We start from the raw sequence: 225436 nt of genomic DNA on the forward strand, positions 1-225436 counted from the left end.
GGATAGCCCAGGTGATGTTTTAGCTCGGCGCCCAGCGCACGCTCGATCAGCGCCTTCTTGAACGCCATCGAGGCTGTTTGCACCGCTTCCGCCGTCATCGGACCCTTCACGAACTGATCGATGAGCTCCTCTGGAATCGCGGGCAGCTCAGGCGGGGGCGCAGACCCTGCTTTTGGTTTGCTTGGCATACATGCTCCTTTGGGTACATGTTATGCCTTGAACACAAAATTTCTGACAGGCTCCTTTTTTGTCGTTGTTCTGGCTTCCTTTGGCCTTTCCTTGCTGGCTTGTCGGTCTAATAGACCAATAACAAAGCAAGGAAAGGCCAAAGAACCCAGAACAACGACAAACCAAGCCGCCGGCAAGGCAAAACCCCTCGTTAGCTATAATCAACCATTCTCCGCCTCCAAAATCCTGCTTTTAACCAGAAACATGAGCGACACCCCGAGCGACCCGACCTCGACGCTTGCAAAAAGCTTCGAACCCCACACCATCGAAGCCCACTGGGGCCCTGAATGGGAAAAGCGCGCCTACGCCGCGCCCTCCTTCCACCCGAACCGCAAGGATTTCTCGATCCAGCTGCCGCCGCCGAACGTCACGGGCACGCTGCACATGGGCCACGCGTTCAACCAGACCATCATGGACGGTCTCACCCGCTATCACCGCATGCTCGGCGAAAACACGCTGTGGGTGCCGGGTACCGACCACGCGGGCATCGCCACGCAGATCGTCGTCGAACGTCAGCTCGACGCGCAGGGCGTCTCGCGCCACGACCTCGGCCGCGAAAAATTCGTCGAACGCGTGTGGGAGTGGAAGCAGCAGTCCGGCTCGACCATCACGAATCAGGTGCGTCGTCTCGGTGCGTCGATCGACTGGTCGCGCGAATACTTCACGATGGACGACAAGATGTCGGCCGCCGTGCGCGACGTGTTCGTGCGTCTGTATGAACAGGGGCTGATCTATCGCGGCAAGCGCCTCGTGAACTGGGACCCGGTGCTGCTCACCGCCGTGTCCGACCTCGAAGTGGTCAGCGAAGAAGAGAACGGCCACCTGTGGCACATCCACTATCCGTTGACCGACGGCTCGGGCCATCTGACCGTCGCCACCACCCGCCCGGAAACCATGCTCGGCGACACCGCCGTGATGGTGCACCCGGAAGACGAGCGCTACGCGCACCTGATCGGCAAGACCGTCACACTGCCGCTGTCGAACCGCGAAGTGCCGATCATCGCCGACGATTACGTCGACCGCGAATTCGGCACCGGCGTCGTCAAGGTCACGCCCGCGCACGATTTCAACGACTATCAGGTCGGCCTGCGCCACAAGCTGCCGCAGATCGAAATCCTCACGCTCGACGCGAGAATCAACGACAACGCGCCCGAAAAATACCGCGGCCTCGACCGTTTCGAAGCCCGCAAGCTGGTGGTCACCGATCTCGAAGCGCTGGGCGCGCTCGAATCGGTCAAGCCGCACAAGCTGATGGTGCCGCGCGGCGACCGCACCGGCGTCGTGATCGAGCCGATGCTGACCGACCAGTGGTTCGTCGCGATGAGCAAGCCGGCGCCCGAAGGCACGTTCAATCCGGGCAAGTCGATCGCCGAAACCGCGCTCGACGTCGTGCGCAACGGCCAGATCAAATTCGTGCCGGAGAACTGGACCACCACGTACTACCAGTGGCTCGAAAACATCCAGGACTGGTGCATTTCGCGCCAGCTGTGGTGGGGTCATCAGATTCCGGCGTGGTACGGCGAGAACGGCGAAGTGTTCGTCGCCAAGACCGAAGAGGACGCGAGCGCGAAGGCCGTCGCGGCCGGCTACACGGGCGCGTTGAAGCGCGACGAAGACGTGCTCGACACGTGGTTCTCGTCGGCTCTGGTGCCGTTCTCGTCGCTCGGCTGGCCGAACGAAACGGAAGAACTGAAGCACTTCATGCCGTCGTCGGTGCTTGTCACCGGCTTCGACATCATCTTCTTCTGGGTCGCGCGCATGGTCATGATGACCACGCACTTCACCGGCAAAGTGCCGTTCGACACGGTCTACGTGCACGGCCTCGTGCGCGACGCCGAAGGCCAGAAGATGTCCAAGAGCAAGGGCAACACGCTCGACCCGATCGATATCGTCGATGGCATCGACCTCGACGCGCTCGTCGCGAAACGCACCACCGGCCTGATGAACCCGAAGCAGGCCGCGTCGATCGAGAAGAAGACCCGCAAGGAGTTTCCGGACGGCATTCCGGCGTTCGGCACCGACGCGCTGCGCTTCACGATGGCGTCGATGGCCACGCTCGGCCGCAACGTCAATTTCGACCTCGCCCGCTGTGAAGGCTATCGCAACTTCTGCAACAAGCTGTGGAACGCCACGCGCTTCGTGCTGATGAACTGCGAAGGCCATGACTGCGGTTTCGGCCAACCGGCGCAATGTGGCGAATGCGGGCCAGAAGGCCATCTGCATTTCTCGCAGGCCGACCGCTGGATCGTGTCGCAGCTGCAGCGCGTGGAAGCGGAAGTCGCCAAGGGCTTTTCGGACTATCGTTTTGATAATGTGGCCAACGCCATATACAAGTTCGTCTGGGACGAATATTGTGACTGGTACGTCGAGCTCGCCAAGGTGCAGATCCAGACGGGGCAGCCGAACCAGCAGCGAGCCACGCGTCGCACGCTTTTGCGTGTGCTCGAAACGGTGCTGCGCCTCGCGCATCCGGTGATCCCGTTCATCACCGAAGCGCTGTGGCAGAAAGTGGCGCCGCTCGCGGGACGCTACCCGGAAGGCAAGGCCGAGGGCGAGGCGTCCATCATGGTGCAGCAGTACCCCATCGCGGAGCCGTCGAAGCTCGACGAAGACGCCGAGCAGTGGGCGAACGACCTCAAAGCGGTGATCGATGCATGCCGCAATCTGCGCGGCGAAATGAACTTGTCGCCGGCGGTGAAGGTGCCGTTGCTCGCCACCGGCAACGCGGAGCGTCTTCGTACGTTCGCGCCTTATGCTCAGGCGCTTGCGCGTCTGTCCGAGGTGCAGATCATTGCCGACGAGGCGGCGCTCGATGCCCAGGCGGATGGCGCGCCGATTGCTATCGTAGGAACGGACAAGCTCGTTTTGAAGGTCGAAATCGATGCGGCGGTCGAACGTGAACGCCTGTCGAAAGAGATCACCCGGTTGAGCGCCGAAATCGTGAAATGCAACGGTAAGCTGCAGAATCAGGCCTTCGTCGCGAAGGCGCCGGCCGCGGTCGTGGAACAGGAGCAGAAGCGGCTGGCCGATTTCGAAGCCACCGTCGGCAAGCTGAAGGCCCAACTGGCTCGCTTGCCGGCCTGATCGACGCGCCCGCCGTCCTCAACGGCGGGCATGGATTTAACCAGAGGACTCAGGGTATTCACATGCTAAAAGTTACGAAGGCGGTTTTTCCGGTAGCAGGTCTTGGCACCCGCTTCCTCCCCGCCACGAAGGCTAGCCCGAAGGAGATGTTGCCGATCGTCGACAAGCCGCTGATTCAGTACGCGGTCGAGGAGGCCATGGCGGCCGGCATCACCGAAATGATCTTCGTCACGGGCCGCAGCAAGCGCGCGATCGAAGACCATTTCGACAAGTCCTATGAGATCGAGGCCGAACTCGAAGCACGCGGCAAGGACAAGCTGCTCGAACTCGTGCGTAGCATCAAGCCGAGCCACGTCGACTGCTTCTACGTGCGCCAGGCCGAAGCGCTAGGCCTCGGCCACGCGGTGCTGTGCGCCGAGAAGCTGGTCGGCGACAACCCGTTTGCCGTGATTCTCGCGGACGACCTGTTGTACGGCACGCCGCCCGTGATGACGCAGATGATCGAGGTGTTCGATCACTATCACAGCTCGGTGATCGGCGTCGAAGAGATCCCCCCGGAAGACACGAAGTCGTACGGCATCGTCGATGGCAAGGAATGGGAAGATTCGATCATCAAGATGTCGGGCATCATCGAAAAGCCGGAGCCGAGCGTGGCGCCGTCGAACCTCGGCGTGGTCGGCCGATATGTGCTGAAGCCGCGCATCTTCGATCACCTGCGCTCGATCAAACCGGGCGCGGGCGGTGAATTGCAACTGACGGACGCGATCCAGTCGCTGCTCGCCGATGAACAGGTGCTCGCGTACAAGTATCACGGCACGCGTTTCGACTGCGGCAGCAAGCTCGGCTACCTGAAGGCGACCGTCGAGTTCGCGCTGCGTCACCCGGAAGTGGCCTCCGATTTCGAAGAATATCTGCGTACCCGCTCGCCGGTCCTCGAAGGCTGACGCCAAGGTCAGGACGAAACGAAGAAGGCGCTGTACCCCGAATAATGGGGACAGCGCCTTCTTTTTTACATCGGACGGACAGATTTACCGAATGCTGCTCAACGGCGCCGCATCAGAAACGTAAACACCTTGTCATGCGCCGAGCTTTCGACGATCTCGTTGCCGGTCTGCTTCGCGAACGCGGCGAAATCGCGCTGCGAGCCGGGATCGGTGGCGAGCACCTTGAGAATCTGGCCGCTTTCCATGTCGGCGAGCGCTTTTTTGGCGCGCAGGATGGGCAGCGGGCACATGAGCCCGCGCGCATCGACTTCCTTGTGAATCTGAATTTGCATCGACGATGACCTTCGGGACGAGGCGTCGCTAACGACGCCGGACAGAGGGTCAAATTTTACAGCAGGCGGCGCGGCGGCGCCGGACAGCGCACCGCTACAGCGTCACCGCCCTGCCGCTTTGCAGCGACTCGCGCAGCGCGACGCCGATACGCGTCGCTTCGAGCGCATCGGCGAGCGTCGCGCCGCTCTGTTCCGCATCGCCCTTCCCCGGCCCTTTTTGCACCGATGCGACGAATGCGCGTGCCTCGTGCAGAAACGCGTCCTCGAAGCGGTCGAAAAAATTCGGCGTGCACTCGTTGCGAATACCGGTCGAGTCGTAGATCTCGACGCGGTTCGCGCGCGGATTGCGGCCGATCGTCAGCGCGCCTGCCGTACCGATGACTTCGCTATGCGTATCGTTGCCGTGCGCCTGCGTGCGCGACGCGTAGAACATCGCGAGCTTGCCGCCCTCGAATTCGCAGATCGCCACGCCGTTGTCGACGTCGCCGAATTCGCGCAGACCCTCGTGCAGCGCGATCGTGCCCGCCGCGAACACGCGTGTCGCGCGCGGCTTGCCGAGCAGCCAGCGGGCGACGTCGATGTCGTGCACCGTGCAGTCGAGAAAGATGCCGCCCGAGCTCGCCGCGAAGCGCACGAAGAAGCCGTCGTTGTCGTTTTTATCGGTGGTCTGCGAGCGCACGAGGAACGGCCGGCCGATCTGGCCGGCGGCGATTTTGTCGAACGCGTCACGGTAGCTCGGATCGAAGCGGCGCATGAAGCCGATCGTCGCTTGCAGATGCGGATAGCGCGCCGCTTCGGCCAGCACGCGCTCGCATTCGGCGACATCGAGCGACAGCGGTTTTTCGCAGAACACGTGCTTGCCGGCGCGTAACGCGTCGACGATCTGCTGCGCATGCAGCGACGACGGCGTGACGAGCCATACCGCATCGAGCTGCGGATCGGCGAGCAGGTCCGCGTAATCGGCGTAAAGACGCGGCTCGGGTAGCGCATCGCGCGCCCACGCGAGTTCCTCTCCGAGCGGACTGCACGCGGCCGCGAGCGTCGCGCCCGGCACGCGATACGCGAGATTCTCCGCATGCCGCTTGCCAAGCCGCCCAAGGCCGACCACGCCGATCCGCAAGCGCTCCATGGCGGGCTTCATCACGCGGCCTCGCCGAGTTTGACCGCACGGCCCTCGCGCCATGAACGCGTCGCGGCTTCCGCGAGTTCGAGCGCTTTCAGGCCATCGGCGACGGTCGTGCGCACCGGTTTGCCGTGCGTGACCGCGTCGAAGAAATGCGCGATTTCTAGCGCGTACGCCGCGCGGTAGCGTTCGAGAAAGAACGCCTCGGGCAGGTCGGTCGATACTTTCGTCTTCGCGTACGCAGTGACTTCGGTCGGCCGGATGTTGCCCGCTTGCAGCATGCCGGTGCTGCCGAGCACTTCGAAGCGCTGGTCGTAGCCGTACGCGGCGCGCCGCGTGGTGTTGATCTGGCACAGGCGGCCGCGCTTCGTGCGGATCGTCACCGCGGTCGAATCGACGTCGCCCGCGTCGGCGATCGCGGGGTCGGTGAGGCAACTGCCGGTGGCGTGCAGCGTGTCGGCTTCGTCGTCGAGAATCCACCGGCAGATGTCGAAGTCGTGAATCAGCATGTCCTTGAAGATGCCGCCGGAGCGCCGGATGTAGTCGACCGGCGGCGCGCCAGGGTCGCGGCTCGTCACGACCAGCATTTCCGGCGTGCCGATCTCGCCTGCGTCCAGACGCGCTTTCAATGCGGCAAACGTCGGATCGAAGCGCCGCTGAAACCCGATCATGCACACGATACCCGCGCGCTCCACGGCTTGCGCGCACATCCGCGCGCGCTCCAGCGTCAGATCGACCGGCTTCTCGCAGAACACGTGCTTGTTCTGCGCGGCCGATTGGACGATCAGGTCCGCATGCGTGTCGGTGCTCGAACAGATCACGGTCGCGCCGATCGACGCGTCGCCGATCGCGCCGTCGATATCCGCGACCTGCGCGCCATGCTGGGCGGCGAGCGCGGCGGCCGCGTCGCGATTCACGTCGACCACGTATTTGAGCCGCACGCCGGGCTGCCGCGCGAGATTCGCCGCATGGATCTTGCCGATGCGTCCCGCGCCGAATACCGCGACGTCGATCGTGCTTACCGCGTCAGTCATCGTAGCCTCCAGTGTCGTTGGATTCTTCAACGTTCAGTTCGAGCTTGTACGCGAGCGCGATGAACAGCGCCTGGCACAGGCAGATCGTGCTGGTCAGCGAGCGGAACGCGAACGCGCTGCCCTCTTTCACGTAGAGTTGCGTGCTCGCGTAGCGCGCGAGCGGCGATAGCTGGCTATCCGTAATGACGAGCGTCTTCGCCTGATGATGATGCGCGACGCGCAGACAGTACTGCGTCTCCTTGCCGTACGGCGCGAAGCTGATCGCAATCACCACGTCGCCCTTCCTGACGCTGCGGATCTGCTCGCGATACATGCCGCCGAAGCCGGACACCAGATGCACGCGCTTGTGCGTGTGCTGCAACGCATAGACGATGTAGCTCGCGACCGGAAACGAGCGCCGCACGCCGATCACGTAGATGTTGTCGGCCTGCTGCAGCATCTTCACGGCGGCGTCGAACTGCTTGTCGTCGAGACCCGCCTCGAGTTCTTCGAGGCCGCCGCGCGACGCGGCGATGAACTCGCGCGCGACCGCGCCACCCGACAGCGTGCCGGGCTTCTCGTCGATCAGCTTGCGGATGCGCTGCTGATAGCTCGACGACGACACGCCCTGCCCCGTATACGCCTGACGAAACACCGCCTGCAAATCGGAAAACCCGGAAAAGCCGAACCGCTGCGCAAAGCGCACGACCGCCGACGGGTGCACACCGCAGCTCGCGGCGATATCGCTGGTGCGATCCATCATCACGCTCGAGCGATGCTGCTCGATATATGACGCCACGCTCTTCAACTGCCGAGGCAGCGACTCGTAGGTATCCGCGATGCGCTGCATCAATTCGTCGACGCTCGGCAACGCTTCTTCGGTGATCTGTTCCGCCATGACTGCCTCTCGGGGTTTCCTGCAATGCGACAGACGCGCCCGCGGCCCGCCGCAACGCGCATCCGACGTTGCCGAGTATAGGCGGGCGCCCCATCAAATGGAACGTATTTTCCATTTTTATTTGTCATGAAATTTTCTTTGCAAGGCCTCGGAAGATAACCTACTCTTGGTCGTGAGCGATGGCGCTTCGGCCTCGTTGTGTGGGTCATCGGAATGGCAAGCCACCCGCCAGGCGCTCCCTCAATAACGAACGACAGACCGAGAAAGGTGGAGACAATGAGACTTTGCAGAGGCAAGGCAACGCTCAGGATTCTGGTGACGGCGTTGACGTTGGCGACGGGATTCGGCGCGGCCTCGGCCGCCCGCGCGGCGGACGCCCACTTCGTGCTGATCAGCCACGCGCCGGATTCGGACTCGTGGTGGAACACGATCAAGAACGCGATCAAGCAGGCGGACGAGGACTTCAACGTTCAGACCGACTACCGCAACCCGCCGAACGGCGACATCGCCGACATGGCGCGTCTCGTCGAACAGGCGGCCGCACGCAACTATGACGGCGTGATCGTATCGATCGCCGACTTCGACGTGCTGAAGAGCTCGATCGGGAAGGTCACCGAGAAACATATTCCGCTCGTCACGATCAACTCCGGCACCGAAGAGCAAAGCGCGAAGCTCGGCGCGATCATGCACGTCGGCCAGCCCGAGTTCGCGGCCGGCAAAGCCGCCGGCGAAAAGGCCAAGGCCGCCGGCATCAAGTCGTTCCTGTGCGTGAACCACTACGCGACGAACCCGGCTTCGTTCGAACGCTGCCGCGGTTTCGCCGAAGCGATCGGCGCCAACTTCAAAACCTCGACTCTCGACGTGGGCCAGGACCCGACCGGCGTGCAGTCGAAAGTCAGCGCGTTCCTGCGCAATCATCCGGATACCCAGGCGGTGCTGACGCTCGGTCCGCTATCGGCCGACCCGACCTTGAAGGCGCTGCAGCAGATGGGCCTCGCCGGCAAGATCTGGTTCGCGACCTTCGACTTCGATAGCGACATCGCGAAGGGCATCCAGGACGGCACGATCCAGTTCGCGATCGACCAGCAACCGTACTTGCAGGGCTATATCCCGGTCGCCGTGCTGGCGATCGCGAAGAAGAACAACACCACCGATCCCGTGAAGATCCGCGAGGTCCTGCAGGCGAATCCGAAGTTCAAGGAGCGCCTCGCGACCTATGGGCTCGCACCGTCGTATGGGCCGCGCAATATCGGCTCGGGTCCAGGCTTCATCACCAAGGAGAACGTCGACAAGGTGCTGAAGTACGCGGGTCAGTACCGCTGAGCGCACGGCATCGCATCGCGTCGCGCGATCAGGCCGCCGCGCCAGCGGCAAGGTTCAAAAGGCAGTGACCGGTGGGACGCATTGCGTCTTGCCGGCACTCGCCCGCTCAGCGGACATGCCGCCAAGCGGATATACCGCCCAGCGGACATGCCGCCCGGCGGATTCACAAACGCCCAACGCATTGCGCCGACTCGCCGGTCGCGGGCGTATCAAGGAGAGCTTCAATGGGTGTCGCCGACCTGTTTCATCCCCATCACCGCAAGCAACCGCCGTCCGATCCGCAGGACCCGGCGCAGTCTGGCGCGACGACCGCCTCGCAGTCCGCTGCCGTCGACGAACGCGTGCGCGAGGAATCCTGGTTCCGCCATCTTCTCGGCCGACCGGAATTCGCGGCGCTCGCCGGCACCGTGATGGTGTTCATCGTGTTCGGCCTGGCCGCCGGCAACTCGGGGATGTTCAACCTCGACGGCGTGATGAACTGGTCGCAGGTCGCCGCCTATCTTGGTCTGATCTCGGTCGGCGCATGCCTGCTGATGATCGCCGGCGAGTTCGATCTGTCGATCGGCTCGATGATCGGCTTTGCCGGCATGATGGTCGCGTTGCCGACCATGTACTTCCACTGGCCGATCTGGCTTGCGATCGTGTTCGCGTTCGTCGGCTCGATGCTGCTCGGCGCGCTCAACGGCTATCTGGTGATACGCACGCGTCTGCCGTCGTTCATCGTCACGCTTGCGTTCCTGTTCATTCTGCGCGGTCTGACGCTCGCGCTATCGGTGATGTTCGCCGATCGCACGATCATCTCCGGTGTCGGCGACGTCGCACGTCAGGACTGGTTCGCGCACACGTTCTTCCAGGGCGTCGCGTTCCGAGGTCTGTTCGTATGGCTTGGCCACCTCGGTCTCGTGAAGATGCTCGACAACGGCGCGCCGCTGGTGCCGGGCATTCCCAAGGTGCTGCTGTGGTGGTTCGTGCTCGCGGTGGTCTGCGCGTTCACGCTCGCGAAGACGCGCTTCGGCAACTGGATTTTCGCGATCGGCGGCGATGCCAACGCGGCCAAGAATGTCGGCGTGCCAGTGCGTCGCGTGAAGATCTCGCTGTTCGTGCTGACCGCGTTCTGCTCGGCCCTGTATGCGGTGCTACAGGTGTGCGATATCGGCTCGGCCGCGGCCGACCGCGGTTTGCAGGCGGAGTTCGAGGCGATCATCGCCGCGGTGATCGGCGGCACGCTGCTGACGGGCGGCTACGGCTCGGTGGTCGGCGCCTGCTTCGGTGCGCTGATCTTCGGCGTCGTGCAGATCGGCATCACGTACACCAACGTCGATTCCGACTGGTTCCGCGTGTTTCTCGGCGTGATGCTGCTGTTCGCCGTGCTGTTCAACCACTACGTACGCGGCCGCGTCGCGGCATCGCGCTAGACGGAGGTTCACGATGAGCACCCCCGAACCGAACCCCGACGACATCATCCTGTCGCTCGAAAACGTCAGCCGCTATTTCGGCAACATCATCGCGCTGAACGACATCACGCTGCGGCTCAAACGCGGTGAAGTGCATTGTCTGCTCGGCGACAACGGCGCGGGCAAATCGACGCTGATCAAGACGCTCGCGGGCGTGTATCAGCCGAGCAAAGGCACCTACCGGGTGGACGGCAAGCCGGTGCATTTCACGTCACCGAAAGACGCGCTCGATCTCGGCATCGCAACCGTCTATCAGGATCTCGCGCTGGTGCCGCTGCTCTCGGTCGCGCGCAATTTCTTCATGGGCCGCGAACCGCAGAGAAAGCTGTTCGGGTTTCTCAACGTGATGGACCTCGAAACCTGCGCAATCACCGCGCGCGACAAGCTCGCCGAAATGGGCATCAATGTGCGCGACCCGCATCAGCCGATCGGCACGATGTCGGGCGGCGAGCGCCAATGCCTGGCCATCGCGCGTGCGATTCACTTCGGCGCGCGCGTGCTGATTCTCGACGAACCGACCGCCGCGCTCGGCGTCAAGCAGAGCTTCAACGTGCTGAAGCTGATCCATAAGGCGCGCGCCAAAGGCATCTCGGTGATCTTCATCACGCACAACGTGCACCACGCGTATCCGATCGGCGATTCGTTCACGCTGCTCAATCGTGGACGCTCGCTCGGCACCTTCACCAAACAGACGATCAGCAAGGATGAAGTGCTCGACATGATGGCCGGCGGCGCCGAGATGCAGAAGATGATCGGCGAACTCGAAGGCGCGACGATCTGACTGATTCGCGCGGCACGTCCGGCCTCGACGCGTTTCGCCCGGCCAGCCACCGCGCACTCACCGCGCACTGTTACTCAGGACTATTCATGGCTCACTCCAGCACCTCCAGCGGTAACGCAGCAAGCAGCCGGTTCGCGCCGGGGCGCGCCCGCGACATCGTGTGCCTCGGCCGGCTGGCCGTCGATCTGTATGCGCAACAGGTCGGCGCGCGGCTCGAAGACGTGTCGAGCTTCGCGAAGTATCTCGGCGGCTCGTCGGCGAACATCGCGTTCGGCTGCGCGCGGCTCGGGCTTGACGCAGCCATGCTCGCGCGCGTCGGCAACGATCACATGGGACGCTTCCTGACCGAGACGCTCGCGAAGGAAGGCTGCGACGTGAGCCACGTGCGCATCGATCACGAACGGCTGACCGCGCTCGTGCTGCTCGGCCTGAAGGACCGCGACACGTTCCCGCTGATCTTCTACCGCGAGAACTGCGCGGACATGGCGGTCGACGAGGCCGATTTCGACGAGGCGTTCATCGCGTCGTCGAAAGCGCTGCTGATCACCGGCACGCATTTTTCCACCGAGCAGGTCAATCGCACGAGCCGCCGCGCGCTCGAATACGCGCGCCGCAACGACGTGCGCACCGTGCTCGACATCGACTACCGCCCGGTGCTGTGGGGACTGACGGGCAAGGCCGACGGCGAGACGCGTTTCGTCGCGAGCGAGGGTGTCAGCACGCATTTGCAGCGGATACTGCCGCTGTTCGATCTGGTGATCGGCACCGAGGAAGAGTTTCGCATCGCCGGCGGCAAGACCGACCTGCGCGATGCGCTCGCGATGGTGCGCGCCGTGACGCCGGCCACGCTGGTGCTGAAGCGCGGGCCGCTCGGCTGTCAGATCATCGACGGCGAGGTGCCTGCATCGCTCGACGCTGCGCCGATTCATGGCGGCGTCGAAGTCGAAGTGCTGAACGTGCTCGGCGCGGGCGACGCATTCGCTTCCGGCTTCCTCTCAGGCTGGCTGCGCGATCAGCCGCTCGAGGCCTGCGCGCGCGCCGCGAATGCGAGCGGCGCGCTGGTCGTATCACGCCACGGCTGCGCCCCGGCGATGCCGACCCCGGCCGAACTCGACTACTTCCTGCGCGAAGCGCAGGCCGATCCGCAGCGCATGCGCCGGCCCGATCGCGATGCGAAGCTCGCAAGACTGCATCGCGTGTCGCCGGCGCGCAAAGCGTGGCACGAAGTACTCGGCTTCGCGTTCGATCATCGCAACCCGTTCTTCGAACTCGCGCAGCAGACTGGCGCCGACGAAGCGCGCATTGCCTCGTTGAAGGGCTTGTTCGTCGAAGCGGTAGCCCAGACCGAGCGCGCATTGAACCTGCAGGGACGCATCGGCGTATTGATCGACGACCGCTATGGTCAGGACGCGCTGAATGCCGCGACCGGCCGCGGCTGGTGGATCGGCCGTCCGGTCGAGCTGCCCCATTCCGTGCCGCTCGTGTTCGATCATGGCCGCTCGATCGGCACCACGCTGATCGCGTGGCCGCAGGAGCACGTTGCCAAATGCCTCGTGCAGTTTCACCCCGATGAGCCGATCGAGCAGCGGCTCGAACAGGAGGCGCAACTGCGCGCGCTGTATGACGCGACCCAGGCCAGTGGCCACGAACTGCTGCTCGAAGTGATTCCGCCGAAGCATGCGTCGCTGCCGCAGGGGCCGGACATCGTGTATCGCGCGTTGAAGCGCCTGTACAACCTCGGCATCTACCCCGAGTGGTGGAAGCTCGAACCGATGGACGCCGCGCAATGGCAGGCCATCGACGCGCTGATCGCCGAGCGCGATCCGTATTGCCGCGGCGTCGTGCTGCTCGGCTTGTCGGCGGCGGTCGAGCAGTTGAGCGAAGGCTTTCGTGCGGCCGCGCAAGCGGCGACGTGCCGCGGCTTCACGGTCGGCCGCACGATCTTTCACGAACCGAGCCATGCGTGGCTCGCCGGTGAAATCGGCGATGACGAACTGATCGCGCGCGTGCGCCACACGTTCGAAACGCTGATCGCCGCGTGGCGCAATGCGCGCGGCGAACCGACGGCGCATGGCACACCTCATCACGCTCATCAGGAGCAAGCCGCATGAACGAGGGCATCATGCATGACGACACTCCATCCACCAGCGGCGCGCCGCAAGCGCCCGCCCGCACCGGCGGCACGATTCGCCTGACGATGGCACAGGCGCTGGTGCGCTACCTCGCCGCGCAACGCGTCGCCAGCGAAGACGGCGCCAGCGTCGAACCACTGTTCGGCGGCGTGTTCGCGATCTTCGGCCACGGCAACGTCGCGGGCATCGGCGAGGCGCTGTATCAGCATCGCGACGCGCTGCCCACTTTCCGGGCGCATAACGAGCAGGCGATGGCACACAGTGCGATCGCCTACGCGAAGGCCCACTTTCGCCGCCGCATGATGGCGGTGACGACGTCGATCGGCCCCGGTGCGACGAATCTGCTGACCGCGGCCGCGCTCGCGCACGTGAACCGTCTGCCGGTGCTGCTGCTGCCCGGCGACATCTTCGTGTCGCGCGCGCCCGATCCGGTGTTGCAGCAGCTCGAGGATTTCAACGACGGCGGCGTATCCGCGAACGACGCGTTCAAGCCGCTGTCGCGTTACTTCGACCGCATCGTGCATCCGGCGCAATTGCTGAGCGCGCTGCCGCGCGCGATCCGCGTGCTGACCGATGCGGCGTTGTGTGGCCCCGTCACGCTCGCGTTGCCGCAGGACGTGCAGGCGCAGGCATGGGACTTTCCGGAGGACTTTTTCACGCCGCGCGTCGTGCGCCCTCATGCGCCCGCCCCGCGTAGCGACGATATCGACGCCGCGTGTGCGCGCTTGCGGCACGCGAAGCGGCCGCTGATCGTCGCGGGCGGCGGCGTGCTGTACAGCCGCGCGGCCGATGCGCTGCACCGCTTCGCGAGCGCGCATGGCGTGCCGGTCGCGGAAACCCAGGCGGGCAAAAGCTCGCTCGCGTGGAACGATCCGCTGAATGCGGGCGCGCTCGGCGTGACCGGCTCGCCGGCCGCCAATGCACTCGCGCATGACGCCGACTGCGTGCTCGCGCTCGGCACGCGGCTGCAGGACTTCACGACCGGCTCGAACACGCTGTTCACGCAAGCCGACGTGATCGCGATCAACGCGAATGGCTTCGACGCGCTCAAGCATCGCGGCTTCGTCGTCGAAGCCGATGTGAAGCTCGCGCTCGATGCGCTCGCCGGGCCGCTGCAAGGCTGGCACGCCGAGCGCGCGTGGACCGCGCGCGCGCACAAGCTCGCGGCCAGTTGGCGCGACACCGTGCAAACGCTCACGCATGCGCCGCAACGCGACGCGGTGCTGCCCTACGAGGGCGATGTGATCGGCGCGGTGCAGCGTTCGAGCACGCGCTCGCCGACCGACGACATCGTCGTCTGCGCGGCCGGCACGCTGCCCGCCGATCTGCACAAGCTGTGGCGCGCGGGCCGGCCCGGCGCGTATCACGTCGAATATGGCTACTCGTGCATGGGCTACGAGATCGCGGGCGGCCTCGGCGTGAAGCTCGCGCGGCCCGAGCGCGAGGTGATCGTGATTCTCGGCGACGGCAGCTATCTGATGATGAACAGCGAGATCGTGAGCTCGGTGATGCTCGGTGCGAAGCTGATCGTCGTCGTGCTCGACAATCTCGGCTTCGGCTGCATCAACCGGCTGCAACAGGCTTGCGGCGGCGCACCGTTCAACAATCTGCTCGACGATTGCGCGCAAGGACCGGAAGGCGTGCCGCGCATCGACTTCGCCGCGCATGCGCGCGCGCTCGGCGCGCAAGCCGAACATGCGCGTAATCTCGCCGAACTCGAAGTGGCACTGCAACGCGCACGCGCGGCCAACGGCACGTACGTGATCAGCATCGACACCGACCCGGCTCGCACCACCGAAGACGGGGGCTGGTGGTGGGAAGTCGCGGTGCCCGAAGTATCGACGCGCACCGAGGTACGCGACGCCCGCGCGAAGTACGACGCGCAGCTCGCCGCGCGCGCGGCGCCCTCCGCACCGCCCTCGCCGCCACAGGGCGCCGATCACGACTGAGAACCATGAGGATTCCGGCATGACTGCTTTCGACGTACGCATCGGCATCAATCCGCTGTCGTGGATGAACGACGACCTGCCGTCGCTCGGCGGCGAGACGCCGCTCGAAGTCGCGCTGACCGAGGGCCGCCAGATCGGCTACCAGGGCTTCGAGCTCGGCAACAAGTTTCCCCGCGAGCCGCAAGCGCTGAAAACGCTGCTCGCGCAATACGACCTCGCGCTCGTGTCCGGCTGGTACTCGGGACAACTGGCCAAACGCAGCGTCGCGGAAGAAATCGACGCGGTCGGCTCGCATCTGGAATTGCTCGCGCAGAACGGCGCGACCGTGATGGTGTATGGCGAGGTCGCCGATTCGATCCAGGGCGCGCCGCGCCCGCTGTATCAACGGCCGCGCTTTTTCAGCGACGCGCAATGGGCCGGCTACGCGGCACGCGTCGATGAATTCGCGCGCTATACGCTGAGCCGTGGCGTTCGGCTCGCCTATCATCATCACATGGGCGCGTATGTCGAAACGCCAGCCGACGTCGATCAGTTGATGGCGCGCACCAGCGATGCGGTAGGCCTGCTGTTCGACGCCGGGCACATCACGTTCGCGGGCGGTGATCCGGTGGCCGTGCTCGACAAGCACATTGCGCGCGTTTGTCATGTGCACTGCAAGGACGTGCGCCCCGCCGTGATGAAGCTCGCGCGCAATCGCAACTGGAGTTTTCTCGATGCGGTGATCGCCGGCGCGTTCACGGTGCCCGGCGATGGCGCGGTCAATTTTCCGGCGCTGATCGACCGGCTGAAGCGGCATGGTTATTGCGGCTGGCTCGTGGTCGAGGCGGAGCAGGACCCCGTGGTCGCACCGTCGTTCGATTATGCGCAGAAGGGGTACGGTACTTTGCGGGCGCTCGTCGATGCGCCGCTCGGCAAGGAGGCAGCATGAGCTTATTGGTAAAGGCAGAGCGCGAAGGCCAGACGATCGCGCGCGTCACGCCGCAGTCGGCCTGCTGGCGCTATGTAGGATTCGCCGCGTACCGGGTCGGCGCGAACGAACTCGTGTATGTATTCGAACCGGCGCGCGAATCGTGCATCGTGGTGCTGAGCGGCGCGGTCGATGTCGAAACGCCGGATACGACTTGGAGTTCGCTCGGTTCGCGCGACAGCGTGTTCGAAGACGCGGCGCCGTATGCGGTGTATCTGCCGCCGAACGTGCGCGCGACGGTGCGCGCGAACCGCGACGCGGAGATCGGCGTCGCGAGCGCGCCGGCCAAGGGCGAGTATCCGGCGCGGCTGATCGAGCCGGCGTCGATGAAGCGCTCGACGCGCGGCAAGTCGCTGAATACGCGCTACGTGTGCGACATTCTTCCGCAGACCGAGCCGGCGGAGTCGTTGCTGGTGGTCGAAGTGAGAACGCCGGGCGGTCACGCGTCTAGCTATCCGCCGCACAAGCACGACACCGACAACATTCCGCACGAAAGCTCGCTCGAAGAAACCTATTACCACCGGCTCGATCCGCCGCAAGGCTTCGCGTTTCAGCGCGTGTACACCGACTCGCGCGATATCGACGAATCGATGGCCGTCGAGGATCACGACGTCGTGATGGTGCCGCGCGGCTATCACCCGGTCATCGTGCCGTATGGCTACGACTCGTATTATCTGAACGTGATGGCCGGTAGCCAGCGGGTCTGGCATTTCCATAACGATCCGGTGCACGAGTGGATCATCAATAAGGATGCTTGACCATCCAAAACCATTGACGCGTTGGCGTGCCCAAGCGTAGCCCCCGCCCCGCGCCGGGCGCGCGCAAGCCTGCGCGTCAACCCACGCCGAGCCACTCGCGCATCACATCGTCACGCGACAGAAATGACGCGAGCGCGCCGTCGAACACGATCTCGCCGTGCCCCATCACCGCGACGCGCCTCGCGATGTCCTGCGCGATCACCAGCCTCTGTTCGATCAGCAACATCGCGACACCACGCTCGCGCAGCGCATGCAGACAATCGGCGACCTGCTGCATCACGAGACTCGCGAGCCCTTCGCCGGGCTCGTCGATCAGCAGCAGATCGGGGTCGCCGAGCAGCGCCCGCGCGAGCGCGAGCATCTGTTGCTCGCCGCCCGACAGCGCGCCGGCACGCGTGCGCTTACGCTCGGCGAGCACCGGGAATAGCGCATATGCGTCGTCGAGCGTGAAGCGCGGCGCGCGGCCACGCTCACGCGATGCGGCAGCCGGCGCAATGCCGAGCAGCAGGTTCTCATGCACACTCAGCGCGGCGAACACGTCGCGATGCTCGGCCACATAGCCGAGCCCGAGCCGCGCGATCTCGAACGTGCGCAGACCCGCGAGCGAGCGCCCCGCGAAACGCAGTTCGCCCTCGCAGCGCACGAGGCCCATGATCGCGCGTGCAAGCGTCGAGCGGCCCGAGCCATTGCGGCCGACCAGCGCGATCACTTCGCCGGGCTCGATGCTCAGCGTGACGCCGTGCAGCGCCTGGCTCGCGCCGTACCACGCGTTGAGGTCGCGAATGTCGAGCAGCGCGCTCATCGGCCTGCCCCGTTGCCGGGTTCGTCACCGGCCCGAGCGCGTGAGCCCGGGTCGATGCGCTCACCCAGATACGCGGCCCGCACCGCCGCGTCCGCTCGAATCGCGCCCGGCGACCCGCTCGCGATGATGCGCCCCTGCACCAGCACCGAAATCCGATCCGCGATCGCGAACACCGCGTCCATGTCGTGCTCGACCATCAGCAGCGTGCGGCCCGCGGTGGTGTCGCGGATCAGCTCGATCGCGCGCGCCGCCTCCGCGCGGTTCATGCCCGCGGTCGGTTCGTCGAGCAGCAGCGTGTGCGCGCCGCCGGCGAGCGCGATGCCGAGGTCGAGCGCGCGTTGCTCCGCGTAGCTGAGCGTGCCGGCCGCGACGTCGCGGCGCGGGCCGAGGCCGACCGCATCGAGCACCTCGGCGGCGCGCGCATCGATCGCGGCGGTGCCGGTCAGACGCTGCCACCAGCGCGTGCGATCGCGCTCGGCAAGTTGCGCCGCGCAGCGCAGGTTGTCGAACACGGACAGCCGCGCGAACACGCTGGTGCTCTGGAAGCTGCGCGCGAGGCCGCGGCGCGCGATCGCGGCGGGCGCCAGCCGCGTGATGTCCGCGCCGAACAGATGGATACGCCCCGCGCTCGGCCGCGCGCCGCCCCCGATCAGGTTGAACAGCGTCGACTTGCCCGCGCCGTTCGGGCCGATCAGCGCGTGCCGCTCCCCGGGCTCGATCGCGAGATCGACGCCGCGCAGTATTTGCGTCGCGCCGAAACGCTTTTCGATGCCGTAGAGCGCCAGTGCGGGGATCATCGTGCGGCTCCGGAGGAACGTGCCGCGCGTGCGTGGGCGCTCACGCGTGCATGCGCGCGCAGCGCATGGCGTGTGGACAATGCAGCCAGGGCGGCGAGCGCAACGAATGCCAGCGCCAGAGGAAGCGGCAACAGCATCGGTGCAACGGTGACATCGGTGCCCGCGCCCGCACCGCCGCCGAACAATGCGCTAAACGCCGCCCCTTCGTCCGCACCGAACTGCGCCGCATAGGCCCACTGCACCGCGATCACGACGGCCGCGAGCCACAGCAACCCTGCCGCCGCGCTCCACAGATAAGCGGCGCGGCAACCTCGCCAGCCATAGGCCGCAATCCGCGCCACGTGTCGCGAGGCAAAGCCCGCAAGCCCATCCGGCGCGGCCATCACGACGACGACAAAGAACAGCCCGAGGTAAAACAGCCACGCCCGCGTGACACTCGCGACCACCACGCTGAAAAACGTCAGCACGATCGCCCCCGCGACCGGCCCGAAAAACGCGGCAGTGCCGCCGATCACGGTCGCGATCAGCACCGCGCCCGAGCGCATCATGCCGACGCTTTCGGTCGATACGAGTTCGATATTGATCAGCCCGAGCGTCCCCGCGATGCCCGCGAAAAACGCCGACAGCACGACCACGCCATAGCGAACCCGGCGCGGATAGCAGCCGATCGCCGCCGCGCGCGCCGGGTTGTCGCGCACCGCGTTCGCGAGCCGCATGAACGGCGTGCGCGACAGCGCGAACATCGCGACACTCGCGATGACGCACCACAGCGCGATCAGCGCATAGGCCTCGCGCGCCGGACCGAAACTCCAGCCGCCGAGGAGCGGCCCGCTCGCGCGATCGATCGCGACGCCCGCCTCGCCGCCGAACCAGCCCGGCAGCGTCCATGCGGCCGCGACGACGAGCTCGCCGAGACCTAGCGTGATCATCGCGAACGCGGTGCCGGCACGGCGCGTCGCGATAAAGCCGAACAGCACGCCGCACAGCGCGCCGCCGATGCCGCCGACCAACGGCAGCAGCACGAGCGGCACGCCGCCCGCGTTGAACACGCGCGCGGCGATCAGCGCGCCGAGCCCCGCAAACGCGGCATGTCCGAACGACAGCAGCCCGGTCTCGCCGAGCAACAGGTTGTACGACAGCGCGAACACGATCATCGTCGCGCTTTGCGCGAGATAGGCGAGCAGCCAGCTGTGCGGCCAGATGAAAGGCGGCACGGCCAGAAAGGCGACGAGCGCGAGCCAGGGCGCGAGCGCGCCACCGCGCCTGCGCGGCGGCGCCCTGCTTTCCAGCGCATCTGACGGCCCACCCCGCTTACGCATGATCGTCACGCCGTCCGAACAGCCCGCGCGGCCTCATCGCCAGCACCGCGACGAGCAGTAGGTACGGCAGCAGCGGCGCGACTTGCGCGAGCGTCAGCGCGTCCCATTCGGGCGGCAGCACCGCGCCGACGAGCGCCACCGCGTCGCCCAACGACAGATCGCTCGCGACCGCCAGCGTCTGCACGCTCCCCACCAGCAGCGACGCGATGAGCGCCCCGCTCAGCGACCCGAGCCCGCCGATCACGACGACGACGAACACGATCGAGCCGAGCGACTCCGCCATCGCCGGCTCGATCACGAACAGCGGCGCGCCGATCACGCCGGCCAGCGCGGCGAGCGCGGTGCCGGCCGCGAATACGCCGGTGAACACGCGCGGCACGTTGTAGCCGAGCGCTTCGACGGCCTGCGCATGCGTGAGCGCGGCGCGCACGATCAGGCCCGTCTTCGATACGCGCAGCATTGCGATGAGCGCCGCGAGCATCGCGAGCGACACCGCCATCATGAACGCGCGATAGCGGGTGAAAACCGCGCCGTACAGCGAGAACAGCGAACCGTCGAGCACGGCCGGGATTCTCGCCGACAGCGGACTGAGCCCCCAGCCGAGCTTGACGAGTTCGCCGAGCAGATACGCGGCGCCGAACGTCAACAGAAGCTCGGGCAGATGACCGTGGCCGCGCACGCGCCGCAGCAGCCAGCGCTCGAGCGCCGCGCCGAGCAGACCGACGACGAGCGGCGCGACCACCAGCGCGCTCCAGAAACCGGCGCGCGCCGCCACCGAAAAGCCGACGTACGCGCCGAGCATGTAGAAGCTCGCATGCGCGAAGTTGAGCACGCCGAGCATGCTGAAGATCAGCGTGAGCCCGGCCGACAGCATGAACAGCAACAGCCCGTAGCTCAGGCCGTTGAGCAAAGTGATGATGAACGACTGCACGCGTCTAGTCCGCCGTCCCGCCAACGCACAACGGTTCGAGCGCCGCGCGCAGTTCGGCGGGCAGGTTCACCGGCCGCCGCGTCGCGCGATCCACGTAGACGTGCACGAAATGCCCCTGCGCGGCGGGCGCATCATCGCCGTCGCGGAACAGCCCCACCTCGTAGCGCACGCTCGACGTGCCGAGCCGCGCGACGCGCAAGCCCGCGTCGATGCGATCGGGAAACACGAGCGGCGCGAAGTAGTTGCACTGCGTCTCGACGACGAGCCCGATCGTCGCGCCGTGCTCGAAATCGAGCACGCCCGCGCGGATCAGATACTCGTTCACGACGGTGTCGAAATAGCTGTAGTAGACGACGTTGTTCACGTGGCCGTAGACGTCGTTGTCCATCCAGCGCGTGGTGATCGACAGGAAGTGCGGATACGCGGCGCGGCCGGCGGGGGCGGGTTTGTTCATCGGACGTGGCGGTTGGTGGATGCGAGGATGCGGGGCTGCGTCACAAAGACTCCGTCAGCATGCGGCGATAGTCGTCGGCGCTCGCCTCACGCGGATTCGTGCGATGGCAATGATCGAGCAGCGCGCCCTGCACGACCTTGTCGAACATGCTTTCGTCGACGCCCATCTGCCTGAGGCCGGTCGGCAGACCGAGCCGCGCGGTCATGTCGAACAGCGCCTGCGCGAGATCCGCATGCTCGGGCACCCCCATCACGCGACGCATGCGCGCATAGCGGCGCTCGGCCACCACGCTCGGCGCGCGCTCGTTGAAGCGCAGCACCGCGGGCAGCACGACCGCGTTCAACGTACCGTGATGCAGCGACGTGCGGCCGTTCACCTTCAGGCCGCCCAGCGGATGCGACAGCGAATGCACGCAGCCGAGGCCCTTCTGGAACGCCATCGCGCCCTGCATCGACGCGCTCATCATGTTCAGGCGCGCCTCGCGATCGCTGCCGTCCGCGCACGCGCGCTCGATGCTGTGCCACGCGCGCTCGAGGCCGTCGAGCGCGATGCCGTCGGCGGGCGGATTGAAGGCCGGCGCGAGGAAGGTCTCGATGCAATGCGCGATCGCATCCATGCCGGTCGCGGCGGTCAGCCCCGGCGGCAGGCCGAGCGTGAGACCCGGATCGCACAGCGCCGATTTCGGCAGCAGACTCCACGAATGAAAGCCGAGCTTGCGGCCATCGTTCAGGATCACGATCGCGCCGCGCGCGACTTCGCTGCCGGTGCCGGCCGTGGTCGGAATCGCGATCAGCGGCGCGACGGCGTCGGTGATCTTCGCGCTGCCGCCTTCGATCGTCGCGTACTGCGTGAGCGGCCCCGGATGCGTGGCCGCGATCGCGACGCCCTTCGCGAGATCGATCGACGAACCGCCGCCCACCGCGATCAGCCCGTCGCAGCGCTCGTCGCGATACACCTGGGCCGCCGCGAGCACCTTGTCCTCGGTCGGATTCGACGGCGTGTCGTCGAACAGCGGCACGTCGCCGAGCTTCAGCGCATCGAGTGCCTGCCGCGCGATGCCGGCCGCGACGACGCCCTTGTCGCTGATCACCAGAGGCCGCCTGATGCCGATGCGCGCGCACTCGGACGACAGTTGCGACAGTGCGTCGTAGCCCAGATGAATATGGGTCAGGTAGTAGATGTAGGCCATGCCGTTGCTTCTCCCTGAGCGTGCGCTCATTGACCGCTGATTGACGTGGATGAACGATTCGATGATGCGTCGATGGCTGCTGTGTGCTGTCTCTATGTTGTCTGCGTTGTCCGCATTGTCTGTGTGCTGGCCAATGTTGCGGCTCGATGGACGGAGCGCTTCACAGCCCCGGCCGCTCGACGAATTCGAACGGCAAATTGCGCCGCCGCATCCATTCGCCGAGCGCTTGCCCCGTGCCCGCGCGCCACGGCCGCAGCTTCGCGGGCTCGACGAGCTGGTATTCCAGGAGTTCCGGCGACAGCGCGATCGTCCCATGCGCCTTCACGTGATACGCGATGATCAGCTCGTTCTTGCGGATGAATTCGTACACGCCGATCAGTTCGACCGATTCCGTGTGCAGCGACGTCTCCTCCATCACTTCGCGAGCGATGCCCTGCTCCGGCGTCTCGCCGTTTTCGAGGAAGCCGGTGATCAGCGCGAACCTGCCCTCGGGCCATGCGGCGTTGCGCGCAAGCAGAACCTTGCCCTCGTACTCGACGATCGCGGCGACGACCGGCAGCGGATTATTCCAATGAACATAACCGCACTCGGTGTCGGGACAGATCTGACGGACGCGGCCACCGTCGTGCTCGGGGTCGGTGCGTTCGGTCAGAGGCTTCGCGCAGCGGGGACAGAATCGGTACTCGGTCATGGCGGGGGACGTCTCGTTGTTTCGTGTTCTTTGGCGGGTCGTAGTGGTATGGCATTGCGCGTGTACCGAGTGGTGCGGCGAGGCGCCGGCAGTCACTCAGGCTCCGGCAGCTTCACGCGTCTTCGCTCACGCGACGCACAGTTCGCGTACGTCGGCGGCGAAACGCTCGACCGTCTCGGGCTGCGTATCCCACGCGCACATCAGCCGGCAACCGCCCGCGCCGATGAACTCGTAAAACTTCCAGCCACGTGCGCGCATCGTCTTCGCGGCATGCGGCGGCAACTGCGCGAACACCGCGTTCGATTCGCTCGGAAACATGATGCTCACGCCCGGGATTTCCTGCAACCGCGCCTCCAGCAGACGCGCCATCGCGTTCGCGTGACGCGCATTGCGCAACCATACGTCGTTGTCGAGCAGGCCGAGCCACGGCGCGGAAATAAAACGCATCTTCGATGCCAGCTGTCCCGCCTGCTTGAGCCGATAAGCGAAATCGTCGGCGAGCGCGCGGTCGAAGAACACCACCGCCTCGCCCACTGGCAGGCCGTTCTTGGTGCCGCCGAAGCACAGCACGTCGACACCCGCGCGCCACGTGATTTCCGACGGATGCACGTCGAGCGCGGCGACCGCGTTCGCGAAACGCGCGCCGTCCATGTGCACCTTCAGATGACGGCGCTTCGCGATCGCGGCGATCGCGCGCACTTCCTCGACGCTGTAGACGGTGCCGACCTCGGTCGACTGCGTCAGCGTGACGACCTTCGGCTTCGGATAGTGGATATCGGCGCGCCGCGTGACGATGGACTCGATCGCATCGGGCGTGAGCTTGCCGCCGATGCCCGGCGCCGTCAGCAGCTTCGAGCCGTTTGAAAAGAACTCCGGACCGCCGCATTCGTCGGTCTCGATGTGCGCGAGTTCGTGGCAGATCACCGAGTGGTACGACTGGCACAGCGACGCGAGCGCGAGCGAATTGGCCGCCGTGCCGTTGAACACGAAGAACACTTCGCAATCGGTTTGAAACAGGTCGCGCAGACGGTCGCAGACCTGGTTGGTCCAGGAGTCGTCGCCGTAGGCCGGCTCGTGGCCGCTGTTGTTGGCGGCGATCAGCGCGTCGAGCGCTTCGGGACAGATGCCGGCATAGTTGTCGGACGCGAAATGTTGCATGGTCGAGCGACGCGCCCGGCGACAGGCGCGAGGGAATGACGGAAAGCGGTCATTTTAGTGCGCTCGTGCGAGATTTGTTTTCAGGCGCTAGTTGCAACCGCAATCCGGCATGCGGCCACGGCGCGGGCCGCGCGGCACGCGCATCACCGCGATCAGCCCTACCGCCCCCGCCAGCAGCGCGCCCGCGGCGAGCCACAGCGCCAGCGAAAACGATCCCGTGTGGGCGGCAATCGGCGCTGCCACCAACGGACCCGCGATCTGTCCGATGCCATAGGCCGCCGTCGCGTAACCCATCAGCCCGGCCGCATCGTCGCCGCGCAGCCGCCGCGCCTCGCGCATCGCGAATAGCGTGATCGCGGTAAACGGCAGGCCGATCAGGATGCTGCCGAGCGAAAACCCGCCCGCCGTCGGCCACACGATGCCCAACGCGATGCCGATTGCCTGCAGCACATATGAGCCTGCGAGCAGCGTGCGGTTGTCCCAATGCAACGGCAAACGCGCGGCGAGCAACGCGCCGACGATCAGCGCGGCACCGAACATCGGCCAGAACAGGTCCGGCCATGCCGAGCCCGGCAACGCGTGGCGCGCGATGACCGGCAGAAAGGTCGCGGTGATGATGTAGCCGAAGCCCGGGATACCGTAGAGCAGCACCAGCCAGAACGCGTCGCTGCGGTGGACGGCATGGCTCGTCTGAACGCCGGCCGTACGGGGCGGCGGGTTTGCGCCAGTGCGTGATCCAGTGGCGGATTTTGCTGCCGAGGAGCTCGCCACGGCAGGCCGCGCTGCCCCCACGCGCCCTGTCTCGGCGAACACGGGCCACACCAGCACGGTCAGCACCGCGCCGATCACCGCAAAGCCGATCCATCCGACCACCGCGCCATAGCCGCCCGCGACGCTGACCAGCAAGCCGGTCCCGACGATGCCCACGCCCGGCCCGGTGTAGATGACCCCGCTCCACGCATGCGCGCCGAGTTCGGCGAGCCGCCGCAAGCCCCACTGCGACGCGAACACGAAGGTCCATGCGCTGACCGCGCCGGCGACGAAGCGCACCAGCGCCCACACCCAGAACTGGCCGGTGACGCCCATCGCGAGCGTGAGCAGCACGGTCGCGGCGAGTCCGACGCGCACCATCCGCGCGGGCTCTGCCCGCAGCGCCGCGCAGGTCATCGCACCGACGAAATAGCCGGCGTAATTGAACGACGCGAGCCAGCCGCCATGCTGGATATCGAGGTGCGGCTGGCCGAGCGCTGCGCCGTGCAGCATCAGCGGCAGCAGCGGCGTGAATGCGAAGCGCCCGATCCCGAGCGCGACGGCCAGCGCGGCCATGCAGGCGAGCGCCGGGCGGCGTGCGGTTCGTGAAAGCGCCGGTACGCGTGGGAAGCCAGGTCGTTCATGTCGGACGGTCAAGCAGCGATGGGGTGAATCCATATTAGCTTGACCTTTCGATCACGAAAAATGAATAATTAGGATGTAATTCATCGCCGGGAGAGAATCATGGATCTGGCTGCTCTGACGATTTTTCGCGCGGTAGTACGCGAAAACGGCGTGACGCGCGCTGCGGCGAAGCTCAATCGCGTGCAATCGAACGTGACCACGCGCATCAAGCAACTCGAGGAGCAGCTCGGCACCGAGCTGTTCATCCGCGACGGCCGCCGGCTCGTGCTGACGCCGGCCGGCGAGACCCTGCTGCCCTACGCGGAACGGCTGCTCGCGCTCGCCGACGAGGCGCGGCACGCGGTGCGCGAGGATCGTCCGAGCGGGCGGCTGCGTCTCGGTACGATGGAAAGCGTCGCGGCGACGCGTCTGCCGGCCCTGCTCGCGCAATATCACCAGCAATGGCCGGCCGTCGAACTGGAGCTGGAGACCGGCACGACCGGCAGGCTGATCGAGCGCGTGCGCGAGTTCGAGGTCGATGCGGCGTTGGTCGCGACGCCGCTCGATCCTGTGACGCTCGGCGATGTGTTCGAAACCGTGCCGATCTTCCGCGAAGAACTCGTGATGCTGACGCCGCGCGGCCATCGGCCGATCCGCGAGGTGCGGGACATCGCGCTATCGACGCTGATCGCGTTCGAGCGCGGCTGCGCTTATCGCGCGTATATCGAGAAGTGGTATCTGGAGCACGGGGTGCGGCCGGAGCGCGTGCTGGAGCTCGGCTCGTATCACGCGATCGTCGCGTGCGTGGCGGCCGGCGCGGGCGTCGCGGTCGCACCGCGCTCGGTGCTCGATCTGCAGCCCGACACGAGCAATATCGCGGTGCACGAGTTGCCCGATATCGGCATCATCGACACGCTGCTGCTCTGGCGACGCGGGCAATTTTCGTCGGCGCTCAACGCGTTGCGGCGCGCGCTGGTCGCGTCGCAGGAAGGGACGGCCGACGCGGATGCGGCGGCGCCCGTGGATACCAATGCGGTCTGATCGTTGAATCCACCGCGCCGGCAAAGAGGTTCGACGCAAGCCGATCGGCTTCGGCAAAAGCGAAGGGGCCACACAACGCGCCGATACTGCTGGCGCGCCGCGTGGCCCCTTTGTCGAACCCGGCTCGACTTCGCGTCGAGCCGGACTCAACCGACCATCAGATTCAAAGCTGTGCTTCGACCCAGCCCTTGACGCCCGCGAGCGCCGCCGGCAGGTTGGCCGGCTCGGTACCGCCAGCCTGCGCCATGTCCGGACGGCCACCGCCCTTGCCGCCCACCTGCTGGGCCACGAAGTTGACCAGTTCGCCCGCCTTGACCTTCTTGCTGGCGTCGGCGGTCACACCGGCGATCAGGCTGACCTTGCCGCCTTCGACCGACGCGAGCACGATCGCCGCGCTCTTCAGCTTGTCCTTGAGCTTGTCGACCGTTTCGCGCAGCGTCTTCACATCCGCGCCTTCGAGCGTTGCCGCGAGCACGTGCACGCCGCCGACGTCGATCGCCTGGCCCGCGAGCTCGTCGCCCTGGCTCGACGCCATCTTCGACTTCAGCGCGCTCAGTTCCTTCTCGAGCGCCTTCACCTGGTCCTGCACCTGGCCGATGCGCTGCGTGAGTTCCGCCGGTTGCGCCTTCAGCACGGCCGCTGCCGCGTTGACGCGCGCTTCGAGCTCCTGCACGTAGCGCACCGCGTTGTCGCCGGTGATCGCTTCGACGCGGCGGATACCGGCCGCGACGCCGCCTTCCATCACGATCTTGAAGAAGCCGATGTCGCCCGAGCGATTCACGTGCGTACCGCCGCACAGCTCACGCGAGAAGCCGAGGTCGAGCACGCGCACTTCGTCGCCGTATTTTTCGCCGAACAGCGCCATCGCGCCGCCCTTCACCGCATCGTCGTACGACATCAAACGCACGATGCCGGGCGCGTTCGCCAGCACTTCCGCGTTGACGATTTCCTCGACGCGGCGGATCTGTTCGTCCGTCATCGGCGCGTTGTGCGCGAAGTCGAAGCGGGTCTTGTCTGCGTCGACGAGCGAGCCCTTCTGCTGCACGTGCGAACCGAGCACCTCGCGCAGCGCCTTGTGCATCAGGTGCGTGGCCGAGTGGTTGCGCGCCGTGCGAGCGCGGCGCACCGCGTCGATTTCCGCCTTGACGACGTCGCCAACCTTCAGCGTGCCCTGCTCGAGCGTGCCGTGATGGCCGACCACGTCGGCCTGCACCTTCAGCGTATCGGCAACGGCAAAGCGCGTGCTCGCGTTCGCGAGCACGCCCTGGTCGCCGACCTGGCCGCCCGACTCCGCGTAGAACGGCGTGTGATCGAGCACGACGACCGCCGGCTGGCCGGCCTGCACCTGCTGCACCGACGCGCCGTCCACATACAGCGCGACGACCTTCGCGTCGTCGAAGACGATTTCTTCGTAGCCGTGGAACGTGGTCTTCGCGCCCGAGTATTCGAGGCCCTGGGCCATCTTGAACTTGCCCGCCGCGCGCGCCTGCTCGCGCTGACGCGCCATCGCGTCGTCGAACGCGGGTTCGTCGACCGTCACTTCGCGCTCGCGGCAGACGTCCGCGGTCAGGTCGAGCGGGAAGCCGTAGGTGTCGTGCAGCTTGAACGCGAGTTCGCCGTCGAGCGTCTTGCCGCCCTTCGCGTCGAGATCGGCCAAAGCGGCTTCGAGAATCGACATGCCGTGCTCGATCGTCTCGAAGAAGCGCTCTTCTTCCTGACGCAGCACGTCGGTCACGCGCTTCTCGGCCTGTGCCAGTTCCGGATAGGCTTCGCCCATCTGCGCGACGAGGTCGGCGACGAGGCGATGGAAGAACGAACCCTTCTTGCCGAGCTTGTAGCCGTGGCGGATCGCGCGGCGCACGATGCGGCGCAGCACGTAGCCGCGGCCTTCGTTGCCCGGAATCACGCCGTCGACGATCAGGAACGAGCACGCGCGGATGTGATCGGCGATCACCTTCAGCGAGTTGTTGGTCAGATCGGTCACGCCGGTTTCGCGGCCAGCGGCTTGAATGAGCGCCTGGAAGAGGTCGATCTCGTAGTTGCTGTGCACGTGCTGCAGCACCGCGGCGATACGCTCGAGGCCCATGCCGGTGTCCACGCATTGCTTCGGCAGCGGCGTCATGTTGCCCTGCGCGTCGCGGTTGAACTGCATGAACACGAGGTTCCAGATTTCGATGTAGCGGTCGCCGTCTTCCTCGGGAGACCCCGGCGGGCCACCCCACACGTCCGGGCCGTGGTCGTAGAAGATTTCCGAACACGGACCGCACGGCCCGGTGTCGGCCATCTGCCAGAAGTTGTCCGACGCGTAGCGCGCGCCCTTGTTGTCGCCGATGCGGATGATGCGCTCGACCGGCACGCCCACTTCCTTCGCCCAGATGTCGTGCGCTTCGTCGTCTTCCTGGTAGACGGTGACCCACAGCTTGTCTTTCGGCAGCTTGTAGACTTCGGTCAGCAGTTCCCACGCGTAGTGGATCGCATCGCGCTTGAAGTAGTCGCCGAACGAGAAGTTACCGAGCATCTCGAAGAACGTGTGGTGACGCGCGGTGTAGCCGACGTTCTCGAGGTCGTTGTGCTTGCCGCCGGCGCGCACGCTGCGCTGCGCGGTCGTGGCGCGCGAATACGGACGCGACTCCGCGCCGAGGAACACATCTTTGAACTGCACCATCCCCGAATTGGTGAAGAGCAGCGTCGGGTCGTTGCCGGGCACGAGGCTCGACGAACGGACGATCGTATGGCCCTTCGATTCGAAGAACTTGAGGAATTTCTCGCGGATATCAGCGGCTTTCATAGCGTGCGGGGGACGGTCCTGACGGTTCCTGACGAAGACTGGCGGTCGATGGGATGCGCCAACTGTCTGTTTCTTTAAACGACTGATTATACGGGATCGGCACGCGTGCGCGGCACCGCGCGCCGCCTGGCTGGCGATCCGGCCAGCACGGCATGCGCGCGCTGCGACACGCGCGCGTCCGATCGTCCGATCGGCGCTATGACGTTCGGCTGACTGCGCCCGCGAGCGGGAATCGCTTAAGATGACTTCCACGAAACGTCGCGCGAAATTGCGCATGGCGGCTCGCCGCGCGGCCTGCAACCATCAGGAGACATTCAGGAACATGGGCGCTCTCAGTCATATCCGCGTGCTGGATCTCACCCGCGTGCTCGCCGGTCCGTGGTGCGCGCAGACGCTCGCCGATTTCGGCGCCGACGTCATCAAGATCGAACGCCCCGAGGTCGGCGACGACACGCGCCACTGGGGGCCGCCGTATCTGAAGACGCCGGACGGCGCGGACACGCGCGAAGCCGCCTACTATCTCGCGGCGAACCGCAACAAACGCTCGGTCACGCTCGACATCGCGTCGCCCGAGGGCCAGCGGATCGTGCGCGAGCTGGCCGCGCAAAGCGACGTCGTGCTCGAAAACTACAAGGTCGGCCAGCTGAAGAAGTACGGCCTCGACTACGAATCGCTCAAAGCGGTGAAGCCCGACCTGATCTACTGCTCGGTCACGGGCTTCGGGCAGACCGGGCCGTATGCGCAGCGCGCCGGCTATGACTTCATCGTGCAGGGCATCGGCGGCTTCATGAGCATTACCGGCGAGCGCGACGGTCAGCCGGGCGGTGGCCCGCAGAAGGCCGGCGTCGCGATCGCCGACCTGATGACCGGCATGTACTCGACAATCGCCGTGCTGACCGCGCTCACGCACCGCGATCGCACGGGCGAAGGCCAGTACATCGACATGGCGCTGCTCGACGTGCAGGTCGCGATGCTCGCCAACATGAACTCGAACTACCTCGCGAGCGGCCAGCCGCCAGTGCGCTGGGGCAACGCGCATCCGAACATCGTGCCCTACCAGACCTTCCAGACGAGCGATGGCTGGATCATCGTCGCGGTCGGCAATGACGGCCAGTTCCGCAAGTTCGTCGAGGTGGGCGGCCGCCCGGAGCTCGCCGACGACGACCATTTCGCGACCAACCCCGCGCGCGTGCGCAACCGCGAACTGCTCGTGCCGATGCTCGCGGACATGGTCCGTCTGCAAGGCAAGCAGCAATGGATCGCGGCGCTCGAAGCGGCCGGCGTGCCGTGCGGGCCGATCAATAACCTCGACGAAGTGTTCGACAACGAGCAGGTGGTCGCGCGCGGTCTGCAGGTGGATCTGCCGCATCCGTCGGGCGGCACGGTCAAGCTCGTGCGCAATCCGATCAACATGACCGGCACGCCGCCGCAGGCGCTGAGCCATCCGCCACTGCTCGGCGAGCACACCGAGCGTGTGCTGCGCGACCTGCTCGGATACGACGCGCAGACGATGGCGGAGTTGAAGCGAAAGGCGGTGATCTGATCGACGATGCGACGAGACTCAGCGCGGCGCCCTTAGCGAAGCCAGCCAGCTGCGCCCCTCGTCCCAATCGCCGAGGCCGCTATCGGCGTTGATGTGGCCGCGCGCGCCAATCTCGATCCAGCGGCTGCCCCACGCGTTCGCGCAGGTTTGTGAAAACGGCACGCCGCCATAAGGATCGTCGCTGCTCGCCACGACGATCGTCGCAAACGGCAGGCGTTCGAGCGGCACCGGCGCAAAGCCGGTCGCGTCCCGCGGGAAATGCGCTTCGGCCGGATCGGGCACGGCGACCAGCAGCGCGCCGGCCACCTTCGCGAGTTGCGCCGCGCTCGCGTACCGCGAGGCCCAGAACGCCGTGGTCAGACAGCCGAGGCTGTGAGCGGCGAACACGACCGGCGCGTCGAGGGAGTCGAGCGTCGCGGCCAGCGTGCGGCACCAGGCGTCTCGCGAAGGGTGGTCCCAATCCGGCATCCGCACGCGGAGGAACGCGGGATCGAGCGCTTCCCAGCGCGTTTGCCAGTGGCCTGGGCCGGAGTCCAGATAGCCCGGCAGTACGAGTGTGGTTGGTTGTTCGGTCATCGTGCTTCCCCGTGTTCGGCTTATGGCCCGCTCGCGGGATAGCGCGGCGGGGCGTCTACCGTATCACGCGTGCCACGCCGGCACCACGGGGGTCGCTCGCGGGCTCGGGCGTCGTGCCGTTCACGCGGATCATCTGCACGTCGCCGTTGTACGGCTGCTGCTCGACCGTATAGCCGAGCGCCTTCAGCTGCGTGGCGAGCTCATCCGGCGCCGGATGGTACGGCTCGAAGTAGATCGTCTTTTGCGGCAGCAGCTGATGATGGAACCGCATCGCGGCGAGCGCGTCCGTCGGCGACATGTCGAAGTCGGAGAGATTCGTCATCACCTGGAAGATCGTCGTCAGGATGCGCGAGCCGCCGGGCGTGCCGATCGCCAGCGCGATCTTGCCGTCCTTCAGCAGCAGCGTGGGCGTCATCGACGAAATCGGGCGGCGGCCCGGCGCGATCGTGTCCGGCTCGGCATCGTCGGCGCCGGATGCCGAGGCCGCGCCCGACGCGCCCGTCGCCCCGGCGCCGGCCGGCTTGATCAAGAAATCGTCCATCGCATCGTTCAGCAGGAACCCGCCGCCGTCCACCACCACGCCCGAGCCGAAATCGCCGTTCAGCGTGTAGGTGTTCGACACCGCGTTGCCCCACTTGTCGACTACCGAGAAATGCGTGGTTTGCGCCTTCTCCGTGGCCTCGGCGCCGTCAGCGCCGGGCTTCACCGGCGCCGCGCCCGGCGCTTCGTCGGTTTTGACTTCGGCCGCGCGCTGCGCGACGTAGGCGTCGTCGATCAGCTTCGCGACCGGCACCGGCGATGCGTCCGGGTCGCCGATATAGCGCTGCCGGTCCGAGAACACCCGATCCTCGATCTGCGCGATCAGATGGATGTACGGCGCCGAATTCAACGCGAGGCCGTCGAACGCCGGCTGCAGAGCGGCCCGCATCTTCAGCATCTGGATCAGCCCGATGCCGCCCGAGCTCGGCGGCGGTGCGGTGATCACGCGGTAGCCGTGCCAGTCGGCTGCGAGCGGCTCGCGCCACAGTGCCTTGTACTGGCTCAGATCCTGGCTCGTGATCAGGCCGTGGCCGTACATCTGCGCGGCGATCATTTGAGCGGTGCGGCCCTCGTAGAACTCGCGGCCGCCGTCGCTCGCGATTCGCCCGAGCGTCTGCGCGAGTTCCGGCTGGCGCAGCGTCGCGCCCGTTCTCAGGTTGCCGAAATAGGCGTCGAAATTGGTCTTGCCGGCGAAACCCTTCGCGGCCGCGTCGCGCCGCTGCTGCAGGCGCGGGCCGACCTGGAAGCCGTCGGTCGCGTAATGGATCGCGGGCGCGAGCACCTGCTTCCATTTAAGCTTGCCGAAGCGGCGCTGCGCTTGCCACATACCATCGACGGTGCCCGGCACAGCCGCCGCGCGATGACCGACCGTGCTCATGCCCGGCACCACGTTGCCCTTGTCGTCGAGGTACATGTCGCGGTTCGCCTGCTGCGGCGCGCGCTCGCGATAGTCGAGAAAATACGGCTTGCCGTCGACCAGCAGCGTCATGAAACCGCCGCCGCCGAGGTTGCCCGCATCGGGCCGCGTGACGGCGAGTGTGAAGGCCATCGCGACCGCGGCATCGACCGCGTTGCCGCCTTCGGCGAAGATCTGCTGCGCGGTGTCGGCGCTGTAGGCATCGGGCGCGGCGACGGCCGACGCATCGAGCGGCGGCTTCGGCGCCGCTGTTTTCGCGGCGGCGGACGGCGGCGCGGCCACGTTCACGGCAAGCGCGGCAAACCAGGCCGAAGCGAGCACGCGACGAGTACCGCTAGAAAATCGGGCGCTAGCCAAAGCGCCGGCAAAAGGCGCGCGAAACGCGCCGTGCATCGGGATAGACATCCGGGAGAACTCCGGCAACGAAGCGAGCATGGCGCACGAGCAAAGGAGCCTCGTGCAAGCGATGAAGGACAGCGTGGACAGCTCAGGCGGCCCGCCCCGCGCGAAGGCCCAGCGCGGGTGCGCGGGCCGCGCGCAGCAGCGCATCCTAAGTCGGCGCGTCGCGCGCCGCCAACCCGTTTTACCTCCTGTTACAGCCCCGCGCGCCTGCTTCGGCGACTGCGGCATCCGCGCCAGACCCGCCCCGCCGTTGGCTGCGCGCCGCAAGCGCCTGCCGCGAGCGGGCTCGTCAGGTAGAATTGTCGGCTAAGCGGGCGCATTGCGCGCCCCACGGACTCTCACCTTCTCGCATGAATACCGAACGCAAAGACGCTGACCGCAACGACGCGCCCACGGCATCCAATTTCATCCGCAACATCATCGACGACGACAACCGCACCGGCAAATGGAGCCAGCGCGTCGAAACGCGCTTCCCGCCGGAGCCGAACGGCTATCTGCATATCGGTCACGCGAAGAGCATCTGCCTGAACTTCGGCGTCGCGCGCAGCTACGGCGGCGTGTGCCATCTGCGCTTCGACGACACCAATCCGGAGAAGGAAAGCGTCGAGTACGTCGAGTCGATCATCGACTCGGTGCGCTGGCTCGGCTTCGAATGGGAAAAGGACCGCACCGAACATCTGTACTACGCGAGCGACTACTACGACAAGCTGTACGAGTTTGCCGAGCTGCTGATCCAGCGCGGCAAGGCGTACGTGGATAGCCAGTCGGCCGAGGAAATGCGCGCGAACCGTGGCTCGGCCACCGAAGTCGGCACGCCGTCGCGTTTCCGCGATCGTTCGGTCGAAGAAAACCTCGACCTGTTCCGCCGCATGAAGGCGGGCGAGTTCAAGGAAGGCGAGCACGTGCTGCGCGCGAAGATCGACATGTCGTCGCCGAACTTCAACATGCGCGACCCGGTCATCTATCGCATCCGCTTCGCGCATCACTACCGTACCGGTGACACCTGGTGCGTGTACCCGATGTACGACTACACGCACTGCATCTCGGACGCGCTCGAAAACATCACGCATTCGCTGTGCACGCTCGAATTCGAAGATCACCGCCCGCTGTACGACTGGATCCTGAACGAGCTCGCCGAAGCCGGCATCTTCAAGCGTCCGTTGCCGCAGCAAATCGAGTTCTCGCGCCTGAACCTGACCTATGCGATCACTAGCAAGCGCAAGCTGCTGCAACTCGTCAACGAAGGCCATGTGGAAGGCTGGGACGACCCGCGCATGCCGACCATCGTCGGGGTGCGCCGGCGCGGCTTCACGCCCGAATCGATCCAGCTGTTCTGCGAGCGCATCGGCGTGACCAAGGTCGACTCGTGGATCGATATGAGCGTCTTCGAAGGCGCGCTGCGCGACGATCTCGACGAGAAGGCGCCGCGCATCGCTGCCGTGCTCGATCCGGTCAAGCTGATCATCGACAACTTCCCCGAACGCCTCACCGAGCCGTGCCACGCGCCGGTGCATCCGCATCATCCGGAACAGGGCGTGCGCGAGTTTCCGATTTCCCGCGAGCTGTGGATCGAGCGCGAGGATTTCACGGAAACGCCGCCGAAGGGCTACTTCCGTCTGTTCCCGGGCAACAAGGTGCGCCTGCGCTACGGCTACGTGGTCGAATGCACGCACGCGGACAAGGACGAGAACGGCAACATCGTCGCGGTGCATTGCAACTACTTCCCGGACAGCAAATCGGGCACCGAAGGCGCGAACAATTACAAGGTCAAGGGCAACATCCACTGGGTCAGCGCCGCGGCTGCGTGCCCGGCCGAAGTGCGCATCTACGACCGGCTGTTCAAGGAACCGCAACCGGACGCCGGCGGCCGCGATTTCCTCGAAGCACTGAATCCGGACTCGAAGCGCGTGGTCCACGCCTACCTCGAAACCGGCGCGCGCCATGCGCTGCCGGAGCAGCGCTACCAGTTCGAGCGCCACGGCTACTTCGTTGCCGATCGCGTCGATTCGAAGCCGGGTAAGCCCGTATTCAACCGCATCGTCAGTCTGCGCGACAGTTGGGGCAAGCCGGCCTAAGCTCACGTCAGCGACGGCCCGGCGTTGCCGGGCCCAGACCGGTTGCCTGAGATTCGATCGACACTCATGCGCGCTCGCCTGGGCGCGCCGGTCCGGGAGGTCCGATGAAGGTTGCAGTCCGCCGCGGGGATGGGACTGAAAGTAGCATTTGCGTCGCAAGGAGTCCGCGCGGCTCACGCTTGCCGCGCTTCGTGCGCGATCTGCACCGCGCGCTGCTTGCGCTCGTCGCCTGCGGTGTGGTCGCGTTCGCCGGCCCGGCACGCGCGGATGAACTGACCGGTACGCTGAGAAAGATCCACGACGACGGCGTCGTCGTGCTCGGCGTGCGCGAGGCATCGATCCCGTTCTCGTACTTCGACGGCAAGCGCACGGTCGGCTACTCGCAGGCGATCGCGATGCAGATCGTCGATGAAATCCGGAAGACGCTCGGCATGGCGCAGTTGCGGGTTCACGAAATCACGGTGACTTCGTCGAACCGCACGCCGATGCTGCTGAACAACCAGATCGATCTCGAATGCGGCTCGACCACGCACACGGTCGAGCGCGAAAACGTCGCCGCGTTTTCGGACAGCCTGTTCCAGTACGCGGTGCGCATGATCACGCGCAGGAACAGCGGCATCACCGACTTCCCCGATCTGGCCGGCAAGCCGGTCGTGACGACCGCGGGCACGTCCGACGAGCGCCTGCTGCGCAGCCTCAACACCGAGAAGCAGTTGAACATGCGCATCATGAGCGCGCGCGACCATCAGGAAGCCTTCAACGCAATGAAAGACGGCCGCGCGGTGGCGTTCGTGATGGACGAGCCGATCGTCTACGGTTTCAAGGCGACCGACCCGCATCCCGACGATTTCATCGTGACGGGTGCGCCGCTCGGCTATGAGGTGTACGCGTGCATGTTCCGCAAGGGCGACGAGCCGTTTCGCGCGCTCGTGAATCGCGTGATCGTGCGCTCGCAGACGTCCGGCGACGCCGAGCGTCTGTACCGGCAGTGGTTCACGCAGCCGATTCCGCCGCGCGGCATCAATGTCAATTTCCCGCTGTCGGAGCAGAACCGCGCGTTGTTCGCGCATCCTAACGACCGCGCGCTCGACTGAACGCGGCGCGCGCCGTCTATAGCGACCGGTGCAGCTCCGCGAGCGACAGCGTCGTCTCGAAGAGCCGCGTCAGACTACGGCTCGCATACAGCGGGACCTCGTCGATCGACGCCCAGCGGTAGTCGTCCATTTCGGGGATCAGTGTGCCGTCCGAGCGGCGCGGAAACAGCGACGTGCAGGTGCACACGCTCAGATCGAGTTCGCCGGCACTCGCGCGCGCCGCGAATAGATGCAGGTCCTTGTCGCGCCGGTAGACGAACAGGCCGAGATCCTTCAGGCGGCCCGCCTCGAGCGCGATGCCGGTTTCCTCGACCATCTCACGCAGCGCGGTCATGTGCGGCGCCTCGCCGTTCTCGCCCTGCCCTTTTGGAATATCCCAGTGCGACGTTTCGGTGGCGTGCGCGAGCAGCACGCGTCCGTCGGGATCGAGCAGCACGATTCCGCACGAGACGATTCGCGGGCTCATCGCTTCTGCAGTTGCCAGGCGCCGCCTACCTTGCAGAAGTTCGGACGCAGGTTCATCGATTGCCCTTTCGCATTGAGTACGACGCCGAGGATGCGGCAAGTGCGCCCGCCGTCGGTCGAGGTGCTGTCCATCGTGATGGTCGCGTCGATCTTCACGCTATTGCCGGTGCCGTCGTTGACCCACGTGAAGCTGTCGCCGTCCTTTCTGTCATTGAGCGCGCTCATGACCGCGTGCTTGATCGAGTCGTTGTCGCGCTGCTTCATGTAGGTGATCGGCGTGTCGTTCAGAAAGGCGAGGTTCGCGGCTTGCGTGCCGATCGCCGCGCCGAGCAGCAGGCTCGCGGCACTGAGGCGGAACAGCACACGGGTTCGCGTCGACATGTGGGACTCTCCTTGAAGTGCGCACGGCGCGCACGGGCGCACGCGGCTTTTGATCCTGACCTCAAAAGCATAGCATGCACACTTCTGCGGGCAGCGCGCCATCGACGCGGCCATCAATGCGCCGCGGCCGTGCCCTGCAGGCGGAACGTGCTGACGACGTCGCGCAGCATCTGCGCCTGTTCCTGCATCGACTGCGCGGCGGCCGCCGCCTGCTCGACCATCGCCGCGTTCTGCTGGGTGGTCTCGTCCATCTGCGCGATCGCGAGATTGACCTGCTCGATGCCACGGCGCTGCTCGTCGGACGCGGCGGAAATCTCGCTGATGATGTCGGTCACGCGCTTCACTGCATCGACGAGCGAGTCCATCGTGCCGCCCGCTTTCTCGACGAGCGCCTTGCCGCTGCCGACGCGCGCGACCGAATCCTCGATCAGCGTCTTGATCTCCTTGGCCGCATCGGCGCTGCGGCGCGCGAGATTGCGCACCTCGCCCGCGACGACCGCGAAGCCGCGACCCTCTTCACCGGCGCGCGCGGCTTCGACGGCCGCGTTCAGCGCGAGGATGTTGGTCTGAAACGCGATGCTCTCGATCACGCCGATGATGTCGACGACGCGTGCCGAGCTCTCCGCGATGCTCTGCATATTCGCGACGACGTGCTGCACGGCCTCGCCGCCCTCGCCCGCGAGTTGCGACGCGGAGTGCGCCATGCGGTTGGCCTGCAGCGCGTTGTCGGCGTTCTGTTTGACGGTCGCCGTCAGCTGCTCCATGCTCGCGGCCGTTTCGCCGAGCGACGACGCCTGCTGTTCCGTGCGCGCCGACAGATCGAGATTGCCGGCGGCGATCTCTTCCGCCGCGACCGTGATGGTTTCGGTGCCGCCGCGAATGCGCCTGATCGCGTCGGCGAGGCGGCTTTGCATGCGCTGCATCGCGAACAGCATGCTTTCCTGATCGTTGCCGGCCAGTGTGACGGGGCACGATAGATCGCCGTCGGCGATCGTCTCCGCGACGCTCGCCGCGTAGGCGGGCTCGCCGCCGAGACTGCGCTTGACGTTGCGGATGATCAGCACGAGCGCGATGGTGCTGACGCTGCCTATCACGAGGATCGTCAGCAGATAGCGCAGCAGGTCGGCGCGGAACGCCGCGTCGATGTCGTTCACGTAGACGCCCGAAATCAGATACCAGTCCCACGCGGCAAAGCGCTTGACGAAGCTGATCTTCGGCACGTGCTCGTTGTGGCCAGCAAGGCGTCCCATGTAATCGACGAAGCCCTGTCCCTGCGCCTGCGCCACCTTGACCATCTCGACGAACAGCAGCTTGCCGTCGGTGTCCGCGTAGTGCGACACGTCTTTGTTGCGCAGATCGGCGAGCACCGGGTGCATGATCACGACCGGCGTCGCGGTCGTCACGATCATGTAGCCGCTGCCGGGGTAGCGCATCGCGGACAGGCGCGCCAGCGCCTGCTGCCGCGCCTGTTCCGGCGTCAGCTCGCGCCGGTCGGCGCGCTGCGCGTAGTCGGCGACGATGCCGTACGCGCTCTCGACGACGTTCTGCACCGCCGATTTGCGCTCGGCGAGCATCGTCGCGCGCGACTGCCACGCGGCCCAGCCGCCGAGGCCGAGCAGACCGAGCCACGTGATCAGCAGCGCGAGCCAGAGTTTGGTGTTGAGGCTGAGTCGGTTCACGCTGATTCCTCCAATCGCGGCGCGTCAAACGGTTCTGTTGAACTAACGGCGTCGCGCGCGATTTCCTGAGTCGGGAAACACCCGAAGCGAGCCATTCGATGATGGAAACGACAACGTGCGTGTGACGTCGGGGAGTTGCTGATCGTCAGCCGGGCCCGCGCGCCGATATCAGTTGCTCGACGATCCGGGCAGCAATCTCGCGGTGATCATGAAGGATGGGCGGATCTACAGGAAACACGCTCGGCGTGGCGTTCAACCGTTGCGCGCGTGGTGCTAAAAGACAGCAAAAAAGACAAAAAGGGTTACAGGCGCGAGGCTTGTAACCCTTTCGATGATTCTGGTACGGCAGGAGGGGCTCGAACCCCCGACCCTCGGCTTAGAAGGCCGCGCAAGTCCGCATTTACACGTGTTGACCGCGATACCCAATAATCCATGAAACCCCATACCTGCAAGGCTTTCACGAGATTTTGGCTATCCATACAAATTGACCTGTGTTGATTGATTGCCCCATAATCTGCCTACACGGTGCCTACACGGAGCGATGGGCGATGGCAAAGGTCAATTTCACGGCGGCGCGGGTGGCGTCATTCGAGGCGACGCCGGGTAAGACGCAGACGATTTACTGGGACGCCAAGACGCCGGGGCTTGGCTTACGGGTGACGCCAGCCGGTGCGCGTGCCTACGTCTTCGAATCGCGCCTGTTCGGCAAGACGGTGCGAATCACCATTGGCGACGCGAAGGCGTGGTTGCTCGACAAGGCCCGCACTGAAGCGGCCCGCCTGAAGACCGCAATCGATGATGGCAAAGACCCGCGCGAGCAAGCCGCCGAGCGACGCGCCGCCCATGAGGCCCGCAAACTTGAGGCCCGACGCAAGGATGCGACCGTGAGCGAGGCGTGGACCGCCTATCTCGACGCGCAGCGCTCGAAGTGGAGCGAGCGCCACATGCTCGACCACCAACACCTTGCCCAGGCTGGCGGCGAGAAAAAGCGCCGGGGCGATGGATTGACCGTGGCGGGGCCGCTCGCGCCGCTCATGCTGTTGAAGCTATCAAGCCTCTCCGCCGAGACGGTGGCCGCGTGGCTCGAATCAGAGTCACAGAATCGCCCGACGAATGCCGAGCAGGCTTACCGCAAGCTGCGCGCGTTTATTCGCTGGTGCGCCGAGCGCGCGGACTATCGGGACCTTGTGCCCGAGGGCGCATACACGGCACGCAGCGTGCGCGACGCAGTGCCCCGCCCGAAGGCAAAGGATGACTGTTTGCAGCGTGAGCAACTCCCGGCGTGGTTCGCTGCCGTGCGCAAGATTGGCAACCCGGTTATCAGCGCGTACCTGCAAGGGCTGCTGCTGACAGGCGCGCGCCGCGAAGAACTCGCGGGCCTGCGCTGGACCGATGTCGATTTCCAGTGGCGCTCCCTTTCCATTGCCGACAAGGTGGAAGGCTCGCGCGTCATTCCGCTGACGCAATATCTCGCGAGCCTATTGGCCGCCCTGCCGCGCCGCAATGAATGGGTGTTTTCCAGCCCCGCCGCCACCGATGGAAAGATTGCCGAGCCGCGCATCGCTCACACGAAGGCTCTCGCAAGCGCTGGCCTGCCTCATGTGAGCCTGCACGGCCTGCGCCGTTCGTTCGGCACACTCTGTGAATGGGTGGAAATGCCGTCCGGTATCAGTGCGCAACTCATGGGCCACAAGCCAAGCGCGCTCGCTGAAAAGCATTACCGCCGCCGCCCGCTCGACCTGCTGCGCATGTGGCACGACAAGATAGAAGTGTGGATGCTCGACCAGGCCGGCATTCAGTTTGACGCCGAGGAGGCAAAGCCCGGATTGCGGGCGGTGAACACCTGACAGGTTACGCGCCAGACTAGGCCGACGGGCCGAAAAGCGGGATACCTTCGCCCGCCTGTCTGGTGCCCCAATACGAAGGCTTGCGCATGAAGGGCGCTAATGAAGACTACTGAAAGAAAGCCCAAGTGGGCTAAGTGGAGGCTTATCCCGGAGGTGGAGGTCTGGCAGGCAATTGCACTCTCTCTTGACATTGAGCCGGACAAAGTCACACTCAACCGTCAAGCATGGATGGGCGCGCGTCACCCATTCGCAGAGTCAGAAGAGTTTGTGGACCGTCTAGATGTGACCTGTGCAAACATTCTTAATACCAGTCATTTTCCCTCAGGCGGCGCGCTGGTTATGGGTAAGCGATATAGCTGCGGTGTTCGCCTGGCAGAGTTTGCGCGGTTTGCCAGTGAAGTGGCGCAATGGGATGTGCCGGACGAGTTGCGAGCGCTGGCTGGAAACTCGTCACCCGCAGCCCAACCTGAATCCGTGAGCCCGTCGGCATCGGCACACGCTACGGCAGGCAATCAATCAGGCGCGGCACTCGCGGCCAAAAGCTGGCAGGAGCAGGCGAGGGAAATCGCGGATGAGTTTTTCGCGCGCGATACTGCGGCCAAATGCAGGGACAGCCTAGACGGCTATTCGAAACGAGTCATGGCCGAAATGCAGAGGCGGCAGATACACGGTCCGCGCGGTCGAATCGACAACCATCAAACCATCAAACGCGACGCGCTTCAAGGCGACAATTGGTGGGCAAAACAAACGAAGTGACAGCGTGGGAAACTTGGGAGACGTGGGAAAAACGGGAAATACCATGATGGGGATATTTCCCGCCTCACGGAATCTGCGTAAAGGCCAGCATCCATAAGGGTTTGCCGGTTTTTTTATTTTCCCTTGCCGGCCTGCATTTCCCACGTTTCCCACTAATTGAATTTGCATCGTTATCAACGAATCCGCGCACTGCGGAAAGGAAATGACGATGCACGCAACACCAACTAACGCGGCGCGCGGGGCGCACGGCATCGAGGCGGTTCTACCGACCGACGAAGCCGCTGCCGCGCTTAACCGCCGACCGCAGACCCTTCGCAAGTGGGCCTGTCTCGAAAACGGCCCAATCCGCCCTGTCCGCATCAATGGACGTCTCGCTTGGCGTGTCTCCGACATTCAGGCGCTTCTGAGCGGCGAGGTGGCGTAATGGAAAAAGAAAACGCCCGCCAGACAGAGCCGACGAGCGCAGAGAGCGAGCGCCACTTTACCGGAACGTCGAACCCGCGTCACCTGCGCGCAATTCATGGGTTACTGCGCCGCCCAATGCCGCGTGAGGAGTTGGACCGCACCGCAGGATGCAGCAACGGGCCTGAGCTTATCGCGGAACTGCGCCGCCGCTGCCTTGAAGTCCCTTGTCATATGGTGCCGTGTATCGACCGCGACGGCTTTGAAGTCCGACGCGGCATATACGCGCTGAGTGCACGCGACCGCCGCGAAATCTCCCGTTGGCTCACCAAGCGCGATGGGAGGACCGTATGATTGCCTGGTCATCCTACGAAATTGGTAGCTATCGCATCCCATGTCCGAATTGCGGTCGTGGTCCGCGAGATAGAACCCTTGGTGTAACCATCGAACCCTACGGCTCGGGCGTCGCACATTGCTTTAGGTGCGAGCATGTGGCGAACTATCGCCCGGAGGATGGTGCGCGCGTCGTGACCTCCAGCAAGCCGTCCAAGACCGTATCAATGCGCGCAAAGCATGAAACCTTAAGCGACTACGGGCGCGACCTGTGGGCGGCGTGCAGGCCGCTGGCGGGCGTCGCGCTCGACTATCTGACCGCGCGTGCCTGCCGCATACCGCCTGCCGATGGTGGCATCCGTTGGCATCCTTCGCTGAAGCATCCGACCGGCTATGCAGGTCCCGCGCTCGTTGCGCTCGTTACCGATGCGGTGACGTGCCAGCCGCTGACCCTGCATCGGACGTGGATTACCGCAACCGCGAAGGCGCACGTTGACCCGCCGCGCCTGCTGCTGGGCGGGCATCGCAAGGCGGGCGGCGTAGTGCGCCTGTGGCCGGACGAAGCCGTGACCATTGGGCTGAGCATCGCCGAAGGCATCGAAACTGCCTTGTCACTCGCGTTGGGGCATGCGCCAGTATGGGCGTGCATCGACGCTGGAAACTTGAAGGCGCTGCCGGTACTGGCGGGTATCGAATCACTTGTTATCGGTGCGGACCATGACGCTGCGGGCCAATCTGCCGCCAATGCGTGCGCGCAACGTTGGGCCAACGCTGGCCGGATGGTAATGGTCGCGGGGGTGGAATATGGGGCGTGACCTGAACGATGTGGCCATGGCTGGCGGTGCGGAGGCTGTGCGGCTTGCTGTGGCGAATGCACGATGCGTCACGAAAGCCGAACCGGTGCGCGACGGCGTGATTCTCGTGAATGGTGCCGACCTGAAGCCTGAGCCGATTAGCTGGCTTTGGAATGGTTGGCTCGCTTCCGGGAAGCTGCACATTCTCGCGGGTGCGCCGGGACAGGGCAAAACGACCATTGCACTTGGACTGGCCGCGACCGTTACATGCGGCGGACGCTGGCCGGATGGTTCGCGCTGTGCTGCCGGTAACGTGCTGGTGTGGTCCGGTGAGGACGACCCCAAAGATACGTTGCTGCCGCGTCTGCTAGCTGCCGGGGCTGACCGCTCGCAAGTTTTCTTCGTGGACGGAACGCGACTGAATGGCGAGGTGCAGAGCTTCGACCCAGCCCGCGACATGCTGGCACTCACAGAGCAATGCGAACGCATCGGCAATGTGCGGCTGATTGTCGTTGACCCGATTGTGTCCGCCGTGACGGGCGACAGTCACAAGAACACCGAGACGCGCCGCGCACTGCAACCGCTGGTGGACCTCGCCGCGAGCATGGATGCTGCGCTTATCGGTATCACGCACTTCTCCAAGGGTGGACAAGGTGCGGACCCGGCGCAACGAGTGGTTGGTTCGGTGGCCTTTACCGCCGTGGCCCGCGTAGTGCTGGTGGCCGCGAAAGTGAAAGGCGAGGACGGCGAGGACCGGCGCGTAGTGGCGCGCGCCAAGTCCAACATCGGGCCGGACGATGGCGGCTTTGAATACCGCTTGGAGCAGTGCGAGCCTGTACCGGGTATTCATGCATCGCGTGTCGCATGGGGCGCTTCGGTGGCCGGGACAGCTCGCGAACTGCTCACGGACCCGAGCGAGCACGACAGCGAGGCCGAAACCGCGCTTGATTCGGCAACTGAGTTTTTGCGGCACGTTCTTCGCGGGGACGTAGTGCCGTCCAAGACGGTCGAATCCGAAGCTAGGGCCGCTGGCATTGCGTGGCGAACCGTACGGCGCGCGTCTGATGCGTTAGGCGTGAAGAAGCGCCCCGGCGAGGGTGGCAAATGGTATTGGAGTCTGCCCAAGTTGGCCAGCCTGTCCAACGTTGAAAGGTTGGACACGTTGGACACCTTGACCCCTCCAATCAATCAAGGGGGCGACGTACGCGCGTGAATCAACATCACATGTTGGCCAAGTTGAATTGCCCACGCGTGCGGCTGTTTTTGGTACGTATCTGGCTGGCGGCGCGTGCCGTGCTGCCTTCAGTTTGAGGGGATGACGATGATTGACGGACTGGTAAGCGGGAAGCTGTACGGCACGGCGCAGAGCCGCACGGGGCAGACCGGTAGGGCATTCGTGACCGCGAAGGTGCGCGCCGCCACTGGCGACGGTGAGACGCTCTTCGTGAATGTGATTGCCTTTGATGACAAGGCGATAGCGGCATTGCTGGCGCTCGACGACGGCGACAGCGTGGCGCTGGCCGGGACACTTACGCCGAAGGTGTGGACGGACAAGAACGGCGATGCGAAACCGGCGCTCGACATGGTGGCGCATGCCGTACTGACGGCCTATCACGTCAAACGCAAGCGGCAGGCAGTGAATCAGCAAGCGGGCGACGAACGCGGGCCGGCAACGAATGGCGGTGACTTGTGCAATATGCCGGACGACTTTTGATTCCAGAACGGCGCAAAGCCAACACTGGCGCGGCTTTTCGGGATTTTTCCGGCGAAATTTTGGGTTGTTCCGGCTGATGATTTCGTATTCTGTGAGGATGGGATGGGCAAAGGGGGCATGAGGTGGGGCGCGGGCAGACCAGCCCTGAAGGCAAAAACGACCGCGCTACGGTCTATTGACGTGCGGCGGCTGAATCGTGAGGGGCTGCTTCGGGCCGGGATAGCATACGGCTGGCAGTGGAAGGACGACGAAGGCGTGGTGACTGCCAGTATCAAAATTGGCACGCATGACGGCGGCCTTAGCGTTTGCTATCGGAGAAACGGCGAGGTCGTAGAACAGCGCATCGCAACCGACACGACACCATGCAACTATGGCGGCGCGCGCGTCTGGTTCGTCTGCCCGTACTGTCGGCGGCGCGCGGCGATACTGTATCTGTCAAAGCAGGTAGCCTGCCGCTTATGCTTCCGGCTTGCCTACCTCAGCCAGTCTGAGGATGAGTTAGGCCGATTGTGGCGCAAGCAATCGAAAATCGAGGCGCGGTTGCAGTCACGCAAGCGGATGACGGGTGAGACCCGCGAGCGGCTGCTGGATGAGTTGTGGTGCGTCGAGGAAGCACGTGACCGTGCCTTCGTTGCAACCGCGCGGCGAATGTTTGGGCCGTTCGCGGACTTCTCCTAGCAGTGGTGCGCGGACCTACGGGCAAATACCCCTCTTTTCGGCGCTTGGTGGTCGGCCGTGCCGTGCTACTTTCCTCGCCGAAGGAAATGAAAGGGGGAAAGATGAACAAGAAATTGCTGTGTGTAGCGCTTGTCGTGGGACTTCAAGGGTGCGCAACGTATGACCTTGCACTGATGCCGCGTGGGCCTGGACCGATGGCTCACGGGACCGCCAAACAAATCGACAAGTCCGTGACGGTCACGCTAGCCGACGAAACTTACATCGGCCATTACGTGTACGTGCAGGGTGGCTCTTTCTCGCTCGGTACGGCGTTTGCCGGTGGGCAGACTGCTACGGGAAGCGCTATCGGTGTTAGTGCTGTCGGGAATGGCAACGTGCTTGCCCAATCAGCCGACGGTCACAACCTGCGGTGCGTATTTTCATTCAGCGGCTGGACACAGCAAGGCACGGGCGCGTGCTTGACCGACGACGGCAACGCGTACGACCTTCAGATAACTCGGTAGGCGAGGAAAAAGATGCGGAATACCTTCGCTGCAATGCTGGCGGCTTGGGGCTGTTTGGCGCTTGCCGTCCCACATGAAGCTACAGCATATGAATACGCTAACTGTCGTGGCTATTCGGGCCCCGGCGGCGCGTGCTACAGCGGCCCGGGCGGCGGACTTTACGGGGGGCCGGGAGATGAGGTCCATGGTGAGCGCGGCGGCGGTCTGTACAGTGGGCCCGGTGGTGGATTGTATGAAGGGCCCGGAGGAGGACTATATGAGGGTCCGGGTGGGGGTATGTACGCCGGGCCTGGTGGCGGGGTTTATCAGGGTCCTGGGGGTGGTCTCTATACCGGCCCTGGTGGCGGCATATATGGCGGGCCGCCGCAAGAAGACGGCTACAAGGGGCCTTGGGGTCCCTGTATAACGGGTGCGCTTGGAACCGAATGGATGCGTAAGCACTGCCCCATGTAGGCCATCGACACGAAATGCCTACATGGTGCCTACACGCAGACCGAGAAGACAAAAGGGTTACAGCCGAATCGCTGCAACCCCTTGATTTTACTGGTACGGCAGGAGGGGCTCGAACCCCCGACCCTCGGCTTAGAAGGCCGATGCTCTATCCAGCTGAGCTACTGCCGTATGGATCGCTATCTGCATGAAACCGGCACTCGCAGCGAGCCGCCCGATTTCGCACAAACTAAAATTCTAACTGACCTGCAAACAACCGGGCCCGGATTATAACCGATCGCCCGCCGCGCTCAGACCGGCTGCGGATGCAGCATGAACCAGCCGAGGAACACGATCCCCGCGATCGCGCAGTACAAACCGAACGACGCGAGACGCCCGCGGCCTTCGAAATAGCGCATCAGGAAACGCACACTCAGGTAAGCGGCGATCGCGGTCAGCACGCCGCCGAGTGCCGCGTCGGCAAGCTGGCTCGGCGCGTGGAGCAGCTTCGGCAGTTCGAGTACGCCAGCCGCGAAAATGATGGGGGTGCCGAGCAAAAACGAAAACTCGGCGGCTTTCTCGGTGGTGAGGCCGGCCGCATTGCCGGCGATCATCGTCAGGCCGCTGCGCGAGAAGCCCGGAATCAGCGCGCCGATCTGCGCGAGGCCGACGAAGAACGCCTGGCGGAACGTCAGCTTTTCCGGTGCCCGATGCGCGCGTGCGCGTTGCAGGCGATCGCCGAACCACAGCAGCACGCCGTTCACGATCAACGCAAACGCGACGATCCGCAGATCGTGAAAAATCGCCTCGAGGCGCTTTTCCAGCACGAGACCGACGAGACCCGCCGGAATCGTACCGATGATCAGCGCCCACATCATGTGACCGTCGTCGTTGCGGCGGCCGCCGAGCGACGCGAAGAAACCGCGCACCAGCGCGCACCAGCGCTCGCGGAAGTACCACAGCAGCGCGAACGCGGTGCCCAGATGCAGAGCGACGAGGAACGGCAGCAACTGCGGCGCATGCTTGTCGATGTGCATGTCGAACAGGGCTGGCACGAGCAGCGTGTGGCCAAGGCTGCTCACCGGAAACAGTTCGGTCACGCCTTGCAGCACGCTGAGAAAAATCAGAAACGACAGGTTCACGCGGCGGTCCTTGTAAGCAAAGTGTCGGGAAACTGCGCGCCGCACAAAAGGGAAGCCGGCGCGTCAAAAGGCGCACCGATTATGCCTGGCTGCACAGTCAGCGCCAAGCGGTTAGACCACATTCGGAGAGAAATTGACGCGCCGCGTCACAACTCGACACGGTTGTTACGCGAGGGCAAGGAAGCGGGCAGCGGATTCGTCGCGCGCGTACTGCGAACGCAGAGGAATGAACCCAGCGGGATCAGCGCTTGAGCGAGTGGAAGAAGTAGTACGTGCTAGCCGTGAATATGCCGAACAAAGAAACGGCCATTGCCATTGCGAGATCCATGATGCCTCCTGAGCCGATTCGCCCGGGAGTCGGATAGACCGGACGCTCAGGCGGATTATCAATAGGATTCGCCCTTTTCCGACACCCGCAATTTCCCGGGAAGGGTTTCCCCGTAGCGCAAAGCAGCGCAAAATCGCGGTTTCAGCGCGCCTGACGCAGTCGCGGCGAGTGGCGCAAAACGCCGCTTCATCCGGATGCAACGGCCGACGCAGCCAACCGCTTTGCACGACCCTCAACCTCTATCTGGCTACCTACTGACCATGCCCCTCTCCCCGGAACAGGACATTCTCGAGATCGCCCAGGACGCCTCCGTGCTCCGCTTTTCGCCGCAAGGCGGCGGCCGTCTGCTATCGTGGACGATCGATGGCGAAGAGGTGATCCACTGGCCCGAACACGCCGACTGGAGCGTGCCCGCGCGGATTCGCGGCGGCAATCCGCTGCTGTTTCCGTTTCTCGGCCGTCACTTCGTCGACGGCAAGATCGGCCATTGGCGTGACGCGCATGGCACCGTGCGCGAGATGCCGATGCACGGTTTCGCGCGCGACCTGCCGTTCGAGCCCCACGCCGACGTGCATGGCGCCGGCCTGCGCATGATTCTGACCGACAGCAAAGCGACCCGCGCCGTCTATCCGTTCGGCTTTCGCTTCGAAGCCGCTTACGAGCTCATCGATCCGCGCACGCTCGACGTGACGCTGACCACCACCAATACCGGCCACACGCCCCTGCCCTACTACGCCGGCCATCACTTCTACTTCACGCTGCCGCACACGCAGCGCGCGCAGACGACGATCGAGCTGCCGCCCACCGAGCGCTGCCGTCAGCTCGGGGATGGCTCGATCAGCCCCGCCGAGCCTGGCGAAGCGAGCTACACGCTCGACGAAGACCGCATCCACGACCGCTTCCATTGCCTGAGCGGCACGCCCGATCGACCGGTGCGGGTCGAGGCGCCGGGCATCAACCGCGTGATTACGATCGATCTGCAGCGGCCCGGCTCGGTGCCCTGGTACTCGGTCACGACGTGGACCGAAACGCCGCAGTCGGACTTTTACTGCGTTGAGCCGTGGCTCGGGCTGCCCGATGCGATCCATAACGGCCGCGGCTTGCGCTGGCTCGAGCCGGGACAAACCGAGACGGCGGCACTGCGCATTACCGTCGAGAAGACCAGCTGATATGCCGACGCCGGCGGCGAGCGGCTCGAAGCGGCCGCCCGCCGCCTCGCCCTCCTCGCCGGGGGGCGCAACACAAAACCGTTAGAATCGAACGCTTTGTCTGTCTGTGCCGCGTGATCGGGATCGGCGCGCGGCAGCGCTTTGCGAGGTCCAATGCTGGAAACAACAAGAATCAAACGACTCGGTTGCGCGGCATTGTTCGTGCTGCTCGCCGCGTGCGGGTCGGCGCCGGTGGCGCCGGGCTACTACCGGGTCGAACGGGGCGACACGCTGTCGAAAATCGCGCGCGGCAACCGCCAATCGGTGCAGAACATCGCGCGCTGGAACAACCTGACCAATCCGGACAACATCGAGGTCGGCCAGGTGCTGCGGGTCGCGCCCCCGAGCGGAACGGCGTCGACGAGCGGTGCGATCCGTAGCGGCGGCGGCGGTGGTAGCGGCAGCGCGAGTGCTTCGGCCGCGCCGCGTGCTGCGCCGGCGGACACTGCGCCGGCCGCCGCGCCCGCGCCGATTTCGCTAGTCTGGCCGGCCGACGGCACCGTGTTCCGCCGTTTCGACGGCGGCAACTCGAAGGGGATCGATATTTCCGCGGCGGCCGGCACACCGATCGTCGCGGCGGCGCCCGGCACCGTCGTCTATGCGGGCAACGGTCTGCGCGGCTACGGCAATCTTTTGATCCTCAAGCACAACGCCGACTACCTGACGGCTTACGCGCATAACCGCACGCTGTTCGTGAAGGAAGGCGAATCGGTCAAGCGCGGCCAGAAAATCGCCGAAATGGGTGACACCGATACCGATCGCGTGATGCTGCATTTCGAGCTGCGCTACCAGGGCCGCTCGATCGATCCGTCGAAGGAACTGCCGCCGCGCTAGGCGGCGGCGGGCGCGAGAACCCACCGTGCTATAAACGCTCAATTCGAAGCGGCGTGGCTGCGCGCCACGCCCTTCGTAGATTTGCAAGGAATCTGAAATGAAAAGCCCATTGGCGCGCGTCGCGGCGGCCGCAACGATCAGTCTCGGCCTCCTGACGCTCGGCGGCCTCGGCGGCTGCTCGACCACGACTACGATGACCTATCTGCCGAGCGGCGACACCGGCTTCGCGATCAACTGCAGCGGCAGCGACGCGAGCACGAGCTGGGCCGAGTGCTACAAGCGCGCGGGCGAAACCTGCGGCAACTACGGGTACGACGTGGTGTCGAAAGACGTCGACAGCGGCGCAACGTCGGGCGGCACGATCGGCGGGATTTTTGGCGCGAATGTGAAAAACCGTTCGATGGTCATTCGCTGCAAGCAGTAATGGCGGCACTTTGTGCGCCAGGCACGGCCGCCCAGCGGGATAGCGTCACCGATCAGCGGCGTCGCCGGCGTCCCGAGCGCGGATCGATGCGAGCGGCGAAGCGCAGCAGCAACGCGAGCGCGATAACCCATACGCCGACAAAGATGATCACCCCGGTCATGAGCCTCGCGCCGAAAAAATAATCCGCCATCATCGGCCGTGTATGTGAATTCGCGGTGAAGATCGCCGCGACGGGTTAAACGCCCGCGTAAATCGGTTCAAAAAAAAGCCCGGCACGAAGCCGGGCTAACGGGGGTTCGGCGCATATCGGCAAAGGACCGGTTCACCATGCGCCAGAACGAAATCTAACAATCTGCATTTACAAGCGCAATCGATTAATTTTGCGGTCAATGTTACACGGCGTACGGATTACGCAATCCGTGAATCGGAAATGTCGGAATGAGACCGGCTAAATGCGCCGCGGCCGGGCTACTCGGCCCGCGAGGTCATTCAAACTGGATTGTCCGAGCCTCGCACCAGCCAATGTTCTTGGGCCATCGAGGAAAATGCCGGGAAAACAGCAGAGGAAAGACATCTGTCCGAATAACACTAACTCGTGCGGCAATAAGCCCGCTTTTGCTCGTGAATATTAACTTGGTGCGGAAACGCACGTAACGCATCGATTAGTCGCGGCAACGGGTTCGGAATAAGCTTCGATATTTCATCACAACAAATTCGCGAATAGTGAAAGATTTAACATCGACAATTCCCCGACAATTTTGAAACCATTCAAACTCGCGTTTCAATTCGGAATATTCGGACGATTAATCGCGGCGCTGATTGGCGGCACGGCGCGTGCGCCGTCGTCGTTGAATCCGTCGGTATCCAGGTTCAGAATCCGACTCAGTCCGGCGATGCATAAAAGACCGCTCCGCGCGTTGCGCAGGCCCGCCATGCGGCTCGCCGGTCTGCGCCAATGGTTTATAGTGACGACCCCGTCCGACCCGCCTACTATGACTTCCAACGACGCCCCCCAAAGCCCCCTGTACGCGAAGCTGCTCGGCGAAACCGCCCAGATCGGCTGGAGCGAACTCGAACGTTTCTTTGCGCGCGGCATCCTGCTGCACGTCGCGCGCGACCTTGATCTCGTGAGCGTCGCCGAAGCGATCGCCAACGACGACACCACCCAGGTCGCCCAATGGTTGTCTTCGGGCCTCGTCGAGCGCGTGCCGTCGGAGACGGCCGCCGATTTCGCCGCGCGCGATCCCGAGCTGTGGGCAGTCGTCGTCTCGCCGTGGGTGTGCGTTCAGGAGCGCTCTTGAGCGACGCGAGGACGCCCGATGCCGGGACGCCCGACGGCGCGCCTTCCCAAACCGCCGCGCATTCAGCCAGCGGGCGGGCGCTGCCGGTACGCTGGCATCGCCGGGTGCTCGCGCTCGCGTTCCCGATCGTCCTCGCGAATCTGACGCAGCCGATCCTCGGCGCGGTCGATACCGCCGTCGCCGGTCATCTGGATCGCGCCTCCTACCTCGGCGGCGTTGCGCTCGGCGGGCTCTTCTTCAACTTCGTGTTCTGGGGCTTCGGCTTCCTGCGCATGGGCACCACTGGCCTCGTCGCGCAGGCGCACGGCGCGGCCCACGGCGACGAGCTGCGCAACAGCGTGGTGCGCGCACTGCTGATGGCGGCTGCGATCGGCGCGCTGGTGCTGCTCGTGCAGCAACCGCTGATCGACTACGCGCTGCGGGCGATCGGCGGCAGCGACGCGGTGCAGCGGCATGCGCAGGTGTATTGCCACGCGCGCATCTGGGCCGCGCCGCTCGCGCTCGGCAATTACGTGGTGCTGGGCTGGCTGCTCGGCACGCAGCGGGTGCGGCTCGCGTTGCTGTCGCAGGTGTTCATCAACAGCGTGAACATCGTCGCGGTGCTGCTGTACGTGTACGCGTTTCATTGGGGCGTGGCCGGCATCGGCGCGGCTACCGCGACTGCCGACGCACTCGGCTTCTTGCTCGGCCTCGCGCTGCTATGGCACGGCAGGCCGCGCGGCCTGCCCGCGCTGAATCGCGCCGCGTTGTTCGACACCGCCGCGCTGAAGCGTCTCGTCGTGCTCAATCGCGACATCTTCGTGCGCACGCTGTGTCTGCTTTCGTCGTTCGGCTGGTTTGCGCATCTCGGCGCGCGGCAAGGCGACGCGACGCTCGCCGCGAACGCATTGCTGCTCAATTTTCAGACCTTCATGGCGTACGGGCTCGACGGTTTCGCGCATGCGGCCGAGGCGCTGGTCGGCGCGGCGATCGGCGCGCGCGATCGTCACGCGTTCGCGCAGGCGGTCAAGGTCACCGCGATGTGGTCGGCGCTCGGCGCGATCGGCTTCTCGTTCGTGTACTGGGGCGCGGGCGCATGGATCATCGAGCGGCTGACCGATCAGGCCGCCGTGCGCGCGGCGGCCGAAACTTATCTGCCGTGGGCGGCGCTGTCGCCGGTCATTTCGGTGTGGGGCTTCCTGCTCGACGGCGTGTTCATCGGCGCGACGCGCACGCGCGAACTGATGATGGCGATGGTGGTGTCGCTCGTGGTGTTCGTCGCGGCGTCGTCGGCATTGCTCTCGTGGCACGGCAATCACGGGCTGTGGATCGCGCTGCTGATCTTCATGGCCACCCGCGGCGCGACGCTCGCGCGCTACCTGCCGGGCGTGTCGCGAGGGATTGCGGCGGCGTAGTCGCGCGGTGCGGCGCGCCGCGCCCCGTTGGCTGTTCGGCGGACGACAGAACGTTACGGCTTGAAACAAGCGCATACATATCGCATAACGAGCGCGTCCTAGAATGTTTTCAGCCCGTGCTCTCCGCGCGAACAGTCGGCACGGGTCAGAAGTGCCGGCGTGCCCGCGCCGGTGCTTCGCTTTCCCCGCCCCTCCCTTTCCCGATCGTTTTCAATTCGCCGAGCGCTCACTGTGCGACGGGCGCGGGCACCATGGCGGGCGGCCGATCGTCGGTTGGCACGCCGTGGTAGTCGGCGGGATCATGTGGCGGGCTGCCGTGATGCGCGGACGGATGGTCCGCACAGCCGGCGACGCCGGCGCACAACAGCAAGGCAACAGTCAGAACGCGGGTCATTTTGCAATCGTCTCCGGGACAAAGGGGATGGCGGAAGTCCGCCGGCGCGCCGAGAGTCTACCCGCAAAGCGCGTTCCGCGACGCCATCACGCCCGCTCGTGCCCCGCTCGTTCCATTTCGTGAGATTTTGCCAGACCTGCGCTACTATGGGTTCATGGCTGAACCTACCGGGAGACTGCCATGGACGGTGAATCGATCGCGGGCCTTATCGGGCTCGCAATAGGCTTGCTCGTGCTGGTGGCGTTGTCGATTTTCGAATCGCGGGCCTACCGGCGAGAACACGACGGCGAGGGCATGCTGCATCACTGGACGCATCAGCACCTGCATATGCCGCATTGGAGGCGTCCAAGGCACTGATGCGGGTGATCTTCGACTCGGACCGAGTCGGCTCTAGTCGCGGCACCGGCATATCGCAGTGCCTCAGTTGCGCGTCCGCTCGATGACGCGATGACCGGCGTTGCGGCGCATGTTTGCGCCGCGCGCGTCGTCGTCCGCTGCACGTGCGCAATACCTTTTCAGTTCCTTCGGCATACATACATCGAACGGTGACGCTACGCGCGCCGCCCCCTCTTTTTTCACCGTCGTCCAAGGCCTCGCCGCATCGATCTTCATCGGTGATGGGCACATGCCTTGCGGGTTCCGATCCAGCAACAGGCGCGCGATACGCGCGTCGATTGTCGCGGCGCGCGTGCGCCAAACCAGCGTGACGATGCGGCCAGCGATTTCGCGGCCCCTCGAAAAGGAGAACGCCATGACCGTCGGAACCATCCTGCTAATCGTGCTCATCCTGCTGTTGATCGGCGCATTGCCAAGCTGGCCGTATAGCAGCGGCTGGGGCTATCGACCGACTGGGCTTGTCGGCGTCGTGCTGATCGTCGTGATCATTCTGCTGTTGATGGGGCGAATATAGCTGACCGCCGAGCCAGCGCAAGCCAAGGCATTGACGCTCCTGTCCGTACCCCCTATACTCTCGGATTCGTCGGAGCGTAGCGCAGCCTGGTAGCGCATCTGATTTGGGATCAGAGGGTCGAAGGTTCGAATCCTTTCGCTCCGACCATTGGAATCAAGCAAAAAGCCCAGCCTTAACCGGCTGGGCTTTTTGCTTTCTGGGTCCGTCTAGGCGCTGTGTAGGCAAATTCGACCAACGCGAATCGGCCTTCGTCGCGCCCCCTCCTCTAAAATCTGCTATCAAAAGCTATCATTTTCGCCAGCCGCGTTGTTTTCGGCGCGCGCAGCGTTAAGGCGCGATTGGAAAGTACTTTTTAAAACCTTCGTTCAGGTGCCGCCTCGCGCTTCGCGTCGGCGGCGGCGCGCTGCCGGGCTTCCTGTTCGCGCGGGTCAAGGCCCATGTCGATCAGCACGCGGAGGTCAGCGGCATGCTGGCGGGCGCCCTCCGGCTTCCGGTTGGCAGGATCGTCAGTGGTGCAGCGGATCGTGCGGCCGTGCAGGCGGCCTTCGACCGTGTCGGCACGCGCGCCTGCCGACGTGACGCGCAGGCCGAAGCCGCGCGTCTTGGTGCCTGCATGAAATTCAATCAACAAGCCGGAATCTCAAAACGCCCTGATTCGAGATCAGAGGGTCGAAGGTTGGTCGAAGGTTCGAATCCTTTCGCTCCCACCACGAAAAGCAAGTCGAAACCCGCGAAGCCTCCGGCTTCGCGGGTTTTTGCTTTTTTGGCCCGCGCTCACCCGGACGCTGACAGCCAATCCATCAGGCACTCGCCTTGCAAATCATCACCCGTGCATGCGACAGTGCTTGCGCACGTACCTCGCTGCGAAGACGCGCAAACCCGCCGCAATGCCTTCCTAGGCCGCTCAAAAGGAGACTCTCATGGACCTGATCCTCTGGCGTCACGCCGAAGCAGAAGATGTCGCCTCGAGCGATCTCGCCCGCGCGCTCACGACGCGCGGCCGCAAGCAGGCGCAGAACGCCGCGAAATGGCTTCGCGCGCGCCTACCCGAGGACGCGGTCGTCCTCGCGAGCCCCGCCGTGCGCACGATCCAGACCGCCGAGACGTTGAGCGACCAGTATCGCGTCGTGCGCGAACTCGCGCCGAACGCGAGCGCGAACGATGTCCTCGAAGCGGCCGGCTGGCCCGGCGGCATCGCGCAGACCGTGGTGATCGTCGGCCATCAACCGACGCTCGGCCACGTCGCCGCGCAACTGCTCGGCGACAGCCGCGCGAGCTGGCCGCTGAAAAAAGCGGGCATCTGGTGGATCGAGAGCCGTGAGCGCCACGGCGAAGAGGAGGCGGTGTTGCGCGCCGCCATCAGTCCCGATCTGATCTGAGCGCGCGCGCCGCGCGACGCATCCGACTTTACGGGCACGCACGCGAGGGCTTACGGGCAGTCATCCAATCGTCACAGCTTTGCCATGCGAGCGTCACCGCGCGTTACTACATTGGCGAAAAAAGAAATCCTCCCTCTTTTCGACCAGGACAGCCAATGCGAGAACTGCCCACGCCCACCCTGCCCTTCGCCTCGCTTTTCGAACCGCGCCGTCTGCCCCGCGCCGAGGAAACGGTCACCGCGCAGCATCGCCTGCAAGTCTCGTGGGCGCGTACCGACGAAGAGCTGCGTGAAGCGCAGCGTCTACGCTATCGCGTCTTCGCCGACGAAATGGGCGCGCGCCTGAGCGGCCCCGCCGGCCTCGACGTCGATGCGTTCGATTCGTACTGCGATCATTTGCTGGTACGCGATCTCGACACGTTGAAAGTAGTCGGTACGTATCGCGCGTTGCCGCCGCATCAGGCCGCGCGCATCGGCCGTCTGTATGCGGAAAGCGAGTTCGACGTGTCGCGTCTCACGCATCTGCGCGCGAAGATGGTCGAGGTCGGCCGCTCGTGCGTGCATCCCGACTATCGCAGCGGTTCTGTGATCATGTCGCTGTGGGCAGGGCTCGGCGCGTACATGAAGCACAACGGCTACGAGACGATGCTCGGCTGCGCGAGCGTCGCGATGGCCGACGGCGGCCACTATGCGGCGAACCTGTATTGCTCGCTGCGCGACAACGCGCTGACCGCGCCCGAATATCGCGCGTTCCCGCATACGCCGCTGCCGGTCGACGACCTGCAGACCGGCGCCGCCGTCGCGCCGCCGCCGCTCGTGAAGGGCTACTTGCGACTCGGCGCGAAGATTTGCGGCGCACCGGCGTGGGACCCCGACTTCAATACCGCGGACTTCCTGACGCTGTTCCGCCTGTCCGATATCAACGCCCGCTACGCGCGGCACTTCCTCGGCGATGCGTTGCCGCGATAAGCTGCATCACCGGGAAACGAAAAAGCCCTGCATTTGCAGGGCTTTTTTTGTGCACGCGCACGCTGCGAATCGAAGCGTGCGTCGATCGGCGCGACATCAATCGTCGGTATAAACCACGCGATACGGAATCCCGACTTTCTCCCACTCCGCGGCTTCCTGGATCAGGCTGTAGTCCGTCAACGGATTGTTGGCGACCCACTCGTTCGGCAAACGCACTTCGTAACCGCCGTTCGCCTGAGCAACCGTGATGCCCGGCAGGCCGACGTCCGCGCGTCGACGGCACAGCAACGCCGCGAGCCGCAGGCAAAACAGCAGCGGCCATTCGACGTCGCGCGTCTGCGACAGCTTGCCGAGCTTGCCCGCGTGGCCGAGCACGAGCGCGGCGAGGCGTGCCTGATCGGTGCGCGAAAAGCCGGGCATGTCGGCGTTGCTTGCGATATACGCCGAATGCTTGTGATAAGCGCTATGCGAGATCGACAGCCCGATTTCGTGCAGCGACGCCGCCCAGCCGATGAACATCCGGTTCTCCGCGCGGCGTTCTTCGTCCGGTTCGATGAACTGATCGTAGAAGCTCGTCGACAGATCGCTGATACGCCCCGCCTGCGCACGATCGACGCCGTAGCGCCGCATGAAGCCGCCGACCGTCACCGTCCGCATGTCCTCGTGCTGCGAACGGCCGAGCAGATCGTACATCACGCCCAGACGCAGCGCGCCGTCGGTGGTGTCGACATAATCGACGCCCAGTTCGTCGAATACCGCGATCATGATCGACAGGCCGCCCGCGAGCACCGGCACGCGGTCGCTCTTCAGCGCGATCAGCTTCAGCCGGTTGACGTTCTCTGCCTTGATCAGTGCGCGCTTGAGCCGCTCGAGGCCGCCGCGCGAAATGCCGTGCGTGACGCCGGCATCGTTGAAATTGTTCGCCTCGACTAGTTCGGCGAGCGCGCGGGCGGTGCCCGATGAGCCGATCGCCTGCTCCCAGCCGGTCTTCTTGTATTCGGCGGAAATGATCTGGATTTCGCGGCGCGCGGCGAGCTCGGCCTGACGCATCGTGTATTCGTCGACGTTGCCGGCCGGGAAAAACGTGCGGCTATGGCTCACGCAGCCGATATACAGGCTCTCCATCTTGATCGGCGTGTAGTGCGAGCCGATGATGAATTCCGTCGAACCGCCGCCGATATCGACGACGAGCCGCTTGCCCGCGCTCGCCGGCACCGAGTGCGCGGCGCCTGCATAAATCAGGCGCGCTTCCTCACGCCCCGCGATCACTTCGATCGGAAAACCGAGCGCCGCCTGCGCTTCGCCGAGAAACTCGCCCGCATTCTTCGCGATGCGCAGCGTATTGGTCGCGACCGCGCGCACGTGGTCGGGGTGAAAATCGCGCAGACGCTCGCCGAAGCGCTTCAGCGCATCCCAGCCACGCACCTGCGAGGCGCGATCGAGCATTTTGTCGCTCGATAGCCCGGCCGCGAGCCGCACCGGCTCGCGCAAGGCGTCGACCTGATAGATCTGGCTGCCCGCGTCGGTTTCCTCGACCCGGCCCACGATGAGCCGGAAGCTGTTCGAACCGAGATCCACGGCGGCGAGGAGATGAGGGATATTGACCATCGGGTAAGCGTACTCCATGCGCGCGAGCGCGGCGGCTGCGGCTGCGGGCGTGGCGGCGGACGCTGGCAGCGCCACGCGCCTGCCCGGCGCCTTCGACGCATGATGCGCGTCGCGGCCGGCCGCACTGTTCAAAGACGCCATTCTAAGCGTAGCAGCCTTCACGGTGTCACCTCGCGGCGCAGGGAGTTCGGTATCGTCGCATAGGTAGCGCGTCATATTGACGACAGCCGACGATTGCGGCATAAAATGTTTAAAACACCGCCGATGTCATCAGGACGTCATCAAATCGTGAGAATTTCCGAGCGTCTTTCCGTCGCCATTTCAGACATTCCAATCTCGCCACCGATGTCCGTCCGCTATCCCCTATTGAATCGCGAGCTGGGCATTCTGGGTTTCAACGAGCGCGTGCTGGCGCAAGCCGCCGATCCCGCCGTCCCCCTGCTCGAACGTCTCCGTTTTATCTGCATCACCAGTAGCAATCTCGACGAATTCTTCGAAGTCCGCATGGCCGGGCTTCAGGAACAGATGCGCGACAACCCCGGCGCATTGTCGCCCGACGGCATGTCGCTGCAGCACGTGTACGACCTCGTGGTCGAACGTGCGCAGAAGCTCGTGCATCGCCAGTACACGATGCTGCACGACACGGTGCTCACCGCGCTCGAGGAGCAAGGCATCTATTTCCACGGCACCGAAGCATGGAGCGACGCGCAGACCGAATGGGCGCGTAACTACTTCTTCGACGAACTGCTGCCGGTGTTAACGCCGATCGGTCTCGACCCCGCGCATCCGTTTCCGCGCGTGCTGAACAAGAGCCTGAACTTCGTCGTCGAGCTCGAGGGCAAGGATGCATTCGGCCGCCAGGCGATGATGGGCATCGTGCAGGCGCCGCGCGCGCTGCCGCGCCTCGTGCGCATGCCGCAGGAGCTGTCGGGCTATCCGCATGGCTTCGTGCTGCTGAGCTCGCTGCTGCAGCGCTTCGTCGGCGAGCTGTTTCCGAATCTCGTCGTGCGCAGCTGCAATCAGTTTCGCATCACCCGCAATAGCGAACTGTTCGTCGACGAAGACGAAATCACAAATCTGCGCGTCGCGTTGCAGGGCGAACTGCCGGCGCGACATCTTGGCAATGCGGTGCGGCTCGAAGTGTCGGCGGAAACGCCCGCGCACGTAGTGCGGCGCCTGCTCGACGAAAGCGGTCTGTCGAACAAGGACTGCTACTACGTGAACGGCCCCGTCAACCTGGTGCGGCTGATGCAATTGCCCGAGATGGTCGACCGGCCAGATCTGAAGTTCGTGCCGCATATTCCGTCGACGCCGCCCCAAATCGCCAATGCCGCGAGCATGTTCGACGTGATCGACCAGGGCGACGTGCTGCTGCATCATCCGTACGAGAGCTTTCAGCCGGTGCTCGAACTGCTGCTGCAGGCCGCCAAGGACCCGAACGTGGTCGCGATCAAGCAGACCATCTATCGCACCGGCACCGACTCGCCGCTGATGGACGCGCTGATGCAGGCCGCGCGCAACGGCAAGGAAGTCACGGTGGTCGTCGAACTGCTCGCGCGCTTCGATGAGGAAACCAACATCAACTGGGCCTCGCAGCTCGAAGCGGTAGGCGCGCATGTAGTCTACGGCGTGGTCGGCCACAAGTGTCACGCGAAGATGATGCTGATCGTGCGACGCGTATTGGCGGGCGGCAAGTCGACCCTGAAGCGCTACGCGCACCTGGGTACCGGCAACTATCACCCGCGCACCGCGCGCCTCTATACCGACTTCGGTCTGATGACCGCCGATCAGAAGATCTGCGAGGACGTGCACCATGTATTCCAGCAGCTGACCGGCATCGGCGGCGAACTGAAGCTGCACGAACTGTGGCAATCGCCGTTCACGCTGCATCCGAAGCTCGTCGAAGCGATCCGCAAGGAAGCCGAGCACGCACGGGCGGGCAGGAAGGCACGCATCGTCGCGAAGATGAACGCGCTGCTCGAGCCGACGGTGATCGCCGAACTGTACGAAGCAGCGCAGGCCGGCGTGAAGATCGATCTGATCGTGCGCGGTGTGTGCTCGCTGCAGCCGGGCGTGCCAGGACTCTCCGAGAACATCACGGTGCGCTCGATCGTCGGGCGCTTTCTCGAACATCATCGCATCTACTATTTCTACGACGGCGGCAAGGAGCAGGTCTATCTGTCGAGCGCCGACTGGATGGATCGCAATCTGTTCCGGCGCGTCGAAGTCGCATTTCCGGTCAACAACCGGCGGCTGAAACGGCGCGTGATCGCGGAAGGGCTATCGGCGTTTCTCGGCGACAACCAGTCGGCCTGGTTGATGCAAAGCGATGGTCACTATCGCCGGCGCCGGCCGGGCAAGGCGTCGCGCAATGCGCAGATGAGCCTGCTCGGCAAGTTCTGTTCGTAGTCGCCCGTGTTGCGGGTGCTCGCCGCGACGGCGGGCACCTGACGATCTGCGCGCATAAAAAAACCGCCTGTTCCAGGCGGTTTTTTGTTGGATCGACCAGTCGGACGACTGCCGTGCTCAAACCTGTGCGGTTTGACAGCGCGCGGTCCGATACACCGGAAAGCGCACCGTGAACGTGCTGCCGCGCCCTTCTTCGCTCTTCACTTCAAGTTGCGCATCGTGCCGTTGCAATACGTGCTTGACGATCGCGAGACCGAGCCCGGTGCCGCCCGTGTCGCGCGAACGGCTGCGATCGACGCGATAGAAGCGCTCGGTGAGCCGTGGAATATCGGCGGCCGGAATGCCGAGGCCGCTATCGGTGACCGAGAACACCGCATGGCCACCCTGCGCACGCCAGTTGACCTTGATCGAGCCGCCGTCCGGCGTATAGCGGATCGCGTTCGTCACCAGGTTGCCGAACGCGCTGAGAATCTCGGTTTCGACGCCGGTGACCGTCAAAGCTTCGTCGGCTTCGAAGACGATCTTGTGATGATCGCTGGACAGGCTCTGCGCGTCGTCGTGCAGATGCCGCAATACCGCCTGCATGTCGATCATCTGATCGCTCGGCGGCTTGTTGTCGCCTTCGAGCGTCGCGAGCACCAGCAGATCGCTGACGATATGACGCATGCGCGACGCCTGCTGCTCCATCAGGTCGAGATAGCGCGCGCGCTCGGCCTCGCCCAACGGCAGCTCACGCATCGTCTCGAGAAAACCGGACAGTACGGTGAGCGGCGTCTTCAGTTCGTGCGACACGTTGGCGACGAAGTCACGCCGCATCGCATCGGTGCGCTCGAGTTCGGTGATGTCCTGCGACAGCACCAGCTTGCGATTGTCGCCATACGGAAACACCTGCACCGACAGCACGTTCTGGCGCTTGTCGCCCATGCCGCGCATGATCAGCATTTCCTCGTACCGATGCGAATTCAGATAGCGCACGAAATCCGGATGACGCACCAGATGCGTGATGTGCTGACGCAGATCGCGCTTCGCATCGAGCCCGAAGTGGCTTTCGGAAATCGCGTTGCACCACTCGATCTGATCGTGATCGTCGAGCATCGCGACGCCGTTCGGCGACGCCTGGATCGCCTGGATGAACCGCGAATGCTGCTGCTCGACCTGGCGCACCTGGGCGTGCCAGCGCTTCGCGAGCTTGTGCAGACGGTAATAGATTTCGCCCCAGATGCCGGGGGCGCTCGGCACTTCGCCGTACACCGGCGCATCGAGCAGACGCCACAGACGCTGCTTGTGGAAGGTACTGAAGACGCTCTGTGCGAGCAGCATGACGATGGCGAGAGCGAGCCCTGCCTTGACGTTCACCAGTGCGCCGACCAACGCGCAAAGAACAGCAAGCAGCACGACCGACACGATGGAGCGCGCCCAGATGATGTTCATGGTCTAGCGATCGAAGAGAAAATACAGCGCAGGAAGGAGGTGTGGCGGCTCACCGTTACGCAGTGCAGTGCGCCGCCGGCGGCTATCAGGCGCTCTTCGCCAGCCGGTAGCCGCTGCCGCGTACCGTTTCAATCATAGCATCGCACCCGGCCGGCTTGAGAGCCGCGCGCAGACGCTTGATGTGCACGTCGACGGTACGCTCTTCGACGAACACGTGATCGCCCCACACCTGGTCGAGCAGTTGCGTGCGGCTGTGCACGCGCTCCGGGTGAGTCATGAAGAAGTGCAGCAGACGGAATTCGGTCGGGCCGAGATCGAGCTTGATCTCGCTGCCTTCCGCATGCGCGGCGACGCGGTGCGTGGCCGGATCGAGCTTCAGGCCGTTGATTGCGACCACGTCTTCGGTCAGCTGCGGCGCGCGGCGGCGTAGCACCGCCTTGATGCGCGCCATCAGTTCCTTCGGCGAGAACGGCTTCGTCACGTAGTCGTCGGCGCCTATCTCGAGGCCGAGCACCTTGTCCTGCTCGTCGCCGCGCGCGGTCAGCATGATGATCGGGATATGCTTCGTGCGCTCGTTGTTGCGCAGATCGCGCGCGAACGAAATGCCCGATTTGCCCGGTAACATCCAGTCGAGCAGCACCAGATCCGGCAGCACGTCGCTGATCAGGTTGTGAGCCTGCTCCGCGTTGTACGCGCGAATCGGGCAGTGCCCGGCGTGTTGAAGATTGACCGAAATCAATTCGGAAATGGCGGGCTCATCTTCAATGACGAGAATGCTGCTGGGCATCGGCACCTCTGTTCCTTATCTCTGGATTAGCTGAGCGCTTCGCGTTCGAGCGCGTCGCGCGACTGGTGCCGCACGTCGGTACCCTTGACGATGTAGATGATGAATTCGGCGATGTTCTTCGCGTGGTCGCCGATCCGCTCGATCGCCTTGGCGATGAACAGGAAGTCGAGGCCCACCGAGATCGAACGCGGATCTTCGGTCATATACGAAATCAGCTTGCGCACGAACGCGCGGAATTCCTCGTCGATCGCCTTGTCGTCGCGCACGATCTGCGCGGCAGCGACCGTGTCCAGACGCGCGAACGCGTCGAGCGCACGGCGCAGGATCGACACGGCCATCTCGCCGGACAGCTTGATTTCGGCGATGTTGATGGTGCGCGAGGCGCCGTCTTCCATCAGACGCTTGGTGCGCTTCGCGATCTTCTCGGCTTCGTCGCCGGCGCGCTCGAGGTTCGTGATGGTCTTCGAGATCGCGATCAGCAGGCGCAGATCGCGCGCGGCCGGCTGACGGCGCGCGATGATGTTGCTGCACTCTTCGTCGATGTCGACTTCCATCTTGTTCAGACGGTCTTCGGCGGCGATGACCTGCTCGCACATACCGAGGTCGAATTCGTTGAGCGCCTGCATCGCGTTGACGATCTGCGATTCGACGAGACCGCCCATTTCGAGCACTTTCGACGAAACGAGGTTCAGGTCGGCGTCGAACTGGCTGGACAGATGTTTATCGGACATGTCGTACTCCGTTGTATTGCCCGGCGGATCAGCCGAAGCGGCCGGTGATGTAGTCCTCGGTTTCCTTGCGGACCGGCTTGATGAAGATTTTTTCCGTGTCGCCGAATTCGATCAGTTCACCGAGGTACATATAGGCAGTGTAGTCCGAACAGCGGGCTGCCTGCTGCATGTTGTGCGTGACGATCACGACCGTGTAGTCGCTCTTCAGTTCGGCGATCAGCTCTTCGATACGGCCCGTCGAAATCGGGTCGAGCGCCGAGCACGGCTCGTCGAGCAGCAGCACTTCGGGGCGGATCGCGATACCGCGCGCGATACACAGACGCTGCTGCTGGCCGCCCGACAGACCGTAGCCGCTCTGGCCGAGCTTGTCCTTCACTTCGTTCCACAGCGCCGCCTTGGTCAGCGCCCATTCGACGCGGTCGTCCATTTCCGAGCGCGACAGCTTCTCGAACATCTTCACGCCGAAAGCGATGTTGTCGTAGATCGACATCGGGAACGGCGTCGGCTTCTGAAACACCATGCCGATGCGCGCGCGCAGCAGCGAAATGTCCTGGCGCGTGGTCAGCAGGTTCTCGCCGTCCATCACGATCTCGCCTTCCGCGCGCTGCTCCGGATAAAGCGCGTACATCTTGTTGAAGGTTCGCAGCAGCGTGGACTTGCCGCAGCCCGACGGGCCGATGAACGCGGTCACCTTGCCTTCGGGAATCTGCAGGTTGATGTTCTTCAGCGCGTGGTACTTGCCGTAGAAGAAGTTGAGATCCTTGACTTCGATCTTCGGACGCGACGGGGTTTGCGCGTGAGCGCTGTGTTCGGGGTCGGAGCCCGCGGGCGCGGTTGCGTGCCCGACCGGATTGAGTTGGGTTTCTGCCATGTTCATCGGATTCACTCCGCCCTTACTTGTTCGAGAAGATCGTGCGCGCGAGGATATTCAGTCCCAGCACCGCGAGCGTGATGAGGAAGACGCCGGCCCACGCGAGCGACTGCCACTGCGCGAACGGGCTCATCGCAAACTTGTAGATCGTGACCGGCAGGTTCGCGACCGGCTGGCCCATATCGACCGAGAAGAACTGGTTCGACAGCGCGGTGAAGAGCAGCGGCGCGGTTTCGCCGGCGATCCGCGCGACCGCCAGCAGCACCCCCGTGACGATGCCCGCGATTGACGCCTTCAGCGTGATCGACAGCACCATCTTCCACTTCGGCGTACCGAGCGCGAACGCAGCTTCCCGCATCGCATTCGGCACGAGCTTCAGCATGTTTTCGGTCGTGCGGATCACGATCGGAACCTGCAGCAGCGCTAGCGCGAGCACGCCGGCCCAGCCGCTGAAGTGGCCCATCTTCGCGACGACGAGCGCGTAGACGAACAGACCGATCACGATCGACGGCGCCGACAGCAGGATGTCGTTGATGAAGCGCGTGAGGTTCGCAAGCCAGCCTTTCTGGCCGTATTCGGCGAGATAGACGCCCGCCATGATGCCGATCGGCGTGCCGACGAAGGTCGCGAGCGCGACCAGCAACAGGCTGCCGACGATCGCATTCGCAAGACCGCCGCCATCGGTGTTCGGCGGCGGCGTCGACTGCGTGAACAGCTCGACCGATAAACCACCGATCCCGAGATGCAGCGTCGTATAGAGAATCCACACGAGCCACAGCAGGCCGAACGCCATCGCCGCGAGCGACAGCGTCAGCGCGATCGCGTTAGTCATCCGACGGCGCCCTTGCAGACGCACGCGCATCGCTTCGAGCGTCGCAGGGTCCTTCAGGCCCGGCATATTCAGGGACGGTCCGCTCATTTCGCGCCCTCCCCTTTCTCGAGACGCAGCAGCATGATTTTCGAAATCGCCAGCACGATGAATGTAATCACGAACAGGATCAGGCCGAGTTCCATCAGCGCCGACGTGTGCAGGCCCGGGTCCGCTTCCGCGAACTCGTTGGCGAGCGCCGACGTGATGCTGTTGCCCGGCGAAAACAGCGAAATATTGTCGAGCAGATTGGTGTTGCCGATCACGAAGGTGACCGCCATCGTCTCACCCAGCGCGCGGCCGAGGCCGAGCATGATGCCGCCGATCACGCCGGTCTTGGTGTACGGCAGGACGATCTTCCACATCACTTCCCACGTCGTGCAGCCGATACCGTAGGCCGATTCCTTGAGCAGCACCGGCGTCACTTCGAACACGTCGCGCATGACCGCCGCGATGTACGGGATGATCATGATCGCAAGGATGACGCCCGCGCACAGGATGCCGATGCCGATCGGCGGACCCGAGAACAGCGCACCGACGATCGGAATGCCGCCGAGCACCGCGCCGAGCGGCTTCTGGAACCACACCGCGAAGATCGGTGCGAACACGAGCAGACCCCACATGCCGTATACGATCGACGGAATCGCGGCGAGCAGTTCGATCGCGATGCCGAGGGGCCGACGCAGCCATGCAGGCGACAGTTCGGTCAGAAACAGCGCGATGCCGAAGCTGACGGGCACCGCGATGATCAGAGCGATGATCGACGTCGCGAGGGTGCCGTAGATCGGCACGAGCGCGCCAAATTGTTTGCTGGGTGGATCCCACACCGCCGTCCAGAGGAACGCGAGACCGAACTCGCGAATCGACGGCATCGAGGCAATGATCAGCGACACGATGATGCCGCCGAGCAGCAGCAGCGTGACGATGGCGGAAAGGCGTGCGAGGCCGCCGAAGATCACATCGCCGGAGCGGCCAGGCGCTTTCTGCTGCGACGCGCTGCCAGGCGGAGTGGCCCGGCTCGTGCCGGACGCTAAATGAATATCGGACATGAGAGCCTGAGGGACCTGTATCCAGTTGCCGGACGACACATGTCGGGCGGGCGGTGATGCATGCGGCGCATGCCGCGTGAAAGTCACAGGCCGTCCTCATGCGAGGACGGCCGGGGTGCTACCAGGCGCGATTCAGACATACCGCGCCAGCTTACGCCTGTTACTCGGCGAGCGTCTTGCCTGCCGAATCCTTGACCTTCTGCTTCCACTGCGTGCGGATTTCCGACACGACCGATTCCGGCAGCGAAATGTAGTCCAGATCGTTCGCAGCCTGACCGCCGCTCTTGAACGCCCAGTCGAAGAACTTCAGCGTTTCCGCGCCTTGCGGTGCCTTTTCCTGCGTCGTGTGCAGCAGCACGAACGTCGCGCCGACGATCGGCCATGCGTTCTTGCCCGGCTCGTTCGTCAGGATCTGGTAGAACGACTTCGACCAGTCAGCGCCAGCAGCCGCTGCCTTGAACGTGTCGGTCTGCGGCTGAACCACGGTGCCGGCTTCGTTCTTCAGCGCGACGTAGTTCATGTGGTTCTGCTTGGCGTACGCCCATTCGACGTAGCCGATCGAACCCGGCAGACGCTGCACGAATGCCGCGACGCCGTCGTTACCCTTGCCGCCCGTGCCGGTCGGCCAGTTGACCGTCGCACCTTCACCTACCTTCGTCTTCCATTCCGGGTTGACCTTCGACAGGTAGTTCGTCCAAATGAAGCTGGTGCCCGAACCGTCGGCGCGGCGCACCACGGCGATGTCCAGATCCGGCAGCTTGACCTTCGAGTTCAGCGCGACGATTGCCGGGTCATTCCACTTCTTGATCTTGCCGAGATAGATGTCGCCGAGCACCGAACCCGACAGCACCAGTTCGCCCGGCTTCACGCCCGGCACGTTGACTGCCGGCACCACGCCGCCGACCACCGTCGGGAACTGGAACAGGCCTTCCTTCGCGAGTTCGTCGTCCTTCAGCGGAGCGTCCGAACCAGCGAAATCGACGGTCTTCGCCTCGATCTGCTTGATGCCGCCCGACGAACCGATGCCCTGGTAGTTAACCTTGCCGCCGCCGGTCTTCTGATAAGCGTCGGCCCACTTCGTGTAGATCGGTGCCGCGAACGTGCTGCCCGCGCCGGTGATGTCTGCGGCTTGCGCTGCGATTGCGAAAAGCGCGCCAGCGACGCCAGCGAACACGGTTTGCATCAATTTCATGAGACCTCCAAGGGAGTGTGAGCGTGTGGTGTGAGCGGGAAACTCGAACACCGCGAAGCTTAGGGTCTCTTTATGACAAAAACGTGACTGATCGTGAATCGGATGTGACAGTCACATTACACGGCGAAAGGTTCGGCAGCGAGCGAATGCCGCCATAGCGATGCTCGCTGCATCGCATTTTGCAAGTTAGACGAAAAAGACGGAGCGCGAACGTTTGCGCTCGGTGCGGAGGGACGTTTTTGTGCGGAGACGTCGACTTTCTGACGGCTGGGGCGCGGGGACTTGTTGGGGTGAAGCCCGGCGACGAAGTTTATGAGACGCGGGTCGCTGAACCTTCTCGTGGCGACCGTCAGGCAGCAAGCGGTCGCCACCGCCCGCCGCCTGTTCGGGAACAGATCAGGCCGTCGCTACGCGCACGGCTTCCGCAATCGCTTCGGAATGCTCGAGCGCGTCCGCGGCGTTCTGCGCCTCTACCATCACGCGCAGCACCGGCTCGGTGCCCGACGCGCGGATCAGTACGCGACCGCGGCCGTCGAGCGCGCCTTCGGCCACCTTGATCGCGCTACGAATCGTATCGCTGCCCTTCCAGTCCGCGCCGGGCTTCATGCGCACGTTGATCAGCTTCTGCGGGAACAGCGTGACACCGTCGAGCAGATCCGCGAGCGACTTGCCGCTGCGCTGCATCGCCGCCAGCACGAGCAGAGCGGACACGATGCCGTCACCGGTCGAATGGCGATCGAGCGACAGAATGTGGCCCGAACCTTCGGCGCCGAGCTGCCAGCCGTGCTCGCGAAGCTGTTCGAGCACATAGCGGTCGCCAACCGCGGCGCGCACGAACTTGACGCCGGCTTTCTGCAGCGCGACCTCCACGGCCATGTTGGTCATCAGCGTGCCGACCGCGCCTTCCACATGGCCGGCCGTCGCGATACGGTCCTTGACCAGCACGTACAGCAGCTCGTCGCCGTTGAACAGGCGGCCGGACTCGTCGACGACCTGCAAGCGGTCGGCGTCGCCATCGAGCGCGATACCGAGGTCCGCGTGGTTTGCGCGCACCGCGCGAACCAACGCATCCGGAGCGGTCGCGCCGACGCCGTCGTTGATATTGAAGCCGTTCGGCGAGACGCCGATCGGGATCACTTCCGCGCCGAGCTCATGGAACACGTGCGGCGCGACGTCGTACGCGGCGCCGTGCGCGCAATCGACGACGAGCTTCATGCCGCGCAGGTCGTACGCGGCCGGGAACGTGCTCTTGCAGAACTCGATGTAGCGGCCGGCCGCGTCGTCGAGACGGCGCGCCTTGCCCAGTTGCTCGGAAGCCGCGCATGCGAGCGGCAGCTCGAGCTGCTCCTCGATCTGCGCCTCGACGTCGTCCGGCAGCTTGTTGCCGTCGGCCGAGAAGAACTTGATACCGTTGTCGTAGTACGGGTTGTGCGACGCGCTGATCACGACGCCCGCGGCAAGCCGCAGCGCGCGCGTCAGATAGGCGATGCCGGGTGTCGGCATCGGGCCGGCCAGCATCACATCGACGCCGGCCGCCGAAAAGCCCGATTCCAGCGCGGCTTCGAGCATGTAGCCCGATACGCGCGTGTCCTTGCCGATCAGGACGGTTGGACGAGCGCCTGTCTTCGCAGCGCCCGCGAGCACCTTGCCGGCCGCGTAGCCGAGCCGCAACACGAATTCCGGCGTGATCGGGCCTTCGCCGACCTTGCCTCGAATGCCGTCCGTTCCGAAGTAACGACGTGCCATATTTGTTCTCCCTCTATCTGGCTGCGGGTTCAACCGTGCGCGCGGCTCAGCTTGGCCGCGTCGCGCAGGGTTGCCCATACTTTCAATGCATCGACTGTTTGCGCGACGTCGTGTACGCGCAGAATCGCGGCGCCCCGCTCGGCCGCGCACACCGCTGCGGCGATGCTGCCGGCCACGCGCTCCGGCGCCGGCCGCCCCGTCACCGCCCCAACCATCGATTTGCGCGACATGCCCGCAAGGATCGGATACGGCGACGCGGCGCGCGGCGCCGTGTCGCGCAGATGCGCGAGCAGCGCATAGTTATGCTCGACGACGACCTTGCCGAAGCCGAAACCCGGATCGACGCTGATACGCTCGCGCGCAATCCCCGCCTGCTGCAAAGCTGCGACACGCTCCTCGAGGAACTGGCGCACTTCGCTGACAACGTCGGCATAGTGCGGCTCGCCGCGCTGCATGGTCTGCGGCTCACCTAACATATGCATTACACAAAGGCCGCAGTCGCTGTCGCGCACCGCGTCGATCGCGCCGGGCATGCGGAAGGCCCAGACGTCGTTGATCAGGTCGGCGCCCGCGTTCAACGCGCTCCGCATCACTTCTGGCTTGTAGGTATCGACCGACAACGGCACGTTCGCGCCACGCAGTTGCTCGACGAGTGGTATCACGCGCTCCAGTTCTTCGTCGAGCGGCACGGGCGGCGCGCCAGGACGCGTCGATTCCCCGCCGATATCGATAATGTCCGCGCCCTCGAGCATCATGCGCTCGGCCTGGCGCAGCGCATCGCCGCGCATCGCGTACAAGCCGCCATCAGAGAAGGAATCGGGAGTGACGTTCAGGATGCCCATGACCAACGGGCGTTCAAACGTCAGCTTGAAGCGGCCGCACTGCAGCGGCTCTGGAAGGGGTACGGAGGAAGAATCGGCTTTCGACACGTAGCAATGCTTCACTTGAACGGATAAATGCAAAACGGGCCGGTGTGTAGCACACCGGCCCGCACTTTCTACTGGCAACCTATCAGGCCGGCGCGGTTGCGCTGCCCGGCTTGACTTCAGTGCCCGCGCTGCCGCCCGACGAGGCGTCGCTTGCCGACGGCGGCGAGCTCTTCGGCGAACGCGGCGGACGGCCAGCCATGATGTCGTTGATCTGATCGGCGTCGATCGTCTCCCACTCCATCAATGCGGCGGTCATCGCTTCGACCTTGTCGCGGTTTTCTTCCAGCAGGCGCCGCGCGAGATTGTACTGCTCGTCCAGCACACGACGGATTTCCGCATCGACCTTCTGCTGCGTCGCTTCCGAAATGGTCCGCGTGAAGCCGCGGCCGAACGGCGAAGCGTCGTTTTCGTCGTCGACATAGACCATAGGTCCGAGCGCATCCGTCATACCGAAGCGGGCAACCATTGCGCGAGCCGTCTGGGTCGCCTTGTTGAAGTCGTCCGACGCACCGGTGCTGATGAGGTTCAGGAACAGCTCTTCTGCGACGCGGCCACCGAACAGAATGGCAAGACGGTCGAGCAGATAGTCCTTCGAGTACGTTTCGTTGTCATGCTCCGGCAACTGCCACGTGACGCCAAGCGCACGGCCGCGCGGAATGATCGTGACCTTGTGCACCGGATCGGCCTTCGGCAACAGCTTCGCGATCACCGCGTGACCCGATTCGTGATACGCGGTCGCACGCTTCGATTCTTCGCGGATCACGGCCGACTTGCGCTCCGGACCCATGAAGATCTTGTCCTTCGCGTCCTCGAAGTCCGTCATTTCGACGATGCGCTTGCCGCGGCGCGCCGCGAACAGAGCTGCTTCGTTGACGAGGTTCGCAAGATCAGCGCCCGAGAAGCCCGGCGTGCCGCGGGCGATCACTGCCGCATCGACGTCGTTCGAAATCGGGACCTTGCGCAAGTGCACCTTCATGATGTGCTCGCGGCCGCGGATATCGGGCAGACCGACATACACCTGACGGTCGAAACGGCCTGGACGCAACAACGCCTTGTCGAGTACGTCCGAACGGTTCGTCGCCGCGATCACGATGACACCCGAATTCGCCTCGAAGCCGTCCATTTCGACGAGCATCTGGTTCAGCGTCTGTTCGCGCTCGTCGTTACCGCCGCCCATGCCGGCGCCGCGATGACGGCCGACCGCGTCGATTTCGTCGATGAACACGATACACGGCGCGTGCTTCTTGGCCTGCTCGAACATGTCGCGCACGCGAGCCGCGCCGACGCCGACGAACATTTCCACGAAGTCCGAACCCGAAATGCTGAAGAACGGCACCTTCGCTTCGCCGGCGATGGCGCGCGCGAGCAGCGTCTTACCGGTTCCCGGCGGGCCCACGAGCAGCACACCGCGCGGAATACGACCGCCGAGCTTCTGGAATTTCTGCGGATCGCGCAGGAAGTCGACGAGCTCCGACACTTCTTCCTTGGCTTCGTCGCAACCGGCGACGTCGGTGAAATTGATTGCGTTGTTGTTCTCGTCGATCAGCCGCGCGCGCGACTTGCCAAACGAGAAGGCCCCGCCTTTGCCGCCCCCCTGCATCTGTCGCATCATGTAGAACCAGAAACCGATGATCAGGATCGTCGGCCCGAGGTAATACAGCACGGACATCAGTGCATTGGGTTCGTCGTCAGCCTTGCCGCTCACCTGTACGCCATACTTCATCAGATCGCCGACCATCCAGATGTCGCCGGGCGACACGATCTGGTACTTCTGGCCGTCTGCTGGAGTGACCGTGAGGTTCCGCCCCTGGACGATAACGTTCTTGACTTTGCCGTTCTTCGCGTCGTCCATGAACTGCGAATAGGAAACGCCTTCCTGGACACGGGGCTTGTCGAACTGCTTGAACACCGTAAACAGCACCAGTGCGATTACCAACCACACTGCTGCTTTCGAAAACATATTGTTGTTCAAAGCACCACTCCTTCACTTAGACGGGCGCCTACATTTGCCTTGCGGCACCACGAAAGCATTCTAATCCAGTCCGCAGACCCCTGCCATAGCGTTTCACTACCATGGAAATAGGGTAGCAGGCCAGCTTGCCGTCGGTCTTCGACGCATCGGGCTCATTATTGGCAGAAATGGAACCGGCTCGCCGCATCCCTATGCGGGACGCTTCAAATGCTTACCCAAAATAAATGTTTCTGACGATTTATCCCGCGACGCCTTCGGCTTGCGCGCCGCAACCACCTTGAATTGGCGCTTGAACTTTTCGACAATCTGACTATATCCGCTGCCGTGAAAGCATTTGACTAAAAGGGCACCATCCGGCTTCAGGTGATTTTGTGCAAATTCGAGCGCGAGATCGCATAAATGCTCGATCCGCGCCGCATCCGCGATCGCCACGCCAGAGAGGTTGGGTGCCATATCCGAAATTACAAGGTCTACCTGGCGCGCGCCGACCAATTCTTCGAGTTGGATCAGCACGGAGTCTTCGCGGAAATCGCCCTGGATGAAGTGCACGTCGGCTACCGGCTCCATCGGCAGAATGTCCAAAGCGATGATCGTGCCGTCGATGCCACCTTCGCGCTCCGCGTTGCGCTGCGAGCCGCCGGCAAGCTTGTTACGCGCGTACTGGCTCCAGCTGCCCGGCGAGGAACCGAGATCGACGATCACCTGTCCCGGGCGGATCAGCTTGTCCTGCTCGTCGATTTCCTTGAGCTTGTAGGCCGCGCGGGCACGATAACCTTCCCGTTGCGCCATTTTGACGTACGGATCGTTGATGTGGTCGTGCAGCCACGCGGTATTGAACTTGTTTTTTGCCATTAAAGATTGAACTATTGCTGCGTCGAGTCGCGCTTTAGGGGATAATACGCGGTTAATTCGCGCGGCCACCGCCAGACTGGCGGCCATCCGCGATTCTGTTGTTCTGACGCGCACCCTGCTGAATCAACCCGCCCGAATCGCTCGGCGATCGGACGAAAGCGCAGGAGCCGCCATTTTAGTCGAGTCTTCCACTTTCCATGCCAGCCCTCAAAGTCTCTCCCGACCAACGCGCCGAGTTGCGCTCCCAGGCACATGCGCTCAAACCGGTCGTGCTCGTCGGGGCCGAAGGCTTGACCGACGCTGTGCTCGCCGAAATCAAGGTGCACCTCGCAGCGCATCAACTGATCAAGATCCGCGTGTTCGGTGATGAGCGCGAGGAGCGCATCGCCATCTACGAAGAAATCTGCGACACGCTGAACGCGGCACCGATTCAGCATATCGGCAAGTTGCTCGTGATCTGGAAGCCAGAATCGGCACTGCCTGCGGCAAAAGCGAAGCGCGGTGCATTGCCGAGCGCCCGTGAAGCGGCAGCTGAAGAAGCCCGGCCGGCCAAGGGCCGCGCACCGCGCATCGTCAAGGTGGTGAAGCCGACCGACTTGCCGATGCGCAAGCCGCGAGCGAAAGCGGTGTTGGTGCGCGGCAACGAACGCGTGACGCAGGGCGGCAACATCAAGCGCGCGAAGAAGCGGCAAACCAGCGCGAAGCGTTCGCATCAGTCGAAGTAAGAGAACACGCGGCCATGGTGCGGACCGGCTCCGCACCGCGCGTTGGGAGCCTTGAGCGCAAGGCCGAAACAGCGCGAATGAACTGTAGCTGGCCGCCGGAATCGCGACGATTCGTCGCAACATGAAGTTCGTCGCGGGCATCGGCATCGACCGGCGGACACAGCGCCGAGTCACACCGCCAGCCACCCACGAGCTTCAGCCCGCCACCTTCCCCCTGACTCCGCGCGCGCCCTCTTCGTCGGCCGCAGTACCGACATGCGCCGGCAGCAGCCACACGAGCGCAACACCTAGCAGGCTCTCGATCAGATAGAACAGACTCGACACGCCATGCAGGATGCCGAAGCGCGTTGCATAAACGGAATGTCCGACGTCGCCGCCCGCCTCGAGCGCGGCGACGCGCATCGCGTTCATGAACGGCTGCAACGCGAAATAGCCAACCAGCACGCATACGAGCATACCGGCGAGCAGCCAGCGCAGGCGGCGATACGCGCCACTACCGCGCCGCACGAGCAGATTGGCCAGACCGAGCAGCAAAATACCGCACACGACGCCAATCACACCCTGAATCCGAAACAGCTGCGCGGCAATGGCACCCGCCGTCATGCGGTCGAGCGACGTGAAGAGCACGGGCGCAACCGCGTAACCGATAGTCAACAGACTACCGACCCACACCACCGTCAACAGGCGGAATAAACGATGCGGCATCAGAGACACCGGCGCCATCCTCAGATGTAGCTGACCGCGATGATTTCGTATTCGCGAATGCCGCCCGGTGCCTGCACCGACGCGACGTCGCCTTCCGACTTGCCGATCAGCGCACGCGCAATCGGCGAGCTGATCGAGATCAGGCCGTGGTCGATGTCCGCTTCGTCGTCGCCGACGATCTGGTATTTGACCGACGCGCCCGACTCGAGGTCTTCGAGCTCGAGCGTCGCGCCGAACACCACGCGGCCGTCGGCTTCCACTTGCGACGGATCGATCACCTGCGCGCCCGCGAGCTTCGACTCGATTTCGGCGATGCGGCCTTCGATGAAGCCCTGCTTTTCCTTCGCAGCGTCGTATTCCGCGTTTTCCGACAGATCGCCCTGGGCGCGCGCTTCCGCGATCGAGTTGATCACAGCCGGACGCTCAACCGATTTCAAGCGCTGCAATTCATCGCGCAGCATGTCAGCTCCGCGCTTCGTCAATGGAATAGTGCTCATAAACAACTCTGGAGGCAAAAAACGGCCATAAAAAAATCACCGCGGTTAAGTGCATTCCGCGAAAGCCGCCGCCCATGGATAGACCCGGGCCGCAGCACCTGCGGAACGCCGCTTAACCGCGGCACTTACATCTTGGACAGGTATCGAAGCCTTAGTTTAGGCGAGCGTGGAGTCCTTGTAAATCATAGACTTCCAGGTTCTTCAGATAACGAAGACCCTCCACCGCCGCGCGTGCGCCCGACATCGTCGTGTAGTAGGTGACCTTGTTCGCCTGCGCGCTCATGCGGATCGAACGCGAATCGGCGATCGCCGCGCGCGTTTCGTCGACGGTCGTGAAGACGAGTGCGATCTCGCCGTTCTTGATCATGTCGACGATGTGCGGACGGCCGTCCTTCACCTTGTTGACGACCTTGACCGGCACGCCGGCAGCTTCGATCGCGGCAGCCGTGCCCTTGGTCGCGACGATCGGGTAGCCGAGCTCGTGCAGCATGCGCGCGACTTCAACTGCCTTCTGCTTGTCGGCGTCCATCACAGTCAGCAGCACCGTGCCCGACTCCGGCAGACGCGAACCCGCCGCGAGCTGCGACTTGAACAGCGCCTCGCCGAACGTCTGGCCGACACCCATCACTTCGCCGGTCGAACGCATTTCAGGTCCAAGCACCGGATCGACCGTCGGGAACTTGACGAACGGGAACACCGCTTCTTTCACGCTGAAGTACGGCGGCTCGACTTCCTTCGTCACGCCTTGCGCGGCGAGCTTCTGGCCGACCATCGCGCGCGCCGCGATCTTCGCGAGCGGCAGGCTGGTCGCCTTCGACACGTACGGAACCGTGCGCGACGCGCGCGGGTTCACTTCGAGCACGTAGATGATGTCTTCTTTCGAACCATCCGCCTGCGGTACCTGCTGGATCGCGAACTGCACGTTCATCAGGCCGACCACGTTCAGCGCCTTCGCCATCGCGGCGGTCTGGCGCTTCAGTTCGGCAACCGTCTCCTTCGACAGCGAATACGGCGGCAGCGAGCAGGCCGAGTCGCCCGAGTGCACGCCCGCCTGTTCGATGTGCTCCATCACGCCGCCGATAAACACGGCGTCGCCATCGGAAATGCAATCCACGTCGCATTCGATCGCGTCGTTCAGGAAGCGGTCGAGCAGCACCGGCGAATCGTTCGACACCTTGACGGCCTCACGCATATAGCGTTCGAGGTCGCGCGGCTCGTGGACGATTTCCATCGCGCGGCCGCCCAGCACGTACGACGGGCGCACGACGAGCGGATAGCCGATTTCGTCGGCGAGCTTCAGCGCTTCGTCTTCGGTGCGCGCGGTGCGGTTAGGCGGCTGACGCAGGCCGAGGTCTTGCAACAGCTTCTGGAAACGCTCGCGGTCTTCGGCCGCGTCGATCATGTCCGGCGACGTACCGATGATCGGCACGCCGTTGGCTTCGAGATCGAGCGCGAGCTTCAGCGGCGTCTGGCCGCCGTATTGCACGATCACGCCGACCGGCTTTTCCTTGTCGACGATTTCGAGCACCTCTTCGAGCGTCAGCGATTCGAAGTACAGACGGTCGGAGGTGTCGTAGTCGGTCGACACGGTTTCCGGGTTGCAGTTGACCATGATCGTTTCATAGCCGTCTTCGCGCATCGCGAGCGCGGCGTGCACGCAGCAGTAGTCGAACTCGATACCCTGGCCGATCCGGTTCGGGCCGCCGCCCAGCACCATGATCTTCTTGTTGTTGGTCGGGTTCGCTTCGCACTCTTCCTCGTAGGTCGAGTACATGTACGCGGTCCTGGTTGCGAACTCGGCGGCGCACGTGTCGACGCGCTTATACACCGGACGCACGTTCAGCTCGATACGGCGCGCGCGCACGTCCGCCGGCTTCGCGCCGAGCAGCTTGGCGAGACGCCGGTCCGAGAAGCCGCTCTGCTTCAGATACTTCAACTCTTCCTTCGACAGGCTCGCGAGCGTGCGGCCGGCCAGCGCCTTTTCCTTCAGCACGATCTGTTCGATCTGCGCGAGGAACCACGGGTCGATCGCGGTCTCTTCGAAGATCTCTTGCGCGCTCATGCCGACGCGGAACGCATCGCCGACATACCAGATGCGATCCGGACCGGCTTCGCCGATCTGGCGGATGATCTCGTCGCGATCGGCAGTCTTTTCGTCGAGACCGTCGACGCCGACTTCGAGCCCGCGCAGCGCTTTCTGGAACGACTCCTGGAACGTGCGGCCGATCGCCATCACTTCGCCGACCGACTTCATCTGCGTGGTCAGGCGCGGATCCGCTTCGCGGAATTTCTCGAACGCGAAACGCGGGATCTTCGTGACGACATAGTCGATCGTCGGTTCGAACGACGCCGGGGTCTGGCCGCCGGTGATTTCGTTCTTCAGTTCATCGAGCGTGTAGCCGACCGCGAGCTTCGCCGCGACCTTCGCGATCGGGAAGCCGGTTGCCTTAGACGCCAGAGCCGACGAACGCGACACACGCGGGTTCATTTCGATCACGATCATCCGGCCGTCTTTCGGATTGATCGAGAATTGCACGTTCGAGCCGCCCGTGTCGACGCCGATCTCGCGCAGCACCGCCAGCGACGCGTTACGCAGGATCTGGTATTCCTTGTCGGTGAGCGTCTGCGCCGGCGCGACCGTGATCGAATCGCCGGTGTGGATGCCCATCGGGTCGAGGTTTTCAATCGAGCAGACGATGATGCAGTTATCCGCCTTGTCGCGAACCACTTCCATCTCGTACTCTTTCCAGCCGAGCAGCGACTCTTCGATCAGCAGCTCGCGCGTCGGCGACAGGTCGAGACCGCGCTTGCAGATCTCTTCGAATTCGTCGCGGTTGTACGCGATGCCGCCGCCCGAACCGCCCAGCGTGAACGACGGACGGATCACGACCGGGTAGCCGCCGCTGCCGGTTTCCGCGGCGATCTTCGCCTGCACCGCGAGTGCTTCTTCCATCGAATGCGCGGTGCCCGACTTGGCCGAACCGAGGCCGATCTTGGTCATCGCGTCCTTGAACTTCTGGCGGTCTTCCGCCTTGTCGATCGCTTCGGGCGACGCGCCGATCAGTTCGACGTTGTACTTCGCCAGCACGCCGTGCGCGTGCAGATCGAGCGCGCAGTTCAGCGCGGTCTGGCCGCCCATCGTCGGCAGGATCGCGTCCGGGCGCTCCTTCGCGATGATGCGCTCGACCACTTCCCACGTGATCGGCTCGATGTAGGTCACGTCGGCCGTGTTCGGGTCGGTCATGATCGTCGCCGGATTGCTGTTGACGAGAATGACCTTGTAGCCTTCCTCACGCAGCGCCTTGCATGCCTGCGCGCCCGAGTAATCGAACTCGCACGCCTGGCCGATGATGATCGGACCCGCGCCGATGATGAGGATGCTCTTGATGTCTGTCCGCTTGGGCATAACGCTCTCGCTAATGTATTCCTGAATTCTTTCCGTCGGCGCGCGCCGTTTTCACGTTGCGCGCGCTGTTTGCGGCGCGCCCGCCGCATCGTGCCGCGGGCCGCCGCGGCCGCCGCGAGCCGCTTTCGTTTCCGTCTCGGGCTGGCTCGTGGGGCCGATCTTTACGTCTTCAAGCCGCCGCGCTGTTGCCGCTCTTCTGCGCGTCCATCAACGCGGTGAAGCGGTCGAACAGGTACGCGATGTCGTGCGGACCAGGCGACGCTTCCGGGTGGCCCTGGAAGCAGAACGCCGGCTTGTCGGTCAGCGCGAAGCCTTGCAGCGTGCCGTCGAACAACGACACGTGGGTCACGCGAGCGTTCGCGGGGAGCGTGTCGGCGTCGACCGCGAAGCCGTGGTTCTGCGACGTGATCACCACGCGGCCGTCTTCGAGATCCTTGACCGGGTGATTCGCGCCATGGTGGCCGGTCTTCATCTTCATCGTCTTAGCGCCGACCGCGAGGCCCATGATCTGGTGGCCAAGGCAAATGCCGAAGGTCGGAATGCCGCGCTCGATGAACTCCTTGGTCGCCGCGATCGCGTAGTCGCACGGCTCCGGGTCGCCGGGGCCGTTCGACAGGAACACGCCGTCCGGGTTCAGCGCGAGCGCGTCGGCGGCGCTCGCCTGCGCCGGCAGCACGGTGACGTGGCAGCCGCGCTCGGCCAGCATGCGCAGGATGTTCTGCTTGACGCCGTAGTCGAATGCGACCACGCGGTACTTCGGCGCCTTCTGCTCGCCGTAGCCCGTGCCCAGACGCCACTCGGTTTTGGTCCACTCGTAGGTTTGCTCGGTCGACACGACCTTCGCGAGGTCCATGCCGGCGAGGCCCGGGAACGAGCGCGCGAGTTCGATGGCCTTGGATTCGTCGTCGGAACCAGCGAGGATCGCGCCGTTTTGCGCGCCCTTGTCGCGCAGCAGGCGGGTCAGCTTGCGGGTGTCGATGCCGGCGATGGCGACCACGCCTTCGTCCTGCAGATATTGCGGGAGCGTACGCTCCATGCGGAAGTTCGACGCGAGAACCGGCAGATCACGGATGATCAGGCCGGCGGCATGGACTTTCGTCGCTTCGACGTCTTCGGCGTTCACGCCGACGTTGCCGATATGCGGGTACGTGAGGGTCACGATCTGGCGCGCGTAGCTCGGGTCAGTCAGGATTTCCTGATAGCCGGTGATGGCGGTGTTGAACACGACTTCACCGATGGTATGCCCGGGGGCCCCGATCGAATAACCACGAAAGACCGTGCCGTCGGCGAGCGCGAGAAGAGCGGGAGAAAATGACGGCAACACGGGAGACTCCTTGGGGGAACACCCTGTTGCCACCTGTCTATCCGATTTCGAGCCGCAGCGGAACACATTCTGGATGCGCGCGCAGACTCGCTCGCGAGCTGCCGGTAACGATGCAAGGGGCGCGATGAGTCCATTGTGTGGACGACTTCGGCTGGGTGCGGGGCCCTTCTTGCTACGCCAATGGCGCGCGGCGGATGAACGGTATGGGGGAGGTAGGCGCTAGGGTGCGGGTTGATAAGCTCAAACCTTGAAATTATAGCCTGAAACCGCCCTTCCTTCCAAATCCGAGATGGGGCGCGGACCTGCAACGGCGTGCCGCACGGCCGTTCAGGCCTCCTGCTCCGCGCGCATGTCGCCCGACAGGGCAAGCTGCCGCCCCGGCAATACGTACCAGATCGCGCTCAGCACCTGCAGCGCGACAAGGATTTTCCACGCGCTCAGATGCGCGACCGCCGGATAGTGCCCGCCGCTCGCCGGCCAGTGCGACAGCACCGCGCCAACGCCGATCTGAAAACCGAAGATCAGCAGAAAAATGATCAGAGTCAGCGTCGTGTTGACCCGGCCGATCATCTGCGGCGGGAAATGTCGCGCCATCACTGCGTAGCTCAGAATGCCGGTGCCACCGAAGATTCCGTACGCGGCCCACAACAGGCTCGCCGGCAATGGCGCGCTCAACATAATCAGCATCTGCGTCAGCACGTATAAGGCCATGCCGATGCCGCAGAACGCGTACAACGAGAGGCCGCGCCGTTCGAGACTACGCGCCGCCGCGCCGAAACCGACGCACCCCGCCATCATCGCGAAGCCGAGAATCGACACGAGCGCCGCCGCCTCGCGCGGCTCGAAGCCTTGTACATCGCGCAGCCATGCTCCGACCCACAACGACTGCATCGCGTAGAAAACACCCTGCGTAACGACCGAGAATGACGCGATTTTCCAGAATGCCGCGCTGCGCAGGATATGCAACGTGCCCTTGAACTGCGCGACGAGGCTCGTCTGGCGATGCGCGTCGCGCCCGTCCGGCGCGAGCGTCCATTGCGCGAGCGCGACCACCACTGTCAGCACACCGAGCCCGACACAGACCGAGCGCCAACTGGAAAAGCCGAGCACCCACGTGAGCGGCGAACCGACCATCACGCCGCCGAACCCGCCGATCGCCATCACGAGTCCGTTCATCAATGGCAAACGCGATACCGGAAAATGCTGCGCGAGCGCCTTGAACGCGGCGCCCAGACACACGGACACGCCGACGCCGATCAGCAGCCGCCCGACCATCATCATGCCGAGACTATGCGCGGCACCGAACACCCAGATGCCGAGCGCGGCGAAGAGCAGCGTGACGGCCGTCACGCGACGGGCGCCGAAGTGGTCGAGCAGCACGCCAGCGGGAATCTGCGCGCCCGCGAAGCCGAGGAAATACAGACTCGTCAGCACACCCAGATCGGCGGCTGACAGACCGAGATCGCGCGTGATGAACGGCGCGAAACCGAGATTGACGCCGCGAAACACGTAAGAGACGAAGTAGCCGGCGGAAAAAAGCAGAAAGACGCGCAGTTGGGTCGACGACATAAATCAGGAAGAAAACCTGGAAATGGACCTCGAAAACCTGGCCCGAGGTTCGGACGGATCAGGACAAAACGGCGTCCCGCGGCCAACGCGGCCGAAGCACGAACAATAAATTAAATACGGCAAATCCGCAGGAATCGTCTTCCAATGAAAAACGCCGTCACCCTGAGGTGACGGCGTTGGATGAACACGGTGCGTGATCGGAGCGCAATCCATGCGCTGCCCCCGCAACGCATGTGGTCACTACCGTGAGAGCCGCTATTGGTCTATTTACCCTTCTTCTTCGCGTTGGCCACGGTCTTCGGGCGGCTCTCAGCCGCGGCCTTCGACGCCTTGCCGGGCACCGGGGCCGACACCTTCTCGACCTTGCCCTTGCTGGCGGGCGCCGCCGGTTTGTCAGCCTTGCCGCCCGGCTGGGAGACCTTGACGATGGCAGAGTGGCCGCGCCCTTTCTTCTTATCGTAGCGCGAATCGCCGCGGGCGTCTGCGGCATGGACGCCAATCTTCTGCACACTGCCGCCTTGCACATCGGCGGCGATCTTTTCGGGACCCGGCTCGCTCGGTACCGGCTTGCCGACCGGCACGTGCAGCACGACCACCTGGCCGCGCGAAACCTGATCGCGACGGGTCTTGTTCCAAGCCTTCAACTGAGCGACCGACACGCCGTAGCGCAAAGCGATGGCGGCCATCGACTGATTGCGGCGCACACGGATCAGCATCTTGCGCGTGTCAGGTACGTCGGGCTCCATCGCGAGCACCGCGCTTTCGGCGATGTCGGCGCTGATGTCCTCATCGTCGTCCGAGCCGCGCGGCACGACGATCGTCGAGCCCGGCTTCAGGCGCATGCCGACCGGAATCTTGTTCACTTCCATCAGCGTATCTGCGTCGACGCCGATCTTCTGTGCGATCGCCGCGGGTGTCGCCCGTGCGTCGACGGTGTAGGTCGTCCAGGACGACAGCGAGCCCGAGTACGTTTTCAGATTGCGCTCGAACGCGGACGCGTTGTCGAAAGGCAACAGAATCTGCGGCTGCGTCGCGCCGAGAATCACCGGCTTCTTGAACGACGGGTTCAGCGAGCGGAACTCGTCGGTCGACATGTTGGCAAGCCGTGCGGCGACGTCGACGTCGATATCGTGCGAGGTCGTGACCGTCACGAAGTACGGGTGGTTTGGAATCGGCGGCAGCGTGAGCCCGTACATCTGCGGGTTCATCACGAGGTTCTTCACCGCCTGCAGCTTCGGCACGTAATTGCGCGTTTCGTTCGGCATGCGCAAGCTCAGGTAGTCGGTCGGCAGACCAGCCGCCTCGTTGCGCGCGATCGCGCGCTGCACGTTGCCCTCACCCCAGTTGTACGCGGCGAGCGCGAGTTGCCAGTCGCCGAACATATCGTGCAGCTTCGACAGATAGTCGAGCGCGGCACTGGTCGACGCGAGCACGTCGCGGCGCTCGTCCTGCCACATGTTCTGCTTCAGGTTATAGGTACGACCCGTGCCCGGCATGAACTGCCACATGCCTGCCGCCTTGGCGACCGACAAAGCCTGCGGACTATACGCGGACTCGATGAACGGCAGCAGTGCGAGCTCGGTCGGCATATGGCGCGACTCGAGCTCCTCGACGATGTGATACAGATATTTCTGCGAGCGCTCGGTCATGCGCTGCACGTAATCGGGACGTTGCACATACCAGTTGAGCTGCATGTCGACGAGGTCGCTCTGCAGGTCTGGCATCTGGAAGCCACGGCGAATGCGGCCCCAAAGATCGGCGTCCTGGCTCGTCAACTGATTGACGGAGCTCTGGTCGACATTGATGGTTTCTTTAGCGGTGGCGTTCTTGCGAAGTGCGTCGGCTACGGCTTGCTGGCTGGCGGGGTTATTGGCGGTATTCGTCGTCGGTCCCTGACTCGCGCACGCGGCGAGTGTCAGGACCAATAACGCGCTTAAGATAAATCGCATGAACGTCTCGGTTTCCACAAGGGCTGGAATTTGCAGCCGATAGTACGAAACGTCAACGTTTCCGTCAATTGGAAAATCAAGAAAAAAATCAACCAAATCTGGGGCTTGGCGAATTTTTCCGATTCATCGCGTGAAGAACTGCCGAATGCGCTCCGGATCAACGGAAGCGGTTCTTCCATTCGCGCATCAATGTGAAGGCCTTCAGCCTGTCAGAGACCGTTTCGTGCAATTGTGCTTCGAGATTCGACTGGATCGCCGGCACGTCTGCGCGCAGGAACGGATTGACCGCGCGCTCGTGCGCGATCGTGGTCGGCAGCGTCGGCTGGTGGCGGGCGCGGAGTTCGATCGCCTTGTCGCGCCACGCCTGCAGTTCCGCGTTGTGCGGCTCGCAAGCGAGCGCGAAGCGGATGTTCGGCAGCGTATATTCGTGCGCGCAATGCACTTCGGTTGCGCCGGGCAGCGCGGCGAGCGCATCGAGCGAATTCAGCATCTGCTGCGGCGTGCCTTCGAAAAGGCGCCCGCAACCGCACGCGAACAGTGTGTCGCCGCAAAACACGTGCGGCGTGCCGCGCGTATCGGCCGCCTGGAAATAGGCAATGTGTCCGCTGGTGTGACCGGGCACGTCGAGCACGCTGAATTCGAGTGCGGGTGCCGCGATCGTCACCTGATCACCGCTTTTGAGACGATGCGTAAGATGCGCAATCGCCTCGCCGGCGGGGCCATAGACCGGCACGTCCTGGCCGTTCAGCAGATCGGCCACCCCGCCGACGTGGTCTTGATGATGGTGCGTGAGTAAAATAGCGCTCAGCCGCCAGCCTCGTTGGGCCAGACAGGCGCGCACTGGGGCGGCTTCGCCCGGATCGACGACGACCGCATGATGTCCGTCGGCAATGACCCAGATGTAATTGTCATCAAACGCCGGGACCGGCACGTACTCGAGCGCATTCATAGGCGACGCATTTTTAATATGACTGACCGAGCGATTATAGACTGGCCCGCCTGGACCGATTCGCCGCCAGGCCGCTACGTGCTCGACTGGGAGCAAACCCAGCTCGATCGCGTGGTGTCGGACGTGTTCGGCTATCATGCGCTGCAACTCGGCCTGCCGCAGCTCGACGCGCTGCGCGAAAACCGCATGCCGTGCCGCGGCCTCGTGCTCGACGCGGCGAGCGGCGCGGGCAACCCTGGCGGCGACAATCCAGCCAACGCGGCGCCCGGCGCGCCGGGTCCGCACGCGCCGGCCGGGCGCAGCGCGGTATGGTGCGACCTGCTCGATCTGCCGTTCGAAGCGCAAAGCGTCGACCTCCTAGTGATGCCGCACACGCTCGAATTCACCAGTGACCCGCATCGGCTGCTGCGCGAAGCCGAACGCGTGCTGGTGCCCGAAGGCCAACTGATCATCCTTGGCTTCAACTCGTTGTCGCTGTGGGGCGTACGGCAATCGATCGGCAAGATGACGGGCCGCCCGTTCGTGCCTTCGGCCGTCGACCTGATCGCGTTCACGCGCCTGAAGGACTGGATCAAGCTGCTCGGCTTCGATCTTGAACGCGGGCGCTTCGGCTGCTATCGTCCGCCGCTCGCGAGCGATCAATGGCTCGCGCGCTACGGCTTCATGGAGGCCGCCGGCGACCGCTGGTGGCCGATTTTCGGCGCCACCTACATGATCAAGGCGATCAAGCGCGTGCGCGGCATGCGTCTCGTCGGGCCGCTCAAAGTGAAAAAGCCCGTGCTCGCGGCAGGCCTCGCGCCCGCCGCCACCCCGAACACACGTAACCACACCGAATGACTCCGGACCACATCGACATCTATACCGACGGCGCCTGCAAGGGCAATCCCGGCCCTGGCGGCTGGGGCGCGTTGCTGCGCTTCGGCAACCAGGAAAAAGAACTGTTCGGCGGCGAGGCCAACACGACCAACAATCGCATGGAGCTGATGGGCGTGATTTCCGCGCTCGAGGCGTTGAAGCGCCCATGCAAGGCGATCGTGCACACCGATTCGCAATACGTGCAGAAAGGCATCAGCGAGTGGATTCACGGCTGGAAGAAGAAAGGCTGGGTCACCGCGGCGAAGCAGCCGGTCAAGAACGCCGATCTATGGAAGCGGCTCGATGCGCTCGTCGCACGGCACGAAGTCGAATGGCGTTGGGTGCGCGGTCACAACGGCCACCCGGAAAACGAGCGCGCCGATCAGTTGGCCAATCGCGGCGTGGCATCGCTCGCCGAGATGTAACGAGCGTGCGCGCATCGGCCAACGACGCGCGCCGCCCTCTTCGCCTTTTTTCTGCACTTTTTTCGAAGCAGGCTAATCCGACATGCGTCAACTGATCCTCGACACCGAAACTACCGGCCTGAACGCCCGCGGCGGCGACCGGATTCTCGAACTCGGTTGCGTCGAGCTGGTGAACCGCCGGCTGACCGGCAACAACCTGCACTTCTATATCAACCCAGAGCGCGACAGCGATCCGGGCGCGCTCGCGGTGCACGGCCTCACGACGGAATTTCTGAGCGACAAGCCGAAGTTCGCGGAGATCATCGACGAATTCCGCGACTTCATCCAGGGTGCGGACCTGATCATTCACAACGCGCCATTCGACATCGGCTTTCTCGACGCCGAGTTCGCGCTGCTCGGTCTGCCGCCGGTGAGCACGCACTGCGGCGAGATCATCGACACGCTCGCGCAAGCCAAGCAGATGTTCCCCGGCAAGCGTAATTCGCTCGATGCGCTGTGCGACCGCTTCGGCATCAGCAATGCGCACCGTACGCTGCACGGCGCGCTGCTCGACTCGGAATTGCTCGCCGAGGTCTATCTGGCGATGACGCGTGGCCAGGAAAGCCTCGTCATCGATATACTCGGCGAAGCACAGGCCGGCGGCGATATACATGCGCCGCGTGTCGCGTTCGACTCGCTGGAATTGATCGTGATCGCCGCGAGCGACGACGAAGCCGCCGCGCACGAAGCCGTACTCGACGATCTCGACAAGGCGAGCAAAGGCGCGAGCGTATGGCGTCTCGAACCCGCGCCAGCAGCTGATGAGCAAACTGCTTAAAAAAGACTAGACGAACCCCAAATTCCCTGACATAATCTCAATCTCTTCGGGTGGTTAGCTCAGCGGTAGAGCACTGCCTTCACACGGCAGGGGTCACTGGTTCGATCCCAGTACTACCCACCAGATTCTTGGTGTGTCGATCACCGAAGAAAAAAGGGCTTACGCAGCAATGCGTAAGCCCTTTTTCTATTTGCCGGCAAAAACAACGCTTGCGCAGCACGCGATTCCACTGGCTGTAGAACCACGTCGTTCCGTAGGTTGGCGAGCGCCCCGCACTGTTGCTATATTCGACAGACGGGCACTCGCCCGGTCCGGCTCTGTCCGGTTTCTCCATCTTGAACCATCTCAGGGAGGCGCCACATGTTCGCAGTGCATCGCGCGCTCCCTCATATGGTCCCACGACCGTCAGCCCGTCCGCCGCGACCTTGAATGCCGCAGCGTCGTAGCTGATGCGCCGCCGTCCCGACAGGCGCGCTGCGTTCACTCAAGACAGTCCGTTGTTCCGCTGCCGTTGTTTGCCGCCGTATTTTTTCGCGCGTTCCCGCGCGCATTCCGGCATCCGCTGGCTGTCTACCTTTTTTCGCTTCTGACTGGAACCTCGGCGCACTCGTACGGCGCCGGGTCGAAAGCAAATGGCCAACAAAAAACTCGACTTTCGCGGACAAGCCTTCAAGGATGTCCTCGGCTTCACCTTCCGTCACTGGGCACAACAGCCGTGGCGCATCGTCGTGATTGCGGCGCTCGCGCTGCTCACGGCGAGCGCGGACATCCTGACGCCGGTTTTCGCCGGACGTCTCGTCGACGCAATCGCGGCCGGGCCGGCGTCGTCGGCGCCCGTCTGGCATCACGCGCTCGTGGCCTTCGGCGTGCTCGCCGCGCTCGGGCTCACCGCGACGCTGCTGCGCCAGGGCGTGTACTTCAACATCATCCGCTTCACGCTGAAGATGATGAGCGAGATCGCGGCACGCGCGTTTCATCGCGTGCAGCGCTTTTCGACCGACTGGCACGCGAACAGCTTCGCCGGCTCGACCGTGCGCAAGATCACGCGCGGCATGTGGGCGCTCGACCTGCTTAACGACACGCTTCTGATCGCGCTGCTGCCGTCGCTGGTGATGCTGGTCGGCGCGACCCTGCTGCTCGGCTCGCGCTGGCCGATGATGGGCGTCGTCGTCGGCATCGGCTCGCTGCTGTACATCGGCGTGACCGTGACGGTGTCGCTCGGTTTCGTCGCGCCGTCCGCACGTCTCGCGAACGCGTGGGACACGCGCATGGGCGGCGCGCTCGCCGATGCGGTCAGCTGCAACGGCGTCGTCAAGGCTTTCGGCGCGGAAGCGCGCGAGGAAGCGCGCCTCGGATACGTGATCGGCAAATGGCGGCAGCGCACGCGCCGCACGTGGGTGCGCGGCACGCTCAACGGCGGCCTCCAGGGCGGCATGCTGGCCGCGATCCAGGCCGCGATTCTCGGCGTGGCGCTGCTGCTGTGGGCACGCGGTGAGGCGAGCGTCGGCGACATCACGTTCGCGTTGACGATGTTCTTCATGCTGCAAGGCTATCTGCGCGACATCGGCATGCACATCCGCAACCTGCAGCGCTCGGTCAACGACATGGAGGAACTGGTGTCGCTCGAAAGCCAGCCGCTCGGCATCGAAGATCGTCCCGGCGCCGGCCCGATCGCGATCCGCAACGGCGAAATCCGCTTCGAGCATGTGTCGTTCCACTATGGCGCGCACAGCCGGCCGCTCTACGACGACTTCTCCATCCGCATCGCGCCGGGCGAGCGCGTCGGGCTGGTCGGTCATTCGGGCTCGGGCAAGACGACCTTCATCAAGCTGATCCAGCGCCTTCACGACATTTCGGGCGGCCGGATCACGATCGACGGCCAGGACATCGCGCAGGTCCAGCAGACGTCGCTGCGCAGCCAGATCGCGATCGTCCAGCAGGAGCCGGTGCTGTTTCACCGCTCGCTTGCCGAGAACATCGCGTATGGACGGCCCGGGGCGAGCCGCGCCGACATCGAGCGCGCCGCGCGGCTCGCCAGCGCGCATGACTTCATCGCTGCGCTGCCGAACGGCTACGACACGCTGGTCGGCGAGCGCGGCATCAAGCTATCGGGCGGCGAGCGTCAACGCGTCGCGATCGCGCGGGCGTTTCTCGCCGACGCGCCGATCCTGATTCTCGACGAAGCCACCTCGAGCCTCGACAGCGAAAGCGAAGTGCTGATCCAGCGCGCGATGGAGCGGCTGATGCAGGGGCGTACCACGCTGGTAGTCGCGCATCGGCTATCGACGGTGCGCGCGCTCGACCGGCTGCTCGTGCTGGACGAAGGCAAGGTGATCGAGGAAGGCAGCCACGACGCGCTGATCAAGCGCGACAACGGCTTGTACCGTCGCTTGTTCGAGCGTCAGGCGCTGGAGTTGATCAAGGGGCTCGGCGAGCCGGAACTCATGCGCGAGTCGGCAGCGGTCAAAGCCGACCGGGTCGACGATTCTGGCTTGCTGGTTGGCTAGCGTGACGCAGGCGTGCTCGAGGCGCCACGCTTGGCGCGCACCACCAGCCCGTCGCAATGGAAAGAAGGCCCGCCGCGCTACACCGCGCCGGCGGGCAGTCCGATGCCGCGCGCCATTCCGGTCGCCGCAAACACCATCAAAACCAGCAGCACGGTCTGGATCACGCTGAAATGCGCGTAGGAACGCGCCTTCTTCAGATTCGGCGCCGCGCCGCTGCGGATCGACGCGCGCCAGCGCATCAGGCCGAGCATCGTGGGCACTTCGAGGATCAGGATCAGCACCAGCAACGTCATCTTCACGTGAAAGAGCGGCTCGTGCAGGTAGTAGTCGGCGCCCTTCTCATAGCCGCCGAACACGCGCATCAGGCCGGTCACGATCAGCACCAGCGCGGCGATGCCCCAGCGTGAATCGGCGCGAAACACCGAACGCAGCGCGGCAGGCACCGATGCGCGACGCAGCGACCACGTGCGCCTGAGAATCGACGCGAGCGCAAAGCCATAAGCAAGCAGATGAAGGGCGGCAAGCAACCAGCGAACCAGCATAGCGACTCCTGCGAAAGACGCGATACGATCGATGAGTGTCCCACTCGCCCGCCAGCAGGCCGGGCGCCTTGATTGCATTATCGACGAAGCTTCGCTTCGGGATGCGTGCAATGGCCACGCGATGTGACCGATAGCACAAAACGTGCAGCGTCAGACTTGGCGCAGCGTCGAGTCGAGCGCGCGGGCGGCGACGCGATCGCCTTCGGTCGTCAGCGCGGCGCGGAAAACGGTCTGCCGGTTATGCCCAGCGGCGGCCGGCGAATCCCACAGCAACTCGACCTTCGGACGAACGCCGAACGTGCTGCGCGCCAGCGAGGGCGCCGCGACCGCCGGCATCGGCGCCGCCGACGCACCGGCCTCGCCCGCCGCGCCGAACGCAACTGCGGGCGCGGGCGCCGGCGTCGCGCGCGCATCGGAACCGCTCGCCCAGCGCACCGACAATTCGCGCGCATCGTATTGCCCCACCTTGCGCCGCTCGGCCCACACGACGACAGTGCGCGTCACCGGATCGAGCGACACCGCGTAGCGGCCGATCGCAAAACGCCGCGCCGCCACATTGGTGCGCCACAACGGCAGCGGCCGGCAGATCCACAAGACGATCGCATACAGCACCGGCGCAGCGACGAGCCAACCGTTGGTGGCCGCCACCGCCTGCATCGCGCGACGCCAGCCCGCGCTCGCGACGAACGCGCCGACCGACCACAGCGCAAACAGAAAGCCGAGGAACGCAAACAGGCGCAGCGCCTGACGCAGCCATTGCGGCAACGGATGGAACGGACGCTCGGCGACGGCGCGCGCGCCCGGCAGGAAGATCAGCAGGAACAGAAAGACGAGATTGATACATGCCCACGGTGAAGACGCCATCGCGGTCAGCGCGGTGGTCAGTCTCATCTCGGACATCGAGAAAAGCCAGCGGGCGGCGAGCACGAGACCGATGGCGCGCAACGTAAAAATCGTTCCGGCGCCGGGCGCGGCGTTCGCGCGCGTCTCTTTCGTTCTCGCCAAGGCATCCTCCTGTCGTCGGCGGCACCGCAGCCCAATTTGCGGCACGGCAATTATAGGGATATTACCGAGCCTGGCTCGTTCGCGCCGCGCGGAAACCGGTATTTTCATCGGTGCACCGACGAAAAACGCGGCGCGCATGCAACAACGCCCCGCCGGCAACATGCCGGCGAGGCGTTCAGAGCAGCGAGGGAAGCGTGGTTCCTGCCGCCAGCGTCTTATCCGTCGCGAAACAACCGCGGCGAATCAAGCGCCAATCAGCCCGCGTTGACTTCGCGCAGCACCGTGCGATGCTTGCTGCGCAGCAGGTCTTCGTAGACTGCGACGTAGTTCTTCGCCATCACCTTCGACGTGAAACGTGCTTCGAAGGCCTTGCGCACGCCAGCGCGAGGCAGCGTGTGCAGACGCTTGAGCGCAGCGACCGCGCTGATTTCGTCTTCAACGACGAAACCCGACACGCCATTTTCGATCACTTCCGGCACCGAACCGCGGTTGAACGCGATCACCGGCGTACCGCAAGCCATCGCCTCGATCATCACCAGGCCGAACGGCTCCGGCCAGTCGATCGGGAACACCAGCGCATGCGCGTTGCCGAGGAACTCACGCTTTTCGGCTTCGCCGATTTCGCCGATGTACTCGACATGCGGGAGCGCCATCAGCGGCTTGATCACTTCTTCGTAATAGGCACGGTCGGCCTTGTCGATCTTGGCGGCGACCTTGAGCTTCATGCCTGCCTGGCCGGCGATGCGGATCGCGCGGTCAAGACCCTTCTCCGGCGAAACACGGCCGAGGAATGCGAGGTAGCCCGGTTCGACGTCGGGAATCGGCGTGAGCACGTTTTCCGGCAGGCCGTGGTAGACGGTTTGCAGCCAGTTCGCCTGTTGCAGCGGGATGCGCTGGTTGTCGGAAATCGACACGACCGGCACGTCTTTGAACGTATTGAAGATGGGCTGCAGTTCCGGCAGATCGAGACGGCCGTGCATCGTGGTCAGGAACGGCACCGGCTGACGCGCGAATAGCGAGAACGGGTAGTAGTCGATGTGGAAGTGCAGCACGTCGAATTCGTCCGCGCGGCGGCGCACTTCTTCGAGCAGCAGCATATGCGGCGCCATCACGTCGCGGATCGTCGGGTCGAGGCGCAGCGCCTGCGGCCAGAAAGCTTCGAGCTTCGCCGAGGTTTGCGAATCACCGCTTGCAAACAGCGTGACGTCGTGGCCCTGCTCGACCAACGCTTCGGTCAGATTGGACACCACGCGTTCCGTACCACCGTACAGCTTGGGAGGAACCGCCTCGTGCAGCGGAGCGATTTGAGCGATTCGCATATTGACGAACTCCTAGTAAAAAATCAGGCAAAAGTACTGCGATTGGAAAAAGCGACTCGCTTGCTCGCCAGGGCAGTCTGGCCGGAGATACCGGCGCGGGCCTGATTCTTTTGAGAAATCCAGCGATGGATCGCTTGGGTCACGAGCCCAGACAAGGGATCAGCGTCTGCGCATGTGCGAGTAAACGCGCATGGGGCACCTACGTTGACAAACTGTCAGAAAATTTGCCGGGGCTAACGAGCACGCATTATCGATGCCCGAGTTGTCGCCGCACCACAACATTTCAAAGTCTTTACGTTGTTACAAACGCGAAACACTTTGCAAACCCTTGTTTTCAAAGACAGTTCTACAGTATCGACGAGGTTAGGCGAGGCACGGCGTACTGAGTCGGTGAGCTCTCACGCATCCAACGTTGCGGGTAGGCATTGCAAAATTGCTACGGCCCGGTTGAATGCAAACTGTAATTATATCTCGAAATTTTCCGCGATCTGCCCGAATGGTCCGTCGGCTGGTGTGTCGAGACGACGCAGATCGCGGAGGTCCATCGCGAAATCAATCGCGTCAAAGCCCGGATACACAGGGCGCAATCGTCTTTGCATGTTTACAATGCGAAGCATCGGCTTCACGGAGCCATGCTTGTCCGTGTGGTCCGCGCATTGCATGCACAACCCGCAACACATCGATCTCAGCTCAATTGGAACACTTGACTATCGCCCAGCGAAACGCCGAGAACGCAAAGCTCGCGAGCTATGCGCACCGGCCGCTTGCGTTTCTCTTCCGCTTTATCCGCCGCCATCCGGTCGCGCACGCGATCGTGCTGTGCAGCGTGTTTGCGGCCGTGGGCTGTGCACTCGCTTCGCAATACGCGATCAAACATCTGATCGACGTGCTCGGCGGTGGCCGCCATCATCCGGGGCCGTTGTGGGGCGCGTTCGCGATCCTCGTCGGCCTGATCGCCGCCGATAACCTGTTATGGCGGGTCGGCGGCTGGTTCGCCGCGCACACGTTCGTCGCCGTGACCGGCGATTTGCGGCGCGACCTGTTCCAGTACCTGAGCGGCCATTCGCCGACCTACTACGCCGAAAAGCAGCCCGGCATGCTGGCAAGCCGGATCACCGCGACCTCGAACGCCGTCTACACCGCCGAGAACACCACCGCGTGGAACGTGTTGCCGCCGTGTATCGCCGTGCTCGGCGCGATCGTGATGATCGTCTCGGTGAACCCGCTGATGGCCGCCGGCCTGATGCTGTGTTCGGCGATCCTGGCGATCGTGCTCTACAAGCTCGCGGGCCGCGGCTCCGCGCGTCACCATAATTTCGCGACCAAGGCGGCATCGGTCGACGGCGAGCTCGTCGACGTGATCAGCAACATGGGCCTCGTGCGCGCGTTCGGCATGACATTCCGCGAACAGCACCGTTTTGCGTCGACGGTCAAGTCGGAAATGGACGCGCGCCAGCAAAGCCTGCTGTACCTGGAAAAGCTGCGTCTGCTGCACGCCGTGATCACCGCACTGCTGTCGGCCGGCCTGCTCGGCTGGGCGCTGTGGTTGTGGGACCAGGGCCGCGCGACCTCGGGCGACATCGTGCTCGTCAGCTCGCTCGGTTTCACGATCCTGCACGGCACGCGCGATCTCGCGGTTGCGCTCGTCGACGTCACCCAGCACGTCGCGCGACTCGCGGAGGCGGTACGCACGCTGCTCGAACCACACGGCATGCCCGATCGGGACGACGCGACCGAACTCGTGCCGCAGGGCGGCCGCGTCACGTTTGACGCTGTCACGTTCGCCTATCCGCGCCGCCGGCCGATCCTCGATCACTTCGACCTCAATATCGAGCCGGGCCAGCGCGTCGGCCTGATCGGCAAGTCGGGCGCCGGCAAATCGACGGTGCTCGCGCTGCTGCAGCGCTTTTACGACACCCAGGGCGGCGCGATCAAGATCGACGGCCAGGACATCGCGTCGATCACGCAGGACAGCCTGCGTCACGCGATCGCGCTGGTGCCCCAGGACATTTCACTGTTCCATCGCACGGTGTACGAGAACATCGCGTACGGCCGCCCGGAAGCGAGCCGCGAGGAAGTGCTCGCCGCGGCGCGGGAGGCGCGTTGCGCGGACTTTATCGAAGCGATGCCGGAAGGCTACGACACGATCGTCGGCGACCGCGGCGTGAAGCTGTCGGGCGGCCAGCGCCAGCGCATCGCGATCGCGCGCGCGATTCTGAAAAACGCGCCGATCCTGCTGCTCGACGAAGCCACGTCCGCGCTCGACAGCGCGTCCGAGGAAGCGATCCAGAAGGCGCTCGACCGCCTGATGGTCGGCCGTACCGTGATCGCGATCGCGCACCGTCTGTCGACGCTGAACAACTTCGACCGGATCATCGTGATGAGCGCCGGCAAGGTCATCGACGACGGCTCGCCGGAAGAACTGCGTCAGCGTCCGGGCCTCTATCGCGACCTGCTCGCAAAGCAGTATGGCAAAGGCCAGACGCTGCATATCGGCGGCAAGAAGGTCGACGAACAGCACGTGGCCTGACGCCACGCAGGGTCCAGGCGCTGCGCGCCGCATGCAAAAAGCCGCTCCAGGGAGCGGCTTTTTGCTGTCTGGCTTCGCGGCTAGCTTAGCCGGTCACGCTCTCGCGCGCCGCCCTCTTCCGCCCGGCGCGAGCCGCACCCGTGGCCGCGCGCGCCTTCCCGCTTCTAGCGCGCTTCGCGCGATCGACGCCCTGCAGATCGCGCATGAAGTTATCGCGCCACACCGACACATTGTTCTCACGCAGCTGCGCCATCATGTCGCGATAGCGCGCCTGGCGCTCGGCGAGCGGCATGTCGAGCGCCTGCGCCAGCGCCTCGGCCATGCCGTCGATGTCGACCGGATTGACGATCAGCGCGCCGTCGAGCTCCTGCGCCGCGCCCGCGAAGCGCGACAGCACCAGCACGCCGGGATTCTCCGGATCCTGTGCCGACACGTATTCCTTCGCGACGAGGTTCATGCCGTCGCGCAACGGCGTCACATAGCCGACGTGCGCGGTGCGGAACAGCGCCGCCAGCACCGAGCGCTCGTATTGCTTGTGGATGTACAGGATCGGCGTCCAGTCCAGCTCGGCGAAACGTCCGTTGATCCGTCCGGACTCGCCTTCGAGCTGCAACCGGATGTCCTGATACGCGTGCAAGTCGGCGCGCGTCGGCGGCGCGATCTGCAGGAACGACACCTTGTTGCGCTGCGCGGCCGTATGCTCGAGCAGGCGCTCGAACGCGCGGAATCGCTCGACCAGCCCCTTCGAATAATCGAGCCGGTCGACGCTCATGATCAGCTTGCGCGAATGCAGCGTCGCCTTCATCGTGCGCACCGGCTTGCCGCGCTCGCCCGCCTTCGCGAGCTCGGCAATTTCATCCGGATAGACGCCGATCGGATAGGCCGACGCGCGCAGCGTGCGGCCGAATGCATGCACGGTGAGCGGACCTTTCGGCGACGCGTCGGTCGAGCCGCCCGCCTCGTTGATCACGTAGTCGCAGAACGCGCGCAGATCGGGGCCGGTCTGGAAGCCCAGCAGGTCGAACGAACACAGCGCCTCGACGAGCTCTCGATGCGGCGGCACCGTCAGCAGCACCTGCGCGGCCGGAAACGGAATGTGCAGGAAAAAGCCGATGCGGTTCTTCACGCCTGCGGAGCGGAGCGCCTGAGCGAACGGGATCAGGTGATAGTCGTGCACCCAGATCACGTCGTCTTCGCGCAGCAGCGGCACGAGTTGCTGCGCGAGCCACGCGTTGACGCGGCAGTAGCCTTCGAAGTCGTGCCGGTCGTAGTGCAGCAGGTCGGATCGATAGTGGAACGCGGGCCACAGCGTCGCGTTCGAGAAACCGCGGTAGTACTGGTCGTAGTCGCGGCGCATCAGCGGGACGGTCGCGAAGGTCACCGGACCGCGCTCCTCGAGCTTGATCTGCGGCTGGCCGGAGCTGAGCACGTCGCCGCTCCAGCCGAACCACATGCCGCCGGTCTCTTTCAGCGCGTCGTACACGCCGACCGCCAGACCGCCCGCCGCCGGGCCGCCCTCCGAAATGGGCGCCACCCGGTTCGAAACAATGATCAGTCGGCTCATGAAGCGCGATTCCCGATGCAGTATGTTGTTTTCGTTGAACGTCGCGCCGGCGTCATGCGCCGCGCGCCGCCGCGACAATCGTTTCGAGCCAGTCGAGCAGTGACGACACCGACTCGACGCGCGTGCGCGCCATCGTTTCGCCCGCGCCGACCTTGATCGACAGACCGCCACGCTCGTTGACGACCGCGAAGCCCTTCTCGTCGGTCAGATCGTCGCCGGCGAACACGGGCGTGCGGCCGGTGAACGGCAGCTCGTCGAGGAACGCCCGCGTCGCGCGGCCCTTGTCGACGTCCTTCGGCTTGATCTCGTAGACCATCTTGCCGGGCTGCAGCACGTACGACGTGGGGTAATCGGCGACGAGCCGCTCGGTTGCCTCGCGCGCGACCGGCTCGCGGTCCGGCGCATTGCGGTAGTGCAGCGCGAGCGCCGCGCCCTTGATCTCGAGCAGCATGCCCGGGTGCTCGTTGACGACCTGCGCGAGCACCTGCTCCATGCGCAACAGGCGCTGGTCGTGAAAGCCGATGCGCTGCGTGTCGCCGTTCGCATCGCGCCGCTCGGCGCCGTGCAGACCAGCGACCGGTAGATCGGGCATGCCGAGAAAACTGTCGATGCTGTCGATGCCGCGCCCCGACACCACCGCAACCGCGCCATTCGTCAGACTGCGCAGTTTGCGCAGCAGATCGATCACGCGCGGCTGCACGAGCACGCCGTCCGGCGTGGGGGCGAGTTCGACGAGCGTGCCATCGAAGTCGAAGAAAAATGCCGTCTCACTCGGAGACAGAACAGCCGGAAGTGCTTGCATTGCCTGGGTTCGCCTTTCAGCCATCTGGGGCCGGAAAAGTGTGCGCATCTTACCGCGCATCGGTCAATTTTTCGAGAAAGTAAGCCGGGACTCAAGCCCGGCGCGCCGTTTGCCCGCCCGCTCGCGTTGCATTCAAAAGCGCAACGATCGGCGTCAAATTGACTCGCATATCGTGCGCCCGGCGCGCCCCGCGACGCTGGCGCCAATTTTGCGCTACAGTCGCTGCCACGCAGACCGTCGGCGTAATGGACATCGTTGCACCTGCCGCTCAATTTCGTGCCGCGCGCGAATCTTGCACGGCATGACGGGCGACGGTGGGCCTCCCCGCACCATCGATTCGTGTGGCCTGCTCCCAATCGAGTCATTGAACCCTGCTTTGTTCCCGATCTTCCCGCCCCGACGCCCGCAGCCAAACCTGTCCCGCTCACGATCCGACCGGCCCATGCACCGGTTGACGAACGGGGTAGCACGCCGGTTGGCGGCGGCGGCACTGGGCACGCTGGTCGCGCTCGTCACACTGACCGGTTGCACGCAGCGCGCCGAGCCCTGGCGGCTGACCAACGTGACCGGGCACCTCCCGGATCTGGACTTTACGTTGACCGACGACACCGGCCGGCCCGTCAATGCCGCTTCGTTCAAGGGCCGCACCTCGCTGGTCTACTTCGGCTACACGCATTGCCCGGACGTCTGCCCCGAAACGATGGGCCGTCTGATGCTGGTGCTGGGCAAGCTCGGCCCCGAGGCGCAGAAAGTGCGCATCCTGTTCATCACCGTCGATCCCGGGCGCGACACGCCGCGGGCCTTGCACGACTATGTCGGCGCATTCGACGCGCAGCACGCCGAAGGGCTGACCGGCACCGACTGGCAGATCGAGTCGCTGGCGAAGCGCTATCGTGTTGCGTATCAGATGGAAAAGCGCGACCCGAACGGCAACTATGAGGTCACGCACAGCTCCGCCGTCTATGTGTTCGACAGCCAGGGCCGCGCGCGCCTGCTCGCCACCGATCACGACACGCCCGATGCGATTGCGCAGGACCTGCGCCGCATCATCGATGACCAATCCTGATTCTTCTTTGATCCCACTCCATTTCATCATGACGATCAAGCTCAAACCATTCGCTTCCCTCGCCTGCACGCTCGTGTTGTCTTTCGGCGTCGCGTCCGCCGCGCACGCGGCCGATGCTCACGCGATCAGCATCAAGGACGCGTGGGTCCGCTGGCTGCCGAACAACCTGCCCGCGGCCGGCTATGCGACGCTCGTCAACGCGAGCGACAAGCCGATCGACCTCGTTGACGTATCGAGCGACGACTACGGCGACGCGATGCTGCATCAAACCGTATCGAACGGGTCGACCCAGAAGATGGTGATGGTCGACAAGCTGACGGTGCCCGCGCATGGCCAGGTCGCGATCACGCCGGGCGGCTATCACCTGATGCTCGAGGACGCGAAGCACAAGGTTGCGCCGGGCGACACCGTGCATCTGACGCTGAAGTTCTCCGATGGCGAAACCTTGAGCGCACCGTTCGCGGTCAAAGCGCCGGGCCAGGCCAAGTAAGCGGCAACACGGGCCGCCGCCACCGCACACGCCACCGCCATGAACCTGCTCTACTGGCTCGATCCGTGGGAGTTTTCGCCGACCGTGGTGATCGCGTTGCTGATTCCCGCGATCCTGTTCGTGCGCGGCGCGCGCAAGGCGCGGCTGTCGTTCGCGCGGCGTCTGTCTTTCTGGTTCGGGCTGGTCGCGCTGTATGTCGTGCTGCATACGCGGCTCGATTATTTCTTCGAGCATGAGTTCTTCATGCATCGCTTGCAACATCTGGTGCTGCATCATCTCGGGCCGTTCTTCGTTGCGCTGTCGTATCCGGGCGCGGCGTTGCGCGCGGGCATTCCATTGCGCTGGCGACAGCGTTTCGTGCGGCCCGCGCTGCAGACTCCGCTCGTGCGCGGGGCGCTCGACGTCGTCATGCACGCGGTCGTGGCGGTCACGCTATTCGTCGGGCTGATCTATTTCTGGCTGCTGTCGCCGATCCATTTCATCGCAATGCTCGACTGGCGGATCTATCGCGTGATGAACTGGAGCATGGCGATCGACGGTCTGCTGTTCTGGTGGCTCGTGCTCGATCCGCGCCCGGCGCCGCCCGCGCGTCTGTCGCCGGGCAAGCGCGTGCTCGTCGTGATTGCGGCTATTCCGCCGCAGATCATCCTCGGCGCGTTCATCTTCTTTACGCCGCACGAGCTGTATCCGATCTATTCGATCTGCGGCCGCGCGTTCACATGGTTGAGCCCGATGCGCGATCAGCAGATCGGCGGGCTGCTGCTATGGATTCCGGGCTCGATGATGAGCGTTGTCGGCGCGCTGATCGCGCTGCGTCACTGGATGCGGCTGTCGGCGCGCGGACGCCTGCGCGCCGAGCGGCGCGCGAAAGCGGCGCGCGGGCTCACGCATGCTGCGTCGACGACCGCGAACGGGCCTCGCTGACCCGTTTACAAAAAGGTCGAACTGACCGGCTCGCGTTCAGAGCGAGCGCATCCACACATGCGGGATGCCGTCTTCGTCGTGAATCTCCGAGACCGGCTCGAAACCGAACGCACCGTAAAAGCCTTGCAGATGCGCCTGCGCGTGCAGGCGGATCGGCGTATCGGGCCACTGCGCACGAATGTGCGCGAGCGAGCGTTCGAGCATCGTATTGCCGAGACCGATGCCGCGAAACGACGCAGTGGTCAGCACCCGGCCGATGCGTACGTCGGCATCCGTCGCATCGGGCAACAACACGCGCAAATAGCCGGCCAACGGCGACGGCGCCGCTTCTCCGCCGGTGCCATACGCGAGCAGATGCCAGGCTTCGACGTCGAGCCCATCGATATCGCCATACACGCAGTTCTGTTCGACGACGAATACCGCGCTGCGGGCGGCCAGCATCTCATAGACTTCGACGCTCGTGAGGTCCGCGAACGGCTTCCAACGCCATTCGAGTTCGGTGAGCCGCGTGGCGGCGGTGTGCTGCAAATCAGTCATCGGTAGCTTTCAGGGTCAATGCGCGACAGCGCGGGCAACGATCCGTAATTATGCCGCGCGTGCCTGGGTTGGGCCATCGCACGGGTCGGCTGGAGATTGGCCGCGAGTCGGGCGCCCGTCAGTGCCGTTGCGCCGAGCGCGCCTTCGACGCCTGCTTGTGGCTATACATCGCCGCATCGGCCGCAGCGAGCAGTTCGGCGACCGTGCCGTGGCGCGTCGGCTCGTACGTCACCTGGCCGACGCTGAAGTGGATCTGATAGCCGGGCAGCAGCTCGGCATTGCGTTGGTCGAGCAGCTGCTCGAGACGCTGCGTCACCTCATGCGTCTCCGCGTTGCTGGCGCCGGTCAGCAGCGCGACGAACTCGTCGCCGCCGAGCCGCCCGATCACGTCGCTTTCGCGCAGCGCAGTACGCAGCACCTCGGCGAAGGCCTGCAGCGCGCGGTCGCCCTCCGCGTGCCCGAGCGTATCGTTGATCTGCTTGAAATCGTTCAGATCGAAGAACAGCAGTGACGCCGGCTTATCCATGCGCCGACAGACGTTCAGCGCGTGTTGCGCGAGCACTTCGAAACCGCGTCGGTTCGACAGCAGCGTGAGGTCGTCGAGCGTGGCCAGCTGGATCGCGGCGAGTTCCTGTTCGGCCATGCGCGCGAGGTCGCGCAGCAACGCGCGATCTTCGTCATCGAGCATGCGCGGCTTCGTGTCGAGCAGGCACAGCGTGCCGACCTTGCCGCCGTTCGCAACCTGCAGCGGACAGCCTGCGTAGAAGCGGATGTGCGGTTCGTCGATGACGAACGGATTGTCGTTGAAGCGCGGATCGGCGAGCGTGTCGGGCACCATGAAAATATCGTCGCCGAGAATGGCGTGCGCGCAAAACGACACGTCGCGCGAGGTCTCGCTCGCCTCCAGGCCGATGCACGATTTGAACCACTGCCGGTTCGCATCGACGAGACTGACGACGGCGATCGGTACACCGAACAGCCGCCGCGCGAGGCGGGTCAGGCGATCGAAGCGCTCTTCCGGCGCCGTGTCGAGAATATGCAGTGCGTGCAATCCGTCGAGACGGGCGCTTTCATTGCTGGGGATCGGAGGAACAAGCATGAAGTGAGGTCGGCGGGTGTCGGATGTTCTAGCGGGTAAGGATTAGTGTATAGCGGCATTCCGGCGCGTGGAATTGAGGAAACGGCCAGTCGTCCGGGCGGTCGACACAGCCGTGTACAGCCGCGAAATCCGCGCACGCGCTCAGAACACTGCTTGCACGGGTCGCGCGAGACAGTCGAGCAGGTTGTCGGGGCCACACAGATGCAGCGCGCCGACGACCACCAGCGTGCGCTCGCGCACGTCCAGCAATTCGTTCAGCCGCGCGGCCCATGCGCGATTGCGCACGTCGAGGATCGCCTGACGGATGCCGGGTAGATTGAACATCGGCGATTCGACGGCGATTTGCTGTATCGCTTGCAGATCGCCGTCCAGCCACGCCCCGTGCATCCGTTCGAGCGTGCGTTGCGGCTCGCCGCGATCGGCCATCAGCATGTCGAGCGCGGCGGCAATGGCTTCGAGCGGAATCGATTCGAGCGTGACGGCGACGTCCTGCGCGGACTCGAGATAGCGGTACGGCTTCGCCTGCGCGATCGCCGAGCGCAACATGCGCGGCTCGACACCCTCGACCACCTGCTGCAGCAGCGTCGGCGCGACGATCAGCGCGGCCCACGGACGCAGTGTTTCAAGCGGCGCCAGCAGACCGTCGGTTGGCCATAGGGCCTGCAGTTGGGTCCAGGCTTCGTCGCGCATCAAGGGCCGCAGTTGTGCGGCAGCGGGGTGTGCGTCGGCTTTGAGGAACGGCAGGATCGTCGCTGGATCGGACTCGAGCACGAGCGTGTCAGCCCAGTCATAGGCCTCGGCGATCCATGGCGGCGTTCGACGGCTGATCGCAGGAAACAGATGCATCGAGCCGAGCAAGCGGACCTGGGTGCCGGTGAATTGGAAATACATGCGGCTTCAATGAAAGCGGGCGATGACGATGCTGTGATTCTATCGTCCGTTCCGGATGCGGCGCGACGGCAGACTTTGTCCTTCTCCGCGAGCCGGACACGCCATTAGTCTGAATGCGCTGCTCATGTGTGAGCAGGAGTCAAACGCGGTAATAGCGATGCACCGAAAAATGCGGTCATGCCGGTTCCTGAACTACGTTCCCCTGCCCTCAATCAAATCCGCGCTCCATTTCTGATCGATTCGAAGCAACGTCTACAGCACGCGGCGGGATCGACCGGTCCTCTCGCATCGCTGACGACGGTCGGCAAAAGCTGACGAAAGAGGAATAGAAAAAAGAAAAGCCCCGACAAGTCGGGGCTTCTCTTTACATCAAAGACTGGAGGCGCGAGCCGGAGTCGAACCGGCCTAAACGGCTTTGCAGGCCGCTGCATAACCGCTTTGCTATCGCGCCGCAAGCGGACTGGAACCTAGACACGGGTTCGCAGATTTATCTGGTGGTTACCAGAAGAACCGAAGCTCTGGAAAGTTCAGAACGACCGGCCTTCCAAACAAAAAGGGAAGCGTTGCTTCCCCTGATGTATGGAGCGGGAGACGAGGCTCGAACTCGCGACCTCAACCTTGGCAAGGTTGCGCTCTACCAACTGAGCTACTCCCGCATTGAACTGCTTCACACCGCGCTGCGTTTTTTACTTCGCCAAACAACGCGATGCTTCGAAAACTGGAGCGGGAAACGAGGCTCGAACTCGCGACCTCAACCTTGGCAAGGTTGCGCTCTACCAACTGAGCTATTCCCGCGTCGTACTGCATTCACTGCTACTTCTTTGCTGCGTCTCCGGTGTTTCGCGTTGCGTGCATCGGAGAAACGAGATTATGGAGAAACGACTGAAACGTGTCAACCCCTTTGGCCCATCAGTTTTTAAGAAAATATTTCGCTCGTAGTAGCGCGGGGTTCGAACACACTTTTGCGTCCCCGCGGTCCTTCTGTTCACACCATCACGCGACGCCACCGCGCTCGCGAATCTGCGGCCACGCGAGCTTCATGTAGTACAGCATCGACCAGATCGTCAGGAACGCGGCCAGATAGATCAGCCACAGGCCCCACACCCGCGTATCGACTGTCACGCCGCCGCCGAGCGACAGCGGACCATAGAACAGCAGCATCGGAATCGCGACCATCTGGCAAGCGGTCTTGAACTTGCCGAGCGAGTTCACCGCGACGCTCTTCGATGCGCCGATCTGCGCCATCCATTCGCGCAGCGCCGAGATCGCGATTTCGCGGCCGACGATCACGAGCGCGATCGCCGAATCGATCCGCGCGAGCTGCACGAGCACGAGCAGCGCCGCGGTCACCATCAGCTTGTCGGCGACCGGATCGAGAAACGCGCCGAACGCCGAGGTCTGATTCCATTTACGGGCCAGAAAGCCGTCGAACCAGTCGGTGAGCGCCGCCAGGATGAAGATCGTCGCGGCCGCGAGATTGCGGTGCGCGGGGCTCATCATCATGTCAGGCAAATAGAACACACCGACGACGAGCGGAATCAGCACGATCCGCAGCCAGGTCAGGAATATCGGGAAATTAAACGGCATGGGGCAGGCGCAGCGTCTGACGAGTGAGTTGCAATTGTGCCGTGTCGCAAGGCCTGCCACAAGCAAGCGGCCCGGGCAGGGCCACGCGGGGGCGGCAAGCGGGCCGCACCCGGCGCGTGGTTCGCGGAGTCGGCGCCAGCCGGCGCATCCGCCACGCGACGCGTCAGCTCCGGCGAGCGGTCGTGTCGACAACAGCGCGGCCCGGCCCGTCGATTCAATGCAGTTGCCGGTAGATCTGCTCGGCAAGCGCCTGCGAAATACCCTCGACGCTCGCCAGATCCTCGACGCTCGCGGCCACCACACCGCGCAAGCCGCCAAAGCGCGCGAGCAGGCGCTGACGCCGCTTGGCCCCCACCCCTTCGAGTTCTTCGAGCCGCGAGGTCTGGCGCGTCTTGCCGCGCTTGGCGCGCATGCCGGTGATCGCGAAGCGGTGCGCTTCGTCGCGGATCTGTGCGACCAGCATCAGCGCGGCGCTTTCCTTGCCGAGTTCGAGCGGCGTACGGCCGTCCGCGAAAATCAGCGTCTCGAGACCGACCTTGCGCCCCTCGCCCTTCGCGACGCCGACCAGCATGCCGGTGTCGAGCCCCAGCTCGGTGAACACCTGCCGCGCGATCTCGACCTGCCCCTTGCCGCCGTCGATCAGCACGATGGTCGGCAAGACGCCGCCGGCCGCGGCGGGCTCGGCGGCATCGGCGGCGAGCGACGGATCGGCGGCCGCGTCGCTTTGCGATTCGGCGGCTTCGTCGCTCGCGTTCGCGGCGGCTTGCGCGACCATCTTCTCGTAGCGGCGCGTGAGCACCTGGCGCATCGCCGCGTAATCGTCGCCGGGCGTGATGCCGGTGATGTTGTAGCGCCGATACTCGGACGACTGCATCTTGTGATGGTGATACACGACGCACGACGCCTGCGTCGCCTCGCCCATCGTATGACTGATGTCGAAGCATTCGATGCGCAGATGCGCGAGGTCGTCGCACTCCATGCCGAGCGTGTCGGTCAGCGCGCGCGTGCGCGCCTGTTGCGAGCCCTGCTCGGACAGCAGCCGCGCGAGCGCGAGCCGCGCGTTCTGCTCGGCCATCGCGAGCCACGCGCGCCGCTGTCCCTGCGGTTGACGCAGCACGCTCACCTTATGGCCCGCCTGCTCGATCAGCACGTCGACGAGTTCGCGCGCCGGCGCGTGGCTGACCACCAGCACCGGCGGCACGCGATTGCCGAGGTAATGCTGCGCGATGAACGCTTCGAGCACTTCGGATTCGACGCCGCCAGGCGCGCGGCCTTTGCGGCCCTTCGCCGCCGGGCCGGATTCCGGGCGCCCGTCGGCGCCTTCGTCCACGCCTTCGTCGCTGATGGCGTCCGCGGCCGCTTCGGTAGCCTCGTCGAGCGCTTCTTCGTCACTACCATCGGTGTCTTCGTCTTCCGACGGCATGTCCTGCGCGATCGCGAGCGCATCGGCCGTGGCCCTCGCCGCTTCGGCCGACGGCGCGACTGCCTGCCCCGCCGCCGATGCACCGTCCTGATCGCCGTCTTCTTCGAGCCCGCCTTCCTCCGCCGTCAACGCGCTCTCCACGTGCGTGGGAAAGTACGCCTTGTCGCCGAGATGCCGCCCGCCGCGCACCATCGCGAGATTCACGCACACGCGGCCGCCCAGCGCGACCACCGCGAGAATGTCGACGTCGCTATCGCTGCCGACTTCGATCGCCTGCTGATGCAGCACCGTCGACAGCGAGCTCATCTGGTTGCGCACCGCCGCGGCCTGCTCGAATTTCAGCTCGCTCGCGAACGCGCGCATCTTCTGCTCGAGCTCCTTCATCACCTCGCCCTGGCGGCCGAGCAGAAAGCGCGACGCGTTGGCGACGTCGCGCGCGTAATCCTCTTCGCTGATATTCGCGACGCACGGCGCGGTGCAGCGGCCGATCTGATGCAGCAGACACGGCCGCGTCCGGTTGTTGAACATCGAGTCCTCGCAGGTCCGCAGCTGGAACACGCGCTGCAGGATCTGGATGCTCTCTCGCACCGCCCACGCGCTGGGGAACGGACCGAAGTACTGGTTCTTGCGATCGACCGAGCCGCGGTAATAGGCCATGCGCGGAAACTTGTGACCGGTCAGCTTCAAGTACGGATACGACTTGTCGTCGCGAAACAGGATGTTGTACCGCGGCGTGAGCGCCTTGATCAGGTTGTTTTCGAGCAGCAGCGCCTCGGCCTCGGAACGCGTGACCGTCGTCTCGATACGCGCGATGCGCGTGACCATCATCGCGATGCGCGGCGACAGCTGCGTCTTCGTGAAGTAGCTCGATACGCGCTTCTTCAGATCGCGCGCCTTGCCGACATAGAGCACGACGCCGCTCGTGTCGTAATAGCGGTACACGCCGGGCAGATGCGGCAGTTGGGCGAGCACTTTTTTCGGCTCGAAGGTGTCGGGGGCGTCGGTTGCTTCGGGTTCGGTCATGCGGGATCGATTGGGGTGGGACTGTCTCGCGCCGCCTCGCCGCTTGCACCGATTACGTGGATTGCGCGGATTGCGCCGATCGCCCGGCACCATGCGCCGGGGGTCGTGTCGCGCGTCGTGCCATGCGGCCCGCGTGGCGGACAAACGGCGCGCGCGATCGCGAGCGAGGCTTTAGAATCGCCAGTTTAGAACATTCCGCGTTCGTTCGAACCCGCTCCGCGTCGCCGGAGTCACCGAGCCAGCCGAGCCGCCATGTCCTCCGTCGCGCCCGCTTCCGGATCACCCGCTGCCCCTGCCAACCCGGTCGCCTGCGATATCTTCTGCGCGGTGATCGACAACTTCGGCGACATCGGCGTGTGCTGGCGCCTCGCGCGCCAACTCGCGCACGAGCATGGCTGGCAGGTGCGCGTGTTCGTCGACGATCTGCATGCGTTCAAGAGGTTGTGCCCGTCGCTCGTGCTCGAGCGTGCGCGGCAGACGCTCGACGGCATTGTCATCGAGCATTGGCACGAGCCGTCTCACGCAGGCGATACGCTCGAAGTCGCCGACGTCGTGATCGAGGCGTTCGGCTGCGAATTGCCGCCCGTCTATATCGCGGCGATGGCAAAGCGCGCGCGCGCGCCTCAGTGGTTCAACCTCGAATATCTGAGCGCCGAGGACTGGGTCGCCGATTTTCATTTGCGGCCGTCGCCGCATCCGCGCTACGCGCTGAGCAAGATCTTCTTTTTTCCCGGCCTCGGCCCCGGGACCGGTGGCGTGCTGAAGGAGCGCGATCTCGACGCGGCGCGCGCCGCGTTCGAAGGTTCGCCGGCCGCGCGCACCGACTGGTGGCGCAACGTCACGGGCTACGCGCCGCCGCCCGCCGACGCGACCGTCGTTTCTCTGTTCGCATACGAAAATCCGGCGGTCGACAGTCTGCTCGAACAATGGCGCGACAGCGCAAGCCCGATCGTGCTGCTGGTGCCCGAAGGACGCATTTCCGGCGCGCTCGCGCGTTTTTTCGGCCTACCGTCATTTGCAGCAGGCACCCATGCGATGCGCGGCAACCTCAGGGCGCACGCACTCGCTTTCACCGAACAGCCGGGCTACGACGCACTGCTATGGGCGAGCGACATCAATTTCGTGCGCGGCGAGGACTCGTTCGTGCGCGCGCAGTGGGCCGCTAAACCGTTCGTCTGGCACATCTATCCGCAGGCCGACGATGCCCATCTGCCAAAGCTCGACGCCGCGCTCGCGCACTACACGCGCACGCTGTCGAGGGACGCACGCGCCGCGCTCGGGCGTTTCTGGCACGCGTGGAACGGCGCCGGTCAGCCAGACTGGGCGGAATTCCAGCGCCACTATCCGGCGCTTAAGCGGCGCGCCGCCGCGTGGTCAGTCGAACTCGCGCAAGTCGGCGATCTCGCCGGAAATCTGACCTCGTTCGCAAAAACTCAGTTAAAATAAGCGGTTATCCAACGGCCGACGACGCAAGCGCGGCCCGATTCGAGCAACAACCCCATGGTCAGCCCGTCTGACCGGTCCCCTCGAAAAACACAGCACGTGTCCCAATCTCCTGGTCGGGCACGCGAATGTCAAAAAAGGGACGTATGTTTGGGCGTATTGCAGATCGGCGCCACTCGTGTACACGCCCGAACAGGGTAAAACTCAGGTAACGGACAGGTGGAAACGCCGAGGCATCACGCCGCGGATTTTCGCCGTGAGCCGGTCCCGTTTCACGCATCCGGGCTGCGGTCGCTTCGAGCGGCGCGCGGCAGGCGGTGGGCGAAACGCCGAAGCCGCTTGGCACCTATGCCGTTGAGCAACAGTTAAGCTATTTATCTCGTACAGGACAGTTTTATGAAGACCGCACAGGAACTCCGCACCGGCAACGTCGTGATGATCGGCGCAGACGCAATGGTCGTGCAAAAGGCCGAATACAACAAATCGGGCCGTAACTCCGCCGTTGTCAAAATGAAGTTCAAAAACCTGCTGACCGGCGCAGGCATGGAAGCCGTGTACAAGGCGGACGACAAGTTCGACGTCGTCGTGCTCGAGCGCAAGGAAGTGACGTACTCGTACTTCGCCGACCCGATGTACGTGTTCATGGACGCCGACTACAACCAGTACGAAGTCGAAGCCGAAATGATGGGCGACGCGATGAACTACCTCGAAGACGGCATGGCTTGCGAAGTCGTGTTCTACAACGAGAAGGCCATTTCGGTCGAACTGCCGACCACGCTGGTTCGCGAAATCATCTACACGGAACCGGCTGTCAAGGGCGACACGTCGTCGGGCAAGGTCCTGAAGAACGCCAAGCTGAACACCGGCTTCGAACTGCAAGTGCCGCTCTTCTGCAACATCGGCGACAAGATCGAAATCGACACGCGTACGCACGAGTACCGCAGCCGCGCCTAAACGGCGGCCTGCGTCACCCCGCCAGCGCCGGCGCCCTGCCGGCCTGCACCGAAAGCGCTCAATTTTTGGGCGCTTTTTCTTTTCTGTCGCGCCGTGTATGGTTTAGGAAAACTTTACCGGCAAATTTCTCAAAATTGCCATCGCGACATCATGAATTCGCGTCGCGCGCGCGCCAGGCCCTTGATCCATTTCATCCAGGCTTTTTGGCACGATGCCTGCTAGGTGGAGAGAGTTACGCGAGTACCGCTCAATATCCACTTGGGAGAGCCACCATGAACGAAGACATTGCTGAAGGTAAATGGAAACAGATGGTCGGCAAGGCGAAGGCCGCATGGGGCGAACTGACTGACGACGAACTGACCAAAGCCGAAGGCCGGGCCGACAGGCTCGCCGGTCTGATTCAGGAACGCTATGGCAAAACCCGTGAACAGGCGGAACTCGAAGTGCGCCGGTTTTTCGATAGCAACCGGGATTTCTGACAGGAGCAGTGAAGGAACTACAGGCGCCGGCCCGCGCCGCTCAAGACGCAGTGCCGGCGGCTGTCGTTTTTTCACCGTGCAAGGACCGTTCGTTTAGCCCTGTCATCGAGCCCCCAGGAGCCCACGGTGCGCGCCATCAGCGTTGGCGGCGCGCCGGGCATTCAACCCATTCATAAAATTGCGCTCGCCATGCCACACGCCCTGATTGTTGAAGACGATCCCAATAGCCTGTCCGGTCTGTCGGCAATCCTCGCCGCCGACGGCTTTTCAGTCGACACCGCGACCACGCTCGCCGAGGCGCGCGGCGCATTGACGCGCTTCATTCCGGACGTCGTGCTCGTCGACCTGAATCTGCCGGACGGCAGCGGCCTCGATCTGTTGCAGCATCTGCCCGCGCATCCGCCAGGCGGTGCGCTTCCAGTGATCGTGATGACCGGCAATGCGACGGTCGAGAGTGCGATCGAGGGGTTGCGGCACGGTATCTGGGACTATCTGCTGAAGCCGGTCAACATCCCGCGTCTGCGCAGCCTGCTCGCGCGCATTCCGCGGCCTTATGAGCTGACCGAGGAGGTTCAGGCGCTGCGGGCATCGCTGCGTCAACTCGGCCGCTTTGGTTCGATGCTCGGCCGCAGCAGCACGATTCAACACGTGTACGACACGATCGAGCGGCTCGCGCCGACTGAAGCCGCGGTGCTGATCTCCGGCGAGGCCGGCACCGGCAAGCAGATCGCCGCGCGCACGCTGCACGACATGAGTCGCCGCCGCAAAGGCCCGTTCGTCACCTTCGATTGCCGCGGCGCGGCCGCCGGCGGCCTCAATCGCTCGCTCGACAGCTTGTTGTTCGGCCACGAACGCGGCGCGTTCGGCGGCGCAGAGCAGCGCGAGCCAGGCCTCTTCGAACAGGCGAGCGGCGGCACGCTGTTCATCAACGAAATCACCGAACTGCCGCGCGCGCAGCAGGAAGCGCTGTTGCGCGCGCTCGATTCGCAGACCTTTATGCGCGTGGGCGGCAGCAACCAGATCGTGACCGACTTCCGACTGATCGCGTCGACGCGCAAGCCGCCGCGCGCGGCGGTCGCGGACGGCTCGCTGCATCAGGACCTCGCGCTGCGTCTCGAAGCCGCCGCGGTCAACCTGCCGCCGCTGCGCGAGCGCGGCGAAGATCCGGTGCTGATCGCACAGGCAGTCGTCGACGAACTGAATATGGAAGCGACCGCGCGCGGCACGGCCGAGGTCGCGAAGCAGGCGGGGCCGAACTTCCTGCGCGAATGCCTCGCGTACGACTGGCCGGGCAACGTGCTCGAGCTGCAGGAACGCGTGCGGCGCGCCTATCAGGCGTCGGGTGACGTGATCGAATCATTGCGCGCCGACGAAGCCGGCACGGCCAACGGCCGCGATCTGAACGGCAGCCGCGTGCAGGTGACCGTCGGCACGCCACTCGCTGACGTCGAAGAAATGCTGATTCGCGCGACGCTGGACGCGGTCGGCGGCACGCGGCATCGCGCGGCGTCGTTGCTGGGAATCAGCCCGAAGACGCTGTACAACAAGTTGCAGCGCATGCGCCTGAACTGAACGATTGCCCGACGGCGGTTCGGGCCAGTCGAAGCTGATAAAAAATGGCGCCTTGAATTGCTTCAAGGCGCCATTTCCATTTATGCAAAGGTACTGCGCACCAGTCTCTGCGCTTCGGCGTACCGTGGCTCGGCCATCAGCTTGCTCCACGTGAGCGCCTTGCCGCGCGGCCGCATGCGCTTCAACCGCCGCAGCGATTCCTTCGACGGCGTGACGCGCAGTGCGTCGAGCACCTTCTCCGCTTCGTCCGGCTGGTTGCAGATCAGCACCATGTCGCAGCCGGCCTCCAGCGCGGCTTGCGCGCCTTCGGTCAACGTGCCGCCCTGGCGCGCGGCTTCCATCGATAGATCGTCGCTGAAGATCGCCCCTTCGAAGCCCAGCTTGCCGCGCAGGATGTCCTGCAGCCAGATGCGCGAGAAGCCGGCCGGCTTCGCGTCGACCGCCGGATAGACGACGTGCGCGGGCAGCACCGCGCCAAGCGACAGACCGAGCCAGTCGTACGGTGCGACGTCGTTGCCGAGAATCTCGTCGAGCGGGCGTTCGTCGATGGGCATCGCGACGTGCGAATCTGCCTGCGCGAATCCGTGCCCCGGAAAATGCTTGCCGCAGTTGCTCATGCCGGCGAGCGCGAGACCGTGATTCAGGCTCTTCGCGAGCAGCGCGACCACGCGCGGATCGCGATGAAACGCGCGATCGCCGATCACCTGCGAATGCCCATAGTCGAGGTCGAGCACCGGCGTGAAGCTCATGTCGATGCCGCATGCGCGCAGTTCCGCGGCGAGGATGTAGCCGACCGCGGTCGTCACCTTCGTCGCGCGCAGCACGTCCTCGTCCCACAACGCGCCGAGCTTGCCCATCGACGGCAGCACCGTGAAGCCGTCAGTACGAAAGCGCTGCACGCGGCCGCCTTCGTGATCGACCGCGATCAGCAGATCCGGGCGAATCGCGCGGATCGCATCGGTCAGCGCGACCAGTTGCGCGCGGCTCTCGTAGTGGCGCGCGAACAGGATCACGCCGCCGGTCATCGGATGCGCGAGACGCCTTTTGTCATCGCGGTTCAGCGTTTTGCCGACCACGTCGAGCATCACCGGTCCGGGTGTGGTTTTCATCGAATTCCGCTGGAAAAGAGTCTGACGCAAAGACAAACGCGACCGACAGCGGCCGCGTTCAACATTTTTATTCGGTGGCCGAGTGCGCGGACGAAGCCCGCGACGCCGACGCGGCAAACGAAGCTTCCGTCTCGTCCGGCCGCTGCGTCTCGGCGATCACGAACGACACCGCGTAGTCGCGCTCGTCGCTGATCGTCACGCGCGCCGTGATGCCGCGCGCGTCGAGCCAGTCGGCCAGCTCGCCGGAGGCGACCACCATCGGCTCGCCGCTCGGCCGGTTCAGCGTCTGCAGCGCGCGCCAGCTCATCGGCCAGTGCATGCCGAGGCCGATTGCCTTCGAGAACGCCTCTTTCGCCGAAAAGCGCGTCGCGAGAAACGCGAGACCGCGGGCCGCCGAACGGGCGTGACGCGCGTGGTAGACGCGTAGTTCGTCGGGACCGAGCACCTTCTCAGCGAAACGGCCATTGGTGCGGGTCATCACCGCTGCGACACGGCTGACCTGAACGATGTCGGTGCCGATTCCGTAGATTGCCATGCGTGCGTCCGTCGCGAGATCGGGTTACGCGCGCGCGCCGAGACGCGCGGCGACCATGATCGCCTTCATCTCGCGCACCGCGTTGTCCCAGCCCGCGAAGATCGCGTGCGCGACGATCGCATGGCCGATGTTGAGTTCGACGATGCCTTCGATCGCCGCGATCTGCTGCACATTCGTGTAGTGCAGGCCGTGGCCCGCGTTCACCTTAAGGCCGAGCGTCGTGCCGAATTCGACCGCGCGCACGATGCGCTCGTATTCGCGCTGCTGTTCGGCGGGATCGTGCGCTTCCGCATAACGGCCGGTGTGCAGCTCGATCACCGGCGCGCCGGCTTCGTGCGCGGCGCGAATCTGGGCTTCGTCGGGATCGATGAACAGCGACACGCGCGAGTTCGCGTCCGCCAGTTGCTTGCATGCGGCGCGCACCGCATCGAACTGTCCGGTGACGTCGAGGCCGCCTTCGGTCGTCAGTTCCGCGCGTTTTTCAGGCACGAGGCACACGTCGTGCGGCTGCACTTCGCACGCGATGTCGAGCATTTCGGCCGTGACCGCGCATTCGAGATTCATGCGCGTTTTCAGCAGCGGACGCAGCTTGTGCACGTCCGCGTCGACGATATGCCGACGGTCTTCGCGCAGATGCAGCGTAATCGCGTCGGCGCCGGCTTCTTCGGCCATCAGCGCGGCGCGGATCGGATCGGGATAGGACGTGCCGCGCGCGTTGCGCAGCGTGGCGACGTGGTCGATATTCACGCCGAGGTCGATCACGGTCGGCGAAGTCAGGAAGAAGCTCATAAGTTCTGCAGGTCGATCAGGATCTGGCGGGTAGCAAGCGGCGCGCCGCCGAGATAGGTGTTGAGCAGGAAGCGCATCAGCGTTTTGCTTTGCGCGACGGTCTGCGCTCGATGGTAATCGTCCTTTTCCATATCGAGCAAGGTCTGTCCCGATACCACCGGCCACTGCGCGGGCCATTCGTCCGATGCCTCGCGCACGCCGCGCTCTGGATCGAACACGTAGCGGCCGTCGGCGAGCACGGCCTTGCGCGCGACCGTGCGGTCGAGCGCCATCGCGTAGCCGGTCTCGCGCAGCAGCACGCGTTCGAACGAGCGCAGCACCTGCACCGGCGGCTCATCGTGCGCAAGGCGGGTCAGCGTGACGACGTAGTGATGGAACAACTGAGGATGCGGGTCTTCGCGCGCGCAGAAGCGCACCAGCAATTCGTTGGCATAGAAGCCGCACAGCAGCGCGTCGCCGGTCAGCGGCAGCATGCCGCCGACCCATTCGGCACCGGTCAGCGTGCGCATTTCGGATTTGCCCGACCATGCGAGCGACAAAGGCTGGAACGTTTGCAGCACGCCGCGCAACGCGGAGTGCGGGCGCTTTGCGCCCTTCGCGACGAGCGCGAGACGACCGTGATCGCGCGACAGCACGTCGATGATCAGGCTGGTCTCACGATACGAGTAGCTGTGCAGCACGAACGCGGGCTGCTCGGTGATCCGGTATTCTGATGTGGAGGTGCGCGGCGAGCGACGCGCCGGCGCTTTGCGCGGCTCGCCGTCGTCGGCGGGCGCGCCTTTCGCGCCTTTCGCGCCTTTCGCGCCTTTCGCCTGAGCCGACGATTTCCTCGCGCTACGCGCGGGCCGCGACGGCTCGTGCTCCGGTTGGTCCGGAGCCTCGTCTGAATTGAGCGTCATCCACGCGTCATTCGTACCCATACGCACGAAGCCCGGCTTCGTTGTCGGCCCAGCCGCTCTTCACCTTGACGAAGGTCTCGAGATACACCGGCCCGTCGAACAGCTTCGCCATGTCGAGGCGCGCCTCGGTGCTGATCTGCTTCAGCTTTGCGCCCTTCTGCCCGATGATCATCGCCTTGTGCGTGTCGCGATCGACGAGGATCGTTGCGAAGATACGGCGCAGCCGCCCTTCGGTTTCGAACTTGTCGATCAGCACGGTGCTGGTGTACGGCAGTTCGTCGCCGGTCCAGCGGAAGACCTTCTCGCGCAGGATTTCGGCCGCAAGGAAGCGCTCGCTGCGGTCGGTCAGGTCGTCCTCGCCGTAGATCGGCTCGCCTTCCGGCAGGAACGGCTTGATGGTCGCCATCAGACGCTTGATGTCGTCGGTATTTTTCGCGGACAGCGGCACGATCTCGTTGAACTCGCGCAGCGTGCTCATCTGCTGCATGAACGGGAAAAGCGAGTCCTTATCCGATACGCGATCAAGCTTGTTCGCGATCAGCAGCGTCGGCACCTTCGCCGGGATCAGGTCGAGTACCTTCTGGTCGTCGGGGCCGAAGCGGCCTGCTTCGATGACGAACAGGATCGCATCGACCGAGGTCAGCGTCGACGTTACGGCGCGGTTCAGCGAGCGGTTCAGCGCGCCGCTGTGCTTGGTCTGGAATCCGGGCGTGTCGACGAAGATGTACTGAGCGTCTTCGAGCGTGTTGATGCCGGTGATGCGATGGCGCGTGGTCTGCGCCTTGCGCGACGTGATGCTGACTTTCTGGCCGACCAGCGCGTTCATCAGCGTGGACTTGCCGACGTTCGGGCGGCCGACGATCGCGACCATGCCGCAGCGAAAACCAGTGGGAGTGGGAGCGTTCATATTCGGACTACGGCAGGTTCAGATCGGCGCGCGCGACGCGCACGCCGATGGCAATCAATGGCCCGCATCGGCGACGCGCGTTTGCACCGCGCCGGCGACGCCGGGTTCGTGTTCGGCAGGTGCCGGGGCCGCCGAGACGACCGACGCGGGTGCGGCGGAAACGCTCGAAGAGCCCGTGCCCGGCGCGGCTTCGCGGTTACGCTGACGCTCTGCGCTACGGGTGTGTGACGGCGCGTCGGCTTTGAGGTCGGGGGTTTTGTCCGCTGCGGGCTTTTCGGCTGACTTGTCGACAGGTTTCTCGCCTGAGTGCACCGAAACCTTGTCGGTTCTCTCCGCCTTTTCGGACTTCTCGGCGCGTTCCGGCTTGTCATGTCCGCTGTACTCCACATGCGCGGCACGGATCACAGCCAACGGCGCACCGGCGGGACCCGGCGCGGCACGCTCGGCTGCAGGCCGTTCAACGGCTGACTTTTCCACGGCAGACTTGTCGGCGTGGGCTTCAATCGTGGCAGGCGCGCGCCCTTCGCCGCGCGCGCTCTTGCGATCCGGCGTGCGTAAATCCAGTGCGGCCTGTACGCCGGTCACGCCCGGCACGATTTCCTGCTCGGCGTTTTTCGCGGCGCGTGCGCTTTTCGACCGCTTCGGCTTCGCAACCACGGCGGGCGCCGCGGCCATTACTTCGTCGAGCGCCTTCTTTGCGGCCGCCTGCTCCGCCGCGCGACGGCTCGCGCCCGAGCCGGACACTTTGACGTCGAGCTTTGGCACCGTGCATTCGACTTCGAATTGCTGATTGTGCGCCGCACCATGGGTAGCGACGACCGTATAGGTAGGCAACGCAATCTTGTGGCCTTGCAGATACTCCTGCAGCAGCGTCTTTGCGTCCTTGCCGAGCGTACGGGGGTCGATGTGGTCGAGGATCGGCACGTAAAGGCGCTTGATGACCGTCTGCGCAGCGTCGAAGCCGCCGTCGAGAAATATCGCACCGAGCACCGCCTCGAGCGTATCCGCGAGGATCGACGGCCGGCGGAAGCCGCCGCTGCGCAACTCGCCCTCGCCGAGGCGCAGGCCTTCCGAGATATTGAGTGCCTGAGCGATCTCGTAGAGAGACTGCTGTTTGACCAGATTGGCGCGCACGCGCGATAGGTCGCCTTCGTCGAGTTTGCCGAAACGTTGGAACAAAAGCGCAGCCACCGCGCAATTCAGAACGGAGTCGCCGAGAAATTCGAGCCGTTCATTATGCGTGGAGCTGTGACTGCGGTGTGTTAAAGCCTGACGCAGCAATTCCGCATTGCGAAATTCGTAGCGCAAACGGCTTTCCAACGGAGATAGAGGCATGGGCAGAGTATAACGCGGGCGCCTGACCCGGCGGAAACGCGGGGCGCCAGAGGAAAAAGCGTGGTGAAGCGACGTTACCGCGAGTTCTTAAAGTTGCATGACAACACGCCGCGACCGAGATAACCGGTGCCGGTTATTCGCGCGGCGTGTGATCGCTCATGAAGTGATCACGAAGCGATCAATGCACACGACTCACTGGAAGGAGCCGATGCGTCGCAGATCGCTGAAGTTCATCCAGATGAAAAATGCGCGGCCGACGATATTGCGTTCAGGCGCAAAACCCCAGTACCGGCTATCCGCGCTGTTGTCGCGGTTATCGCCCATCATGAAGAAATTGCCCGGCGGCACTTTGCAGATCACCCCACGTGCGTTGTATTGACAGTTGTCGCGATAGGGGAAGTCTTCTGCACCAACGATGAACGGCGGCACCGCCGGATTGTTCAGAATTGCGTTCTTGCGGCCGTCGATATCTTCCTGGAACTGCTTCGCATAGCCGAGCCGCTCTTCGTCGAGATAATCGGGCAGCGGCGTTTCTGGCACCGGCTTGCCGTTGACGGTCAACTTCTTGTCCTGATACTCGACCAGATCGCCCGGCAGACCAATCACGCGCTTGATGTAGTCGACCGATTCGTCTTTCGGATAACGGAACACCACCACGTCGCCGCGCTGGACCGGGCGGCCCTGCGTGATCCTCGTGTTGGTGATCGGCAAACGAAGACCGTATTCGAATTTATTGACGAGGATGAAGTCGCCCACCAGCAGCGTCGGCACCATCGAGCCGGATGGGATCTTGAACGGCTCGACCACGAACGAGCGCACGACGAACACCACCAGAATCACCGGAAAAAAGCTCGCCGTATATTCGAGCCACCACGGCTGACGCAGTTTGTCGTCGCGCAAACGCGCGCGCGTTTGCGCGGCGTTTTCATCGGCGAAACGCTCGCCGATGCGCGCCTGCTGACGATCGAATTCGGCGACTGCGGCTTCCGCCTCGCGGCGCCGTTTCGGCAGGAAAACCAGTTTGTCCGCGACCCATGCGACGCCCGTCAAAACGACGAGCACAAAAAGAATCAGCGCGAAATTCATAGGGTTCCGTTATTCAACTTATTTGTCTTCGACACGCAGAATAGCGAGGAAAGCCTCTTGCGGGATTTCAACCGAACCCACCTGCTTCATTCGCTTCTTGCCTGCCTTCTGCTTTTCAAGCAGCTTCTTCTTACGCGTGATATCACCACCGTAGCATTTTGCCAGCACGTTCTTACGCAACGCTTTAATGTTTTCGCGCGCGATAATGTTTGAACCAATCGTGGCTTGAACCGCTACGTCGTACATCTGACGCGGAATCAGCTCGCGCATTTTCGCTGCCACTTCGCGGCCGCGATACTGGCTTTGCGAGCGATGCACGATCACCGACAGCGCATCGACCTTGTCGCCGTTGATCAGCATGTCGACCTTCACGACGTCCGACGCGCGGTATTCCTTGAACTCGTAATCCATCGACGCGTAACCGCGAGAAATCGACTTCAGACGGTCGAAGAAATCGAGCACGACTTCGCCCATCGGGATTTCGTACGTCAACTGGACCTGACGACCGTGATACTGCATGTTGATCTGGTTGCCGCGCTTCTGCGTACACAACGTGATCACCGCGCCGACGTAGTCTTGCGGCATGTACAGGTTCACGGTGACGATCGGCTCGCGCACTTCCTCGATCTTCGACGGCTCGGGCATCTTGGCCGGATTCTCGACCATCAGGGTCGTGCCGTCGCGCTGCAGTACTTCGTACACCACGGTCGGCGCCGTTGTGATCAGGTCCATGTCGAACTCACGTTCGAGACGTTCCTGCACGATTTCCATGTGCAACAGACCGAGGAAGCCGCAGCGGAACCCGAAACCGAGCGCTTGCGACACTTCCGGCTCGTACTGCAGCGACGCGTCGTTCAGCTTCAGCTTTTCGAGCGAGTCGCGCAGCGCGTCGTACTGGTTCGCTTCGACCGGATAGAGACCCGCGAACACCTGCGGCTTCACTTCTTTGAAGCCCGGCAGCGGCTCGGCCGCCGGCTGGTTCACCAGCGTAACCGTGTCGCCGACCTTCGCCGCCGCGAGTTCCTTGATGCCGGCGATGATGAAGCCCACCTGCCCCGCCGACAGCGATTCGAGATTCTTCGACTTCGGCGTGAACACGCCGATATGTTCCACCGGATACTGCGCGCCGGTTGCCATCAGGCGGATCTTGTCCTTCGGGCGCAGCGTTCCGTTGACGATGCGCACGAGCATCACGACACCGACGTAGTTGTCGAACCACGAGTCGATGATCAGCGCCTGCAGCGGCGCTTCCGGGTCACCCTTCGGCGGCGGCACTTTCGCGATCAGCGCTTCGAGCACGTCTTCGACGCCGAGGCCAGTCTTCGCGCTGCAATGTGTGGCGTCGGTCGCGTCGATGCCGATCACGTCCTCGATCTCGGCGATCGCGTTTTCGGGGTTCGCCGCCGGCAGATCGATCTTGTTCAACACCGGCACCACTTCGACGCCGAGCTCGATGGCCGTGTAGCAGTTGGCGACGGTTTGCGCCTCCACGCCCTGGCTCGCGTCGACGACGAGCAGCGCGCCTTCGCACGCGGACAGGGAGCGGCTGACTTCGTACGAGAAGTCGACGTGCCCGGGGGTGTCGATCATGTTCAGGTTGTAGACCTGGCCATCGCGCGCGCGATACGACAACGCGGCGGTTTGCGCCTTGATGGTAATGCCGCGCTCGCGCTCGAGATCCATCGAGTCGAGCACCTGAGCTTCCATCTCGCGGTCGGACAGACCACCACAAATCTGGATGATGCGATCGGCGAGCGTCGACTTGCCATGGTCGATGTGCGCAATGATCGAGAAGTTACGAATATGATCCATTCAGTGCCGATCAAGCGAAAAGGCGCGCCCGGACAATAGCGGAGCACGCCTTGTAAGTAGGTGAAAAACCTATCTATTTTAGCCGAAAAGCCCCTCGGCCGGCGCATCTTGCATAGCGCGGGCCTCAAGACGGCGTCGAGGAGGCGAGAAATTTACCGGGCGCATCGAAGCGAGTCGCCGCAAACATGTGCATGTATCGCGCGAATCACATGCCGCGCGGATGTAAATCAGGATGCCGCCGCGACACGCGACGCATGCGCCGCCAATGCTGCGCGCACTCGCGCTTCGTCGAGATGGTAGTGGCACAACTCGACGCCATCGCATACCAGCACCGGCACCAACTCGTTGTAACGCGCTTCGAGCAACGGATCGCTGTCGACGTCGATCACCGCGACTTGCGCCCCGAACTCGGCCAGCAACGGCTCGAGCGCGGCGCGCATGTCCTCGCACAGATGGCACCACGCGCGCCCATACAGCGTGAGCGATGCCGTCTTCGTCATTTCTGCGCGCCGCGCGGACGGACCGGCACAAACTGCGTGTTGTCGCCGCGACGAACCAGCAACGCGACCATCTTCTGCGAATCGAGGTGTGAGGTCAGTTCGTCGAACTGTTTCGCGCTCGTCACATCGGTGTCGCCAACCCGCAGGATGATGTCGCCCTTTTGGAGCCCGACACGGGCTGCCGGACCGTCGACAGCGTCGATCTGCACGCCGTTCTGAATCTTCAGCGTTTTCTGCTGGTCGGCGGGAATATCGCTCACCGCGATGCCAAGCGCGTTGGTCGCGCGCTGCTTCGGCGCCTGCGGCTTCTTCTGGTCCGCTTTCGCGACCTTATCCTGCTGCATTTCTGCGATCGTGATCGGCAGTTCGCGCGTCTGACCCTTGCGCCAAATCGAGATCGACGTCTTCGTGCCCGGCTTCGTATCGCCGACCATACGCGGCAGGTCCGTCGCGGTGTCGACCGAATGACCGTTGAACTTCAGGATGATGTCGCCCGGCTGCACGCCGGCCTTGTCGGCCGGGCCGCCCGGTTCGACGCTGCTGACGAGCGCGCCCTGCGCCTTCGGCAAACCGAGCGAATCTGCGACGTCCTTCGTCACCTCACCGATCGCCACCGCGATGCGGCCGCGCACCACCTTGCCCGAACTCTTCAGCTGATCGGCCACGCGCATCGCTTCGTCGATCGGAATCGCGAACGAAATGCCCATGAAACCGCCGGTGCGGCTATAAATCTGCGAATTGATGCCGATCACTTCGCCCTGCATGTTGATCAGCGGGCCGCCCGAGTTGCCCGGATTGACGGCCACGTCGGTCTGGATGAACGGCAGGTAGTCGCCGGTGTCGCGTCCCTTCGCGCTGACAATACCGGCCGTCACCGTGTTTTCGAGACCGAACGGCGATCCGATCGCGACGACCCATTCGCCGACGCGCACCTTGTTCGAATCGCCGATCGTGATGGTCGGCAGATTCGACGCGTTGATCTTCACGACCGCGACGTCGGTTCGGTCGTCGACCCCGATCAGCTTCGCCTTGAATTCGCGCTTGTCGGTCAGCGTCACGTAAATCGTGTCCGCGTCGTCGACGACGTGCGCGTTGGTCATCACGTAGCCGTCCGCCGACAGGATGAAGCCCGAGCCCACGCCGCTGTTCTGTTCGGGGTCGGTGTTGTCCTGTGAATCCGGGCTGCCGCCGCTGCCGCCCCCCCCTCCACCACCGCCGTTATCACCACCGCGCGGTGATTGCGGTGACTGCGGCAATGGAATCCCGAAGAAGCGCCGGAAGAACTCCGACATATCGCCGTCGTCCATACCCGGCGGCAGGCCGCCGCGGGAACTACTGTTCGACACGCGCGTTGTCGTGCGAATGTTGACGACCGCCGGGCCGACCTTGTCGACGAGGTCAGTGAAGTCGGGCAGATTGGCAGCGGGAGCCGCCGATGCCATATGCGGCACAAGCGGCAAACACGCCGCCACCACTACGGCCGCGAGGAATTTGCGCACCGAGAAAGTCGTCATATCGTAGCAAGCCGAGGGATTTCAGGATTCGGAAGGGTTACTTCGGAGCTTTGTATTCTATGGCAGACGCGAATTGCTGCAATGTGGTTTGGGGCACCTCACCAAGCAGGGTAATCCAGAAGTCACCCTGACGCTTGACCAGGACGTGCGTCGCGCCGCTATCGCCTGTGCCCTCTTTGCGCGTGTTGTTCTCGACCGGCTCGACGAAAACCGAAATCGCCGCGAGGCCGTCGGAAAACACGGCCTGGTCGACGGGGATCGGCGGCTGCCCTGCCTCGCGCGACGCCATCGGACGGCGCAACTGACGGATGATATGGAAGCCCCGCACCGACGGATTGATTTGCCAACCCTGCGCGGCCATGTCGACCGGCTCGACTGGCGGACGCACGACCGTCCAGCCCGTGAGATTGCGGATGCCGTTGACGATGCCCGCCTTGTCGACCGGCACGCCGATGCGGACCTGCGAAAACGACAGTTGCTCGAGCACCTGGCCGCTCGGGTCGAGCGTCTGCGCGCGCAGCAGCAGACCGGTCTTCTTGTCGGCCCACAGCTTGTACGCGAACCGGTAGGCGTCTTTCGGATCGAGTTCCATCACGAGACTGTCGACGCCCGCGACGCGGTCATCGCCCAGCATCTTCGGCTCGTAGACGGACAGAACCTGCTCGCCGTTCACGGACAGCAGCGCGGGGAACGAATCTTTGTTCTGCCGCTTTTCGAAGACCACGATACGCCGTTCCGGCAGGAACGTGTACATGTCGTCGTTGTGGCGGAGCATTTTGCGCGGCTTACCGTCGAGGCTTTCGAGCTGCTCGAATTCGCCGTCCGTATGCGTGGAGTAATGCGCGATACGCAACGTCTGCACGAAATTGCCGCGCTGATAGACGAAGGCGCCCTCATAGTTCTGCTGCTGGGCGGCCTGATGAATGCGGTCGAGCAGTTCCGCGGCCGTGCGACGGGCAACGACCGGATCGTCTTGAGCGAAGACCCGCGGTGTAGCGGACAACAACACAGCTGCACAGAACAGAAATGCTGGCAACCGCCCCCAGATAGTCGTTTTATTGAACCGCGGAGTCTGCATCAAACTATTGGCCCTGCGTGGAGACTGAGGCAGCGCGAATTACCGGCATCGAGCCTGCCATCGCCGGTTGCTGCGCGAATTGCTGATGAGCTTCGAGGTATTGATCGAGGCTCGCGTCGCGAATGATGTTGGAGTCTTGCGCGGGCACCGAGGCCATGGCGACACGCTGCACCGGGTCGCCGCGCGACTGGAGCGAAGCGAGCTGGGAACCCGAACCACCCGGCACGCCCTGCAGCTGCGGCACGACGATCCAGGTCAACGTAGCGGCCGCGGCAGCGACGGCAAAAGCCGGCACGACCCGCCGGCGCAGCCCGAGCAGGCGGCGGGTGACCGACGCGGACGCGGCGGCTGGCGCCAGCACATGCGGCTCACTTTCGAGGCGCGCGGCAAAACCGCTTAGAAAGGCGCTGCTCCGTGCCGGGCTGACTGCCAGATCGTCGGAACGTAGCGCGTCGCCGATCAGGTGGTAGCTCGACCAGGCCGCGCGATCATCGCCGTCCAGTTCCGCAAAAAACTTGTCCAGATTCAGATGCTCTTCGCCGAACAATTCACCGTCGACGAAAGCGGACAGACGCTCGCCGCGCGAGCCCGCTTGCGATTGCATCGAGACCGACCCCATGATGCTCCCCATCTTCCAAATAACCCCGTAGTGACACCACTAATCCAGATATTGCACCGCTGCCCCGCCAAGCCAGCTGGACGCTCAGAGACGTCTACCAGCGCTTGCCCTCGGGTGTGTCAAGCAACGGTCGCAATTTTGCCGCAATGGCTTCGCGAGCGCGGAAAATTCGTGATCTGACTGTGCCAATTGGGCAACCCATCATCTCAGCGATTTCCTCGTAGCTCAAACCCTCAATTTCTCGAAGAGTAATGGCGGTGCGCAATTCTTCCGGTAAAACCGCCATCGCAGCATTGACCGTCTCAGCGATCTGCTTGCTCATCAACATCGACTCAGGCGTGTTGATATCCCTTAGTTGGTCAGCGTCGGAGAAAGTTTCAGCTTCTTCAGCATCCGCTTCGGTCGAGGTCGGCGCGCGCCGGCCCTGGGTGGCAAGGTAGTTCTTCGCGGTATTGACCGCAATCCGGTACAACCACGTATAAAACGCCGACTCGCCGCGAAACTGCGGCAACGCGCGATAGGCCTTGATAAATGCGTCCTGCGCGACGTCTTCGACTTCGGCGGGGTCCCGCACGAGACGCGAGATCAGCCGGAGAATCTTGCGGTGGTATTTGGAGACCAGAAGCTCGAACGCGGCCTTGTCGCCCTTCTGGACGCGTTCGACCAGCACCTGATCAATTTCTTTTTCGCTCACCTGATAAATCCGTTAACTATAGGGCGCATGGCGGGGGACCATTGTAGCGTCCCCCTCGTGAGGGCACGTTACTACGGTAACAGCGGTTACAGTCGTTACAGTCAGGCGCCGGCCGCACGCCGGCCCAGCACGGAAAGTTCGCGGAAAACAGTGGGCGGCAGCGCGTCGGCGGCGATTATCAGGGAGCGCGTACGGCCCGGCGGCACACGCATGAGGGCACGCCTCCGACCGCCCTCGGGCGCGAGCGCGAGCACCAGCAGACGGCTGCTCCACTGCGCGCAACCGACGATGCGACCTCGCGCGAGCAATTCACCTGCGCGGTTCCAGGCGGAAATCTCACCCATCGCGAAATGCAGCGCGGCGGGCTGCGCCGCGTCATGCCTCGCCGCGCACAGTGCAAGGACCGCTGCGACGGCGAGCGTCAACGCCGCGGCCGGCCACGCGCCCAACCGCGGTGCGAGGCAGGTATAAACGGCTAACGTCGCAATCAGCATGAACGCCCCCGCCGCGGCACGCATTCCGACAGAGCGACGCAACGCAATCCGCTGCGTCGTCGTGCTCAACGTTGCCGGTGCGGGGGAAAGCGCCGGCGAAGCCGGCGTCGTGAACTGATGCGTCACCCGTGACCAGGCGATCAGGCGCGCTTGATCACCAGCGTGCCGTTCGTGCCGCCGAACCCGAACGAGTTCTTCAGCGCGACGTCGATCTTCATGTCCCGCGCGGTGTTCGCGCAGTAATCCAGATCGCAGGCCGGGTCCTGGTTGAAGATGTTGATGGTCGGAGGCGAGACCTGGTGATGCACGGCGAGCACCGTGAACACCGACTCCAGACCGCCGGCGCCGCCCAGCAGGTGACCCGTCATCGACTTGGTCGAATTGACGACCATGTCCTTCGCGTGGTCGCCGAACGCCCGCTTGATGCCGGTCGTTTCCGCCAGATCGCCGAGCGGCGTGGACGTGCCGTGCGCGTTCAGGTAGTTCACCTGATCGCCGTTGATGCCCGCGTTCTTCATCGCGGCGAGCATGCAGCGGCGGGCGCCGTCGCCGTCTTCGAGCGGCGCGGTCATGTGATACGCATCGCCGCTCATGCCGTAGCCGCCGATTTCCGCGTAGATCTTCGCGCCGCGCGCCTTTGCGTGCTCGTATTCTTCGAGCACCATCACGCCGGCGCCTTCGCCCAGCACGAAGCCGTCGCGGTCTTTGTCCCACGGACGGCTCGCGGTCGCCGGATCATCATTGCGTTGCGACAGCGCGCGCGCCGCCGCGAAGCCGCCGATACCGAGCGGCGACACGGTCGATTCCGCGCCGCCGGCGATCATCACGTCGGCGTCGCCGTATTCGATCAGGCGCGAAGCCTCGCCGATGCAGTGCAGACCGGTCGTGCACGCGGTGACGATCGACAGATTCGGACCCTTGATGCCGAACTTGATCGACAGGTGGCCGGAGATCATGTTGATGATCGAAGCCGGCACGAAGAACGGCGAAATGCGACGCGGGCCGCGATTGAGCAATTCGGTTTGGGTGATTTCGATCATCGGCAGACCGCCGATGCCCGAACCGACCACTACGCCGATGCGCTCCGAATTCTCGTCGGTGACTTCGAGCCCGCTGTCCTGCATCGCCTGGATGCCCGCGGCCACGCCGTAGTGGATGAACGTATCCATGTGGCGCGCTTCCTTGCCGGGGATGTAGTCCTCGATATTGAAGCCCTTCACCTCGCCGGCGAAACGAGTCGAGAAGTTCGACGCATCGAACTTCGTGATATTGGCAATCCCAGACTTGCCGGCGACCAGATTGGCCCAGCCATCGGCAACATTATTGCCAACAGGCGAAATCAGCCCCAGGCCTGTAACAACAACACGACGGCGGCTCACGGTAACCCCTTTTTCATAGATGACAAAAAGCAAAAGCCACAGCGGCCACAGGAATCGCCCTGTGTGCCCTGTGGCTGTTTAAGTCGGCAATCGCGCGGAAAGTTGCGCTGTCAACATCGCTGGCTCCTGCGTGGCAAGCGGCACGGCAGGGCGTCATGCGCGGCCCGTGCAGAAACGCAGGCGCGAATGACCTTAGGCCTTGACGTTCGCGCGAGCGTAGTCGATCGCTTGCTGAACGGTGGTGATCTTCTCGGCTTCTTCATCCGGAATTTCCATGCCGAATTCGTCTTCGAGGGCCATCACGAGCTCAACGGTGTCGAGCGAGTCGGCGCCGAGATCGTTCACGAACGACGCTTCGTTCTTGATTTCCGCTTCCGCAACGCCCAGTTGTTCCGCGACGATCTTCTTGACGCGCTGTTCGATATTGTCCATTACCCCTCCAAGGGAAAAGAAGTTCAAAAATACAGGTGCGCGCATTTTATCAGGTTTGACCCGGCAAAAAAGCGGCGCTTCGGGTTCCTGTCAACGCATGCGCCTCGTGCTTCTTGCAAACGCATCAAGGCGCGGATAGTAACTGAATTTGGTTACTGCATGTACATGCCGCCGTTCACGTGCAGCGTCGTGCCGGTGATGTAGCCCGCTTGCGGCGACGCGAGGAACGCGACCGCGTGCGCGATGTCCTCCGGGCTGCCGAGACGGCCGAGCGGAATCTGCGTTTTCAGCACGGTCTGCTGCTCTTCGGGCAGCGCCTTGGTCATGTCGGTATCGATGAAGCCAGGCGCCACGCAATTGACCGTGATCCCACGGCTGCCGATCTCGCGCGCGAGTGCACGCGTCATGCCCGCGACGCCCGCCTTCGCGGCCGCGTAGTTTATCTGGCCAGGGTTGCCGGCCGAGCCGACCACCGACGTGATGTTGATGATCCGGCCGCCCTTTGCTTTCATCATCGGGCGCAGCACCGCGCGCGACAGACGGAACACCGACTTCAGGTTGGTGTCGATCACCGCGTCCCAGTCGTCGTCCTTCATGCGCATCGCCAGTTGATCCTGCGTAATGCCGGCGTTGTTCACCAGCACGTTCAGCGCGCCGAATTCCTTGACCGTGCCGTCGATCAGCGCTTCGGCCGCCGCCGCGTCGTTGACGTCGAGCACCGCGCCGCGGCCGTTCACCCCGGCCGCTTTGAACGCCTCGGTGATCGCAGTCGCGCCGCTTTCGCTGGTCGCGGTGCCGATGACCGTCGCGCCCTGACGCGCGAGTTCCATCGCGATCGCACGGCCGATGCCGCGCGATGCGCCCGTCACGATTGCGATCTGCTTGTCGAGAGTCTTTTCCATCTGTCAGTCCGGATGCCCTTCAAATAGGGCTCATTGATTCTTGTTGATTCGTCTGTCGAGGGATGCTGCGCCAGCGCGGTCCTGCTTTGCCGATATCCGCTCGTGAAAGCGCGCTCAGCCTGCCGTCACGAGCTTCAGCGTTTCTTCCAGCGATGTCGGATCGAACACAGACGCGCCGACCAGATTGCCGTCGATGCGCTTGGTCAGACCCGCAAGGACCTTGCCCGGGCCGCATTCGATCACGTGCGTGACGCCCTGCGCGGCCATTGCCTGCACGCATTCGACCCAGCGCACCGCACCAGCCGCCTGACGCACCAGCGCGTCCTTGATCTTGGCCGGCTCGTTGACCACGGCGACGTCGACGTTGTTGATGACGGGAATCGACGGCACCTGCACGTCGATGCTCGCGAGGTATTCGCGCAATTGATCCGACGCTGGCTTCAGCAGCGACGAGTGGAACGGCGCCGACACCGGCAGCGGCAGCGCGCGCTTCGCACCCTTCGCCTTCGCGACTTCGCAGGCTTTCTCGACTGCGCCTTTGTGGCCCGCGATCACGACTTGCGCCGGCGCATTGAAATTGACCGCTTCGACGACGCCCGCCGCCGACGCTTCCGCGCAGACCGCGCGCACCGTGTCGTCGTCCAGGCCGAGAATCGCGGCCATACCCCCTTCGCCCACCGGCACCGCGGTTTGCATCGCCTGCGCGCGAAAACGCACGAGCGGCACCGCGTCGCGAAACGCTAGCGCGCCGGCCGCGACGAGCGCCGTGTATTCGCCGAGGCTATGGCCGGCGACGATCGCCGGCGCCGGGCCGCCCGCCTGCTGCCACGCGCGATAGGTCGCGTAGGCCGCAGTCAGCATGACCGGCTGGGTGTTGGTGGTGAGATTGAGATCTTCGGCGGGGCCTTCGGCGATCAGCTTGCCGAGGTCCTGGTTGAGTGCGTCGGAGGCTTCCTGAACCGTCTCACGCACGACTGCGTGATCGGCGAATGCGTTGAGCATGCCGACCGCCTGCGAGCCCTGCCCAGGAAAAACGAACGCGAATTTCATATCGTCCCCAAAATCTGTTTAATCGGATGTGGCGGCCGGCCGCGGCTGCCAGATGGCGCACGGTATTACTCCGGCCGCGCGGGCGCCGCCAGCGACGCCCTGCGATACGCCGTCGCGCTCAGTAGCGAATGACCGAGGCGCCCCACGTGAAGCCGCCGCCGACGCCTTCGATCAGCACGTTCTGGCCACGCTTGATGCGGCCGTCGCGCACCGCGACATCGAGTGCAAGCGGAATGGACGCCGCCGACGTATTGCCGTGCTCGCCCACCGTGACGACCATGCGCTCCTGCGGCAGGCCGAGCTTGCGGCAGGTGCTTTGCATGATGCGGATATTGGCCTGATGCGGAATCAGCCAGTCGATCTGCTCGGGCTTCAGATCGGCTTTTTCCAATGCTTCGATTGCGACCTTCTCGAGCACGTTGACGGCGAGCTTGAACACCGCCTGACCGTCCATGTGCAGGAACGCGCTGCCGGCGACCACGCCGCCGTTGACGTTGCCCGGCGTGCACAGAATGTTCGAATGGCTGCCGTCCGCGTGCAGCGCGCTCGAGAGCACGCCAGGTTCGTCGGAGGCCTGCAGGATCACAGCGCCGGCGCCGTCACCGAACAGCACACAAGTGGTGCGGTCGTTGAAATCGAGAATGCGCGAGAAGGTTTCCGCGCCGACCACGAGGGCCGTGCGATGCTGGCCAGTGCGAATCAGGCTGTCGACCGTCGCGACCGCGTAAGCGAAGCCGGAGCAGACCGCCTGCACGTCGAACGCGGCGCCCTGATTCTTGATGCCGAGCTTGTTCTGCAGCAGACAGGCGGTGCTCGGGAACACGAAGTCGGGTGTGGAGGTGGCGACGACGATCAGGTCGATGGACTGCGGATCGATGTCCGCCGCTTCGATCGCGCGCTGCGAGGCGATCAACGCTAGGTCGCTGGTCGTGACGTCCGGATCGGCGAAGTGACGCGCATGGATGCCCGTGCGAGCGACGATCCATTCGTCGCTCGTTTCGACACCTTGCCTGGCAAGACGCTCAGCCAGATCCTGATTGGTGACGCGGTTGGGCGGCAGACAGCTGCCGGTGCCCAGCACGCGGGAGTAGATTGTGGATTGAGCCATTATGCCTTCGAGGATTGCGCAGCGTAGGGCTCGGCCGGCTGGCCTGCGATCGGGCTTGCGTGACCCGCACCGCTTGCGTCGCGCGCCGCCTGTTCGAGAGAACCTGCGTTCTCTTCCATCGCTCGCGCAAGGCGCTCCAGCACGCCGTTTTTGACGGCATCATACCCGCGTTTGATAGCCCACTCAAACGCGTAGGCATCGGCGGAACCGTGGCTTTTGATCACGAGACCGCGCAAGCCGAGCAGCGCAGCGCCGTTGTATTGCCGATGGTCGACGCGTTTCTTGAAGCGCATCAATACCGGCAGCGCGAGCACCGCCATCACCTTGGTCAGCCACGAACGGCCAAACTCTTCCTTGATGATGTTGGACAGCATCTGCGCGAGACCTTCCGACGTCTTCAGCGCGACATTGCCGACAAAGCCATCGCAGACGATTACGTCGACGGTGCCCTTGTAGATGTCGTCGCCTTCGACATTGCCGTGAAAGTTCAGTGTACTCGCACGCAGCAGTTCGCCGGCGCGCTTGATGATGTCGTTGCCCTTGATGACTTCTTCGCCGATGTTGAGCAGGCCGATAGTGGGCCGCTCTTTTCCTTCGAGCGCGGACACGAGCGCGTGCCCCATCTCGGCGAACTGCAGCAAGTGCTGCGGCTCGCAGTCGACGTTGGCGCCCAGGTCCAGCATCATCGTATAGCCGGTGGGATTGGGCAGGGCGAACGCGATGGCCGGGCGTTCGATGCCCGACAGCGTTTTCAGCACATAACGCGAGACCGCCATCAGTGCGCCGGTGTTACCGGCGGAAATGCAGGCTTGCGCCTCGCCTTCCTTGACGCGATTCAGCGCCACGCGCATCGACGAATCTTTTTTCTTGCGCAGCGCGACCTCGACCGGATCGTCCATCGCGACGACCTCGGTAGCAGGCACGACGGTCAGCGCCGGCAGATCCTGAGCCTTGAGCTTCTTCAGCTGCGCACGAATCGCACTTTCAATGCCGACGAGCAGCAACTGCGCATCGGGATGCGAACGAACGAAGTTGACGGCAGCGGGAACGGTCACGGACGGGCCGTGGTCGCCTCCCATGCAATCTATCGTGAGCTTTACTGTCATGGAGTGCGACGAATTTCAGACACAAAAAAGCGGCAGTTGAATGCCGCCTTTTTGCCGAACCGGGAAAATGTCAAGCGAGCCGATCGCTACGCGAAACGCCACAGGGCGCATCGCAGTCGACGATTAGTCGTTCTTCGTCTTGACTACTTTCTTGCCGCGATAGTAGCCGTTCGGGCTAATGTGGTGACGCAGATGCACTTCGCCCGTGCTCGGCTCGACGGCCAGCGGCGCTGCCGTCAGGAAATCGTGCGAACGGTGCATGCCGCGCTTCGACGGCGACTTCTTGTTTTGTTGAACTGCCATGACTAAAACTCCAAAAAATTTTCCGAATTCTAACACAGCCCGATACGGACTTAACCACTGGCCGAATGGCCAATGCGCCAGCATCGCGCCCCCTGCAACTATTCAGTGCTTCTTGCCGCCCGGTTCGTCGCGTTTCAAACTCTCAAGCGCCGCGAACGGATTGCGCCGCTCGCTGGATTGATCCGGCTCGCCGACATCGCCAGCTTCGTGCTGCGCGGCTTCGTCACCCTCCCCTTCACTGCCGTCCGCGCCCGAAACAAGGCTCTCGTGCACTTCAGGACAGACCTCGTGTTTGGGCACGAGCGGCAAGGAAAGCAGCAACTCTTCTTCGATCAAGTCGATGAGATCGAACTGGCGCGAGCCCACGATCACCTCGACTTCATCCTCGTCGAGCGGAAACTCTTCGGCTTCCGCCTCCGTACTGACGATCCGGTAAGTTGCATCGACGTTGAACGACTGCGAATACGGCGTCAAGCACCGCTGGCATTCGAGCCACGCGGCACCATGAATCGCCAGCCGCAGATAAGGCTGGGGACCTTCGGTGCCGTCGTCCTGCAATTCCGGCTGCGTCGTCCCTTCGGCCTGCCATGTGAACGCGGTGTCGCGATCTGGCGCTTCCGCCGGGACTTCGTTTAACATGCGCGGCAGTTGCGAGACGCGCACGACACCCGCGGCCTGACGCCCACTCCGCGCAAATTCGAACAGATCGAGTTCATGCGGGTCGGACAGACCTGCAGGTTTGCCAGGATGTTGAGTCATGTGCGCTCCTGCGTCGGCAAGCAAGTTGCCGGGGTGATTCGCGAAGGACGATCAGATCCGCCGCGAAGATAATCCGGTGTGCGAGGCAGCCAATGGCCGTTGCGCCCAACCTCGCCGAGCTTTCTTCGACCTTCCGGCTGCCGAAAAATTGGCGAACGCGCGAGGCCCTTCAAGCGTAAGCATACCGTGAAAAGCCCAAAATCATATCCGTTTTGTCTTTTCGAGTCAAACACTTAAGCCCGTACGCACACGAGCCTCGCGCGACCCCGTACGACCCGCCTCTTCCGTTGCCCGCAAACCCATGTCAGATTCCCCCAAACGCCCGCCACGCCTGATTCTGGCGTCGAGTTCGCAGTATCGCCGTGAGTTGCTCGAACGCCTGCGCGTGCCGTTCGACATCATCGTACCCGCGATCGACGAAACCCCTCTCGCCGGCGAAACGCCCGAAACCACTGCGCTGCGCCTCGCCGAATCCAAAGCCCGCGCGGTCGCCCGAGGCCTCGCCACCACCGAACCCGCTCTCGTGATCGGCTCCGACCAGATCGCCACCTACGACGGCCTGCAGATCGGCAAACCCGGCACGCATGACAGGGCGCTTGCGCAATTGCAGGCGATGCGTGGTCGCGAGGTGCTGTTCCATAGCGCACTATGTCTGTTCGACAGCGCGACGAACAGCGCGCAGACCGTCGACGTGATCACCCGCGTCCGCTTTCGCGACCTGCCGGACGCGGCGCTCGACGCCTATCTGCGCGCCGAAACACCCTACGACGTGGCCGGCAGCGCCAAATCCGAAGGACTCGGCATCGCGCTGCTGGAGGCGATCCATTCCGACGACCCGACCGCGCTCGTCGGCCTGCCGCTTATCGCGTTATCGCACATGCTGCTCGCGGCCAACTATCCGCTTCTGGGTGCATGATGACCGGTACGCTCTATCTGATTCCGAACACGCTCGGCGAAGGCGACGCAAGCGCACTGGAGCTGGTACTGCCCGCGCCCGTGCGCGCCCGTGCGGCGTCGCTTCACTATTACATTGGCGAAAACGCGAAAACCACGCGCGCGTTCCTGAAAAAAGTCGGCACCGAACGGCCGATTCAGGAGATCGAGATTCGCGAACTGAACGTCAATACGCCGGCTGGGGAAATCGACAAGCTGCTCGCGCCGCTGCTCTCGGGCACCGACGCTGGCCTCGTCTCCGAGGCTGGCTGCCCGGCAGTCGCGGACCCGGGCGCGCTACTTGTGCGACGCGCGCACGAGCGCGGCGTGAAGGTCGTGCCGCTGGTCGGGCCGAGTTCGATCCTGCTCGCGCTTATGGCGTCGGGGCTGAACGGCCAAAGCTTCGCGTTTCACGGATACCTGCCCGTCGACGCGGCCGAGCGCGCCAAACGTCTGCGCGATCTCGAGCAGCAGTCGCGCAAGAGCAAGCAAACGCAGATCTTCATCGAAACGCCGTACCGGAATCGCGCGTTGCTCGATACGTTGCTCACGACCTGCGCGCCGTCGACGCTCGTGTGCGTGGCCGCCGATCTGACGCTGCCGAGCGAAGTCATCGCAAGCCGGAGCGTTGCGGACTGGAAAAAGAAGCCGGAGATCGACCTCCATAAGCGGCCGGCGATTTTTCTGATTCTGGCGGCCTGAGCGCGGCCCCGGCCGGGCGGCGAACAGCAGGCCGCGCCGAAGCCTGCACGCAAGACAAAGCCCGCGCGATCGGCCAAGCCGACCCGCGAGCTTCTTTCCTTACTGCGGGTTCAACGCAGGTTCATTTTCGCGCCGAGCGCCATCGCCCGAACCGCGCCGGCGCCGACCGCGGCGCCGAATTTGCGCGCAACGCGATCCGTGATGCTCTCCTTTACCGTGTAATCGACGATATCCGGTGCCTTGAAGATCTCTCGCGCAACATAATCCGCATTACCCAAACCGTCCGCGAGGCCCAATTCGACGCTCTTCTGCCCCGTCCAAAACAGACCCGAGAACATGTCCGGTGTCTCATGCAGACGCTTGCCGCGCCCCTGACGCACGGCGTCGATGAACTGCGCGTGGATCTGATCGAGCAAAACCTGCGCATGTTCGTCCATCTTCGGCGTCTCAGGCGAGAACGGATCAAAAAACCCTTTGTTCTCTCCCGAGGTGTGCAGCCGGCGCTGAATCCCCAGCTTGTCCATCAGACCAGTGAAACCGAAGCTGTCCATCAAAACGCCGATCGAACCGACGATGCTCGCCTTGTCGACATAAATCTTCTCCGCGGCCGCGGCCGCGTAGTAACCGCCGGACGCGCACATATCCCCAACTACGACATACAGCGGAATAGACGGATATTTCCCGCGCAAACGCCGAACTTCGCTGTTGATAATGCCCGCCTGGACCGGACTGCCGCCCGGGCTATTGCAATAGAGAATCACCCCCGCGGTATTGGAATCTTCGAATGCGGAATCGAGGGCAGTGTTGATATCTTCTGCGTTCGCGTTCGTATCCGTCGAGATCTCACCGTCAAGCGACACCATCGCCGTATGCCGGCCGGTAGTGGCGACCCGCTCGCCCGAAAAACTCAGCACACCCCACACTACCAGTGCGAGGACTCCGAGGAACAGGAAGCGGAAAAAAATCCGCCAGCGCCGCGCGGCGCGTTGCTCATTGATCGCGGCGAGCGCGATGCGCTCGAGAGCGGCACGCTCCCAGCCGGGCCGGTCGGCGGGCGCACCCGAGCGGTCTCCTGAGGCAGGGTCCTTTCCGGGGGTCAAATTGTCGGACATGCGGACAGTAGATAAATTGGAGAGGAAATCAGCGCGTGACGGGCAGCAATTCGCCGTCAGGCAACCAGAATACCGCACGGCCCTCAGGCGTATCGCGTTCCTCGACCTGCAGGGCACGCAATCTGCCTCCACGACACGGACCACCGACGCATTTGCCGGTATCCGGCGCGTAAATCGCGCCATGTGTCGCGCACATCAAGTATAAGCCGGACGATTCGAAGAACTGCCCTTCCTGCCAGTCGAGTTCCATCGGCACGTGAGCGCAGCGGTTCAGATAGCCGTAGGCGCAGCCATCATAGCGGACGAAAAACACCACGGCATCCTGCCCGCCGAGCCGCGCGTCGCGCCGGATGCCTTCGCCACCGTCGACCAGCTCCTCGGCCGCGCAAATGCGCACTGCCTGCGCAGTCGCGGCCGTCGCAGCATTCACGCCGTCGGCGCTCATGCGTTCTCCCGCAGCCAGCTGGACAAATCGCTGATGCTCGAAGCAACGAACTTCGGCGACATCGCATTCAGCGAATTCGCCGGATGCGCGCCGTAAGTCACGCCGATGCCCGCCACGCCGGCGTTGAGCGCCATCTGCAAGTCGTGCGTCGTATCGCCGATCATGACCGTGCGCGCCGTATCCTGCCCCAACTCACGGGTAAGCTCGTGCAGCATTGCCGGATGCGGCTTCGAGAAGGTTTCGTCAGCGCAACGCGTGCCGTCGAACAGGCTCGTCAGACGTGCCTGATCGAGCGCGCGATTGAGCCCGACGCGACTCTTGCCGGTGGCGACCGCAAGCAGATAGCCGACATCGCGCAACTCCTGAAGCATCTTGCGCACGCCGGGGAATAGCTCGGTGGTCTGATCCTTTACCAGAAAATGAAAGCGATAACGCTCAGAAAGCCGCGAATAGTCGGCCGGATCGAGCGTCGGCGCGGCGATCTGCAGTGCGTCGCGCAGGCCTAGGCCGATTACATAGCTCGCGGCTTCGTCGGCGGGTACCGGCAGGCCGAGATCGCGACACGCTGCCTGGATGCTGCGCGTGATATGCGCGGTCGAATCCATCAGCGTGCCATCCCAGTCAAACACGATCAGGTCAAATTGCTCTCTAGCCATGCAAGGTCGTCTCCGGGTTAGACCCAGTGCGTAGTTCGTTGAGTTGTTCTATAAAGCCGCGGCAGTCGGCCGGCAGCGGCGCCTCGATTTGCAACGGCGCGCCGGTGGCCGGATGCGTGAGCTTGAGCCGGTGAGCGTGCAGGAACATACGCTTGATCCCGGGCTTCGCGCCCGCGCGGGCAAGAGCCTTGTTAAGCGCGAAATTGCCGTATTTGGCGTCGCCGACGATCGGTAGTGCCAGATGCTGCAAATGCACGCGAATCTGGTGCGTGCGCCCCGTCTTCAGTTCTGCCTCCAACAGCGCGTATTCCGGCCAGCGGTCGACCAGATTGAAGATCGTGTGCGACGCGAGCCCATCGGCCTGCACGCGCACGCGGCGCTCGCCGTCGGCGGTCAGGTACTTGTGCAGCGGCTCCTTCACCGCTCGACGGCGCCCCCAGTCGCTTGCCCATTCGCCGTGCACGCAAGCGTAGTAGCGCTTGTCCATCCGGTTGTCGCGGATCTGCTCGTGCAGATTGACGAGCGCCGCGCGCTTCTTCGCAAGCATCAGGATGCCCGAGGTCTCGCGATCCAGCCGGTGCACGAGTTCGAGAAACTTCGCCTGGGGCCGGGCCTCGCGCATCTGCTCGATCACGCCGAACGCAACTCCGCTGCCGCCGTGGACCGCGACGCCGGCTGGCTTATCGATCACCAGCAAATGCTCGTCTTCGAACAGAATGCGAAAGCCCGCCGCGGGCACGGGCACCTGGGCTACGGCCTGATTCGGCTGGGCGATGCGGATCGGCGGCACACGCACCAGATCGCCCAGTTCGAGCCGGTATTGCGCATCGATCCGGCCCTTGTTGACGCGCACTTCGCCGCTACGCAGGATGCGGTAAATATGGCTTTTCGGCACGCCCTTGCAGACGCGCAGCAGGAAATTATCGATGCGCTGACCAGCCGATCGGTCGTCGATTTCGATCAGCGAAACCTGGTCGCCTGAAACCGAGCCTTCGACCGCGCCTGCAACCGATCTCTGGGATGTTTTGCCTAACTCTTTCATTCTGAATATAATTTGCCCAGCAGTCCGCGACGGCCGGCGCAGTGTCCGCACAGCGTACGGAATGCGAGTGGATTGCGCGAGCGCAAGCGATAAACCGTTATTTTACTTGCGCCGGGGTCTGGTTGCTCGCCCTGAAAATGAGATGCAACAAGTTGCACGCACGAAGTCAGCCCCCGGCAGGGACGGCGCCCGCAGGCGCGTTCGGCCAAGGTCGGCTTCGACGGTAACGGAATTTTGGTAAAAAAGAATTTAGCTTCCAGCTTCGTGATCCGGGTGGTATGACGCCCTGCTGGACGAAGCTGCAAGTCGCGAAAATACGGCGTGCGCCCGAGGCGTCTTGTAGAAAGTACAAGACATGGCGACGTCAAAAGAAAGGCGAGACACCCCCAGCAGGAAAAGACGCGCCGCCTGCGCGAACTTCCCGTTGCGGCATGACCGCGGACTTCGGCCCTCCGCTCGTGCGCCCAGTTGGCGCGCCGGCTTCACAGGACGAAGACTTATGAAGGTCTGCTGGCTAAACGCGGCGTGTCAGGCCATGATTTGAAGCCGTGTTCGCATGTGCCCTGCGGCACCGTGCCCATCTTTTAATCGGGCCGGGCCCTCTCAGGCAATTCTCCCGCCATCTTTCCCGCTCCAGCGTGCTTGTGAAAACACAATAAGACGCGGCACGCCTGCCCTTTACGCTCTCGCGACTGACAACCGCGCAGCCGGGCCGGCGAGGCCGCTCTGGAGCCGTTCAATGAAACGAATGTTGTTCAATGCGACGCAGCAGGAAGAACTGCGCGTCGCCATCGTCGATGGGCAAAAACTCATCGACATTGACATCGAAACCGCCGGGCGCGAACAGCGCAAAGGCAATATTTACAAGGGCATCATCACGCGCATCGAGCCGTCGCTCGAGGCCTGCTTCGTCAACTACGGCGAAGACCGCCACGGCTTCCTGCCGTTCAAGGAAGTCGCCCGCCAGTACTTCCGCGAAGGCGTCGACATGCGTTCCGCACGCATCCAGGACGCGCTGAAGGAAGGTCAGGAACTGATCGTCCAGGTCGAAAAGGAAGAACGCGGCAACAAGGGCGCAGCCCTGACCACGTTCATCTCGCTCGCCGGCCGCTATCTGGTGCTGATGCCGAATAACCCGCGTGGCGGCGGCGTGTCGCGCCGGATCGAAGGCGACGACCGTCAGGAGCTGCGCGAAACCATGGCGCAGCTGCAACTGCCGGAAGGCATGAGCATCATCGCGCGCACGGCTGGTATCGGCCGCAGCGCCGAAGAGCTGCAGTGGGACCTGAACTACCTGATGCAGCTGTGGCGCGCGATCGAAGCCGCGTCGCAAAGCGGCACGGCCGGCCAGCCCATGCTGATCTATCTGGAATCGAGCCTCGTGATCCGCGCGATTCGCGACTACTTCCAGCCCGATATCGGCGAAATCCTGATCGACACGACCGAAATCCATGACCAGGCGCGCGCCTTCATGGACATCGTGATGCCGGACAACGTCGGCAAGGTGAAGCGCTACCACGACGACGTGCCGCTGTTCTCGCGTTTCCAGATCGAGCACCAGATCGAGACCGCGTACTCGCGCACGGTGCCGCTGCCGTCGGGCGGCGCGATCGTGATTGACCACACCGAAGCGCTCGTCGCAATCGACGTGAACTCGGCGCGCGCTACCAAGGGCGCCGACATCGAGGAAACGGCCGCGCGCACGAACCTCGAAGCCGCCGACGAAGTCGCCCGCCAGCTGCGTCTGCGCGACCTGGGCGGCCTGATCGTGATCGACTTCATCGACATGGAATCGGCCAAGAGCCAGCGCGAAGTCGAGCAGCGTCTGAAAGACGCGCTGAAGCACGACCGCGCCCGCGTCCAGATGGGCAAGATCTCGCGCTTCGGCCTGATGGAGCTGTCGCGCCAGCGTCTGCGCCCGGCGCTCTCGGAAGGCAGCCACGTCACGTGTCCGCGTTGTAACGGCACGGGTCACATCCGCGATACCGAATCGTCCGCGCTGCAAGTGCTGCGGATCATTCAGGAAGAAGCGATGAAGGAAAACACCGCGGCGATCCACTGCCAGGTGCCGGTCGAAGTGACCGCCTTCCTGTTGAACGAGAAGCGCGCCGAAATCAACAAGATCGAGTCGCGTTTCAAGGTCAACGTCGTGCTGATCCCGAACAAGCACCTCGACACGCCGCACTACAAGCTCGAGCGTCTGCGTCACGACGACGCGCGCCTCGACGATCCGCGCGCATCGTGGAAGATGGCCGAAGAAGCGGCCCGCGAGCTCGAATCGGAAACCGGCTACAGCAAGCGCACCGAGGAAGTGAAGCCGAAGCAGGAAGCGGCGGTCAAGGGCATCACGCCCGAGAAGCCGGCTCCGAGCGCACCGGTCCGCCCGGCGGCCACCCCCGCGCCGGTCGCGGTGACACCGGCCAGCGGCGGCTTCATTGGCTGGCTGAAGAATCTGTTCGGCATGCAGCCGGCTGCTCCGGCACCTGCCGCGCCGGCCACGGCCGACAAGCAGGCCCGTCCGCAACGCGGCGAACGCACCGAGCGCGGTGAGCGCACGGGCGAGCGCGGCGGCGATCGCAACCGCAATCGCCGTGGCGGCGCAGGGGGCCGCGACGCGGCAGCGCGTGGCGAAGGCGTCACCGGCGGCCGTCAGGCGCAAGGTCAGCAGCCGTCGCAGCGTCGCGAGGAACGGGAAGGCCGCGAGGAACGGGAAGGCCGCGAGGCACGCGAGGGCCGTGAGCCGCGCGCGCCGCGTGAGCAACGCGAACCGCGTGAGGCTCGTGAAGGCCGCGAACCGCGTGAGACTCGCGAGCCGCGTGAAGCACGCGAACGCGACACCCGCGGCGCCGAGCGCGTGGAAGCCGTCGAAGGCACGGCACGCGCCGAACGTCAGGAACGCGGTGAGCGCCGCGAGCGTGGTGAACGCGCTGAACGCGTCGAGCGTGGCGAGCGTCGCAAGCCGCAGGCGGAAGCCGCCGCGGCGCTAACCCAAACCGACACGCAAGCCGCCGACGAACTCGCGCGCAACCGCGCCGCAGCCGGTGAAAACGGCGTGCCGGTCGACCAGGAAGCGGTCGCGCGTGACGGTGAAGAGCGTCGTCGTCGCCGTCGCGGCCGTCGTGGTGGTCGTCGCGAGCGTGAAGAGGACGTGAATGGCAACCTCGCGGCGGACGTCGCGGAAGCGGAAGGTGACAACGTTGCCGCCAGCGACGAAGCGCCGATGCGTGTCGAGCAGCCTGTCGAGCACACGCCTGCGGCCAGTGAAGCGAAGGACGTGACCCCGGTCGAAGTGGTGGTCGCCGCTGTCGCAACGCAAAGCGCCGTCGTCACCGAACTGCATGCGGCAGCCGAAACGCCGGCTCTCGCCGCGGAAAATGCCGCGAAGACCGAAAAGGTCGTGCCGGTCGAGCAGGCTCCGGTGGCGGCGCAACCGGCTATCGAAACGCCGGCGCAAGCAGAGCAAGCCGCGCCGGCCGCGAGCGAACCGGTCGCGCCGGTTGCCCCGGTCGAACCTGCCGCACATGCCGAATCGCCGGCAGTCGAGCCGGCGCTGGAAGCGCAACCGGCCGTCCCGAGCGAACCGCAAGCCGCCCCGGCTGCGCTCGACACCGCGGCTCCGGCCACGATCGTCGAGGCACCGGCAGCCGTGCCGGCACCGCAGGCCGAGATCGTCGAGCCGCAACCGGTCGTCGCACCGGAACCGGCCGTGGCCGAACCGGCGCCCGTCGCTGCGCCCCCGCAGCCGGCGCCCGTGCGCAGCGCAGCGCCCGCCGCCGCATCGGCCGATGCATTGCAGCCGATCCTCGAGCAAGCTGGCCTGATCTGGGTGAACACCGACGCCGACAAACTGCGTGCCGCGCAGGAAGCGGCGGCGCAGACGGTCAAGCCGCCGCGCGTCGTCCGCGAGCGCAAAGCGCTGCCGCCGGTCGACAACACTCCGATGCAACAGGTCGAGACGATCAAGCATCCGCAGTAAGCCGCGTCGTTGTACGTGAAAAAGCCCGCCCTTCCCGGCGGGCTTTTTTTTGGGGCGTTCTGTCCTGGCCGCAAGGCGCGCCACGTCGCTCCCCGTATACCCCGACAACGCGCGCCGTCCGCCTGCCATCACGGGCATTTCCGATAGAATTAATCATCCGCGATCCGTTCAAGCCTCTGACGAAGCACTCCATGCCACGACGCATCATCCCTGTTGCCGATCTCAGCGCGGCGCCGGTCATCACCGGCCCAGTGCAGGCGCCTAGCGGCGCGCTGCACGATGCGCTCGCGCGTCCGCTGCACGACCTGCGCATCTCGGTGACGGACCGCTGCAACTTCCGCTGCGTCTACTGCATGCCGCGCGCGGTGTTCGACAAGGACTATGCGTTCCTGCCGCACAGCGCGCTGCTGAGCTTCGAGGAGATCGAGCGGCTCGCGCAGCAATTCGTCGCGCATGGCGTCGAGAAGATTCGCCTGACGGGCGGCGAACCGCTGCTGCGCAAGAACCTCGAGTTCCTGATCGACCGGCTCGCCCGCTTGACCACCCCTGCCGGCCGCCCGCTCGATCTCACGCTGACCACCAACGGCTCGCTGCTCGCGCGCAAGGCGCGCAGCCTGAAGGACGCCGGCCTCACGCGCGTGACCGTCAGCCTCGACGCGCTCGACGACGCACTGTTTCGCCGCATGAACGACGCCGACTTCGCGGTCGCCGACGTGCTCGACGGCATCGCCGCCGCTCAGGCGGTCGGGCTCGCCCCGATCAAGGTGAACATGGTCGTCAAACGTGGTACCAACGACGGCGAAATCGTCCCGATGGCGCGTCATTTCAGAGGCACGGGCGCGGTGCTGCGCTTCATCGAGTACATGGACGTCGGCACCTCGAACGGCTGGAACATGACCGAAGTGCTGCCTTCCGCCGACGTCGTCACGCGCATCGCCGAGCATTTCCCGCTCGTTCCGCTCGAAGCGCACAGCGCCGCCGAAACCGCGCAACGCTGGGGTTATGCCGACGGCGGCGGCGAGATCGGCGTCATTTCGAGCGTCACCCGCGCGTTCTGCGGCAATTGCACGCGCGCGCGTTTGTCGACCGAGGGCAAGCTGTACCTGTGCCTGTTCGCATCGGGCGGGCATGACCTGCGCGCGCTGTTGCGCGGCGGTGCGAGCGATGCCGAGATCGCCACCGCGATCGCCGAAATCTGGCAGGGCCGCAGTGACCGCTACTCGCAGCTGCGCGGCAGCCAGCCGGCCGATTCGAGCGAGCCGGCCGGGCGTCGCGTCGAAATGTCCTACATCGGCGGCTGAGCGGCCGGCGCATGTCCATCCCCCGCGAACAGATCACTGGCCTCGTGCTTGCGGGCGGGCGCGGCACGCGCATGGGCGGCGTCGACAAGGGGCTGCAGCCGCTGCACGGTGAAGCGCTCGCCGCTCACGTGCTACGACGCCTCGCGCCGCAGACCGGCCCGCTGATGATCAGCGCGAACCACCATCCCGACATCTATGCGGCGCTCGGCGCGCCGTATCGCGCGACGGTCGTCGCTGATACGCTCCCCGACTTTCCCGGCCCGCTCGCCGGCATGCTCGCCGGACTGCGTGCCGCCGGCACGGCCTACCTGCTGAGCGCGCCCTGCGATTCGCCGTGGCTGCCGGCCGACCTCGCCGTGCGCCTCGCTGATGCGCTCGACGCGAACCACGCCGATATCGCGACCGTCACCACCGTCGACACTCATGGCGAAACTTCGCTGCACCCAGTGTTCGCGTTGATGCGCACCGCCGTCGCGGACGACCTGGCCGCCTGTCTGGCCGCAGGGGAACGCAAGGTCCGCGCGTGGTACGCGCGCCACAAGACGGTCGAAGTCGTCTTTGCCGACGAGCGCGCGTTCTACAATGCCAACTCGTTACAAGAACTCGCCGACCTCGAACGTAATCGAGGCCCCGGCTGACATCCGCTCCGGCCGCACGGCAATAGCCGCGCCCGTCTCCGGTCGCGACGCCCAGCCATTCATGACCACGCTCAACGACTTTTCACGCTGCGTCGCGCAGTACGATCCTCATGCGCTACCCGTCCCGGCCGCTCAGGCGATCGTCCGGCAGTGGGCGACGCCCGTGGCGGCCGTCGAGCGCGTGGCGTTGCGCGATGCGCTCGAGCGCGTGCTCGCCGCCGACATCGTGTCGCCGATCGACGTGCCCGCGCACGACAACTCCGCGATGGACGGTTACGCGTTTAATCACGCGGCGCTCACGGCCGGTATGCGAGGCGGCGCGGACAGCGTCGAGCTGACCGTCGCCGGCAAGGCGCTCGCGGGCCATCCGTTCACGGGCCGCGTCGCGGCGAACCAGTGCGTGCGCGTGATGACGGGCGCCTGCATACCCGCCGGCTGCGACACCGTCGTGCCGCAAGAGCGGGTCGAGCGCGACAGCGCAGATTCCCCTTCGATCCGCTTCGCGGCCAGCGCGGTCGCGGCGGGCGCGAACCGCCGTCGCGCCGGCGAAGATCTCGCGCGCGGCCACGTCGCGCTGCATGCCGGGCGCATCGTGCGCGCGTCGGACCTCGGCCTGCTCGCGTCGCTCGGCATCGGCGAAGTCAGCGTGCGGCGGCGTCTGCGGGTTGCGTTCTTTTCGACCGGCGACGAGCTGCGCTCGCTCGGCGAGCCGCTCGACGCCGGCTCGGTCTACGACAGCAACCGCTACACGCTGTTTGCAATGCTGCGGCGCCTGAACGTCGACGCGCTCGATCTCGGCGTCGTGCGTGACGAGCCGGCCGCGCTCGAAGCCGCGCTGCGCAGTGCCGCGGCCAATGCCGACGTGGTGCTGACTTCGGGCGGCGTGTCGGTCGGCGAAGCGGACTTCACGAAGCAACTGCTGCAGACTTTCGGCGACGTCGCCTTCTGGAGTCTCGCGATGCGCCCCGGCCGGCCGCTCGCGTTCGGCCGCCTGTGGTCCGGCGCCCAGCCAGGGCTCGGCAAACCTGCGTTATTCTTCGGCCTGCCCGGCAATCCGGTCGCCGTGATGGTGACGTTCTATCAGATCGTGCGCGAAGCGCTGCTGCTGATGGCCGGCGCGACGCCGCGGCCATTGCCGGTGATTCACGCGACGAGCCGCGCGGCGGTGAACAAGCGCGCGGGCCGCACCGAATTCCAGCGCGGCATCGCCGAACAGGACGCGCACGGACACTGGCACGTGAGCCCGACCGGTTCGCAAAGCTCCGGCGTGCTGAGTTCGATGAGCGAAGCGAACTGCTTCATCGTGCTCGGCCACGACGAGGGCGAAATCGACGTCGGCGATCGCGTGTCGATCATGCTGTTCGACGGTCTCATCTGACGTTCCAGGCGGCGCATCGATCGCACGACATCGGCACTACATCAGCATCTGATCCGCACTCCACCCACTACCACTACTAAGACACACTGGGGTTTGACTTACATGAAAAAACAGATCTCGTTCATCGCACCAGGACAGACGGCCAAAGCGCTGATCCTCGTGTATCTGACGTTCTCGGTGCCGATCGTGCTGCTCGGCGTGGTGGTCGCTTTCGTTCGCTACGGTTCGGTGGAGCTGAGCACGGTATTCAGCGCGCTGCTGTTGAACGCGATCCTCGGCTTCGTGCTGTTGTGGATCGCGTGCCACGCCTACAACTGGGTCGCGTCGCGCTTCGGTGGTATCGAAATCCATCTGGCCGACGCACCGGAAGAAGCGTGACGGGCGATGCGCTGGCGCGTCGGGCCAAAAGAACCCGGATTCCAGCGCTTCACCCGTCATTGCTCATCGGGTTCCACACCCGACAGCGCATCCCCGAGCAACCCGCTCGCCTCCTCGCCCGGTAACGCCTCGACGTCGCGCAGTTTGCGGTTCATCATGCGCGTGCGCGTTTCGGCGGCCTCGATCGAACGTGTGACCGTTTCGAGCTGCGCCTTGGTCTTCGCGAGCACGTCGCGGAATTTGCCGAACTCCGTCTTCACTGCGCCGAGCACCTGCCACACCTCGCTCGAACGCTTTTCGATCGCGAGCGTGCGGAAACCCATCTGCAGACTGTTGAGCAACGCGGTCAGCGTGGTCGGCCCCGCAATCGTCACGCGATAGTCGCGCTGCAGCAGATCCGAGAGCCCCGGCCGGCGCAGCACTTCGGCGTACAGGCCTTCGGTCGGCAAAAACAGCAGCGCGAAGTCGGTCGTATGCGGCGGCGCCACGTACTTCTCCGCGATGGTGCGCGCCTCGGCGCGAATTCGCACTTCGAGTGCGCGCGATGCTTCCTCGACCGCAACGGGATCGGCGCGCTCCTGCGCTTCGATCAGCCGCTCGTAATCCTCGCGCGGGAATTTGGCGTCGATCGGCAGCCATACCGGCGTATTCGCGCCGCCGGGTTCCGGACGCCCCGGCAGTCGAATCGCAAACTCCACGCGATCACCGCTCTTCGGCACGGTCGCAACGTTCTTCGCGTATTGATCGGCGGTGAGCAGTTGTTCGAGCAAGGCTTCGAGCTGCACTTCACCCCACGTGCCGCGCGTCTTCACGTTGGTCAGCACGCGCTTCAGATCGCCGACACCGGCCGCCAGCGTCTGCATTTCGCCGAGCCCGCGATGCACCTGTTCGAGCCGGTCGGACACCAGCTTGAACGATTCGCCGAGCCGTTGCTCTAGCGTCGCATGCAGTTTTTCGTCGACGGTGCGGCGCATCTCCTCGAGCCGCGTCGCGTTGTTCGCCTCGATGTCCTTCAGACGCTGCTCGATCGTCGCGCGCACTTCGGCGAAGCGCCGGTCGTTCGCCTCGGTCAGTTGGCCGAGTTGCAGGCTCAGCGTGTCGCCGAACTGCTTGAGCGAGCGGCCCTGCTCGTCGCGCGCCTGCTGCGCCTGCGCCTGCAGGCTGTGACGCACGGCATCGAGCTGCTGCGCGAAGCCGTCGATCTTGCCCCCCTGCACCGTGGTCATGCTGCTGAACTGCGCGGCGAGGGTCTGCTGAAACTGCGCGAAGCCGCCGCTCTGCTCGGTGCGCGACACGCGCGCGGTCTCGGCGATGTCGTTGCGCAGTTGCCGCTCGAGCCGCTCGGCGGTATGCACCTGGGCGTCGACGACGGCATCGACGCGTGCGTTCAGCATCTCGAACTGCTCGTGCTGCTCCGTGCGGTCGTGACCGCGCATCAGCAACGCCAATGCGATCACGAGGGCGACCGCCAGCACCGCGACGGCCGCCACCAGAATCATCGTCATGAACGCGCCTTGCCGATCACGTCGGGGTTGATCGGATTCGGCGGCTGACCGGCGCGCGGTCCTGCGCCGAGCCCGGCGATCAGATTGTCCGCGGCGAGGTTCGCCATCGCGCGGCGAGTGGTTTCGGTCGCGCTCGCGATGTGCGGCGTCAGCACGACGTTCGGCACGCTGAGCAGCGCCGGATGCAGATTCGGTTCTCCCTCGAACACGTCGAGACCAGCAGCCGCGATGCGCCTGTTACGCAGCGCTTCGGCCAATGCCGCATCGTCGACGATGCCGCCGCGCGCGATGTTCGTCAGCGTCGCGCTCGGCTTCATCAGCGCGAGTTCGGCCGCGCCGATCGTGTGGTGGTTGTCTTTGGTGTACGGCAGCACCAGCACGACGTGGTCGGCGCGCCGCAGCAGATCCTCTTTCGACACGTATTCCGCGTTCAGCTCGGCCTCGATTTGCGGCGCGACGCGCGAGCGGTTGTGATAAATGACTCGCATGTTGAAGCCCTGCGCGCGACGCGCGAGCGCCTGACCGATGCGGCCCATGCCGATCACACCGAGCGTCGAGCCGTACAGGTCGCTGCCGAGGAAGCCGTCGTAGCTCCACTTCTGCCAGAGTCCCGCGCGCAGCCAGTGCTCCGACTCGGCGATGCGGCGCGCGGCGGCCATCATCAGCGCCCAGCCGAAGTCGGCGGTCGATTCGTTCAGCACGTCCGGCGTGTTGGTGCCGAGCACGTTCGCCGCGTTGAACGCGGCCATGTCGAAGTTGTTGTAGCCGACCGCCATGTTCGACACGACGCGCAGACGCGGCGCCGCGGCGAGCACGCTCGCGTCGATCATCTCGCCGGCCGTCAGAGCGCCGTCCTTGTCCGCGAGACGGCGCTTCAGCTCGTCGGCGGGCAACACGTCGCCCTCGTTCCAGTCGACGTCGAAGTATTGTTTGAGCCGCTCGATCACATCGGGAAAGATCGAACGGGCAACGAGGATTTTCTGCATTGCAAGTCTCCGTATCGCACGTCGAGGGAGTGCCTCGGCGTTGCAGAGTCAGCGTCCAAAAAAGAGCCAGCCGGTGAGCGCGAACAACGGCAGCAACATCGCGCCCGACCAACCCATATACGCGAAAAAGCTTGGCATGCGCACGCCGCGCGATTGCGCCATCGCCTTCACCATGAAGTTCGGCGCGTTGCCAATATAGGTGTTCGCACCCATGAACACGGCGCCGGCTGAAATCGCCGCGAGCGTGGTTGCTCCGGTGGTCATCAACGTCTGCGCGTCGCCGCCGGCCAGGTTGAAGAACACGAGGTAAGTCGGCGCGTTGTCGAGAAACGAAGATAGCAGGCCGGTCGCCCAGAAGTACATGATGTCGCGCGGTTCACCGGACGGATCGTTGACCAGATGGACGATGCCCGCGAACGCGCCGGCATCTCCCGCGCGCAGGATCATGATGACCGGCACGATCGTCACGAAGATGCCGGCGAACAATTTGGCGACTTCCTCGATCGGCGCCCAGTTGAAGTCGTTACCGGCACGGGCGGCGCGCGGCGTCCACACGAGCGATAGCAGCGTGACGACGATCAGCGCGGCGTCGCGCACGATGTTTTGCAACGCGACGTGAGTGCCGAGCACGTCGAACGTGATTTGCGGGCGCCACAGTCCGCTCATCAGCACGAGCGCGATCGCCGCGGCGAGCAGCACGAAATTGATCTTGCCGTCGATGCCGAGCGGCGCGCCGTCGGGCGTCGGGTCGAGGAAGGCCGAACGCGCCTCCTCGCGCTGGTGAAAGTAGTACGAGTCGAGCGCGTAGAAAGCGGCGAGCAGCATGCCGCTCACGAACAGCATCGGAGCCGCCAGATGCGTGGTGGTCCAGAAAAAACTCACGCCTTCGAGAAAGCCGAGGAAGAGCGGCGGATCGCCGAGCGGCGACAGCGCGCCCCCAATGTTCGCGACTAGGAAGATAAAGAACACGACCACGTGGGTCACATGGCGGCGATTGTCGTTGGCGCGCAGCAGCGGGCGGATTAGCAGCATCGCCGCGCCGGTCGTCCCCATCACGCTCGCGAGCAACGTGCCGAGCGCGAGAATCGCGGTGTTCAGGCGCGGCGTGCCGTGCAGATTGCCGCGTACGCAAATGCCGCCCGCGACGGTGTAGAGCGCGGTCAGCAGAATGATGAACGGGATGTACTCGTCGAGCATGGCATGTGCGAGCGCGCCTAGCGCGGCGCTCGTGCCGAAGCTCACGGCGAACGGCACGATGAACGCGAGCGCCCACGCCGCGGCGATCTTGCCGTAATGGTGATGCCAGAAGGCTGGCGCGATCAGCGGAAAGATCGCGATCGACAGCAGCACACCCGCGAAGGGCAAGCCCCACAGCGCAGACAAGCGCGCACCGTCGAGCGTCGCGGCATGCACGGACGGCGCGCACAGCGCGAGAGTGGAGGCAACGGCGAGCCACAGGCTCAGGCGACCAGACTGTGAACTCATGCCGATACAGGACTTGCCACGGTTTGCCAGCGCACATACGACAGATACCGCGTGCTTCGCATATGCGTTAGCAAGTCGCCGCCCGACGCGTTCAAGCATCCTGCACGACGATCGCATGCACCCGGTAAGGGCCGTGCGCGCCCAGCACGATGGTCTGCTCGATATCGCCGGTGCGCGACGGCCCCGACACGAAATTGACCGCACGCGGCAGCTCGCCGCGTTCCTTGCGGATCAGGCCGAACGCCTCCTCATGACCCGCGACGATGCGCGACGCCGGCACGATCGCGATATGCGTCTCCGGCAGCAGCCCGGCCGACGCATACGTCTCGGGTCCGGAGAGCAACACGAGCGTGCCGGTCTCCGCGGTCGCGCAGAAGCAGCCGGTGAGGCCAACCACGTCGTTGTCCTGGGGTTTGCGAAATTCAACGGCGAGGCCGGCTTCGGCCCACGGCAGATCGCGCAGCGTTTGCCATGCGATGGCCTGCAGCGGCAGGCCGTGTTGGGTCAGGTAGCGATGCGCGGCGGCGGGCACATCGGCGAGGGTTTGAACGGTGTCGACGGTGGTCGACATCTTCTGCGCTTCTTCGATGAACTGTGCGCGCAGATCGACGGGGATGTCCGGACGCGGACCGGCCGGATGACGCGCGAGATAGTCCGCCGCGGCTTCGCGCTCGGCGGCGCTCGGCTCGGGCTCGCGCCCTTGCGCGGCGCGGATACGCGCCAGGATGTTGCGGCGGGCAATCGATGTGTCCATGGGCGAAATCCTCGTGTCGACAGCCGTGCGATATGGCGAGGATTATACCGGCGGCCTTGCAAGCAAACACCCTGGCCGAACGGCATATTGCCGGGCGTCGAGAGTGCGGCGACACTGTTCCCTACACCACCCCGAACGCGAGCCGATCATGAACAGGCGATGAACCGAAAAGCAGGCCGCGAAGCGTGCTACTTGGCCGCCTCTTCTTCCGGCTGCGCGATGCCGAACACCTGGCGCAGATACGCGAGATACGCCTTGTCCTCGCACATGTTCTTGCCCGGCGAGTCCGACAATTTCGCGACAGGCTGACCGTTGCAGCGGACCATCTTGATCACGATCTGCAGCGGGTTGTAGCCGAGGTCGTTGGTCAGATTGGTGCCCACGCCGAACGCGAGCTTGCAGCGGCCGCGGAAGCGCTCGTATAGCTGCAGCACCTTCGGGATATCGAGCGCGTCGGAGAACACGAGGACCTTGGTGCGCGGGTCGCAGCGATTCGCCTCGTAGTGCTTGAGCAGGCGCTCGCCCCAGTCGAACGGATCGCCGGAATCGTGGCGAGCGCCGTCGAACAGCTTGCAGAAGTACATGTCGAAGTCGCGCAGGAACGCCTGCATGCCGTACACGTCGGAGAGCGCAATCCCGAGGTCGCCGCGATATTCCTTGGCCCACATCTCGAAGCCGAAGATCTGCGAGTCGCGCAGCCGCGGACCGAGCGCCTGGCAAGCCTGCAGGTACTCGTGCGCCATCGTGCCGAGCGGCGTCAGGCTGTGCTTCATCGCGTAAAAGACATTGCTCGTGCCGGCGAACTGCTCGCCGAGGCCGTCCTTCAGCGTGAGGATCACCTCCTCGTGCCATTGCTTCGAGAAACGGCGGCGCGTGCCGTAATCGGCGATCTTGCAGTCGGCGTATTCGGGACGCGCGCCGAGCAGTTGGATCTTGTCGAGCAGACGGCCGCGACCTACGTGATAGTCGGGCGTTTGCTGCGTGTTGCGGAAATACACTTCGTTGACGATCGCAAGCACCGGGATCTCGAAGAGGATCGTATGCAGCCACGGCCCCTTGATGTCGATGTCGATTTCGCCATTGCCCTTCGGCGACGGCGTGATCGAAATGTACTTCTCGTTCAGATGGAACAGCGCGAGGAACTCTATGAAGTCGCCCTTGATGAAGCGCATGCGGCGCAGATAGTCGAGCTCGTCGTCAGTGAAACGCAGCTCGCAGAGCTTGCGCACTTCGTCGCGAATCTCGCCGATGTACGGCACCAGATCGACGTTCGGCGTGCGGCAGCGGAAGCGGTACTCCACGTTCGCGGCGGGAAAATGATGCAACACCACCTGCATCATCGTGAACTTGTACAGATCGGTATCGAGCAGCGAAGTAATAATCATGATGGTACGAACTGGACCGCTGAAAAAACGAAAAGGGCTCACGGCACCCTTGCAACGGACGCGCTGAGGCGAGCGGCGCGCCAACCTGACGCATGTTACCCGAATGCGTCCGCATCCATCGTGCCACCGGCCTGCGCCGGTTGTCCGGGGCCGCTCGCGGCACCCCATAAACTAATCACAAAAACATATAAGACGCATGGGCCGATGTTTCATCTGCCTGTTGACGTTAAGTTACAATAACTCTTTTGGCGTCCGCGCCTTCCCTGATTCCGCATGCAGGAGCTGCCTGAATGACTCACGTTGTGACCGAAAGCTGCATCAAGTGCCGCTATACCGACTGCGTCGATGTGTGCCCGGTGGACTGCTTTCGCGAAGGTCCCAACTTCCTCGCGATCGACCCCGATGAATGCATCGACTGCGCTGTGTGCGTGGCCGAGTGCCCGGTGAACGCCATCTATGCCGAAGAAGACGTGCCGGGCGACCAGCAGGACTTCATCGCGCTGAACGCCGACCTGGCGAAAGCGTGGCCCAGCATCACGAAGACCAAGGCGCCGCTGCCGGAAGCCGAGGAATTCAAGGACGTGAAGGAAAAGCTCGCGCTGCTCGCGCGCTGAGCGTGGCCGCCTGTCGCGCGCCTGCCCATTCAGATTTGATATGAAGATGCGCGCAGGGGTATTGACAGGCGTTTAAGCCGCCTCTACAATTTCGCTTCTCTGCTGTTGTTGTTCTGTTCCTCGATAGCTCAGTCGGTAGAGCGCCGGACTGTTAATCCGTAGGTCCCTGGTTCGAGCCCAGGTCGAGGAGCCAAGAATTGCAAAAGCCCGTTAACCAAGACGGGTTTTTTTATGTAGATCAAGTTGTACTGCTGTTCCTCGATAGCTCAGTCGGTAGAGCGCCGGACTGTTAATCCGTAGGTCCCTGGTTCGAGCCCAGGTCGAGGAGCCAAAATATTGAAAGGCCCGCATCCGTGCGGGCCTTTTTGTTTTTGCGCGCCGATCATCCCCTCACGCGCGCCGAACGCCGTTATAGGATGGCAGCTTCACGGCGCACGTTTTACCCTCCGGCGCCGGCTCACTCCAGACACTCAACCGGCACGCTCATGAAATCCACCTCGCTACACATCGCGCTCACGGGGATCGGCGCCCTGCTGCTCTCGTCGGCGCACGGCGAAGAAATCGCCAGCGTCAATACGAATTTTCACGTTACCGGGTCCGATCGTGTGGTCGTCGAAGCCTATGACGATCCCGCCGTGCAAGGCGTTACCTGCTACGTGTCGCGGGCGCGGACCGGCGGCGTCAAAGGCACGCTCGGAATCGCCGAAGATCCTACCGAGGCGTCGATCGCGTGTCGCCAGGTCGGGGAGCTGCATTTCACCGGCCCCATCAAGCAGAAGGACGACGTGTTCTCGGTCAGCATGTCGCTGATCTTCAAGTCGCTGCACGTGGTGCGAGTAGTCGACACGAAGCGCAACGCGCTGGTCTATCTGACCTACAGCGACCGTGTGGTCAGCGGCAGTGCGAAAAACAGCGTGAGCGCCGTGCCGATGCCGACCGGCACGACGATTCCGCTCAAATAACGCAAGTATCGTCAATTGACGGCGCGAGCGGCACGCGGCGCGACGCTGCGCGCCCGCGCGCCCATCGCCGTGCACACCCACGACACCACGACGCGTTAAACTGACCGGTCCGCCGGACTTTCGTCATGACCGCCACCCCTCGTTTCCGCGATTCCGCCCGCTACTGGCGCACGCCGCTCCTGCCCGGCGCGGATCTGCTCACCGCCGAATATCACGACCACGAGTTCGCACCGCATTGGCACGACGCCTACACGATCCCGGTGATCGTCGCGGGTGCGGAATGCTATCGGTATCGCGGCGAGAACCATGTCGCCGAAGCGGGCAGCGTGCCGATCATCAATCCGGGCGAGTTGCATACGGGGTCGAAGGCGGTCGAGGCAGGCTGGCGGTATCGCGTGATGTATGCGCCGGTCGAGTTCCTCCGCGCGCTTGCCGACGAAGTCGCCGGGAAACCGCAGGCCTTGCCGTGGTTTGCGCCCGGCGTGATCCGCGATCCCGATCTCGCGATGCGGCTCGGGCACGCGCACCGTCTGCTCGAAGCCGGCGACGACGCGCTCGCCGCCGAAGCCGCGATGCTCGACGCACTGTCCACCTTGCTGGTCCGCTATGCGCAGACGCGCCCCGCCTCCGCGCGCGTCGCCACCGACGATACCCGCGTCGCACTGATGCAGGAGCGGCTGACCGGCGACCTCGTCGAACCGGTGACGCTCGCCGAAGTCGCGAAGTCCGCGGGTCTGTCGCCGTTCCACGCGGCGCGGCTGTTCACGCAATCGACCGGCCTGCCCCCTCATGCGTGGCGCAATCAGGTGCGCCTGCAGCGCGCGCTCGCGCCGTTGCGCGCCGGCGTCCCGGTGACCGACGTCGCTGCCGCGAGCGGCTTCACCGATCAGAGCCATTTCACGCGGCATTTCCGGCGCATGTTCGGCGTGCCGCCGGGCCAATGGCAGGGCACACAGCGCGGCTCGTAACGCGACGCGGCACCGCCGTCGCGTGCGCCGCGCGCGGTGAGCATCGAGCCACAATTTACCGGCCTTCGCCAGCCCTTCACCAGCCATCCCCCCGCTACGCCGTAGCACCGCATCAGCACCCGCCGCAAGAACGTACAAGTCCGAGCGCCGGTCAGTCGCTATGCTTCCGAAATCAAGGAGGCTCAGATTGACCGATTCCACCCAAGGCCAGCCCACCCACGGCAGCCATCTCAAAGAATTCGCCGCCGGCGCGCGCGACATCATCCCGATGATGGTCGGTGCCGCGCCGTTTGGCGTCATTTTCGGCACGCTCGTGACGTCCGGCCCGCTGCATCTGTGGCACGGCCAGTTGATGTCGCTCGTCGTCTTCGCGGGCTCCGCGCAGTTCATCGCGCTCGGTCTGATCGCCGGACATGCGAGCTTCGCCGTGATCTGGGCGACCACGCTGGTCGTCAATCTGCGTCACGTGCTGTATAGCGCCACGCTCGCGCCGCACGTCGCGCATCTGCCGAAGCGCTGGCGTTGGGCGCTCGGCGCGCTGCTCACCGACGAAGTCTTCGCGGTCGCGTGGGAGCACTACCGGCATCGTGAGCCGGGCACCGTCGGTCCGTACTACTTCTTCGGCGCCGGCGTCGCGATGTATCTGAACTGGCAGCTGTGGACCGTCGCCGGCCTGCTGTTCGGCGCGGCCTTCCCGGGGCTGCAGTCGCTCGGCCTCGACTTCGCGATGGTCGCGACGTTCATCGCGATCGTCGTGCCGCAACTGGTCGCGCTGCGCTATATCGCGGCGGCCGTCACCGCCGGCACACTGGCATTTTTCTGGCAAGCTTGGCCGTACAAGCTCGGCCTGCTCGGCGCGGTGTTCGCTGGGGTCGCGGTCGGCGTACTGCTGTCGATGTCGCGTCTGAACCCGCGTGGCGCGCGCCGTCCGGTGGAGGCCACGCGATGAACTACGTCGTTCTGATCGTCGGCATGGCCGCGATTACATGGCTGATCCGCGCGGCCGTGTTCGTGCTCGGCGACCGCCTCGTGTTCCCGCCGCTGATGCGCACCGCGCTCAGCTTCGTGCCGGTGACCGTGCTAACCGCGATCATCGTCCCGATGGCCGTGTCGCCGCACGGCAACAACGCCGAGTTGACCTGGCGCAATCCGCAGCTGGTCGGCGCGCTCGCCGCGGTCGTCGTCAGTGCCGTGACGCGCAGGCCGCTGCTGACGATCGCAGTCGGTCTCGTGGTGTTCTTCGTGTGGCAGTGCGTGGTGCTGAAGTAAGCGCGCCCCTCCCCAGTCGCAGCGAGGCGCGCAAGCGCCCGAAGCACCCCTCCAAAGCCCGCGCCCGTCGCCGGGCCGCCCTCAAGTTTCCCGCCACCCCGCCGATATGCAGTCGAGGTCCGCTCATCGGGAATCGTCCCGTTGGTTACGCGGCAACAGCTTGAAATCGAGCGCGTCGGCAGCCGGCGTCGCGTCGCCTCGGTCCGCAAGTGACCGGGCGATCGTGCCACGGCGTGCCGCGCGCGGCCGCATTAAACGGGATAACACATGGGTCAAATCACCCTGAAACTGAAGGACGAGACCGTCGCGTCGCTGCGCAAAGACTTCGAGGCCTTTTTGCGGGTCTCGCTGAAGCTCGATCCGCAGTTCGCGACGCCGTCGTTCGAAGATTTCTTGCGCGCGAAGCTGCTCGACAACATGGTGCCGCTCACCGAACACGCGGTGCAGCGGATGCTGCAAGGCGGCCAGTACGCTTGGGCCAAACGCACGTTGGACAAAGAGTTTCCCGACGTCGTGTCGATCCTGATGCGCCAGGCGAGCGAGTTCGGCTTCGGTTTCGCGGCGCGCTCGGAATGGACGCCCGAGGAACTCACCAAGCAATGCCGCGACTGGGCCGCCGCGATCGTCAAGGAAGCGGAAGGCGACGCGACGCTGGTCGATCCGCTCGCCTCGCAGATCAAGAGCACGGTGCAGGACATCCAGGCGCTCGAGGAAGTGATGCAGACGCCGGCATGGCGGCTCGTCGAATCGCTGCGCCAACGCGTCTACGAGGCGAAGATCGCGTGCGAGACGAGCGTGGGCAGCACCGCGCGCGAGAAGCTCGGCGAACTGCGCGGGCTGTTGCGGCTCGGCATTTCGCACGGCACGTTCCAGAAGCAGGAAGCGCAGCAGATCATGGAGTATCTGCGGCTATTGAAGCCGGAGATTTTCGTCGAGGAGCCGTACGACGTGTTCTCGCGGCTCGCGGCATGGCTGCGCAATTTCTTCGTGCCGCCGCCTCCGGTCGCGCAGCAACAGCAGCGGCAGCCGCGTTGAGCTGCCACTGACCCGAGCGGCGCTAGCCGCTCAGTCCCACATCTTCCTGAGCTTCGCCGCGATCTCGATCTTCGCCTGCGCGGCCGCGGCTAGCCCCGCCGCGCTCGGCCCGCTTGCCACCGGCACGCGCGGCCATGCGTAGGCGTCGAACAGCGGCAGCATCGGCGTGGCGATGAAACGGGTGCGCGACGCCCACACATGGCGGTCGCCCAGATGCGTCTGGTTGTGCACGTAAAAGCGCTGCGGCACGACGATATGCAGGTCTTCCTTCGCGCGCGTCATCGCCACGTAGAGCAGGCGCCGCTCCTCGTCGATTTCCTCGTCGCTACCGGTGCCCAGATCGGACGGAATGCAGCCGTCGACGCCATTCAGCACGAACACGTTGCGCCACTCCTGGCCCTTCGCCGAATGGATCGTCGACAGGATCAGGTAGTCCTCGTCGATCAGCGGCACGCCGGATTCGTCGCTAGTGGCGTCGGGCGGATCGAGCGTCAGTTCGGTCAGGAAGCGCTCTCGCGACGGATACGTGCCCGCGATGCTTTCCATCTGCAGCAGGTCCGCGTGACGGATCGCGGCGTCCTCGTGATTGCGCTCCAGATGCGGTTCGTACCAGCGCCGCACCATCTCGAACTCGGCGGGCCACGGCGTTTGCCGGCCGTACACGCTCGACATCAGCTTGACGAACGGATGCCAGTCTTCCTGCGCCCTTGCGGGCGCCGCAAACGCGGCCAGCACACCGCCCGCGGTCGCGACCGGATCGCCGCCACCCGCGCGCGCGACGATGTCGTCGAGCACCTTCGCCGCGGTGGCCGGACCGACGCCGGGCAGCAGTTGCACGACGCGAAAGCCGGCGACGCGGTCGCGCGGATTCTCGGCCCAGCGCAGCACCGCGAGCACGTCCTTCACATGCACCGAGTCGAGAAATTTGAGCCCGCCGAACTTGACGAACGGAATGTTGCGGCGCGTGAGTTCGATCTCGAGCGCGGCGCTGTGATGCGCGGCGCGAAAAAGCACCGCCTGCGACTTCAGCTTCACACCCTGCTCGCGCGCTTCGAGTACCTGCTCGACGACGTAGCGAGCTTGCGCCGCGTCGTCGGCGACCGTGACGAGGCGCGGGCGCTGCGCCGACGCCTTGTCGGTCCACAGATTCTTCGTGTAGCGCTCGCTCGCGAGTTCGATCACCGCGTTCGACGCCGCGAGAATCGGCTCGGTCGAGCGATAGTTGCGCTCGAGCGTGACCTGCTTCGCGGGCGGCTCGAACTGCGTGGGGAAATCGAGGATATTGCGCACGGTCGCGCCGCGAAACGAATAGATCGACTGCGCGTCGTCGCCGACCACGGTCAGGCCGCGGCCGTCCGGCTTCAGCGCGAGCAGGATCGACGCCTGCAGGCGGTTGGTGTCCTGGTATTCGTCGACCAGCACATGGTCGAAGCGCGCCGACAGATCGGCCGCGATGCTGGGCTCGGCGGCCATGTGCGACCAGTAGAGCAACAGATCGTCGTAGTCGAGCACGCTCTGCTTCTGCTTGGCGTCGACGTACGCGGCGAACAGCCGGCGCAGATCGTCTTCCCACTCGCGACACCACGGAAACGCGCTGTCCAACACCTGGCCGAGCGATGCGCCGGTGTTGACGACGCGCGAGTAGATCGCGAAGCAGGTGCCCTTCGCCGGAAAGCGCCGCTCTTTCGCGGACAGTCCGAGATCGTGGCGCACGAGGTTCATCAGGTCGGCGGAGTCTTCGCGGTCGTTGATCGTGAACGCGGGTGCGAGGCCGATCAGATCCGCGTATTCGCGCAACAGCCGCGCGCCGACGCTGTGAAACGTGCCCGCCCACGTCAGCCCTTGCGCGAGCGCGGCGCGTGCACCGACGGTGGTAGCCGCGGCGCCGGTGATGCGTGTCACGCGGCGGGTCATTTCGAGCGCCGCGCGGCGCGAAAAGGTCAACAGCAGGATGCGCTGCGGATCGGCGCCCTTCACCACCAGATTGGCGACGCGATGCGCGAGCGTGTTGGTCTTGCCGGAGCCGGCGCCCGCGATCACGAGCAGCGCGCCGGGCAGCGCGTCTGGCGTGTCGGTCCCGTATTCGACGGCTTCGCGTTGAGCGTCGTTGAGCTTGGCGAGCCAGGCGGCGGTATCGAACGACGGAGCGGATTCGGCGACGGTGGACACTGAGCGGTTTTTAACGGGTTGGATGGGTTTTCAGGATGCGACGCATACTGTATATCCATACAACCCCATGCGACAAGCGCCCCTTTTTTGGGGTGCCTGCGCGCCGGTCCAAACCGCCCGCTACTGCTTCTTCGCGTCCTTCACGTTGGCATCAGCGGCGGCCTTGTCGGCGTCGGCCTGCGCGTCGGTTTTGGTCTTGTCCGCCTTCGCCTGGGCGACCGCGGCTTTCTTGTCGGCCTTCGCCTGTTCCTTCGCGGCCTTCTTGTCCGCGTGCGTGGCGGGTGCCGAAGCCGGGTCCGCGGTCTGCGCGAATACGGCCGATGACAGGCAAGCCGCGATCAGCGCGGCGTAAATGCGATTTCGGCTGGAACGGTCGATGTTCATTTTGAATTCTCCATGAGGCACAGCTTGCAAAGTGACAGACGCCTGCGGCGGGCGAGCCTCGCCGACCCACGCGCCGCGGCATCCTGCGGGGCTTAGTGCTTGACGTCCGCGCCGTCGGCCTGCGCGGCAGCCTGCCCTTCCATCTCCATCTTCATTTCGTTATTGGCGCTCTGTTTGTCAGCCTTCTGGTTCAGCTTGGCGCCGCGCACCTGCTCCTTGTACTGGTCCTTCGCGGCCTTTTGCTCCGCCTTCAGTTCCGCTTTCGAGGACTTCTTCGCCGCGCGATACTCGGCGTTGGCCTTCGCGTCGGCGTCGCGCTTCTGCACGAGCGGGTCGGTCGAGCCCGAAGCCGTCAGACGTGCCGGCGGCGGCGCGGCGACGCCTTGCGCGGCGGGCGCGCCCGGGACTTGCTGCATGCCTTGCGCCGAAGGCGGCACCTGCATGCCCTGGGCACCGGCCGCCGACGGCGGCGCCATCCCGGCGGCCCCCTGGCTCTGGATCTGCGCCTGACCGCCGATGCCTGTTGACGGCTGCGCGGTCTGCGCGACGGCGGCCGTCGCGGCAAAAGCAGTGAGGGCGGTACCGATCAGGAGCGTACGAATCTGGGTCATGGCAATCCTCTCTAGACTTAGTTGTGACTCGGGCGGACTCTCTGGCGTCGTGAAGACTGAATGGTCCACGCGCCCCGCCAGGTCTGTGCGTCGCTGGATGGGTGGCCGGGGAGCGATCCCGGAGTACCAGCGGGCTTTGCTGCTGAGGTGCACTTTAGGAGTGAAATCCATCCGGTGCGACCAGCGTTACGGAACGTTTCACTTTCCGACAACTGAATAACATCTACTTTCATTTGCTTGCGTGATGGCTCGCTGGATGCATCCGGAACAGGCGCGACGGCCCCGAGCCGCCGCGCCGCCGTGCACTTGCTTTATGATGCGAACCCCCAACGCGACCCGTGCCCAAGGTGCAAACGCCATGCCCAATCTCAATTTCACCCTGACCGGCGAGTACGTCGAACTGCACAATCTGCTGAAGATCACGGGCCTCGCGGATAGCGGCGGCTCCGCGAAGATGATGGTCGCGGACGGCGCGGTGATGGTCGATGGCCGGGTCGAGACGCGCAAAACCTGCAAGATCCGCGCGGGCCAGGTCGTGCTGCTCGGCGATACGCGGATCGCGGTCCACGAAGGCTGACGCCACTCCGGAAATTCGCAGGACGCCGCGCACCGGAACTGTGCGTTGTCCATCGACATCGCCCGGGCGAGGCAATAAGCTGTCGGTTTCGACAGGTAAACGACGGACCGCGCCACTGGCGAGGAGTCGGCTGACCGGCTCGTCGCCGCGCCGCGGATTGTCCCCGCCCGCTGCGCCGCCGCTCCAACGCCCGTCGGAGCGCGGCGCGATGCAATGCGGCGCCGCTCGCGCCCGCCTTTCGCTGTCGCCACTGCTGTTGCCACCGCAGTGGCCAACTTTCGCCGCCAGGCATTCGATGACTCAACCCAGCTTCGCCCACGCGGCCAGCCGGCCGCCGACCCTTTCCCGCCACGCGGCCGACACCGCGCGGCTCGCCGCGCCGCTCGCGATCGCGCAACTGTCGCAGATGGCGATGAGCGTGACGGACACGATCCTGCTCGGCTCGCTGGGCCCCGACGCGCTCGCCGCAGGCGGCCTCGGCGCCAACCTCTTTTTCGTCGTCGTCACGCTGCTGCAAGGCGTGCTGACCTCGGTCAGCGTCAGCGTCGCGCACGCGCGCGGCGCGCAGGACGACGGCCGCGTGCCGCATATCTACTGGACCGGTTTCCTGCTTTCCGTGCTGCTGGCGGTGCCCGCGTTCATCCTGTTGTCGTTCGCGTCGCACATCCTGCTCGCGTTCGGCGAGCCGGGCCTGCTCGCGCACAACGTCGGCCAATACGCGGCGGTGCTGCGCTGGGGCGCGCCCGCGAGCCTGATCGGCGTCGGCCTGATGCGCTCGTTCCTGCCGGCGATCGGCGCGGCGCGGCGGCTGCTGTGGGTGTCGATCGTGAGCGTCGGCGTGAACGGCTTTCTGAACTACGGGCTGATTCACGGCGCGTATGGGCTGCCGCGGCTCGGTTTTCTCGGCTCGGCGGCCGCGACCACGATCACCGTGTGGCTGACCGCGCTCGTGCTGATGGCGCTGCTGCATCTGCGGCCGCGCTTCCGGCATTTCGTCGTCGCGACGCGGCCGAAGCTGCCGCTGATGGGCGAGCTGTTCGGCATCGGCTGGCCGGTCGCGATCACCTACGGCGTCGAGTCGACGCTGTTCCTTGCCACCGGTCTGATGGTCGGCCTGCTCGGCGAATCGCAACTGGCCGCGCACCAGATCGCGCTGAACGTCGCGTCGGTCGCGTTCATGGTGCCGCTGTCGATCGGCCAGGCGGCCAATGTGCGGGTCGGCTACTGGGCCGGCGCCGGTCAGCCGCTCGCCGCGCGCCACGCGGGCTTCGTCGCGCTCGCGCTCGGCGTCGGCTTCATGTCGATGTCGGGTCTCGTGCTGATCACCGCGCCGCATTGGATCGTCGGTCTGTATCTGCATCTCGACGACCCGGCCAACGCGCCGACCATCGCGCTCGCCAGTTCGCTGCTCGGCGTGGCGGCGATCTTCCAGATCGTCGACGGGATGCAGGCGGTAGGCTCCGGCTGTCTGCGCGGCCTGAAAGACACCCGCATCCCGATGATCGCCGCCGCATTCGGCTACTGGGTGATCGGTTTTCCGACCGGCTATCTGCTCGCGTTTCGCGCCGGCCTCGGCGCGCGCGGCTTGTGGTGGGGGCTCGCCGCAGGCCTCGCGAGCGTCGCGCTGCTGATGACGCTGCGTTTTCACAAGCTGAGCGGGCGGCAGCCGCCGACGGTGGCATCGGCCACACCGCCCGCGCACTCGGTCTGAGCAGTAGCGGCAAGCTTCGCTCCTGAAGCACTCCCTGTAAAAGGTAAAATGCCCGCCGCTGCACGCGAGCGCTAACCCGCGCTCATGCCACGAACCGCACGACGGCGCGCCTCACGAAGGCAGGCGCCGGACTGGCGCCGCCGGGACACCCCACCATTGCCCGCGACGCGTGCGGCTCCGACTGGCCGCCCGCGTCTGCCGCGCTTTCGCCACGGCGCTTGCCGTAGCCGCTTCACCCGCTTCACCGTGCTTCGGCGCGGCGAACGCCGCAACGCCGGCCGACACCCGGCCGCGCCGCGGCCCCCGCTTTCTCGCGATACAACATAACCAAGGACCACCCCTCATGCTTGCCCGCGTCACCCGCCTGTTTCCGCTCTGGGCCGTGCTCGTCTCGGTCGCCGCGTACTTCTCGCCGGCCTCGTTTTCCGGCGTCGCACCGCACGTCACCACGCTCCTCACGATCATCATGCTGGCGATGGGCGTCACGCTGTCGGCCGGCGATTTCCTGCGCGTGTTCACGCGCCCCGCGCCGGTGATCGCCGGCATCGTGCTGCACTACCTCGTGATGCCGCTCGCCGCATGGGTCATCGCGAAGGCGCTGCGCATGCCGCCCGACCTGACCGCCGGCATGGTGCTGGTCGGCAGCGTTGCGAGCGGCACCGCGTCGAATGTGATGATTTATCTCGCGCGCGGCGACGTCGCGTTGTCGGTGACGATCAGCGCGCTGTCGACGCTCGTCGGCGTATTCGCGACGCCGCTGCTCACGCGCCTTTACGTCGACGCGTCGATCTCCGTCGATGTGCACGGCATGCTGATGAGCATCCTGCAGATCGTCGCGCTGCCGATCGTCGTCGGTCTCGTCGTCAATCATCTGTTCGGCAAGCTGGTGCGCAAGATCGAACCGATCCTGCCGCTCGTGTCGATGGTCGCGATCGTGCTGATCATCGGCGCGGTGGTGGGCGGCACGCAGAAGAGCATCGCGTCGGTGGGCTTCCTCGTGATGATCGGCGTCGTGCTGCACAACGGTATCGGCCTGCTCGGCGGCTACTGGGGCGGCCGTCTGCTCGGTTTCGACGAAGCCGTCTGCCGTACGCTCGCGATCGAAGTCGGCATGCAGAACTCCGGCCTCGCCGCGACGCTCGGCAAGCTCTACTTCACGCCGATCGCCGCGCTGCCGGGCGCGCTGTTCTCGGTCTGGCACAACCTGTCGGGCTCGCTGCTCGCGGGCGTGTGGGCGGGCCGACCGGCGAAAGGCTCGACCCATCCCGAGGGCGAGCGCGCGCTGCACGCCGAGCGCGTCTGATACAGCGTTCGCGCGCCGTGGTTCGTAACAGGTGATGGATCACCGAACCGCGGTGCCCGCGCGACCAACGCGCGGCACTCCGCTGCGTTTGCCGACGTACGCGGAACCCGCGCCCCAATTCCCTTAGAATGGTTTTCTCGACAGCGTGCACAGGCCTGCGCTGTCGCCACGCGAAAAGCTTGCAACAAGGGGAAAACAGCGTGCAGGGCCAATTCGAACAACATAGGCGGGCCGCGCGCCGCCGCTCGATAGTCAGCACAACGAGGCAAATCTTCCTGCTCTGTTGCGCGGCGGCATTTTTGACCGCCTGCGCGACGAAGCCGCCCGCCACCGCATTCGACCGCCAGGTGACGCACGCGCTGCCGGCCACCGCCGATACGCCGCTGCGCGAAGCGCTCGCGCCGCTCGAGGCGAAGCATCCGGAGCAGTCGGGTTTCCGTGTGCTGGCGAACGGCACCGACGCGCTGCAAATGCGCATCGCGCTCGCGCGCGCGGCGACCAAAACCCTCGACATGCAGTACTACATTGCCAACGAGGACACCACCGGCAAGCTGCTGCTCGGCGCCGCGTTATATGCGGCCGATCACGGCGTGCGGGTGCGCATGCTGGTCGACGATCTGAACTTCAAGGACATCGACAGCATCATGGCGGGTCTGGATACGCACCAAAACATCGAGATCCGCGTGTTCAACCCGTTCGGCAGCGCGCAGGAAGGCTTGTTCGAGCGCACCGCGAACGTGTTCACGCAGATCGGCCACTTCACGCGCCGCATGCACAACAAGGCGATGATCGCGGACAACCAGCTCGCGATCGTCGGCGGGCGCAATCTGGGCGACGAGTACTTCAGCGCGAGCGAAACGCTGCAGTTCCGCGATCTCGACGTGCTCGCGGCGGGCCCGATCGTCGCCGACGTCTCCGCGAGTTTCGACGACTACTGGAACAGCGACCTCGCCTATCCGCTGCGCGCGCTGAACAAGCAGAAGTTCGATCAGAACGAACTCGACCAGACGCGCGACGACCTGCGCCATCACTGGCGCACCAACGCCGATCCGTACAACGCGAAACCGCTGAACGCGACGCCGCTCGCCGCGCAGATCACGAGCGAGCAGCTCGGCCTCACGTGGGCGCGCGCGGAATTCAGGGTGGACCTGCCGGAGAAGATCGAGCATCCGTCGCCAGACTACGTGAGCCCGCCGCTCGCGCGGCTGCGCGAACTGATGCGCGACGCGCAGCACGACTTCCTGATCGTGTCGCCCTACTTCGTGCCGCATGCCTCTGGCGTGCAGGCGGCCAGCGAGCTCACGCATCGCGGCATCCGTATCGCGGTGCTGACCAACTCGCTCGCGGCCACCGACGCAGTCGCCGTGCAGGCCGGCTACAGTCCGTTTCGCGTGCCGCTGCTCAAGGCTGGCGTCGAGCTGTACGAATTCAGGCCGCGCCAGGAAACGCCGAACGTGGGGCTGGTCGGCTCCCGTTCGCGCGCGAGCCTGCATGCGAAGACCTACGTGATCGACCACCAGATACTTGTGATCGGCTCGATGAACCTCGATCCGCGCTCGGCCAATCTGAACACCGAGCTGCTGCTCGTGATCCACAGCCCCGAACTCGCGAATCAGGTCGCGAAGATCTTCGAGCGTGCAACGCAGCCGGACCAGAGCTACCGCGTGACGCTCGCCGACTCTGCCCAGCTCGCCTATCTGCGCTCGATCGGCGCGCCGCTGTCGCCGCTCGTCTGGACCGACGTCGAGAACGGCGAGACACGCACCTACATTTTCGATCCGCAGGCCGGTTTTTACCGGAATGCGCTAACCGGTCTATTCTCCTTATTGCCTGTCAACTCGGAACTTTGAGAAGCGGAGTCAACCATGACTGAAGACGTACGGATGGAGCGCGACACCTTCGGCGAAATCGCGGTGCCGAACGCTCGCCTGTGGGGCGCGCAGACGCAGCGCTCGCTGCAGAACTTCAAGATCTCGACGGAAAAGCAGTCGCCCGAACTGATCACCGCGCTCGCGGTGATCAAGCGCGCGGCCGCCGAGGTCAACCTCGGCCTCGGGGTGCTCGACGAGCAGAAGGCCCGCGCGATCATGCAGGCGGCCGACGAGATCATCGACGGCAAGCATCCGGGTGAATTTCCGCTCGCGGTCTGGCAGACCGGCTCGGGCACGCAGACCAACATGAACCTGAACGAGGTGATCGCGAACCGCGCGAGCGAGCTGCTCGGCGGCGAGCGCGGCGAAGCGCGCAAGGTGCATCCGAACGATGACGTGAATCGCGGGCAGTCGTCGAACGACGTATTTCCGACCGCGATGCACGTGGCCGCCGCGGACGCGATCGTCAAGCATCTGCTGCCCGCGCTGAAAACGTTGCGCGATACGCTCGACGCCAAGGCGAAAGCATTCACCGATATCGTCAAGATCGGCCGCACGCACCTGCAGGACGCGACGCCGCTCACGCTCGGCCAGGAATTCTCCGGCTATGTCGCGCAGCTCGAGCACGGCATCCGGCACGTCGAGTCGGCGCTGCCGCATCTGTACGAACTCGCGCAGGGCGGCACCGCGGTCGGCACGGGACTGAACGCGCATCCGAAGTTCGCCGACAGCGTCGCCGCCGCGATCGGCAAGCTGACCGGTTTGCCGTTCGTGTCGGCGCCGAACAAGTTCGAGGTGATGGCGGCCGCCGATGCGCTGGTATTCGCGCACGGCGCGCTCAAAACGGTGGCGGCGAGCCTGAACAAGATCGCCAACGACATCCGCTGGCTCGCGAGCGGCCCGCGCTGCGGTCTCGGCGAGCTGTCGATCCCCGAAAACGAGCCGGGCAGCTCGATCATGCCGGGCAAGGTCAATCCGACCCAGTCCGAAGCGCTGACGATGCTGTGCGCACAGGTGTTCGGCAATGACGTCGCGGTGAACATCGGCGGCGCGAGCGGCAACTTCGAGCTGAACGTGTTCCGTCCGATGATCGCGCACAACGTGCTGCAGTCGGTGCGACTGCTCGCCGACGGTGCGCAGAGCTTCAACGACAACTGCGCGGTCGGCATCGAGCCGAATCACGAGCGCATCGATACCTTGCTGAACGAATCGCTGATGCTGGTGACGGCGCTCAATCCGCACATCGGCTACGACAAGGCCGCGCAGATCGCGAAAAAGGCGCACAAGGAAGGCACGACGCTGAAGGCGTCGGCACTGGCGCTCGGCTATGTCACCGAGCAGCAGTTCGACGAGTGGGTGCGACCGAAGGATATGGTCGGACGCACGGCATGACGATGCGCGAGGCGGCGTGACAGAAGGCGCGAGAAACGGGCGCAGCGCCCGCCGCCCTGCCGCCCCACCGCGCTCAGATCTTTCCCTGCGCGACTTCTTCCGGCTTGAGCTCGACGATCGCGTCGAGCGCTTCCTTCACGTCCATCGCGTACTTGGCGAGGCGCTTCTGCTCCTCGGTCTCGGGCAAGAAAGCGGGTACCGGCACCGGATGGCCGTTCTCGTTGACGGCGACCATCACGACCAGACAGTCGGTGGTTTGCCGCAGTTCGCCGCCCTTCGGGTCGCCCGCATGCACCGACACGTGGATGTGCATGCTGGTGCGGCCCGTCGCGACGACGCGCGCGCGCAGCTCTACCAGATTGCCGACGAGAATCGGCCGACGAAAACGGATATTGCCGACGCTGACCGTCACGCAATAGCGCCCCGACCATACCGCCGCGCATGCGTAGGCGGTTTCGTCGATCCACTTCATCAGCGCGCCGCCGTGCACCTTGCCGCCGAAGTTGACCGAGGTCGGCTCGGCGAGAAAGCGGAAGGTGGTTTCCGAACGGTCCAGCGGTGCGGTGGGAACAGTGCTCATCTTGACTCCGGTCAATCGGATGCATTGAAAGGAGGCGATTATACGAGCGCAATATTGCGCGCGGCGCGGCGTCGCATGGAACACGCCGCGCGCGGCACGCCGAGGGGCCGGTGGTCGGCCTAATTGTGGATGGTGATCCCTTGGTCGATGGTGCCGTACATGCTGATGCTGCCGCTGCCGGCCGAGCCCGAGCCGGCTCCGCCCCCTGCGCAGGCGGTGAACAGCAGAACCGTCGCGGCGACGGCCAGAAGCGTTTTCATCACATCGTATTCCTGCAAGAACAGGCTTCGATTCTAGCCTGGCGGCACGAGACGGCGCGGGAACGCGGGCGAGCGTGACACCTCCGTCACATTGATTGTTCACGCAAAGCTGAAACATCGAATACCGGATGCGCGTAGAGTGGAAATCGTGGCGGCGCCCTTTGCCGCCCCTTCAGGAGACGCGCCATGACCGCCCCCCTCTTAGACGACCAGAACCACTTCCCCGGCCTGAGCCGCATCGGCGCGCTACTCGCCGATCCCGGCCGCGCCGCGATGCTGTGGGCGCTGATGGACGGCAGCGCGCGCCCCGCGGGCGAACTGACGATGATCGCGGGGCTGTCGCCATCGGCGGCGAGCGCCCATCTCGGACGGCTTACCGACGGCGGGCTGCTCGCGCTCGAAGTGCGCGGCCGGCATCGCTATTTCCGGATCGCGTCGGCGGATATCGCCGCCTCGATCGAAGCACTCGCGAACGTCGCGCAAGTCAGCGCGCCGCAGCGCTCCGTGCCGCGTCCGGCACGCACCGTGCCGGTGGAAATGCGCTTTGCGCGCACCTGCTACGATCATATGGCGGGCGAGCTGTCGGTGCGGATGTTCGAGCGCATGCTCGAGCGCGGGCTGCTGACGCAAAACGGCGAATCGCTCGAAGCGACCGCTCAGGGCGCCGCCCGCTTCGCCGACTGGGGCATCGACCTCGCCGCGCAGAAGACCCGGCGGCGGCGCTTCGCGTGCACCTGCCTCGATTGGAGCATGCGCCGGCCGCATCTGGGCGGCGCGCTCGGCGCGGCGTTGCTCGACGCGTGGTCGGCGCATGGCTGGGTCGAGCGGACCGAGCGGCCTCGCGTGCTGCGCGTCACGCCAGCCGGTCATCAGCAATTCGATGCGTTTTTGACCCGATAGGCCGCTGAACTGACGGTGCCGGCGGAGCCGCGAGACCCGCGCGAGACCTTTTGTTACAGGCGAGCGAATCCACCTTACAAATGTGCGGGCCTTGAAACATAGGCGGCAGGTACAGTGACTGAACGGACTCGGCCGATTGCCGCGTCCGTCGGAGATCAGTCATGACACACGCCAAGCAACCCATACGGCAAGCGGGGATTCATCGCCGGATCAGCGGCTATACGCTGATCGCGTCCGCTGTCGTCGCGCTCGCTGCGCAAACCGCTCTCGCACAGGAAGCGCCACCTGCGCCACCCGCCGCGGTAGCCGTCGGGTCGGGCGGCGAACCGTCGGGGGGCGATCCTCCTGGGCGCATCGCGCGTCTGAACTACACGGCCGGCGCAGTGACCACCGAGCCAGCCGGCGCAACCGACTGGTCGTATGCGCAGATCAACCGGCCGCTGACGACCGGCGACCAGCTGTGGAACGACCAGAACGCCCGCTCCGAACTGCACATCGGCTCGACCGCGGTGCGCCTCGGCCAGAACACGAGCCTCGACGTGCTCAATCTCGACGATACGACCGCGCAACTGAAAGTCGCGCAAGGCACGCTGTCGACCCGCGTGCGCGAACTCGCGCCGGGGTCGTCGTATGAAATCGACACGCCGAACCTTGCGCTCGGCGTGAACGGTCCCGGCGACTACCGCGTCGACGTCGCGCCCGACGGCAGCAGCACGACCGTCACCGTGCGCAGCGGCAGCGCGATTGCGTACGGCGACGGCGGCCAGGTGCCGGTCGCGGCGGGCCAGCAGATCCGCTTTGCCGGCACCGACCTGCAGCAGCTCGCCGACAGCCGCGCGCCCGCTGCCGACGAACTCGACCAGTGGGCCGCCAGTCGCGACGCCACCGAAGACCGCTCGCTGTCGGCGCGCTACGTGTCGCGCGACATCCCCGGCTACGAGGATCTCGATGCCAACGGCACATGGCGCGAGACGCCGCAGTACGGCGCAGTGTGGGTGCCGAACGCGACGCCGGCCGGCTGGGCGCCGTATCACGACGGCCGCTGGGTCTGGCAGGCGCCTTGGGGTTGGACCTGGGTCGACGACCAGCCTTGGGGATTCGCGCCGTACCACTACGGCCGCTGGGCTGACATCGACGGCACGTGGGCCTGGGTGCCCGGTCCGCTCGAAGCGGACGTGGCGCCGGCCTATGCGCCGGCGCTGGTCGCGTTCGTCGGTGATGACGGCGGCGGCGCCGACTGGGGTGTCAACCTGGCGGTCGGCGGCGTCATCGCGGCGGGGGTCGCGTGGTTTCCGCTCGGGCCGGGCGAGCCGTGGCATCCACATTGGCGCGGTCACGATCGCTGGAGCGCCGGGTATTACAACCGCGTGAACCGCACGTCGATCTTCAACGACTACCACCGCAACGTGAACACGTACGTGAACTATCGCGTGCCGGGCTGTGTGACGGCCGTGCCGGCGACCGCGTTCGTGCACGGTCAGCCGGTCCGACGCTTCTCGCAGAAAGTCGACCCGGCGCAGTGGCGCAACGCGCGGATCAATCCGGGTGCACCGGGGATCGCGCCGGTGCGCGAAAGCTTCGGGTCGGATCTGCGGCGCGCGAACTATCGGCCACCGGCGAGCGTCGTCGGCCGGCCCGTAGTCGCGACCCGCAATCCCGTCATGCCCGCTGCTTATCACGACGAACTCGCGCAACGCTTCGCGCAAAGCGGTGGTCGAGTGCCCGGCGGCGGCCAGCCGGTCGTGCGCACCTCGGTGCCCGCGCATATGACCGGCGCTCCGGGCGCGCTGCCGATGGCGAATGTGCGGGTCGTGCAATCGCACGTGCCGGGACGTCCGCCGGGGATGGCGGCGGGTGCGCCTGGTACGCCAGGCGCAATCGGCGGCAACGCGCCGCATGGCGTCGAGCAGGCCGGTCAGCGGCCCGGCGAAGCTGGCGCCGTGGGGCCGCGTGGCGAAGCGCCTCCGCAAGCGCGCGCGGGCATGCCGCCGCAGATGATCGGCAACGCGCGTCCGCCGCAGCCTGGAGAGAGCGGGTTCGCGGGCAATCTGGGCCATCCGTCGAACGGAGTGCCGCGGCCGCCGCAAGCAGGCGGCGGTAATCCGGCCGACGCGGCGGCGCACGCACGGCAGCATGGCGCGCCGCAGGAATGGGGTGCGGTCGGTCGGTCTCAGCCCGCATGGACGCAGCCGCATACGCCGACGGCGCAGCAGGCGCCGCGCATCGAACAGCCCGGCCGTCCGCAGCAGCCGAGCGTCGCGCCGCAGTCCGGTGTGCCGCATCCACCGGAAAACCCGTCCGCGCAGCAACAGGCGCGTGGCTCGAACTGGCATCCGCCTGCGATGCAACAGGTGCCGCGCGCCGTCGCGCCGCAGCAACCGCGTGCCGAACCACAAATGCAGCAGGCGCAACAGCCGCATTTCGAGCCGCGACCGCAGCCAATGCCGATGCCGCAAGCCCGGCCAGAGCCGCGTCCGCAGATGCAGATGCAGCAGCCCCGCCCCGAACCGCGGCCTCAACCGGTGCAGCAAGCACGTCCGCAACCCCAGCCGCAACCGCAACACGTCGAGCAGCACCAGGGCGGCGGCAATCGCGACGACCATCACAGGAGCTGAGCAGGACACCTGCCGTTGCGACAAAAAAACCCCGCGATGCAAACCATCGCGGGGCTTTTCTATATTCGACGGTGGCGAACGCTATCGCCCCGCTTCCACCGGCATCAGATCGCCATTGGCGCTGTCAGCGGCTCGTGATGCTGATAGCCGACCAGCGAGAAATCCGCCGGCTCGATTTTCTCGAGCCATTCCGGCTCGTACACGCCGGTCTTCGCGTAGTCGGGCACGCGATCGGAAATCGCGAGCCGCGGACTCTCGTACGGCTCGCGCTTGAGCTGCTGGTGCAGCATATCGAGCTGATTCTCGTAGATGTGCGCATCGCCGATGAAATAGCTGAACCAGCGCGGCGTATAGCCCGTCAAGCGTCCGACCAGATGCAGCAGCGCCGCGCCCTCCGTCAGATTGAACGGCGTGCCGAGCCCGACGTCGTTGCTGCGGATATACAAACACAGCGAAATTTCGCGGCGCGTAACGTTCGGTAGAAACTGGTACAGCAGATGGCAAGCCGGCAGCGCGATCTGATCGAGCACGGCCGGATTCCAGGCATGGAACAGAATCCGTCGATCGGCGGGGTTCTGCATGATGGTGTCGAGACACTGGCGCAGTTGATCGATCGCCTTGTAAAGCAGCACCTTCGAACGGCCATCTTCGTCGAACTGCGTGATCACGCGAAAACCGCGCGCTTGCGCGTCGGCCAGCTGCGCGCTCGCGCTGGCGTCGAGCACCTTGTAGGCGGGCCACTTGCGCCATTGCACGCCGTACACGTCACCGAGATCATCCGGGCCCTCGCGATACGGATTGGCGAGCCACTGCGCGTTCTGATTCGCGTTGCCGTCCCACACCTTGCAGCCGAGCTCGCGGAAGTCCGCGGCGCTGCGCGAAGCGCGCAGAAACCCGACCAGCTCGCCGATCGCCGACTTGAACGCGAGCTTCTTCGTCGTGACCGCGGGAAAGCCTTGCTGCAGATCGAAGCGCAGCATCGCGCCGGGCATGCTGATGGTGCGGATGCCGGTGCGGTTTTCCTGCCACGTGCCGGTGTCGAGAATCGTGCGGACGAGGTCCAGGTATTGTTTCATGCGGTTTCCTTCGACGCGGCGCGAACCCGATCAGGCGCGCTCACGGAATTGAGCAAAGCCCGATTCTAACAAGCGCGACCGGACGACGCCGGGGCATGGCGCGCCGCCTGGGAAATATCGAGGGGGAATATCAGACGGAAAGGAAAACCACGCGGTAAACGATAGATGCGAGCGGCAAACGTGCTCGCAAAAGTGCTTCGAGGCGACGCGCCAGACCTTCACATGCCGCGTCGCCAGCCTCGCCGCCTACAGATGCTGCACCGACGCCGGCAAATCGCCGTGCGGCGCCGACATCGGCTCGCCTTCCATATGACGCATGCCGTGCGAGCACAGCAGCCGGTACAGCGTGACCCGGGAGATGCCGAGTTCCTGCGCCGCATCCCCGAGCCGCCCGCGATGCCGCAGCAACGCGAGTTCGATAGCCTGACGTTCGGCCGCTTCGCGCGCCTGCGCGAGCGACACCGGCACGATCTCGACGTATTCGGCGAGTTCGAGGTCGCGCGCGGTGATCGCACGTCCCTCCGACATCACGATCGCGCGCCGCACCCGGTTGATCAGCTCGCGCACGTTGCCGGGCCAGCCGTAGTTATGAAGTACGGCGATTGCGTCGGGCGCGAAGCCACGCAGACGGCGGCTCGCATCCTTCTTGAAACGTTCGAGCATGTGCCGGGCGAGCAGTTCGATGTCCTTGCCGCGCGCGCGCAGCGGCGGCTCGTCGATCTGCAGCACGCAGAGGCGGTGATACAGGTCGGAACGGAAGCGCCCTTCGATCATCGCCGCGGTCATGTCCACGTGCGTAGCCGAAATGATGCGCACGTCGACATCGATCGCGGTATGTCCGCCGAGCCGCTCGACCTTGCGCTCCTGCAGGAAGCGCAACAGGCTCGCCTGGCTTTCGAGCGGCAGATCGCCGATTTCGTCGAGAAACAGCGTGCCGCCGTTGGCCGCCTCGACGCGGCCGATCTTGCGCTGGTTCGCGCCGGTGAACGCACCGCGCTCGTAGCCGAACAGTTCCGATTGCAGAAGATGCGGCGGAATCGCGCCGCAATTGATCGGCACGAACGGCGCGTTGCGCCGCGCCGAGCGTTCATGAATCGCGACCGCCGTCAGCTCCTTGCCGGTGCCCGATTCGCCGGAGATGAACACCGGCGCGTCGGTCATCGCGACTTTGCGGATCGAGCGGAACAGCGCGAGCATCGCGTCGCACGAGCCGACCATCTCGCCCTCGGCGCCTTGCAAGCCGTCGTGCGAGGTCGTGTCGCTCAGCGAAATCATGCCGTATGCATGACCGACCGAGTCGACGATACGGTCGCCAGAAGACGGCACCGTCACGTAATCAAAGCAGTAGTCGCGCACGAGCCGGCGCAACGCGGCGTCTTTCAGTTGGCCAGGCGTGGTCGCAGCAACCCAGCCGACGTTCGGCATGGTCAAACAGGATTCAAAAGCGGCGATTTCGTGCGGCTGGAAATCACTGGACAAATCGAGCAGGCCGCCAGCTGCCGAGCCGGTGCGCACCGCCCGGCGCGCATCGCGCGCGGATCCCACGACTTCCACATGCCAGCCACGCTGCATAAAACGCGTATTCAGTTCCGCGCTCGGGTCACGCGAAACGTAAATCAGTTGCCGCGTTGCGGGTTCCATTATTCAGATCCTCTCGTCAACGAACGTTAAGGACGACGCATGCACCTGAAACTGCGGTTCAGACACGCTGACTCGTCCGGGATTCGCGAATCGCAAAACCCGAACGGCCATTCCATTCCGTGCGGACAGCTGATCCCCAAGAAAGCGGCGTGTGTGTTTGAGACGGCCTGATATGGGCCTTTTTTTAAATCTGAAGCTGTTTTCGAGAGCTTACTATACGTGCGCCGCTTCGAAAACAATTATGCGAATTTAATCGATGGACCCCTTGCCCATCATGGTTTAGCGGCCGATCTCCATTTATTCAGCCGACAAATAAAACATTAGTGGAAGCGCTTTTCGTGGCGTTCTCGCGACGGTAGTTCGTACCTTACGGATTATCGAATTATAGGTATTTTCTGCTGACCCGTTTCAGTGCTGCAACGTTTTTTCCCGATTTCGAACGCATTAGTTGTCATTCTGCTGGTGGCGGCCAGACGCATCAATGGATTGCGAGCGATGGCACATGTTTCGCTAAATGGCGAACACCAGGGAGACACATCATGCGACTCGCGTTCCGCATCGATCTGATAAGCTGCCGCGCGCCATTTTTCGCAATTTGCGCAGCCCTCGCGCTCAGCGCTCTGCCGGCGGGTGCCGGCACCCCGACAGCGCCAACCGCTCCGACGCGATCCGTCACGCTGGCGAATTTCAACGATGCCACCGAGCCCGCCTCCCCCAGCCTGCAAGCCGCTTCGCCGGTTGCCGCGGAAGACGACAGCCAGCTTGCCGCCGACGCGTCGAACCCGGCTGCCGATGCTGCATCGATGAACGATATTTCGCTCGACGACCAGATCCTGTCGCGGCAACGCGGCGGCGCAGTCGGCATGTTGATGGTCGCCGCGCCGCCGCGGCTGATGCAAAGCGGCGGTAACCAGGTGACGTTGTGGGACGAGATCGCCCCGCCCTCGCCGCTGCCCGTGCCCGTCGATGCAGCACGCGCCGCCCAGGGCAACGTCGCGGCATACCAGCGCAGGTAAGCAGGACGAAGCAACGAACCGATAGCAAACAACCAGGGAATGCGGGACCGGTGGCCGCGCCAAAATTGACGCGCCCCACGACGGCGGGACACAAGCAACAACAGAGAAGGGACCGGGACATGAGCACGAACCACCAGAAGCCGCACGCCCTCGGGCTGCCGGCGGCTTCGTTCAGCATCGCTCCGGTCTTGCCGCGCGCCGCTTTGGCCGGCACCGCCCTCCTCGCCAGCGTCCTCGTCAGCGCCTGCTTCGCGAGCCAGGCGCATGCCGAGCAGGTCGCCAATCCCGGCGACATCATCGTCGAGCGCAGCGTCACGCCGCGCGACGCGTTCGTCCCGGTGCCGCGCGACCAGGTCCCGGTCGCGGTGCGCGCCACCACGTTCCCGGCCAATTCGTTCGACCCGACGATCGCGACGCTCGTCGGCGACACCGATCTGACCAACGCACACGGCTCGAACGGCGTCGTCGCGGGTGGCGTGCTCGGCGGCACCGGCATGCAGGCCGTCACGCAGATCCTCTCCGGCAAGGCGACCGGCAACACGATCCCGCTGAACGCGGGCGGTATCGGCGGACCGGCGACGGGCGTCGGCGGCACGATCAGCTCGTCGGTGACGGGTGCGCTCGCGCCGCTGTCGAACGTGCTCGGCGGCGCGCTCGGAGGTCTGAAATGAGCACGCGCCTGCGCCCCTCGCTGCAATCGCTGCAATCGCTGCAATTCACTTCGGCGCGCACTGCCCTGCGCGTCTGCGCGTGCCTGTGCATGGGCGTCGCTGCGCTCGTCGCCGGCGAGTCCCGCGCGCAGTCGCCGGCGGTGCCGGTCGTCGGCGCCACCGCGACGATCGGCAGCGGCGCGGGCATGGGCGCGACGGGCGCGCTCTCGGTCAACGAAACCGCAGGCCTCGACAACGCGCAGATCAACCAGATCACGGTGACGAAAGGCGCCGCTGTCGGCAACGCGAACGCGAGCCTGCAAAGCGCGTCGGTGGTCGCGAACGTGCCGCGCGCACAAGCGTCGATCGAGGCCCATGCGTTTTCGAACACCTCCGGCGCGGTGCTGGTGAACCAGTCGGCCGGAGCAGGGAATCTGCAGCGCAACAGCACCCAGATCGGGACTGCGGCGCTCGGAGTCGAGACTGTCTCGGATGGGGAGCTATCCGCGACGGCCCCGAAAAACGGCAGTCCGGGGCAGTCGAACACGATTCACGGCGTGCGCGAGGCAAGCATTTCCAGCGATGCCTTCCGTAACGCGAGCGGAATCGTGCAGATCAACCAGGCAGCCGGCGCCGGTAATGCCACGGCAAACAGTTTTGTGCTCCGTCCCCCGGCGGGCACTTTTTTTAACTGACCACACTTAAGTATCGGAGCGAATCATGAAGCGCACTCTTATTGCCACGGCCGTTCTCGTTGCCGCGTCCGGCAGCGTGCTTGCCGCGCCGCAGAAGGCCTACCTGTTCAATACGACGGTCGTCGGCGAGATGGTCGGCGTCGAGGGTATGGTCGGACTGTTTGGCTGCGTGCATGTCTCCAGCACGGCTAACGCGGTGATCAACAACAACCAGATGGTCAACGTGAACGCGACGCTCGATCCGCAGGCGCAGACCTACACCACCGGCACCGTGACCACGACCATCAACAACAACAGGAGCTTGCTCAGAGGCGGTGGCGCGGCATTCGCGTTCACGACGCAAAGCCATACCTCGTCGAGTTCGAACGCGCAGGGCTTCGAAGCTTCGGGCAGCTATGCGTACGGCAGTCAGAGCGCGAGCGTGACGAAGAGCGGCTATGAAACCAGCCAGCAGGCAGCCGGCATCGCGGGCAGCTTCTCGCACACGAGTCAGAACTCGGGCGGCCATCTCTCGGCGGGCGGCTCGATCGGCGGCAGTTACAGCTATCAGGACCACAACACGCCCTCGCACGGCAGCGGCTCGTTCAGCGCCCACGGCGGCCTGCACGCCGGTTATCGCGAATCGAGCTACTCGAACTCGTCGGGCGTCGCCGGCGCCTTCGAAGCGAGCGAAGCGTCCGGACAAAGCCGTTCGTGGGGCTTCAAGGCGAGCGAAGGCTCCGGCTTTGCGAGGGTCGGCGAGCAATCGTCGAGCTACTCGCGCAGCAGCTCTTCGTCGACCAACGCGTACGGCGCCGTGTGGGGCATCGACGAAGGCATGACGACGACCGATGTGACGACGCGCGGCTCGATCACGCAGCACATCAACAACGAAGCGGCCGCCACGCTGAACGCAACCACCGGCACCAACGCGGCCAGCAACGTGTCGGGCAACCTCGGCATCAACATCGCGGAAGGCATCGACAACGCGCAGAGCAACGACGTGTCGCTCGCGTCGGTCGACGTCGGCAACGTGTTCGGCAACGCGCAGGACTTCAACGTGCAGTCCTCGAGCGGCAGCGCGGCGATCCATAACTTCAATCTGAACGCGTCGGTCGGCAACGGGTCGCTGTCGGGCGTGACAGGCAACGTCGGCGTGAACATCGCTTCCGGCATCGGCAACGCGCAGGACAACGCGCTCGCCGGCGCGGTGACGACGACCTCGCCGGGCAAGGCGCTGACCACCGCGATGGACGCAACGGATGACAACTCGCAATCCGCCACGATGGTCGTTCACGGGCAGTTCCAGGGCACCGCGAGTCTCGGGGCCGATACGTTGAAAGGCGCCTCCGGCAACATCGGCGTGAACATCGCCGGCGGCGCGGGCAATCTGCAGCACAACGGACTTGCCATCGCGGCGCTGAACAGCGGCAAGTAAGCCGACGACGCGACGACCGCGGGCCAGCAGAAGAAGCACAAAGCAGTCGGAAGGGCGCGCCGGCAGCCATAGAAGCTGCCGGCGCGGATCGGGCAGGAGACCAGCATGACCGGGTTCAAGGGGTTCCCGGCGCTACCGCTCGCCGTAGCGCTGGCAGGCTATGTGCTGTGCGCGGATCACGCCGCCGCACAGTCGAGCATCGACACGTCCACGTTCGTCGGCGTGCCATTGACGAAAACGGTCCGTTCGATGAAGGACCTGCGCTACAACCACATCGTCAATCAACAGTTCGACTACAGCTGCGGCGCGGCGGCGCTCGCCACCCTCCTCAAGTACGGCTACGGCATCGATATTCCGGAAACCGAACTGATCCGCCGGATGATGGTTTTTTCTACGCCCGAAGTCGTCGTCAAGAACGGCTTCTCGATGCTCGACATGAAGCATTTCGTCGAGACCATCGGACTGCGCGGCCGCGGCTTTCGCGTCAACGTCGACGCGCTCCACCACCTTCAGATCCCCGTGATGGTCCTGATGAACATCGACGGCTACGAGCATTTCGTGATCGTCAAGCATGCGCAGGACGGCCGCGTGTTCATCGCGGACCCGGCGCTCGGCAATCGCATCGTGCTCGAAGACGACTTCGCGAAGACCTGGAACGGCCTCGTGTTCGCGGTCCTCGGCAAACCCTTCAGGGAGGATTCACCGCTGTTGCAGGACAACGAGTCGCTCGCGCTGAAGCTGCGCGCCGCCGCGCTGGCGGCCGGCAGCGCGGCGACGCCCTTTTTCGAGTACGGCTTGAACAAGGCAGACATGTTCTGATCCAGCCATGAAGTCACACCTCACACCGCTTGGGTTAGTGCTCTGTGCCGTCGCCTATGGCGCAAGCAGCGTTGCCCATGCTTCGGAGGGCGCCGCCTCGCCACCGGCTCCCGAACTTTCGATACGGTCCGAGCCAGGCGCCGAGCCGCTGCGAGTGCAACTGGTCGGCGACGATGTGCTCGCGACCCAGACCGGCAAATACGCCGGCGCGACGATGATCTCCGGCTTCGTGCTGAACGTCATTTCGCAATGGCGCTTGCCCAACGGCGCGAGCGCGCTCGCTCAAGGCTCGCTGAGCGCGGTACAGAACGGTGGCGGCCAACTCACGAGTTCCGTCAGCACGTTCGCGAGCGTGAGCGGCGGCACGCACGGCCATGCAGGCGATTCGGGCGCCAACCCGAATGCGCAGGCGCGCGGCGGCCAGAGCATCGGCGTCAACGGCGTGTCGCAGGTTACCCAGGTCGCGGGCGATCGCAACAGCGGCACCAACTCCGCGCTGATCGACTTCAATAACAGCGCCGCGACGCTGACGGGCTCCGCCAACGCGCCGTCGGCGACGGCCAGCAATTCGACCGGCTCCGTGAAAGCCGGCATTTCGTTCGGCAGCAACGGCGTGAACGTCGCGCTGCAGACACCCGCTGGGCTCGCCACCCAGACCATCGCGCCGAGCAACGGGCAGATCGCCCAGTTGCTGCAGATCGCAGGCAATAACCAGCAAGTCGCCAACGCCCTGCAACTGCATCTGCAAACCCAGCAGATGTCGGCTTCGATGCTTCGTCAGTTGGGCGTACTGCAGGCACTGCAAAACAGGAGATAACGGCGCGGGCCGCCACCCGCCAGTTGCACCACAAGCAGTGAAGAGAAGGCCGCGCAGGCAGCACCGCGCGGCCGGACCACCGGGGGAGCAAAAAATGAAAAAAGTGTCATCGACCAGGGCGCCGCGCATGGCTCTCGCGGCCATTCCAGCCGCCGTCATGCTTTGGGCTCTTTCTCAGCCGGCGAGCGCGCAGGCGCTCGCCGGTCAATCCGTGGAGGACCGTCTGAATACGCTGATGCGCGTCGTCAACGAGCAGCAGCGGCAAATCCATTCGCTCGAACGCCAGGTCACCGAACTCGAGATGGCGCAACGCGGCCGCGGCGTGCCGGGCGCCGGCGCTCCGGCGGGCAGCGGCACGGTGGCCGAGCAGCCCGGCGCCGACGGCCTGCCGGTGCCGCTGCCGCCGCTCGCGCAGATCGCGCCTGGCGCGCCCGCGCCGGCGGGCACCACCGGCACCGCGACCGGCGTGCCGGTCAATCCGCCGACACCGGACGGCAGCAACGCGGGCAACGCCAGCGCCGGCGGCCTGCCCGCCGCCACCGACGGCAGCGGCGCGGTCGGCCAGACCCAGCGCGCGAACGAACCGGTGCGCACCCAGGCCGAGCAGGCGGTCGTGCAGCGCGAGCATGCGCCACTGTTCGACCACAAGCTGACGATGGACTTCGGCATCAGCGACACCTACTACGACCGTCGCCAGTTGCAGTTGTCGGGCTTCCTCGCGCTCGATGCGATCTTCCTCGGCAACATCAACCTCGGCCAGACCAAGTCGCATCAGGTGATGGCAGACCTCGACACGCGCTACGGCGTGTCCGACCGCATCAACGTCGACGTCGACGTGCCGTACGTGTACCGGCGCAGCACCTTCATCGTCGGCGGCGCGGGCGGCGCGGCGAGCACGCTGTCGGACGCGACGGTGTCGAGCCACGACATCGGCGACGTGAATTTCGGCATCTACTATCAGTTCGTCAGGGAAACCAACGCGCTGCCGGACGTGGTCGGCAGTCTGCGCGTGAAGGCGCCGACCGGCAGCTCGCCGTTCGGCGAAAAAGTCGTGCAGGTCGACGCGGACAACACCAACCTCGTCGCGCCGACCCGACTGCCGACCGGCACCGGTTTCTGGAACATCACCGCGGGTCTGTCGGTGCTGAAGACCTACGACCCGGTCGTGCTGTTCGGCAGCGTTTCCTACACCTACAACCTCGCGCGTTCGTTCGCGGACATTTCGTCGGTGCAGGGACAAACCGAACCGGCGACGGTCAAGCTCGGCGATATCGTCCAGTTCGGCGGCGGCGTCGCGCTCGCGTTCTCCGACAAGGATTCGGCCAGCGTGTCGTTCACGATGGCGCTCGAACCCGAGTCGCAGACCAAGGCGCCGGGCGGCAGCTACCAGAAGGTACCGGGTAGCGAAACCACGGCCGCGGCGATGAATTTTGGCCTGAACCACGTCGTGAACAAGCACCTGACCATCAACGGCTCGGTATCGATCGGACTCACCCCCGACGCGCCGAACTTCGTGGTCGGCGTGCGCTTTCCGTACACCTTCTGACATGCCAACGATACGAGGTCGAGCGTGCGTGAATCACCTCATCTGAGCAGTGTGACTTCCGTCGCGGCAGCGGGATCGCATCTGTCGCTCGCGGTGCCGGCAGCCGCTCCACCGGCGAGCAATGAAACCGGCGCCCAAGCGAGCGCCGCGATGCCAGGCGTCACGCGACAGCTGCTATACGTCGCGCGCACTCCTGACGAAACTCTGATCGCGCATCTGAAAAGCCGCGGCTGGCAGGTCGCGGCCGCGCGCTCGGCGCACGAACTCGGGCGGCTTTTAAAGCCGGACCTCGCGTGCGCGGGCATCGTCGATCTGGCGAGCTTCGCGCCGCGCGACATCGGCGGACTCGAGGCGAGCCTGCGTCAGCAGCAGATCGGCTGGATCGCGCTCGCGAGCAACGAGCGGCTCAACGATCCGCTGGTGCGACGCCTCGTGCGCCACTACTGCTTCGACTTCGTGAAGCTGCCGGTCGCGCACGCGACGATCGACTATCTGGCCGGCCACGCGTTCGGCATGGTCACGCTGTGCGACCCGGAATTCCCGCCGCCCGCCGGCGAAGCAGGCGACGAGGAAATGGTCGGCACCTGCGAGGCGATGCAGCAGCTCTTTCGCACGATCCGCAAGGTCGCGAACACCGACGCGAGCGTGTTCATCGCGGGCGAATCCGGCACCGGCAAGGAGCTGACCGCGCTGGCGATCCACGAGCGCTCGCCGCGCCGCAAGGCGCCGTTCATGCCGATCAACTGCGGCGCGATTCCGCATCACCTTCTTCAATCCGAACTGTTCGGCTACGAGCGCGGCGCCTTTACCGGCGCGAATCAGCGCAAGATCGGCCGAGTCGAGGCGGCCGACGGCGGCACGCTGTTTCTCGACGAGATCGGCGACCTGCCGCTCGAAAGCCAGGCGAGCCTGCTGCGCTTTCTGCAGGAAGGCAAGATCGAGCGGCTCGGCGCACGCGAATCGATTCCGGTCGACGTGCGCATCATCTCGGCGACCCACGTCGATCTCGACGGCGCGATGCGCGACGGCCAGTTCCGCGCGGACCTGTTTCATCGCCTGTGCGTGCTGCGCGTCGACGAGCCGCCGCTGCGCGCGCGTGGGCGGGACATCGAGATTCTCGCGTACCACATCCTGCACAAGTTCAAGACCGACAACGCGCGCAAGATTCGCGGCTTCACGCCGTCGGCGATCGAGGCGCTCTACAACTACAACTGGCCCGGCAACGTGCGCGAGCTGATCAACCGCGTGCGCCGCGCGATCGTGATGGCCGAGAACAAGCTGATCTCAGCCGACGATCTCGACCTCGCCGGTTTCACCGAGCAACAGAGCATGACGCTCACGCAGGCGCGCGAGGCCGCCGAGAAGCGCGCGATCGAGGCCGCGCTGCTGCGCCACCGGCACCGCTTGAACGAGGCGGCGGTGGATCTGAACATTTCGCGCGTGACGCTGTATCGGCTGATGGGCGTGCACGGTTTGCGCGAACCGGGCGGCGCCGATGACAAGGAAGGGCTCGCCACGGACGGGCCGGCGGGAGGGTGAGCGGCGGCTGAACGGCGGCTGAGCGGCGGGCGGGCATCGGTGCGCATCGGAGCGTCGGGTAGAATCGCCCGGTTACCCTCCTCTTTCCATTCGATGACGACGCTCACCCTGATCGTCGCTCGCGCCAGCAACGGCGTGATCGGCCGCGACAACCAGTTGCCCTGGCGACTGCCCGAAGACCTCAAGTTCTTCAAGCGCACGACGATGGGCGCGCCCATCATCATGGGCCGCAAGACGCATGAATCGATCGGCCGGCCGCTGCCCGGACGCCGCAACATCGTCGTCACGCGCGATGGCTCGCGGCGTTTTCAGGGCTGCGACACCGCGACCAATCTCGACGAAGCGCTCGCGCTCGCCGCGCAGGACCAGGCGCCGCAGGCGTTTCTGATCGGCGGCGCGGAGTTGTACGACGAAGGGCTGCGCCACGCGGACAAGCTGATCGTCACCGAAATCGCCGCCGACTTCCCCGGCGATGCGACCTTCCCCGCGATCGACCCGCACGTGTGGGAAGAAATCGCGCGTGAAGCGCATCACTCGAATGCGCCGAACGACTTCGATTACGCGTTCGTCACCTATCAACGCAAGGACGTCTGACGGCACGCGCCACGGCATGCAATAAAAAACGCCACGCAACGTTGAGCTGCGTGGCGTTTTCGTTTGATACGGGGCGGCGCCGAAACGCGCCGCCCGGCTTACTGCCCCGCGATCGTCATCCGTTCGATCAACACCGAGCCGGTCTGCTTGGTGCCGCGCGTGATCGTATCCGCGCCGATCGCGACGATATGGCGGAACATCTCCTGCAGCGTGCTCGCGACCGTGATCTCCTCGACCGGGTACTGGATCTTGCCGTTCTCGACCCAGAAGCCCGACGCGCCGCGCGAGTAGTCGCCCGTCACGTAGTTGACGCCCTGCCCCATCAGCTCGGTCAGCAAGAGACCGGTGCCGAGCTTCTTCAGCATCGCCTCGAAGTCGTCCTCGGGACGCGTGTTCGAGCTGAGCAGCGACAGGTTGTGCGAGCCGCCCGCGTTGCCGGTGGTCTTCATGCCGAGCTTGCGCGCCGAGTAGGTGGACAGGAAGTAACCCTCGACGACGCCGTCCTTCACGACCGATCGCTGGTGCGTGCGCACGCCTTCCTCGTCGAACGGCGCGCTGCCCATCGCGCGCGCGACGTGCGGATCTTCGACCACCTGCACGTGCGGCGCGAACACCGGCTTGCCGAGGCTGTCGACTAGAAATGAAGTCTTGCGATACAGCGCGCCGCCGCTCGTCGCCTGCACGAATGCTCCGAGCAGGCCCGCCGCGAGCGGCGCTTCGAACAGCACCGGCACCTTGCGCGTATCGAGGCCGCGCGCGCCGATGCGCGCGAGCGCACGCTGCGCCGCGTAACGGCCCACTGCCTCGGGATCGGCGAGTTCGTCGGCGCTGCGCGTCGACGTGTACCAGTCGTCGCGCTGCATGTTGCGGCCGCTGCCGGCGATCGGCGCGCACGCGATGTAGTGGCGCGAATACGGATAGCCGGCGAGGAAGCCGCGCGAGGTCGCCAGCACGAACTGCGAGTGCTGCGCCGACACGCTCGCGCCTTCGGAGTTCTTGATCTGCGGATCGGTCGCGAACGCGGCGTCTTCGGCGCGGCGCGCGATTTCGACGGCTTCGTCGGCCGACAGATTCCATGGGTGATACAGATCGAGGTCGCGCGGCGCGGTTTCGAGCAGTTCGGCTTCGGCGAGGCCCGCGCAATCGTCTTCGGCGGTGAAGCGCGCGATGTTGTACGCGGCCGCGACCGTGTCCTTCAACGCCTGCGGCGAGAAGTCCGAGGTGCTCGCGTTGCCGCGCTTGTTGCCGATGAACACCGTCACGCCGACCATCTTGTCGCGGTTGTGCTCGATCGTCTCGACTTCGCCGCGCCGCACGGAGACGGACAGGCCGTCGCCCTCGGAGATTTCGGTTGCGGCGTCGGTACCGCCGAGCGCCTTCGCGTGACGGAGGATGTCCGAGGCGATTTCCTTCAGCTCATCCTGGGTATGCGGAAAAAAGCGCTGCTTGACGTCCATGTCTGCTGCCATTGTGGTTGCCGTCCTGTTGGGGCCGCGCGGCCCAGGGTATGCGCACCGTGTTCGGCGCGAGGCGCGCGGGTGCGGGATAAATGCATCCCGCGATCATAGCAAGGTACGCGCCGCCGCGGGTCGGGCCGGCGCGGCAAGTTACAATACCGCCATGACACGCAAAACCCGCATTCAACCGATCGAATCCGTCGTCACGGAAGTCGACGAAAACGGCTACGATCGTCCGAGCAAGTCCCAGGTCAAACGCGAAATGCAGGCGTTGCAGGATCTGGGCGCGGCGCTCGTCGCGCTGCCGAAAGACGCGCTCAAACGCATGCCGATGCCCGAAAAGCTCGACGAAGCCGTGCGCGAAGCGCGCCGCATCACCGATCATGAAGGCAAGCGCCGCCAGATCCAGTACGTCGGCCGCGTGATGCGCTCGCTGCTCGATACCGAAACCGCCGCGCTGCGTGCCGCGCTCGACACCTACAACGGCGTCAACAAGACGGAAACGGCGAAGCTCCACTGGATCGAACGCACCCGCGAAAAGCTGCTTGCCGACGACGCCGCACTGACCGAGTTCATCCGCCAGCACCCGGCCGCCGACCCGCAGCAGGGTCGCACGCTGATCCGCAACGCGCGCAAGGAAGCGCAGCAGAGCAAGCCGCCGCGCTATTTCCGCGAGCTGTTCCAGTGGATCAAGAACGCAGCCGGCGCCGGCGACGGAGCCGAAGACGCTGACCTCGCCCCGGAACACGACGATGACGACCGCGACGCCTGATCAACATAAGCAACGTAACCACCCCGACGAAATCGTGATCGGCCTCGTGTCGATCAGCGACCGCGCGTCGACGGGCGTGTACGAGGACAAGGGCATTCCGGCGCTGCAGGAATGGCTCGGCGCGGCCTTGAGCTCGCCGTGGCAAGTCGTCACGCGGCTGATCGCCGACGACGCGCCGACCATTTCGGCGACGCTGATCGAACTGGTCGACGAAGTGGGCTGCGATCTGGTGCTGACGACTGGCGGCACCGGCCCGTCGCGCCGCGACGTGACGCCCGAGGCGACGCTCGCGGTGGCGACGAAGGAGATGCCCGGCTTCGGCGAGCAGATGCGGCAGATCAGCCTGAATTTCGTGCCGACCGCGATCCTGTCACGCCAGGTCGCGGTGATCCGCGAAACGGCGCAGCACGCCGCGCTGATCATCAACCTGCCCGGCCAGCCGAAATCGATCCGGGAAACGCTGGAAGGCCTGCGCGATGACGGCGTGGTCAAGGTGCCGGGGATTTTCGCGGCGGTGCCCTACTGCATCGACCTGATCGGCGGGCCATACGTGGAAACCAACGCCGACGTCGTGAAGGCGTTCCGGCCGAAAAGCGCGCAACGCGCGCCGCGGCAGGACTGAGGTTCGAGGATCAGGGCCTGCCGGTGCAGGCCCGCGCTTTATTTGCCGCTCGCGGCGGCGTCGGGCGCCGACGGCACGAGGAAATGCTCGCGGTAGTACTTCAGTTCGTCGATCGACTCGTGAATATCGGCCAGGGCGGTGTGCATCGCGCGCTTCTGGAAGCCCTTGTAGATCACCGGCTGCCAGCGCCGGCACAGCTCCTTCAGCGTGCTCACGTCGAGGTTGCGGTAGTGGAAGAAGCTCTCCAGGTCCGGCATCCAGCGCGCCATGAAGCGGCGGTCCTGGCAGATCGAGTTGCCGCACATCGGCGACTTGCCCGGCGGCACGTACTGGCCGAGGAATTCGCGAATCTGCGCGGTCGCATCGGCCTCGCTAACCGTCGACGCCTTCACGCGATCGATCAGCCCCGAGCGGCCATGCGTGTTCTGGTTCCACTCGTCCATCTTCGCGAGCGTCTCATCGCTCTGATGAATCGCGAGCACTGGACCTTCGACCATCCTGTCGAGCGTCGAATTCGTCACCACCACCGCGATCTCGATAATGCGGTCGGAGTCGGGCTCGAGCCCGGTCATTTCCATGTCCAGCCAGACGAGATTCATGTCGCTGCGCACGAGCGGCGGCTGTTCGGTGGATGCGAGGATGTCAGTCATGAAGGCAACCCTGAGGGCCGCGCCGCGGGCTTCGCTGCAAACCCGCGCGGCGCGGCATGTGTTCGTTTGAAATGGATTCGCGCGGTTCGAGCCGGGCCGGCCGCGCTGAAGCGCCGCCTTGAACTGCTGCCCGGAGCTAATGCGTTAAACCGTCGCGTTAAACCGTATCTCCGCCCTGAGGCGGGAAGAAACATATAATTCTCGCATAGATACCACGGAATCCTCGGATGCCTACCCTGTACTTCACCGCCCTCTTCATCGTCGCCGTCGTCGCGATGGTCGGCACCAAACTCTGGCTCGCATCGCGGCAGATCCGCTTCGTCGTCGCGCATCGCGAACAGGTGCCCAGCCAGTTCGTGAACACCATCGCGCTCACTGCGCATCAGCGCGCGGCCGACTACACCGTCGAGCGCACGCGGCTCGCGATGGTCGAGATCGTCGTCGGCGCGGCCGTGCTGATCTGGCTCACGCTGCTCGGCGGCGTGCAGATGCTCGATCTCGCGATCTCCGACTGGCTCGGCCGCGGCTACGTCGGCCAGATCGTGCTGGTTGCCGCCGTGATCGCGATCACGAGCGCGATCGACCTGCCGTTCGACTACTACCGGCAGTTCGTTGTCGAGCAGCGCTTCGGCTTCAATCGCATGAGCAAGAGCCTGTTCTTCTTCGACCGCCTGAAGGGCGCGCTGCTCGGCATCGCGTTCGGCCTGCCGCTGCTGTTCGTCGTGCTGTGGCTGATGAACCGCGCGGGCAACCTGTGGTGGCTGTGGGCATGGGTCGTGTGGGTCGCGTTCCAGATGTTCGGCCTGCTGATTTTCCCGACCTTTATCGCGCCGCTCTTCAACAAGTTCGAGCCGCTGAAAGATGAAGCGCTCGTGACCCGCATCGAGGCGCTGATGAAGCGCTGCGGCTTCGCCGCGAAGGGGCTGTTCGTGATGGACGGCAGCCGCCGTTCGGCGCACGGCAACGCGTACTTCACCGGCTTCGGCGCGAGCAAGCGCATCGTGTTCTTCGACACACTGCTCGCGCGGCTGTCCGGCCGCGAGATCGAGGCGGTGCTCGCGCACGAGCTCGGCCACTTCAAGCGTCGTCACGTGATGAAGCGCATGCTCGTCACGTTCGCAATCAGCCTCGCGATGCTCGCGCTGCTCGGCTGGCTGACGCAATGCGTGTGGTTCTACGAAGGGCTCGGCGTGCGGCCGTCGCTCATTGGCGGCAACAGCGGACTCGCGCTCGTGCTGTTCTTCCTCGCGCTGCCGGTGTTCATGTTCTTCGTCACGCCGCTCGGCAGCCTCAGCTCGCGCAAGCACGAGTTCGAAGCCGACGCGTTCGCCGCGTCGCAAACAGACGCGCACGATCTGATCAACGCGCTCGTCAAGCTGTATGAGGACAACGCGTCGACATTGACGCCCGATCCGCTCTACACCGCGTTCTACTATTCGCATCCGCCGGCCTCGCAGCGGATCGACCGACTGCTGCAGCACGCATGAGCGGCCGCGCCCCGAAAAAAGCGGCGCGCGGTGCCGGGTCCGGCATGCACGGCGCGCGCACGGGCGGCCTCGTGGTGGCCGCGCACGGCCGCCACTATCTGGTCGCGCCTGAAGACGGCGGCGCGCTGCTGCAATGTTTCCCACGCGGCAAGCGCAGCGAGGTCGCGGTCGGCGATCGCGTGATCTACGAGCCGACTTCCGCGGATCAAGGCGTGATCGTCGAAATCGGCGAGCGGCGCAATCTGCTGTATCGCTCGGACCAGTACAAGTCGAAGTTGTTCGCCGCGAACCTGGATCAGCTGCTGATCGTGCTCGCGACCGAGCCGCATTTCAGCGAGGATCTGCTCGGCCGCGCGCTCGTCGCCGCCGAGGCGAACGAACTGAAGCCGCTGATCGTGCTGAACAAGATCGACGTTACCGCTGCTCTGGACGGCGCGCGCAAGCGGCTCGAGCCGTATCGCGCGCTCGGCTATCCGGTGCTCGAAGTGTCGATCCGCATGCAGCCCGAGGCCGCCCGCGCCACGCTGACTGAGCATCTGCACGGTCACGCGACGCTGTTGCTCGGTCAGTCCGGCATGGGCAAATCGACGCTCGTGAACCTGCTGATTCCCGATGCCGAAGTGGCGACGCGCGAGATCTCGACCGCGTTGAACAGCGGGCGCCATACGACGACGTTCACGCGTCTTTATCCGCTGCCGCCGTCGGCGGGTACGGCCGATGTGAATCACGTCAACGGCGCGGCCGGTGCGCTGATCGACTCGCCGGGCTTCCAGGAATTCGGCCTGCACCATCTGACCGAAGGCCGGCTCGAACGCGCGTTCCCCGAGTTCCGGCCGCTGCTGCCGAACTGCCGTTTCTACAACTGCCATCATCTGCACGAGCCTGGCTGCGCGATCCTCGAAGCAGTCGCCGACGGCCGGATCCGCCGCGAACGGCATGCGCTTTATGCGCAACTCGTGCACGAGGCGAGCCAGATAGTCCGCTGACATGAAACTGATGCGCGCGCCGAACCTGATCATCGGACAGCATTGGGTCAATGTGCTGGAGACCGCGGGCATCGCGTGCGAGCTGCATAACCGCTATCTGAACGGCGCGCTCGGCGAGATTCCGGCCGATCAATGCGCCCCGGAGCTGTGGCTGGTCGATGAACGCGATGAGGCGGTCGCGCGGCGGCTGATCGAAGCGGCGTCGCGAGGACCGGCGCCAGGCGCGCCGCAATGGCAATGTCAGCAGTGCGGCGAGATGCTCGAGGCGCAGTTCACCGTATGCTGGCAGTGCGGGACCGTGCGCGATCCGTTGAAGGGGTGAAGCGTCGTCGGGAATTGAAAAAGCCGGGTAATGCCCGGCTTTTTCTTGCGCTGCGCGCGTGCGTGGGCCGCTTCAGGCGAGCCACACCGCGATGGTCAGCATCAACAGCAGGATCATCCACAGCACGACCGCGCGCCACACGAGGCCCACCGCCGATTGCAGCGTGCGCGGCGTGCAGTCGTCGCCGACTTGCATCGGACCGCCATCGCCAGTGGCGAGCGCGTCGAGGCTCGACGGCTCCGCGAGTGGCCCGGCCAGGCGCGCGCCGAGCGCCCCGCTGCCCGCGGCGAGCAACACGCCGTCGTTCGTATCGGGCCACTGCCGCGCATGATTGCGCCACGCGTAAATCGCATCCTCGAAATTGCCGACGATCGCAAAGCCCAGCGACGTCAGCCGCGCCGGCACCCAGTCGATCACGAAGAACGCACGCTGCGCGAAGCTCGAAAACGCGACGGTGCGGTCGTCGGCCGGCCGCGCCCATGCGCGCGCGAGGTATTCCGCGCAACGGTACAGCACCGCGCCGGCAGGACCGACCGGAATCAGGAACCAGAAGAACACGCCGAACACGTGGCGATGCGACGCGACCACCGCGTGAATCAGCGTGTGACGCACGATTTCGCTGACCGGCATGTCGACTGTCTCGAGCCCGGTCCATTCGTTGAGAATTTCGCGCGCGTGCGGGACGTCATCGTTGTTCAACGCGAGATGGATGTCGGTGAAGTAATGGCTGAACTGCCGAAAGCCGAGCGTGAAGTAAAGCACCACGACGTTCCACAGGAACGCGAGCATGAAGTGAATGTGATACAGCACGTAGTAGACGAGCGCGACCGCCAGCGTCCAAGGCACCACCACGACGAGCCACGCGAGCAGACCGTGACGTTGCTTGCCGGCATCGAATCCGTGCGCCGCCGACTCCGCATGGTATTGAAGCAACGCGGACACCGGATTGTTCGGCGAGAGCGCGCGTACCTGTTCAATGATCAGAGCCAGCAATACGGAGAAAAAAGTCATGCGATGCGCCGTGCTTTTTAAGTTTTTACGATTGTTTTATAACGATAGCACAGGGTCGGATGAGTCTGAACGCGGACGCTGACAAAGCGCCGACAAGTGCGTCGTCCGCGCAACTCGCATCGTCGGCGCGTCGATGCGGGTCATATCAATCATGCGGCGAGGAACCGATACAGGTTGCGCAGCATCGCAGCCGTCGCGCCCCAAATGAAATGCTGGCCGCTTTGCACGGCCGCTGGCGTGACCGTCTGCGCGTGTTGCGGGCCGTGCTGCTCGGCGGCTTCCGGAGCCACCGTCAATTCGCCGCGCGGATACGGCATCGCGAAGAAGCGGCGCTCCCCGCCCTCGTAGCGGAACAGCCGCTCTTCATGGTTGGACGGGTCCATCAGGAACGCGAGCGGCACTTCGAAAACCTCGGCCACTTCGAGCGGATCGATCTCCAGGGAGAACGGCGGGTGCACGAGAGCGATGATCGGTGACACGCGAAAGCCGGTGCCAGTCAGATAGTCGGGCAACGCGCCGAGAACTTCGACGCGCGAAGCGTCGAGACCCACCTCTTCGCGCGCTTCGCGCAGCGCCGTGGCAGTCGCATCGGCGTCGAACGGTTCCTGGCGGCCGCCGGGAAAACTCACCTGGCCGGCGTGATCGCTCAGATGGTCCGCGCGCTGCGTGAGCAACACGGTAACGCCTCGCGCGCGCACGACGAGCGGCACCAGCACCGCGGCCACGCGTGGATCGAGGTCGGTGTTGCGCCACGGCGCATCGGCGATCTTCTCAGGAGTCCAGGCAAGTTGCCGATCGAAGCGCGCCCGCAATGCATCGGGCGTCAAACGCTCGCTCGCGACCGGTGGCAGATCGGCGCCCGTCGCGATGACAGGCAGGGTTTCGGGCTCAAAGACGGGGCGGATCAACGGGTCTCTCTGATGAGCGGGAACATGCCGCTATTTTGACCTGGCCAACAAAAAAGCACCCGCGAGGGGTGCTTTTTCTTACAGCATTTACGCTTCGGAAGCAGCGCGGTCCTTCGAGACCAGCTTTTCCTTGATTCGAGCCGACTTGCCCGAACGCTCGCGCAGATAGTACAGCTTCGCACGACGCACATCGCCGCGACGCTTGACGACGATGCTTGCCAGCAGCGGCGAATACGTCTGGAACGTACGCTCGACGCCTTCGCCCGACGAAATCTTGCGGACGATGAACGACGAATTCAGACCACGGTTACGCTTGGCGATCACGACGCCTTCGTAAGCCTGCACACGCTTACGCGTGCCTTCAACCACGTTCACGCTGACGATGACCGTATCGCCCGGACCAAAATCCGGAATGGTCTTTTCGCCGAGAACGCGCGCGATTTCTTCCTGCTCGAGTTTTGCAATCAGATTCATCACTGACTCCTAGATCCATCTTGTCGGCGTTCGTACCTGCCCGCGCTTACTGCGTTGGGCTACGGCCCCGATAGAGGATGGGTTCACATCTGGCACCGCACACGCATATACGGCACCGCCTCTTGTCCGCTCGAAAGACCGGAGCCTCAGGCCTTCGGCTCTTCCTTCGCGAGACTTGCGAGCCACGCCTCGTCGGCACGGCTCAGCATTCTGTTCTTTCTGGCCTTCACGATCAGATCGGGCCGTTTGTTCAACGTGTTGCGCAGTGCTTCGCGCCGCCGCCACGCTTCGATTTCCGCATGATGGCCGCCGAGCAGCACATCGGGCACCCGCACGCCCTCGTATTCCTCGGGACGTGTGTAGTGCGGACAATCGAGCAGCACTTCGACGAAACTATCCTGCACCGCCGACTGCGAGTCGTTCAGCACACCGGGCAACTGACGCACGACCGCATCCATCAACGCCATCGCGGGCAGCTCGCCGCCCGATAACACGAAGTCGCCAAGGCTGACTTCTTCGTCGACGACACGGTCGAGCAAACGCTGGTCGATCGCTTCGTAACGCCCGCACAACAGGATCAGACCGGGTTCGGCCGCGAACTTCATCACGCGCTCGTGATTCAGCGTCGCGCCTTGCGGCGACATCATCACGACGCGCGACGCACCGATGCCCTGCTCCGACTGCGCCGCTTTCGCGGCCGTGATCGCATCTTCGAGGGGCCGAGCCAACATGACCATGCCGGGGCCTCCGCCGTACGGGCGATCGTCGATCGTGCGGTAGTTGTCGGTCGTGAAATCGCGCGGATTCCACGTACGCAACCCATAACGCTGCTGCTTCGCGGCCCGGCTGGTGATACCCCAGTCAGTCAGCGCGCGGAACATTTCTGGAAAGAGCGTCACGACATCGAACTGCATCGCTCTCCCCACTCAACGATAGATTTCAATAGTCTGCTTCCCAGTCGACGACGATCTGCTTAGCCGTCTGGTCCACAGTTTTGACAAAGACGCCGACGAACGGGATCAAACGCTCGCCTGCGATCGGCTTGCCGCTTTTATCGGTAGCCGGATACTCGATGCGCAGCACCGACTGCGCGCCGTTGTCGATCATGCTGGCGACCTTGCCGAGGCTGAGCCCAGCGAGATTCACCACGTCCAGGCCGATCAAATCGACCCAGTAGAATTCATCTGCTTCGAGCGCCGGAAATTCGCTACGGCTGATGTACACGCGAGAGCCGCGCAAAGCCAGCGCTACATCGCGGTCAGCGACACCACCCAGACGGGCGACCACGCTGTCGCTATGCGTTTTGGCCTGCAAGGACGGCGTCGATTTGCGCTCCTGGCCTTTCAGCAACCACCAGCGCTGCGCGCTCAGCAAGGCGTCTCCGCCCTGCCCGGCATCCGCGTGCGCGGCTACCTTGACCCATCCTTTGAGACCATAGGCGTCGACGATCGCGCCCACCTCGACCGCATCGGCCGGCCAGCTCGCCGCCGTTTCGATACGCATTTCTGCAGCTTCGGAAGCAGCGTTCGCGACGTTGGCTTGCGCCTCTTTCGCCTTGCCGTCGGTTCGTTCGACCGGCTTGCGGACGAATGCACCGAACGACGCCTGACCAGACGCCTTTGCGCGCGAAGCTGCCTTGGCGGTACCAGAACTGCCGGAATCACGCTCAGACATCGAATAACCTCGACGACAACTTCGCAGCCTGCTTTGGCGTCTGCTTCAGTAAAACAAATCGCGCATCGGACTGCTCACGCGAGTTGCGCGAGCCGCCGGCTGAACCGACGACGATACGCCTGCGGGCCGCCATATCAAGCAGCCGGCTGGGCCTTTTGGGCTTCCTTCACGAGACGCTCGACGGTCGGCGACAGTTGCGCGCCAACACCTTGCCAGTACGTCAGGCGATCCTGAGCGATACGCAGGGATTCGCCCTTCGTAGCGACCGGGTTGTAGAAACCGACGCGCTCGATGAAGCGGCCGTCACGACGGCTACGCGAGTCGGTGGCGACGATGTTGTAGAACGGGCGCTTCTTGGAGCCGCCACGAGCCAAGCGGATGATGACCATACTAGAATCCTTGAAAACCGGGGTTCGGAACGACTGAAACACGCGATTATAGCGGGAAACCGACGCCATAACAAACACTTACCGGGATAAACTGAGCAACCGGGCCGCACCGGCCTTCTACAAGAGGTGCGCAACCCCGCTCAAACGCCCGAATTATCTGAAGGAGCGCGTGTGCAACGCCAGCCGAACCTCCTGTTTCGATTCGCCTTTTTTGCCTTTTTCGTGCGCTTTGCTGGAGTTTCGCGCACCCCGCGCAGCCGGATTCTACGCGTGGCGGCGGCCACGTTGCTCACCGCGCAGGCGTTGACCGCAAACGCCGCGCTACCCATCGAAAAAATCAAACTACCGCCGGGCTTTCACATCGAGGTGTTGTCGGACGACGTGCCGAGCGCACGCGCGATGACGTTCTCGCCCAAGGGCATTCTGTACGTGGGCAGCGAGGATGGGCACGTCTATGCGCTGGAACTGCGAAACGGCCGCGTGACGGGCCGCCACGTGATCGCGTCCGGGCTGCAGATGCCAACCGGCGTAGCGTGGCACGATGGCGCGCTGTACGTGTCGGCCGTGTCGAAAATCGTGCGCTTCGATGCGATCGACTCGCACCTGAACGATCCGCCAAAACCGGTCGTCGTCACCGACAAGCTGCCGACCGACACGCATCACGGCTGGAAATTCATCGCGTTCGGCCCGGATGGCAAGCTGTACGTGCCGCAAGGCGCGCCGTGCAACATTTGCCAGAGAGATCCGGACCGCGTCGCGCTGATTGGCCGCATGGACCCAGACGGTAGCCACTACGAGGTCGTCGCGCGCGGCATCCGCAATTCGGTCGGCTTCGCGTGGCATCCGGTCACCCACGAACTGTGGTTCACCGACAACGGTCGCGACCTGCTCGGCGACGACGTTCCGAGCGACAAGCTCAGCCGCGCGTCACGAGTCGGCATGAACTTCGGCTTTCCGTACTGTCACGGCGGCGACACGCCCGACCCCGAGTTCGGCAAGGATCATCCATGCAGCGAATTCACGCCGCCCGTGGTCAAGCTTGGCGCGCACGTGGCGGCGCTTGGCATGCGCTTCTACGACGGCCCGATGTTTCCGGCCGACTACCGCAACAACATCTTCATCGCCGAGCACGGCTCCTGGAACCGCAGCAAGAAGGTCGGCTACCGCGTGGTGCGCGTGATCACCGACCCTGACGGCAGCCACGCACGCCAGCAAGTCTTTGCCGAAGGCTGGCTGCAACCCGGCGAATCGGTGTGGGGCCGTCCCGCCGACGTGCTGCCGCTGCCGGACGGTTCGCTACTGATCAGCGACGATACCGCCGGCGCGATCTATCGCGTCACATATTCGGCGCCGTAGCGCGCGGATGCATGCGCGTGTGGCTGAGAGGCTGCACCAGTCTTCAGCCAGGTCCGGCGCGTTTCGCCACCGCGCTTTCAGCGCGGGCGCTCGCCTTCGACGTGACCACCCGCCCGCCGCAGGCGTAGAATGCGCGTCGGTCCACGTCCTGCGGCGCGCCGCTCCTTTCGACCGCCTGTCACTCTGCCCACGCGTTCATGTCCACCATTGCCTCGACCTCCCCGCGCTTCAGATCCAAGACGCTCACCGCCGCGCTGGCGTTCCTGTTCGGCAGCCTTGGCGCCCACCGCTTCTATCTGCATGGCATGCGGGACATCTTCGGCTGGGCCCATCTGCTCGGCACGCTGATCGGCACTCCCGGCGTGATGCTGCTGATCGCGACCGAGCGCGCGTCGATCCTCGGCTGGGTGCTCGCGTCGATCGGCGCGGTTTCACTGTTCGCCGCGTTTCTGGCCGCGCTCGTCTACGGGCTACGCCCGGATCAGAAATGGGATGCGCAATTCAACGCCCACACGCAACGCAAAAGCCGCTCCGGCTGGACCGTTATTTTCGTCGTGATCTTTTCGCTGCTGATCGGTGCGTTTCTGCTGATGACCGGTCTCGCGCTCGCATTTCAGACCTACTTCGAAAGCCAGGTCGAAGCGGCCAAAGCAATTTCGCAGTAACGCACCGTAGCGGGACCAGCAGGTATTCCCGCACGCTAGAAAAGCCTCAGTTGCGGATTGTCGCGCGCCGGTTCGCTTGCCTGCTCGGCGCGCGGCGACTCGATCCGGCGAAACTGCGACATGTCGAGAATGCCGCGGTCACGTCCGCTCAGCCCCAACCGGCGCGCGGCCTTGTGAAAGCGCTGCTTGAGCAGATCGGCCCATAAGCCCTCTCCCTTCATGCGGGTCGAGAACGACGAGTCGTAATCCTTGCCGCCCCGCATGTCGTGCACACGGTGCATCACGCGCTCGGCCCGATCCGGGAAGTGTGCGCTCAGCCAACCCTTGAACAGCGGCGCGACCTCCCACGGCAATCGCAGCACGATATAGCTCGCATTGCTGGCGCCCGCTTCCGCGCATGCTTCGAGCACGCGCTCCATGTCCGGTTCGGTGACGAACGGGATCACCGGCGCGATGCTGACGCCGACCGGAATACCCGCCTCGCTGAGGGTACGGATCGTGCGTAGCCGGCGCGACGGCGTGGCTGCACGCGGTTCGAGCGTGCGCGCGATGTCGGCGTCCAACGTGGTGATGGTGATCGCCGCCATGAATTGGCCGCGCTCCGCCATCGGCGCGAGCAGGTCGATGTCGCGCTCGATCAGCGACGACTTGGTGATCGCCGCGAACGGGTGATTGCGCTCGCTGAGCACCTCGATCACCCGCCGCGTAAGCCGCAAGTCGCGTTCGGCCGGCTGCCATGCATCTGTCGCGACGCCGAGCGCAATCGGCTCGGGCACATATGATTTCTTCGACAGTTCCCGCTCGAGCAGTTCGGGCGCGTTGATTTTCGCGTAGATGCGGCTCTCGAAATCGAGCCCCGGCGACAACCCGAGGTAGCTGTGCGTGGGCCGCGCGAAGCAATAGATGCAGCCGTGCTCGCAACCGCGATACGGATTCAGCGACACATTGAACGGAATGTCCGGCGACGCGTTGCGTGTGAGGATGGTTTTCGCGCGCTCCTCGAACACCTGCGTGCGCAGCACTTTCGGCTCACCGCCATCGCCGGCCGCCTGCCAGCCGTCGTCGACGGCCTCGCGCTGGTCGACTTCATAGCGGCCTTGCAGGTTCGTGACCGCACCACGCCCCTTGCGAGGCGCCGGCGGCGCGATCGGAAATTCGGGAATGTCAGGGGTGTCGGGATCATCCACGGCGGGCCACGCAGAGCAAACGCAAACTGGAAGTGCAAAAGGAAAACGGCGCAAACACCTGTATAAATATACAGTGTTTACGCCGTTTGTCGAGCACTTCGTTGCCCGCGAGATGCGCGGCCAATCCCGTCAGCGATCGGCCACCTAGTCGGTCACCGCGATCGTCAGCGTCTCCTTGATTTCCTCCATCACCACATAGCTCTTCGACTGTACCGCCCCCGGCAACTGCAGCAGGATGTCGCCGAGCAGCTTGCGGTAATCGGCCATTTCGCCGATGCGCGCCTTGATCAGATAGTCGAAATCGCCCGATACGAGGTGGCACTCGAGCACCTCGGGGATCTTCTGCACCTCGCGCCGGAACTGGTCGAACATGTTGCCGCTCTTGTGATCGAGCGTGATCTCGACGAACACCAGCAGCGCCGCGCCCAGCTCGGCCGGGTTCACGCGCGCGTAGTAGCCGGTGATCACGCCGTCGCGCTCCATCCGCTTGACGCGCTCGATGCACGGCGTCACCGACAAACCGACCCGTTCCGCCAGGTCCTTCATCGCCATACGGCCGTCTTGCTGCAGGAGCCGCAGGATCTTGTGATCGAGCTTATCGAGAGCCCGCACGGGATGGCGCTGGGTACGCATGGTGTTTTTGCTGAAAATGATGAAAATACGATAACAAAACCTGCTTCACTGTTAATAGTATAGCGGTTATCACTGGGCAGACGGCATTTCACCTCACGTTGCAGCTCGTTGAATCGAATCAGATCGAATCCATCGAAGCGCGCGTTGCCCTCACTCAATTCTTGGATATCTGGAGCAGCTATGCGAGTCGTCGTTTTGGGCAGTGGCGTCGTCGGTGTAACGAGCGCGTACTACCTCGCGCGCGCCGGTCACGAAGTGACCGTCATCGATCGCGAGGCCGGCCCGGCGCTCGAAACCAGCTTTGCCAACGCGGGCCAGATCTCGCCGGGCTACGCGTCGCCGTGGGCCGCGCCGGGCGTGCCGCTGAAGGCCGTCAAATGGATGTTCCAGAAGCACGCGCCGCTCGCGATCCGCCTCGACGGCACCACATTCCAGCTGCAATGGATGTGGCAGATGCTGCAGAACTGCACAGCGCCGCGCTATGCGGTGAACAAGGGCCGCATGGTGCGGCTCGCCGAATACAGCCGCGACTGCCTGCAAGCGCTGCGCGCCGACACCGGCATCCAGTACGAAGGCCGCACCGGCGGCACGCTGCAGGTATTTCGCACGCAGCAGCAGTTCGACGGCGCAGCGAAAGACATCGCCGTGCTGCAGGAAGCCAACGTGCCGTACGAACTGCTGAGCGCCGACCAACTCGGCAAGGCCGAACCGGCGCTCGCCGCGGTGTCGCACAAGCTCACCGGCGGCCTGCGCCTGCCGGGCGACGAAACCGGCGACTGCCAGATGTTCACGACGCGCCTCGCGGCGCTCGCCGAGCAGCTGGGCGTCAAGTTCCGCTACAACACGCCGATCGACGCGCTCGCGATGACGGGCGGCCGCATCGCCGGCGTGCAGTGCGGCGGCGAACTGGTGCGCGCGGATTCGTTCGTGGTCGCGCTCGGCTCGTACTCGACGCGCTTCCTCGACGGCATCGTGAAGATTCCGGTCTATCCGCTGAAGGGTTATTCGATCACCGCGCCGATCGTCGACTCGGCTGCCGCGCCGGTGTCGACCGTGCTGGACGAGACCTACAAGATCGCGATCACGCGCTTCGATGACCGGATTCGCGTGGGCGGCATGGCTGAGGTCGTCGGCTTCGACAAATCACTGCGCGAGGCGCGCCGCAAGACGCTCGAGCTTTCGGTGAACGACCTGTTCCCGGGCGGCGGCGACACGTCGAAGGCAACGTTCTGGACCGGTCTGCGGCCGATGACGCCGGACAGCACGCCGATCGTCGGCCGCACGCCGGTGCCGAACCTGTTCCTGAACACCGGCCACGGCACGCTCGGCTGGACGATGTCGTGCGGCTCCGGCCAGTTGCTCGCCGACCTGATGTCGGGCAAGCAACCGGCGATTCGCGCAGACGATCTGTCGGTGCATCGCTATCTCGGCGAGACGGCGGGCGAACATCGGCCGGCGTATGCGTGAGTTCTAGCGCGTGCGCTAACGCGGCATTGGCCGCAAGCGCACGCGGCAACAAACAGCAACTGCAAAAACAAACGGCGCCTTGCGAGGCGCCGCTTGTTTTTCAAGGTGTCGCCGCAATCGCGGCAGGCATCGAGGCATGCTCAGAACTGGTCTTCCGACAAAGCCAGCACGCCCTCGCCACCCTTCGCGCTGACGATCGCCACTTCGAGCGCCGCCGCCTGCGGCAGCACATGCTCGGCGTAAAACCGCGCGGTCGCGATCTTCGCGTCATGAAACGCGGGATCCTCGTCGCGCCTCGCCGCCGCGGCAAGCTGCGCACGGGCCATCTGCCAGCCGCCCAACACGATGCCGGCGAGCTTCAGATAGGGCACGCTGCCCGCGAACACCGCATTCGGATCGCCCTTCGCATTCGCGACGACGAAATCGACGACCGAGCCGAGCGCACGCTGACCCTCAGCGAGTTGCGTCCGCATCGACGCGAACGCCGCGCCCTGCTGCGCGCCGAGCGCTTCAACCGTTTCGGCGATGCCAGCGAGCAGTTCCTTCGCGACCTTGCCGCCGTCGCGCAGCGTCTTGCGACCGATCAGGTCGTTGGCCTGGATCGCGGTCGTGCCTTCGTAGATCGGCAGAATGCGCGCGTCGCGGTAGTACTGCGCGGCGCCGGTTTCCTCGATGAAGCCCATGCCGCCATGCACCTGCACGCCGAGGCTCGTCACGTCGATCGACAGCTCCGTGCTCCAGCCCTTCACGATCGGCACCAGGTATTCGTAGATCGCCTGATGCTTCGCGCGCGTCGCTTCGTCGGGATGACGATGCGCGATATCGCAATGCGCGGCCGCGACGTACGCGAGCGCGCGCGACGCCTCGGTAAGGCTGCGCATCGTCGACAGCATGCGGCGCACGTCCGGGTGCTGGATGATCGCGACCGACTGCTTCGCGGAGCCATCGACGGGACGGCTCTGCACGCGCTCCTTCGCATACGCGACCGCCTTCTGATACGCGCGATCCGAGATCGCGACCCCTTGCATGCCGACCGCGAAACGCGCGGCATTCATCATGATGAACATGTATTCGAGGCCGCGATTCTCTTCACCGATCAGCTGGCCGAGCGCGCCGCCGTGATCGCCGAACTGCAGCACCGCGGTCGGGCTCGCCTTGATGCCGAGCTTGTGCTCGATCGACACGCAATGCACATCGTTGCGCTCACCGAGCGAGCCGTCCTGGTTGACGAGAAACTTCGGCACGAGGAACAGCGAAATGCCCTTTACACCATCGGGCGCGTTGGGCGTGCGCGCAAGGACGAGATGGACGATGTTCTTCGCCATGTCGTGCTCGCCCCAGGTAATGAAAATCTTCGTGCCGAACAGCTTGAACGAACCGTCGGCCTGCGGCTCGGCGCGCGTGCGCACGAGCGCGAGATCCGAGCCCGCCTGAGGCTCGGTCAGGTTCATCGTGCCGGTCCATTCGCCCGAGGTCAGCTTCGGCACGAAGGTCTGTTTCTGCGCTTCGCTGCCGGCGGTCAAGAGTGCTTCGATCGCGCCGTCGGTCAGCAAAGGACACAACGCGAACGACAGATTCGACGCGTTGAGCATTTCGACGCATGGCGTCCCGATCAGCTTCGGCAGCCCCTGCCCTTCATAGTCGAGCGGATGCTGCACACCCTGCCAGCCGCCTTCGGTGAACTGGCGGAACGCGTCTCTGAAACCGGGCGTCGCGGTGACGACGCCATCCTTCCAGCTGCTCGGGTTGCGATCGCCGTCGACGTTCAACGGCGCCAGCACTTCGCCGCACAGTTTCGCCGACTCGCCGAGCACGGCCCGCGCCGTGTCGAGGTTTGCGTCTTCGAAGCCGGGCAGCTTCGCGATGTCTTCGAGTCCGGCCAGTTCTTTCATCACGAACAGCATGTCCTTGATGGGCGCCGTATAGCTCATTTCGGTTTCCTCCCTTGATATGCAAAAAGGGCGCGGGACTCGGTCGGTCCTGCGCCCTTCGCTTATTTTCGGCGGCCTGTTTCAGCCGCCGCGGCGCTTAGCCGAGTTCCTTCACGAGTTCCGGCACGAGGGCGAACAGATCGCCGACGAGGCCGTAGTCGGCCACGCTAAAGATCGGCGCTTCTTCGTCCTTGTTGATCGCGACGATGACCTTCGAGTCCTTCATACCGGCGAGATGCTGGATCGCACCCGAGATGCCGACCGCGACGTACAGTTGCGGCGCGACGATCTTGCCGGTCTGGCCGACCTGATAGTCGTTCGGCACGAAGCCCGCGTCGACGGCTGCGCGCGATGCGCCCAGCGCCGCGCCGAGCTTGTCGGCCAACGGCTCGAGCACCTTCGTGTAGTTCTCGCCATTGCCGAGGCCCCGGCCACCCGACACGATGATCTTCGCGCTCGTCAGTTCCGGCCGATCGAGCTTCGTCACTTCCCGGCTCACGAATTGCGAGATGCCTGCGTCGGCTGCGGCTTCGATCTTTTCGACCGCTGCGCTGCCGCCTTCGGCCGCGACGGCGTCGAAACCGGTCGAGCGCACGGTGATGACCTTGATCGGATCAGCCGATTGCACGATCGCAATGGCGTTGCCCGCGTAGATCGGACGCTCGAACGTGTCGGCGCTGTCCACCGCGGTGATGTCGCTGATCTGCGCGACGTCGAGCTTCGCGGCGATCCGCGGCGCGACGTTCTTGCCGTACGCGGTAGCCGGCGCGAGGATGTGCGTGTAGTTCCTGGCCGCATCCTGCACAAGCGTCAGCACCGTCGCTTCGACGTTTTCCGCGAGACCCGCTTCGAGTTGCGGCGCGTCGGCGAGCAGTACCTTGCTGACGCCGGCGATCTTCGCTGCGGCATCGGCAGCAGCCTGCGCGTTATGCCCCGCGACCAGCACGTGAATCTCACCGCCGATCTTCTGTGCCGCTGCGATCGTATTCAGCGTCGCGGCCTTGATCGACGCATTGTCGTGTTCTGCAATTACCAGATTCGTCATTTCTTGCGTCTCCTCACAGCACCTTGGCTTCGTTCTTCAGCTTCTCGACCAGCGTCTTTACGTCCGGCACCTTCACACCGGCGGAGCGCTTCGGAGGCTCGGCGACTTTCAGCGTCTTCAGACGCGGCGTGACATCCACGCCGAGGTCTTCGGGCTTCACCGTTTCGAGCGGCTTTTTCTTGGCCTTCATGATGTTCGGCAGCGTCACGTAGCGCGGCTCGTTCAGGCGCAGATCGGTCGTCACCACGGCCGGCAGCGTCAGCGACAGCGTTTCCGCGCCGCCATCCACTTCGCGCGACACCGTCGCCTTGCCGTCCGCCACGACCACCTTCGACGCGAACGTCGCCTGCGGCAGGTTCGCGAGCGCGGCGAGCATCTGGCCGGTCTGGTTGGAGTCGTCGTCGATGGCCTGTTTGCCGAGGATTACCAGCTGCGGCTGTTCCTTGTCGACCAGCGCCTTGAGCAGCTTGGCAACGGCCAGCGGCTGCAGGTCTTCGTTCGATTCGATCAGGATCGCGCGGTCCGCGCCGATCGCGAGCGAGGTGCGCAGCGTTTCCTGCGATTGCGTGACACCGGCCGACACGGCGATCACCTCGGTCGCGACGCCCGCTTCCTTCAGACGCACGGCTTCTTCAACCGCGATTTCGTCGAACGGATTCATCGACATTTTCACGTTCGCAATATCGACGCCCGTACCGTCCGATTTCACGCGGACCTTCACGTTGTAGTCGACCACTCTTTTCACTGGCACCAGAATTTTCATGCACACGCTCCAAAGTTACGAATACGTCAACCCGACAAACATTATAGCGACTGCCCTCATGGCAGCCGTGTCGCGGGCGCTTTGCGGAAGGATATCGCTCCTCCGCGGCTTGACGGCAATATCGAACGATCGTTCTATTTTAATCTCTAAAAAACCCGGGAGACAACCCCGGGTTCCGACTCCGACCTCTAATTTCGCATTGCCGTCGTGTTCTGCCAGGTCCGTGGACCATCGCATCACCAGGAAGTGATCACCGAGCCGCCGAATTTGCTGTCGACGAACTGCTTCACTTCCGGCGAGTGGTACGCCGCGACGAGCTTCGCGACCCACGGCTTGTTCTTGTCCGCTTCGCGAATCGCGATCACGTTCACGTACGGACCCTTGGGGTCTTCGATGGCGATCGCGTCCTGCTTCGGCTTGAGGCCTGCTTCCATCGCGAAGTTGGTGTTGATCGCGGCGGCATCGACGTCGCCCAGCGAACGCGGAATCTGCGCCGCATCGAGCTCGACGATCTTCAGCCTCTTCGGATTGTCGACGATGTCGAGCGGCGTCGCCTTCAGGCCGGCATCGGCGCGCAGCTTCAGCAAGCCCTGCTTCTGCAGCAACAGAAGCGCGCGGCCGCCGTTGGTCGGGTCGTTCGGCACGGCGATCTTCGCGCCCGGCTGCAGTTCGGCGAGCGACTTCACCTTCTTCGAGTAGATGCCCATCGGGAACGTGACCGTATCGGCGATACGGATCAGCTTGTAGCCACGGTCCTTCACCTGCGCCTGCAAGTACGGGTCGTGCTGATAGCTGTTCGCGTCCAGATCGCCGCTCGCGAGCGCCGCGTTCGGCTGCACGTAATCGGAAAATTCGACGATCTTGATGGTGAGGCCGTTCTTCGCGGCGACCGTCTTCACGACGTCCATGATCTGCGCGTGCGGGCCGCCGGTGACGCCGACCTTGATCGTGTCGTCGGCATGCGCCGCGGTGGTGGCGAAAAGCGTTGCCGCGCCGAGCGCGGCAGCCAGCGTGAGAATGAAGCGACGTTGCATGATGGACCTTTTCCGAATCTCTATTAGCGGGCTTCCGAACGCCCTTGTTTATTTATGGCTCAAACGACGCACGAGCCAATCCCCAAACGACTGCACCAGTTGCACGAACACGATCAGGATCAGCACGACCGCGAGCATCACTTCCGGCAGGAAGCGCTGATAGCCGTAGCGGATACCGAGGTCGCCAAGACCACCGCCGCCGATCGCGCCCGCCATCGCCGAATAGCCGACCAGCGATACGAACGTGATCGTCAACCCGGCGACTACGCCCGGCAGCGATTCCGGCAGCAGCACCTTGAAGACGATCTGGCTGGTGGTCGCGCCCATCGCCTGGGCCGCCTCGATGAGCCCGCGATCGACCTCGCGCAGCGCCGTCTCGACCAGACGCGTGATGAACGGCGCCGCGGCGATGGTCAGCGGCACGATCGCGGCCGCGGTGCCGATCGACGACCCGACGACGAGCCGCGTAAACGGAATCACCGCGACCAGCAGGATGATGAACGGTGTGGAGCGCACCGCATTGACGATCACGCCCATCACGCGATTCACCGCGACGTTTTCGAGCACGCCCTGGCGGTCGGTCAGATACAGCAGCACGCCGAGCGGAACGCCAACCACGGCGCCAATCAGTCCGGAGATGCCGACCATGATCAGCGTCTCCCAGAACGACTGGACGAACATATCGAACATTTCACTCAACATGCGAGAGCTCCTCCACTACGACACCCTGCTCGCGCAGAAACGTGATCGCCTGCGCGACCTTGGCCGGATCGCCGCCCGCCAGAACCGCGAGCGAGCCGAACGCCTGCCCCTGGATTTCATCGATCTGGCCGTGCAGGATATTGAAGTCGAGTTCGTAGCGGCGAATCGTCTCCGACAGGATCGGCTGATCGACGCCCGAACCGGTGAACGCGAGGCGCAGCAGATGGCCGCTGCCGGTCTTCAGGCGCTGTGCGACGCGCGCCTTCATGGCGGGCGGCAAATCTTGCGCGATCACGTCGCCGATCAGCGCGCGCGTGACTTCGTGGTGCGGCTGCAGGAACACCTCGATCACCTTGCCCTGTTCGACGACGCGGCCCGCGTCGAGCACCGCGACGCGATCGCAGACCTGCTTGATCACGTCCATCTGGTGAGTGATCAGCACGACCGTCAGGTTCAGTTCGCGGTTGATGCGCTTCAGCAGATCAAGAATGGCGCGCGTGGTTTCGGGATCGAGAGCGGAGGTCGCCTCGTCCGACAGCAGCACCTTCGGCTTGCTCGCGAGCGCCCGCGCGATACCCACACGCTGCTTCTGCCCACCGCTGATCTGCGCCGGATAACGGTCTTTCTGCGCCGACAGACCGACGAGCTCGAGCAGCGGCAGCACGTTCGCCTCGATTTCGTCGCGCTTCATGCCGGCCAGTTCGAGCGGCAGCGCGACGTTCTCGTACACGGTGCGCGACGACAACAGATTGAAGTGCTGGAAGATCATACCGATCTCGCGACGCGCGTCGCGCAGTTGCGCGGCGGGCAGCGTCGTCAGATCGCGGCCGTTGACGAGGATGTTGCCCTCGGATGGGCGCGTCAGCAGGTTGATCGTGCGCACGAGCGTGCTCTTGCCGGCGCCGCTGCGGCCGATGATGCCGAACACCTCGCCCGCCGGAATTGTCAGATTGACGTTGTGCAGCGCCTCGACCCAGCCCCGGGGTCCGGCGAACCGCTGGGAAACATTGCGTATTTCGATCATGGACAAACGAAAACGGCGGAGGCTGCCGGCGAGCGTCGTGCTCCCGACAAGCGGCCGCCGTTTCTTTTATTGGGATTTAAGGTCGCCATTCTACCGCAGCGGCGACATACCGTTTAATAATCAATTCCGATCTTTTCATAACCACAGGGCATTAGAGCCGCGTGTTATGCACAAAGCTCGCGCGCATCGCGCCGCTGCGACTATGATCGGGCCACCCCCTTCCGCACAGGCTGCCGCCATGCAGACTTCCCCGAGCCACACCGTGCGCGCGAGCGCCGGCAGTCTTAATAAAGACGCGCCGCAGCGCGCGTCGGTCACGACCGGCGATGGCATCGAGTTGCCACTGTATCGCTGGCAGCCGAACGGGCCGATACGGGCGACGGTCGCGCTGCTGCACGGTCTCGCCGAGCATGCCGGCCGTTACGCGGCCGTAGCGGACCGGCTCAACGCGGCGGGCATCGAACTCGTCGCGATCGATCTGCGCGGCCACGGCCACGCGCCCGGCAGGCGCGTTTATGTGAAACGCTTCGACGACTACCTGCTCGATGCGCAGGCGCTGCTCGACGCCGCCGCGCAAAGCTGCGCGCCGCTATTCCTGATGGGTCACAGCATGGGTGGCGCGGTGGCCGCGCTGTACGCGATCGAACGTCTCGACGCGAGCGGGCGGCGCCTGAGTGGTCTGATCCTGTCGAGCCCCGCGCTTGCGCCGGGGCGCGATGTGCCGAAATGGATGCTCGCGCTGAGCCAGGTGATCAGCCGCGTCTATCCGGGCTTCCCGGCGATGAAGATCGACCCGGCGCTGCTGTCGCGCCTTCAGCCGGTGGTCAAAGCCAATCTCAACGATCCGCTCGTGCATCACGACGCGATTCCGGCGCGCACGGGCGCCGAGCTGCTGCTCGCGATGACGCGCATCGAACGTGGCCGCGCGGGGCTGCGCATGCCGCTGCTCGTGTTTCATGGCACCGAAGACAAATTGACCGAGCCCGACGGCAGCCGCGCGTTCGGCGAGCACGCGGGCTCGCCTGACAAGACGCTCACGCTGCACGAGGGCAGCTATCACGAGACGATGAACGACCTCGACCGCGATCGGGTGATCGCGGCGTTGGTCGATTGGATCGAAAGACGGTCGGTGGGACGAAGTTGAAAAGATGCGGCGCCGGCTAGCCGTCGGCTAGCGCTTCCATTCCGGCGCGCGTTTGTCGATGAAAGCCTGCACGCCTTCGAGCGCCGAGTCGTCCATCATGTTGCAGGCCATCGTCTGCCCGGCGAGCTGGTACGCGGCCTCGATGCCCATTTCGAGCTGGCGGTAGAACAGGCCCTTGCCCGCGCTGACCGCTTCGACCGGCTTCGCGCAGATGCTCGCGGCGAGCCGCGCGACTTCGTCGTCGAGCGCATCGGCTGGGGCGACGCGGTTCACGAGCCCCTGCTTGCGGGCTTCGGCAGCGTCGATGAAATCGCCGGTCAGCAGCATTTCGAGCGCGGCCTTGCGCGACAGGTTGCGCGACAGCGGCACCGATGGTGTCGCACAGAACAATCCGAGGTTCACGCCCGAAACGGCGAAGCGCGCGGTATCGGCGGCGACCGCGAGATCGCACATGGCGACGAGCTGGCAGCCGGCCGCGGTCGCGATGCCGTGCACGCGCGCGATCACCGGCTGCGGCATACGCTGGATTGTCAGCATTAGCTTCGTGCAGCGCGCGAACAACTGCTGGTAGTACGCGAGCGACGGCGCCGCGCGCATTTCCTTCAGATCGTGCCCCGCGCAGAACGCGCGGCCCGCGCCGGCGATCACGACCACGCGAGCATCGGTCTTCGCGATGTCGGTCAGCGTCTGCTGAAGCTCTTCGAGCAGCGCTTCGGACAGCGCGTTGAACGCATCGGGCCGGTTCATCGTTACGCGCACGACGCCCGGTACCTGATACGCGTCGCGTTCGATCGTGACCAGCGACGCGTCGCCGCTATTGACGGGGTTGACTTTCATGGCTCAGATCTCCGCGAGCGAGCGCACGTGCGCGACCACGCTGCGCCCGAGCGCCGACAGGTTGTAGCCGCCCTCGAGACAACTGACGATGCGCCCGCGCGCATAGCGCCGCGCGATCTCGCACACCTGGCCCGTAATCCACGCGTAATCGTCTTCGACGAGGCCCATGTTGCCGAGGTCGTCCTCGCGATGCGCGTCGAAGCCGGCCGAGATGAACAGCATCTCCGGCCTGAACTCGTGCAGGCGCGGCAACCACAGCATATCGACCGCTTCGCGCACGGCCATGCCGTTCGAGCGTGCCGGCATCGGCACGTTGCACATGTTGGACGCCTGATTGTCGGCGCCGGTGAACGGATAGAACGGGTGCTGAAAGATGCTGCACATCAGCACGCGCGGGTCGCCCGCGAATGCGGCCTCGGTACCGTTGCCGTGATGCACGTCGAAGTCGATGATGGCGACCCGCGCGAGACCATGCACGTCGAGCGCGTGGCGGGCGGCGATCGCGACGTTGTTGAAGAAGCAGAAGCCCATCGCGCGCGCCGGCTCCGCGTGATGGCCGGGCGGGCGCACGCTGCAGAACGCGTTGTCGTAGCGGCCTTCGATCACCGCGTCGGTGGCGGCGACCGCCGCGCCCGCCGCGCGCAACGCGGCCCGCAACGTGTGCGGATTCATCGTCGTGTCGGGATCGATTTCGGCGACGCCCTCGAGCGGCGAGCGACCGCGGATGTAGTCGACGTGCGCCTGCGTGTGCACGCGCAGCAGCGCGGCCTCGTCGACGAGCGGCGCCGGCTCGCGCTCGATCAGCGCGTCGATGCGGCTCGCGATCAGCTGATCCTCGATCGCCTGCAGCCGCGCGGGGCACTCGGGATGCCACTGTCCCATGTCGTGCAGCAGACAGTCGGGGTGGGAATAGAAACCTGTTGCCATAGTTCGTGTTGTGCGTCTCTTCTACGGCGCGGCGCATCAACTGCGCGCGCGGCGTGTCTCCGTCGAGCGGCGCGCGCCCCCGCGCGCCTACATTCGTCAAGTTACCACACGACGCCGCTGTCGCCGATTCAGCACGGTTTTGCGGGAGCCGTCGGGTATACTTCCCCGACCCGTTATTCGCCGTTTCGTTCCTGCCGCTTTCCGACTGCTTCCAGCCTTTCACGCATCGCGCTCACTGCTCACCATGACCGTCAAGCTTGCTCTGTCCGCAGGATCCCCACGCAACCGGCTTCGCCTCAACACCCTCGCCGCCTCACTGACCGTCGCATCGTGCATGTTCATCGCAGCAAATCCCGCGAGCGCACAAAGCGCCGCGCGCAAAGCCTCGGTGCAGCTCGCGCAGAGCCAGCCGCAACAGCCGGTACCGCAAGGGCAAACGTTTGAGGAAGAGATCATTCCGCAGCGCTATGCGAACAACGCGAACGTCGATGCGTTCATCAACGAGATGGTCGCGCGCTACGATTTCGACGAAGCGTCGCTGCACGCGTTGTTCGCCAGCGTCAGCTACTCGGCGACCGCGGTGAAGCTGGTCACGCCGTCGCTGACTCCGTCGGTCAAGAACTGGCGCTCGTATCAGGCGCGCTTCCTCGACCCGGTGCGCATCAACGCCGGCGTGCAGTTCTGGCGCGAGAACCGGGCCACGCTGCAGCGCGCGTATCAGGAGTTCGGCGTGCCGCCGGAGATGGTCGTCGGCATCATCGGCGTCGAGACGATCTACGGGCGCTACATGGGTAATTTCCGCGTGCTCGATGCGCTGACCACGCTGAGCTTCGACTATCCGAACACCGCGAATCGCGCGGACCGCCAGGCGACCTTCCGCAAGAATCTCGAAGACTACCTGGTGTGGACGCGCGATGCGCAGATCGACCCGAACACGGTGCTCGGCTCGTACACGGGCGCGATCGGCATTCCGCAGTTCCTGCCGAGCAGCATCGTCCAGTACGCGGTCGACTACGAGGGCAACAAGCACATCGATCTGCGCACGAGTGATGCCGACGCGATCGGCAGCGTCGCGAACTATCTGCGCCAGAACGGCTGGGAAAGCGGCCGGCCGGTGGTATGGCGAATCGGCTCGGACGCGGGCAGCCTCGGTGTCGCGCAGGCGGCGGCCACTGGGCAGCCGGAGCCGCACTGGCCGCTCGACCAGTTGCTGCGCGCCGGCCTCGTGCTGAACGAGCCGAACGTCGACATTGCTTCCGAAGCGGGTACGCCGGTCACGGTGGTCGATCTGCCGACGCCGGGGCGCGGCACCGAGTTCGTGCTCGGCCTGAAGAACTTCTACGTTCTCACCCGCTACAACCGCAGCTTCTTCTATGCGCTCGCGGTGTATCAGCTCGGTCAGAAGGTCAAGGCGCAGATGGAAGCGATCGACACGGCGAATGCCGCGAAAGCGGCCAACAATGGCGGCGCGTCGCAAGGTGGGGCGAATCAGTCGAACTCGAATTCGCAGTGAGTCGCACCGCGAGTCGCCGTGCGCGCCTCGCGTTGAAAGACGTAAAAAAAGCGCCGGCTCGACCGGCGCTCTTTATTGGCTCGTGCGCCCCCGAAGGCGCCCGCCGACCCGCTTATGCGGGAAATACTCCCGTGGACAGATACCGGTCGCCGCGATCGCAGACGATGAAAACGATGGTCGCGTTCTCGACCTGACGCGCGATGCGAAGTGCGACTTCGCACGCACCACCCGACGAAATGCCCGCGAAGATGCCTTCGACCGATGCCAGGCGGCGCGCCATTGCCTCGGCCGCAGATTGGCTGACGTTCTCCACACGGTCGACGCGGCTACGGTCGAAGATTTTCGGCAGATACGCTTCCGGCCACTTGCGAATACCCGGGATACGCGAGCCCTCTTCCGGCTGCGCGCCGATGATTTCGATCTGCTGATTCTGCGTTTTCAGATACGTGGATACGCCCATGATCGTGCCGGTCGTGCCCATCGACGACACGAAGTGCGTGATGCGTCCTTCCGTGTCACGCCAGATTTCCGGGCCGGTGCCTTCGATGTGAGAAGCCGGATTGTCCGGGTTCGCGAACTGATCGAGGATGATGCCCTTGCCTTCGCGCTGCATCTGCTCCGCGAGATCGCGCGCGTACTCCATGCCGCCTTTGACCGGCGTCAGAATGATTTCCGCACCGTAGGCGGCCATGCTCTGACGGCGCTCCACCGACAGATCTTCCGGCATGATGAGCACCATCTTGTAGCCGCGGACCGCCGCTGCCATTGCGAGTGCAATGCCGGTATTGCCGCTGGTCGACTCGATCAGCTTGTCGCCCGGCTTGATGCGCCCGCGCGCCTCGGCCTTCTTGATCATCGACAATGCCGGACGGTCCTTCACCGAACCCGCCGGATTGTTGCCCTCGAGCTTCGCGAGGATCACATTGTTGCGGCTGCGGATCTCGTCGTCTGGAAGCCGGACGAGTTGTACGAGCGGCGTGTTGCCGACCGTGTCTTCAATCGTTTTGTATGCCATATGGGGTCTAGCGATCGATGCGCGAAAGAGTGTCTTTAATCCATCGATTCTAAACCACGATCTCCGGCGCTGCCCTGCAGCCCTTCTGTCCGCATGGATGCATGCCGCTTGCTGCGCAAAAAGCCCGCGGCTGCGAGCCGCGGGACGTGATGTGTGCAAATCGAAGCAATGGGATGTTCGCGGACCCTGCGCGCCGCAAGCCGCTCGTCAGCATCGCACGCGCAAGGCTCGCGGCCGCTTACTTCTTCACCGCCACTGCGGCGGCGCCCTTCTGCGCGGCGGCGGGCGCGGCCGCAGCGGCCGGCTCCCTGCCCGCTGCAGCTGCCGCAACCTGCGTGCTAGCAGCCGCGCCAGCCGGTCCGACAGCGAGACCCTCCGCTTGCAGGCGCTCGATGGTGTGCCCGCCCATGCCCTTAACGCGCTTGCCGAGATCGGCCGCGTCCTTGAACGGGCCGTGCGCATTACGTTCGTCGACGATCGCTTTGGCTTTTGCCGGACCGATGCCCTTGATGCCGCGCAGCGCGTCTTCGTTAGCCGTGTTGACGTCGACCGCCGCATACGCGTGGCCGAAAGCGGCGAGCATCGCCGCGGTAACCAGTACTTTTCGAAACATATTGGAATCTCCCTGTTGCCACTGGCCGGCGACCATCACCGGCCAGGAGATTCCAGTTTAAAGAGGACGGCGTACTAATTACACCTGGCCGAACAGCCAGCGCACGTAACGATCGACACCTTCCTGAACGCTCAGAAACGGCGCGTCGTAGCCGGCCGCGCGCAGCTTCGACTGATCGGCCTGCGTGAAGCACTGATACTTGCCGCGCAGCGCGTCGGGGAACGGAATGTATTCGATCAGCCCGCGTTGCACCTGATCCGCGAGCGCCAGCGCCGGCTCGTTGTTCAGCGCGCGCAGCGTGTTGACCACGGTGCTCGCGATGTCGTTGAACGGCTGTGCGCGGCCGGTGCCGAGATTGAAAATGCCGGACTTCTCCGGATGATCGAAGAAGAACAGATTGACCTTGACGACGTCTTCGACGGAGATGAAATCGCGTGTCTGCTCACCGGCGGCATAGCCGTTGTATTCGCCGAACAGCTTGACCTTGCCCTCGGCACGGAACTGGTTGAAGTTGTGAAACGCGACCGATGCCATGCGCGCCTTATGCGTTTCGCGCGGACCGTACACGTTGAAATAACGGAAGCCCACGATCTGGCTTTTGGCCGTGGGCAGCACGCGGCGAATCACCTGGTCGAACAGGAACTTCGAATAACCGTACACGTTGAGCGGCTGCTCGACCTCGCGCTCCTCGACGAAGCGGCTCGAACCGCCATACGTCGCTGCCGACGACGCATACAGGAACTGGACGTCCTGCGCGAGGCAGATGTCGAGCACGTCGCGGCTATAGCGGTAGTTGTTGTCCATCATGTAGCGGCCGTCGGTTTCCATCGTGTCCGAGCAGGCGCCTTCGTGGAAGATCGCGCGCACTTTGCCGAAGTCGCCGCGCCTGAAGCGCTCGACGAATTCGGTTTTGTCGAGATAGTCGTCGATTTCGCAGTCGACCAGATTCCTGAACTTGTCCGCGCGCGTGAGGTTGTCGACCGCGATGATGCGTTGTTCGCCGCGCTCGTTGAGCGCCTTCACGAGATTGCTGCCGATAAAACCGGCCGCGCCGGTGACGATGACGGTCATGATGATCCTGCCGTAGTGAGCTTTGTAGTGAGCTTCGTTCAGTCAACGCCGCGCGGGGTTCGCTGGTCCGTCGGACGACGGCGCCCCGCGGGCTGCATCAGGAGAAGAGTTCGTCGTAGTCGACGGTGGCGGTGCCCAGTTTGCCGACCACGATGCCGGCCGCGCGATTCGCGAGTCCGACCGCGTCGACGAGCGAAAGACCCGCGCCGAGCATCGCGGCAAGCGTCGCGATCACGGTGTCGCCCGCGCCCGAGACATCATACACTTCGCGTGCAACGGCCGACGCGTGCAGGATGCCATCGTCGGCGAAGAGTGTCATGCCCTCCTCTGAGCGCGTCAGCAGCAGCGCCTTGAACTGGAGTTCGGCACGCAGCTTCGTGACGCGCGCGATCAGGTCTTCCTCGGACTTCCATTGTCCGACGACCTCGCGCAATTCCGCGCGATTCGGCGTGATCAGCGTCGCGCCGCGATAGCGCTCCCAGTCGTCGCCCTTCGGATCGACGAGCACCGGTTTGCCAGCCGCGTGCGCCTTCGCGATCATTTGCGTGACGTGCGTGAGGCCGCCCTTCGCGTAGTCGGACATCAGGATCACGTCGTGCGACGGCAACAGCTCGTCGAAACGCGCAAGCCCAGCGAGCAGCACTTCATGCGCCGGCGAGTTTTCGAAATCGACGCGCAGCAATTGCTGCTGACGCGACAGCACGCGCAGCTTGATCGTCGTCAGCAAGGCCGGATCGCGTTCGAGATGCGGCGTCACGCCGCTTTCGTCGAGCAGCTGCACGATGCGCTCGCCGGGTTCGTCGTGACCGACCACGCACAGCAGACCCGCTTGCGCGCCGAGCGCGACCGCGTTGCGCGCGACGTTCGCCGCGCCGCCCAAGCGATCTTCCTGGCGCTGCACGTGCACGACCGGCACGGGTGCCTCCGGAGAGATGCGGTTGACGTCGCCGAACCAGTATCGGTCGAGCATCACGTCGCCGACCACCAGCACGCGCGCCGCGTTGAGCTGCCCGCGCGGCACGACCTGGAGCTTCTGCGCCGTGGTGGACGCGGGCGCCGCGGGCATGGCCTCAGGCATCGGCCGGAAGTTCAGAGGGTTGGGCATAGGGGCGTCCAATAGCGTGGTAGTCGATCCCGAGCTCGATCATCGCGTCCGGCTCGTATAGATTGCGGCCGTCGAAAATCAGCGGTGTCTTCAGCACCGATTTCAGGTGCCCGAAATCAGGACTCTTGAACTCCTTCCATTCGGTCACGATGACGAGCGCGTCGGCGCCGGTCAGCGTTTCATCCTGAGTGTTCGTGAACGTGAGACGTGCGAGTTGCTCGGGCGCCGCATGCAGATCCATCGCGAAGACGCGCTGCGCCTCGGTCACGGCGACCGGATCGTACGCGCGCACGTTCGCGCCGCGCGCGAGCAGCTCGCCGATCACGCGACGGCTCGGCGCCTCGCGCATGTCGTCCGTATTCGGCTTGAACGCGAGGCCCCACACCGCGAACGTGCGGCCGCTCAGATCCTCGCCGAGCTTTGCGGCGATCTTGTTCACGAGCACGTCCTTCTGCTGGTCGTTCACTTCCTCGACCGCCTCGAGAATGCGCAAGTTGTGGCCGCTCTCGCTCGCGGTGCGGATCAGCGCCTGCACGTCCTTCGGGAAGCAGGAGCCGCCGTAGCCGCAGCCCGCGTACAGGAAGTGATAGCCGATGCGCGGATCGGAACCGATGCCGCGGCGCACCGCCTCGATGTCGGCGCCGACCTTGTCGGCGAGATTCGACATCTCGTTCATGAACGAGATGCGCGTGGCGAGCATCGCGTTGGCCGCGTACTTGGTGAATTCGGCCGAGCGCACGTCCATGTACAGCGTGCGTTCGTGATTGCGGTTGAACGGCGCGTACAGACGCTTCATCATTTCGCGCGCGCGTGCGCCCGCTTCGTCTTCGTCGATACCGATCACGATACGGTCGGGGCGCATGAAGTCGTCGACGGCCGCCCCTTCCTTCAGGAACTCGGGGTTCGACACGACCGAGAAGCGATGCTGCGCGCTGCCGGCGAGCCCGCGCTTCGCGAGTTCTTCGTTGATCACGGCGCGCACGCGTTGTGCGGTGCCGACCGGCACCGTCGATTTGTCGACGATCACCTTGAAGCCGTTCATCGTGCGGCCGATGTTGCGTGCGGCTTCCAGCACGTATTGCAGGTCGGCGGAGCCGTCTTCGTCGGGCGGCGTGCCGACCGCGATGAACTGCACGTCGCCGTGCGCGACGCTCGCCGCGACATCGGTCGAGAACGTGATGCGGCCGGCCGCGCGCGTGCGGGCGATCATCTCCTGCAAGCCCGGTTCGTGAATCGGCACGCCGCCTTTGTTGAGGATGTCGATCTTGCGCTGATCGACGTCGAGACAGAAGACGTCGTTGCCGATTTCGGCGAGACACGCGCCGGTGACAAGGCCCACATAGCCGGTGCCGATAATGGTGATTTTCATACGCTGTCCGGTAGATGGTTCCGGTGATGAATGCCGCTCATGAGGCCGGCGATAAACTCGTTGCGAAATTCGCGGGGCGCTTGCGCGGCAATCAACGCCGACGCGGCCACAGCCGCCCGTGCGGCGTCAGTTCGACGCGGCAATCGGCTCGACGCGGCGCGGCGCATAGGTTTCCCAACCGCTGCATCCCGGGCACTGCCAGTAGAAAAGCCGGGCCCTGAAACCACAATTCTGACACGTATAGCGTGGCAGATTTTTGGTGCGCTGGCGGATCAGTGTGCGCATCAGTTCGAGCTCGCTGCGTCGCGGCTCTTCGGCAACGGCCTGCTGCGCTTCGAGCAGACGCGTCATGCCGGCCAGATTCGGCGACTTCTGCATCTGCGTGCGGGCGAGCGCATGCGCAGCATCGGCGCCGCGCAGCGACGCGACGTGCTGATACGCAACGTCGAGCAGATCGTTGCTCGGATGACGATCGACCCACGTGGTTAGCAGATCGGCGCCCTCGTGCGCGCGGCCGAGCGCTTCATACGCCTTCATGATCTTCTCGGCGACGAGCGGAAGATACGCGGGGTTCTGCTCCTCCACGCGGCGCCATTGCCCGATCGCCGCTTCCGGCGCGCCGCCGGCCGCGTCGACATCGCCGAACAGGATCGTCGCACGCACGTTGGTCGGGCTCGCCTGCAGCGCGAGGCTGAGCTGATGACGCGCTTCGTCCGGCTTCTTCTGCTGCAGCGCTTCCTGCGCAAGTTCGCAGTGGAACTGTGCGATTTCCTTGTCGAGCGACGGTGCGCCCATCGTTTCGAGGTGCCGCGCAGTATCGATCGACTTGACCCAGTCCTTCTCGATCTCGTAGATCGTCAACAGCGCGCGTTGAGCACCCAGTGCGTAATCGCCCGCCTGCAGCGAGCGGAAAGTTTCCTCGGCACGGTCGAGCAGACCCGCTTTCAGGAAGTCCTGGCCGAGTTCGTACAGCGCGTGATCGCGCTCGTTGACCGGCAGGTCCGCGCGGCTCAGCAGATTTTGATGCACGCGAATCGCGCGGTCAGTTTCACCGCGCCGACGGAACAGATTGCCGAGCGCGAAATGCAATTCGACGGTTTCAGGGTCGAGCTTGACGACTTCGATGAATGCGTCGATCGCCTGGTCGGGCTGCTCGTTGAGCAGAAAGTTCAGACCGCGAAAATACGACCGCGGCAGGTTGGCGCTTTCGGACAGCAGCGTCTTGAGGTCGTAGCGCGCCGCCATCCAGCCGAACGCGAACGCGACGGGTATGACCAGCAGCCACCAGAAGTCTAGATCCATGCGATTAATGCAAATGTGCGGAAAAGCGAAAACGAAAAGCCGCGTTCAGAGCCGCGCGGCGCAAGACAGCTCAGATTAGCGGCGGCATCGGCGGCTGCTCTACCACGGCGGGAGTTTCGCGCGCCACGCGCAATTCCCGCCTGAGCCGGCCGTTCTCCATGCGCAGACGCACGACGGCCGGCATCGCCGACACGAGCCCCGCGAGCAAGCCGATCACGAAAAACGCGAGGCCGATCAGAATCAGAGGCGCCGACCAGACGTAGCCGGCGAGGAAATTCAGCGTAGCGGGTTGCGTGTTGGAGAGCGCGAGCACGAGCAGCAGCACGAACACCAGCACACGTAGCAGCCAGACGATAAATTTCATGAATAGATCTCTTCACGGCAGTTGCGGGGGGACGCCGGCTTGATGACGCGTCGCGCCACGGTGTTGCCCGCGCCGAAGTGACCCGTATTGTAATGGATGCCCTTGCGGCTGGGCAGCAAGTGACGGAATGCAGGACTTACGGGCAATTCGCGAAATGCAAAAGGCCGCAGCGGAAGGCGCCACTTCTTAAATGATGGACGAAAAAAAAGCGCCCGAAGGCGCTTTTCCTGGTCTTTTGCCTACTGGCTTTGGCCGCTGACGCTAGCTATGCCACGCTGCAAGACACACAGCGGAGTCATTAAAGGTCGTCATCCGGCTCCTCGGCCTTCAGCGGCTCGCCCGCGCGACGATCCACCCGCTCGCGCAATTCCTTGCCCGGCTTGAAGTGCGGTACGTACTTCTCCGGTACCAGCACCTTCTCGCCCGACTTCGGATTGCGTCCGACGCGGGAGGGACGGCGGTTGAGGCCGAAGCTGCCGAAGCCACGAATTTCGATGCGATGACCTTTGGCGAGCGCCTCCGACATCGCATCAAGCATCGTCTTCACCGCGAAATCCGCATCCTTGAGAACAAGTTGCGGAAATCGCGTAGCCAGCTGGGCGACCAATTCCGATTTGGTCATACTGCAGCAGACCTCTCAGGCTTACTGGTTCTGGCCGTCGAGCTTGGCCTTCAGCAGCGCACCGAGGTTCGTCGTGCCGGTAGCAGCTGCGCTCGAATCCGAAGCAGCGAGACCGCGGATGGCTTCCTGCTGCTCAGCCGAATCCTTCGCCTTGATCGACAGGTTGATGCCGCGCGACTTGCGATCGATGTTGATGATCATCGCGTTGACCTTGTCGCCTTCCTTCAGCACGTTGCGAGCGTCTTCCACGCGGTCTTGGGCGATTTCCGAAGCCCGCAGGTAGCCTTCGACTTCACCGGACAGCTGGACCACAGCACCCTTCGCGTCGACCGACTTGACGGTACCGTCGACGACCGAACCCTTGTCGTTCATTGCAACGTAGTTGCTGAACGGGTCGCCTTCGAGCTGCTTGATACCCAGCGAAATACGTTCCTTCTCGACGTCGATGCCGAGAACGATCGCTTCCACTTCGTCGCCCTTCTTGTACTTGCGAACGGCTTCCTCGCCGGTTTCGCTCCACGACAGATCCGACAGGTGAACCAGACCGTCGATGCCGCCCGGCAGACCGATGAACACGCCGAAGTCGGTGATCGACTTGATGGCGCCGCTGATCTTGTCGCCCTTCTTGAAGTTGCGGCTGAAGTCGTCCCACGGGTTCGGCTTGCACTGCTTCATGCCGAGGCTGATACGGCGGCGGTCTTCGTCGATTTCGAGAACCATGACTTCGACTTCGTCGCCCAGCTGGACCACCTTCGACGGAGCAACGTTCTTGTTGGTCCAGTCCATTTCCGACACGTGAACGAGGCCTTCGATGCCCGATTCCACTTCGACGAATGCGCCGTAGTCGGTGATGTTAGTGACCTTACCGAACAGACGCGTGCCCGACGGGTAACGGCGCGAGATGCCTTCCCACGGATCGTCGCCCAGTTGCTTGATACCGAGCGAAACGCGGTTCTTTTCCTGGTCGAACTTGAGGATCTTCGCGGTGACTTCCTGGCCAACCGACAGAACTTCGCTCGGGTGACGCACGCGACGCCATGCGATGTCGGTGATGTGCAGCAGGCCGTCGATACCGCCGAGGTCCACGAACGCGCCGTAGTCGGTGATGTTCTTGACCACGCCTTCGACGATCGCGCCTTCCTTCAGCGTTTCGAGCAGCTTCGCGCGCTCTTCGCCTTGCGTTGCCTCAATGACAGCGCGGCGCGACAGCACGACGTTGTTACGCTTGCGGTCGAGCTTGATGACGCGGAATTCGAGGGTCTTGCCTTCGTACGGGGTCGTGTCCTTGACCGGACGCGTATCAACCAGCGAACCCGGCAGGAACGCGCGGATGCCGTTGACCATCACGGTCATACCGCCCTTGACCTTGCCCGTAATAGTGCCGGTCACGAGTTCGTTGTTGTCCAGCGCCTTTTCCAGCGACAGCCACGAAGCCAGACGCTTCGCCTTGTCACGCGACAGGATGGTGTCGCCATAGCCGTTCTCCAGCGCGTCGATCGCGACGGAAACGAAGTCGCCCGCCTGCACTTCTACCTCGCCCGCGTCGTTCAGGAACTCTTCGAGCGGGATGTAGGCTTCGGACTTCAGACCAGCGTTCACGACCACGAAGTTGTGGTCGACACGCACGACTTCGGCGGAGATCACTTCGCCAGCGCGCATGTCCTGCTTGGTCAGCGACTCTTCGAACAGAGCCGCAAAAGATTCGGTATTCGGGGTAGAGGTTTGCAGGTCGGACATAAAAATCAGAGTTTGCATGGTCTTCGCAACGCCTGGCTCACCGGATCGGTCAGCAACTGCGGCAAATACGCGAACGCCACGCGGGGTTAAAGGGTTAAAAACAACGCTTCGCGACCATCGCGAAGCACCTACCAACAACGGGACTGCCGCTGCTGGCCACTTTTGCGCGACCATTTTCAGTTACGCATGTGGGACCAGCGCTTCATACCATTGCACCACCTGCTCGACCGCCTGGTCGACCGACAATGCGGAGGTATCAAGCAGCTTTGCATCCGCCGCGGGCTTGAGCGGCGCGGCTGCGCGCTGACTGTCACGCTCGTCGCGCTCACGCAAATCCCGGAGCAAGTCATCTATATTAGCAGAAAATCCTTTTTGGATCAATTGCTTATGCCGGCGCATCGCGCGGGCCTCGACGCTCGCGGTCATGAACACCTTCAGCGCGGCGTCCTGGAAGATCACAGTGCCCATGTCGCGGCCGTCGGCGACCAGCCCCGGTTCCTTGCGAAACGCCCGCTGGCGCGCCACCAGCGCGGTTCGCACCGGCGCGTGCACGGCGATTGCCGAGGCGCGGCTGCCCACATCCTCGGCGCGGATTTCCGTCGATACATCGACCCCGTCCAGCTGCGCGAGCCCCTCGCGAAACGTGATGTGGAGGTCGTCGATCAGTTTGACAAGTGCGTCGACGTCGTCCGCTGCAATGCCATAGCGCAGGCTCGCGAGCGCAGCGAGCCGATACAGCGCGCCGCTGTCGAGCAGGTGAAAGCCGAGGTTGGCGGCCACCATCGCGGCCACTGTGCCTTTGCCGGAGGCGCTAGGGCCGTCGATCGCAATGACGGGCGTCTGGTGAAAGGGACGGGTCGGTTTCATCTAAAAATGTCGCACATCGGGGATTGCACGCAAATCCGGGTTGCATCAGGGTTGTGTGAGCGCGGTGAAGCGCTGGAAATAATCGGGGAATGTTTTGCCGACGCACTTCGGGTCGTTGATGCGGATCGGCACGCCGCCCAGGCTCACGAGCGAGAAGCACATCGCCATGCGGTGGTCGTCGTAGGTGTCGATCGCGGCATTCGGGATCAGCTTTTTGGGCGGCGTGACGACGAGGAAATCTTCGCCTTCCTGCACCTTCGCACCGACTTTGCGCAGCTCGGTCGCCATTGCGGCGATGCGGTCGGTTTCCTTCACGCGCCAGCTCGCGATGTTGCGCAGCGTGCTCGTGCCGTCCGCGAACAGCGCGGCGACCGCGATCGTCATCGCGGCATCGGGGATCAGGTTGAAGTCCATGTCGATCGGATCGAGCTTGCCGTGGTCGTTGCCGACGCCACGCACTTCGATCCAGTCGTCGCCCATCTGCAGGTTCGCGCCCATCTTGATCAGCGCATCGGCAAATCCGACGTCGCCCTGGATGCTCGCGCGGCCCACGCCTTCCACTCTTAGCGGCCCACCGCCGAGCGCGCCCGCGGCGAGGAAATACGACGCCGACGACGCATCCCCTTCCACCATGATCGTGCCCGGCGACTGATACCGCTGCCCCGCCGGCACCATGAACTGGTGCCAGCCGTGGCGCTCGACCTCGATGCCGAAGCGCGCCATCAGCTTGATCGTAATCTCGATGTACGGCTTCGAGATCAGCTCGCCGTCGACCTGCACGGTGGTGACGCCGCTCGCGGTGCGCAGCAGCGGCAGCGTCATCAGCAGCGAGGTCAGGAACTGGCTCGACACGTCGCCGCGCACGCGGATCGGCGCGTCGGCCGTGATCTGGGCGGGACGGATGCGCAGCGGCGGATAGCCTTCGTTCTGCTCGTAGTCGACCTTCGCGCCGATCTGGCGCAGGCCGTCGACGAGATCGCCGATCGGCCGTTCGTGCATGCGTGGCACGCCGTGAATCCGGTAGTCGCCGCCGTTCACGGCGAGCGCCGCGGTCAGCGGGCGCACTGCCGTGCCCGCGTTGCCGAGGAACAGGTCGGCCGTACGCGCGGTGAACGCGCCGCGCGTGCCGGTCACGACGCAGGTGTCGCCGTCGCGCTTCAAACGTACGCCGAGCTTTTCGAGCGCGTCGAGCATCACGCGGGTGTCGTCGGAGTCGAGCAGGTTCGTGATCGTCGTCTCGCCTTCGGCGAGCGCAGCGAGCAGCAGCACGCGGTTCGAGATGCTCTTCGAGCCGGGCAGACGAACCGTGCCGGACGCACGGGAAAAAGGTCCGAGATCGAGGAATTCCATGATGTGTCCAGTTTCCGGTTATTTCGACGCGTCGCCGCTGGCCACGCCAGCCGCGCGCTGCTCCTGCCACTGACTGCGTGCGACGCGCGAGCGCGCGAACACGGCTTCGAGCGCGGCGCCGTCGCCGGCTTCGATCGCCGTGCGCAGGCGCGCGAGCACCGCGGTGTACGCGTCGAGCTCATCGAGCAGCGCTACGCGATTGGCGACGCAGACGTCGCGCCACATCTCCGGACTCGACGCAGCGATGCGCGTGAAGTCGCGAAAACCGCCCGCCGCGAACGAGAACTTCAACGCAGCGTCGGGCGAATTGAGGATCTGCTCGACGAGCGCGAACGACAGCACGTGCGGTAAATGACTGACCGACGCGAACACGCGATCGTGCTGCTGCGGCGTCATGTCCCGCACCAAGGCGCCAGTGGCGCGCCACATCGCCGCGACGCGCTCGACCGTGTCCGGCGTATTCTCCGGCAGCGGGCACAGCACGACGTTGCGGTTCACGTACAGATCGGGCAACGCCGCATCGACGCCGCTCGACTCGCGACCGGCGATCGGATGGCCCGGCACGAACTGGCCTATCCGCGCGCCGAGCGCCGCGCGGGCGGCGGCGACCACGTCGGATTTGGTGCTGCCCGCATCGGTGACGATCGTGTTGGCGTCGAGATGCGGCGCGATGCGCTCGAGCAGCGGCTGGGTCTGCGCGACCGGCGCCGCGAGCAGCACGAAGTCCGCGCCCGCGAGGGCGTCGCGCAGCGCGGCGTCGTCGGTGAGTGCCGCGGCACCGTCGATCACCCCGAGCGCCAACGCCTTTTCGCTCGAAGCCGACGACCGTCCGACCCCAACCACCGTGCGCGCCCCGCCAGCCTCGCCGCGTTCACGCAACGCGCGCGCGAGCGATCCGCCGATCAGGCCGACACCGAAAATCACCAGCTTGTTAAAAGAAAACGCGGCCACGTCGCTCACACAATACGGACATTAAGCGCGCCGCTCCTGACGGTCGACACGCGGGATCAAGAAAAGGCTTACGCTGCGTCAGTCTCGGCAAGCGTCTTCTCGAGCGCCGCGAGGAACGCTGCGTTTTCCTCCGGCAAGCCGATCGTGATGCGCAGCCACTGCGGCAAGCCGTAGTTGTCGACCGGTCGCACGATCACGGCCTGCTTCAGCAGCGCAAGGTTCACCCGGGCACCGGCTTTGTCGTCGCTGCCAACGCGCACGAGCACGAAATTGCCTTCGGACGGCACGTATTCGAGGCCGAGCTTGTCGAACGCCTCGGTCAGAAGCGTATAGCCCTGGGCGTTCAGCGCCGCGCTTTTCTGCAGAAACTCGCTGTCGTTCAGCGCCGCAATCGCCGCGGCTTGTGCGAGCGTATTGACGTTAAACGGTTGACGCAGTCGATTCAGCAAATCGGTCAACCCGGGCTGCGCGATCGCGAAGCCGATGCGCAAGCCCGCAAGCCCGAACGCCTTCGAGAACGTACGCGAAACCAGCAGGTTCGGATAGCGGCGCACCCAGTCGATGGAGTCGTAGCGCCTGTCCGCCGACAGATACTCGGTGTACGCCTCGTCGAGCACGACGACCACGTGGCGCGGCACCTTGTCGAGAAACGCCTCGAGCGTCGGGCCGTCGACGAACGTGCCGGTCGGATTGTTCGGATTCGCGACGAACACGAGACGCGTGTCGTCGTCGATTGCGCCGAGCATCGCGTCGAGGTCGTGACCATAGTGCAGCGCGGGCACGACGATCGCGCGCGCGCCGACGCCTTGCGTCGCGAGCGCATAGACCGCGAACGAATACTGCGAGAACACGACCGCCTGGCCCTTCTCGACGAACGCGTGCGCGGCGAGCTCGAGGATGTCGTTGCTGCCGTTGCCGAGGGTGATCCACTCAGCCGGCACGCCGTAGCGCGCGGCGAGCGCCGCCTTCAGCTCGAAACCGTTCGAGTCCGGATAGCGGCCGAGATCGGCGATCGCCTGCGCCATCGCGTGCTGCGCGGATTCCGGCATGCCGAGCGGATTCTCGTTCGATGCCAGCTTCACGATGCTCGCCTCGTCGAGACCGAACTCGCGGGCCACTTCCGAAATCGGCTTGCCGGCGATGTACGGCGCGATCGCGCGCACATAGGAAGGGCCGAAAGACGCTGTCATGAAAATCTCCGAACGACGATGGATAGTGAAACCTGCTTTCGGGCAACGCACGCGGCGCCGCCCGGACTGCGCTGCCAGCCCTTAGCGGGCGCGCGGATACGAGCCGAGTATTTTCAGGAACGCGGCCTTCTCGCCGAGACCGGCGAGCGCGGCAGCCACAGCCGGATCGTCGCGATGGCCTTCGACATCGATATAGAAGTAGTACTCCCACGTTCCGACGCGCGCCGGACGCGATTCGAAACGCGTCATCGACACGCCGTGGCGCGCGAGCGGCTCGAGCAGCTTGACCATCGCGCCCGGCTCGTTCGCGACCGACACGATCAGCGAGGTCTGGTCGTAGCCGCTCGGACCGGTCGGCTCCTTGCCGATCATGACGAAGCGCGTGCGGTTGTGCGGATCGTCCTGGATCAGCGCGTTGGTGACCTGCAGGCCGTAGTGGATCGCGGCGCGATCGCCGGCGATGGCCGCAACGGTCGGATCTTCGGCCGCCATCCGTGCAGCTTCCGCATTACTCGACACCGCCTGGCGCTCGAGATGCGGCGCATTGGTCGACAGCCAGCGCTGGCACTGCGCGAGCGCCTGCGCATGCGCGCATACGCGCGTGACGCCAGCGAGCCCGTTTTGCGTGAGCAGGTTGTGATGGATCGGCAATGCGAGTTCGCCGCCGATGGTCAGCTGGGTTTGCAGCAGCAGATCCAGCGTGCGCGACACCGCGCCTTCGGTCGAGTTCTCGACCGGCACGACGCCGTAGTCGGCGGCGCCCGCCTCGACCGAGCGGAATACTTCGTCGATCGACGGGCACGGCAGCCCTTCGATCGACTGACCGAAGTACTCGTGCATCGCCTGTTCGCTATAGGTGCCGACCGGCCCGAGGTACGCGGCCTTGATGCTCTTTTCTAGCGCGCGGCTCGCGGCCATGATCTCGCGCCAGATCGCGCTGATGTGCTCGTCGGCGAGCGGCCCGGCGCTCATTTCCTGCAGGCGCGCGATCACCTGCATCTCGCGCTCGGGCCGGAACACCGGAGCGTTGAAATGCTTCTTGACCTCGCCCACTTCGAGCGCGACCGCCGCGCGCTGGTTCAGGAGCGCGATCAGCTGCGCGTCGAGCGCGTCGATGCGATCGCGCAGAGGTTTGAGTCGTGTATTCAGTTCGTCGTCCATGCGTAAAACGGCTCTGCCGGGTGACTGCTGGAAAAGATGCGCACGCCTGCCAGTCAGTGTGACTCAGGCGCTGCGCTGTTCGAATTCCTTCATGTATTCGACAAGCGCTTTGACGCCTTCGAGCGGGACGGCGTTATAAATCGACGCCCGCATGCCGCCGACGGACTTGTGGCCCTTTAGCTGCACTAATCCCCGCGCTTTCGCGCCGGACAGGAAATCTTCGTTGCACGACTCGTCGGCGAGGAAGAACGGTACGTTCATCCGCGAGCGCGAGGCACGTTCGACCTTGTTCAGATAGAAGCTGCTCGAGTCGATCGTGTCGTATAGCAGCTTCGATTTTTCGAGGTTGCGCGCCTCCATCGCCTGGAGGCCGCCCTGCTTCTTCAACCACTTGAACACGAGCCCGGCGATATAGATCGCATAGGTGGGCGGCGTGTTGTACATCGAGTTGTTCTCGGCGACGGTCTTCCATTCGAACGCCGATGGGCAAATCGGCATCGCGCGATCGAGCATGTCCTCACGCACGATCACGACCGTCACGCCCGCCATGCCGATGTTCTTCTGCGCGCCGCCGAACAGCACGCCGTATTTGGCGATGTCCATTGGGCGCGACAGGATATGCGACGACGCGTCCGCCACGAGCGGAATATCGCCGAGGTCGGGAATCTCGAAGGTTTCGACTCCATGGATGGTCTCGTTCGTGCACAGGTGCACGTAGGCCGGATCGTCCGACAGTTGCCATTCCTCACGCGCCGGCGCGCGGGTATAGCCCTCGGCCGTCTTGCCGGTTGCGGCCAGATGCACGCTGCCGTATTTTTCCGCTTCCTTGAACGACTTCTGCGACCACGAGCCGGTGACGACGAAATCCGCCCGCGGTTTCGAGCCGAGCAGGTTCATCGGCACGATCGCGTTCTCGCCGAGCCCGCCGCCCTGCAGGAACAGGATCCGGTGGCTTGCCGGCACGTGAAGCAACTCGCGCAGATCGGTCAGCGCTGCTTCGTGGATCGACATGAATTCCTTGCCGCGATGGCTCATTTCCATCACGCTCATACCACTGCCTTGCCAGTTCAGCATCTCGTCGGCTGCCTGGCGCAGCACTTCTTCGGGCATGGCCGCCGGGCCGGCGGAGAAATTAAAAACGCGCATGTGAGGTCCTGGAAGCGCGCGCGAAGTAACGAAGTCGCGCGGGAATCGGCGAAAAGAACTGCGAAATGGCTCGCCGAAAAAGAAAATGGCCGTCTGCGCCAGTGCGCAAACGACCATTATCGCATTGTCGCCGCCAACCCGCCACGCCGGGTGTCCCAGCGGGCGCGGCGACAGGCCGGCTGATTAGCGCGGCCTGCGAGCGGAACTTACTTGGCCGCCGGCTTGACCGATGCGACTTCCTTGTCGGCCTGGTCACGCGTTGCCTTGATCGATTCCGGCATGTACTTCTGCATCAGACCGTTCACGACGTCGCGGCCAACCTGGTCTTGCACCTGGATGAACTTGCGGCCGGTCGGGCTCTTGTAGAACGTGGTCAGGTCCTTGATTTCCGACACGCTGTAGTACTTCGCGTACGCATCGTACTGAGCTTGCATCGCGTCCTGACGGAAACCGTCGGTTGCGAAGACCTGACCTGCCGCGTCCACCAGCTTCGGCACCGCGTTCTTCTGCAGCGTCGGCACGGCGGCCTGCTTCTGCTTGTCCGTCATCGTCTTGTTCTCGGTCAGCGCGTCCGACAGGATTGCCGGAACGAGCTGCTTGGCCTGCATCTGCGCGCTGTTGCCGATTGCGCCAACCAGCTTCTGCGCGTCGATGGCGTCGAGCAGGTCCTTGATGGCAGCTTGCTTGGCCGGATCAACCGGTGCTGCTGCGGCAGCCGGAGCTGCGGGCGCCTGGTTCTGCAGCGCTTGAGCCATGGCGAAGGTCGGCACGATGGCAGCCAGCAACATCAGTTGTTTGAATCGTTTTTGCATCATTACTCCCTAAGAGAAATTAACTTGAACCGCACGCCGCACGGGAAAGCGTACCGGCCCGATACGCGTTGACCCGGAGCGTAGCTTCAACGTATTAACTGAGACTGAAAGCCGCTGGCAAGGATCAAGCCGCGCCGCCGCCCTCACCGCCGTTATCACCTTCAGCGGAGCCGTCGGAATCGCTTTCCGACTCGCCCTCGGCCTCAGCTACCTGTTGCAGACCGGACAGCTTGGTCCCTTCGTCAAGGCTGATGAGTGTAACACCTTGCGTTGCGCGTCCCATTTCACGAATTTCCGACACGCGCGTGCGGATCAGCACGCCCGTCGTGGTAATGAGCATGATCTGCGCTTCCGAGTCCACGAGCGTCGCGGCAACGACCCTGCCATTGCGCTCAGACGTCTGGATCGCAATCATGCCCTTCGTGCCGCGGCCGTGACGCGTGTACTCGGTGATCGGGGTGCGCTTGCCGAAGCCGTTCTCGGTTGCGGTGAGCACCGACTGCTGCTCGTCGCCGGCCACCAGCAACGCGATCACGTTCTGGCCGTCCTCGAGCTGCATGCCGCGCACGCCGCGCGCCTCGCGACCCATCGGACGCACGTCGTTTTCGTCGAAGCGGACTGCCTTGCCCGAATCAGAGAACAGCATTACGTCGTGCTGGCCATCGGTGATCGCGGCGCCGATCAGGTAATCACCCTCATCGAGACCGACCGCAATAATACCTTTGCGCAGCGGCCGGCTGAATGCCTCGAGCGGCGTCTTCTTTACCGTTCCTAGCGCGGTCGCCATGAATACGAACTTGTCGGCCGAGAACTCCTTGACCGGCAGCACGACCGTAATCTTTTCGCCTTCCTGCAGCGGGAACATATTGACGATCGGCCGGCCGCGCGAATTGCGCGAGCCCTGCGGCACCTCGTAGACCTTGACCCAGTACACACGGCCGCGATTCGAGAAGCACAGGATGTGGTCGTGCGTATTGGCGATGAACAGCGTGTCGATCCAGTCGTCTTCCTTCATGGAAGTGGCCTGCTTGCCACGACCACCGCGCTTCTGCGCCCGATATTCGGACAGCGGCTGCGATTTCACGTAGCCCGCGTGCGACATCGTCACGACCATTTCCTGCGGCGTGATCAGGTCTTCGGTGTTCAGTTCGGTCGCGTTCAACTCGATCTTCGAGCGACGCGCATCGCCGAATTCGGCCTTGATCGACGTGAGTTCGTCGACGATGATCGCCGAAATGCGTTCCGGGCGAGCCAGAATGTCCAGCAGGTCAGCGATCTGCGCCATCACATCACGGTATTCGC

Annotated in this window: 211 protein-coding genes, 8 tRNA genes and 1 pseudogene (1 of these 220 cut by a window edge); 88 read left to right on the forward strand and 132 right to left on the reverse strand. The window is 64.5% G+C overall.

Annotated elements, in window-relative coordinates; translation table 11 throughout:
- Window positions 1-188, reverse strand: a pseudogene (locus ACLFKU_RS14100) (IS256 family transposase); the annotation flags it as partial.
- Between the two features lie 244 nt (window positions 189-432).
- Here ACLFKU_RS14100 and ACLFKU_RS14105 point away from each other — a divergent pair.
- Complete coding sequence (locus tag ACLFKU_RS14105) at window positions 433-3312, forward strand: valine--tRNA ligase (protein ID WP_410849500.1); 2880 nt, start codon at window positions 433-435, stop codon at window positions 3310-3312.
- Window positions 3313-3374: 62 nt separating this feature from the next.
- Window positions 3375-4256 (forward strand): UTP--glucose-1-phosphate uridylyltransferase GalU, encoded by an 882-nt coding sequence (gene galU / locus ACLFKU_RS14110; RefSeq protein ID WP_368587190.1) that lies wholly within the window; start codon window positions 3375-3377, stop codon window positions 4254-4256.
- A 98-nt stretch (window positions 4257-4354) separates the two neighbouring features.
- On the opposite strand, the gene ACLFKU_RS14115 is transcribed toward galU, so the two are convergent.
- The 4 genes from ACLFKU_RS14115 to ACLFKU_RS14130 all read right to left on the reverse strand — a co-directional run bounded on the left by ACLFKU_RS14115 (window position 4355) and on the right by ACLFKU_RS14130 (window position 7622).
- Window positions 4355-4582 carry a sulfurtransferase TusA family protein gene (locus ACLFKU_RS14115; protein ID WP_026225937.1) on the reverse strand — a complete coding sequence of 76 codons (228 nt, stop codon included), beginning with the start codon at window positions 4580-4582 and terminating at the stop codon, window positions 4355-4357.
- Between the two features lie 100 nt (window positions 4583-4682).
- Complete coding sequence (locus tag ACLFKU_RS14120) at window positions 4683-5729, reverse strand: Gfo/Idh/MocA family oxidoreductase (RefSeq protein ID WP_410849626.1); 1047 nt, start codon at window positions 5727-5729, stop codon at window positions 4683-4685.
- Window positions 5729-6745, reverse strand: coding sequence for an inositol 2-dehydrogenase (iolG, locus tag ACLFKU_RS14125; RefSeq protein WP_410849501.1), 1017 nt, complete (start codon window positions 6743-6745; stop codon window positions 5729-5731). The genes ACLFKU_RS14120 and iolG overlap by 1 nt, the downstream gene beginning before the upstream one ends.
- Window positions 6738-7622 (reverse strand): MurR/RpiR family transcriptional regulator, encoded by an 885-nt coding sequence (locus ACLFKU_RS14130; protein WP_368587193.1) that lies wholly within the window; start codon window positions 7620-7622, stop codon window positions 6738-6740. Before ACLFKU_RS14130 ends, iolG begins: the two co-directional genes overlap by 8 nt.
- A 276-nt stretch (window positions 7623-7898) precedes the next feature.
- On the opposite strand from ACLFKU_RS14130, the gene ACLFKU_RS14135 reads away from it, so the two are divergent.
- From ACLFKU_RS14135 to iolB, 7 genes are all read left to right on the forward strand, one after another.
- Window positions 7899-8945: a sugar ABC transporter substrate-binding protein gene (locus ACLFKU_RS14135; protein ID WP_368587194.1), complete on the forward strand. Its 1047-nt coding sequence runs from the start codon at window positions 7899-7901 to the stop codon at window positions 8943-8945.
- A 224-nt stretch (window positions 8946-9169) separates the two neighbouring features.
- Window positions 9170-10360, forward strand: a complete 1191-nt coding sequence (locus ACLFKU_RS14140) for an ABC transporter permease (RefSeq protein ID WP_410849502.1) — start codon at window positions 9170-9172, stop codon at window positions 10358-10360.
- 13 nt (window positions 10361-10373) lie between these two features.
- Complete coding sequence (locus ACLFKU_RS14145; RefSeq protein ID WP_410849503.1) at window positions 10374-11180, forward strand: ATP-binding cassette domain-containing protein; 807 nt, start codon at window positions 10374-10376, stop codon at window positions 11178-11180.
- An 86-nt stretch (window positions 11181-11266) separates the two neighbouring features.
- Window positions 11267-13291, forward strand: a complete 2025-nt coding sequence (locus ACLFKU_RS14150) for a bifunctional 5-dehydro-2-deoxygluconokinase/5-dehydro-2-deoxyphosphogluconate aldolase (protein ID WP_410849504.1) — start codon at window positions 11267-11269, stop codon at window positions 13289-13291.
- Window positions 13288-15261 (forward strand): 3D-(3,5/4)-trihydroxycyclohexane-1,2-dione acylhydrolase (decyclizing), encoded by a 1974-nt coding sequence (gene iolD / locus ACLFKU_RS14155; RefSeq protein WP_410849505.1) that lies wholly within the window; start codon window positions 13288-13290, stop codon window positions 15259-15261. The genes ACLFKU_RS14150 and iolD overlap by 4 nt, the downstream gene beginning before the upstream one ends.
- 19 nt (window positions 15262-15280) lie before the next feature.
- Complete coding sequence (iolE, locus tag ACLFKU_RS14160; protein WP_410849506.1) at window positions 15281-16189, forward strand: myo-inosose-2 dehydratase; 909 nt, start codon at window positions 15281-15283, stop codon at window positions 16187-16189.
- Window positions 16186-16986 carry a 5-deoxy-glucuronate isomerase gene (gene iolB / locus ACLFKU_RS14165; protein ID WP_368587200.1) on the forward strand — a complete coding sequence of 267 codons (801 nt, stop codon included), beginning with the start codon at window positions 16186-16188 and terminating at the stop codon, window positions 16984-16986. Before iolE ends, iolB begins: the two co-directional genes overlap by 4 nt.
- Before the next feature lie 76 nt (window positions 16987-17062).
- On the opposite strand, the gene ACLFKU_RS14170 is transcribed toward iolB, so the two are convergent.
- The 9 genes from ACLFKU_RS14170 to ACLFKU_RS14210 form a co-directional block, all read right to left on the reverse strand.
- Window positions 17063-17788 carry an ABC transporter ATP-binding protein gene (locus ACLFKU_RS14170; RefSeq protein ID WP_410849507.1) on the reverse strand — a complete coding sequence of 242 codons (726 nt, stop codon included), beginning with the start codon at window positions 17786-17788 and terminating at the stop codon, window positions 17063-17065.
- Window positions 17785-18585: an ABC transporter ATP-binding protein gene (locus ACLFKU_RS14175; protein ID WP_410849508.1), complete on the reverse strand. Its 801-nt coding sequence runs from the start codon at window positions 18583-18585 to the stop codon at window positions 17785-17787. The genes ACLFKU_RS14170 and ACLFKU_RS14175 overlap by 4 nt, the downstream gene beginning before the upstream one ends.
- Window positions 18582-19904, reverse strand: a complete 1323-nt coding sequence (locus ACLFKU_RS14180) for a branched-chain amino acid ABC transporter permease (RefSeq protein ID WP_410849509.1) — start codon at window positions 19902-19904, stop codon at window positions 18582-18584. The genes ACLFKU_RS14175 and ACLFKU_RS14180 overlap by 4 nt, the downstream gene beginning before the upstream one ends.
- Window positions 19897-20835 carry a branched-chain amino acid ABC transporter permease gene (locus tag ACLFKU_RS14185; RefSeq protein WP_410849510.1) on the reverse strand — a complete coding sequence of 313 codons (939 nt, stop codon included), beginning with the start codon at window positions 20833-20835 and terminating at the stop codon, window positions 19897-19899. The genes ACLFKU_RS14180 and ACLFKU_RS14185 overlap by 8 nt, the downstream gene beginning before the upstream one ends.
- Window positions 20836-20839: 4 nt before the next feature.
- Window positions 20840-21289, reverse strand: coding sequence for an acyl-CoA thioesterase (locus tag ACLFKU_RS14190; RefSeq protein ID WP_410849511.1), 450 nt, complete (start codon window positions 21287-21289; stop codon window positions 20840-20842).
- 40 nt (window positions 21290-21329) lie between these two features.
- Window positions 21330-22478 carry an iron-containing alcohol dehydrogenase gene (locus ACLFKU_RS14195; RefSeq protein WP_368585275.1) on the reverse strand — a complete coding sequence of 383 codons (1149 nt, stop codon included), beginning with the start codon at window positions 22476-22478 and terminating at the stop codon, window positions 21330-21332.
- 160 nt (window positions 22479-22638) lie between these two features.
- The gene (locus ACLFKU_RS14200; RefSeq protein ID WP_368585274.1) at window positions 22639-23169 is read right to left on the reverse strand and encodes an NUDIX domain-containing protein; all 531 of its coding nucleotides are present in this window, start codon (window positions 23167-23169) and stop codon (window positions 22639-22641) included.
- Window positions 23170-23295: 126 nt separating this feature from the next.
- Entirely contained in the window at window positions 23296-24327 is a 1032-nt protein-coding gene (locus ACLFKU_RS14205; protein ID WP_410849512.1) for a threonine aldolase family protein, read from the reverse strand.
- An 87-nt stretch (window positions 24328-24414) separates the two neighbouring features.
- Complete coding sequence (locus ACLFKU_RS14210) at window positions 24415-25653, reverse strand: YbfB/YjiJ family MFS transporter (RefSeq protein WP_410849513.1); 1239 nt, start codon at window positions 25651-25653, stop codon at window positions 24415-24417.
- 168 nt (window positions 25654-25821) lie between these two features.
- On the opposite strand from ACLFKU_RS14210, the gene ACLFKU_RS14215 reads away from it, so the two are divergent.
- Entirely contained in the window at window positions 25822-26742 is a 921-nt protein-coding gene (locus ACLFKU_RS14215) for a LysR family transcriptional regulator (protein ID WP_410849514.1), read from the forward strand.
- 163 nt (window positions 26743-26905) lie between these two features.
- Here ACLFKU_RS14215 and alaS read toward each other — a convergent pair whose 3' ends face one another.
- Window positions 26906-29530, reverse strand: coding sequence for an alanine--tRNA ligase (gene alaS / locus ACLFKU_RS14220; RefSeq protein WP_410849515.1), 2625 nt, complete (start codon window positions 29528-29530; stop codon window positions 26906-26908).
- 322 nt (window positions 29531-29852) lie between these two features.
- Here alaS and ACLFKU_RS14225 point away from each other — a divergent pair, with 322 nt between their 5' ends.
- Complete coding sequence (locus tag ACLFKU_RS14225) at window positions 29853-31073, forward strand: CaiB/BaiF CoA transferase family protein (protein ID WP_410849627.1); 1221 nt, start codon at window positions 29853-29855, stop codon at window positions 31071-31073.
- Window positions 31074-31091: 18 nt separating this feature from the next.
- Here ACLFKU_RS14225 and ACLFKU_RS14230 read toward each other — a convergent pair whose 3' ends face one another.
- On the reverse strand, window positions 31092-31649 hold the full coding sequence (locus tag ACLFKU_RS14230) for an RBBP9/YdeN family alpha/beta hydrolase (protein WP_410849516.1): 558 nt from the start codon (window positions 31647-31649) through the stop codon (window positions 31092-31094).
- Between the two features lie 55 nt (window positions 31650-31704).
- Window positions 31705-33510, reverse strand: a complete 1806-nt coding sequence (ggt, locus tag ACLFKU_RS14235) for a gamma-glutamyltransferase (protein ID WP_410849517.1) — start codon at window positions 33508-33510, stop codon at window positions 31705-31707.
- A gap of 347 nt (window positions 33511-33857) precedes the next feature.
- Between ggt and ACLFKU_RS14240 the strand changes: the two genes are divergently transcribed.
- Together ACLFKU_RS14240 and ACLFKU_RS14245 are read left to right on the forward strand one after the other, a co-directional pair.
- Window positions 33858-35582, forward strand: a complete 1725-nt coding sequence (locus ACLFKU_RS14240; protein ID WP_410849518.1) for a glutamine--tRNA ligase/YqeY domain fusion protein — start codon at window positions 33858-33860, stop codon at window positions 35580-35582.
- A gap of 104 nt (window positions 35583-35686) precedes the next feature.
- Complete coding sequence (locus ACLFKU_RS14245) at window positions 35687-36676, forward strand: transporter substrate-binding domain-containing protein (protein ID WP_410849519.1); 990 nt, start codon at window positions 35687-35689, stop codon at window positions 36674-36676.
- Between the two features lie 16 nt (window positions 36677-36692).
- Here ACLFKU_RS14245 and ACLFKU_RS14250 read toward each other — a convergent pair whose 3' ends face one another.
- The 3 genes from ACLFKU_RS14250 to ACLFKU_RS14260 all read right to left on the reverse strand — a co-directional run bounded on the left by ACLFKU_RS14250 (window position 36693) and on the right by ACLFKU_RS14260 (window position 39201).
- Complete coding sequence (locus tag ACLFKU_RS14250) at window positions 36693-37142, reverse strand: NUDIX hydrolase (protein WP_410849520.1); 450 nt, start codon at window positions 37140-37142, stop codon at window positions 36693-36695.
- A complete protein-coding gene (locus ACLFKU_RS14255; RefSeq protein ID WP_410849521.1) occupies window positions 37139-37522 on the reverse strand; it encodes a hypothetical protein in 384 nt (127 codons plus the stop codon). Before ACLFKU_RS14255 ends, ACLFKU_RS14250 begins: the two co-directional genes overlap by 4 nt.
- Window positions 37523-37635: 113 nt before the next feature.
- Window positions 37636-39201, reverse strand: a complete 1566-nt coding sequence (locus ACLFKU_RS14260) for a methyl-accepting chemotaxis protein (RefSeq protein ID WP_410849522.1) — start codon at window positions 39199-39201, stop codon at window positions 37636-37638.
- A gap of 548 nt (window positions 39202-39749) precedes the next feature.
- Here ACLFKU_RS14260 and ACLFKU_RS14265 point away from each other — a divergent pair.
- From ACLFKU_RS14265 to ACLFKU_RS14305, 9 genes are all read left to right on the forward strand, one after another.
- Entirely contained in the window at window positions 39750-41048 is a 1299-nt protein-coding gene (locus tag ACLFKU_RS14265; RefSeq protein ID WP_410849523.1) for a tyrosine-type recombinase/integrase, read from the forward strand.
- Window positions 41049-41147: 99 nt separating this feature from the next.
- Window positions 41148-41804 carry a hypothetical protein gene (locus tag ACLFKU_RS14270; protein WP_410849524.1) on the forward strand — a complete coding sequence of 219 codons (657 nt, stop codon included), beginning with the start codon at window positions 41148-41150 and terminating at the stop codon, window positions 41802-41804.
- A 208-nt stretch (window positions 41805-42012) separates the two neighbouring features.
- Window positions 42013-42228: a helix-turn-helix domain-containing protein gene (locus ACLFKU_RS14275; protein ID WP_410849628.1), complete on the forward strand. Its 216-nt coding sequence runs from the start codon at window positions 42013-42015 to the stop codon at window positions 42226-42228.
- Window positions 42228-42560 (forward strand): hypothetical protein, encoded by a 333-nt coding sequence (locus ACLFKU_RS14280; protein ID WP_410849525.1) that lies wholly within the window; start codon window positions 42228-42230, stop codon window positions 42558-42560. The genes ACLFKU_RS14275 and ACLFKU_RS14280 overlap by 1 nt, the downstream gene beginning before the upstream one ends.
- On the forward strand, window positions 42557-43354 hold the full coding sequence (locus tag ACLFKU_RS14285; RefSeq protein WP_410849526.1) for a toprim domain-containing protein: 798 nt from the start codon (window positions 42557-42559) through the stop codon (window positions 43352-43354). Before ACLFKU_RS14280 ends, ACLFKU_RS14285 begins: the two co-directional genes overlap by 4 nt.
- A complete protein-coding gene (locus tag ACLFKU_RS14290) occupies window positions 43344-44546 on the forward strand; it encodes an AAA family ATPase (protein WP_410849527.1) in 1203 nt (400 codons plus the stop codon). Before ACLFKU_RS14285 ends, ACLFKU_RS14290 begins: the two co-directional genes overlap by 11 nt.
- 108 nt (window positions 44547-44654) lie before the next feature.
- Window positions 44655-45047: a single-stranded DNA-binding protein gene (locus ACLFKU_RS14295; RefSeq protein ID WP_410849629.1), complete on the forward strand. Its 393-nt coding sequence runs from the start codon at window positions 44655-44657 to the stop codon at window positions 45045-45047.
- A 180-nt stretch (window positions 45048-45227) separates the two neighbouring features.
- Window positions 45228-45725 (forward strand): hypothetical protein, encoded by a 498-nt coding sequence (locus ACLFKU_RS14300; protein ID WP_410849528.1) that lies wholly within the window; start codon window positions 45228-45230, stop codon window positions 45723-45725.
- Between the two features lie 101 nt (window positions 45726-45826).
- Window positions 45827-46228: a hypothetical protein gene (locus tag ACLFKU_RS14305; protein WP_410849529.1), complete on the forward strand. Its 402-nt coding sequence runs from the start codon at window positions 45827-45829 to the stop codon at window positions 46226-46228.
- A gap of 544 nt (window positions 46229-46772) precedes the next feature.
- On the opposite strand, the gene ACLFKU_RS14310 is transcribed toward ACLFKU_RS14305, so the two are convergent.
- Both ACLFKU_RS14310 and ACLFKU_RS14315 read right to left on the reverse strand, forming a co-directional pair.
- Window positions 46773-46849 (reverse strand) — tRNA-Arg (locus tag ACLFKU_RS14310).
- A gap of 119 nt (window positions 46850-46968) precedes the next feature.
- Entirely contained in the window at window positions 46969-47799 is an 831-nt protein-coding gene (locus ACLFKU_RS14315) for an undecaprenyl-diphosphate phosphatase (RefSeq protein WP_368585263.1), read from the reverse strand.
- 588 nt (window positions 47800-48387) lie between these two features.
- Here ACLFKU_RS14315 and ACLFKU_RS14320 point away from each other — a divergent pair.
- From ACLFKU_RS14320 to ACLFKU_RS14330, 3 genes are all read left to right on the forward strand, one after another.
- Complete coding sequence (locus ACLFKU_RS14320; RefSeq protein WP_410849530.1) at window positions 48388-49296, forward strand: aldose epimerase; 909 nt, start codon at window positions 48388-48390, stop codon at window positions 49294-49296.
- 153 nt (window positions 49297-49449) lie between these two features.
- Window positions 49450-50169 carry a peptidoglycan DD-metalloendopeptidase family protein gene (locus ACLFKU_RS14325; RefSeq protein ID WP_368585261.1) on the forward strand — a complete coding sequence of 240 codons (720 nt, stop codon included), beginning with the start codon at window positions 49450-49452 and terminating at the stop codon, window positions 50167-50169.
- Between the two features lie 97 nt (window positions 50170-50266).
- Entirely contained in the window at window positions 50267-50593 is a 327-nt protein-coding gene (locus ACLFKU_RS14330; protein WP_368585260.1) for a hypothetical protein, read from the forward strand.
- A gap of 781 nt (window positions 50594-51374) precedes the next feature.
- On the opposite strand, the gene ACLFKU_RS14335 is transcribed toward ACLFKU_RS14330, so the two are convergent.
- Window positions 51375-51527, reverse strand: coding sequence for a hypothetical protein (locus tag ACLFKU_RS14335; RefSeq protein ID WP_410849531.1), 153 nt, complete (start codon window positions 51525-51527; stop codon window positions 51375-51377).
- A gap of 58 nt (window positions 51528-51585) precedes the next feature.
- Between ACLFKU_RS14335 and ACLFKU_RS14340 the strand changes: the two genes are divergently transcribed.
- Both ACLFKU_RS14340 and ACLFKU_RS14345 read left to right on the forward strand, forming a co-directional pair.
- Complete coding sequence (locus ACLFKU_RS14340; RefSeq protein WP_410849532.1) at window positions 51586-51894, forward strand: DUF2288 domain-containing protein; 309 nt, start codon at window positions 51586-51588, stop codon at window positions 51892-51894.
- Window positions 51891-53288 carry an MATE family efflux transporter gene (locus tag ACLFKU_RS14345; RefSeq protein WP_410849533.1) on the forward strand — a complete coding sequence of 466 codons (1398 nt, stop codon included), beginning with the start codon at window positions 51891-51893 and terminating at the stop codon, window positions 53286-53288. The genes ACLFKU_RS14340 and ACLFKU_RS14345 overlap by 4 nt, the downstream gene beginning before the upstream one ends.
- A gap of 226 nt (window positions 53289-53514) precedes the next feature.
- On the opposite strand, the gene ACLFKU_RS14350 is transcribed toward ACLFKU_RS14345, so the two are convergent.
- Entirely contained in the window at window positions 53515-53682 is a 168-nt protein-coding gene (locus tag ACLFKU_RS14350) for a hypothetical protein (RefSeq protein WP_410849534.1), read from the reverse strand.
- A 180-nt stretch (window positions 53683-53862) separates the two neighbouring features.
- Here ACLFKU_RS14350 and ACLFKU_RS14355 point away from each other — a divergent pair, with 180 nt between their 5' ends.
- Window positions 53863-54039 (forward strand): hypothetical protein, encoded by a 177-nt coding sequence (locus ACLFKU_RS14355; protein ID WP_368585256.1) that lies wholly within the window; start codon window positions 53863-53865, stop codon window positions 54037-54039.
- A 63-nt stretch (window positions 54040-54102) separates the two neighbouring features.
- On the opposite strand, the gene ACLFKU_RS14360 is transcribed toward ACLFKU_RS14355, so the two are convergent.
- Window positions 54103-54294: a hypothetical protein gene (locus ACLFKU_RS14360; protein ID WP_368585255.1), complete on the reverse strand. Its 192-nt coding sequence runs from the start codon at window positions 54292-54294 to the stop codon at window positions 54103-54105.
- 139 nt (window positions 54295-54433) lie between these two features.
- Between ACLFKU_RS14360 and ACLFKU_RS14365 the strand changes: the two genes are divergently transcribed.
- Window positions 54434-54592, forward strand: coding sequence for a DUF3309 family protein (locus ACLFKU_RS14365; protein WP_176105549.1), 159 nt, complete (start codon window positions 54434-54436; stop codon window positions 54590-54592).
- 70 nt (window positions 54593-54662) lie between these two features.
- Window positions 54663-54739 (forward strand) — tRNA-Pro (locus ACLFKU_RS14370).
- 205 nt (window positions 54740-54944) lie between these two features.
- On the opposite strand, the gene ACLFKU_RS14375 is transcribed toward ACLFKU_RS14370, so the two are convergent.
- On the reverse strand, window positions 54945-55223 hold the full coding sequence (locus ACLFKU_RS14375) for a hypothetical protein (RefSeq protein WP_410849535.1): 279 nt from the start codon (window positions 55221-55223) through the stop codon (window positions 54945-54947).
- A gap of 289 nt (window positions 55224-55512) precedes the next feature.
- Here ACLFKU_RS14375 and ACLFKU_RS14380 point away from each other — a divergent pair, with 289 nt between their 5' ends.
- Together ACLFKU_RS14380 and ACLFKU_RS14385 are read left to right on the forward strand one after the other, a co-directional pair.
- Complete coding sequence (locus ACLFKU_RS14380; protein WP_368585253.1) at window positions 55513-55971, forward strand: SixA phosphatase family protein; 459 nt, start codon at window positions 55513-55515, stop codon at window positions 55969-55971.
- 155 nt (window positions 55972-56126) lie between these two features.
- Window positions 56127-56939 carry a GNAT family N-acetyltransferase gene (locus ACLFKU_RS14385; RefSeq protein WP_013089997.1) on the forward strand — a complete coding sequence of 271 codons (813 nt, stop codon included), beginning with the start codon at window positions 56127-56129 and terminating at the stop codon, window positions 56937-56939.
- A 96-nt stretch (window positions 56940-57035) separates the two neighbouring features.
- On the opposite strand, the gene ppx is transcribed toward ACLFKU_RS14385, so the two are convergent.
- Complete coding sequence (gene ppx, locus ACLFKU_RS14390; protein ID WP_018433461.1) at window positions 57036-58688, reverse strand: exopolyphosphatase; 1653 nt, start codon at window positions 58686-58688, stop codon at window positions 57036-57038.
- Between the two features lie 204 nt (window positions 58689-58892).
- Between ppx and ppk1 the strand changes: the two genes are divergently transcribed.
- Window positions 58893-60956 (forward strand): polyphosphate kinase 1, encoded by a 2064-nt coding sequence (gene ppk1 / locus ACLFKU_RS14395; protein WP_410849630.1) that lies wholly within the window; start codon window positions 58893-58895, stop codon window positions 60954-60956.
- 117 nt (window positions 60957-61073) lie between these two features.
- Here the strand turns inward: ppk1 and phoR are convergent, their stop codons facing one another.
- From phoR to ACLFKU_RS14450, 11 genes are all read right to left on the reverse strand, one after another.
- Window positions 61074-62387 (reverse strand): phosphate regulon sensor histidine kinase PhoR, encoded by a 1314-nt coding sequence (gene phoR / locus ACLFKU_RS14400; protein ID WP_368585250.1) that lies wholly within the window; start codon window positions 62385-62387, stop codon window positions 61074-61076.
- An 85-nt stretch (window positions 62388-62472) separates the two neighbouring features.
- Complete coding sequence (gene phoB, locus ACLFKU_RS14405) at window positions 62473-63174, reverse strand: phosphate regulon transcriptional regulator PhoB (RefSeq protein ID WP_008922879.1); 702 nt, start codon at window positions 63172-63174, stop codon at window positions 62473-62475.
- Window positions 63175-63200: 26 nt separating this feature from the next.
- Entirely contained in the window at window positions 63201-63905 is a 705-nt protein-coding gene (gene phoU / locus ACLFKU_RS14410) for a phosphate signaling complex protein PhoU (protein WP_368585249.1), read from the reverse strand.
- Window positions 63906-63933: 28 nt separating this feature from the next.
- On the reverse strand, window positions 63934-64782 hold the full coding sequence (gene pstB / locus ACLFKU_RS14415) for a phosphate ABC transporter ATP-binding protein PstB (protein WP_018433457.1): 849 nt from the start codon (window positions 64780-64782) through the stop codon (window positions 63934-63936).
- A 16-nt stretch (window positions 64783-64798) separates the two neighbouring features.
- On the reverse strand, window positions 64799-65695 hold the full coding sequence (gene pstA / locus ACLFKU_RS14420) for a phosphate ABC transporter permease PstA (protein ID WP_368585248.1): 897 nt from the start codon (window positions 65693-65695) through the stop codon (window positions 64799-64801).
- Window positions 65692-66693, reverse strand: coding sequence for a phosphate ABC transporter permease PstC (pstC, locus tag ACLFKU_RS14425; protein ID WP_368585247.1), 1002 nt, complete (start codon window positions 66691-66693; stop codon window positions 65692-65694). Before pstC ends, pstA begins: the two co-directional genes overlap by 4 nt.
- A 160-nt stretch (window positions 66694-66853) precedes the next feature.
- The gene (gene pstS, locus ACLFKU_RS14430; RefSeq protein ID WP_410849536.1) at window positions 66854-67885 is read right to left on the reverse strand and encodes a phosphate ABC transporter substrate-binding protein PstS; all 1032 of its coding nucleotides are present in this window, start codon (window positions 67883-67885) and stop codon (window positions 66854-66856) included.
- A gap of 396 nt (window positions 67886-68281) precedes the next feature.
- Window positions 68282-69631 (reverse strand): phosphoglucosamine mutase, encoded by a 1350-nt coding sequence (glmM, locus tag ACLFKU_RS14435; protein WP_410849537.1) that lies wholly within the window; start codon window positions 69629-69631, stop codon window positions 68282-68284.
- A 29-nt stretch (window positions 69632-69660) separates the two neighbouring features.
- Entirely contained in the window at window positions 69661-70473 is an 813-nt protein-coding gene (gene folP, locus ACLFKU_RS14440) for a dihydropteroate synthase (RefSeq protein ID WP_410849631.1), read from the reverse strand.
- Between the two features lie 169 nt (window positions 70474-70642).
- Window positions 70643-72532, reverse strand: a complete 1890-nt coding sequence (ftsH, locus tag ACLFKU_RS14445; protein WP_013090008.1) for an ATP-dependent zinc metalloprotease FtsH — start codon at window positions 72530-72532, stop codon at window positions 70643-70645.
- 189 nt (window positions 72533-72721) lie between these two features.
- Window positions 72722-73384: an RlmE family RNA methyltransferase gene (locus ACLFKU_RS14450; protein ID WP_410849632.1), complete on the reverse strand. Its 663-nt coding sequence runs from the start codon at window positions 73382-73384 to the stop codon at window positions 72722-72724.
- A gap of 197 nt (window positions 73385-73581) precedes the next feature.
- Here ACLFKU_RS14450 and ACLFKU_RS14455 point away from each other — a divergent pair, with 197 nt between their 5' ends.
- Window positions 73582-74109: a YhbY family RNA-binding protein gene (locus ACLFKU_RS14455; protein WP_410849538.1), complete on the forward strand. Its 528-nt coding sequence runs from the start codon at window positions 73582-73584 to the stop codon at window positions 74107-74109.
- Between the two features lie 195 nt (window positions 74110-74304).
- Here the strand turns inward: ACLFKU_RS14455 and ACLFKU_RS14460 are convergent, their stop codons facing one another.
- The 7 genes from ACLFKU_RS14460 to gloB all read right to left on the reverse strand — a co-directional run bounded on the left by ACLFKU_RS14460 (window position 74305) and on the right by gloB (window position 84508).
- The gene (locus ACLFKU_RS14460; RefSeq protein ID WP_368585242.1) at window positions 74305-74814 is read right to left on the reverse strand and encodes a DUF4149 domain-containing protein; all 510 of its coding nucleotides are present in this window, start codon (window positions 74812-74814) and stop codon (window positions 74305-74307) included.
- 20 nt (window positions 74815-74834) lie between these two features.
- Complete coding sequence (greA, locus tag ACLFKU_RS14465; protein ID WP_026228283.1) at window positions 74835-75311, reverse strand: transcription elongation factor GreA; 477 nt, start codon at window positions 75309-75311, stop codon at window positions 74835-74837.
- A gap of 151 nt (window positions 75312-75462) precedes the next feature.
- Window positions 75463-78717 carry a carbamoyl-phosphate synthase large subunit gene (gene carB / locus ACLFKU_RS14470; protein WP_410849539.1) on the reverse strand — a complete coding sequence of 1085 codons (3255 nt, stop codon included), beginning with the start codon at window positions 78715-78717 and terminating at the stop codon, window positions 75463-75465.
- Between the two features lie 169 nt (window positions 78718-78886).
- Window positions 78887-80041, reverse strand: coding sequence for a glutamine-hydrolyzing carbamoyl-phosphate synthase small subunit (carA, locus tag ACLFKU_RS14475; RefSeq protein ID WP_410849540.1), 1155 nt, complete (start codon window positions 80039-80041; stop codon window positions 78887-78889).
- A gap of 327 nt (window positions 80042-80368) precedes the next feature.
- On the reverse strand, window positions 80369-81610 hold the full coding sequence (locus ACLFKU_RS14480) for an MFS transporter (RefSeq protein ID WP_410849541.1): 1242 nt from the start codon (window positions 81608-81610) through the stop codon (window positions 80369-80371).
- A gap of 263 nt (window positions 81611-81873) precedes the next feature.
- Complete coding sequence (locus ACLFKU_RS14485; protein WP_410849542.1) at window positions 81874-83559, reverse strand: transglycosylase SLT domain-containing protein; 1686 nt, start codon at window positions 83557-83559, stop codon at window positions 81874-81876.
- Window positions 83560-83716: 157 nt separating this feature from the next.
- Entirely contained in the window at window positions 83717-84508 is a 792-nt protein-coding gene (gloB, locus tag ACLFKU_RS14490; RefSeq protein ID WP_410849543.1) for a hydroxyacylglutathione hydrolase, read from the reverse strand.
- 18 nt (window positions 84509-84526) lie between these two features.
- Here gloB and ACLFKU_RS14495 point away from each other — a divergent pair, with 18 nt between their 5' ends.
- From ACLFKU_RS14495 to ACLFKU_RS14515, 5 genes are all read left to right on the forward strand, one after another.
- Window positions 84527-85345, forward strand: coding sequence for a class I SAM-dependent methyltransferase (locus ACLFKU_RS14495; protein ID WP_410849544.1), 819 nt, complete (start codon window positions 84527-84529; stop codon window positions 85343-85345).
- Window positions 85342-85788: a ribonuclease HI gene (gene rnhA, locus ACLFKU_RS14500; protein WP_410849545.1), complete on the forward strand. Its 447-nt coding sequence runs from the start codon at window positions 85342-85344 to the stop codon at window positions 85786-85788. The genes ACLFKU_RS14495 and rnhA overlap by 4 nt, the downstream gene beginning before the upstream one ends.
- Before the next feature lie 82 nt (window positions 85789-85870).
- Window positions 85871-86605: a DNA polymerase III subunit epsilon gene (gene dnaQ, locus ACLFKU_RS14505; RefSeq protein WP_410849546.1), complete on the forward strand. Its 735-nt coding sequence runs from the start codon at window positions 85871-85873 to the stop codon at window positions 86603-86605.
- Window positions 86606-86653: 48 nt separating this feature from the next.
- Window positions 86654-86728, forward strand: a tRNA-Val gene (locus ACLFKU_RS14510).
- A 509-nt stretch (window positions 86729-87237) separates the two neighbouring features.
- Complete coding sequence (locus tag ACLFKU_RS14515; RefSeq protein WP_410849547.1) at window positions 87238-89112, forward strand: ABC transporter ATP-binding protein; 1875 nt, start codon at window positions 87238-87240, stop codon at window positions 89110-89112.
- A 77-nt stretch (window positions 89113-89189) separates the two neighbouring features.
- On the opposite strand, the gene ACLFKU_RS14520 is transcribed toward ACLFKU_RS14515, so the two are convergent.
- From ACLFKU_RS14520 to ACLFKU_RS14535, 4 genes are all read right to left on the reverse strand, one after another.
- Window positions 89190-89654 carry a DUF2214 family protein gene (locus tag ACLFKU_RS14520; RefSeq protein WP_176105484.1) on the reverse strand — a complete coding sequence of 155 codons (465 nt, stop codon included), beginning with the start codon at window positions 89652-89654 and terminating at the stop codon, window positions 89190-89192.
- Between the two features lie 150 nt (window positions 89655-89804).
- Window positions 89805-90659: a hypothetical protein gene (locus ACLFKU_RS14525; protein WP_410849548.1), complete on the reverse strand. Its 855-nt coding sequence runs from the start codon at window positions 90657-90659 to the stop codon at window positions 89805-89807.
- Window positions 90660-90913: 254 nt separating this feature from the next.
- Complete coding sequence (locus tag ACLFKU_RS14530; protein ID WP_176105482.1) at window positions 90914-91978, reverse strand: glycosyltransferase family 4 protein; 1065 nt, start codon at window positions 91976-91978, stop codon at window positions 90914-90916.
- A gap of 464 nt (window positions 91979-92442) precedes the next feature.
- Window positions 92443-92604, reverse strand: coding sequence for a hypothetical protein (locus tag ACLFKU_RS14535; protein WP_410842420.1), 162 nt, complete (start codon window positions 92602-92604; stop codon window positions 92443-92445).
- A 68-nt stretch (window positions 92605-92672) separates the two neighbouring features.
- On the opposite strand from ACLFKU_RS14535, the gene ACLFKU_RS14540 reads away from it, so the two are divergent.
- Complete coding sequence (locus tag ACLFKU_RS14540; protein ID WP_368585231.1) at window positions 92673-94508, forward strand: ABC transporter ATP-binding protein; 1836 nt, start codon at window positions 92673-92675, stop codon at window positions 94506-94508.
- 85 nt (window positions 94509-94593) lie between these two features.
- Here the strand turns inward: ACLFKU_RS14540 and otsA are convergent, their stop codons facing one another.
- Window positions 94594-96072, reverse strand: a complete 1479-nt coding sequence (gene otsA / locus ACLFKU_RS14545) for an alpha,alpha-trehalose-phosphate synthase (UDP-forming) (protein ID WP_410849549.1) — start codon at window positions 96070-96072, stop codon at window positions 94594-94596.
- A 52-nt stretch (window positions 96073-96124) separates the two neighbouring features.
- Window positions 96125-96874, reverse strand: a complete 750-nt coding sequence (gene otsB, locus ACLFKU_RS14550) for a trehalose-phosphatase (protein ID WP_410849550.1) — start codon at window positions 96872-96874, stop codon at window positions 96125-96127.
- A 442-nt stretch (window positions 96875-97316) separates the two neighbouring features.
- Between otsB and ACLFKU_RS14555 the strand changes: the two genes are divergently transcribed.
- From ACLFKU_RS14555 to ACLFKU_RS14565, 3 genes are read left to right on the forward strand one after another with little or no spacing between them, the layout of a single operon-like run.
- Window positions 97317-97940, forward strand: coding sequence for an SCO family protein (locus ACLFKU_RS14555; protein WP_410849633.1), 624 nt, complete (start codon window positions 97317-97319; stop codon window positions 97938-97940).
- Between the two features lie 28 nt (window positions 97941-97968).
- Complete coding sequence (locus ACLFKU_RS14560) at window positions 97969-98430, forward strand: copper chaperone PCu(A)C (RefSeq protein WP_410849551.1); 462 nt, start codon at window positions 97969-97971, stop codon at window positions 98428-98430.
- 39 nt (window positions 98431-98469) lie between these two features.
- Window positions 98470-99354, forward strand: coding sequence for a cytochrome c oxidase assembly protein (locus tag ACLFKU_RS14565; protein WP_410849552.1), 885 nt, complete (start codon window positions 98470-98472; stop codon window positions 99352-99354).
- Window positions 99355-99390: 36 nt separating this feature from the next.
- Here the strand turns inward: ACLFKU_RS14565 and ACLFKU_RS14570 are convergent, their stop codons facing one another.
- The 8 genes from ACLFKU_RS14570 to uvrC form a co-directional block, all read right to left on the reverse strand.
- Complete coding sequence (locus tag ACLFKU_RS14570; protein WP_410849553.1) at window positions 99391-99891, reverse strand: GNAT family N-acetyltransferase; 501 nt, start codon at window positions 99889-99891, stop codon at window positions 99391-99393.
- A 118-nt stretch (window positions 99892-100009) separates the two neighbouring features.
- Window positions 100010-100990, reverse strand: a complete 981-nt coding sequence (locus ACLFKU_RS14575) for a sensor domain-containing diguanylate cyclase (RefSeq protein ID WP_368585226.1) — start codon at window positions 100988-100990, stop codon at window positions 100010-100012.
- 141 nt (window positions 100991-101131) lie between these two features.
- Window positions 101132-101881: a TraB/GumN family protein gene (locus tag ACLFKU_RS14580; RefSeq protein WP_410849554.1), complete on the reverse strand. Its 750-nt coding sequence runs from the start codon at window positions 101879-101881 to the stop codon at window positions 101132-101134.
- Between the two features lie 377 nt (window positions 101882-102258).
- Window positions 102259-102332: transfer RNA gene (locus tag ACLFKU_RS14585), tRNA-Cys, on the reverse strand.
- A gap of 129 nt (window positions 102333-102461) precedes the next feature.
- A tRNA-Gly gene (locus ACLFKU_RS14590) sits at window positions 102462-102537 on the reverse strand.
- A 63-nt stretch (window positions 102538-102600) separates the two neighbouring features.
- Window positions 102601-102676 (reverse strand) — tRNA-Gly (locus ACLFKU_RS14595).
- Between the two features lie 198 nt (window positions 102677-102874).
- Window positions 102875-103468, reverse strand: a complete 594-nt coding sequence (gene pgsA, locus ACLFKU_RS14600; protein WP_410849555.1) for a CDP-diacylglycerol--glycerol-3-phosphate 3-phosphatidyltransferase — start codon at window positions 103466-103468, stop codon at window positions 102875-102877.
- A gap of 214 nt (window positions 103469-103682) precedes the next feature.
- Window positions 103683-105914 carry an excinuclease ABC subunit UvrC gene (gene uvrC / locus ACLFKU_RS14605; protein ID WP_410849556.1) on the reverse strand — a complete coding sequence of 744 codons (2232 nt, stop codon included), beginning with the start codon at window positions 105912-105914 and terminating at the stop codon, window positions 103683-103685.
- A gap of 252 nt (window positions 105915-106166) precedes the next feature.
- Between uvrC and earP the strand changes: the two genes are divergently transcribed.
- The 4 genes from earP (at window position 106167) to ACLFKU_RS14625 (ending at window position 110362) form a co-directional block, all read left to right on the forward strand.
- A complete protein-coding gene (gene earP, locus ACLFKU_RS14610) occupies window positions 106167-107360 on the forward strand; it encodes an elongation factor P maturation arginine rhamnosyltransferase EarP (protein ID WP_410849557.1) in 1194 nt (397 codons plus the stop codon).
- A 393-nt stretch (window positions 107361-107753) separates the two neighbouring features.
- Window positions 107754-108311, forward strand: a complete 558-nt coding sequence (efp, locus tag ACLFKU_RS14615) for an elongation factor P (RefSeq protein WP_013090038.1) — start codon at window positions 107754-107756, stop codon at window positions 108309-108311.
- A gap of 272 nt (window positions 108312-108583) precedes the next feature.
- Entirely contained in the window at window positions 108584-108790 is a 207-nt protein-coding gene (locus ACLFKU_RS14620) for a CsbD family protein (RefSeq protein WP_368585220.1), read from the forward strand.
- 189 nt (window positions 108791-108979) lie between these two features.
- A complete protein-coding gene (locus ACLFKU_RS14625; protein ID WP_368585219.1) occupies window positions 108980-110362 on the forward strand; it encodes a sigma-54-dependent transcriptional regulator in 1383 nt (460 codons plus the stop codon).
- An 80-nt stretch (window positions 110363-110442) separates the two neighbouring features.
- Here ACLFKU_RS14625 and nagZ read toward each other — a convergent pair whose 3' ends face one another.
- The 22 genes from nagZ to ACLFKU_RS14735 form a co-directional block, all read right to left on the reverse strand.
- A complete protein-coding gene (nagZ, locus tag ACLFKU_RS14630) occupies window positions 110443-111471 on the reverse strand; it encodes a beta-N-acetylhexosaminidase (RefSeq protein ID WP_410849558.1) in 1029 nt (342 codons plus the stop codon).
- 67 nt (window positions 111472-111538) lie between these two features.
- Window positions 111539-112006, reverse strand: a complete 468-nt coding sequence (gene acpS, locus ACLFKU_RS14635; protein WP_368585216.1) for a holo-ACP synthase — start codon at window positions 112004-112006, stop codon at window positions 111539-111541.
- A 24-nt stretch (window positions 112007-112030) separates the two neighbouring features.
- The gene (pdxJ, locus tag ACLFKU_RS14640; RefSeq protein WP_410849559.1) at window positions 112031-112795 is read right to left on the reverse strand and encodes a pyridoxine 5'-phosphate synthase; all 765 of its coding nucleotides are present in this window, start codon (window positions 112793-112795) and stop codon (window positions 112031-112033) included.
- On the reverse strand, window positions 112792-113715 hold the full coding sequence (gene recO / locus ACLFKU_RS14645) for a DNA repair protein RecO (protein ID WP_410849560.1): 924 nt from the start codon (window positions 113713-113715) through the stop codon (window positions 112792-112794). The genes pdxJ and recO overlap by 4 nt, the downstream gene beginning before the upstream one ends.
- On the reverse strand, window positions 113702-114601 hold the full coding sequence (gene era / locus ACLFKU_RS14650; RefSeq protein ID WP_050783920.1) for a GTPase Era: 900 nt from the start codon (window positions 114599-114601) through the stop codon (window positions 113702-113704). The genes recO and era overlap by 14 nt, the downstream gene beginning before the upstream one ends.
- Before the next feature lie 54 nt (window positions 114602-114655).
- Window positions 114656-115936, reverse strand: a complete 1281-nt coding sequence (rnc, locus tag ACLFKU_RS14655) for a ribonuclease III (RefSeq protein WP_368585212.1) — start codon at window positions 115934-115936, stop codon at window positions 114656-114658.
- A 192-nt stretch (window positions 115937-116128) separates the two neighbouring features.
- Window positions 116129-117022 carry a signal peptidase I gene (lepB, locus tag ACLFKU_RS14660; protein ID WP_410849561.1) on the reverse strand — a complete coding sequence of 298 codons (894 nt, stop codon included), beginning with the start codon at window positions 117020-117022 and terminating at the stop codon, window positions 116129-116131.
- Between the two features lie 18 nt (window positions 117023-117040).
- Window positions 117041-118834: a translation elongation factor 4 gene (lepA, locus tag ACLFKU_RS14665; RefSeq protein WP_410849562.1), complete on the reverse strand. Its 1794-nt coding sequence runs from the start codon at window positions 118832-118834 to the stop codon at window positions 117041-117043.
- A 227-nt stretch (window positions 118835-119061) separates the two neighbouring features.
- Window positions 119062-119334, reverse strand: coding sequence for a glutaredoxin family protein (locus tag ACLFKU_RS14670; protein ID WP_368585210.1), 273 nt, complete (start codon window positions 119332-119334; stop codon window positions 119062-119064).
- Entirely contained in the window at window positions 119331-120848 is a 1518-nt protein-coding gene (locus tag ACLFKU_RS14675; protein ID WP_368585209.1) for a DegQ family serine endoprotease, read from the reverse strand. The genes ACLFKU_RS14670 and ACLFKU_RS14675 overlap by 4 nt, the downstream gene beginning before the upstream one ends.
- A 37-nt stretch (window positions 120849-120885) precedes the next feature.
- A complete protein-coding gene (locus tag ACLFKU_RS14680) occupies window positions 120886-121926 on the reverse strand; it encodes a MucB/RseB C-terminal domain-containing protein (protein WP_410849563.1) in 1041 nt (346 codons plus the stop codon).
- Between the two features lie 4 nt (window positions 121927-121930).
- Window positions 121931-122545 carry a sigma-E factor negative regulatory protein gene (locus ACLFKU_RS14685; protein WP_410849564.1) on the reverse strand — a complete coding sequence of 205 codons (615 nt, stop codon included), beginning with the start codon at window positions 122543-122545 and terminating at the stop codon, window positions 121931-121933.
- Window positions 122546-122639: 94 nt separating this feature from the next.
- Window positions 122640-123239: an RNA polymerase sigma factor RpoE gene (gene rpoE / locus ACLFKU_RS14690; RefSeq protein WP_006051939.1), complete on the reverse strand. Its 600-nt coding sequence runs from the start codon at window positions 123237-123239 to the stop codon at window positions 122640-122642.
- 101 nt (window positions 123240-123340) lie between these two features.
- The gene (locus tag ACLFKU_RS14695; protein ID WP_410842419.1) at window positions 123341-123733 is read right to left on the reverse strand and encodes a hypothetical protein; all 393 of its coding nucleotides are present in this window, start codon (window positions 123731-123733) and stop codon (window positions 123341-123343) included.
- Window positions 123734-123873: 140 nt separating this feature from the next.
- Window positions 123874-125112 (reverse strand): beta-ketoacyl-ACP synthase II, encoded by a 1239-nt coding sequence (gene fabF / locus ACLFKU_RS14700; RefSeq protein ID WP_410849565.1) that lies wholly within the window; start codon window positions 125110-125112, stop codon window positions 123874-123876.
- A 192-nt stretch (window positions 125113-125304) separates the two neighbouring features.
- Window positions 125305-125544 (reverse strand): acyl carrier protein, encoded by a 240-nt coding sequence (acpP, locus tag ACLFKU_RS14705; protein WP_004197638.1) that lies wholly within the window; start codon window positions 125542-125544, stop codon window positions 125305-125307.
- A gap of 152 nt (window positions 125545-125696) precedes the next feature.
- Window positions 125697-126446, reverse strand: coding sequence for a 3-oxoacyl-ACP reductase FabG (gene fabG / locus ACLFKU_RS14710; protein WP_368585205.1), 750 nt, complete (start codon window positions 126444-126446; stop codon window positions 125697-125699).
- Window positions 126447-126560: 114 nt separating this feature from the next.
- Window positions 126561-127496: an ACP S-malonyltransferase gene (gene fabD, locus ACLFKU_RS14715; RefSeq protein WP_410849566.1), complete on the reverse strand. Its 936-nt coding sequence runs from the start codon at window positions 127494-127496 to the stop codon at window positions 126561-126563.
- A gap of 118 nt (window positions 127497-127614) precedes the next feature.
- Window positions 127615-128604, reverse strand: coding sequence for a beta-ketoacyl-ACP synthase III (locus tag ACLFKU_RS14720; protein WP_368585203.1), 990 nt, complete (start codon window positions 128602-128604; stop codon window positions 127615-127617).
- The gene (plsX, locus tag ACLFKU_RS14725) at window positions 128604-129710 is read right to left on the reverse strand and encodes a phosphate acyltransferase PlsX (RefSeq protein WP_013090058.1); all 1107 of its coding nucleotides are present in this window, start codon (window positions 129708-129710) and stop codon (window positions 128604-128606) included. The genes ACLFKU_RS14720 and plsX overlap by 1 nt, the downstream gene beginning before the upstream one ends.
- A 123-nt stretch (window positions 129711-129833) precedes the next feature.
- Window positions 129834-130013 (reverse strand): 50S ribosomal protein L32, encoded by a 180-nt coding sequence (gene rpmF / locus ACLFKU_RS14730; protein WP_006401275.1) that lies wholly within the window; start codon window positions 130011-130013, stop codon window positions 129834-129836.
- Window positions 130014-130115: 102 nt separating this feature from the next.
- Window positions 130116-130772 carry a DUF177 domain-containing protein gene (locus ACLFKU_RS14735; protein WP_410849567.1) on the reverse strand — a complete coding sequence of 219 codons (657 nt, stop codon included), beginning with the start codon at window positions 130770-130772 and terminating at the stop codon, window positions 130116-130118.
- 301 nt (window positions 130773-131073) lie between these two features.
- Here ACLFKU_RS14735 and ACLFKU_RS14740 point away from each other — a divergent pair, with 301 nt between their 5' ends.
- Both ACLFKU_RS14740 and ACLFKU_RS14745 read left to right on the forward strand, forming a co-directional pair.
- Window positions 131074-131688: a Maf-like protein gene (locus ACLFKU_RS14740; protein ID WP_410849568.1), complete on the forward strand. Its 615-nt coding sequence runs from the start codon at window positions 131074-131076 to the stop codon at window positions 131686-131688.
- Window positions 131688-132407: an SAM-dependent methyltransferase gene (locus ACLFKU_RS14745; RefSeq protein WP_410849569.1), complete on the forward strand. Its 720-nt coding sequence runs from the start codon at window positions 131688-131690 to the stop codon at window positions 132405-132407. The genes ACLFKU_RS14740 and ACLFKU_RS14745 overlap by 1 nt, the downstream gene beginning before the upstream one ends.
- A gap of 110 nt (window positions 132408-132517) precedes the next feature.
- Here the strand turns inward: ACLFKU_RS14745 and ACLFKU_RS14750 are convergent, their stop codons facing one another.
- From ACLFKU_RS14750 to ACLFKU_RS14765, 4 genes are read right to left on the reverse strand one after another with little or no spacing between them, the layout of a single operon-like run.
- On the reverse strand, window positions 132518-133519 hold the full coding sequence (locus ACLFKU_RS14750; protein ID WP_410849570.1) for a S49 family peptidase: 1002 nt from the start codon (window positions 133517-133519) through the stop codon (window positions 132518-132520).
- 28 nt (window positions 133520-133547) lie between these two features.
- Window positions 133548-133964, reverse strand: coding sequence for a Rieske (2Fe-2S) protein (locus ACLFKU_RS14755; protein WP_410849571.1), 417 nt, complete (start codon window positions 133962-133964; stop codon window positions 133548-133550).
- Window positions 133961-134620, reverse strand: coding sequence for an HAD-IA family hydrolase (locus ACLFKU_RS14760; protein ID WP_410849572.1), 660 nt, complete (start codon window positions 134618-134620; stop codon window positions 133961-133963). Before ACLFKU_RS14760 ends, ACLFKU_RS14755 begins: the two co-directional genes overlap by 4 nt.
- Entirely contained in the window at window positions 134613-135662 is a 1050-nt protein-coding gene (locus ACLFKU_RS14765) for an RluA family pseudouridine synthase (protein ID WP_410849573.1), read from the reverse strand. Before ACLFKU_RS14765 ends, ACLFKU_RS14760 begins: the two co-directional genes overlap by 8 nt.
- Window positions 135663-136401: 739 nt before the next feature.
- Here ACLFKU_RS14765 and ACLFKU_RS14770 point away from each other — a divergent pair.
- The 5 genes from ACLFKU_RS14770 to ACLFKU_RS14790 all read left to right on the forward strand — a co-directional run bounded on the left by ACLFKU_RS14770 (window position 136402) and on the right by ACLFKU_RS14790 (window position 143333).
- Window positions 136402-139638, forward strand: coding sequence for an Rne/Rng family ribonuclease (locus tag ACLFKU_RS14770; protein ID WP_410849574.1), 3237 nt, complete (start codon window positions 136402-136404; stop codon window positions 139636-139638).
- Window positions 139639-139829: 191 nt separating this feature from the next.
- Window positions 139830-140939, forward strand: a complete 1110-nt coding sequence (moaA, locus tag ACLFKU_RS14775) for a GTP 3',8-cyclase MoaA (RefSeq protein WP_368586541.1) — start codon at window positions 139830-139832, stop codon at window positions 140937-140939.
- An 11-nt stretch (window positions 140940-140950) separates the two neighbouring features.
- Window positions 140951-141577 (forward strand): molybdenum cofactor guanylyltransferase MobA, encoded by a 627-nt coding sequence (gene mobA / locus ACLFKU_RS14780; protein ID WP_410849575.1) that lies wholly within the window; start codon window positions 140951-140953, stop codon window positions 141575-141577.
- A gap of 61 nt (window positions 141578-141638) precedes the next feature.
- Window positions 141639-142955: a gephyrin-like molybdotransferase Glp gene (gene glp / locus ACLFKU_RS14785; protein WP_368586543.1), complete on the forward strand. Its 1317-nt coding sequence runs from the start codon at window positions 141639-141641 to the stop codon at window positions 142953-142955.
- Window positions 142956-143057: 102 nt separating this feature from the next.
- A complete protein-coding gene (locus tag ACLFKU_RS14790) occupies window positions 143058-143333 on the forward strand; it encodes a hypothetical protein (protein WP_008923126.1) in 276 nt (91 codons plus the stop codon).
- 56 nt (window positions 143334-143389) lie between these two features.
- On the opposite strand, the gene ACLFKU_RS14795 is transcribed toward ACLFKU_RS14790, so the two are convergent.
- The 5 genes from ACLFKU_RS14795 to pncB all read right to left on the reverse strand — a co-directional run bounded on the left by ACLFKU_RS14795 (window position 143390) and on the right by pncB (window position 149448).
- Entirely contained in the window at window positions 143390-144838 is a 1449-nt protein-coding gene (locus ACLFKU_RS14795) for a DNA recombination protein RmuC (RefSeq protein ID WP_410849576.1), read from the reverse strand.
- A complete protein-coding gene (locus ACLFKU_RS14800; protein WP_410849577.1) occupies window positions 144835-145824 on the reverse strand; it encodes a 2-hydroxyacid dehydrogenase in 990 nt (329 codons plus the stop codon). Before ACLFKU_RS14800 ends, ACLFKU_RS14795 begins: the two co-directional genes overlap by 4 nt.
- A 48-nt stretch (window positions 145825-145872) precedes the next feature.
- Window positions 145873-147309: a sodium:proton antiporter gene (locus tag ACLFKU_RS14805; RefSeq protein ID WP_410849578.1), complete on the reverse strand. Its 1437-nt coding sequence runs from the start codon at window positions 147307-147309 to the stop codon at window positions 145873-145875.
- A 91-nt stretch (window positions 147310-147400) separates the two neighbouring features.
- The gene (locus ACLFKU_RS14810; protein WP_368586547.1) at window positions 147401-148063 is read right to left on the reverse strand and encodes a lactate utilization protein C; all 663 of its coding nucleotides are present in this window, start codon (window positions 148061-148063) and stop codon (window positions 147401-147403) included.
- 188 nt (window positions 148064-148251) lie between these two features.
- A complete protein-coding gene (gene pncB, locus ACLFKU_RS14815) occupies window positions 148252-149448 on the reverse strand; it encodes a nicotinate phosphoribosyltransferase (RefSeq protein ID WP_176105439.1) in 1197 nt (398 codons plus the stop codon).
- 290 nt (window positions 149449-149738) lie between these two features.
- Here pncB and fdxA point away from each other — a divergent pair, with 290 nt between their 5' ends.
- The 8 genes from fdxA to ACLFKU_RS14855 all read left to right on the forward strand — a co-directional run bounded on the left by fdxA (window position 149739) and on the right by ACLFKU_RS14855 (window position 154296).
- Window positions 149739-150062, forward strand: coding sequence for a ferredoxin FdxA (gene fdxA / locus ACLFKU_RS14820; RefSeq protein WP_090801209.1), 324 nt, complete (start codon window positions 149739-149741; stop codon window positions 150060-150062).
- Between the two features lie 117 nt (window positions 150063-150179).
- A tRNA-Asn gene (locus tag ACLFKU_RS14825) sits at window positions 150180-150255 on the forward strand.
- 62 nt (window positions 150256-150317) lie between these two features.
- Window positions 150318-150393 (forward strand) — tRNA-Asn (locus ACLFKU_RS14830).
- A 154-nt stretch (window positions 150394-150547) separates the two neighbouring features.
- Window positions 150548-151024 carry a CreA family protein gene (locus ACLFKU_RS14835; protein ID WP_368586549.1) on the forward strand — a complete coding sequence of 159 codons (477 nt, stop codon included), beginning with the start codon at window positions 150548-150550 and terminating at the stop codon, window positions 151022-151024.
- 125 nt (window positions 151025-151149) lie between these two features.
- Window positions 151150-151992, forward strand: coding sequence for a helix-turn-helix transcriptional regulator (locus ACLFKU_RS14840; protein ID WP_368586550.1), 843 nt, complete (start codon window positions 151150-151152; stop codon window positions 151990-151992).
- Window positions 151993-152179: 187 nt separating this feature from the next.
- Window positions 152180-152941: an AzlC family ABC transporter permease gene (locus ACLFKU_RS14845; protein WP_368586551.1), complete on the forward strand. Its 762-nt coding sequence runs from the start codon at window positions 152180-152182 to the stop codon at window positions 152939-152941.
- Window positions 152938-153261 carry an AzlD domain-containing protein gene (locus ACLFKU_RS14850; RefSeq protein WP_368586552.1) on the forward strand — a complete coding sequence of 108 codons (324 nt, stop codon included), beginning with the start codon at window positions 152938-152940 and terminating at the stop codon, window positions 153259-153261. The genes ACLFKU_RS14845 and ACLFKU_RS14850 overlap by 4 nt, the downstream gene beginning before the upstream one ends.
- Before the next feature lie 267 nt (window positions 153262-153528).
- The gene (locus ACLFKU_RS14855; RefSeq protein ID WP_176105434.1) at window positions 153529-154296 is read left to right on the forward strand and encodes a DUF4088 family protein; all 768 of its coding nucleotides are present in this window, start codon (window positions 153529-153531) and stop codon (window positions 154294-154296) included.
- Window positions 154297-154326: 30 nt separating this feature from the next.
- Here the strand turns inward: ACLFKU_RS14855 and ACLFKU_RS14860 are convergent, their stop codons facing one another.
- From ACLFKU_RS14860 to ACLFKU_RS14870, 3 genes are all read right to left on the reverse strand, one after another.
- The gene (locus ACLFKU_RS14860) at window positions 154327-156465 is read right to left on the reverse strand and encodes an ATP-dependent helicase (protein ID WP_410849579.1); all 2139 of its coding nucleotides are present in this window, start codon (window positions 156463-156465) and stop codon (window positions 154327-154329) included.
- 120 nt (window positions 156466-156585) lie between these two features.
- Complete coding sequence (locus ACLFKU_RS14865; protein ID WP_410849580.1) at window positions 156586-156849, reverse strand: hypothetical protein; 264 nt, start codon at window positions 156847-156849, stop codon at window positions 156586-156588.
- Between the two features lie 92 nt (window positions 156850-156941).
- Window positions 156942-157460 carry a hypothetical protein gene (locus ACLFKU_RS14870; RefSeq protein ID WP_368586554.1) on the reverse strand — a complete coding sequence of 173 codons (519 nt, stop codon included), beginning with the start codon at window positions 157458-157460 and terminating at the stop codon, window positions 156942-156944.
- 358 nt (window positions 157461-157818) lie between these two features.
- On the opposite strand from ACLFKU_RS14870, the gene ACLFKU_RS14875 reads away from it, so the two are divergent.
- The 5 genes from ACLFKU_RS14875 to fumC all read left to right on the forward strand — a co-directional run bounded on the left by ACLFKU_RS14875 (window position 157819) and on the right by fumC (window position 164314).
- On the forward strand, window positions 157819-158037 hold the full coding sequence (locus ACLFKU_RS14875; RefSeq protein ID WP_013090085.1) for an RNA-binding S4 domain-containing protein: 219 nt from the start codon (window positions 157819-157821) through the stop codon (window positions 158035-158037).
- A 295-nt stretch (window positions 158038-158332) separates the two neighbouring features.
- Window positions 158333-159748: an MATE family efflux transporter gene (locus ACLFKU_RS14880; RefSeq protein WP_410849581.1), complete on the forward strand. Its 1416-nt coding sequence runs from the start codon at window positions 158333-158335 to the stop codon at window positions 159746-159748.
- A gap of 343 nt (window positions 159749-160091) precedes the next feature.
- Window positions 160092-161051 (forward strand): bile acid:sodium symporter family protein, encoded by a 960-nt coding sequence (locus ACLFKU_RS14885; protein WP_410849582.1) that lies wholly within the window; start codon window positions 160092-160094, stop codon window positions 161049-161051.
- Window positions 161052-161179: 128 nt separating this feature from the next.
- Window positions 161180-162901 carry a phospholipase D family protein gene (locus tag ACLFKU_RS14890; RefSeq protein WP_368586557.1) on the forward strand — a complete coding sequence of 574 codons (1722 nt, stop codon included), beginning with the start codon at window positions 161180-161182 and terminating at the stop codon, window positions 162899-162901.
- A 15-nt stretch (window positions 162902-162916) separates the two neighbouring features.
- Window positions 162917-164314, forward strand: coding sequence for a class II fumarate hydratase (gene fumC, locus ACLFKU_RS14895; protein ID WP_368586558.1), 1398 nt, complete (start codon window positions 162917-162919; stop codon window positions 164312-164314).
- A gap of 73 nt (window positions 164315-164387) precedes the next feature.
- Here the strand turns inward: fumC and ACLFKU_RS14900 are convergent, their stop codons facing one another.
- Both ACLFKU_RS14900 and ACLFKU_RS14905 read right to left on the reverse strand, forming a co-directional pair.
- Window positions 164388-164894: an acyl-CoA thioesterase gene (locus tag ACLFKU_RS14900; protein WP_410849583.1), complete on the reverse strand. Its 507-nt coding sequence runs from the start codon at window positions 164892-164894 to the stop codon at window positions 164388-164390.
- 119 nt (window positions 164895-165013) lie between these two features.
- Window positions 165014-165154, reverse strand: a complete 141-nt coding sequence (locus tag ACLFKU_RS14905) for a hypothetical protein (RefSeq protein ID WP_368586560.1) — start codon at window positions 165152-165154, stop codon at window positions 165014-165016.
- Between the two features lie 186 nt (window positions 165155-165340).
- Between ACLFKU_RS14905 and ACLFKU_RS14910 the strand changes: the two genes are divergently transcribed.
- Complete coding sequence (locus ACLFKU_RS14910) at window positions 165341-166054, forward strand: ArsR/SmtB family transcription factor (protein WP_368586561.1); 714 nt, start codon at window positions 165341-165343, stop codon at window positions 166052-166054.
- 161 nt (window positions 166055-166215) lie between these two features.
- Window positions 166216-168669, forward strand: coding sequence for a DUF6600 domain-containing protein (locus ACLFKU_RS14915; protein WP_410849584.1), 2454 nt, complete (start codon window positions 166216-166218; stop codon window positions 168667-168669).
- Window positions 168670-168773: 104 nt separating this feature from the next.
- Here ACLFKU_RS14915 and ACLFKU_RS14920 read toward each other — a convergent pair whose 3' ends face one another.
- Both ACLFKU_RS14920 and ACLFKU_RS14925 read right to left on the reverse strand, forming a co-directional pair.
- The gene (locus ACLFKU_RS14920; RefSeq protein ID WP_410849585.1) at window positions 168774-169745 is read right to left on the reverse strand and encodes a thymidylate synthase; all 972 of its coding nucleotides are present in this window, start codon (window positions 169743-169745) and stop codon (window positions 168774-168776) included.
- Window positions 169746-169991: 246 nt separating this feature from the next.
- Window positions 169992-171386, reverse strand: a complete 1395-nt coding sequence (locus ACLFKU_RS14925) for a sigma 54-interacting transcriptional regulator (RefSeq protein ID WP_410849586.1) — start codon at window positions 171384-171386, stop codon at window positions 169992-169994.
- 539 nt (window positions 171387-171925) lie between these two features.
- Between ACLFKU_RS14925 and ACLFKU_RS14930 the strand changes: the two genes are divergently transcribed.
- The 9 genes from ACLFKU_RS14930 to ACLFKU_RS14970 all read left to right on the forward strand — a co-directional run bounded on the left by ACLFKU_RS14930 (window position 171926) and on the right by ACLFKU_RS14970 (window position 180479).
- A complete protein-coding gene (locus ACLFKU_RS14930) occupies window positions 171926-172402 on the forward strand; it encodes a hypothetical protein (protein WP_410849587.1) in 477 nt (158 codons plus the stop codon).
- 119 nt (window positions 172403-172521) lie between these two features.
- Window positions 172522-173073, forward strand: a complete 552-nt coding sequence (locus tag ACLFKU_RS14935; RefSeq protein WP_410849588.1) for a hypothetical protein — start codon at window positions 172522-172524, stop codon at window positions 173071-173073.
- Window positions 173070-173747 (forward strand): hypothetical protein, encoded by a 678-nt coding sequence (locus tag ACLFKU_RS14940; protein WP_410849589.1) that lies wholly within the window; start codon window positions 173070-173072, stop codon window positions 173745-173747. The genes ACLFKU_RS14935 and ACLFKU_RS14940 overlap by 4 nt, the downstream gene beginning before the upstream one ends.
- A 25-nt stretch (window positions 173748-173772) precedes the next feature.
- On the forward strand, window positions 173773-175164 hold the full coding sequence (locus tag ACLFKU_RS14945) for a hypothetical protein (protein WP_410849590.1): 1392 nt from the start codon (window positions 173773-173775) through the stop codon (window positions 175162-175164).
- Window positions 175165-175269: 105 nt separating this feature from the next.
- Window positions 175270-175983 (forward strand): C39 family peptidase, encoded by a 714-nt coding sequence (locus ACLFKU_RS14950; protein ID WP_410849591.1) that lies wholly within the window; start codon window positions 175270-175272, stop codon window positions 175981-175983.
- 7 nt (window positions 175984-175990) lie between these two features.
- Window positions 175991-176800: a peptidase C39 gene (locus tag ACLFKU_RS14955; protein ID WP_410849592.1), complete on the forward strand. Its 810-nt coding sequence runs from the start codon at window positions 175991-175993 to the stop codon at window positions 176798-176800.
- Between the two features lie 94 nt (window positions 176801-176894).
- Window positions 176895-178346 (forward strand): hypothetical protein, encoded by a 1452-nt coding sequence (locus tag ACLFKU_RS14960; protein ID WP_410849593.1) that lies wholly within the window; start codon window positions 176895-176897, stop codon window positions 178344-178346.
- A gap of 24 nt (window positions 178347-178370) precedes the next feature.
- Window positions 178371-179885 (forward strand): sigma 54-interacting transcriptional regulator, encoded by a 1515-nt coding sequence (locus ACLFKU_RS14965; RefSeq protein ID WP_410849594.1) that lies wholly within the window; start codon window positions 178371-178373, stop codon window positions 179883-179885.
- A 93-nt stretch (window positions 179886-179978) separates the two neighbouring features.
- Window positions 179979-180479 (forward strand): dihydrofolate reductase, encoded by a 501-nt coding sequence (locus ACLFKU_RS14970; RefSeq protein WP_410849595.1) that lies wholly within the window; start codon window positions 179979-179981, stop codon window positions 180477-180479.
- A 98-nt stretch (window positions 180480-180577) separates the two neighbouring features.
- Here the strand turns inward: ACLFKU_RS14970 and pmbA are convergent, their stop codons facing one another.
- Entirely contained in the window at window positions 180578-181948 is a 1371-nt protein-coding gene (pmbA, locus tag ACLFKU_RS14975) for a metalloprotease PmbA (RefSeq protein ID WP_410849596.1), read from the reverse strand.
- Between the two features lie 151 nt (window positions 181949-182099).
- Between pmbA and yjgA the strand changes: the two genes are divergently transcribed.
- Both yjgA and mog read left to right on the forward strand, forming a co-directional pair.
- Window positions 182100-182708 (forward strand): ribosome biogenesis factor YjgA, encoded by a 609-nt coding sequence (yjgA, locus tag ACLFKU_RS14980; RefSeq protein ID WP_410849597.1) that lies wholly within the window; start codon window positions 182100-182102, stop codon window positions 182706-182708.
- Window positions 182689-183330, forward strand: a complete 642-nt coding sequence (gene mog / locus ACLFKU_RS14985) for a molybdopterin adenylyltransferase (RefSeq protein WP_368586574.1) — start codon at window positions 182689-182691, stop codon at window positions 183328-183330. The genes yjgA and mog overlap by 20 nt, the downstream gene beginning before the upstream one ends.
- Window positions 183331-183368: 38 nt before the next feature.
- On the opposite strand, the gene orn is transcribed toward mog, so the two are convergent.
- Window positions 183369-183980: an oligoribonuclease gene (orn, locus tag ACLFKU_RS14990; protein WP_368586575.1), complete on the reverse strand. Its 612-nt coding sequence runs from the start codon at window positions 183978-183980 to the stop codon at window positions 183369-183371.
- A 227-nt stretch (window positions 183981-184207) separates the two neighbouring features.
- Here orn and ACLFKU_RS14995 point away from each other — a divergent pair, with 227 nt between their 5' ends.
- The 3 genes from ACLFKU_RS14995 to ACLFKU_RS15005 are packed head-to-tail and all read left to right on the forward strand — an operon-like array spanning window position 184208 to window position 186775.
- A complete protein-coding gene (locus ACLFKU_RS14995) occupies window positions 184208-185467 on the forward strand; it encodes a M48 family metallopeptidase (protein WP_410849598.1) in 1260 nt (419 codons plus the stop codon).
- Complete coding sequence (gene rsgA / locus ACLFKU_RS15000; protein WP_368586577.1) at window positions 185464-186453, forward strand: ribosome small subunit-dependent GTPase A; 990 nt, start codon at window positions 185464-185466, stop codon at window positions 186451-186453. The genes ACLFKU_RS14995 and rsgA overlap by 4 nt, the downstream gene beginning before the upstream one ends.
- Window position 186454: 1 nt before the next feature.
- Window positions 186455-186775, forward strand: coding sequence for a DUF2007 domain-containing protein (locus tag ACLFKU_RS15005; protein WP_176380308.1), 321 nt, complete (start codon window positions 186455-186457; stop codon window positions 186773-186775).
- A 72-nt stretch (window positions 186776-186847) separates the two neighbouring features.
- Here ACLFKU_RS15005 and ACLFKU_RS15010 read toward each other — a convergent pair whose 3' ends face one another.
- The 6 genes from ACLFKU_RS15010 to rpsP form a co-directional block, all read right to left on the reverse strand.
- On the reverse strand, window positions 186848-187786 hold the full coding sequence (locus ACLFKU_RS15010) for a CobD/CbiB family protein (RefSeq protein ID WP_368586578.1): 939 nt from the start codon (window positions 187784-187786) through the stop codon (window positions 186848-186850).
- Between the two features lie 149 nt (window positions 187787-187935).
- The gene (locus ACLFKU_RS15015; protein ID WP_410849599.1) at window positions 187936-188694 is read right to left on the reverse strand and encodes an NUDIX hydrolase; all 759 of its coding nucleotides are present in this window, start codon (window positions 188692-188694) and stop codon (window positions 187936-187938) included.
- An 87-nt stretch (window positions 188695-188781) separates the two neighbouring features.
- Window positions 188782-189168, reverse strand: coding sequence for a 50S ribosomal protein L19 (gene rplS, locus ACLFKU_RS15020; RefSeq protein WP_167050256.1), 387 nt, complete (start codon window positions 189166-189168; stop codon window positions 188782-188784).
- Window positions 189169-189314: 146 nt separating this feature from the next.
- Window positions 189315-190082, reverse strand: a complete 768-nt coding sequence (trmD, locus tag ACLFKU_RS15025) for a tRNA (guanosine(37)-N1)-methyltransferase TrmD (protein ID WP_410849600.1) — start codon at window positions 190080-190082, stop codon at window positions 189315-189317.
- A gap of 25 nt (window positions 190083-190107) precedes the next feature.
- Window positions 190108-190842, reverse strand: a complete 735-nt coding sequence (gene rimM / locus ACLFKU_RS15030; protein WP_368586581.1) for a ribosome maturation factor RimM — start codon at window positions 190840-190842, stop codon at window positions 190108-190110.
- Between the two features lie 134 nt (window positions 190843-190976).
- On the reverse strand, window positions 190977-191231 hold the full coding sequence (gene rpsP / locus ACLFKU_RS15035) for a 30S ribosomal protein S16 (RefSeq protein ID WP_013090118.1): 255 nt from the start codon (window positions 191229-191231) through the stop codon (window positions 190977-190979).
- 171 nt (window positions 191232-191402) lie between these two features.
- Here rpsP and ACLFKU_RS15040 point away from each other — a divergent pair, with 171 nt between their 5' ends.
- Together ACLFKU_RS15040 and ACLFKU_RS15045 are read left to right on the forward strand one after the other, a co-directional pair.
- Window positions 191403-192587, forward strand: coding sequence for a PQQ-dependent sugar dehydrogenase (locus ACLFKU_RS15040; RefSeq protein WP_410849601.1), 1185 nt, complete (start codon window positions 191403-191405; stop codon window positions 192585-192587).
- Window positions 192588-192784: 197 nt separating this feature from the next.
- Window positions 192785-193252 (forward strand): TM2 domain-containing protein, encoded by a 468-nt coding sequence (locus ACLFKU_RS15045; RefSeq protein WP_368586583.1) that lies wholly within the window; start codon window positions 192785-192787, stop codon window positions 193250-193252.
- Between the two features lie 35 nt (window positions 193253-193287).
- On the opposite strand, the gene ACLFKU_RS15050 is transcribed toward ACLFKU_RS15045, so the two are convergent.
- Complete coding sequence (locus tag ACLFKU_RS15050) at window positions 193288-194439, reverse strand: PA0069 family radical SAM protein (RefSeq protein WP_410849602.1); 1152 nt, start codon at window positions 194437-194439, stop codon at window positions 193288-193290.
- A 144-nt stretch (window positions 194440-194583) separates the two neighbouring features.
- Window positions 194584-195072, reverse strand: a complete 489-nt coding sequence (locus ACLFKU_RS15055; RefSeq protein ID WP_013090122.1) for an Lrp/AsnC ligand binding domain-containing protein — start codon at window positions 195070-195072, stop codon at window positions 194584-194586.
- Window positions 195073-195252: 180 nt separating this feature from the next.
- Between ACLFKU_RS15055 and ACLFKU_RS15060 the strand changes: the two genes are divergently transcribed.
- Window positions 195253-196539 (forward strand): D-amino acid dehydrogenase, encoded by a 1287-nt coding sequence (locus ACLFKU_RS15060; protein WP_410849603.1) that lies wholly within the window; start codon window positions 195253-195255, stop codon window positions 196537-196539.
- A 140-nt stretch (window positions 196540-196679) separates the two neighbouring features.
- On the opposite strand, the gene ACLFKU_RS15065 is transcribed toward ACLFKU_RS15060, so the two are convergent.
- The 6 genes from ACLFKU_RS15065 to ACLFKU_RS15090 form a co-directional block, all read right to left on the reverse strand.
- Entirely contained in the window at window positions 196680-198470 is a 1791-nt protein-coding gene (locus ACLFKU_RS15065) for an acyl-CoA dehydrogenase (protein WP_410849604.1), read from the reverse strand.
- 97 nt (window positions 198471-198567) lie between these two features.
- Window positions 198568-199515 (reverse strand): electron transfer flavoprotein subunit alpha/FixB family protein, encoded by a 948-nt coding sequence (locus tag ACLFKU_RS15070; protein WP_368624094.1) that lies wholly within the window; start codon window positions 199513-199515, stop codon window positions 198568-198570.
- 13 nt (window positions 199516-199528) lie between these two features.
- On the reverse strand, window positions 199529-200278 hold the full coding sequence (locus tag ACLFKU_RS15075) for an electron transfer flavoprotein subunit beta/FixA family protein (protein WP_410849605.1): 750 nt from the start codon (window positions 200276-200278) through the stop codon (window positions 199529-199531).
- Between the two features lie 236 nt (window positions 200279-200514).
- On the reverse strand, window positions 200515-201312 hold the full coding sequence (locus tag ACLFKU_RS15080; protein ID WP_410849606.1) for a MetQ/NlpA family ABC transporter substrate-binding protein: 798 nt from the start codon (window positions 201310-201312) through the stop codon (window positions 200515-200517).
- Window positions 201313-201360: 48 nt separating this feature from the next.
- Window positions 201361-202014: a methionine ABC transporter permease gene (locus tag ACLFKU_RS15085; protein WP_410849607.1), complete on the reverse strand. Its 654-nt coding sequence runs from the start codon at window positions 202012-202014 to the stop codon at window positions 201361-201363.
- Complete coding sequence (locus tag ACLFKU_RS15090; RefSeq protein WP_410849608.1) at window positions 202004-203038, reverse strand: methionine ABC transporter ATP-binding protein; 1035 nt, start codon at window positions 203036-203038, stop codon at window positions 202004-202006. The genes ACLFKU_RS15085 and ACLFKU_RS15090 overlap by 11 nt, the downstream gene beginning before the upstream one ends.
- Window positions 203039-203276: 238 nt before the next feature.
- Here ACLFKU_RS15090 and ACLFKU_RS15095 point away from each other — a divergent pair, with 238 nt between their 5' ends.
- A complete protein-coding gene (locus tag ACLFKU_RS15095) occupies window positions 203277-204182 on the forward strand; it encodes an alpha/beta hydrolase (RefSeq protein WP_410849609.1) in 906 nt (301 codons plus the stop codon).
- A 27-nt stretch (window positions 204183-204209) separates the two neighbouring features.
- On the opposite strand, the gene ACLFKU_RS15100 is transcribed toward ACLFKU_RS15095, so the two are convergent.
- The gene (locus ACLFKU_RS15100; RefSeq protein ID WP_410849610.1) at window positions 204210-205019 is read right to left on the reverse strand and encodes an enoyl-CoA hydratase; all 810 of its coding nucleotides are present in this window, start codon (window positions 205017-205019) and stop codon (window positions 204210-204212) included.
- A gap of 3 nt (window positions 205020-205022) precedes the next feature.
- A complete protein-coding gene (locus ACLFKU_RS15105) occupies window positions 205023-205946 on the reverse strand; it encodes a histone deacetylase family protein (RefSeq protein ID WP_410849611.1) in 924 nt (307 codons plus the stop codon).
- Between the two features lie 334 nt (window positions 205947-206280).
- Here ACLFKU_RS15105 and mltB point away from each other — a divergent pair, with 334 nt between their 5' ends.
- Window positions 206281-207459 (forward strand): lytic murein transglycosylase B, encoded by a 1179-nt coding sequence (gene mltB / locus ACLFKU_RS15110; protein WP_410849612.1) that lies wholly within the window; start codon window positions 206281-206283, stop codon window positions 207457-207459.
- Between the two features lie 112 nt (window positions 207460-207571).
- Here the strand turns inward: mltB and cysM are convergent, their stop codons facing one another.
- The 17 genes from cysM to gyrA all read right to left on the reverse strand — a co-directional run.
- Complete coding sequence (gene cysM, locus ACLFKU_RS15115) at window positions 207572-208474, reverse strand: cysteine synthase CysM (RefSeq protein ID WP_368586771.1); 903 nt, start codon at window positions 208472-208474, stop codon at window positions 207572-207574.
- Between the two features lie 238 nt (window positions 208475-208712).
- Window positions 208713-209087: a ComEA family DNA-binding protein gene (locus ACLFKU_RS15120; RefSeq protein ID WP_410849613.1), complete on the reverse strand. Its 375-nt coding sequence runs from the start codon at window positions 209085-209087 to the stop codon at window positions 208713-208715.
- A 78-nt stretch (window positions 209088-209165) separates the two neighbouring features.
- Entirely contained in the window at window positions 209166-210158 is a 993-nt protein-coding gene (gene rfaD, locus ACLFKU_RS15125) for an ADP-glyceromanno-heptose 6-epimerase (RefSeq protein ID WP_410849614.1), read from the reverse strand.
- 97 nt (window positions 210159-210255) lie between these two features.
- Window positions 210256-211263 (reverse strand): D-glycero-beta-D-manno-heptose-7-phosphate kinase, encoded by a 1008-nt coding sequence (gene rfaE1 / locus ACLFKU_RS15130; RefSeq protein WP_410849615.1) that lies wholly within the window; start codon window positions 211261-211263, stop codon window positions 210256-210258.
- Complete coding sequence (locus tag ACLFKU_RS15135; protein ID WP_410849616.1) at window positions 211229-212632, reverse strand: UDP-glucose dehydrogenase family protein; 1404 nt, start codon at window positions 212630-212632, stop codon at window positions 211229-211231. The genes rfaE1 and ACLFKU_RS15135 overlap by 35 nt, the downstream gene beginning before the upstream one ends.
- A gap of 126 nt (window positions 212633-212758) precedes the next feature.
- Window positions 212759-213934 (reverse strand): lipopolysaccharide assembly protein LapB, encoded by a 1176-nt coding sequence (gene lapB, locus ACLFKU_RS15140; RefSeq protein ID WP_368586775.1) that lies wholly within the window; start codon window positions 213932-213934, stop codon window positions 212759-212761.
- A 70-nt stretch (window positions 213935-214004) separates the two neighbouring features.
- A complete protein-coding gene (locus tag ACLFKU_RS15145) occupies window positions 214005-214298 on the reverse strand; it encodes a lipopolysaccharide assembly LapA domain-containing protein (protein ID WP_368586776.1) in 294 nt (97 codons plus the stop codon).
- A 298-nt stretch (window positions 214299-214596) separates the two neighbouring features.
- Window positions 214597-214920 (reverse strand): integration host factor subunit beta, encoded by a 324-nt coding sequence (locus ACLFKU_RS15150; protein WP_006050255.1) that lies wholly within the window; start codon window positions 214918-214920, stop codon window positions 214597-214599.
- A 21-nt stretch (window positions 214921-214941) separates the two neighbouring features.
- Window positions 214942-216675, reverse strand: coding sequence for a 30S ribosomal protein S1 (gene rpsA, locus ACLFKU_RS15155; RefSeq protein WP_008921410.1), 1734 nt, complete (start codon window positions 216673-216675; stop codon window positions 214942-214944).
- 162 nt (window positions 216676-216837) lie between these two features.
- Window positions 216838-217524: a (d)CMP kinase gene (gene cmk / locus ACLFKU_RS15160; RefSeq protein WP_368586777.1), complete on the reverse strand. Its 687-nt coding sequence runs from the start codon at window positions 217522-217524 to the stop codon at window positions 216838-216840.
- A gap of 45 nt (window positions 217525-217569) precedes the next feature.
- Complete coding sequence (gene aroA, locus ACLFKU_RS15165; RefSeq protein WP_368586778.1) at window positions 217570-218874, reverse strand: 3-phosphoshikimate 1-carboxyvinyltransferase; 1305 nt, start codon at window positions 218872-218874, stop codon at window positions 217570-217572.
- A gap of 18 nt (window positions 218875-218892) precedes the next feature.
- Window positions 218893-219834, reverse strand: a complete 942-nt coding sequence (locus tag ACLFKU_RS15170) for a prephenate dehydrogenase (protein WP_368586779.1) — start codon at window positions 219832-219834, stop codon at window positions 218893-218895.
- Between the two features lie 59 nt (window positions 219835-219893).
- Entirely contained in the window at window positions 219894-221015 is a 1122-nt protein-coding gene (gene hisC, locus ACLFKU_RS15175; protein WP_410849617.1) for a histidinol-phosphate transaminase, read from the reverse strand.
- 81 nt (window positions 221016-221096) lie between these two features.
- On the reverse strand, window positions 221097-222176 hold the full coding sequence (pheA, locus tag ACLFKU_RS15180; protein WP_410849618.1) for a prephenate dehydratase: 1080 nt from the start codon (window positions 222174-222176) through the stop codon (window positions 221097-221099).
- A 63-nt stretch (window positions 222177-222239) separates the two neighbouring features.
- Window positions 222240-223322 (reverse strand): 3-phosphoserine/phosphohydroxythreonine transaminase, encoded by a 1083-nt coding sequence (serC, locus tag ACLFKU_RS15185; protein ID WP_410849619.1) that lies wholly within the window; start codon window positions 223320-223322, stop codon window positions 222240-222242.
- 206 nt (window positions 223323-223528) lie between these two features.
- Window positions 223529-224134, reverse strand: a complete 606-nt coding sequence (locus ACLFKU_RS15190; protein WP_176105377.1) for a DUF2059 domain-containing protein — start codon at window positions 224132-224134, stop codon at window positions 223529-223531.
- Between the two features lie 124 nt (window positions 224135-224258).
- On the reverse strand, window positions 224259-225436 hold the final stretch of the coding sequence (gene gyrA / locus ACLFKU_RS15195; protein ID WP_368586783.1) for a DNA gyrase subunit A. 1453 nt of this gene lie beyond the right edge of the window; only the last 1178 of its 2631 coding nucleotides appear in the window; the start codon falls outside the window, past its right edge; it ends in the stop codon at window positions 224259-224261.

Source organism: Paraburkholderia sp. EG304 (genome assembly GCF_046543485.1).
In the GTDB taxonomy this organism is placed as follows: domain Bacteria; phylum Pseudomonadota; class Gammaproteobacteria; order Burkholderiales; family Burkholderiaceae; genus Paraburkholderia; species Paraburkholderia youngii.

What these genes read in the sequence shown, in the direction of transcription:
- ACLFKU_RS14105 (WP_410849500.1), top strand. Translation starts at nt 433, where the DNA reads ATGAGCGACACCCCGAGCGACCCGACCTCGACGCTTGCAAAAAGCTTC.
- galU (WP_368587190.1), top strand. Translation starts at nt 3,375, where the DNA reads ATGCTAAAAGTTACGAAGGCGGTTTTTCCGGTAGCAGGTCTTGGCACC.
- ACLFKU_RS14120 (WP_410849626.1), bottom strand. Translation starts at nt 5,729, where the DNA reads ATGAAGCCCGCCATGGAGCGCTTGCGGATCGGCGTGGTCGGCCTTGGG.
- iolG (WP_410849501.1), bottom strand. Translation starts at nt 6,745, where the DNA reads ATGACTGACGCGGTAAGCACGATCGACGTCGCGGTATTCGGCGCGGGA.
- ACLFKU_RS14130 (WP_368587193.1), bottom strand. Translation starts at nt 7,622, where the DNA reads ATGGCGGAACAGATCACCGAAGAAGCGTTGCCGAGCGTCGACGAATTG.
- ACLFKU_RS14135 (WP_368587194.1), top strand. Translation starts at nt 7,899, where the DNA reads ATGAGACTTTGCAGAGGCAAGGCAACGCTCAGGATTCTGGTGACGGCG.
- ACLFKU_RS14140 (WP_410849502.1), top strand. Translation starts at nt 9,170, where the DNA reads ATGGGTGTCGCCGACCTGTTTCATCCCCATCACCGCAAGCAACCGCCG.
- ACLFKU_RS14145 (WP_410849503.1), top strand. Translation starts at nt 10,374, where the DNA reads ATGAGCACCCCCGAACCGAACCCCGACGACATCATCCTGTCGCTCGAA.
- ACLFKU_RS14150 (WP_410849504.1), top strand. Translation starts at nt 11,267, where the DNA reads ATGGCTCACTCCAGCACCTCCAGCGGTAACGCAGCAAGCAGCCGGTTC.
- iolD (WP_410849505.1), top strand. Translation starts at nt 13,288, where the DNA reads ATGAACGAGGGCATCATGCATGACGACACTCCATCCACCAGCGGCGCG.
- iolE (WP_410849506.1), top strand. Translation starts at nt 15,281, where the DNA reads ATGACTGCTTTCGACGTACGCATCGGCATCAATCCGCTGTCGTGGATG.
- iolB (WP_368587200.1), top strand. Translation starts at nt 16,186, where the DNA reads ATGAGCTTATTGGTAAAGGCAGAGCGCGAAGGCCAGACGATCGCGCGC.
- ACLFKU_RS14170 (WP_410849507.1), bottom strand. Translation starts at nt 17,788, where the DNA reads ATGAGCGCGCTGCTCGACATTCGCGACCTCAACGCGTGGTACGGCGCG.
- ACLFKU_RS14175 (WP_410849508.1), bottom strand. Translation starts at nt 18,585, where the DNA reads ATGATCCCCGCACTGGCGCTCTACGGCATCGAAAAGCGTTTCGGCGCG.
- ACLFKU_RS14180 (WP_410849509.1), bottom strand. Translation starts at nt 19,904, where the DNA reads ATGCGTAAGCGGGGTGGGCCGTCAGATGCGCTGGAAAGCAGGGCGCCG.
- ACLFKU_RS14190 (WP_410849511.1), bottom strand. Translation starts at nt 21,289, where the DNA reads ATGAACAAACCCGCCCCCGCCGGCCGCGCCGCGTATCCGCACTTCCTG.
- ACLFKU_RS14195 (WP_368585275.1), bottom strand. Translation starts at nt 22,478, where the DNA reads ATGGCCTACATCTACTACCTGACCCATATTCATCTGGGCTACGACGCA.
- ACLFKU_RS14200 (WP_368585274.1), bottom strand. Translation starts at nt 23,169, where the DNA reads ATGACCGAGTACCGATTCTGTCCCCGCTGCGCGAAGCCTCTGACCGAA.
- ACLFKU_RS14205 (WP_410849512.1), bottom strand. Translation starts at nt 24,327, where the DNA reads ATGCAACATTTCGCGTCCGACAACTATGCCGGCATCTGTCCCGAAGCG.
- ACLFKU_RS14210 (WP_410849513.1), bottom strand. Translation starts at nt 25,653, where the DNA reads ATGGCCGCGCTGGCCGTCGCGCTCGGGATCGGGCGCTTCGCATTCACG.
- ACLFKU_RS14215 (WP_410849514.1), top strand. Translation starts at nt 25,822, where the DNA reads ATGGATCTGGCTGCTCTGACGATTTTTCGCGCGGTAGTACGCGAAAAC.
- alaS (WP_410849515.1), bottom strand. Translation starts at nt 29,530, where the DNA reads ATGAAAGCCGCTGATATCCGCGAGAAATTCCTCAAGTTCTTCGAATCG.
- ACLFKU_RS14225 (WP_410849627.1), top strand. Translation starts at nt 29,853, where the DNA reads ATGGGCGCTCTCAGTCATATCCGCGTGCTGGATCTCACCCGCGTGCTC.
- ACLFKU_RS14230 (WP_410849516.1), bottom strand. Translation starts at nt 31,649, where the DNA reads ATGACCGAACAACCAACCACACTCGTACTGCCGGGCTATCTGGACTCC.
- ggt (WP_410849517.1), bottom strand. Translation starts at nt 33,510, where the DNA reads ATGTCTATCCCGATGCACGGCGCGTTTCGCGCGCCTTTTGCCGGCGCT.
- ACLFKU_RS14240 (WP_410849518.1), top strand. Translation starts at nt 33,858, where the DNA reads ATGAATACCGAACGCAAAGACGCTGACCGCAACGACGCGCCCACGGCA.
- ACLFKU_RS14245 (WP_410849519.1), top strand. Translation starts at nt 35,687, where the DNA reads ATGAAGGTTGCAGTCCGCCGCGGGGATGGGACTGAAAGTAGCATTTGC.
- ACLFKU_RS14250 (WP_410849520.1), bottom strand. Translation starts at nt 37,142, where the DNA reads ATGAGCCCGCGAATCGTCTCGTGCGGAATCGTGCTGCTCGATCCCGAC.
- ACLFKU_RS14255 (WP_410849521.1), bottom strand. Translation starts at nt 37,522, where the DNA reads ATGTCGACGCGAACCCGTGTGCTGTTCCGCCTCAGTGCCGCGAGCCTG.
- ACLFKU_RS14265 (WP_410849523.1), top strand. Translation starts at nt 39,750, where the DNA reads ATGGCAAAGGTCAATTTCACGGCGGCGCGGGTGGCGTCATTCGAGGCG.
- ACLFKU_RS14270 (WP_410849524.1), top strand. Translation starts at nt 41,148, where the DNA reads ATGAAGACTACTGAAAGAAAGCCCAAGTGGGCTAAGTGGAGGCTTATC.
- ACLFKU_RS14275 (WP_410849628.1), top strand. Translation starts at nt 42,013, where the DNA reads ATGCACGCAACACCAACTAACGCGGCGCGCGGGGCGCACGGCATCGAG.
- ACLFKU_RS14280 (WP_410849525.1), top strand. Translation starts at nt 42,228, where the DNA reads ATGGAAAAAGAAAACGCCCGCCAGACAGAGCCGACGAGCGCAGAGAGC.
- ACLFKU_RS14285 (WP_410849526.1), top strand. Translation starts at nt 42,557, where the DNA reads ATGATTGCCTGGTCATCCTACGAAATTGGTAGCTATCGCATCCCATGT.
- ACLFKU_RS14290 (WP_410849527.1), top strand. Translation starts at nt 43,344, where the DNA reads ATGGGGCGTGACCTGAACGATGTGGCCATGGCTGGCGGTGCGGAGGCT.
- ACLFKU_RS14295 (WP_410849629.1), top strand. Translation starts at nt 44,655, where the DNA reads ATGATTGACGGACTGGTAAGCGGGAAGCTGTACGGCACGGCGCAGAGC.
- ACLFKU_RS14305 (WP_410849529.1), top strand. Translation starts at nt 45,827, where the DNA reads ATGAACAAGAAATTGCTGTGTGTAGCGCTTGTCGTGGGACTTCAAGGG.
- ACLFKU_RS14320 (WP_410849530.1), top strand. Translation starts at nt 48,388, where the DNA reads ATGCCCCTCTCCCCGGAACAGGACATTCTCGAGATCGCCCAGGACGCC.
- ACLFKU_RS14325 (WP_368585261.1), top strand. Translation starts at nt 49,450, where the DNA reads ATGCTGGAAACAACAAGAATCAAACGACTCGGTTGCGCGGCATTGTTC.
- ACLFKU_RS14330 (WP_368585260.1), top strand. Translation starts at nt 50,267, where the DNA reads ATGAAAAGCCCATTGGCGCGCGTCGCGGCGGCCGCAACGATCAGTCTC.
- ACLFKU_RS14335 (WP_410849531.1), bottom strand. Translation starts at nt 51,527, where the DNA reads ATGGCGGGCCTGCGCAACGCGCGGAGCGGTCTTTTATGCATCGCCGGA.
- ACLFKU_RS14340 (WP_410849532.1), top strand. Translation starts at nt 51,586, where the DNA reads ATGACTTCCAACGACGCCCCCCAAAGCCCCCTGTACGCGAAGCTGCTC.
- ACLFKU_RS14350 (WP_410849534.1), bottom strand. Translation starts at nt 53,682, where the DNA reads ATGACCCGCGTTCTGACTGTTGCCTTGCTGTTGTGCGCCGGCGTCGCC.
- ACLFKU_RS14355 (WP_368585256.1), top strand. Translation starts at nt 53,863, where the DNA reads ATGGACGGTGAATCGATCGCGGGCCTTATCGGGCTCGCAATAGGCTTG.
- ACLFKU_RS14360 (WP_368585255.1), bottom strand. Translation starts at nt 54,294, where the DNA reads ATGAAGATCGATGCGGCGAGGCCTTGGACGACGGTGAAAAAAGAGGGG.
- ACLFKU_RS14365 (WP_176105549.1), top strand. Translation starts at nt 54,434, where the DNA reads ATGACCGTCGGAACCATCCTGCTAATCGTGCTCATCCTGCTGTTGATC.
- ACLFKU_RS14380 (WP_368585253.1), top strand. Translation starts at nt 55,513, where the DNA reads ATGGACCTGATCCTCTGGCGTCACGCCGAAGCAGAAGATGTCGCCTCG.
- ACLFKU_RS14385 (WP_013089997.1), top strand. Translation starts at nt 56,127, where the DNA reads ATGCGAGAACTGCCCACGCCCACCCTGCCCTTCGCCTCGCTTTTCGAA.
- ppx (WP_018433461.1), bottom strand. Translation starts at nt 58,688, where the DNA reads ATGGCGTCTTTGAACAGTGCGGCCGGCCGCGACGCGCATCATGCGTCG.
- ppk1 (WP_410849630.1), top strand. Translation starts at nt 58,893, where the DNA reads ATGTCCGTCCGCTATCCCCTATTGAATCGCGAGCTGGGCATTCTGGGT.
- phoR (WP_368585250.1), bottom strand. Translation starts at nt 62,387, where the DNA reads ATGAACATCATCTGGGCGCGCTCCATCGTGTCGGTCGTGCTGCTTGCT.
- phoB (WP_008922879.1), bottom strand. Translation starts at nt 63,174, where the DNA reads ATGCCCAGCAGCATTCTCGTCATTGAAGATGAGCCCGCCATTTCCGAA.
- phoU (WP_368585249.1), bottom strand. Translation starts at nt 63,905, where the DNA reads ATGTCCGATAAACATCTGTCCAGCCAGTTCGACGCCGACCTGAACCTC.
- pstB (WP_018433457.1), bottom strand. Translation starts at nt 64,782, where the DNA reads ATGAACATGGCAGAAACCCAACTCAATCCGGTCGGGCACGCAACCGCG.
- pstA (WP_368585248.1), bottom strand. Translation starts at nt 65,695, where the DNA reads ATGAGCGGACCGTCCCTGAATATGCCGGGCCTGAAGGACCCTGCGACG.
- pstC (WP_368585247.1), bottom strand. Translation starts at nt 66,693, where the DNA reads ATGTCCGATATTCATTTAGCGTCCGGCACGAGCCGGGCCACTCCGCCT.
- pstS (WP_410849536.1), bottom strand. Translation starts at nt 67,885, where the DNA reads ATGAAATTGATGCAAACCGTGTTCGCTGGCGTCGCTGGCGCGCTTTTC.
- glmM (WP_410849537.1), bottom strand. Translation starts at nt 69,631, where the DNA reads ATGGCACGTCGTTACTTCGGAACGGACGGCATTCGAGGCAAGGTCGGC.
- folP (WP_410849631.1), bottom strand. Translation starts at nt 70,473, where the DNA reads ATGGGCATCCTGAACGTCACTCCCGATTCCTTCTCTGATGGCGGCTTG.
- ACLFKU_RS14450 (WP_410849632.1), bottom strand. Translation starts at nt 73,384, where the DNA reads ATGGCAAAAAACAAGTTCAATACCGCGTGGCTGCACGACCACATCAAC.
- ACLFKU_RS14455 (WP_410849538.1), top strand. Translation starts at nt 73,582, where the DNA reads ATGCCAGCCCTCAAAGTCTCTCCCGACCAACGCGCCGAGTTGCGCTCC.
- ACLFKU_RS14460 (WP_368585242.1), bottom strand. Translation starts at nt 74,814, where the DNA reads ATGCCGCATCGTTTATTCCGCCTGTTGACGGTGGTGTGGGTCGGTAGT.
- greA (WP_026228283.1), bottom strand. Translation starts at nt 75,311, where the DNA reads ATGAGCACTATTCCATTGACGAAGCGCGGAGCTGACATGCTGCGCGAT.
- carB (WP_410849539.1), bottom strand. Translation starts at nt 78,717, where the DNA reads ATGCCCAAGCGGACAGACATCAAGAGCATCCTCATCATCGGCGCGGGT.
- ACLFKU_RS14480 (WP_410849541.1), bottom strand. Translation starts at nt 81,610, where the DNA reads ATGTCGTCGACCCAACTGCGCGTCTTTCTGCTTTTTTCCGCCGGCTAC.
- ACLFKU_RS14485 (WP_410849542.1), bottom strand. Translation starts at nt 83,559, where the DNA reads ATGCGATTTATCTTAAGCGCGTTATTGGTCCTGACACTCGCCGCGTGC.
- gloB (WP_410849543.1), bottom strand. Translation starts at nt 84,508, where the DNA reads ATGAATGCGCTCGAGTACGTGCCGGTCCCGGCGTTTGATGACAATTAC.
- ACLFKU_RS14495 (WP_410849544.1), top strand. Translation starts at nt 84,527, where the DNA reads ATGACTGACCGAGCGATTATAGACTGGCCCGCCTGGACCGATTCGCCG.
- rnhA (WP_410849545.1), top strand. Translation starts at nt 85,342, where the DNA reads ATGACTCCGGACCACATCGACATCTATACCGACGGCGCCTGCAAGGGC.
- dnaQ (WP_410849546.1), top strand. Translation starts at nt 85,871, where the DNA reads ATGCGTCAACTGATCCTCGACACCGAAACTACCGGCCTGAACGCCCGC.
- ACLFKU_RS14515 (WP_410849547.1), top strand. Translation starts at nt 87,238, where the DNA reads ATGGCCAACAAAAAACTCGACTTTCGCGGACAAGCCTTCAAGGATGTC.
- ACLFKU_RS14520 (WP_176105484.1), bottom strand. Translation starts at nt 89,654, where the DNA reads ATGCTGGTTCGCTGGTTGCTTGCCGCCCTTCATCTGCTTGCTTATGGC.
- ACLFKU_RS14530 (WP_176105482.1), bottom strand. Translation starts at nt 91,978, where the DNA reads ATGCGAATCGCTCAAATCGCTCCGCTGCACGAGGCGGTTCCTCCCAAG.
- otsA (WP_410849549.1), bottom strand. Translation starts at nt 96,072, where the DNA reads ATGAGCCGACTGATCATTGTTTCGAACCGGGTGGCGCCCATTTCGGAG.
- otsB (WP_410849550.1), bottom strand. Translation starts at nt 96,874, where the DNA reads ATGCAAGCACTTCCGGCTGTTCTGTCTCCGAGTGAGACGGCATTTTTC.
- ACLFKU_RS14555 (WP_410849633.1), top strand. Translation starts at nt 97,317, where the DNA reads ATGCACCGGTTGACGAACGGGGTAGCACGCCGGTTGGCGGCGGCGGCA.
- ACLFKU_RS14560 (WP_410849551.1), top strand. Translation starts at nt 97,969, where the DNA reads ATGACGATCAAGCTCAAACCATTCGCTTCCCTCGCCTGCACGCTCGTG.
- ACLFKU_RS14565 (WP_410849552.1), top strand. Translation starts at nt 98,470, where the DNA reads ATGAACCTGCTCTACTGGCTCGATCCGTGGGAGTTTTCGCCGACCGTG.
- ACLFKU_RS14570 (WP_410849553.1), bottom strand. Translation starts at nt 99,891, where the DNA reads ATGACTGATTTGCAGCACACCGCCGCCACGCGGCTCACCGAACTCGAA.
- ACLFKU_RS14575 (WP_368585226.1), bottom strand. Translation starts at nt 100,990, where the DNA reads ATGCTTGTTCCTCCGATCCCCAGCAATGAAAGCGCCCGTCTCGACGGA.
- ACLFKU_RS14580 (WP_410849554.1), bottom strand. Translation starts at nt 101,881, where the DNA reads ATGTATTTCCAATTCACCGGCACCCAGGTCCGCTTGCTCGGCTCGATG.
- pgsA (WP_410849555.1), bottom strand. Translation starts at nt 103,468, where the DNA reads ATGCCGTTTAATTTCCCGATATTCCTGACCTGGCTGCGGATCGTGCTG.
- uvrC (WP_410849556.1), bottom strand. Translation starts at nt 105,914, where the DNA reads ATGACCGAACCCGAAGCAACCGACGCCCCCGACACCTTCGAGCCGAAA.
- earP (WP_410849557.1), top strand. Translation starts at nt 106,167, where the DNA reads ATGTCCTCCGTCGCGCCCGCTTCCGGATCACCCGCTGCCCCTGCCAAC.
- efp (WP_013090038.1), top strand. Translation starts at nt 107,754, where the DNA reads ATGAAGACCGCACAGGAACTCCGCACCGGCAACGTCGTGATGATCGGC.
- ACLFKU_RS14620 (WP_368585220.1), top strand. Translation starts at nt 108,584, where the DNA reads ATGAACGAAGACATTGCTGAAGGTAAATGGAAACAGATGGTCGGCAAG.
- ACLFKU_RS14625 (WP_368585219.1), top strand. Translation starts at nt 108,980, where the DNA reads ATGCCACACGCCCTGATTGTTGAAGACGATCCCAATAGCCTGTCCGGT.
- nagZ (WP_410849558.1), bottom strand. Translation starts at nt 111,471, where the DNA reads ATGAAAACCACACCCGGACCGGTGATGCTCGACGTGGTCGGCAAAACG.
- acpS (WP_368585216.1), bottom strand. Translation starts at nt 112,006, where the DNA reads ATGGCAATCTACGGAATCGGCACCGACATCGTTCAGGTCAGCCGTGTC.
- pdxJ (WP_410849559.1), bottom strand. Translation starts at nt 112,795, where the DNA reads ATGAGCTTCTTCCTGACTTCGCCGACCGTGATCGACCTCGGCGTGAAT.
- recO (WP_410849560.1), bottom strand. Translation starts at nt 113,715, where the DNA reads ATGGGTACGAATGACGCGTGGATGACGCTCAATTCAGACGAGGCTCCG.
- era (WP_050783920.1), bottom strand. Translation starts at nt 114,601, where the DNA reads ATGAACGCTCCCACTCCCACTGGTTTTCGCTGCGGCATGGTCGCGATC.
- rnc (WP_368585212.1), bottom strand. Translation starts at nt 115,936, where the DNA reads ATGCCTCTATCTCCGTTGGAAAGCCGTTTGCGCTACGAATTTCGCAAT.
- lepB (WP_410849561.1), bottom strand. Translation starts at nt 117,022, where the DNA reads ATGAATTTCGCGCTGATTCTTTTTGTGCTCGTCGTTTTGACGGGCGTC.
- lepA (WP_410849562.1), bottom strand. Translation starts at nt 118,834, where the DNA reads ATGGATCATATTCGTAACTTCTCGATCATTGCGCACATCGACCATGGC.
- ACLFKU_RS14670 (WP_368585210.1), bottom strand. Translation starts at nt 119,334, where the DNA reads ATGACGAAGACGGCATCGCTCACGCTGTATGGGCGCGCGTGGTGCCAT.
- ACLFKU_RS14675 (WP_368585209.1), bottom strand. Translation starts at nt 120,848, where the DNA reads ATGACGACTTTCTCGGTGCGCAAATTCCTCGCGGCCGTAGTGGTGGCG.
- ACLFKU_RS14680 (WP_410849563.1), bottom strand. Translation starts at nt 121,926, where the DNA reads ATGCAGACTCCGCGGTTCAATAAAACGACTATCTGGGGGCGGTTGCCA.
- ACLFKU_RS14685 (WP_410849564.1), bottom strand. Translation starts at nt 122,545, where the DNA reads ATGGGGTCGGTCTCGATGCAATCGCAAGCGGGCTCGCGCGGCGAGCGT.
- ACLFKU_RS14695 (WP_410842419.1), bottom strand. Translation starts at nt 123,733, where the DNA reads ATGCTGATTGCGACGTTAGCCGTTTATACCTGCCTCGCACCGCGGTTG.
- acpP (WP_004197638.1), bottom strand. Translation starts at nt 125,544, where the DNA reads ATGGACAATATCGAACAGCGCGTCAAGAAGATCGTCGCGGAACAACTG.
- fabG (WP_368585205.1), bottom strand. Translation starts at nt 126,446, where the DNA reads ATGGAAAAGACTCTCGACAAGCAGATCGCAATCGTGACGGGCGCATCG.
- fabD (WP_410849566.1), bottom strand. Translation starts at nt 127,496, where the DNA reads ATGAAATTCGCGTTCGTTTTTCCTGGGCAGGGCTCGCAGGCGGTCGGC.
- ACLFKU_RS14720 (WP_368585203.1), bottom strand. Translation starts at nt 128,604, where the DNA reads ATGGCTCAATCCACAATCTACTCCCGCGTGCTGGGCACCGGCAGCTGT.
- plsX (WP_013090058.1), bottom strand. Translation starts at nt 129,710, where the DNA reads ATGACAGTAAAGCTCACGATAGATTGCATGGGAGGCGACCACGGCCCG.
- rpmF (WP_006401275.1), bottom strand. Translation starts at nt 130,013, where the DNA reads ATGGCAGTTCAACAAAACAAGAAGTCGCCGTCGAAGCGCGGCATGCAC.
- ACLFKU_RS14735 (WP_410849567.1), bottom strand. Translation starts at nt 130,772, where the DNA reads ATGACTCAACATCCTGGCAAACCTGCAGGTCTGTCCGACCCGCATGAA.
- ACLFKU_RS14740 (WP_410849568.1), top strand. Translation starts at nt 131,074, where the DNA reads ATGTCAGATTCCCCCAAACGCCCGCCACGCCTGATTCTGGCGTCGAGT.
- ACLFKU_RS14745 (WP_410849569.1), top strand. Translation starts at nt 131,688, where the DNA reads ATGACCGGTACGCTCTATCTGATTCCGAACACGCTCGGCGAAGGCGAC.
- ACLFKU_RS14750 (WP_410849570.1), bottom strand. Translation starts at nt 133,519, where the DNA reads ATGTCCGACAATTTGACCCCCGGAAAGGACCCTGCCTCAGGAGACCGC.
- ACLFKU_RS14755 (WP_410849571.1), bottom strand. Translation starts at nt 133,964, where the DNA reads ATGAGCGCCGACGGCGTGAATGCTGCGACGGCCGCGACTGCGCAGGCA.
- ACLFKU_RS14760 (WP_410849572.1), bottom strand. Translation starts at nt 134,620, where the DNA reads ATGGCTAGAGAGCAATTTGACCTGATCGTGTTTGACTGGGATGGCACG.
- ACLFKU_RS14765 (WP_410849573.1), bottom strand. Translation starts at nt 135,662, where the DNA reads ATGAAAGAGTTAGGCAAAACATCCCAGAGATCGGTTGCAGGCGCGGTC.
- ACLFKU_RS14770 (WP_410849574.1), top strand. Translation starts at nt 136,402, where the DNA reads ATGAAACGAATGTTGTTCAATGCGACGCAGCAGGAAGAACTGCGCGTC.
- moaA (WP_368586541.1), top strand. Translation starts at nt 139,830, where the DNA reads ATGCCACGACGCATCATCCCTGTTGCCGATCTCAGCGCGGCGCCGGTC.
- mobA (WP_410849575.1), top strand. Translation starts at nt 140,951, where the DNA reads ATGTCCATCCCCCGCGAACAGATCACTGGCCTCGTGCTTGCGGGCGGG.
- glp (WP_368586543.1), top strand. Translation starts at nt 141,639, where the DNA reads ATGACCACGCTCAACGACTTTTCACGCTGCGTCGCGCAGTACGATCCT.
- ACLFKU_RS14790 (WP_008923126.1), top strand. Translation starts at nt 143,058, where the DNA reads ATGAAAAAACAGATCTCGTTCATCGCACCAGGACAGACGGCCAAAGCG.
- ACLFKU_RS14795 (WP_410849576.1), bottom strand. Translation starts at nt 144,838, where the DNA reads ATGACGATGATTCTGGTGGCGGCCGTCGCGGTGCTGGCGGTCGCCCTC.
- ACLFKU_RS14800 (WP_410849577.1), bottom strand. Translation starts at nt 145,824, where the DNA reads ATGCAGAAAATCCTCGTTGCCCGTTCGATCTTTCCCGATGTGATCGAG.
- ACLFKU_RS14805 (WP_410849578.1), bottom strand. Translation starts at nt 147,309, where the DNA reads ATGAGTTCACAGTCTGGTCGCCTGAGCCTGTGGCTCGCCGTTGCCTCC.
- ACLFKU_RS14810 (WP_368586547.1), bottom strand. Translation starts at nt 148,063, where the DNA reads ATGGACACATCGATTGCCCGCCGCAACATCCTGGCGCGTATCCGCGCC.
- pncB (WP_176105439.1), bottom strand. Translation starts at nt 149,448, where the DNA reads ATGATTATTACTTCGCTGCTCGATACCGATCTGTACAAGTTCACGATG.
- fdxA (WP_090801209.1), top strand. Translation starts at nt 149,739, where the DNA reads ATGACTCACGTTGTGACCGAAAGCTGCATCAAGTGCCGCTATACCGAC.
- ACLFKU_RS14835 (WP_368586549.1), top strand. Translation starts at nt 150,548, where the DNA reads ATGAAATCCACCTCGCTACACATCGCGCTCACGGGGATCGGCGCCCTG.
- ACLFKU_RS14840 (WP_368586550.1), top strand. Translation starts at nt 151,150, where the DNA reads ATGACCGCCACCCCTCGTTTCCGCGATTCCGCCCGCTACTGGCGCACG.
- ACLFKU_RS14850 (WP_368586552.1), top strand. Translation starts at nt 152,938, where the DNA reads ATGAACTACGTCGTTCTGATCGTCGGCATGGCCGCGATTACATGGCTG.
- ACLFKU_RS14855 (WP_176105434.1), top strand. Translation starts at nt 153,529, where the DNA reads ATGGGTCAAATCACCCTGAAACTGAAGGACGAGACCGTCGCGTCGCTG.
- ACLFKU_RS14865 (WP_410849580.1), bottom strand. Translation starts at nt 156,849, where the DNA reads ATGAACATCGACCGTTCCAGCCGAAATCGCATTTACGCCGCGCTGATC.
- ACLFKU_RS14870 (WP_368586554.1), bottom strand. Translation starts at nt 157,460, where the DNA reads ATGACCCAGATTCGTACGCTCCTGATCGGTACCGCCCTCACTGCTTTT.
- ACLFKU_RS14875 (WP_013090085.1), top strand. Translation starts at nt 157,819, where the DNA reads ATGCCCAATCTCAATTTCACCCTGACCGGCGAGTACGTCGAACTGCAC.
- ACLFKU_RS14880 (WP_410849581.1), top strand. Translation starts at nt 158,333, where the DNA reads ATGACTCAACCCAGCTTCGCCCACGCGGCCAGCCGGCCGCCGACCCTT.
- ACLFKU_RS14885 (WP_410849582.1), top strand. Translation starts at nt 160,092, where the DNA reads ATGCTTGCCCGCGTCACCCGCCTGTTTCCGCTCTGGGCCGTGCTCGTC.
- ACLFKU_RS14890 (WP_368586557.1), top strand. Translation starts at nt 161,180, where the DNA reads ATGGTTTTCTCGACAGCGTGCACAGGCCTGCGCTGTCGCCACGCGAAA.
- fumC (WP_368586558.1), top strand. Translation starts at nt 162,917, where the DNA reads ATGACTGAAGACGTACGGATGGAGCGCGACACCTTCGGCGAAATCGCG.
- ACLFKU_RS14900 (WP_410849583.1), bottom strand. Translation starts at nt 164,894, where the DNA reads ATGAGCACTGTTCCCACCGCACCGCTGGACCGTTCGGAAACCACCTTC.
- ACLFKU_RS14905 (WP_368586560.1), bottom strand. Translation starts at nt 165,154, where the DNA reads ATGAAAACGCTTCTGGCCGTCGCCGCGACGGTTCTGCTGTTCACCGCC.
- ACLFKU_RS14910 (WP_368586561.1), top strand. Translation starts at nt 165,341, where the DNA reads ATGACCGCCCCCCTCTTAGACGACCAGAACCACTTCCCCGGCCTGAGC.
- ACLFKU_RS14915 (WP_410849584.1), top strand. Translation starts at nt 166,216, where the DNA reads ATGACACACGCCAAGCAACCCATACGGCAAGCGGGGATTCATCGCCGG.
- ACLFKU_RS14920 (WP_410849585.1), bottom strand. Translation starts at nt 169,745, where the DNA reads ATGAAACAATACCTGGACCTCGTCCGCACGATTCTCGACACCGGCACG.
- ACLFKU_RS14925 (WP_410849586.1), bottom strand. Translation starts at nt 171,386, where the DNA reads ATGGAACCCGCAACGCGGCAACTGATTTACGTTTCGCGTGACCCGAGC.
- ACLFKU_RS14930 (WP_410849587.1), top strand. Translation starts at nt 171,926, where the DNA reads ATGCGACTCGCGTTCCGCATCGATCTGATAAGCTGCCGCGCGCCATTT.
- ACLFKU_RS14935 (WP_410849588.1), top strand. Translation starts at nt 172,522, where the DNA reads ATGAGCACGAACCACCAGAAGCCGCACGCCCTCGGGCTGCCGGCGGCT.
- ACLFKU_RS14940 (WP_410849589.1), top strand. Translation starts at nt 173,070, where the DNA reads ATGAGCACGCGCCTGCGCCCCTCGCTGCAATCGCTGCAATCGCTGCAA.
- ACLFKU_RS14945 (WP_410849590.1), top strand. Translation starts at nt 173,773, where the DNA reads ATGAAGCGCACTCTTATTGCCACGGCCGTTCTCGTTGCCGCGTCCGGC.
- ACLFKU_RS14950 (WP_410849591.1), top strand. Translation starts at nt 175,270, where the DNA reads ATGACCGGGTTCAAGGGGTTCCCGGCGCTACCGCTCGCCGTAGCGCTG.
- ACLFKU_RS14955 (WP_410849592.1), top strand. Translation starts at nt 175,991, where the DNA reads ATGAAGTCACACCTCACACCGCTTGGGTTAGTGCTCTGTGCCGTCGCC.
- ACLFKU_RS14960 (WP_410849593.1), top strand. Translation starts at nt 176,895, where the DNA reads ATGAAAAAAGTGTCATCGACCAGGGCGCCGCGCATGGCTCTCGCGGCC.
- ACLFKU_RS14970 (WP_410849595.1), top strand. Translation starts at nt 179,979, where the DNA reads ATGACGACGCTCACCCTGATCGTCGCTCGCGCCAGCAACGGCGTGATC.
- pmbA (WP_410849596.1), bottom strand. Translation starts at nt 181,948, where the DNA reads ATGGCAGCAGACATGGACGTCAAGCAGCGCTTTTTTCCGCATACCCAG.
- yjgA (WP_410849597.1), top strand. Translation starts at nt 182,100, where the DNA reads ATGACACGCAAAACCCGCATTCAACCGATCGAATCCGTCGTCACGGAA.
- mog (WP_368586574.1), top strand. Translation starts at nt 182,689, where the DNA reads ATGACGACCGCGACGCCTGATCAACATAAGCAACGTAACCACCCCGAC.
- orn (WP_368586575.1), bottom strand. Translation starts at nt 183,980, where the DNA reads ATGACTGACATCCTCGCATCCACCGAACAGCCGCCGCTCGTGCGCAGC.
- ACLFKU_RS14995 (WP_410849598.1), top strand. Translation starts at nt 184,208, where the DNA reads ATGCCTACCCTGTACTTCACCGCCCTCTTCATCGTCGCCGTCGTCGCG.
- rsgA (WP_368586577.1), top strand. Translation starts at nt 185,464, where the DNA reads ATGAGCGGCCGCGCCCCGAAAAAAGCGGCGCGCGGTGCCGGGTCCGGC.
- ACLFKU_RS15005 (WP_176380308.1), top strand. Translation starts at nt 186,455, where the DNA reads ATGAAACTGATGCGCGCGCCGAACCTGATCATCGGACAGCATTGGGTC.
- ACLFKU_RS15010 (WP_368586578.1), bottom strand. Translation starts at nt 187,786, where the DNA reads ATGACTTTTTTCTCCGTATTGCTGGCTCTGATCATTGAACAGGTACGC.
- rplS (WP_167050256.1), bottom strand. Translation starts at nt 189,168, where the DNA reads ATGAATCTGATTGCAAAACTCGAGCAGGAAGAAATCGCGCGCGTTCTC.
- trmD (WP_410849600.1), bottom strand. Translation starts at nt 190,082, where the DNA reads ATGCAGTTCGATGTCGTGACGCTCTTTCCAGAAATGTTCCGCGCGCTG.
- rimM (WP_368586581.1), bottom strand. Translation starts at nt 190,842, where the DNA reads ATGTCTGAGCGTGATTCCGGCAGTTCTGGTACCGCCAAGGCAGCTTCG.
- rpsP (WP_013090118.1), bottom strand. Translation starts at nt 191,231, where the DNA reads ATGGTCATCATCCGCTTGGCTCGTGGCGGCTCCAAGAAGCGCCCGTTC.
- ACLFKU_RS15045 (WP_368586583.1), top strand. Translation starts at nt 192,785, where the DNA reads ATGTCCACCATTGCCTCGACCTCCCCGCGCTTCAGATCCAAGACGCTC.
- ACLFKU_RS15055 (WP_013090122.1), bottom strand. Translation starts at nt 195,072, where the DNA reads ATGCGTACCCAGCGCCATCCCGTGCGGGCTCTCGATAAGCTCGATCAC.
- ACLFKU_RS15060 (WP_410849603.1), top strand. Translation starts at nt 195,253, where the DNA reads ATGCGAGTCGTCGTTTTGGGCAGTGGCGTCGTCGGTGTAACGAGCGCG.
- ACLFKU_RS15065 (WP_410849604.1), bottom strand. Translation starts at nt 198,470, where the DNA reads ATGAGCTATACGGCGCCCATCAAGGACATGCTGTTCGTGATGAAAGAA.
- ACLFKU_RS15070 (WP_368624094.1), bottom strand. Translation starts at nt 199,515, where the DNA reads ATGACGAATCTGGTAATTGCAGAACACGACAATGCGTCGATCAAGGCC.
- ACLFKU_RS15075 (WP_410849605.1), bottom strand. Translation starts at nt 200,278, where the DNA reads ATGAAAATTCTGGTGCCAGTGAAAAGAGTGGTCGACTACAACGTGAAG.
- ACLFKU_RS15080 (WP_410849606.1), bottom strand. Translation starts at nt 201,312, where the DNA reads ATGCAACGTCGCTTCATTCTCACGCTGGCTGCCGCGCTCGGCGCGGCA.
- ACLFKU_RS15085 (WP_410849607.1), bottom strand. Translation starts at nt 202,014, where the DNA reads ATGTTGAGTGAAATGTTCGATATGTTCGTCCAGTCGTTCTGGGAGACG.
- ACLFKU_RS15090 (WP_410849608.1), bottom strand. Translation starts at nt 203,038, where the DNA reads ATGATCGAAATACGCAATGTTTCCCAGCGGTTCGCCGGACCCCGGGGC.
- ACLFKU_RS15095 (WP_410849609.1), top strand. Translation starts at nt 203,277, where the DNA reads ATGCAGACTTCCCCGAGCCACACCGTGCGCGCGAGCGCCGGCAGTCTT.
- ACLFKU_RS15100 (WP_410849610.1), bottom strand. Translation starts at nt 205,019, where the DNA reads ATGAAAGTCAACCCCGTCAATAGCGGCGACGCGTCGCTGGTCACGATC.
- ACLFKU_RS15105 (WP_410849611.1), bottom strand. Translation starts at nt 205,946, where the DNA reads ATGGCAACAGGTTTCTATTCCCACCCCGACTGTCTGCTGCACGACATG.
- mltB (WP_410849612.1), top strand. Translation starts at nt 206,281, where the DNA reads ATGTTCATCGCAGCAAATCCCGCGAGCGCACAAAGCGCCGCGCGCAAA.
- cysM (WP_368586771.1), bottom strand. Translation starts at nt 208,474, where the DNA reads ATGGCATACAAAACGATTGAAGACACGGTCGGCAACACGCCGCTCGTA.
- ACLFKU_RS15120 (WP_410849613.1), bottom strand. Translation starts at nt 209,087, where the DNA reads ATGTTTCGAAAAGTACTGGTTACCGCGGCGATGCTCGCCGCTTTCGGC.
- rfaD (WP_410849614.1), bottom strand. Translation starts at nt 210,158, where the DNA reads ATGACCGTCATCGTCACCGGCGCGGCCGGTTTTATCGGCAGCAATCTC.
- rfaE1 (WP_410849615.1), bottom strand. Translation starts at nt 211,263, where the DNA reads ATGCCCAACCCTCTGAACTTCCGGCCGATGCCTGAGGCCATGCCCGCG.
- ACLFKU_RS15135 (WP_410849616.1), bottom strand. Translation starts at nt 212,632, where the DNA reads ATGAAAATCACCATTATCGGCACCGGCTATGTGGGCCTTGTCACCGGC.
- lapB (WP_368586775.1), bottom strand. Translation starts at nt 213,934, where the DNA reads ATGGATCTAGACTTCTGGTGGCTGCTGGTCATACCCGTCGCGTTCGCG.
- ACLFKU_RS15145 (WP_368586776.1), bottom strand. Translation starts at nt 214,298, where the DNA reads ATGAAATTTATCGTCTGGCTGCTACGTGTGCTGGTGTTCGTGCTGCTG.
- ACLFKU_RS15150 (WP_006050255.1), bottom strand. Translation starts at nt 214,920, where the DNA reads ATGACCAAATCGGAATTGGTCGCCCAGCTGGCTACGCGATTTCCGCAA.
- rpsA (WP_008921410.1), bottom strand. Translation starts at nt 216,675, where the DNA reads ATGCAAACTCTGATTTTTATGTCCGACCTGCAAACCTCTACCCCGAAT.
- cmk (WP_368586777.1), bottom strand. Translation starts at nt 217,524, where the DNA reads ATGAAACCGACCCGTCCCTTTCACCAGACGCCCGTCATTGCGATCGAC.
- aroA (WP_368586778.1), bottom strand. Translation starts at nt 218,874, where the DNA reads ATGGAATTCCTCGATCTCGGACCTTTTTCCCGTGCGTCCGGCACGGTT.
- hisC (WP_410849617.1), bottom strand. Translation starts at nt 221,015, where the DNA reads ATGACAGCGTCTTTCGGCCCTTCCTATGTGCGCGCGATCGCGCCGTAC.
- pheA (WP_410849618.1), bottom strand. Translation starts at nt 222,176, where the DNA reads ATGGACGACGAACTGAATACACGACTCAAACCTCTGCGCGATCGCATC.
- serC (WP_410849619.1), bottom strand. Translation starts at nt 223,322, where the DNA reads ATGCGCGTTTTTAATTTCTCCGCCGGCCCGGCGGCCATGCCCGAAGAA.
- ACLFKU_RS15190 (WP_176105377.1), bottom strand. Translation starts at nt 224,134, where the DNA reads ATGCAAAAACGATTCAAACAACTGATGTTGCTGGCTGCCATCGTGCCG.